This is a genomic window from Gordonia sp. DT218, assembly GCF_049847105.1.
Classification (GTDB): domain Bacteria; phylum Actinomycetota; class Actinomycetes; order Mycobacteriales; family Mycobacteriaceae; genus Gordonia.
Genome location: NZ_JBNCNS010000001.1, coordinates 315124 through 545809, shown reverse-complemented (window position 1 = coordinate 545809; position 230686 = coordinate 315124). Strand labels below are relative to the sequence as shown.

At 66.4% G+C, this 230686-nt stretch carries 206 protein-coding genes, 3 tRNA genes and 2 pseudogenes (2 of these 211 running past the window's edge); 119 read left to right on the top strand and 92 right to left on the bottom strand.

Translation table 11 applies throughout. From position 1 onward, the window contains the following. The 20 genes from ACPXCG_RS02515 to ACPXCG_RS02420 form a co-directional block, all read left to right on the top strand. Nucleotides 1–217, top strand: the final stretch of a protein-coding gene (locus ACPXCG_RS02515; protein ID WP_425788763.1) for a carboxyl transferase domain-containing protein. 1400 nt of this gene lie to the left of the window's left edge; only the last 217 of its 1617 coding nucleotides appear in the window; its start codon lies off the left edge, out of view; the stop codon is at nt 215–217. Continuing rightward, nucleotides 174–2288 (top strand): acetyl/propionyl/methylcrotonyl-CoA carboxylase subunit alpha, encoded by a 2115-nt coding sequence (locus tag ACPXCG_RS02510; protein WP_425788761.1) that lies wholly within the window; start codon nt 174–176, stop codon nt 2286–2288. Before ACPXCG_RS02515 ends, ACPXCG_RS02510 begins: the two co-directional genes overlap by 44 nt. After that, on the top strand, nt 2288–3433 hold the full coding sequence (locus tag ACPXCG_RS02505) for an acyl-CoA dehydrogenase family protein (protein ID WP_425788759.1): 1146 nt from the start codon (nt 2288–2290) through the stop codon (nt 3431–3433). Before ACPXCG_RS02510 ends, ACPXCG_RS02505 begins: the two co-directional genes overlap by 1 nt. Continuing rightward, nucleotides 3430–3930 carry a MaoC family dehydratase gene (locus tag ACPXCG_RS02500; protein ID WP_425788757.1) on the top strand — a complete coding sequence of 167 codons (501 nt, stop codon included), beginning with the start codon at nt 3430–3432 and terminating at the stop codon, nt 3928–3930. Before ACPXCG_RS02505 ends, ACPXCG_RS02500 begins: the two co-directional genes overlap by 4 nt. A 2-nt stretch (nt 3931–3932) precedes the next feature. Continuing rightward, nucleotides 3933–4832 carry an HpcH/HpaI aldolase/citrate lyase family protein gene (locus tag ACPXCG_RS02495; protein WP_425788755.1) on the top strand — a complete coding sequence of 300 codons (900 nt, stop codon included), beginning with the start codon at nt 3933–3935 and terminating at the stop codon, nt 4830–4832. 43 nt (nt 4833–4875) lie between these two features. Further along, nucleotides 4876–6531, top strand: coding sequence for an AMP-binding protein (locus ACPXCG_RS02490; RefSeq protein WP_425788753.1), 1656 nt, complete (start codon nt 4876–4878; stop codon nt 6529–6531). A 65-nt stretch (nt 6532–6596) separates the two neighbouring features. Continuing rightward, a complete protein-coding gene (locus ACPXCG_RS02485) occupies nt 6597–8579 on the top strand; it encodes an acetoacetate--CoA ligase (RefSeq protein WP_425790457.1) in 1983 nt (660 codons plus the stop codon). A gap of 132 nt (nt 8580–8711) precedes the next feature. Next, complete coding sequence (locus ACPXCG_RS02480; protein WP_425788751.1) at nt 8712–9764, top strand: hypothetical protein; 1053 nt, start codon at nt 8712–8714, stop codon at nt 9762–9764. A 163-nt stretch (nt 9765–9927) separates the two neighbouring features. Continuing rightward, nucleotides 9928–11463 (top strand): DUF6350 family protein, encoded by a 1536-nt coding sequence (locus tag ACPXCG_RS02475; protein WP_425788750.1) that lies wholly within the window; start codon nt 9928–9930, stop codon nt 11461–11463. Nucleotides 11464–11582: 119 nt separating this feature from the next. Continuing rightward, nucleotides 11583–12161: a phosphoribosylglycinamide formyltransferase gene (purN, locus tag ACPXCG_RS02470; protein WP_425790455.1), complete on the top strand. Its 579-nt coding sequence runs from the start codon at nt 11583–11585 to the stop codon at nt 12159–12161. After that, the gene (gene purH / locus ACPXCG_RS02465; protein WP_425788748.1) at nt 12158–13735 is read left to right on the top strand and encodes a bifunctional phosphoribosylaminoimidazolecarboxamide formyltransferase/IMP cyclohydrolase; all 1578 of its coding nucleotides are present in this window, start codon (nt 12158–12160) and stop codon (nt 13733–13735) included. The genes purN and purH overlap by 4 nt, the downstream gene beginning before the upstream one ends. Before the next feature lie 12 nt (nt 13736–13747). Beyond that, a complete protein-coding gene (locus ACPXCG_RS02460) occupies nt 13748–14491 on the top strand; it encodes a sulfite exporter TauE/SafE family protein (protein ID WP_425788746.1) in 744 nt (247 codons plus the stop codon). After that, a complete protein-coding gene (locus tag ACPXCG_RS02455; RefSeq protein ID WP_425790529.1) occupies nt 14460–14660 on the top strand; it encodes a hypothetical protein in 201 nt (66 codons plus the stop codon). The genes ACPXCG_RS02460 and ACPXCG_RS02455 overlap by 32 nt, the downstream gene beginning before the upstream one ends. A 360-nt stretch (nt 14661–15020) precedes the next feature. Beyond that, complete coding sequence (locus ACPXCG_RS02450) at nt 15021–15914, top strand: TauD/TfdA dioxygenase family protein (protein WP_425788744.1); 894 nt, start codon at nt 15021–15023, stop codon at nt 15912–15914. Between the two features lie 299 nt (nt 15915–16213). Beyond that, on the top strand, nt 16214–16591 hold the full coding sequence (locus tag ACPXCG_RS02445; protein WP_425788742.1) for an ArsR/SmtB family transcription factor: 378 nt from the start codon (nt 16214–16216) through the stop codon (nt 16589–16591). Then, on the top strand, nt 16588–17082 hold the full coding sequence (locus ACPXCG_RS02440; RefSeq protein WP_425788741.1) for an SRPBCC family protein: 495 nt from the start codon (nt 16588–16590) through the stop codon (nt 17080–17082). The genes ACPXCG_RS02445 and ACPXCG_RS02440 overlap by 4 nt, the downstream gene beginning before the upstream one ends. A gap of 5 nt (nt 17083–17087) precedes the next feature. After that, nucleotides 17088–17672, top strand: a complete 585-nt coding sequence (locus tag ACPXCG_RS02435) for a TIGR03086 family protein (protein WP_425788739.1) — start codon at nt 17088–17090, stop codon at nt 17670–17672. Between the two features lie 21 nt (nt 17673–17693). Continuing rightward, entirely contained in the window at nt 17694–19139 is a 1446-nt protein-coding gene (locus tag ACPXCG_RS02430; RefSeq protein ID WP_425788737.1) for a sigma 54-interacting transcriptional regulator, read from the top strand. Between the two features lie 31 nt (nt 19140–19170). Further along, on the top strand, nt 19171–21168 hold the full coding sequence (locus tag ACPXCG_RS02425) for a VWA domain-containing protein (protein ID WP_425788735.1): 1998 nt from the start codon (nt 19171–19173) through the stop codon (nt 21166–21168). A 111-nt stretch (nt 21169–21279) separates the two neighbouring features. Further along, nucleotides 21280–21921: a DUF1707 SHOCT-like domain-containing protein gene (locus tag ACPXCG_RS02420; protein ID WP_425788733.1), complete on the top strand. Its 642-nt coding sequence runs from the start codon at nt 21280–21282 to the stop codon at nt 21919–21921. A gap of 1 nt (nt 21922) precedes the next feature. On the opposite strand, the gene ACPXCG_RS02415 is transcribed toward ACPXCG_RS02420, so the two are convergent. Then, nucleotides 21923–22870 (bottom strand): AEC family transporter, encoded by a 948-nt coding sequence (locus tag ACPXCG_RS02415; RefSeq protein ID WP_425788731.1) that lies wholly within the window; start codon nt 22868–22870, stop codon nt 21923–21925. A gap of 123 nt (nt 22871–22993) precedes the next feature. Here ACPXCG_RS02415 and ACPXCG_RS02410 point away from each other — a divergent pair, with 123 nt between their 5' ends. The 4 genes from ACPXCG_RS02410 to ACPXCG_RS02395 all read left to right on the top strand — a co-directional run bounded on the left by ACPXCG_RS02410 (nt 22994) and on the right by ACPXCG_RS02395 (nt 27205). Further along, nucleotides 22994–23728, top strand: a complete 735-nt coding sequence (locus ACPXCG_RS02410) for a DUF4190 domain-containing protein (protein ID WP_425788729.1) — start codon at nt 22994–22996, stop codon at nt 23726–23728. A 176-nt stretch (nt 23729–23904) separates the two neighbouring features. After that, complete coding sequence (gene rpmF, locus ACPXCG_RS02405; RefSeq protein ID WP_124707982.1) at nt 23905–24078, top strand: 50S ribosomal protein L32; 174 nt, start codon at nt 23905–23907, stop codon at nt 24076–24078. Between the two features lie 114 nt (nt 24079–24192). Beyond that, nucleotides 24193–24819 carry a trimeric intracellular cation channel family protein gene (locus tag ACPXCG_RS02400; RefSeq protein WP_425788727.1) on the top strand — a complete coding sequence of 209 codons (627 nt, stop codon included), beginning with the start codon at nt 24193–24195 and terminating at the stop codon, nt 24817–24819. Nucleotides 24820–24910: 91 nt separating this feature from the next. After that, entirely contained in the window at nt 24911–27205 is a 2295-nt protein-coding gene (locus ACPXCG_RS02395; RefSeq protein WP_425788725.1) for a CocE/NonD family hydrolase, read from the top strand. Between the two features lie 3 nt (nt 27206–27208). Here the strand turns inward: ACPXCG_RS02395 and ACPXCG_RS02390 are convergent, their stop codons facing one another. Beyond that, nucleotides 27209–27979, bottom strand: a complete 771-nt coding sequence (locus tag ACPXCG_RS02390) for an SDR family oxidoreductase (protein ID WP_425788723.1) — start codon at nt 27977–27979, stop codon at nt 27209–27211. 180 nt (nt 27980–28159) lie between these two features. Between ACPXCG_RS02390 and ACPXCG_RS02385 the strand changes: the two genes are divergently transcribed. The 5 genes from ACPXCG_RS02385 (at nt 28160) to ACPXCG_RS02365 (ending at nt 34118) form a co-directional block, all read left to right on the top strand. Next, complete coding sequence (locus ACPXCG_RS02385; protein WP_425788721.1) at nt 28160–29119, top strand: AurF N-oxygenase family protein; 960 nt, start codon at nt 28160–28162, stop codon at nt 29117–29119. Then, nucleotides 29119–30693, top strand: a complete 1575-nt coding sequence (locus ACPXCG_RS02380; RefSeq protein WP_425788719.1) for an FAD-dependent oxidoreductase — start codon at nt 29119–29121, stop codon at nt 30691–30693. The genes ACPXCG_RS02385 and ACPXCG_RS02380 overlap by 1 nt, the downstream gene beginning before the upstream one ends. A gap of 283 nt (nt 30694–30976) precedes the next feature. Next, nucleotides 30977–31324 (top strand): molybdopterin oxidoreductase, encoded by a 348-nt coding sequence (locus ACPXCG_RS02375; protein ID WP_425788717.1) that lies wholly within the window; start codon nt 30977–30979, stop codon nt 31322–31324. After that, entirely contained in the window at nt 31324–33804 is a 2481-nt protein-coding gene (nirB, locus tag ACPXCG_RS02370) for a nitrite reductase large subunit NirB (protein ID WP_425788715.1), read from the top strand. Before ACPXCG_RS02375 ends, nirB begins: the two co-directional genes overlap by 1 nt. Further along, nucleotides 33801–34118, top strand: coding sequence for a Rieske (2Fe-2S) protein (locus tag ACPXCG_RS02365; RefSeq protein WP_425788713.1), 318 nt, complete (start codon nt 33801–33803; stop codon nt 34116–34118). The genes nirB and ACPXCG_RS02365 overlap by 4 nt, the downstream gene beginning before the upstream one ends. A gap of 61 nt (nt 34119–34179) precedes the next feature. On the opposite strand, the gene ACPXCG_RS02360 is transcribed toward ACPXCG_RS02365, so the two are convergent. Continuing rightward, a complete protein-coding gene (locus ACPXCG_RS02360; RefSeq protein ID WP_425788711.1) occupies nt 34180–34509 on the bottom strand; it encodes an endonuclease domain-containing protein in 330 nt (109 codons plus the stop codon). Between the two features lie 739 nt (nt 34510–35248). Continuing rightward, nucleotides 35249–39373, bottom strand: coding sequence for a molybdopterin-dependent oxidoreductase (locus ACPXCG_RS02355; RefSeq protein ID WP_425790453.1), 4125 nt, complete (start codon nt 39371–39373; stop codon nt 35249–35251). 269 nt (nt 39374–39642) lie between these two features. On the opposite strand from ACPXCG_RS02355, the gene ACPXCG_RS02350 reads away from it, so the two are divergent. The 7 genes from ACPXCG_RS02350 to ACPXCG_RS02320 all read left to right on the top strand — a co-directional run bounded on the left by ACPXCG_RS02350 (nt 39643) and on the right by ACPXCG_RS02320 (nt 48053). Beyond that, nucleotides 39643–40329 carry a response regulator transcription factor gene (locus tag ACPXCG_RS02350; protein WP_425788709.1) on the top strand — a complete coding sequence of 229 codons (687 nt, stop codon included), beginning with the start codon at nt 39643–39645 and terminating at the stop codon, nt 40327–40329. A gap of 80 nt (nt 40330–40409) precedes the next feature. Continuing rightward, on the top strand, nt 40410–41828 hold the full coding sequence (locus ACPXCG_RS02345; RefSeq protein ID WP_425790451.1) for a sensor histidine kinase: 1419 nt from the start codon (nt 40410–40412) through the stop codon (nt 41826–41828). 165 nt (nt 41829–41993) lie between these two features. Further along, nucleotides 41994–43397, top strand: coding sequence for a S1C family serine protease (locus tag ACPXCG_RS02340; RefSeq protein WP_425790449.1), 1404 nt, complete (start codon nt 41994–41996; stop codon nt 43395–43397). A gap of 39 nt (nt 43398–43436) precedes the next feature. After that, nucleotides 43437–44030: a MogA/MoaB family molybdenum cofactor biosynthesis protein gene (locus ACPXCG_RS02335; protein ID WP_425788708.1), complete on the top strand. Its 594-nt coding sequence runs from the start codon at nt 43437–43439 to the stop codon at nt 44028–44030. A gap of 634 nt (nt 44031–44664) precedes the next feature. Further along, a complete protein-coding gene (locus tag ACPXCG_RS02330) occupies nt 44665–45309 on the top strand; it encodes an MspA family porin (RefSeq protein WP_425788707.1) in 645 nt (214 codons plus the stop codon). A gap of 71 nt (nt 45310–45380) precedes the next feature. Beyond that, nucleotides 45381–46049, top strand: a complete 669-nt coding sequence (locus ACPXCG_RS02325; protein ID WP_425788705.1) for an MspA family porin — start codon at nt 45381–45383, stop codon at nt 46047–46049. A 189-nt stretch (nt 46050–46238) separates the two neighbouring features. Next, complete coding sequence (locus ACPXCG_RS02320) at nt 46239–48053, top strand: ABC transporter ATP-binding protein (RefSeq protein WP_425788703.1); 1815 nt, start codon at nt 46239–46241, stop codon at nt 48051–48053. Nucleotides 48054–48967: 914 nt separating this feature from the next. On the opposite strand, the gene mscL is transcribed toward ACPXCG_RS02320, so the two are convergent. Both mscL and ACPXCG_RS02310 read right to left on the bottom strand, forming a co-directional pair. Further along, nucleotides 48968–49675, bottom strand: coding sequence for a large conductance mechanosensitive channel protein MscL (mscL, locus tag ACPXCG_RS02315; RefSeq protein ID WP_425788701.1), 708 nt, complete (start codon nt 49673–49675; stop codon nt 48968–48970). 120 nt (nt 49676–49795) lie between these two features. Continuing rightward, nucleotides 49796–50470, bottom strand: coding sequence for an SAF domain-containing protein (locus ACPXCG_RS02310; RefSeq protein ID WP_425788699.1), 675 nt, complete (start codon nt 50468–50470; stop codon nt 49796–49798). Between the two features lie 232 nt (nt 50471–50702). Here ACPXCG_RS02310 and nhaA point away from each other — a divergent pair, with 232 nt between their 5' ends. Both nhaA and ACPXCG_RS02300 read left to right on the top strand, forming a co-directional pair. Beyond that, complete coding sequence (gene nhaA, locus ACPXCG_RS02305; protein ID WP_425788697.1) at nt 50703–52031, top strand: Na+/H+ antiporter NhaA; 1329 nt, start codon at nt 50703–50705, stop codon at nt 52029–52031. A gap of 256 nt (nt 52032–52287) precedes the next feature. Beyond that, nucleotides 52288–52632, top strand: a complete 345-nt coding sequence (locus ACPXCG_RS02300) for an FmdB family zinc ribbon protein (RefSeq protein WP_425788695.1) — start codon at nt 52288–52290, stop codon at nt 52630–52632. Nucleotides 52633–52640: 8 nt separating this feature from the next. Here ACPXCG_RS02300 and ACPXCG_RS02295 read toward each other — a convergent pair whose 3' ends face one another. Beyond that, nucleotides 52641–53219: a 5-formyltetrahydrofolate cyclo-ligase gene (locus ACPXCG_RS02295; protein WP_425788694.1), complete on the bottom strand. Its 579-nt coding sequence runs from the start codon at nt 53217–53219 to the stop codon at nt 52641–52643. 104 nt (nt 53220–53323) lie between these two features. On the opposite strand from ACPXCG_RS02295, the gene ACPXCG_RS02290 reads away from it, so the two are divergent. From ACPXCG_RS02290 to glpR, 5 genes are all read left to right on the top strand, one after another. After that, a complete protein-coding gene (locus tag ACPXCG_RS02290) occupies nt 53324–54280 on the top strand; it encodes a UTP--glucose-1-phosphate uridylyltransferase (protein ID WP_425788692.1) in 957 nt (318 codons plus the stop codon). Between the two features lie 105 nt (nt 54281–54385). After that, nucleotides 54386–55690: a gephyrin-like molybdotransferase Glp gene (gene glp / locus ACPXCG_RS02285; protein WP_425788690.1), complete on the top strand. Its 1305-nt coding sequence runs from the start codon at nt 54386–54388 to the stop codon at nt 55688–55690. A 30-nt stretch (nt 55691–55720) separates the two neighbouring features. After that, complete coding sequence (locus tag ACPXCG_RS02280; protein WP_425788688.1) at nt 55721–56377, top strand: GNAT family N-acetyltransferase; 657 nt, start codon at nt 55721–55723, stop codon at nt 56375–56377. Nucleotides 56378–56416: 39 nt separating this feature from the next. Continuing rightward, complete coding sequence (locus ACPXCG_RS02275; protein WP_425788686.1) at nt 56417–57073, top strand: SIMPL domain-containing protein; 657 nt, start codon at nt 56417–56419, stop codon at nt 57071–57073. Between the two features lie 153 nt (nt 57074–57226). After that, the gene (glpR, locus tag ACPXCG_RS02270; protein ID WP_425788684.1) at nt 57227–58564 is read left to right on the top strand and encodes a gephyrin-like molybdotransferase receptor GlpR; all 1338 of its coding nucleotides are present in this window, start codon (nt 57227–57229) and stop codon (nt 58562–58564) included. 87 nt (nt 58565–58651) lie between these two features. On the opposite strand, the gene ACPXCG_RS02265 is transcribed toward glpR, so the two are convergent. Beyond that, complete coding sequence (locus ACPXCG_RS02265; protein ID WP_425788682.1) at nt 58652–59395, bottom strand: hypothetical protein; 744 nt, start codon at nt 59393–59395, stop codon at nt 58652–58654. Nucleotides 59396–59529: 134 nt separating this feature from the next. Between ACPXCG_RS02265 and ACPXCG_RS02260 the strand changes: the two genes are divergently transcribed. After that, nucleotides 59530–59602, top strand: a tRNA-Ala gene (locus ACPXCG_RS02260). A 125-nt stretch (nt 59603–59727) separates the two neighbouring features. On the opposite strand, the gene ACPXCG_RS02255 is transcribed toward ACPXCG_RS02260, so the two are convergent. Further along, nucleotides 59728–60219: an FBP domain-containing protein gene (locus tag ACPXCG_RS02255; protein WP_425788681.1), complete on the bottom strand. Its 492-nt coding sequence runs from the start codon at nt 60217–60219 to the stop codon at nt 59728–59730. Nucleotides 60220–60686: 467 nt separating this feature from the next. Here ACPXCG_RS02255 and ACPXCG_RS02250 point away from each other — a divergent pair, with 467 nt between their 5' ends. Then, on the top strand, nt 60687–62111 hold the full coding sequence (locus ACPXCG_RS02250; protein WP_425788679.1) for a DEAD/DEAH box helicase: 1425 nt from the start codon (nt 60687–60689) through the stop codon (nt 62109–62111). A 124-nt stretch (nt 62112–62235) separates the two neighbouring features. Here the strand turns inward: ACPXCG_RS02250 and ACPXCG_RS02245 are convergent, their stop codons facing one another. Together ACPXCG_RS02245 and ACPXCG_RS02240 are read right to left on the bottom strand one after the other, a co-directional pair. Next, entirely contained in the window at nt 62236–62556 is a 321-nt protein-coding gene (locus tag ACPXCG_RS02245) for an AzlD domain-containing protein (RefSeq protein WP_425788677.1), read from the bottom strand. Continuing rightward, nucleotides 62553–63293, bottom strand: a complete 741-nt coding sequence (locus tag ACPXCG_RS02240; protein WP_425788675.1) for an AzlC family ABC transporter permease — start codon at nt 63291–63293, stop codon at nt 62553–62555. Before ACPXCG_RS02240 ends, ACPXCG_RS02245 begins: the two co-directional genes overlap by 4 nt. A 19-nt stretch (nt 63294–63312) precedes the next feature. Between ACPXCG_RS02240 and ACPXCG_RS02235 the strand changes: the two genes are divergently transcribed. Beyond that, a complete protein-coding gene (locus ACPXCG_RS02235; protein ID WP_425788673.1) occupies nt 63313–63942 on the top strand; it encodes a helix-turn-helix domain-containing protein in 630 nt (209 codons plus the stop codon). 45 nt (nt 63943–63987) lie between these two features. Here ACPXCG_RS02235 and ACPXCG_RS02230 read toward each other — a convergent pair whose 3' ends face one another. The 3 genes from ACPXCG_RS02230 to ACPXCG_RS02220 form a co-directional block, all read right to left on the bottom strand. Beyond that, on the bottom strand, nt 63988–64794 hold the full coding sequence (locus tag ACPXCG_RS02230) for a maleylpyruvate isomerase N-terminal domain-containing protein (protein ID WP_425788671.1): 807 nt from the start codon (nt 64792–64794) through the stop codon (nt 63988–63990). Between the two features lie 216 nt (nt 64795–65010). Continuing rightward, the gene (locus tag ACPXCG_RS02225) at nt 65011–66549 is read right to left on the bottom strand and encodes a 4Fe-4S binding protein (protein WP_425788670.1); all 1539 of its coding nucleotides are present in this window, start codon (nt 66547–66549) and stop codon (nt 65011–65013) included. Nucleotides 66550–66577: 28 nt separating this feature from the next. After that, entirely contained in the window at nt 66578–67594 is a 1017-nt protein-coding gene (locus ACPXCG_RS02220) for an AurF N-oxygenase family protein (protein ID WP_425790447.1), read from the bottom strand. Nucleotides 67595–67783: 189 nt separating this feature from the next. Between ACPXCG_RS02220 and ACPXCG_RS02215 the strand changes: the two genes are divergently transcribed. Beyond that, nucleotides 67784–69583: a cation:proton antiporter gene (locus ACPXCG_RS02215; protein ID WP_425788668.1), complete on the top strand. Its 1800-nt coding sequence runs from the start codon at nt 67784–67786 to the stop codon at nt 69581–69583. A 233-nt stretch (nt 69584–69816) separates the two neighbouring features. Here ACPXCG_RS02215 and ACPXCG_RS02210 read toward each other — a convergent pair whose 3' ends face one another. After that, the gene (locus tag ACPXCG_RS02210) at nt 69817–70125 is read right to left on the bottom strand and encodes a hypothetical protein (protein ID WP_425788666.1); all 309 of its coding nucleotides are present in this window, start codon (nt 70123–70125) and stop codon (nt 69817–69819) included. 159 nt (nt 70126–70284) lie between these two features. Between ACPXCG_RS02210 and ACPXCG_RS02205 the strand changes: the two genes are divergently transcribed. The 7 genes from ACPXCG_RS02205 (at nt 70285) to ACPXCG_RS02175 (ending at nt 77411) form a co-directional block, all read left to right on the top strand. Continuing rightward, nucleotides 70285–71145 carry a universal stress protein gene (locus tag ACPXCG_RS02205; RefSeq protein WP_425788664.1) on the top strand — a complete coding sequence of 287 codons (861 nt, stop codon included), beginning with the start codon at nt 70285–70287 and terminating at the stop codon, nt 71143–71145. Nucleotides 71146–71194: 49 nt separating this feature from the next. Then, nucleotides 71195–71641 (top strand): redox-sensitive transcriptional activator SoxR, encoded by a 447-nt coding sequence (gene soxR, locus ACPXCG_RS02200; RefSeq protein ID WP_164306468.1) that lies wholly within the window; start codon nt 71195–71197, stop codon nt 71639–71641. A 105-nt stretch (nt 71642–71746) separates the two neighbouring features. Continuing rightward, a complete protein-coding gene (locus ACPXCG_RS02195; protein WP_425788662.1) occupies nt 71747–72697 on the top strand; it encodes a patatin-like phospholipase family protein in 951 nt (316 codons plus the stop codon). 10 nt (nt 72698–72707) lie between these two features. Beyond that, entirely contained in the window at nt 72708–73931 is a 1224-nt protein-coding gene (locus ACPXCG_RS02190; protein ID WP_425788660.1) for an MFS transporter, read from the top strand. A 124-nt stretch (nt 73932–74055) separates the two neighbouring features. Beyond that, entirely contained in the window at nt 74056–75282 is a 1227-nt protein-coding gene (locus tag ACPXCG_RS02185; protein ID WP_425788658.1) for an arginine deiminase, read from the top strand. A gap of 12 nt (nt 75283–75294) precedes the next feature. Next, nucleotides 75295–75672, top strand: a complete 378-nt coding sequence (locus ACPXCG_RS02180; RefSeq protein ID WP_425788656.1) for a GntR family transcriptional regulator — start codon at nt 75295–75297, stop codon at nt 75670–75672. A gap of 134 nt (nt 75673–75806) precedes the next feature. After that, nucleotides 75807–77411 carry a BCCT family transporter gene (locus ACPXCG_RS02175; RefSeq protein WP_425790445.1) on the top strand — a complete coding sequence of 535 codons (1605 nt, stop codon included), beginning with the start codon at nt 75807–75809 and terminating at the stop codon, nt 77409–77411. Here the strand turns inward: ACPXCG_RS02175 and ACPXCG_RS02170 are convergent. Further along, on the bottom strand, nt 77347–78897 hold the full coding sequence (locus tag ACPXCG_RS02170) for a dolichyl-phosphate-mannose--protein mannosyltransferase (RefSeq protein ID WP_425790443.1): 1551 nt from the start codon (nt 78895–78897) through the stop codon (nt 77347–77349). The two genes, ACPXCG_RS02175 and ACPXCG_RS02170, sit on opposite strands and share 65 nt — an antisense overlap. Before the next feature lie 86 nt (nt 78898–78983). On the opposite strand from ACPXCG_RS02170, the gene rsmI reads away from it, so the two are divergent. Continuing rightward, nucleotides 78984–79868 carry a 16S rRNA (cytidine(1402)-2'-O)-methyltransferase gene (rsmI, locus tag ACPXCG_RS02165; protein WP_425788655.1) on the top strand — a complete coding sequence of 295 codons (885 nt, stop codon included), beginning with the start codon at nt 78984–78986 and terminating at the stop codon, nt 79866–79868. On the opposite strand, the gene ACPXCG_RS02160 is transcribed toward rsmI, so the two are convergent. From ACPXCG_RS02160 to ACPXCG_RS02140, 5 genes are all read right to left on the bottom strand, one after another. Then, the gene (locus tag ACPXCG_RS02160; RefSeq protein WP_425788653.1) at nt 79798–81075 is read right to left on the bottom strand and encodes a GAF domain-containing protein; all 1278 of its coding nucleotides are present in this window, start codon (nt 81073–81075) and stop codon (nt 79798–79800) included. The genes rsmI and ACPXCG_RS02160 overlap by 71 nt on opposite strands. A 159-nt stretch (nt 81076–81234) precedes the next feature. Next, nucleotides 81235–82404 carry an aminodeoxychorismate synthase component I gene (locus ACPXCG_RS02155; RefSeq protein WP_425788652.1) on the bottom strand — a complete coding sequence of 390 codons (1170 nt, stop codon included), beginning with the start codon at nt 82402–82404 and terminating at the stop codon, nt 81235–81237. Continuing rightward, nucleotides 82401–83981 (bottom strand): methionine--tRNA ligase, encoded by a 1581-nt coding sequence (gene metG / locus ACPXCG_RS02150; protein WP_425788650.1) that lies wholly within the window; start codon nt 83979–83981, stop codon nt 82401–82403. Before metG ends, ACPXCG_RS02155 begins: the two co-directional genes overlap by 4 nt. A gap of 153 nt (nt 83982–84134) precedes the next feature. Beyond that, complete coding sequence (locus tag ACPXCG_RS02145; RefSeq protein ID WP_425788648.1) at nt 84135–86486, bottom strand: glycoside hydrolase family 65 protein; 2352 nt, start codon at nt 86484–86486, stop codon at nt 84135–84137. Then, nucleotides 86483–87193: an HAD family hydrolase gene (locus ACPXCG_RS02140; RefSeq protein WP_425788646.1), complete on the bottom strand. Its 711-nt coding sequence runs from the start codon at nt 87191–87193 to the stop codon at nt 86483–86485. The genes ACPXCG_RS02145 and ACPXCG_RS02140 overlap by 4 nt, the downstream gene beginning before the upstream one ends. A gap of 135 nt (nt 87194–87328) precedes the next feature. Here ACPXCG_RS02140 and ACPXCG_RS02135 point away from each other — a divergent pair, with 135 nt between their 5' ends. The 5 genes from ACPXCG_RS02135 to ACPXCG_RS02115 all read left to right on the top strand — a co-directional run bounded on the left by ACPXCG_RS02135 (nt 87329) and on the right by ACPXCG_RS02115 (nt 92302). Continuing rightward, nucleotides 87329–88201, top strand: coding sequence for a PhzF family phenazine biosynthesis protein (locus ACPXCG_RS02135; RefSeq protein WP_425788644.1), 873 nt, complete (start codon nt 87329–87331; stop codon nt 88199–88201). After that, nucleotides 88198–89115: a TatD family hydrolase gene (locus ACPXCG_RS02130; protein ID WP_425788642.1), complete on the top strand. Its 918-nt coding sequence runs from the start codon at nt 88198–88200 to the stop codon at nt 89113–89115. The genes ACPXCG_RS02135 and ACPXCG_RS02130 overlap by 4 nt, the downstream gene beginning before the upstream one ends. 123 nt (nt 89116–89238) lie before the next feature. Beyond that, on the top strand, nt 89239–90369 hold the full coding sequence (locus ACPXCG_RS02125) for a transglycosylase family protein (RefSeq protein ID WP_425788641.1): 1131 nt from the start codon (nt 89239–89241) through the stop codon (nt 90367–90369). Next, nucleotides 90324–91223 carry a 16S rRNA (adenine(1518)-N(6)/adenine(1519)-N(6))-dimethyltransferase RsmA gene (gene rsmA, locus ACPXCG_RS02120; protein WP_425788639.1) on the top strand — a complete coding sequence of 300 codons (900 nt, stop codon included), beginning with the start codon at nt 90324–90326 and terminating at the stop codon, nt 91221–91223. Before ACPXCG_RS02125 ends, rsmA begins: the two co-directional genes overlap by 46 nt. A gap of 143 nt (nt 91224–91366) precedes the next feature. Beyond that, the gene (locus ACPXCG_RS02115) at nt 91367–92302 is read left to right on the top strand and encodes a 4-(cytidine 5'-diphospho)-2-C-methyl-D-erythritol kinase (protein WP_425788638.1); all 936 of its coding nucleotides are present in this window, start codon (nt 91367–91369) and stop codon (nt 92300–92302) included. 33 nt (nt 92303–92335) lie between these two features. Here the strand turns inward: ACPXCG_RS02115 and ACPXCG_RS02110 are convergent, their stop codons facing one another. Beyond that, a complete protein-coding gene (locus ACPXCG_RS02110) occupies nt 92336–93055 on the bottom strand; it encodes a glycoside hydrolase family 25 protein (RefSeq protein ID WP_425788636.1) in 720 nt (239 codons plus the stop codon). A 102-nt stretch (nt 93056–93157) separates the two neighbouring features. Between ACPXCG_RS02110 and ACPXCG_RS02105 the strand changes: the two genes are divergently transcribed. The 3 genes from ACPXCG_RS02105 to ACPXCG_RS02095 all read left to right on the top strand — a co-directional run bounded on the left by ACPXCG_RS02105 (nt 93158) and on the right by ACPXCG_RS02095 (nt 98201). Beyond that, entirely contained in the window at nt 93158–94318 is a 1161-nt protein-coding gene (locus ACPXCG_RS02105) for a lipase family protein (RefSeq protein ID WP_425788634.1), read from the top strand. A 1289-nt stretch (nt 94319–95607) separates the two neighbouring features. Beyond that, nucleotides 95608–97413 (top strand): ATP-binding cassette domain-containing protein, encoded by a 1806-nt coding sequence (locus ACPXCG_RS02100; protein WP_425788633.1) that lies wholly within the window; start codon nt 95608–95610, stop codon nt 97411–97413. After that, complete coding sequence (locus ACPXCG_RS02095) at nt 97413–98201, top strand: aldose 1-epimerase (RefSeq protein ID WP_425788631.1); 789 nt, start codon at nt 97413–97415, stop codon at nt 98199–98201. Before ACPXCG_RS02100 ends, ACPXCG_RS02095 begins: the two co-directional genes overlap by 1 nt. An 11-nt stretch (nt 98202–98212) precedes the next feature. Here ACPXCG_RS02095 and galK read toward each other — a convergent pair whose 3' ends face one another. The 3 genes from galK to ACPXCG_RS02080 are packed head-to-tail and all read right to left on the bottom strand — an operon-like array spanning nt 98213 to nt 101234. Next, on the bottom strand, nt 98213–99295 hold the full coding sequence (gene galK / locus ACPXCG_RS02090) for a galactokinase (protein WP_425788629.1): 1083 nt from the start codon (nt 99293–99295) through the stop codon (nt 98213–98215). Further along, nucleotides 99292–100443 (bottom strand): galactose-1-phosphate uridylyltransferase, encoded by a 1152-nt coding sequence (galT, locus tag ACPXCG_RS02085; protein WP_425788627.1) that lies wholly within the window; start codon nt 100441–100443, stop codon nt 99292–99294. The genes galK and galT overlap by 4 nt, the downstream gene beginning before the upstream one ends. Then, nucleotides 100440–101234, bottom strand: a complete 795-nt coding sequence (locus ACPXCG_RS02080) for a DeoR/GlpR family DNA-binding transcription regulator (protein ID WP_425788625.1) — start codon at nt 101232–101234, stop codon at nt 100440–100442. The genes galT and ACPXCG_RS02080 overlap by 4 nt, the downstream gene beginning before the upstream one ends. Nucleotides 101235–101401: 167 nt before the next feature. On the opposite strand from ACPXCG_RS02080, the gene ACPXCG_RS02075 reads away from it, so the two are divergent. Together ACPXCG_RS02075 and ACPXCG_RS02070 are read left to right on the top strand one after the other, a co-directional pair. Continuing rightward, nucleotides 101402–103060 (top strand): sodium:solute symporter family protein, encoded by a 1659-nt coding sequence (locus tag ACPXCG_RS02075; RefSeq protein WP_425790441.1) that lies wholly within the window; start codon nt 101402–101404, stop codon nt 103058–103060. Between the two features lie 24 nt (nt 103061–103084). Next, the gene (locus tag ACPXCG_RS02070) at nt 103085–103348 is read left to right on the top strand and encodes a hypothetical protein (protein ID WP_425788623.1); all 264 of its coding nucleotides are present in this window, start codon (nt 103085–103087) and stop codon (nt 103346–103348) included. A 57-nt stretch (nt 103349–103405) separates the two neighbouring features. Here ACPXCG_RS02070 and ACPXCG_RS02065 read toward each other — a convergent pair whose 3' ends face one another. The 3 genes from ACPXCG_RS02065 to ACPXCG_RS02055 all read right to left on the bottom strand — a co-directional run bounded on the left by ACPXCG_RS02065 (nt 103406) and on the right by ACPXCG_RS02055 (nt 106761). Further along, a complete protein-coding gene (locus tag ACPXCG_RS02065) occupies nt 103406–104248 on the bottom strand; it encodes an SGNH/GDSL hydrolase family protein (protein ID WP_425790439.1) in 843 nt (280 codons plus the stop codon). Nucleotides 104249–104406: 158 nt separating this feature from the next. Next, a complete protein-coding gene (locus ACPXCG_RS02060; RefSeq protein WP_425788621.1) occupies nt 104407–105141 on the bottom strand; it encodes an alpha/beta fold hydrolase in 735 nt (244 codons plus the stop codon). A gap of 66 nt (nt 105142–105207) precedes the next feature. After that, nucleotides 105208–106761, bottom strand: coding sequence for an ABC-F family ATP-binding cassette domain-containing protein (locus ACPXCG_RS02055; RefSeq protein ID WP_425788619.1), 1554 nt, complete (start codon nt 106759–106761; stop codon nt 105208–105210). A 243-nt stretch (nt 106762–107004) separates the two neighbouring features. Here ACPXCG_RS02055 and ACPXCG_RS02050 point away from each other — a divergent pair, with 243 nt between their 5' ends. After that, nucleotides 107005–108009, top strand: coding sequence for an enoyl-CoA hydratase/isomerase family protein (locus tag ACPXCG_RS02050; protein WP_425788617.1), 1005 nt, complete (start codon nt 107005–107007; stop codon nt 108007–108009). 5 nt (nt 108010–108014) lie between these two features. Here ACPXCG_RS02050 and ACPXCG_RS02045 read toward each other — a convergent pair whose 3' ends face one another. Beyond that, nucleotides 108015–108806 carry a hypothetical protein gene (locus ACPXCG_RS02045; protein ID WP_425788615.1) on the bottom strand — a complete coding sequence of 264 codons (792 nt, stop codon included), beginning with the start codon at nt 108804–108806 and terminating at the stop codon, nt 108015–108017. 4 nt (nt 108807–108810) lie between these two features. Continuing rightward, nucleotides 108811–110418, bottom strand: coding sequence for a peptide chain release factor 3 (locus tag ACPXCG_RS02040; RefSeq protein WP_425788613.1), 1608 nt, complete (start codon nt 110416–110418; stop codon nt 108811–108813). A 97-nt stretch (nt 110419–110515) separates the two neighbouring features. Here ACPXCG_RS02040 and ACPXCG_RS02035 point away from each other — a divergent pair, with 97 nt between their 5' ends. Continuing rightward, nucleotides 110516–111523, top strand: a complete 1008-nt coding sequence (locus ACPXCG_RS02035; protein WP_425788611.1) for a DUF559 domain-containing protein — start codon at nt 110516–110518, stop codon at nt 111521–111523. On the opposite strand, the gene ACPXCG_RS02030 is transcribed toward ACPXCG_RS02035, so the two are convergent. Both ACPXCG_RS02030 and ACPXCG_RS02025 read right to left on the bottom strand, forming a co-directional pair. Then, nucleotides 111478–112494 (bottom strand): beta-ketoacyl-ACP synthase III, encoded by a 1017-nt coding sequence (locus ACPXCG_RS02030; protein WP_425788609.1) that lies wholly within the window; start codon nt 112492–112494, stop codon nt 111478–111480. The two genes, ACPXCG_RS02035 and ACPXCG_RS02030, sit on opposite strands and share 46 nt — an antisense overlap. Nucleotides 112495–112545: 51 nt before the next feature. After that, complete coding sequence (locus ACPXCG_RS02025) at nt 112546–113214, bottom strand: PadR family transcriptional regulator (protein WP_425788607.1); 669 nt, start codon at nt 113212–113214, stop codon at nt 112546–112548. Between the two features lie 225 nt (nt 113215–113439). On the opposite strand from ACPXCG_RS02025, the gene ACPXCG_RS02020 reads away from it, so the two are divergent. Continuing rightward, the gene (locus ACPXCG_RS02020) at nt 113440–114477 is read left to right on the top strand and encodes an ATP-binding cassette domain-containing protein (protein ID WP_425788605.1); all 1038 of its coding nucleotides are present in this window, start codon (nt 113440–113442) and stop codon (nt 114475–114477) included. Beyond that, nucleotides 114474–115235: an ABC transporter permease gene (locus ACPXCG_RS02015; RefSeq protein ID WP_425788603.1), complete on the top strand. Its 762-nt coding sequence runs from the start codon at nt 114474–114476 to the stop codon at nt 115233–115235. The genes ACPXCG_RS02020 and ACPXCG_RS02015 overlap by 4 nt, the downstream gene beginning before the upstream one ends. Before the next feature lie 271 nt (nt 115236–115506). On the opposite strand, the gene ACPXCG_RS02010 is transcribed toward ACPXCG_RS02015, so the two are convergent. The 3 genes from ACPXCG_RS02010 to ACPXCG_RS02000 form a co-directional block, all read right to left on the bottom strand. Then, nucleotides 115507–116526 (bottom strand): beta-ketoacyl-ACP synthase 3, encoded by a 1020-nt coding sequence (locus ACPXCG_RS02010; protein ID WP_425790437.1) that lies wholly within the window; start codon nt 116524–116526, stop codon nt 115507–115509. 205 nt (nt 116527–116731) lie between these two features. Continuing rightward, complete coding sequence (gene pth, locus ACPXCG_RS02005) at nt 116732–117298, bottom strand: aminoacyl-tRNA hydrolase (RefSeq protein ID WP_425788601.1); 567 nt, start codon at nt 117296–117298, stop codon at nt 116732–116734. A 19-nt stretch (nt 117299–117317) separates the two neighbouring features. Continuing rightward, nucleotides 117318–117962 carry a 50S ribosomal protein L25/general stress protein Ctc gene (locus ACPXCG_RS02000; RefSeq protein WP_425788599.1) on the bottom strand — a complete coding sequence of 215 codons (645 nt, stop codon included), beginning with the start codon at nt 117960–117962 and terminating at the stop codon, nt 117318–117320. Nucleotides 117963–118237: 275 nt separating this feature from the next. On the opposite strand from ACPXCG_RS02000, the gene ACPXCG_RS01995 reads away from it, so the two are divergent. Next, complete coding sequence (locus ACPXCG_RS01995) at nt 118238–118681, top strand: limonene-1,2-epoxide hydrolase family protein (RefSeq protein WP_425788597.1); 444 nt, start codon at nt 118238–118240, stop codon at nt 118679–118681. Nucleotides 118682–118690: 9 nt separating this feature from the next. On the opposite strand, the gene asnB is transcribed toward ACPXCG_RS01995, so the two are convergent. Beyond that, nucleotides 118691–120532: an asparagine synthase (glutamine-hydrolyzing) gene (gene asnB, locus ACPXCG_RS01990; protein ID WP_425788595.1), complete on the bottom strand. Its 1842-nt coding sequence runs from the start codon at nt 120530–120532 to the stop codon at nt 118691–118693. A gap of 133 nt (nt 120533–120665) precedes the next feature. Then, nucleotides 120666–121007: an arsenate reductase (glutaredoxin) gene (arsC, locus tag ACPXCG_RS01985; protein ID WP_425788593.1), complete on the bottom strand. Its 342-nt coding sequence runs from the start codon at nt 121005–121007 to the stop codon at nt 120666–120668. Between the two features lie 159 nt (nt 121008–121166). Here arsC and ACPXCG_RS01980 point away from each other — a divergent pair, with 159 nt between their 5' ends. From ACPXCG_RS01980 to ACPXCG_RS01950, 7 genes are all read left to right on the top strand, one after another. Next, nucleotides 121167–121949 carry a crotonase/enoyl-CoA hydratase family protein gene (locus ACPXCG_RS01980; protein WP_425788591.1) on the top strand — a complete coding sequence of 261 codons (783 nt, stop codon included), beginning with the start codon at nt 121167–121169 and terminating at the stop codon, nt 121947–121949. Further along, complete coding sequence (locus ACPXCG_RS01975) at nt 121946–123928, top strand: acetoacetate--CoA ligase (RefSeq protein WP_425788589.1); 1983 nt, start codon at nt 121946–121948, stop codon at nt 123926–123928. The genes ACPXCG_RS01980 and ACPXCG_RS01975 overlap by 4 nt, the downstream gene beginning before the upstream one ends. Continuing rightward, nucleotides 123925–124881: a 3-hydroxyacyl-CoA dehydrogenase NAD-binding domain-containing protein gene (locus ACPXCG_RS01970; protein ID WP_425788588.1), complete on the top strand. Its 957-nt coding sequence runs from the start codon at nt 123925–123927 to the stop codon at nt 124879–124881. The genes ACPXCG_RS01975 and ACPXCG_RS01970 overlap by 4 nt, the downstream gene beginning before the upstream one ends. 2 nt (nt 124882–124883) lie before the next feature. After that, on the top strand, nt 124884–126380 hold the full coding sequence (locus ACPXCG_RS01965) for an acyl-CoA synthetase (RefSeq protein WP_425788586.1): 1497 nt from the start codon (nt 124884–124886) through the stop codon (nt 126378–126380). Next, entirely contained in the window at nt 126380–127267 is an 888-nt protein-coding gene (locus tag ACPXCG_RS01960) for an amidohydrolase family protein (RefSeq protein WP_425788584.1), read from the top strand. Before ACPXCG_RS01965 ends, ACPXCG_RS01960 begins: the two co-directional genes overlap by 1 nt. Nucleotides 127268–127272: 5 nt before the next feature. Then, a complete protein-coding gene (locus ACPXCG_RS01955; protein WP_425788582.1) occupies nt 127273–127698 on the top strand; it encodes a MarR family winged helix-turn-helix transcriptional regulator in 426 nt (141 codons plus the stop codon). A 69-nt stretch (nt 127699–127767) separates the two neighbouring features. Further along, nucleotides 127768–129474, top strand: a complete 1707-nt coding sequence (locus ACPXCG_RS01950; protein WP_425788580.1) for an MFS transporter — start codon at nt 127768–127770, stop codon at nt 129472–129474. Between the two features lie 90 nt (nt 129475–129564). Here the strand turns inward: ACPXCG_RS01950 and ACPXCG_RS01945 are convergent, their stop codons facing one another. Continuing rightward, nucleotides 129565–130359 carry a FadR/GntR family transcriptional regulator gene (locus ACPXCG_RS01945; RefSeq protein ID WP_425788578.1) on the bottom strand — a complete coding sequence of 265 codons (795 nt, stop codon included), beginning with the start codon at nt 130357–130359 and terminating at the stop codon, nt 129565–129567. Between the two features lie 110 nt (nt 130360–130469). Between ACPXCG_RS01945 and ACPXCG_RS01940 the strand changes: the two genes are divergently transcribed. The 5 genes from ACPXCG_RS01940 to ACPXCG_RS01920 are packed head-to-tail and all read left to right on the top strand — an operon-like array spanning nt 130470 to nt 135643. After that, nucleotides 130470–131615, top strand: coding sequence for an acyl-CoA dehydrogenase family protein (locus tag ACPXCG_RS01940; protein WP_425788576.1), 1146 nt, complete (start codon nt 130470–130472; stop codon nt 131613–131615). After that, the gene (locus ACPXCG_RS01935) at nt 131612–132583 is read left to right on the top strand and encodes an acyl-CoA dehydrogenase family protein (RefSeq protein WP_425788574.1); all 972 of its coding nucleotides are present in this window, start codon (nt 131612–131614) and stop codon (nt 132581–132583) included. Before ACPXCG_RS01940 ends, ACPXCG_RS01935 begins: the two co-directional genes overlap by 4 nt. Beyond that, on the top strand, nt 132580–133362 hold the full coding sequence (locus tag ACPXCG_RS01930; RefSeq protein ID WP_425788572.1) for an enoyl-CoA hydratase/isomerase family protein: 783 nt from the start codon (nt 132580–132582) through the stop codon (nt 133360–133362). Before ACPXCG_RS01935 ends, ACPXCG_RS01930 begins: the two co-directional genes overlap by 4 nt. Then, on the top strand, nt 133359–134564 hold the full coding sequence (locus ACPXCG_RS01925) for an acyl-CoA dehydrogenase family protein (protein WP_425788570.1): 1206 nt from the start codon (nt 133359–133361) through the stop codon (nt 134562–134564). Before ACPXCG_RS01930 ends, ACPXCG_RS01925 begins: the two co-directional genes overlap by 4 nt. After that, nucleotides 134564–135643 (top strand): acyl-CoA dehydrogenase family protein, encoded by a 1080-nt coding sequence (locus ACPXCG_RS01920; protein ID WP_425788568.1) that lies wholly within the window; start codon nt 134564–134566, stop codon nt 135641–135643. The genes ACPXCG_RS01925 and ACPXCG_RS01920 overlap by 1 nt, the downstream gene beginning before the upstream one ends. Nucleotides 135644–135676: 33 nt before the next feature. On the opposite strand, the gene ACPXCG_RS01915 is transcribed toward ACPXCG_RS01920, so the two are convergent. The 5 genes from ACPXCG_RS01915 to ACPXCG_RS01895 all read right to left on the bottom strand — a co-directional run bounded on the left by ACPXCG_RS01915 (nt 135677) and on the right by ACPXCG_RS01895 (nt 141984). After that, nucleotides 135677–137374, bottom strand: coding sequence for a class I adenylate-forming enzyme family protein (locus ACPXCG_RS01915; RefSeq protein WP_425788566.1), 1698 nt, complete (start codon nt 137372–137374; stop codon nt 135677–135679). A gap of 34 nt (nt 137375–137408) precedes the next feature. Next, a complete protein-coding gene (locus ACPXCG_RS01910; protein WP_425788564.1) occupies nt 137409–138608 on the bottom strand; it encodes an FAS1-like dehydratase domain-containing protein in 1200 nt (399 codons plus the stop codon). Between the two features lie 13 nt (nt 138609–138621). Next, entirely contained in the window at nt 138622–139611 is a 990-nt protein-coding gene (locus tag ACPXCG_RS01905; RefSeq protein WP_425788562.1) for an MDR family oxidoreductase, read from the bottom strand. Nucleotides 139612–139702: 91 nt separating this feature from the next. Further along, nucleotides 139703–140479 carry an SDR family NAD(P)-dependent oxidoreductase gene (locus tag ACPXCG_RS01900; protein ID WP_425788560.1) on the bottom strand — a complete coding sequence of 259 codons (777 nt, stop codon included), beginning with the start codon at nt 140477–140479 and terminating at the stop codon, nt 139703–139705. After that, nucleotides 140476–141984: a class I adenylate-forming enzyme family protein gene (locus ACPXCG_RS01895; protein WP_425788558.1), complete on the bottom strand. Its 1509-nt coding sequence runs from the start codon at nt 141982–141984 to the stop codon at nt 140476–140478. Before ACPXCG_RS01895 ends, ACPXCG_RS01900 begins: the two co-directional genes overlap by 4 nt. A gap of 69 nt (nt 141985–142053) precedes the next feature. On the opposite strand from ACPXCG_RS01895, the gene ACPXCG_RS01890 reads away from it, so the two are divergent. From ACPXCG_RS01890 to ACPXCG_RS01875, 4 genes are read left to right on the top strand one after another with little or no spacing between them, the layout of a single operon-like run. Continuing rightward, a complete protein-coding gene (locus tag ACPXCG_RS01890) occupies nt 142054–143241 on the top strand; it encodes a CaiB/BaiF CoA transferase family protein (RefSeq protein WP_425790435.1) in 1188 nt (395 codons plus the stop codon). Continuing rightward, on the top strand, nt 143234–144127 hold the full coding sequence (locus ACPXCG_RS01885) for an HpcH/HpaI aldolase/citrate lyase family protein (protein ID WP_425788556.1): 894 nt from the start codon (nt 143234–143236) through the stop codon (nt 144125–144127). The genes ACPXCG_RS01890 and ACPXCG_RS01885 overlap by 8 nt, the downstream gene beginning before the upstream one ends. Then, on the top strand, nt 144124–145395 hold the full coding sequence (locus ACPXCG_RS01880) for an acetyl-CoA hydrolase/transferase family protein (protein WP_425788554.1): 1272 nt from the start codon (nt 144124–144126) through the stop codon (nt 145393–145395). The genes ACPXCG_RS01885 and ACPXCG_RS01880 overlap by 4 nt, the downstream gene beginning before the upstream one ends. A gap of 17 nt (nt 145396–145412) precedes the next feature. Next, nucleotides 145413–146174 (top strand): enoyl-CoA hydratase/isomerase family protein, encoded by a 762-nt coding sequence (locus ACPXCG_RS01875; protein ID WP_425788552.1) that lies wholly within the window; start codon nt 145413–145415, stop codon nt 146172–146174. A gap of 18 nt (nt 146175–146192) precedes the next feature. Here the strand turns inward: ACPXCG_RS01875 and ACPXCG_RS01870 are convergent, their stop codons facing one another. The 15 genes from ACPXCG_RS01870 to glmU all read right to left on the bottom strand — a co-directional run bounded on the left by ACPXCG_RS01870 (nt 146193) and on the right by glmU (nt 163185). Beyond that, nucleotides 146193–146783 carry a carboxymuconolactone decarboxylase family protein gene (locus ACPXCG_RS01870; protein ID WP_425788550.1) on the bottom strand — a complete coding sequence of 197 codons (591 nt, stop codon included), beginning with the start codon at nt 146781–146783 and terminating at the stop codon, nt 146193–146195. After that, complete coding sequence (locus ACPXCG_RS01865; protein WP_425788548.1) at nt 146780–147523, bottom strand: SDR family NAD(P)-dependent oxidoreductase; 744 nt, start codon at nt 147521–147523, stop codon at nt 146780–146782. Before ACPXCG_RS01865 ends, ACPXCG_RS01870 begins: the two co-directional genes overlap by 4 nt. Next, complete coding sequence (locus tag ACPXCG_RS01860) at nt 147520–148353, bottom strand: TauD/TfdA dioxygenase family protein (RefSeq protein WP_425788547.1); 834 nt, start codon at nt 148351–148353, stop codon at nt 147520–147522. The genes ACPXCG_RS01865 and ACPXCG_RS01860 overlap by 4 nt, the downstream gene beginning before the upstream one ends. A 36-nt stretch (nt 148354–148389) precedes the next feature. Continuing rightward, nucleotides 148390–148950 carry a nuclear transport factor 2 family protein gene (locus tag ACPXCG_RS01855; RefSeq protein ID WP_425788545.1) on the bottom strand — a complete coding sequence of 187 codons (561 nt, stop codon included), beginning with the start codon at nt 148948–148950 and terminating at the stop codon, nt 148390–148392. Between the two features lie 35 nt (nt 148951–148985). Then, nucleotides 148986–149819 (bottom strand): SDR family NAD(P)-dependent oxidoreductase, encoded by an 834-nt coding sequence (locus tag ACPXCG_RS01850; RefSeq protein WP_425790433.1) that lies wholly within the window; start codon nt 149817–149819, stop codon nt 148986–148988. Nucleotides 149820–149872: 53 nt separating this feature from the next. Continuing rightward, a complete protein-coding gene (locus ACPXCG_RS01845) occupies nt 149873–150394 on the bottom strand; it encodes a nuclear transport factor 2 family protein (RefSeq protein ID WP_425788543.1) in 522 nt (173 codons plus the stop codon). Between the two features lie 26 nt (nt 150395–150420). Continuing rightward, nucleotides 150421–151860 (bottom strand): aldehyde dehydrogenase family protein, encoded by a 1440-nt coding sequence (locus ACPXCG_RS01840; RefSeq protein WP_425788541.1) that lies wholly within the window; start codon nt 151858–151860, stop codon nt 150421–150423. A 36-nt stretch (nt 151861–151896) separates the two neighbouring features. Beyond that, on the bottom strand, nt 151897–153603 hold the full coding sequence (locus ACPXCG_RS01835; protein WP_425788539.1) for a thiamine pyrophosphate-binding protein: 1707 nt from the start codon (nt 153601–153603) through the stop codon (nt 151897–151899). Continuing rightward, complete coding sequence (locus ACPXCG_RS01830) at nt 153584–154519, bottom strand: SDR family NAD(P)-dependent oxidoreductase (protein WP_425788538.1); 936 nt, start codon at nt 154517–154519, stop codon at nt 153584–153586. Before ACPXCG_RS01830 ends, ACPXCG_RS01835 begins: the two co-directional genes overlap by 20 nt. Before the next feature lie 39 nt (nt 154520–154558). Then, a complete protein-coding gene (locus tag ACPXCG_RS01825) occupies nt 154559–156394 on the bottom strand; it encodes a flavin-containing monooxygenase (RefSeq protein WP_425788536.1) in 1836 nt (611 codons plus the stop codon). A gap of 50 nt (nt 156395–156444) precedes the next feature. Next, nucleotides 156445–157818, bottom strand: coding sequence for an aromatic ring-hydroxylating oxygenase subunit alpha (locus ACPXCG_RS01820; protein ID WP_425790431.1), 1374 nt, complete (start codon nt 157816–157818; stop codon nt 156445–156447). Nucleotides 157819–157855: 37 nt separating this feature from the next. Beyond that, nucleotides 157856–158701: an SDR family NAD(P)-dependent oxidoreductase gene (locus tag ACPXCG_RS01815; protein WP_425788534.1), complete on the bottom strand. Its 846-nt coding sequence runs from the start codon at nt 158699–158701 to the stop codon at nt 157856–157858. 7 nt (nt 158702–158708) lie between these two features. Then, on the bottom strand, nt 158709–160301 hold the full coding sequence (locus tag ACPXCG_RS01810) for an SMP-30/gluconolactonase/LRE family protein (RefSeq protein ID WP_425788532.1): 1593 nt from the start codon (nt 160299–160301) through the stop codon (nt 158709–158711). A gap of 395 nt (nt 160302–160696) precedes the next feature. Beyond that, a complete protein-coding gene (locus tag ACPXCG_RS01805) occupies nt 160697–161674 on the bottom strand; it encodes a ribose-phosphate diphosphokinase (RefSeq protein WP_425788530.1) in 978 nt (325 codons plus the stop codon). Between the two features lie 29 nt (nt 161675–161703). Beyond that, the gene (glmU, locus tag ACPXCG_RS01800) at nt 161704–163185 is read right to left on the bottom strand and encodes a bifunctional UDP-N-acetylglucosamine diphosphorylase/glucosamine-1-phosphate N-acetyltransferase GlmU (protein ID WP_425788529.1); all 1482 of its coding nucleotides are present in this window, start codon (nt 163183–163185) and stop codon (nt 161704–161706) included. A gap of 115 nt (nt 163186–163300) precedes the next feature. On the opposite strand from glmU, the gene fabG reads away from it, so the two are divergent. Together fabG and ACPXCG_RS01790 are read left to right on the top strand one after the other, a co-directional pair. Then, the gene (gene fabG, locus ACPXCG_RS01795) at nt 163301–164056 is read left to right on the top strand and encodes a 3-oxoacyl-ACP reductase FabG (RefSeq protein WP_425788527.1); all 756 of its coding nucleotides are present in this window, start codon (nt 163301–163303) and stop codon (nt 164054–164056) included. Nucleotides 164057–164181: 125 nt separating this feature from the next. After that, nucleotides 164182–164253, top strand: a tRNA-Gln gene (locus ACPXCG_RS01790). A gap of 119 nt (nt 164254–164372) precedes the next feature. On the opposite strand, the gene ACPXCG_RS01785 is transcribed toward ACPXCG_RS01790, so the two are convergent. Then, nucleotides 164373–165146 (bottom strand): MSCRAMM family protein, encoded by a 774-nt coding sequence (locus tag ACPXCG_RS01785; RefSeq protein WP_425790429.1) that lies wholly within the window; start codon nt 165144–165146, stop codon nt 164373–164375. 63 nt (nt 165147–165209) lie between these two features. Beyond that, nucleotides 165210–166709: pseudogene (locus ACPXCG_RS01780) on the bottom strand (MFS transporter); the annotation flags it as partial. Between the two features lie 94 nt (nt 166710–166803). Between ACPXCG_RS01780 and ACPXCG_RS01775 the strand changes: the two are divergent. Beyond that, nucleotides 166804–167472 carry a TetR/AcrR family transcriptional regulator gene (locus ACPXCG_RS01775; protein ID WP_425788525.1) on the top strand — a complete coding sequence of 223 codons (669 nt, stop codon included), beginning with the start codon at nt 166804–166806 and terminating at the stop codon, nt 167470–167472. A 15-nt stretch (nt 167473–167487) separates the two neighbouring features. Here the strand turns inward: ACPXCG_RS01775 and ACPXCG_RS01770 are convergent, their stop codons facing one another. The 5 genes from ACPXCG_RS01770 to ACPXCG_RS01750 all read right to left on the bottom strand — a co-directional run bounded on the left by ACPXCG_RS01770 (nt 167488) and on the right by ACPXCG_RS01750 (nt 171822). Beyond that, nucleotides 167488–168480, bottom strand: a complete 993-nt coding sequence (locus tag ACPXCG_RS01770) for a glycine betaine ABC transporter substrate-binding protein (RefSeq protein WP_425788523.1) — start codon at nt 168478–168480, stop codon at nt 167488–167490. Beyond that, the gene (locus ACPXCG_RS01765) at nt 168477–169214 is read right to left on the bottom strand and encodes an ABC transporter permease (RefSeq protein ID WP_425788521.1); all 738 of its coding nucleotides are present in this window, start codon (nt 169212–169214) and stop codon (nt 168477–168479) included. Before ACPXCG_RS01765 ends, ACPXCG_RS01770 begins: the two co-directional genes overlap by 4 nt. Next, nucleotides 169211–170533 (bottom strand): ATP-binding cassette domain-containing protein, encoded by a 1323-nt coding sequence (locus ACPXCG_RS01760; RefSeq protein ID WP_425788519.1) that lies wholly within the window; start codon nt 170531–170533, stop codon nt 169211–169213. Before ACPXCG_RS01760 ends, ACPXCG_RS01765 begins: the two co-directional genes overlap by 4 nt. After that, a complete protein-coding gene (locus tag ACPXCG_RS01755; protein WP_425788517.1) occupies nt 170530–171174 on the bottom strand; it encodes an ABC transporter permease in 645 nt (214 codons plus the stop codon). The genes ACPXCG_RS01760 and ACPXCG_RS01755 overlap by 4 nt, the downstream gene beginning before the upstream one ends. Nucleotides 171175–171408: 234 nt before the next feature. After that, nucleotides 171409–171822: a nuclear transport factor 2 family protein gene (locus ACPXCG_RS01750; protein ID WP_425788516.1), complete on the bottom strand. Its 414-nt coding sequence runs from the start codon at nt 171820–171822 to the stop codon at nt 171409–171411. A 47-nt stretch (nt 171823–171869) separates the two neighbouring features. On the opposite strand from ACPXCG_RS01750, the gene ACPXCG_RS01745 reads away from it, so the two are divergent. Continuing rightward, entirely contained in the window at nt 171870–172565 is a 696-nt protein-coding gene (locus ACPXCG_RS01745) for a TetR/AcrR family transcriptional regulator (protein ID WP_267631593.1), read from the top strand. Here the strand turns inward: ACPXCG_RS01745 and ACPXCG_RS01740 are convergent. Then, nucleotides 172526–173164 carry a TetR-like C-terminal domain-containing protein gene (locus ACPXCG_RS01740; RefSeq protein WP_425788513.1) on the bottom strand — a complete coding sequence of 213 codons (639 nt, stop codon included), beginning with the start codon at nt 173162–173164 and terminating at the stop codon, nt 172526–172528. The genes ACPXCG_RS01745 and ACPXCG_RS01740 overlap by 40 nt on opposite strands. A gap of 94 nt (nt 173165–173258) precedes the next feature. Between ACPXCG_RS01740 and ACPXCG_RS01735 the strand changes: the two genes are divergently transcribed. Both ACPXCG_RS01735 and ACPXCG_RS01730 read left to right on the top strand, forming a co-directional pair. Beyond that, nucleotides 173259–174374: a hypothetical protein gene (locus tag ACPXCG_RS01735; RefSeq protein ID WP_425788511.1), complete on the top strand. Its 1116-nt coding sequence runs from the start codon at nt 173259–173261 to the stop codon at nt 174372–174374. 4 nt (nt 174375–174378) lie between these two features. Next, entirely contained in the window at nt 174379–175440 is a 1062-nt protein-coding gene (locus tag ACPXCG_RS01730) for a phosphotransferase family protein (RefSeq protein WP_425788509.1), read from the top strand. A 20-nt stretch (nt 175441–175460) separates the two neighbouring features. Here the strand turns inward: ACPXCG_RS01730 and ACPXCG_RS01725 are convergent, their stop codons facing one another. Continuing rightward, nucleotides 175461–176249 (bottom strand): dioxygenase, encoded by a 789-nt coding sequence (locus tag ACPXCG_RS01725; protein ID WP_425788507.1) that lies wholly within the window; start codon nt 176247–176249, stop codon nt 175461–175463. Between the two features lie 95 nt (nt 176250–176344). On the opposite strand from ACPXCG_RS01725, the gene ACPXCG_RS01720 reads away from it, so the two are divergent. The 3 genes from ACPXCG_RS01720 (at nt 176345) to ACPXCG_RS01710 (ending at nt 181586) form a co-directional block, all read left to right on the top strand. Continuing rightward, entirely contained in the window at nt 176345–176842 is a 498-nt protein-coding gene (locus ACPXCG_RS01720) for a GNAT family N-acetyltransferase (RefSeq protein ID WP_425788505.1), read from the top strand. A 35-nt stretch (nt 176843–176877) separates the two neighbouring features. Then, the gene (mfd, locus tag ACPXCG_RS01715; protein WP_425788503.1) at nt 176878–180474 is read left to right on the top strand and encodes a transcription-repair coupling factor; all 3597 of its coding nucleotides are present in this window, start codon (nt 176878–176880) and stop codon (nt 180472–180474) included. Nucleotides 180475–180605: 131 nt separating this feature from the next. After that, nucleotides 180606–181586, top strand: coding sequence for a MazG family protein (locus tag ACPXCG_RS01710; RefSeq protein ID WP_425788501.1), 981 nt, complete (start codon nt 180606–180608; stop codon nt 181584–181586). Here the strand turns inward: ACPXCG_RS01710 and efeB are convergent. The 3 genes from efeB to efeU form a co-directional block, all read right to left on the bottom strand. Continuing rightward, nucleotides 181568–182872, bottom strand: a complete 1305-nt coding sequence (gene efeB / locus ACPXCG_RS01705; RefSeq protein ID WP_425788500.1) for an iron uptake transporter deferrochelatase/peroxidase subunit — start codon at nt 182870–182872, stop codon at nt 181568–181570. The genes ACPXCG_RS01710 and efeB overlap by 19 nt on opposite strands. Beyond that, nucleotides 182873–184021 carry an iron uptake system protein EfeO gene (efeO, locus tag ACPXCG_RS01700; protein ID WP_425790427.1) on the bottom strand — a complete coding sequence of 383 codons (1149 nt, stop codon included), beginning with the start codon at nt 184019–184021 and terminating at the stop codon, nt 182873–182875. Between the two features lie 72 nt (nt 184022–184093). After that, complete coding sequence (gene efeU, locus ACPXCG_RS01695; RefSeq protein ID WP_425788499.1) at nt 184094–185002, bottom strand: iron uptake transporter permease EfeU; 909 nt, start codon at nt 185000–185002, stop codon at nt 184094–184096. A 155-nt stretch (nt 185003–185157) separates the two neighbouring features. Here efeU and ACPXCG_RS01690 point away from each other — a divergent pair, with 155 nt between their 5' ends. The 5 genes from ACPXCG_RS01690 (at nt 185158) to ACPXCG_RS01670 (ending at nt 189596) form a co-directional block, all read left to right on the top strand. Then, nucleotides 185158–185913, top strand: a complete 756-nt coding sequence (locus tag ACPXCG_RS01690; RefSeq protein ID WP_425788497.1) for a lytic transglycosylase domain-containing protein — start codon at nt 185158–185160, stop codon at nt 185911–185913. A gap of 117 nt (nt 185914–186030) precedes the next feature. Beyond that, complete coding sequence (eno, locus tag ACPXCG_RS01685; protein WP_425788495.1) at nt 186031–187314, top strand: phosphopyruvate hydratase; 1284 nt, start codon at nt 186031–186033, stop codon at nt 187312–187314. A gap of 13 nt (nt 187315–187327) precedes the next feature. Then, a complete protein-coding gene (locus ACPXCG_RS01680) occupies nt 187328–188050 on the top strand; it encodes an FtsB family cell division protein (protein ID WP_425788493.1) in 723 nt (240 codons plus the stop codon). Next, a complete protein-coding gene (locus tag ACPXCG_RS01675; protein ID WP_425788491.1) occupies nt 188047–188577 on the top strand; it encodes a DUF501 domain-containing protein in 531 nt (176 codons plus the stop codon). Before ACPXCG_RS01680 ends, ACPXCG_RS01675 begins: the two co-directional genes overlap by 4 nt. Continuing rightward, nucleotides 188574–189596, top strand: a complete 1023-nt coding sequence (locus tag ACPXCG_RS01670) for an exopolyphosphatase (protein WP_425788489.1) — start codon at nt 188574–188576, stop codon at nt 189594–189596. Before ACPXCG_RS01675 ends, ACPXCG_RS01670 begins: the two co-directional genes overlap by 4 nt. Before the next feature lie 167 nt (nt 189597–189763). Here the strand turns inward: ACPXCG_RS01670 and ACPXCG_RS01665 are convergent, their stop codons facing one another. The 5 genes from ACPXCG_RS01665 to ACPXCG_RS01645 form a co-directional block, all read right to left on the bottom strand. Further along, nucleotides 189764–190267, bottom strand: coding sequence for a DUF4395 domain-containing protein (locus ACPXCG_RS01665; RefSeq protein WP_425788487.1), 504 nt, complete (start codon nt 190265–190267; stop codon nt 189764–189766). Nucleotides 190268–190333: 66 nt separating this feature from the next. Further along, on the bottom strand, nt 190334–192157 hold the full coding sequence (gene recQ, locus ACPXCG_RS01660; protein WP_425788485.1) for a DNA helicase RecQ: 1824 nt from the start codon (nt 192155–192157) through the stop codon (nt 190334–190336). A gap of 26 nt (nt 192158–192183) precedes the next feature. Beyond that, nucleotides 192184–192558, bottom strand: a complete 375-nt coding sequence (locus ACPXCG_RS01655) for a hypothetical protein (RefSeq protein WP_425788483.1) — start codon at nt 192556–192558, stop codon at nt 192184–192186. A 68-nt stretch (nt 192559–192626) separates the two neighbouring features. Then, nucleotides 192627–193844 carry a fatty acid desaturase family protein gene (locus ACPXCG_RS01650; protein ID WP_425788481.1) on the bottom strand — a complete coding sequence of 406 codons (1218 nt, stop codon included), beginning with the start codon at nt 193842–193844 and terminating at the stop codon, nt 192627–192629. 2 nt (nt 193845–193846) lie between these two features. Beyond that, nucleotides 193847–194926 (bottom strand): ferredoxin reductase, encoded by a 1080-nt coding sequence (locus ACPXCG_RS01645; protein ID WP_425788479.1) that lies wholly within the window; start codon nt 194924–194926, stop codon nt 193847–193849. 172 nt (nt 194927–195098) lie between these two features. Between ACPXCG_RS01645 and ACPXCG_RS01640 the strand changes: the two genes are divergently transcribed. The 4 genes from ACPXCG_RS01640 to ACPXCG_RS01625 all read left to right on the top strand — a co-directional run bounded on the left by ACPXCG_RS01640 (nt 195099) and on the right by ACPXCG_RS01625 (nt 199238). Continuing rightward, complete coding sequence (locus ACPXCG_RS01640; RefSeq protein ID WP_425788477.1) at nt 195099–195782, top strand: TetR family transcriptional regulator; 684 nt, start codon at nt 195099–195101, stop codon at nt 195780–195782. Nucleotides 195783–195836: 54 nt separating this feature from the next. Next, nucleotides 195837–197303 (top strand): serine/threonine-protein kinase, encoded by a 1467-nt coding sequence (locus ACPXCG_RS01635; RefSeq protein ID WP_425788475.1) that lies wholly within the window; start codon nt 195837–195839, stop codon nt 197301–197303. A 114-nt stretch (nt 197304–197417) separates the two neighbouring features. Beyond that, entirely contained in the window at nt 197418–198209 is a 792-nt protein-coding gene (locus ACPXCG_RS01630; RefSeq protein WP_425788473.1) for a serine hydrolase, read from the top strand. 165 nt (nt 198210–198374) lie between these two features. Then, nucleotides 198375–199238, top strand: a complete 864-nt coding sequence (locus ACPXCG_RS01625; protein ID WP_425790425.1) for a hypothetical protein — start codon at nt 198375–198377, stop codon at nt 199236–199238. On the opposite strand, the gene ACPXCG_RS01620 is transcribed toward ACPXCG_RS01625, so the two are convergent. Beyond that, complete coding sequence (locus ACPXCG_RS01620; protein WP_425788471.1) at nt 199239–200759, bottom strand: YibE/F family protein; 1521 nt, start codon at nt 200757–200759, stop codon at nt 199239–199241. A 367-nt stretch (nt 200760–201126) separates the two neighbouring features. Here ACPXCG_RS01620 and ACPXCG_RS01615 point away from each other — a divergent pair, with 367 nt between their 5' ends. Beyond that, complete coding sequence (locus tag ACPXCG_RS01615; RefSeq protein ID WP_425788469.1) at nt 201127–201627, top strand: mycothiol transferase; 501 nt, start codon at nt 201127–201129, stop codon at nt 201625–201627. Between the two features lie 170 nt (nt 201628–201797). On the opposite strand, the gene ACPXCG_RS01610 is transcribed toward ACPXCG_RS01615, so the two are convergent. Continuing rightward, nucleotides 201798–202214 (bottom strand): hypothetical protein, encoded by a 417-nt coding sequence (locus tag ACPXCG_RS01610; protein WP_425788467.1) that lies wholly within the window; start codon nt 202212–202214, stop codon nt 201798–201800. Between the two features lie 137 nt (nt 202215–202351). Between ACPXCG_RS01610 and ACPXCG_RS01605 the strand changes: the two genes are divergently transcribed. After that, nucleotides 202352–203323, top strand: coding sequence for a cation diffusion facilitator family transporter (locus tag ACPXCG_RS01605; protein WP_425788465.1), 972 nt, complete (start codon nt 202352–202354; stop codon nt 203321–203323). A gap of 25 nt (nt 203324–203348) precedes the next feature. After that, the gene (locus ACPXCG_RS01600) at nt 203349–204278 is read left to right on the top strand and encodes an LLM class F420-dependent oxidoreductase (protein ID WP_425788463.1); all 930 of its coding nucleotides are present in this window, start codon (nt 203349–203351) and stop codon (nt 204276–204278) included. A 1-nt stretch (nt 204279) separates the two neighbouring features. Here the strand turns inward: ACPXCG_RS01600 and ACPXCG_RS01595 are convergent, their stop codons facing one another. From ACPXCG_RS01595 to ACPXCG_RS01585, 3 genes are read right to left on the bottom strand one after another with little or no spacing between them, the layout of a single operon-like run. Further along, nucleotides 204280–205008: a pirin family protein gene (locus ACPXCG_RS01595; RefSeq protein ID WP_425788461.1), complete on the bottom strand. Its 729-nt coding sequence runs from the start codon at nt 205006–205008 to the stop codon at nt 204280–204282. Beyond that, entirely contained in the window at nt 205005–205481 is a 477-nt protein-coding gene (locus ACPXCG_RS01590; protein ID WP_425788459.1) for a MarR family winged helix-turn-helix transcriptional regulator, read from the bottom strand. The genes ACPXCG_RS01595 and ACPXCG_RS01590 overlap by 4 nt, the downstream gene beginning before the upstream one ends. After that, nucleotides 205478–206449: a pirin family protein gene (locus ACPXCG_RS01585; RefSeq protein ID WP_425788457.1), complete on the bottom strand. Its 972-nt coding sequence runs from the start codon at nt 206447–206449 to the stop codon at nt 205478–205480. The genes ACPXCG_RS01590 and ACPXCG_RS01585 overlap by 4 nt, the downstream gene beginning before the upstream one ends. 105 nt (nt 206450–206554) lie before the next feature. Here ACPXCG_RS01585 and ACPXCG_RS01580 point away from each other — a divergent pair, with 105 nt between their 5' ends. Further along, nucleotides 206555–206959 carry a hypothetical protein gene (locus ACPXCG_RS01580; RefSeq protein WP_425788456.1) on the top strand — a complete coding sequence of 135 codons (405 nt, stop codon included), beginning with the start codon at nt 206555–206557 and terminating at the stop codon, nt 206957–206959. A 24-nt stretch (nt 206960–206983) separates the two neighbouring features. Continuing rightward, nucleotides 206984–207820, top strand: a complete 837-nt coding sequence (locus ACPXCG_RS01575; RefSeq protein ID WP_425790423.1) for a lysophospholipase — start codon at nt 206984–206986, stop codon at nt 207818–207820. Between the two features lie 50 nt (nt 207821–207870). On the opposite strand, the gene ACPXCG_RS01570 is transcribed toward ACPXCG_RS01575, so the two are convergent. Then, complete coding sequence (locus ACPXCG_RS01570; protein WP_425788454.1) at nt 207871–209379, bottom strand: alpha/beta hydrolase; 1509 nt, start codon at nt 209377–209379, stop codon at nt 207871–207873. Nucleotides 209380–210059: 680 nt separating this feature from the next. Between ACPXCG_RS01570 and ACPXCG_RS01565 the strand changes: the two genes are divergently transcribed. Next, on the top strand, nt 210060–211481 hold the full coding sequence (locus ACPXCG_RS01565) for a carotenoid oxygenase family protein (RefSeq protein ID WP_425788452.1): 1422 nt from the start codon (nt 210060–210062) through the stop codon (nt 211479–211481). A gap of 231 nt (nt 211482–211712) precedes the next feature. Here the strand turns inward: ACPXCG_RS01565 and ACPXCG_RS01560 are convergent, their stop codons facing one another. Further along, entirely contained in the window at nt 211713–213137 is a 1425-nt protein-coding gene (locus ACPXCG_RS01560; RefSeq protein WP_425788451.1) for an aldehyde dehydrogenase family protein, read from the bottom strand. A gap of 147 nt (nt 213138–213284) precedes the next feature. On the opposite strand from ACPXCG_RS01560, the gene ACPXCG_RS01555 reads away from it, so the two are divergent. Both ACPXCG_RS01555 and ACPXCG_RS01550 read left to right on the top strand, forming a co-directional pair. Next, nucleotides 213285–213611, top strand: a complete 327-nt coding sequence (locus tag ACPXCG_RS01555) for a putative quinol monooxygenase (RefSeq protein WP_425788448.1) — start codon at nt 213285–213287, stop codon at nt 213609–213611. Nucleotides 213612–213699: 88 nt separating this feature from the next. Continuing rightward, the gene (locus ACPXCG_RS01550; RefSeq protein WP_425788446.1) at nt 213700–214824 is read left to right on the top strand and encodes a TDT family transporter; all 1125 of its coding nucleotides are present in this window, start codon (nt 213700–213702) and stop codon (nt 214822–214824) included. An 18-nt stretch (nt 214825–214842) separates the two neighbouring features. Here the strand turns inward: ACPXCG_RS01550 and ACPXCG_RS01545 are convergent, their stop codons facing one another. Continuing rightward, on the bottom strand, nt 214843–216003 hold the full coding sequence (locus ACPXCG_RS01545) for an MFS transporter (protein ID WP_425788444.1): 1161 nt from the start codon (nt 216001–216003) through the stop codon (nt 214843–214845). A 70-nt stretch (nt 216004–216073) separates the two neighbouring features. Between ACPXCG_RS01545 and ACPXCG_RS01540 the strand changes: the two genes are divergently transcribed. Further along, nucleotides 216074–216979 (top strand): alpha/beta hydrolase, encoded by a 906-nt coding sequence (locus tag ACPXCG_RS01540; RefSeq protein WP_425788442.1) that lies wholly within the window; start codon nt 216074–216076, stop codon nt 216977–216979. Between the two features lie 191 nt (nt 216980–217170). Here ACPXCG_RS01540 and ACPXCG_RS01535 read toward each other — a convergent pair whose 3' ends face one another. Together ACPXCG_RS01535 and ACPXCG_RS01530 are read right to left on the bottom strand one after the other, a co-directional pair. Beyond that, on the bottom strand, nt 217171–217362 hold the full coding sequence (locus ACPXCG_RS01535) for a hypothetical protein (protein ID WP_425788440.1): 192 nt from the start codon (nt 217360–217362) through the stop codon (nt 217171–217173). A 224-nt stretch (nt 217363–217586) separates the two neighbouring features. After that, nucleotides 217587–218669, bottom strand: a complete 1083-nt coding sequence (locus tag ACPXCG_RS01530; RefSeq protein WP_425788438.1) for a YeiH family protein — start codon at nt 218667–218669, stop codon at nt 217587–217589. 101 nt (nt 218670–218770) lie between these two features. On the opposite strand from ACPXCG_RS01530, the gene ACPXCG_RS01525 reads away from it, so the two are divergent. From ACPXCG_RS01525 to ACPXCG_RS01515, 3 genes are all read left to right on the top strand, one after another. Further along, nucleotides 218771–219700, top strand: a complete 930-nt coding sequence (locus ACPXCG_RS01525) for a LysR family transcriptional regulator (RefSeq protein ID WP_425788436.1) — start codon at nt 218771–218773, stop codon at nt 219698–219700. A 208-nt stretch (nt 219701–219908) separates the two neighbouring features. After that, entirely contained in the window at nt 219909–220358 is a 450-nt protein-coding gene (locus tag ACPXCG_RS01520) for a VOC family protein (protein WP_425788434.1), read from the top strand. Continuing rightward, on the top strand, nt 220355–221194 hold the full coding sequence (locus ACPXCG_RS01515) for an SDR family oxidoreductase (RefSeq protein WP_425788432.1): 840 nt from the start codon (nt 220355–220357) through the stop codon (nt 221192–221194). The genes ACPXCG_RS01520 and ACPXCG_RS01515 overlap by 4 nt, the downstream gene beginning before the upstream one ends. On the opposite strand, the pseudogene ACPXCG_RS01510 reads toward ACPXCG_RS01515, so the two are convergent. Together ACPXCG_RS01510 and ACPXCG_RS01505 are read right to left on the bottom strand one after the other, a co-directional pair. Next, nucleotides 221153–221773 (bottom strand): annotated as a pseudogene (locus tag ACPXCG_RS01510) (endopeptidase La); the annotation flags it as partial. The gene ACPXCG_RS01515 and the pseudogene ACPXCG_RS01510 sit on opposite strands and share 42 nt — an antisense overlap. A gap of 25 nt (nt 221774–221798) precedes the next feature. Continuing rightward, nucleotides 221799–222383, bottom strand: a complete 585-nt coding sequence (locus ACPXCG_RS01505) for a TetR/AcrR family transcriptional regulator (protein WP_425788430.1) — start codon at nt 222381–222383, stop codon at nt 221799–221801. 138 nt (nt 222384–222521) lie between these two features. On the opposite strand from ACPXCG_RS01505, the gene ACPXCG_RS01500 reads away from it, so the two are divergent. Then, nucleotides 222522–223145, top strand: coding sequence for an NADPH-dependent F420 reductase (locus ACPXCG_RS01500; RefSeq protein ID WP_425788428.1), 624 nt, complete (start codon nt 222522–222524; stop codon nt 223143–223145). A 225-nt stretch (nt 223146–223370) separates the two neighbouring features. Here ACPXCG_RS01500 and ACPXCG_RS01495 read toward each other — a convergent pair. Continuing rightward, nucleotides 223371–223444 (bottom strand) — tRNA-Leu (locus ACPXCG_RS01495). Nucleotides 223445–223490: 46 nt separating this feature from the next. Here ACPXCG_RS01495 and ACPXCG_RS01490 point away from each other — a divergent pair. After that, nucleotides 223491–224681: a sensor histidine kinase gene (locus ACPXCG_RS01490; RefSeq protein WP_425788426.1), complete on the top strand. Its 1191-nt coding sequence runs from the start codon at nt 223491–223493 to the stop codon at nt 224679–224681. Beyond that, a complete protein-coding gene (locus tag ACPXCG_RS01485; RefSeq protein WP_425788424.1) occupies nt 224678–225313 on the top strand; it encodes a response regulator in 636 nt (211 codons plus the stop codon). The genes ACPXCG_RS01490 and ACPXCG_RS01485 overlap by 4 nt, the downstream gene beginning before the upstream one ends. 68 nt (nt 225314–225381) lie before the next feature. Here the strand turns inward: ACPXCG_RS01485 and ACPXCG_RS01480 are convergent, their stop codons facing one another. From ACPXCG_RS01480 to ACPXCG_RS01465, 4 genes are all read right to left on the bottom strand, one after another. Next, nucleotides 225382–226899: a multicopper oxidase family protein gene (locus ACPXCG_RS01480; RefSeq protein ID WP_425788422.1), complete on the bottom strand. Its 1518-nt coding sequence runs from the start codon at nt 226897–226899 to the stop codon at nt 225382–225384. Between the two features lie 219 nt (nt 226900–227118). Beyond that, nucleotides 227119–228660, bottom strand: a complete 1542-nt coding sequence (locus ACPXCG_RS01475; protein ID WP_425788420.1) for a phospholipase C — start codon at nt 228658–228660, stop codon at nt 227119–227121. 37 nt (nt 228661–228697) lie between these two features. Further along, nucleotides 228698–229819 (bottom strand): hypothetical protein, encoded by a 1122-nt coding sequence (locus tag ACPXCG_RS01470; RefSeq protein ID WP_425788418.1) that lies wholly within the window; start codon nt 229817–229819, stop codon nt 228698–228700. Further along, nucleotides 229820–230686: the 3' portion of a phosphotransferase family protein gene (locus ACPXCG_RS01465; protein WP_425788416.1), read on the bottom strand. Its footprint extends 252 nt past the window's final position; 867 of the gene's 1119 nt are visible here — the last part of the coding sequence; the start codon falls outside the window, past its right edge — the gene reads right to left on this strand; the stop codon is at nt 229820–229822.

The following is a 230686-nucleotide window of genomic DNA, read 5'->3' as shown; positions in this document are numbered from 1 at the left end:
ATCCGGGGGTGACTGGGCGGCCGACGACGAGGAGGCGTTCAAGGCGCCGATCCGCGAGCAGTTCGAGCGGCAGGCGGACGCGTACTACTCGACTGCCCGGCTGTGGGACGACGGGATCATCGATCCCGCACAGACGCGCACCACCCTCGGATTGGCGCTCGAAGCCTGCCGATATGCCCCACTCGACGACCCGCGCTACGGCGTCTTCCGGATGTGATCACGTGACCGACAACAACACTCCAGCTATTCGGCCGATCCGCAGCGTGCTGGTCGCCAACCGCGGCGAGATCGCCTGTCGGGTGATCGGCACCCTGCGTCGGATGGGCATCCGCAGTGTCGCCGTCTATTCGGACGCAGACGCTGACGCGCGCCACGTCCGGGAGGCCGACGTCGCGGTTCGGATCGGGCCGGCGCCTGCGACCGAGAGCTACCTCGACATCGACGCCGTGGTGCGCGCGGCGCAGGACTCCGGCGCCGACGCCGTGCACCCCGGATACGGGTTCCTCTCGGAGAATCAGAAGTTCGCCTCGGCGCTGGCCGGTGCGGGTCTCGTCTTCATCGGTCCGCCGGTGGATGCCATCGCGACGATGGGCGACAAGATCACCGCCCGAGCCGCGGTCACCGAACGCGACGTCCCGGTGGTTCCGGGACTGTCACGCCCGGGTCTGACCGACGACGACCTGATCGCCGCCGCGCCCGACGTCGGCTTCCCGGTACTGATCAAGCCGAGCGCCGGTGGCGGCGGTAAGGGCATGCACCGTGTGGAGAACGCCGCGGACCTGCCTGCTGCCCTCGAACGCGCGCGCCGAGAGGCCGGCTCCGCCTTCGGTGACGACTCCCTGTTTCTCGAGCATTTCGTGGACACCCCACGTCATATCGAGGTCCAGGTCCTCGCCGACGAGCACGGCAACGTGATCCATCTCGGAGAACGTGAATGCTCGCTGCAGCGCCGCCACCAGAAGGTGATCGAGGAGGCGCCGTCGGCCCTGCTCGACGACGAGACGCGTGACCGGATCGGTGCTGCGGCGTGCGACGCCGCGCGCAGTGTCGGCTACACCGGTGCGGGCACGGTCGAGTTCATCGTCTCCGCCCATCGGCCCGACGCGTTCTTCTTCATGGAGATGAACACGCGGCTGCAGGTGGAACACCCGGTAACCGAGCTAGTCACCGGCGTCGACCTGGTAGAACAGCAGATCCGGGTGGCGAGGGGTGAGACCCTCACGCTCGTCCAGGACGACCTCGTGATGAGCGGGCATGCGATCGAGGCGCGAGTGTATGCAGAGGATCCGGCGCACGGATTCCTGCCGACCGGCGGCACCATCGCAGGCCTCGTCCACCCTGATTCGAATCCGGGCAACGGGATTCGTGTCGACTCGGCGATGACCGAGGGGTTGGTGATCGGTAGCGACTACGATCCGATGCTCGCGAAGATCATCGCGCACGGCAGAGATCGGGAAGAGGCGCTCGAGCGACTCGACCAAGCGCTTGCGCACACCCACGTACTCGGCGTGGTGACCAACATCGACTTCTGTCGACACGTGCTCGCCCAGCAGTCCGTCCGCGCCGCGGAGCTCGACACCGAACTGCTCGACCGACTCGTCCGCGACTACTCGGTACCCGATCCTGTCCCGGAAGCTCTTGTCCTGGCAGGGTTCGCGCGTATCGGATCCCGCGACCGCGCAGACGTATGGCAGTCCGCGGTGGGTTGGCGGATCGGCGAGACTGCGCCCGTCGTGACCCGATTGGTGAGTGGCGCTGAGCATTTCACTGTCGCCATCCACGTGGAGTCGGCGTCGGCGGATGCGATCGCCGGTCAGGCGACCGTGACGTACGACGACGACGACGACCGGAAACCCTGGCATGCGGCAGTCGAATATCGTCGGGTCACCAACGGCGACAACGAGAGCCGACGGCTGATCGTCGGCGGGGTCAGCCAGTCATGGTCGAAGGCCGAGGTCGACGGGACGTGGTGGGTGGCGGGTCCGCACGGGACCTGGCTGCTCGACCTCGCCCGAACGCTGCTCGACGAAGCAGCCGACGAGCATGCCGGCGAGATCCTCAGCCCGATGCCGGGAACGGTGGTCGCGGTCCGGGCCGAGGCGGGCGACACCGTCTCGGCGGGCAACCCGATCGTCGTCGTCGAGGCGATGAAGATGGAACACACGCTCACCGCTCCGATCGACGGAGTGGTGGCCGTCTCGGCGAGGGTCGGCGACAAGGTGGCGGCCGGCCAGACACTCGCACATGTGGAGTCCGCCGCGAGCGATTCGATCAACAAGGAGAACTGATGGAACTCAGTCAGGAGTACACCGACCTCATCCACAGCGTCCGCGACTTCGCCCGGTCCGTCGTGGCGCCCGTCTCGGCGAAACACGATGAGGAACACAGCTTTCCCTACGAGATCGTCGCGCAGATGGGGCAGATGGGGCTGTTCGGGCTGCCGTTCGACGAGGAGTACGGCGGCATGGGTGGCGACTACTTCGCCCTCGCGCTGGCTCTCGAGGAACTCGGCAAGATCGATCAGTCCGTCGCCATCACACTCGAGGCAGGGGTGAGCCTGGGAGCGATGCCGATCCACCGGTTCGGCACCGAGGCGCAGAAGCAACAGTGGCTGCCCGACCTCACCTCCGGCCGTGCACTCGCGGGATTCGGTCTCACCGAGCCGGGCGCGGGTTCCGACGCCGGAGCCACCGCGACCACCGCGAAGGACGACGGTGACTCGTGGATCATCAACGGCGGCAAGCAATTCATCACGAATTCCGGAACCGACATCACATCGTTGGTCACGGTGACCGCCGTGACCGGCACGAAAGAGAACGGGCGCAAAGAGATCTCGACGATCATCGTCCCGTCCGACACTGCGGGATTCACTGCCGAACCGGCGTACAACAAGGTCGGGTGGAATGCCTCGGACACGCATCCGCTGACATTCATCGACGCGCGGGTGCCCACCGAGAATCTCCTGGGTGAGCGTGGCCGTGGCTACGCCAACTTCCTCTCGATCCTCGACGAGGGGCGGATCGCAATCGCCGCACTGTCCACCGGTGTCGCGCAGGGCTGCGTGGACGAGAGTGTGAAGTATGCGAAGGAGCGCCAGTCCTTCGGGAAACCGATCGGCGAATACCAGTCGGTGTCGTTCGCGATCGCGCGGATGGAGGCCCGTGCGTACGTCGCCCGCACCGCCTACTACGACGCGGCGGCGAAGATGCTGGCCGGTAAGCCGTTCAAGAAAGAGGCCTCGATCGCCAAGATGGTCGCCAGCGAGGCGGCGATGGACAATGCGCGGATGGCCACCCAGATCCATGGCGGCTACGGATTCATGAACGAATACCCCGTGGCCCGGCATTACCGGGACTCCAAGATCCTGGAGATCGGCGAGGGCACCACCGAGGTCCAGTTGATGCTGATCGCACGGGAACTGGGGTTCGCATGAGTCGGGAGCGCGTCGAGGATCCGGTCCGCATCGTCCAACGGGGCCTGTGGTTCGACGAGTTCGCGGAAGGAACCGTGTACGAGCATCGGCCCGGCCGCACGGTCACCGAGGCGGACAACGTCCTGTTCACCACGCTCACGATGAACACTCAGGCCCTCCACCTCGACGCGGCGTGGTCGGCGCAGCAGCCCGGTTTCGGTGGTCAGCGGCTGATCAATTCGATGTTCACGTTGTCGACCATCGTCGGTCTGTCGGTGTCGCAGCTGACCCAGGGCACACTCGTCGCCAATCTCGGCTTCAGCGAGGTCGCCTTCCCGGCGCCGTTGTTCGCGGGTGACACCCTATACGCCGAGACCGAGTGCACGGGTAGGCGGGAATCGAAGTCGCGACCCGGCGAGGGCGTGGTGAACTTGACCCACATCGGACGCAATCAGCACGGCGAGGTCGTTGCGCGCGCCGCACGGGCCACGCTGGTGCGAAAGAAGCCAGTGGAGTAGTGATGAATTTCGACAGCCCGCAGTTGATCAACGCCTGGACACCCCCGGGTCCCGCCATGCTCTTCTGTCCGGCGGATCGTCCCGAGCGGTATCAGAAGGCGCTCGATCGGGCGGACGTGGTGATCCTCGACCTCGAGGACGCCGTCTCGCCGGAGAACCGCGTGGCTGCCCGAGAGGCGCTCGTCGCCAACCCACTCGACCCCGGTCGAACGATCGTCCGGATCAACCCGGCCGGCACGGGCGACTACCGTCGCGACCTCGCGGCCATCGGCGACACCAATTACCGGGTCGTCATGCAGGCCAAGGCCGAGGACGTCGACTCCATCATCGACACCGCGCTGCAGACCGTCGCGCTCATCGAGACCCCACTGGGCGCGACCCGTGCCCACGAGATCGCCGCTGCGCTGAACTGTATCGGGCTGATGTGGGGTGCCGAGGATCTCGTCGCCGGTCTGGGCGGCAAGTCGAGCCGGTTCGGACCAGATGAGGAGCGGCCTGGCTCCTATCGGGACGTGGCCAGGTGGGTCCGATCGTCGACGAGGATCGCGGCCGCGGCCCATGGCAAGTTCGCGGTGGACTCGGTCCACCTCGACATTCCCGACGTCGCCGGGCTGATCGCCGAGGTGCGTGACGCGGTTGCGCTGGGATACACCGCGACCGCGTGCATCCACCCATCGCAGGTGCCCTACATCCGCGACGGTTATCGGCCGTCGGAAGAGGAAGTCCGATGGGCGCAGCGCGTGGTGGAGGGATCCGCCGAGTACCAGGGCGGGGTGTTCAGCATCGACGGACACATGATCGACGGCCCGGTGTTGCGGCAGGCCGAGGTGGTCCTGGCGAGGGCCATCGCCACCCAGGGCGACGCCCAGCGCGGTGACACACCGACCACCGAGCACCAATGAGAAACTGCCGCTGACGCGGCCCAGAAGGAATCGGAGCCCGATCATGACCGAACCGGCATATTCGCGGGGCGAGGACAGCCCGGATCTGCTGACCGAGACGATCGGCGCGACGTTGGCACGAACGGCGTCGACGTTCGGCGACAACGTCGCGCTCATCGATGCCGCAGCCGGGCGACAATGGACGTATACGGAGTTCCTCCACGATGTGCGCGCCGTGGCCGCAGGACTCGTCCGCACCGGGGTGAACCCCGGTGACCGGGTCGGCCTCTGGTCGCCCAACCGGTTCGAGTGGGTGCTGACCCAGTACGCGACAGCCGAGATCGGCGCGATCCTGGTCAACCTCAACCCCGCATATCGGCAGAACGAGATCGAGTACGCGCTCGCCCAGTCGGGAACCAACGTCGTCATCGCGGCCGAACGGTTCAAGGATTCCGGATACGCGGCGATGCTCGCGGCCGCCCGTCCCAACTGTCCAGAGCTCCGCGAGGTGATCCTCTTCGAGTCCGCGGAATGGGCCGCGCTGCTCGCCGAGCCCACCCCGGCCGAGGCCGCCCGGGTCACGGAGATTGCCGGATCGCTGGCGCCGGACGATCCCATCAACATCCAGTACACCTCGGGCACCACCGGATTCCCCAAGGGTGCCACGCTGTCTCATCGCAACATCGGTAACAACGGCTACCTCGTGGGCGAGCTGCTCGACTACACCGAGGCCGATCGGATCTGCCTGCCCGTGCCGTTCTACCACTGCTTCGGCATGGTGATGGGCAACCTTGCGGCCACCAGTCACGGCGCGGCCATGGTCATCCCGGCACCGGCCTTCGACCCGGCGGCCACCCTGGCCGCGGTGTCGGAGTATCGCTGTACGAGCCTCTACGGCGTGCCGACGATGTTCATCGCGGAGCTCGCCCTCCTCGACGACACCGGCGGGGCAGCAGGTTTCGACCTGTCGAGTCTGCGGACCGGCGTCATGGCCGGCTCGCCGTGCCCGGAACATGTGATGCGTCAGGTCGTCGAGCGGATGCACATGAGCGAGGTGTCCATCTGCTACGGCATGACCGAGACCTCGCCGGTGTCCACCCAGACCCGCGTCGACGACACGCTCGAACTGCGGGTCGGCACGGTCGGTCGGGTCGGGCCGCACCTCGAGGTCAAGGTCGTCGACCCGGGCTCGGGAGACACGTTGCAGCGTGGCGAGACCGGCGAGTTCTGCACCAAGGGGTACTCGGTGATGAAGGGCTACTGGAACGAGCCGGAGAAGACCGCCGATGCCCTGGACGCCGAGGGATGGATGCACACCGGCGACCTCGCCGTGATGGACGACAGCGGGTACGTCCGGATCACCGGCCGGATCAAGGACATGGTGATCCGCGGCGGCGAGAACGTCTACCCCCGGGAGATCGAGGAATTCCTCTACACCCATCCGGACATCCTCGATGCGCAGGTCATCGGTGTCCCCGACGACAAGTACGGCGAGGAGCTGATGGCCTGGGTGCGATTGCGCGACGGCGCAACCGATTTCACGAAGGACGACCTGCACGCCTTTGCGGCGGGCAAGATCGCTCGGCACAAGATCCCCCGATACGTGCATGTGGTCAAGGAATTCCCGATGACGGTGACAGGCAAGGTGCGCAAGGTACAGATGCGTGCCGAGGCAGTCGACATACTCGGACTGCGAGACGAGGCGAGCGAGGACACGTGAGCGATTCCCAGCAGAGCACTTCCCAGCAGGGCACTTCCCAGCAGGGCACGTCCCGGACGACGTACATCGATTCGTTTGCCGCGGCGGCGGGGGAGCGGTCCGGTCGTGACCTCACCGACTACGCAGCGTTGTGGCAGTGGTCCGTCGACGAGCCGGCTCAGTTCTGGCGCGCGGTCTGGGACTTCTACGACCTCGATGCCGTCGCCGTCACGACGGATGGGCAGTCGCCCGCCGACGATGCCGACGTGTTGGCGAGCCGTGATATGCCAGGCGCGCAATGGTTTCCGAGGGTGCGACTCAACTACGTGTCCGCGATCCTGCGGCACGCAGACCGGCCGGGCGCGGCGATCGTCGGCGTCGACGAGGACGGCGGACGGACCGAGGTCGCGTGGTCGGAACTGTCCGAACAGGTGACCGGGTTCGCGAGGACCCTGACCGATCTCGGTGTCGGCGTCGGTGATGTGGTGGCCGCCTATCTGCCCGACATCCCCGAGGCCGTGGTCGCCTTTCTCGGCACCGCGTATGTCGGTGCGATCTGGTCGGGCTGCGGACAGGACTACGCGCCGGAGGGGGCCGCGGGCCGGCTCGCACAACTGCACCCGAAGGTTCTCGTCACCGCTGCGGGTTACCGCTACAACGGCAAGACCATCGACAAGACAGCCGACAGCGCAGGATTGGCAGATCTCCTGCCCGAGTTGCTCGCGCACATCGTCGTCGCGCCGCCCGTCGGCGGTGGCGTTCCCGGCGGCGGTACCTCCACACCGCCGGATGCGGCGCCGCCTCGGCGCATCGACTACGCGGAGGCAGTGGCCGCCCCGGGTGAGCCATTCGAGCCGGCATCGGTGCCGTTCGACCACCCACTGTGGGTCTTGTTCAGCTCCGGCACGACCGGTAAGCCGAAGGGCATCGTCCATGGCCACGGTGGTGTGGTGGTCGAACATCTCAAAGCGGCGGGACTGCACGGAGACCTGGGGCCCGACGACGTCTTCTTCTGGCAGACCGCACTCAGTTGGATGATGTGGAATTTTCAGGTTGCCGGATTGCTCTGTGGCACCAGGATCATCTGCTACAGCGGATCACCACTGCACCCCGATGCGGACCGGCTCTGGCAGATCGTCGAATCCGAAGGGGTCACCTACTTCGGTACCAGCCCCGGGCAGCTGCAGGCCTCGCGCAAGGCGGCGCTGCGTCCCGGCCGGGATCACGACCTCTCCGCCCTGCGAACCCTCGGCAGCACCGGATCCACTCTCGCCGCCGACTTGTTCACCTGGGTCGACGACAACGTGAAGCCAGGTTTGCCGATCTCGTCCATCAGTGGGGGGACCGACGTGGTCACCGCATTCGCCGGTGGTTCGGTCGGTGTCCCGGTCGTCGCGGGTGAGCTCTCGGTTCGATACCTCGGAGTGGCGCTGGAGAGTTGGGCGCCCGATCGCACATCGCTGATCGACGAGGTCGGGGAGATGGTCGTCACCGCACCCATGCCCTCGATGCCCGTGTCGTTCTGGAACGATCCCGGCGGCGCGCGTTACCGCAGTGCGTACTTCACGCACGAGTGGGCATCTCCGCCGCCCGAGCCGGTCTGGCGGCACGGCGACTGGGTGACGGTGACCGATCGCGGATCAATGGTCATCCACGGCCGCAGCGATGCCACCCTGAACCGGCACGGCATCCGGATGGGATCGGCCGACATCTACGAGGTGGTCGAGGGAATCGACGAGGTCGCCGAAGCCTTTGTCCTCGGCGTGGACGGCCCGCGCGGTGCGTACTGGATGCCGTTGTTCATCACCCTCGTGCCCGGCGCGAGCCTGGACGATCGGTTGATCTCGCACATCGCGTCGGAGGTTCGGACCAGGTTGTCGCCGCGTCACGTGCCCGACGAGGTGATCGAGGCGCCGGGAATCCCGCACACCCGGACCGGCAAGAAACTCGAGGTGCCGGTGACCGGGATTCTGGCGGGCCGAGCGGACGTCAGCATCGACCCGAAATCCGTGGACGACTACGGCCTGATCGAGTGGTACGCGAATCAGGGGAGCGTCCATCGCTGGTAGAAGGTGCAGGTCATCGGCACATCGCGCAGTGCGGCGAATCCCAGGTCCTGGGGGCATCGAAAAACATGTACTAGCGTGGGGCCCGGCACATGCGCTCACCGCGGGGGCAGAGACGACTGAGCAGGAGATGCGATGACCTACCAACCGGGATCCGGCCAGCAGGGTTACGGCCAGCAGGGTTACGGGCAGTACGGCGGCTACTCACAGTCCGGCCACCAGGAAGGTGCGGGCTACGGGCAGCCGGGGTACGACCAGCAGGGACAGGGCCAGCAGGGACAGGGCCAGCAGGGCTACGGCCAGCAGCCGACCTACGGTCAGCAGTACCCGCAGAATTACGGCCAGCAGCAGTACCCGCAGAATTACGGGCAGCAGCAGTACCCGCAGAATTACGGCCAGCAGCAGTACCCACAGAATTACGGGCAGCAGCAGAACCCGCAGGGCTACGGGCAATACGGTTCCCCGGCGGCACCGAAACCGCAGGGCCAGGGGCTGCCGGCCAACGTCGGCCAGTTGCTCGCCATCGCGGTTGCCGCGGTCGCCGGTGTCGACGCGATCGTCAGCTTCTGGAACCTCGGTGCCTACCTGCCGTACATGGCGTTCATCGCACTGCTCGCCGTGCTGACGTTGCATCCGAAGATCGAGACGAAGTTCTTCGTGCCCGTGATCGCGGCGGCCGCGGTCGGGACGGCGATCACGGATATCTTCGCGGTGATCCACACGGCGTCTCGCGGATCGGAGTTCATCGCCAACTCGGGAATCGACTACACCCAGCTCGTGCTGTCGCTGATCGTGGCCGCGCTTGCCGTGGTCTGGCTGTCGATCGTGTTGGACCTGGTCAAGGTGGCGCCGGCAGTCGGCGGGACCGGTGGGACCGCGGCGTCGGCCGACGCCGCTTCTCCGACCACTCACGTCCCGGCCCAGGCCCCGTCGTCGGCCGCCTACGGCGATGCACAGACCAGCGCCTACGGAGCGGCCACCGCGCAGCAGCCCACATACGATCCGTCCGCGTACACCCAGGTGCCGTCGTCGCCGACGTCTTCGCCGTCGGGCTACAGCCCGACGGTCGGCGCATCCGAGGCCGGGGCGTCGGCCGGCTATACCCCCGAGCGGTCCGCCCAAGCCGGCGAGAGCGGTTCGGAAGCCACCACCAAGCTCAACAGGCCGGATCAGTCGAGCGGTCACTGACCCTCCGGCACCGCATCATCCGGCGCCCCGTCGACAATGTCGGCGGGGCGCCGCGGTGTCACGGAGGACATCGGCCTGCGACGCCTGCGACGCGTGTCGCTTTCTGGGGTTGACGCGGCGCGTCTGCCGGGCGTGACGGTTGTGTCGTGTCACGCTCATGGCGATGCCCTCGCCAACAGCTGACAACCTCGCGTCGCGTCTGCGTCAGATGCGGCAGCTGAGCCGTGCCCAACGGGCGATGCCCGACGGGTCCGCACGTGAGCTCGTCGTCGTCGCGTTCGCCGTTCCGGTCGTCACGATGCTGGTGTCTGCGGTGGTGGTCCTGACCGTGTTGCTGTCGGCGGGGAGCGGGCTCGACGGGCTGGCAACCGCGGTCGGTGCGATCTGGCTCGCCGTCCATCAGGTCCCGCTGACGATGAGTGGCGTCACGGTCGGCGTGCTCCCGCTGCTGCCGACGATTGCGGTGGCCGCCGGAACCGCACGGATGGCTGCATCGGCGAGCGGTCCGGAGCGGCCGGCATCCGAGCTGGTAGCGGTCGTGTTCTCCGCGATGGGTGGTCCATTGCTGATGACCGCTCTGTCGCTCGCGGTCGTGATGGACGGATCGTCGGTCTTCCCGTTGCAGAGTCCGGCCGCGTTGACCGCGTTCGGCTATACGGCCGGCATCCACGCCGCAGCGGCCACGCTCGGGATCGTGTGGCAGCGTCGGCACGAATGCTATGAGCGCTTCGGGATCACGCCCGCAGTTCGGCGCGGTGTGCGGCTGGGAGGGTTCGCCGTCACCGCGCTGCTCACCTGTGCGGCTGCCCTCGTCGTGATCCGGATGGTCATGCGATGGGGGATCGTCGGTGACCTGATCGGCGGAGGCAGTGATTTCGACGGCTACCTCGGACTCACCGCGTTGTCGGTGCTGTACCTGCCCAACGCGGTCATCGGGGCCGCGGCGGTGCTCGTCGGGTCCGATGTCCATGTCGGGGGCGCCACTGTTGATCTGCTCGACGTCCACGGGGGCCCGGTGCCTCCGCTGCCGGTACTCGGCGTGCTGCCCGAGGATGGCGCAGGCATGCTCGGGATCCTCGGCTTCGTGATCCCGGCGTCGATCGCCCTGCTCGTGGCGTGGCGATGCCGCGACATCGATCCGCTGGCGAATGTGCGGTCCGTGGCGGTCGCCAGTGCGGTTGCCGCATCGACGATGGTGGTTCTGTGCTCGATGGCGGGTGGTGCGCTCGGCGAGTTCGGCGACGTCGGCGTCACCCTGCCCACCGCGGGCGTTTTCACACTCGGCTGGCTGGCCGTCAGCGGCATGGTGGTCGCGCTGGTTTATGGAACCCTTCCGTCGACTCGCGCCGCGCGCGAGATGCTCGACGTCGATGACGAGTACTTCGACGGCGATGACCTCGGTTACGAGGACGACTACCTCACCGCGGACGACGACGGCGATGAGCACTGGGAGTACGACGACTGGGAGCACGAGGGCTGGGAGCACGAGGGCTGGGAGAACGCGGATGACGGGGCCGACGGGGCCGACGGTGCCGCCTGGTCCGACGACGACCCGGACCACAGCCACAAGGACGACGAACACACGGATGACGACGAGTGGGCCGTCGCCGCATCGGCCGACGAGTTCGACGTAGCCGACGACCATGAGAGCGTGGCCACCTCGGACGAGGACGTCGAATACTCCGGCGACCCGCGCTGACGCCGCACGACCGTACCGCCCCGACGACCCGGGCATTCAGGCCGCCCACTAGGCTCCCAGATGTGAACGCAGTCCCCGCAGAGCCCTCCGTGCCTGCGGTTCGCGTACCCGTCGTGGTGATGGCATCGGGCACCGGTTCGCTGCTGGAATCGTTGCTGGCGCGGGTGGATCAGGGTGCGCCGTTCCGAATCGTGGCCCTCGTGGTGGACCGGAAGTGCCGAGCTGCGGACATCGCCGCCGCCCACGACGTCCCCCTGGTGGATAACCGACTCGCCGATCATCCCGACCGTGCCGCTTGGGATGCCCGCTTGACCGAGTTGGTCGCCGACCACGACCCCGCGTGGGTGGTGACCGCCGGATTCATGAAAATCCTTGGGCCGGCGTTCCTCTCCCGATTCGGCGGTCGCATCGTGAACTCCCACCCGGCGCTGCTGCCGTCCTTCCCTGGCGCACACGGGGTCGCGGACGCCCTTGCCCACGGCGTGAAAGTGACAGGTGCCACCGTTCATCTGGTGGATGCAGGCGTGGACACCGGGCCGATCCTCGCGCAGGAGCCCGTGCCGGTGCGAGCGACCGACACCGCGGACACCCTGCATGAACGAATCAAATCGGTCGAGCGTGTGTTGCTCGCCGACGTGGTGACCGCACTCGTCACCAAAGGTGTAGTGATCGACGGACGAAAGGCCGATATCCCGTGAACGCACAGAGCCCCGCCGGCAGCGCCCGCCGCCCGATCCGCCGCGCACTGGTCAGTGTCTACGACAAGACCGGTCTCCCCGACCTCGCGTCGACGCTGCACGGTGCCGGCGTCGAGATCGTGTCCACCGGTTCCACGGCGAAAACGATTGCCGACGCCGGGGTCCCAGTGGTCGAGGTGTCGACACTGACCGGGTTCCCCGAGTGCCTGGACGGACGGGTCAAGACGCTGCATCCGATGGTGCATGCCGGGATCCTCGCGGACAGCCGCAAGCAGAGCCACGTCGACCAACTCGCCGATCTCGGTATCGCGGCGTTCGATCTGGTCATCGTCAACCTGTATCCGTTCACCGAGACCGTCGCGTCGGGAGCGGGACCGGACGAGTGCGTCGAGCAGATCGACATCGGCGGACCCTCGATGGTCCGCGGTGCGGCCAAGAATCACCCGACGGTCGCCGTCGTGGTGAACCCCGGTGACTACGCCGTGGTGCAGGATGCGCTGTCGGCCGGCGGTTTCACACTTGACGATCGTAAGGCGCTGGCGGCCAAGGCGTTCCGTCATACCGCCGATTATGACGTCGCGGTCGCATCGTGGATGTCCAGCGTGGTGGCACCGTCCGCGGACTCCGAGATCTTCCCGGATTGGGTCGGCGCGACCTGGAACCGGTCGTCGTTGTTGCGCTACGGCGAGAATCCGCATCAGGCTGCGGCTATCTATCTCAGCGAAGCCGGTGGCGGACTCGCATCCGCGGAGCAGTTGCACGGCAAGGAGATGAGCTACAACAACTACACCGATGCCGATGCCGCATGGCGTAGCGCACATGACTTCGACGCCCCCGCGGTCGCGATCATCAAGCATGCCAATCCATGCGGGATCGCGGTCGGCGAGGACATCGCCGAAGCTCATCGCAAGGCCCACGCGTGCGATCCCGTGAGCGCATACGGCGGTGTGATCGCCGCCAATCGCGAGATCACCGTGGCAATGGCCGAACAGGTCGCGGAGATCTTCACCGAGGTCATCATCGCCCCAGGCTTCGCGGACGGCGCGCTGTCGGTGTTGACCCGCAAGAAGAACATCCGGGTCCTGACCGCACCGGCGCCGCAGCGCGCGGGACTGGAGACCAAGCCGGTCTCGGGTGGCCTCCTCATGCAGCAACGCGACGTCCTCGACGCCGACGGCGATGACCCGTCGAACTGGACCCTGGCCGCCGGTGCCCCGGCCGAGCCCGCGACGCTCGCCGATCTCGAATTCGCCTGGCGGGCCTGCCGGTCGGTGAAATCCAACGCGATCCTGCTGGCCCACGGCGGTGCGTCGGTCGGCGTCGGGATGGGTCAGGTCAATCGGGTCGACTCCGCCCACCTCGCCATCACGCGCGCCGGCGACCGGGCAACCGGCAGCGTGGCGGCGTCGGACGCCTTCTTCCCGTTCCCCGACGGATTGCAGGTGCTCATCGCGGGCGGGGTCCGCGCAGTGGTCCAGCCCGGCGGATCCATCCGCGACAACGAGGTGATCGAGGCGGCCTCGGAGGCCGGTGTCACGTTGTACCTCACGGGCGCACGACATTTCGCACACTGAGTCCGTGCATCTGTGAGCCCGGTCGAGTTCGCGTTCCTGATCCTCGCCGGGTTCGGGGCCGGACTGATCGGTTACATCACCGGCCTGGCATCGGTGGTCAGCTACCCGGCCCTGCTCGCGGTGGGGCTCAGCCCGATAGCGGCGAACGTCACGAACACGGTGTCGTTGGTGGCGGTCGGCATCGGGAGCACATCCCAGTCCGGCCGGGTCCTCCTCGACGGTGACCGGCGCCGCCTGATCGGCGGGGCCATCGCATCGCTCATCGGCGGCACGATCGGCGCAGTGATCCTCTTGCTCACCCCGCCCGGAGCGTTCGAGGCCATCGTGCCGTTCCTGGTGGCCCTCGCAGCGGTCGCGCTGTTGTGTCAGCCCATTCTCCGGCGCTGGGCGACCAGCCACCAGGACCGGCCATGGGTGTGGCTGATCTCGCTGGTGATCATCTCCGTCTATGGAGGCTATTTCGGTGCCGGGGCGGGAATCATGGTGCTCGCCCTGATGCTCGTGCTCACCAGCGAGCCGTTGTGGCGTGCGGCGCTGTCGAAGTCGTTGTTCCTGGGCATCGCGAACACCGTCGCGGCCGTCGGGTTCATGATCTTCGGGCCGGTGGACTGGTGGGCGGCACTGGCGATGGCCATCGGCTGCCTGATCGGTGGCTGGTGCGGACCGCCGGTGGTCAAGCGGCTGCCGGCCGAGCCGTTGCGGGTCGCAGTCGCCGTCGGGGGACTTGCCCTCGCCGTCTGGCTCGCCGTCCGCTGAGCACGCCGCCCCCGCCGACAGCAACCCAAATCTCGCCGACAGCAACGGCATCCCCGCCGACGGCAACCGCATCCCCGCCGAGAGCAACCGATATTCCACCGACAGCAACCGATTCTGCGCCGGCAGCAACCTGCTCGGCGGCGACAGCGTGGCGCCGACTCGACCCTGACCACGGGTTTCGGCCATTCCGCCGGTGCCCTCGGTGCAGAACGCGTTGCTGTCGGCGAGAAGGAGGTTGCTGTCGGCGGGGAGGGCCTGAGCCCCCTTTCGCTCAGCGTGCGACAAACCCTGGGCAGACCTGCGTCTGTTCACTACAAAGATGAGATGACTTCCACCGCGCCCGGCCCGCCGACACTCGATGCAGGTGTCGTGTGGTCCGTCCGCGCACACCTCGTGACTCCTGCCGGATCGGGGAAGGTCGCGACGACCGGGGTCCACCGGATGAACTGGTCGGACGGATCGCATCATGGATCGCCTCCGGGAGATGACGGAGCCCATCCCAACCAGCGCGATCCGAGAAGGACCATCCATGACTCTCTCCATCACCCCGTCCTCCGGCATCACTGACACTCTTTCCGCAGGTGTCGAGTTCGACATCGATGAGCTCGGTCCGTCCTTCGGTGCCGAGATCCGCGGCATGAACATCGCATCCGCCTCCGACGACCAGATCGTCGCCCTCCGTCGCGCTCTGATCGACTACAAGGTGATCGTCCTGCGCGACCAGCAGATCGACGATGCCGAGCACATCGAGTTCGGCCGTCGGCTGGGGGATCTCACCTTCGGGCATCCGGTTTGGAACAGCGGTGATGTTCCGGGTGAGGTCTACTCGCTCGACAGCGCCGACGACGGTTTCGCCGACGTCTGGCACACCGACGTCACGTTCATGCCACGTCCTCCGATGGGTTCCATTCTTCGGCCGGTCGTGTTGCCGCGCAACGGAGGCGACACGAATTGGGCCGACGCAGAGATGGCATACGAGTCGCTGTCGGAGCCGGTGCGCCGCCTGGCCGATTCGCTGACCGCAGTGCACGACGGCAACCGTGCGTTCGGCTACTACCTCGAGCAGCGTCGTGGCGGTCGCGGAAATACCTGGGACGGAGCGGAAGTCACCGAACTCGTGCCGGTCACTCATCCGGTGGTGCGTATCCACCCGGAGACCGGCCGCAAGTCGTTGTTCGTCAATCCGGGGTTCACCTCGCATATCGACGGGGTCTCCGATGCGGAGAGCCGCGGGATCCTGGATCTCCTCTATGCCCACATGACGAAGCCCGAGCACATCGTTCGGCACCGGTGGCGTCTGGGCGACGTCGTCCTCTGGGACAACCGCAACACCTTGCATTACGCGAACCGCGACTACGGCGACATCCGCCGTGTGATGCATCGGATCACACTGCGGGGCGACGAGCCCATCGGTCCCGCCTGACCCTTCGCTCCTCAGGGTCGGATAACGACGCGCGTCATTCTGCTGATCGAGTAGCGGCCGAGGCGCCGGCCGAGGGCGGGTATCGAGATCACGAGCGTGGCCTCGATACGGGCTCCGCTGGCGCTCCGCCCTACTCGGCCGGCAGGTGGTGGCTCCGCTGGCGCTCCGCCCTACTCGGCCGTCAGGTATTGGGCTCCGCCTTACCCCGCCGGTGCCGGATTCGTATTCAACCAAACGGTTGACAATGACGACAGCAGCGCGCAAGGTTGTATTCAACCAAACGGTTGAGGAGGGGTCAGGTGGCCGACGAGCTGTCAAAAGTGTTCGCCGCTCTCGCGGATCCGACCCGGCGCGACATGGTGGCGCGGTTGGCGGTTTCCGATGCGACGGTGAGTCAGCTCGCCGACCCGTACGACGTCAGCGTCCAGGCGGTGTCGAAGCATCTGAAGGTGCTCGAGGAGGCCGGTCTGGTGACCCGTACCCGGGAGGCGCAGACCCGCCCGGTCCATCTGGAAGCGGAGGTGTTCGACCTCATGACCAAGTGGATCGAGCGTTATCGCAGGCAGGCCGAAGAGCGCTATCAGCGACTCGATGCCCTGCTCGCGGACATGAACGACGGCCCCGCGGCACAACGTCGCGAGGAGAAGAGACCACGACGGAGAGGAAAGGCATCATGAGCGCAGTACAGACCCGTTATCCGGAGGCCGCGATCGAGGCCGACAAGGAGGTCCCGATCATCCGGATCACCCGCGATTTCCGCGGTACGCCCGCCCAGCTGATGAAGGCGCACACCGATCCCGAGCTGTTCGTCCGGTGGGTTGGGCCGAGCTCGATCAGTAGTCGGATCATCGACTGGGATGTCCGTGACGGGGGCAGCTGGCGATACGTGTCCGAGCGCGACGGCGAGCAGTTCGGCTTCCGGGGATGTTTCCACTCGGTCTCCGACGACAAGGTGGTGCAGACCTTCACCTTCGAGGGGATGCCGGACCAGGTGGCCCTCGAGACCCTGTGGTTCGAGGACCTCGGCGATGGCACGACACGTCTGCATGCCCAGTCGCTGTGCGACAGCTTCGAGGCGCGCGACGGATGGCTCGCATCGGGCATGGAGGTCGGCGTCAACGAGGGATACGACGCACTCGAGAACCTGCTCACGTCAGGTGAGGTGTGAGTCCGGTGGCCGAGTCGATCGTCGGGCTCTCCCCGGCCGAGCGCCACCGTGCCGTCGCCGACGGCTTCGACGCGCAGATCTCCGACGTCTCGGATTGGGATGCGCCGACGCCGGTCGACGGATGGGTGGCACGTGATGTCGTCGCCCACCTCGTCGAGTGGTTCCCCGGTTTCCTCGCCGGGGGAGGTGTGGAACTGCCGGCAGGGCCGCCGGTCGCCGACGATCCGTCGGCCGCGTGGAAGGCGCATGCGGCAGCCGTTCAGGCGTTGCTCGACGGCCCGTCCGCCGACGACACCTTCACCCATCCGATGGCCGGTGAACACCGGTTGGCCGACGCGATCGACCAGTTCTACACCGCCGACGTCTACATGCACACGTGGGATCTCGCGGCATCGGCCGGCCATGCGCCGGCACTGGACCCGGCGTTCGCCGAGCACCTGCGCTCGGGGATGGTCGGGATCGAGGAGATGCTGCGGGCGTCGGGTCAGTATGGGCAGGCGGTGGCGGTGGCGGATGACGCAGACCCGGTGAGCCGGCTCGTCGGGTTCATCGGCCGCGATCCGGAGTGGTCCCCACCTTCGCCGAGGTGACCGCGTACACCGCGGAGTACCGTGGATCGGGTGCCAGAGGAGAACTTCACCACACATACCTCCCAGACCACCGAAACCCATCACCCGTCGCCCCGAACGCTGGGTGAGCTGCGCGCGAGTGGCCACATCCAGCGCAGTGTGCGCGACGAGATCCGCAACAACCTGCTGAGCGCGTTGCGTGAGGGTCGCGATCCCTGGCCCGGCATCGTCGGGTTCGAGGGGACCGTGATCCCACAACTCGAGCGGGCGTTGATCGCCGGACACGACGTGGTGATGCTAGGTGAACGCGGTCAGGGCAAGACCCGCATCCTGCGAACGCTGGTCGGCCTGCTCGACGAGTGGACTCCGGTCATCACCGGTTCCGAACTCGGCGAGCACCCCTACGAGCCGATCACCCCGGGATCCATCCGCAAGGCGGCCAACCTGCTCGACGATCTGCCGATCGAATGGCGCCATCGCAGCCAGCGTTACGCCGAGAAGCTCGCCACCCCCGATACCTCGGTCGCCGACCTGGTCGGCGACATCGATCCGATGAAGGTGGCCGAGGGGCGCAGCCTGGGCGATCCGGAGACCATCCACTTCGGTCTGATCCCACGGTCCCATCGCGGCATCGTCGCCATCAATGAGCTCCCCGACCTCGCCGAGCGCATCCAGGTGTCGATGCTGAACGTCATGGAGGAGCGTGACATCCAGGTCCGTGGCTACACGCTGCGGCTACCGCTCGACGTCCTCGTGATGGCCAGTGCGAACCCGGAGGACTACACCAACCGCGGCCGCATCATCACACCGCTCAAGGACCGTTTCGGCGCCGAGATCCGGACGCACTACCCCCTGGAACTCGACGACGAGATCGCCGTCATCGAGCAGGAGGCCGACCTCACCGCGACAGTCCCGACCTTCATCACCGAGATCCTCGCGCGGTTCACCCGCTACGCACGCGATCATCCGTCGATCGATCAACGCTCGGGTGTCTCCGCGCGCTTCTCGATCGCAGGGGCGGAGACGGTCGCTGCCGCTGCACTCCATCGCGCGACGGTGACGGGGGAGGACGTGGCGGTAGCACGAGTTGTCGACCTGGAGTCGGTGATCGAGGTGCTGCGCGGCAAGATCGAGTTCGAGTCCGGGGAAGAGGGGCGCGAACTCGAGATCCTTGAACACCTGATGCGTAAATCGGTCGCCGACACCGTGCGCGCACATCTCGGCGGCATCGACATGGCCCCGCTGGTCGACGCATTGGAGAACGGTGAACCCGTGGTGACCGGAGACCGCGTCACTGCCGCCGATCTGCTCGGATCGATCCCCGACCCGGAGACCACGTCCGCGGTCCTCGACGACATCGCCGCTCGCCTCGATGCGGAGGTCGACGGCGAACGCGCCAGCGCGATCGAACTGGCGCTGGAAGGTCTCTTCCTCGCCCGGCGGATCGGCAAGGAAGCCGACGAGACCGGGCAGACGATCTACGGCTGATTTCGACAGCTGGAAACGGGAGCCGAACACCATGGTGCACAAGAGTTTCCATCGATCACGGTATCAGCGGTACGCCGGCGGCCCGGACCCGCTGGCGCCGCCGGTCGATCTTCGGGAAGCGTTGCGGGACATCGGCGACGACGTCATGGCAGGCACTTCGCCACAGCGCGCCCTGCGGGAGTTCCTGCGCCGCGGCTCGCCCGACATGCGGGGGCTGGACAAGCTCCGCGAGCAGGCCGAACGCCGTCGTCAGGAGTTGCTGAAGCAGCGGAATCTCGACGGTACCTTCGCCGAGATCCGCGAACTGCTCGACCGTGCGGTCCTCGAGGAACGCAAGCAACTCGCGCGCGACCTCGACGACGACGCGCGGTTCAAGGAGATGCAGATCGGCAGTCTCCCGCCGTCGACCGCGCAGGCCGTCGAGGAACTGTCGGGATACGATTGGCGCAGCCAGCAGGCACGCGAGGACTACGAGAAGATCAAGGATCTGCTCGGGCGGGAACTCCTCGACCAGCGTTTCGAGGGGATGAAAGATGCCCTCGAAGGCGCGAATGAGCAGGACCGGCAACGTGTCTCGGAGATGCTCTCCGATCTCAACGAGCTGCTCGATGCGCATAACCGCGGCGCGGACACCACAGATCAGTTCAACGAGTTCATGGACAAGCACGGGGACTTCTTTCCGGAGAACCCGAGTAACACATCCGAACTCATCGATTCGCTGGCGCAGCGTGCGGCCGCGGCCCAGCAGTTCTACAACTCGCTCACACCCGAACAGCGCGCGGAACTGGATCAGCTCGCCCAGCAGGCCTTCGGATCGCCGGAACTCATGAGCCAGCTGGCGCAGATGGATTCGGCACTGCGCGAGGCGCGGCCGGGTCTCGACTGGGACAACGCGCAGTCGTTCTCGGGGGACCAGCAGATGGGGCTGGGGCAGGGGGCCGCCGCGTTACGCGACATCTCCGAGCTGGAGGCCCTCAGCGAGCAGTTGTCCCAGCAGTACGCCGGTGCCCAGATGGATGACCTCGACCTCGATGCCCTCGCCCGCCAGCTCGGCGACGAGGCGGCGGTCGACGCGCAGCGCCTCGCCGAGCTGGAGAAGGCCTTGTCCGAGGAGGGATTCTTCGATCGCACCTCCGACGGACAATTGCGGCTGAGCCCCAAGGCGATGCGGCAGCTCGGACAGTCGATCTTCCGCGACATCGCCGAGCAACTATCGGGGCGCGGAGATCGGCAGACCCGCCGAACGGGTGCCCTCGGCGAGCCGATGGGGGCGTCACGCGAATGGGAGTTCGGCGACACCGACCCCTGGGACGTGACCCGCACGGTCTCGAACGCGGTGTTGCGCACCGTTTCGGAGAGTGACGAGCCGTCGTTGATGTCGGCGGAGATGGCCCGCGGTGGCGTGCGTATCGACGTCCGTGACGTGGAGGTCGCCGAGACAGAGGCCCGTACCCAGGCTGCCGTCGTGCTGCTGGTGGACACCTCGTTCTCGATGGAGATGGAGGGCAGGTGGACGCCCATGAAGCGCACGGCCATCGCGCTCAATCACCTGATCTCCACCCGCTTCCGCAGCGACGAACTGCATCTGATCGCATTCGGCAGGTATGCCAGGTCCATCGACATCGCCGAGCTGACCGGGCTGCAGCCGCGGATGGAACAGGGGACCAACCTGCATCACGCCCTGCTGCTCGCCCAGCGTCACCTCCGCAGGTTCCCGAATGCGCAACCGGTGGTCCTCGTCGTCACCGACGGTGAACCGACCGCGCACCTCGATCCCAGCGGCGAACCGTTCTTCTTCTATCCGCCACACCCACAGACGATCGCGGTCACCGTCCGCGAACTCGACCACGTGTCGCGGCTCGGAGCCCAGGTGACGTTCTTCCGGCTCGGCGAGGATCCCGGTCTGGCACATTTCATGGATCAGATCGCCCGGCGGATCGGTGGGCGTGTGATCGCGCCGGACGTCGACGGACTCGGCGCCGCGGTGGTCGGGGACTACCTGCGATCGCGGCGCGGTCATCGACGATGAATCGGAGCTTCTCAGGGTGGCGGATCAGGGTTTCCTGGGTGTCTGTGAAGTAGGGCGACCGACGGAAATCAGGGTGGTCGCGCCGAAGTGCGCCCACTAGGCTCGAACCCTGTGACAACCCCCGAGGATCTACCGGCCCCCGACGACCGCCGAGCCCGTCTGCGGGCCGCCGACACCGATCGTGAACTCGTGCACCAGATCCTGTCCGCCGCGATGGCCGGTGGCAGCCTCTCGCCCGCCGAATACGAGGAGCGTGCCGGGAAAGCCGTTACGGCCAAGACTTTCGGTGAGCTCGACGAGCTCACCGACGATCTACCGGTCGGTCAGCTCGGAGTGCCGATGCCCTTCGTCGGTGAACCCTCTGTCAGTCGGGTCGTCACGGGCTCGGGTCGCTCGCCGGTGGCACACCGATTCGCGCTGATGTCGGCCGCCGAGATCAAGGGCACCGTCGTCGTCGCGGACAGCATCACCGCCACCGCGATCATGGGCGCCGTGGAGATCGACCTCCGGGACGCCGAGTTCACCGCTGCGGTCCTCACCATCCGCTGCACCGCGATCATGGGGTCCGTCGACATCACCGTGCCGCCCGACGTCGGCGTCGAGGTCAACGGGTGGCCGATCATGGGCGGATTCGGTGGCCGCGCGACGGGGCCGGGTATGCCGGGTGCGCCGACCGTCCGGGTCGTCGGGTTCGCGCTGATGGGTGGCGTCGAGGTCAAGCGCAAGGACCGCAAGCAGCGGACACCGTCGTAGTTCAGGCGAGCAGAAAGGCGATGATCCCGATCGCGGGAATGGACGCCAACGTGGTGATCAATGCGGTGTCGCGAGCCATGATCTGCGCACGTCGATACCGGGTCGCGTAGACGAGCACATTCTGGGCCGTCGGCAGAGCGGCGATCACCACCTGGGCGAACAACTGATGGCCCGTTTCGCCGAATCCCCACCGGGCCACGACATAGACCAGCGCGGGCATCGCGACCACCTTGAGGACCGAGGCCAACGCGATCGCCCGGCGCGGGCTCTGGCCCTTCTTGAAGACGGCGACCCCGGTCAACGACAATCCGAACGCGAGCAGGGCGCCCGGCACCGACGCGTTGCCCAGCATCTTCATCGGCTCCATGACCGCGGCCGGCGGCATCCAGCCGACCGCGGAGATCACCAGTCCGGCCACGCCGCCGACAACGATCGGGTTGGTCAGGGGCGCGACCACGGCATCTCGGAGCGTGGACGTGCGCGGTGAGGTCCCGGTGGCCGGATCGGAGACCGTGAGGTCGAGGGTGATCAGTGCCATCGGCGAGTACACCAGGATCTGGAACAGCAGGAGCGGGGCGATGAACGACGCGTCGTCGAGGACGAAGATGGCGATCGGGAGTCCGAGGTTCACGCTGTTCACGTACGACGACGCGAGGCCGCCGATCGCGAGTTCGGGGATCTCACTGCGAATCCAGAGCCGTGCGACCACGACGTAGATAACGCCGATGGCGAGTGCGCTGCCACCTGCGATGACCAGCGTCGTCGAAAAGATGACGGACAGGTCCGACGTGATCAGCGAGTGGAACAGCAGGGCGGGTGTGCACACGAAGAAGACGAGCCGGGACAACACCTCGTGGGCACTGTCTCCGAGCACGCGGGTGCGGCCGAGGATGTAGCCGATCCCCACCATGATGAAGATGACGGTGAAGCCCGAGACCACTCCTGACACCGGGCCGAGTGTATTCACCGTGTTCGAGGCGACGTTCACAGGTGCGGGACCGGCATCGGTCGACGACGCGATCGGATCACCCATCCGTTCGCATACGCTGGGGATCGTGGAAAGGACCATTCGATGACGAATCCGACCGACGGCCCCCAGAATCCACAGGACGATCGCGCGGCAGGTGACCAGAACGAGCCGGTGACCGATCGGTCACCGGCCGCCGACCAGGCCCCACAGCCGGAGTCGCCGACGACCCATTCCGAGGGCTGGCAGTCGTACGGGACGGGCCCTCAGTACGGGACGGAATCTCAGTACGGGACGACTCCCGAGTATGGCTCCGCCCCGCAGTACGGCACAGCACCCCAGTACGGCACGGCACCCCAGTACGGCACGGCACCCCAATACGGCACAGCACCCCAATACGGCACAGCACCCCAGTACGGGTCCGCCCCGCAGTACGGCGCTGCACCCCAATACGGTGCGGCACCCCAATACGGTGCTGCTCCGCAATACGGCACCGCACCTCAGTACGGGACGGCACCTCAGTACGGGACGGCACCTCACTACGGCGCACCTTATGGTGCGGGCTATCCGGGGATGCGTCAGACCAACGGAAAGGCGATCGCGGCGCTGATCTGCGGTATCGGATCGTTTCTCGTCTGTCCCGGTGTGCTCGGTGTGGTGGCGGTGATCCTGGGCAACTCGGCCCGCGACGAGATCGAGGCATCGGCGGGAACTCAGGACGGCGAGGGCATGGCCAAGGCCGGACTCATCCTCGGATGGATCTCCATCGCGTTGGTGGTGATCGTCCTGCTGATCGTGCTGATCGTGCTGATCGCCGGAGCGTTCGCCACGTCGTCGTAGACCCGGCAGGGACGACGTTTTGGAGCTTGGGCCACGGGCCGGTAGTCTGGGGAGGTTGTGTGCCGCGCCTGACCGGCTCGAAAGCTGTGACAGTCCGGGCGCACGGATCGACGGGACCTACCGACAGTCATGCCGGACGGTTCCCACGGACTCGCACGTAGGAGAAGGGCTCAACCATGGCTGTACCCAAGCGCCGGATGTCGCGGGCGAACACCCGCAGCCGTCGTTCGCAGTGGAAAGCGGACAACCCGGCATTGCAAGAGGTGAAGGTGAACGGCGTCGCACAGCGCATTCCGCGTCGTCTCGTGAAGGCGGCCAAAGCCGGCATCATCGACCTGGATCGCCGCTGAGCGCATACCGCTGACTTCGACGTCACGTCGAAGCCGCGAATACTTTCACAACGACCGCCCCGGCCCGCCGGGGCGGTCGTTGTTGTGCTCGCCGGCTGCTGACACCATGATCGGGTGCTGCAAGACATCCTCAACGACATCGGGATCGTCGTCTTCGCCGCTTCCGGTGCGCTGCTGGGTGTGCGCAAGGATTTCGATCTCTGGGGCATTCTCACGGTCGGTGCGCTGACCGGCGTCGGCGGCGGCATCCTCCGCGACGTCCTGCTGGGGATCACCCCACCGACCTCGGTCGAGAACTGGCCGCCCATCGTCGTTGCCACGGTGGCAAGCCTCGTGGTCTTTTTCTTTCACCCGGCGTTCTCCGAGTTGCGCCGTAGTGTCTTGCTGCTCGACGCGATCGGCATGGGCCTGTTCGCCACCAGCGGCGCCTCCATCGCGATCGATCAACACGCGAGCGCGTTCGCCGCGACTCTCGTCGGTCTGCTGACGGCCGTGGGCGGCGGCATCCTTCGCGATGTCCTGGCCAACGAGATCCCGTTGTTGCTGCAACCCGCCGATCTCTATGCGGTTCCTGCTCTCCTGGGAGCCGGGGTCGTCGGAGTCGGCGCCACCTATTCGTCGGTGCCCACCTGGGTGTGGTTGGCGGTCGGCACGGTGCTCGCCACCGGGCTGCGGATCACCGGGCTGGTGTTCGGCTTGCGGCTACCGACCGCGCCGAGCGGTCTGCGGCGTCGCAACTGACCGGCCTTCGCTCCCTGAGCCGTTGTGATCCGACCGATCGAAATGCGTCGGTTTTGTCGCCGGGGACCGGAGGGTCACATATCTTGCTCGGATGAACCGGAAGTGGGGGAGGCCCGGTCTGTGTGGTCGGGTGGTCGGGCTGTCGGTGGTGCTCGTCGCGGTGTGTGTGCTCGGCGCGACGGGTGTCGCCCAGGCCGCACCGGATGCGGGGCGCGGTGCGGGAAGTGTGACGCAGGCCTACCTGCTCGGGGCGAGTCCCGGAGCCGGTGTCGCCCTGCGGAACGGCGCGGGACAGGTCGTCGGGGCGGGCCACGTCGACCGGCTCGGCTCATTCCTCGTCAGGGAACTCGGCCCCGGTCCCGGCTATCGCTTCGAGGTGAACGGACGGTCGGGTAACACCTTCGCGGTTCTCGACGGTCCGACGCCACCACCGGACACGCTGTACCGACAGCCCCTGAGGCAGGGGCTGAACTACATCCGGGTGCGCGACGGCGTGACCCTGGCGGCAGTTGTGCATCCGCCGGTGGGAAAGACCTTGGCAGACGGCCCGTTCCCGACAGTGATCGAATACTCGGGTTATCAGACGGCCGCGCCCCATGACTTCGTGATCGGCGCGATCGGTGGCGCGGCCAACCGCCCCGATCCGCTGGCGCCCGCCGTCAGTACGAATCTCGGCGGCATCGTCGCACCCACTGCCGGTTTCGCCACGGTCAGCCTGCAGATGCGCGGGAGTGGTTGTTCTGGTGGGGCTTTCGACCTGTTCGACTATCCGACCGTCTACGACGGCTACGACGTGATCGAGACCGTGGCACGTCAGCCGTGGGTTGCCGGCCACCGCGTCGGAATGGTGGGCATCTCGTTCTCCGGGATCTCCCAGATCTCGGTTGCGGGCACCCGTCCGCCGAGCCTCGCGGCCATCGCGCCGATGAGCATCACCGACGACCTGTACTCGACGGGATTCCCCGGCGGCATATTCAACACCGGCTTCGCGAACACGTGGCTCGCCGAACGCCAGGCCGACGCCCGTCCTGCGCCCGACGGCGGCCAGCCCTACGCCCGCGAACTGGTGCGTCGCGGTGATCGCGTGTGTGCGGCCAACCAACGACTCCGACTGCAGACGCAGGACGTCGAGCAGCTGGTCGAGCAGAACCCGACGCGAACCCCGGCCCTGTTCGATCATCGTGCGCCCGCGTACTGGGCGTCGAAGATCACCGTGCCGGTCTTCCTCGCCGGCGCCCTTCAGGACGAACAGACCGGCCCCCAATGGACCTCCGTCATCGGTCAACTGCGCGGAAATCGCAATGTCTGGGTCCGGGCAGTCAACGGTGCCCACATCGACTCGATGGACCCGCAGATCCTCGGGCCGTGGAACGAATTTCTCGATCTCTTTGTGGCCCAGCGTGTACCGCAGACCAAGCCCGCCCTCACCGCATTGGCTCCGGTGCTCTACGAGTCGACCACGGGCACACCCGGACGGCCCGTGGTCACGTCCCGGTTCCCACTGGCCACCTCGCTCGCCGCGGCGCGTGCCGCGTTCGCCCGCGACCCGCGGGTGCAGATCTTATTCGGGTCGGGTACCGACCCTGGCACGGCCGGCGGTCCGGGGAATCTGTCGTCGCCGTGGTCGGCCGGCTTCGGCGCGTGGCCGCCCGCAGCGGTGGGCGACGGGCAGCGATTGACCCTCGATGCGGGTGGCCGGCTGACGGCTGATCCGGCCGGTCCGTCGTCGATCTCTTTCCGACCGGACCCGGCTGCGCGGCCGGGAGGAACCCTCGACGTGGTCGGTCCGTCACAGCTGCCGTGGAAGGCCTTGCCCCGCTACGACTGGGCGTCGGTGCCGGGTCGGTCGGGGGTTGGCTTCGTGTCCGCTCCACGGCCGGTGGATGCGGTTGCCGTCGGACCCGCGAGTCTCGATCTGCGGCTCGCGTCCTCGGCGCCGGACACCGACCTACAGGCCACCATCTCGGAGATCCGCCCCGACGGCAACGAGACCTATGTGACCTCGGGGTATCTGCGCGCATCGCTGCGCCGGGTGAATGCGGCTGCGACACCGCTGGATCCGAGGCGGGACTGGGTGGCACCGCAACCACTGGCAGGCGGCTTCCAGACGGTGCGGATCGCCCTGAATCCCATCGCATATCCGTTCCGGGCCGGCTCCCGGATCCGGGTCACCATCACCGCTCCCGGCGGGGACCGGACATCGTGGCGCTTTGCGACACCGGCCACCGGCGGTCGCGTGGTCGACAGCATCGCGCTCGGGGCGGGTGGCTCTGCGCTGATTCTGCCGATCGTGCCGGGGATGCGCGCAGGAACACGGCTGGGCGCATGCGAAGGGCTCCGCGGCCAGCCGTGCCGGCGCTATTCGAGCGCGTTCAACGGCGGGTGATCGCTACTGGGCGATGAACTTGTTGACGGCCCGGTTGAGGAAATTCGGGATGAACTTCGCGGCGTTGCCGAGGAACAGTGTCTGCGCGCCCACCGAGTAGCTGGTGCGGTGCAGGAGCTTGTCCTGCCGGGTCGGATGCACCGACTCCCAGACCTTCTCGGCGACCTGCTCGGGGGTGATCCGCACGCCGAGAGTCTTTGTCGACTTGGCGTCGTTGTCGGCGAGTGCGGTCTTCGCCCACAGCGGCCAGATACCCACGACGCGGATGTCGTCTTGCTCCCATTCCAGTTCGAGGGCCTCGGTCAGGCCGCCGACGAAGAACTTGGCAGCGCTGTAGGTGGCAATACCGGGCTGGCCGTAGATGGCCGAGGCCGAGGCGATGTTCACCAGGTGCGCGCCCGGTGTCGCCTTCAGATACGGAAATGCCGCTTGCGCTCCAAGTGCCACGCCGAGGGCGTCGATGTCGATCTGGCGTCGCACGGCGTCGGGCGAGATCTCGTGCAGCGGCCCCTCGACGAGGATGCCCGCGTTGTTGTCGAGCACGTCGAGACGGCCGTCGGTGTGCGAGGTGAAGTCGGCGAGTGCCTCGGCCCACTGCACGTGGTCGCGCACATCGAGCTTTCCGACGATCCAGCCGGGGTGATTCGCCTGCACCTTCGACAGCGCATCATCCGAGACGTCGTAGACACCGACCGTCCAGCCCTCCCGATCGAAGCGCTCGGCGGTCGCCAATCCGATACCAGACGCACCGCCGGAAATGAAGATCGATGACATGTGTGTTCTCCTGCCTTTGCCCAGTTGAGAGGGGATATCGAGCTAAGTTACCGGTCAGTATATGCCGGAGCCTGTTTACTCCCTCACACCCCGATGCTATCTTGACAACACGCATTGTCATAACAGTGCTCATTGTCAAGAAAGAACAGTTGTTCACCGACGACCTGGAGGTCGAATCCGATGACTGCAGCGATGGAACGGACGCAGAGCGACGGCGGCACGCCGGACCCGGCTCGCCCGGACAACGTCGTGAGCATGCGCGACCAGGGAACCAACGAGGTCTCCGAGCGCCTACTGGCGTCAGCTGCGCGCCTCTCCCGCAACGCGATGACCGAGATCGACTGGTCCGAGCCGATGGATCCGACGAAGTACGGCTGCAGTCCGGAGTGGTCGTCGCTGTACGGGACGGCCTACTGGGACGAGCTCAGCGAGGAGCAGCGCATCTCGGTGACCCGTCACGAGTTCGCGTCGATCATGAACATCGGCATCTGGTTCGAGATGATCCTTCAGGAGATGGTCATCCGGGACCAGTATCTCGGCGATTACCACAACCCCGAATTCCAGTTCGCACTTGTTGAGGTGGCCGACGAGTGTCGTCACTCGATCATGTTCGCCAAGGCCTCCGAAAAGATGGTCGGCACCTCCTACAAGCCGACCAAGAAGGTCGGACGGCTGGGCAAGCTTTTCAAGCGCACCGCCAAGAACGAGATCGCCTACGCCGGCATCCTCGTCGCGGAGGAGGTGCTCGACGTGTTCCAGCGAGGCTGCATGCGCGATGACCGGGTGCTCCCGTTCATCCGCACGGTCAACGAGATCCACGTGCTCGAGGAGTCACGCCACATGAAGTTCGCGCGTGAAGAGGTGCGGGAGTCCATGGAAGGCGTCGGCTGGGCGCGGCGTCAGTTCAGTGCCCTGTACGTATCGCTCGGCGCCTACTTCATCGTCACCAGCCTGGTGCAGAAGAAGGCGTTCGCCGATGCCGGACTCGACGCCGATCGTGCAGTCGCCGAGATGAATTCGAACTCGCACTTCCAGTCGATGATCCGCAGCAGCTGCGCGCATCTGATGGAGTTCCTCGACGAGGTCGGGCTGCTGACCCGCCCGGCGATGCACTACTACCGCAAAGCGAACATGCTCTGATGTTCGTCATCACCCAGTCCTGCTGCAGCGATGCAGCATGTGTGTCCGTGTGTCCGGTGAACTGTATCCACCCGACGCCGGAGGAACGCGGTTTCGGCAGTTCCGACATCCTGCACATCGATCCGGAGACGTGCATCGACTGCGGTGCCTGTGCTGATGCCTGCCCGGTCGATGCCATCTACCCGGCCGACAAACTGGGCACCCGCGACAAGGTGTTCATCGACATCAACGCGGATTTCTACAAGAACAACGCTGACATCACCTCCGGGTGGGATCAGGTCGAATACCCCGAGATCCCGAAACTTCCTGCAGGACTGCGGGTTGCGTTGGTGGGTACGGGACCGTCGGGCGGATATGCCCTGCGGACGATCCTCGACCGTACCGAGGCGCAGGTCACCGTGATCGACAAGCTGCCGACGCCGGGCGGGCTGGTCCGTGCCGGTGTCGCGCCCGATCATCCGGGTACCAAGGGCGTGCTGCGCGGGTTCGACCTGCTCTACCGCGACCCGCGGGTCACCATGGCGACCAACGTCGAGGTGGGTACCGACCCCGGGCAGATCACACCGGCCGAGTTGGCCGAACACTTCGACGCGGTGTTCTACGCCGTCGGTGCAAGTGAGTCACGGCGTCTCGGTATCGCCGGTGAGGATCTGCCGGGTTCGACGTCGGCGACCGATCTGGTGGCCTGGTACAACGCGGTTCCCGGCAAAGAGGCCCCGCCACTTCCTGCCGACGGCACCGATCGCGCGGTGGTGGTCGGCACCGGTAATGTCGCGCTCGACGTCGCGCGCATTCTCGTCTCCCCGCCGGAACTCCTCGCCACCACCGACATCGCGGATCGTGCTTTGCGGATCCTCGAGCAACAGAACATTCACGAAGTCGTGGTGCTGGGCCGGCGGGATCAGGCGAGTGCCGCGTACACCTCGGCGGAATATCGTGCGTTGTCGACCATTCCGGGCGTCGAGATCGTCGTCCACGACGATCCGTCGGCCGAGATCCCGGATCTCCGTGGGCCCGCCGACCAAAGCAAGCGCCGCATCGTCTTCCTCTTCCACACCTCGCCCGACGAGATCGTCGGAGAGCAACGCGTGGAGGGCGTGACGGTGCAGACCGGTGGCACCCGACACACCGTTGCCGCCGACCTCGTGGTGCGATCCATCGGTTACCGATCGACGCCGATCGCCGGCCTGCCCTTCGACGACGAACGCGGCGTGTTCCCGAACAGCGACGGCCGGATGCTCGACGACGACGGGAATGTCATCCGGGGCGCCTATGTCCTCGGATGGGCAAAGCGTGGTCCGAGCGGCGGCATCGGCACCAACAAGGTGTGCGCCGAGTCGACGGTCGAGGACTTCATCCGCGACGCCGCAGGCGGCCGACTCGAGCGAACGACCACGGAGTCCAAGGCGTTCGCCGCACTGCTGCGCAAACGTGCGCGGCATGTGATCGGCTATCGCGGCATGCGGGCGATCGACGTGAGTGAGCGGCGTCGGGGCCTCCCCCAGGGGCGGCCCCGGGTCAAGTACACCGACGTGGCCGACATGGTCGGCGCCGCGGGTTGGCGCAAGCGGTAGTGCTGGGGCGTAGATCTCGATACGCACGCTCGCTTCGCTCGCGGGCTACTCGATCGGCGAAAACCACGGGCAATCGCGGGCTACTCGGTCGGCGAGAATCTCCGCTGATCGAGTGGCGTGGACTCCGGTACCGCTGATCGAGTAGGTACCGAGCGCAGCGAGGCACCGTATCGAGATCACCGTATCGAGATCACCGTCGTTCGTGTCGGCGGTGAGGTCCTGACAATCGTCTTGTAACACCGAGGCAAGCAATGAGTCATGCGCGGTCGCGATAGTGGCACACATGTCCAGCACACCGCGGTTCCTGCAAGGCGTCTTCGCGTTCACCGGCACCGGACTCACCAAGCCGGGCCCGGTTGATCCGTCGCTGACCTTCGTGGTGCCGTCCGGGCTGACCGCCCAGCCGCTCTACTTCCGCGGCGGCAACAGTTCCGACGAACTGATCTACGTCACCCTGACACGCGACGGCACGCCGATGCGGATCTTCCCGATGGGGGCCAAGGCGTCGGTGAACGTGCCGCTGCGGGTGGTCGAGGACGTCGACCCGGACTCGACGCTCGAATTGGTACTCGCAGCCCCCGAGGGCGCCACCGGGGAAGTCGTCATCGATTTCGGGATGGTCGTGTTCTGATGCCGAAACGCAAGCTCGTCGTCGTCGGCAACGGGATGGCCGGTGCGCGCACCGTCGAGGAGATCCTGGCCCGCGGGGGTGCGGAGCTGTTCGACGTGACGATGATCGGTGACGAACCCTACGGCAACTACAACCGCATCATGCTCAGTCACGTCCTGTCCGGCGAGGCGTCGGTCGACGATGACGACCTGATGCTGAATCCGATGGCGTGGTACCGCGAGAACGGTGTCACGCTCTATTCCGGCGACAGCGCAGAGTCGATCGATCGCTTCGCCAAGACGGTCACCTGTGCGAGTGGGCGGGTCATCGACTTCGACTCGCTCATCATCGCAACCGGATCGAACACCTTCTTCCCCAACATGGATGGCCTTCGTGAACCGGACGGCCGACTCGCACGTGGCGTGTTCGGGTTCCGGACCATCGCGGATACCAACGGAATGCTGCAGATGGCGACCTCGCGCGACGACGTGCGCGCCGTGGTCATCGGCGGTGGCCTACTCGGCCTGGAGGCGGCGTACGGGCTGAAGACGCAGGGTCTCGAGGTGGATGTGGTTCATTCGCCGGGGCACCTGATGAATCAGCAGCTCGACGAACGCGGCGGAAAGGTGCTGCGCAACAAGATCGAAGAGCTCGGGGTGGGCGTGCACACGGGTAAGCGCACCACTGCGGTACTTCGCGCCGACGACGAGACCGTGGCCGGCGTGGGCTTCGCCGACGGCGAGTCGTTGCCCGCCGACATGATCGTTGTCACGGCGGGTATCCGGCCCAATGTCGAACTCGCCCGCGGTGCAGGCCTGGTCATCGAGCGCGGCATCGTCGTCGACGATCAGATGCGCTGTGAAGACGAGGGATTCATCTTCGCCGTCGGCGAGTGCGCGCAGCATCGCAGCGAGGTGTACGGCCTGGTGGCACCGCTGTGGGAACAGGCGGTGGTGCTCGCCGACGTCATCACGGGTGCGAATCCGTCTGCGGAATACCATGGTTCGCGTTTGACCACGAAGCTGAAGGTGGCGGGGGTCGATGTGGCGGCCATGGGTGTCAAGGGGCCCGAACGTGACGACGACGAGTTCGTCCAGTTCTACGAACCACGCAGTGGTACCTACAAGAGTGTGGTGGTCCGCGACAACAAACTGATCGGCGCGATGCTGCTCGGCGACATCTCCAAGGCGAACTTCCTCACGCAGGCGTTCGATGAGAAGGTGCCGTTGCCGGATGAACGTATCTCGATGTTGTTCGACATGGGTACACCGAGCGCTGAGACCGGTGCGGCCGAACTCGCCGACGACGTCCAGGTGTGCAACTGCAACGGAGTCACCAAGGGTGACATCGTCGGGTGTGTGCGGGGCGGTTGTACGAATGTCAGCGAGGTGTGTGCGGCCACGCGGGCCGGAAAGGGCTGTGGCTCCTGCAAGTCGCTGGTCGCCGACATCGTCGAGTTCGCGGCGGGGGACGCGCTCACCGCCGACGTGTCGGCCGATTGGTACGTGCCCGCAATCCCGCTGACCAAGCCGGAGCTCGTCGACGCGATACGTCGTCAGGATCTCCGCTCGGTGACCGATGTCTTCGCGGCGCTGGCACCGGGTGGCGAGGATGCCTCCGCGAAGATGCCGCTGGCCTCGCTGCTGCGCATGATCTGGGGTGCCGACTGGAAGCGGGAGCCGGGCGCGCTGTTCGTCAACGACCGCGTGCACGCCAACATCCAGCGCGACGGCACCTTCTCGGTGGTGCCACAGATGAAGGGCGGCGTGACGTCGCCGCAGCAGCTGCGTCGGATCGCCGATGTCGCGGAGAAGTACGACATCCCGATGATCAAGGCGACCGGTGGGCAGCGTATCGATCTGCTGGGGGTGAAGAAGGAAGACCTGCCGAAGGTCTGGCAGGACCTGGACATGCCGTCCGGCTATGCGTACGGCAAGTCGTTCCGGACCGTGAAGACCTGCGTGGGTACGGATTACTGCCGCTTCGGACTCGGCGACTCGACGCAGCTGGGGATCGACATCGAGACGCGGTATCAGGGACTGGAGTCGCCGGCCAAGCTGAAGTTGGCGGTCACCGGCTGTCCGCGTAACTGTGCCGAGGCGTTGTGCAAGGACTTCGGGGTGGTGGCGATCGGCGATGGCAAATGGGAGATCTACGTCGGCGGCGCCGCCGGCGCCCACATCCGCAAAGGTGATCTGTTCGCGACCGCGGACTCGCCCGACGAGGTGATCCGGTTGTGCGGCATCTTCATCCAGTATTACCGGGAACAGGCGAAGTGGCTGGAGCGGACCTACGCGTGGGTACCGCGGGTCGGCATCGAGGAGCTTCGCGCGATCCTGGTCGACGACCGCGACGGCATCGTGGCCGGTCTGCAGGAGCGGATCGACGATGCGGTGGCCGGCTATGTCGATCCGTGGCTCGATCGGGAGGAACCGAAGTCGCCGGCGCAGTTCACGTCGTCGTTGCCGTTGCTCCCGTTGCCGAAGGTGCCGGTTCGGTGACCCGCGTCGATACCGGGGTCGCGGTCGGGCCGATGGAGGATCTCTTGCCGGGCGAAGGTCGCGCGTATGCCGTCGGTGATCGTCAGATCGCGGTGTTCCGGATGGCCGATGGGACACTGCGGGCCACTGATGCGGTATGCCCGCACAAAGGTGGTCCACTCGCCGACGGCCAGTTCGACCTCGGTCAGGTCGTGTGCCCGTTGCACCAGTACGCTTTTCGATTCACCGACGGGGCGTGCACTTCCGAGGGGGTCGGGTCGGTCCAGACTTGCCGGGTGGAGGATCGCGACGGCCAGGTCGTGGTCTGGGTGTGAGTCGCTGTCCCAGATGACACCCGAGCGCGACTCCGAGGCGAGATGGAGCGCGTCGGCTCGCTCAGGTGTCGTCTGAGACAAGCTGTTTTCGCTCGACAACCGGCTTGAGGTGCTCACGGCGACGAATGAGGTCCAGGATGGTCTCCTCGACGTCCGGCCATTCGTGGACCACCTGGTGGTACGTAAGTCTGATGACGACGTACCCGAGTTCGACTGCTTTTCGATCGCGCTCGCGATCTTTCTCGAACTGTTCTTTGCTGCTGTGGGTTTCGTAGCCGTCAACTTCGATGATCATGGAGGTGCCGACAACAAAGTCGACGATGCCGACGGCCGGGATGGCGACCTGTGATCGGACCCCGATCCCGCGGGAGCGTAAGCGGAATCGGGTCATGGACTCCGTACCTGACTGTGCCTCACCTTCACATCGGTCGAGTAGGCGGCGGATGCGTGTCGGGGCCGAGTGAAACTGGACCTCGAGATCGGAGACGTCGAGCAGTTGGTGATTCAGGATCGAATCGCAGACCACCACGATGCCTTCGTCGTCCAGGCACTTGAGTGCGTGGCGCAGGGCGACCGTGAGCTCATCGACGCTGGACAGCTCTGATTCGGGTCTGCCGTACTGTTCGCAGAACGTCCTGTGCGTGCCGCGATGAGCGGTCGCGCGTGCGCGGACATGTACGACCTCCGATGTGCCAGGGACCCAGACTTCGTGAAGCCGAAGTGCGGACAGACAGCTGAGAACGCCGCCCGCTGATACTGCCGCCGCGACATCTTGGTTCGCCCAGGTTGTCGCGTACCAACCACGTCGCAGGCACCGCAGGACCCCACTCCTGATGGCGGTCCGGAGTTCGTTGCGGGTCATACCTGCTGAACAGAGTTGTTTCCAAGAAGCGACGCCGAAGCCGGCCGTCAGGACACCAGCGCAATCGGAATGAACCATTGCTGCAGCGTCGCATTTCGGAGTCGTCGAAAGCGGACGGTGACCTCGAGAGCGGCTTTCTGTGGATAAAAGAGGGACTGTGCAGTGTCCGCTGTCTGCGGTGTCCCAGATGACACTTGAGCGCGGCACGGCGGCAACTTATGGTTCGGTCGTCCGCTCAGGTGTCATCTGGGACAGCACCACAGCAGATTCAATAGACGTCGCGGACGTAGCGCTTGTCCGCGGCCAGCGCCTTCACGTATCCCTCGGCGCTCGTGGGTGCCAACTTTCCGTGCTGGGCGACCACACCTTTCAGCGCGGAGTCGACATCCTTGGCCATGCGTCCGGCATCGCCACAGACATAGATGTGCGCGCCGTCGTGTAGCCATCGGTATAGTTCGGCGCCGTGTTCGCGCATCCGGTCCTGTACGTAGACCTTTGAGGCCTGGTCCCGCGAGAAGGCCACGTCGAGTCTGGTGAGCACGCCGTCGGCCAGCATCGAGGTCAGCTCGTCCCGGTAGTAGAAGTCGGTCGCGGCATACTGCTCGCCGAAGAACAGCCAGTTCGGACCCGTGTGACCGAGCGCCTGCCGTTCGTGGAGGAAGGCCCGGAACGGTGCGATTCCGGTCCCCGGGCCGATCATGATCATCGGCGCGTCGGGATCGGTCGGTGGCCGGAAGTGGTTGGTGGAGTTGACGAAGATCCCGATGTCCTCGTCGTGGGCCTGGTCGGCGAGGAACGTCGAACAGACGCCGCCGCGGGGCGTGCCGTGCACGTTATATCGGACCGCGGAAACCGTCAGGTGCACCTCCTCCGGGCTCGACAACGGACTCGACGAGATCGAATACGACCGAGGTGTCAACGGTTTCAGCACGTTGATCCAATCGGAAGCCGACGCGTGCACGGGGTGGTCGGACAGCAGATCGACCGACTGGCGCCCCCAACTCCATTCCGCGAAACGATGCTTGTTCCCGCCGGCGGTCAGATCGCGCAGGTCGTCGTCCCCGGTCCGTTCCGCGACGAACCGGACCAGATCGTTGTTCACCTTGGCGAACTCGAGGCGTTCCCGCAACGCACGGCGCAGCGTCATCTCACCGGCATCGGGGAGGTCGACGACTTCGTCGCCGTCGAGGCGGGTCGCCGACAACCACTCCTCGATGAGGGCCGGATTGTTGCGCGGCCAGACGCCCAGGGCATCTCCCGTGCGGTAGGTCAACGAGTTGGGCGGTAGGTGAAATGCGAAGTTGCGAACGTCTTTCTGCGATCCTGCGCCATTGAGCTTGATGTTGCGGGCCAAGGACGTGACGAAGGGGTTCGTGCGGGAGTACGCGGTCGTGCAGTCAGCGGCTGGGCTCGGACGGTCCGAGGCGGATACACGAGGTCGGTTGCTGTCGCCGAGATCGTGGTTGCTGTCGGCAGGATTCGGGTTGCTGTCAGTGGTGGTGGTGCTCAGCGCACCGACGACCTGCTCGAGCCAACTGCCTGCCGTGTCCTCGAACTCGGGCTCGCAGTCGACACGATCGAGGATCCGAGAGCCGCCCAGCTCACCGATGCGTGCATCGAGTTTGCGTCCGTGGCCACAGAAGTCGTCGTAACTCGAGTCGCCGAAGGCGAGCACCGCGTACCGGACGCCGGAGAGGTCGGGTGCGTCGTCGGTGTGCAGTGCCTCCCAGAACTCACTCCCGTTGTCGGGTGGATCTCCGTCACCGGTGGTCGAGGTGACGAACAGGACTGTCTCGTGGTCGGGGAGCCCACCCGGGTCGCATTGGTCCATCGGGACCGTGGTGACGATGCGACCGGTGCCGGCGACGCGATCGGCGCACAGGGTCGCGAACTCTTCGGCATTGCCCATCTGCGACGCCCAGAGGACGGTGACCGCTCCGGCAGACCCCGCTTTGTCGGTGAGGTCGACGGGTGCCGACGCACCTGCGGAAAGTGTCTGGCGGGAGAACATTCCGGCCAACAGACCCGACACCCAGGTGCGGGTGTCGGGTGTCAGGGGCGCATCGGCAGGTAACACCGGGACCGCGCCGACCGGCGGATCGGCGCGTAGTCCACCGATGATCCCCGCGAGGTAGAGCTTCTCGCGGTCAGTGGACTGAGGGGCCGCGATCTCGGACACGCCGAGAAGGCCGGCGAGAGTGTTGATCACGGATTGCCCTTCGGGTGACGGAGGGGAATGTCCTGCTGTTGGTGCGTTCTCGGAACTCGCGGCGGCGGCCACGCGGGTCAGGGTCACCGCGCACACCTTGAACTCGGGTTGCTGCGACGTCGGATCGACGGCGTCGGAGGTGACCGCGTTGATGGCGAGGTCGTCGCCGAACATGTCGTTCCAGTGAAAGGGCACAAAGCAGTTGCCGGGCCGTACGCGATCGGAGATCGATGCCGGCAGAACCGCATGCCCTCGGCGCGAGGCCACCTCGACCCGATCGTCGGCGCTGATGCCGAGGCGCTCGGCATCGGTGGGATGGATCTCGACGAAGGGGCCCGGATTGAGTTTGTTGAGCTTCGCCACGCGCCCGGTCTTGGTCATGGTGTGCCATTGGTGCGGAAGCCGACCGGTGTTGAGCAGGAACGGGTGATCGTCGTCGGGCATCTCAGCGGGATCGACGTGCGGTCGGGCGAAGAACTGGGCACGACGGGACGGGGTGGCGAACGCCAAGGCCGGGGCGGAGCCGTCCTCGGCCCGATGCAGGGATTGGCTGACACCGTCGTTGAGATAGCGGATCGGGTTGCGGCCGTGTGGGTCCGAGTGGTCCACGAGATCGTCGGGTGGGCACGGCCATTGCATGGGCGTGCGGCGCAGGCCGTCGTAGGTCATTCCGCGCAGGTCGTATCCCGTGCGCGGATTGGCGAACTCACGGATCTCGTCGAAGACCTCCTCGGCGCTCGCATGGCCGAATGCGTCGGCATAACCCATCTCGCAGGCGATCCGGGCGATGATCTGCCAGTCGGGGATGGCCTGTCCCGGGGCCTCGACGGCCGGCTCGAACAGCGTGACGTTGCGTTCCGAGTTGACCATGGTGCCGGCGGATTCGGTCCACAGTGAGGCCGGGAGCGCGACGTCGGCGTAGGAGTTGGTCTCGGTGTCCGCGAAGGCGTCCTGGGTGATCACCAGCTCGGCCCGCTCCAGGCCGGCGATGACCGTCGACCGATTGGCTACCGAGGCAACCGGATTGGTGCAGATGATCCAGCAGGCGCGGATCTCCCCGTCGGACATCCGGCGGAACAGGTCGATGGTGCCGCCCCCGGCGTCGGTGCGCAGGGTGCCGGGCTCGAGCCCCCATTTCGCCTCGACGAAGGAGCGGTCGTCATCGGAGGTCACCGCACGTTGTCCGGGGAGTCCTGGACCCATGTACCCCATCTCGCGACCGCCCATTGCGTTCGGCTGCCCCGTGAGCGAGAAGGGTCCGCTGCCGAGCCGGCAGATCGCGCCGGTCGCGAGGTGAAGGTTGATGAGCGCGTTGGTGTTCCAGGTGCCGTGCGTCGACTGGTTGAGACCCATCGTCCAGCAGCTCATCCAGTTGTCGGCGGTGCCGATCATCTCGGCGGCGCGGCGCAGATCGTCGGCGGGGATGCCGGTGATCTCGCTGACCAGGTCGGGCGGGTACTGCGCGGCGAAGTCGGGCATCTGGTCGAAGCCGTCGGTGTACGACGCGATGAAGTCGTCGTCGGTGTGCCCGCCGGTGATCAGCAGGTGCAGCAGTCCGTTCAGGAGCGCGAGGTCGGTGCCGGGCTTGACCTGCAGGAAGAGGTCGGCTTTGTCGGCGGTGGCGGTGCGGCGCGGATCGACCACGATCAGCTTGGCCCCGGCCTTGATGCGGTCCATCATGCGCAGGTGCAGGATCGGATGGCAGTCCACGATGTTGGAGCCGATCACGAAGAAGAGGTCGGCGTGGTCGAAGTCCTGGTACGAACCCGGCGGACCATCGGCGCCCAGGGATTGCTTGTATCCGGTACCGGCGCTCGCCATGCACAGACGCGAGTTCGACTCGATCTGGTTGGTTCCGATGAATCCCTTGGCGAGCTTGTTGGAGAGGTACTGCGCCTCCATCGACATCTGGCCGGAGACGTAGAGCGCCACCGCGTCGGGGCCGTGTTGGTCGATGATCGTTCGCAATCGACGGGCGGTGTCGGTGATCACCTGATCCAGGTCGCCGGGTTGTGGAGTGGCGCCGCGTTCGGTGCGGATCATCGGGGCGCTCAGCCGACCACCGCCGGCGAGCATGTCGGCGGTGGTGGAGCCCTTGGTGCAGAGGCGGCCGAAGTTGGTCGGGTGGTCTTTGCGGCCGGTGGTCTTGAGGATCTGGCCCGATTCTCCGACGGACAGATCCATGCCGCACCCCACGCCGCAGTAGGCGCACAGCGATTGGACGATGCCGACGGATTTCACATGGTCCAGCGTCGGCGGGACGTGTTTCCTGATTCGAAGCGCCCAGTTACACGCCCATCAACTTGACCTCACAGGCACGCTCGATCCGTGTGCGGGGCAAAGGTGATCCGGACGCGATCTAGATCGGCCTGCGGCGTACCTGCGTGAACGGCCTCGACGACACACTTGTCGTCCTCAGACACATCTCAGCAGTTCACGATAAGACTGTAGGTATGCGCATCCTTGTGGTCGACGACGATCGGGCGGTTCGTGAGTCGCTGCGCCGGTCGTTGACCTTCAACGGGTACGGCGTGGACACCGCGGCCGACGGGTTGGAGGCTCTGGAGAAGATCGTCGCGGAACGACCCGACGTCGTGATCCTCGACGTGATGATGCCGCGGCTCGACGGTCTCGAGGTCTGTCGACGACTGCGGTCGGCGGGCGATGACCTGCCGATATTGGTGTTGACCGCCCGTGACTCGGTCTCCGAGCGTGTCTCCGGCCTCGACGCGGGCGCCGACGACTACCTGCCCAAGCCGTTCGCACTCGAAGAACTGCTGGCACGACTGCGAGCACTGCTACGACGCGCCACCCCGGAGGACGACATCGATTCCGAGGCGCTCGCCTTCGCCGACCTCACGCTCGACCCGGTGACCCGCGACGTCGCGCGCGGCGATCGGAGCATCAGCCTCACACGCACCGAGTTCGCGCTGTTGGAGATGCTGATGGCGAACCCGCGCCGCGTGTTGTCGCGCAGCCGCATCCTGGAGGAGGTCTGGGGCTACGACTTCCCGACCTCGGGCAACGCCCTCGAGGTGTATGTCGGCTATCTCCGTCGCAAGACGGAGGCCGATGGTGAAGACCGGCTGATCCACACGGTGCGAGGTGTCGGCTATGTGCTTCGGGAGACGCCACCCTAGTGCTCGCCGAACACACCGACCCCGCGTCGTCACCGGCGTCGCGCGGGTTCCTGCGGCGCAAACGCGACGATCTCGCCGAAATGCGGGCACCGATGCCGCTCACCCGTGCGGTGTCGCTGAAGACTCGTGTGACGCTGTTGTCGGCCACCGTGGTCCTGGTGTCGGTCAGTCTGATGGCCGCGGCCGCCTACTTCGTCGTCTATCGGGCGATGTACAACGAGGTGGATTCGCAGCTCGAGAGTCGCGCGGACGGTATGACCGCGCTGGCGAGGACCGGTCTGCTCAACGAACGGCCCGAGTCGCTGGTGACCGGAACAGTGTTCTCCACCAACATCTCTCTCGCATTGGTCCGTCCCGACGGCCGCAGTTACCTCATCGGCGAGGTGCCGTTCGAGGACGTCGAACGCAAGATCGCCCGGTCGACATACGCGCCTGGCCAGGACAATCAGAGCCTTCGCACCATCCACAACCAGCGCGTGCTCGCACGGAAACTCAGTGACGGCAACACACTTGTGTTGGCGCAGAGCCTGTTACACACCGACCGGGTGCTCAAGAGGCTGGCCTGGGTGTTACTCGTGGTCGGCGGGGGTGGTGTGGCGCTGGCGGCACTGGCCGGTACGACCGTTGCGCGAGCAGGACTGAGGCCGGTGGCGCGACTCACCCGGGCGGCCGAAAGAGTGGCCCGGACACAGGATCTCACTCCGATGCCGGTGAGTGGCAACGACGAATTGGCCCGGCTCACGGAGAGCTTCAACACGATGCTGCGGGCACTGGACGAGTCGCGCGACCGCCAGTCCCGGTTGGTCGCCGATGCGGGCCACGAGCTCCGGACCCCCTTGACGTCGTTGCGCACCAATCTGGAACTGCTGATCGCGTCCAGTGAACCCGGCGCCCCGGCGGTCCCGGCCCAGGACATGATCGAGCTGCGCTCGGACGTGATGGCGCAGATCGAGGAGCTCTCGACTCTGGTGGGGGATCTGGTGGACCTCGCACGAGAAGAGGCGCCCGAGGTGGTGCACGAGGAGGTCGATCTCACGGAGGTGATCACGCGAAGCCTCGATCGGGTACGGCGCCGGCGGCTCGACGTCGATTTCCAGACCAATCTCACGCCTTGGTACGTCTTCGGCGAGGAGCACGGGCTGAACCGGGCCGTGCTCAACGTCCTCGACAACGCCGCCAAGTGGAGTCCACGTGGTCGGCCGGTGCAGGTGCAGCTCAGGCAGGTCGATGCCGGGACCGCGGAGCTGATCGTCGCCGACGCCGGGCCCGGAATCCCGGACGAGGACCGGGACCTGGTGTTCGAGCGGTTCTACCGGTCCACCCAATCGCGGTCGATGCCCGGCTCGGGCTTGGGCCTGGCAATAGTGCGTCAGGTGGTCGCCAGGCACGGCGGCACTGTCCGGGCTGAACAATCGGAGCTCGGGGGAGCGCTGATCCGCATGGCGTTGCCGGGGAGCCCGACCCCCGAGGAACCTTCCCCACAGGTCGTTCGTCAATAGTGTGAACAGGCCTCGTTGGTGCGAACAGTCCTCGACTTCGCCCCTCGCGGTACGTACCTGATCCCCTAGGGTTGAGGATCGGATCGGTGCAGTGGGTCGGCGCCGGGCGCGACTGTCGGGAGATCGCCGGATTCGGGCGACATGGAGAGAACTGAGGGCGACGAGATGACGAGTGGCGGTTCGCAGGGCGATCCGTACGGCACCGGGAGCGGGGCCGGCCAGAATCCGTACGGCTCACCGGGGCAGCAGCCGACGCCGGGCTACGGGTCGAATCCGTACGCTCCCGGTCCGCCTGCACCGGATGCGAACACCTACGGCCACCACGCCGCGTCCACCCGGCCGTACTCCGACCCATACGGAGCGCCGGCGTCCGCGCCGTTCCCGACTCAGCCCCAGTACGCGGGGGGCCCGGGCGGGCCGATGCCTCCTGGAGGGCCGCCATACGGAGGCGATCCTGCGCCCCGAAAGAAATCCGGCGGCGGCAAGGCTGCGCTGATCGTCGGCGCGGTGGTGCTCGCGCTGGTGGCGGGCGGTGTCGGTGGTGCGATCGGTGCCAACGTCGCCGACGACTCGTCGACGGCACACAGCGGTCCGCTCGGCGGAGACCCGAACAGCGGTTCTCAGGGGCAGATGGAGGCCCCGGCGGGATCCGTGCAGGAGGTAGCCGCCAATGTGCTCCCGTCGGTCGTCTCGATCATCGTGCGGTCCGGAAACTCGGAGGGCAGCGGGTCCGGCGTGGTGCTGTCCGACGACGGCGTGATCATGACCAACAACCACGTCGTGACCGAAGGTGGTGCCACACGGGCCAGCGACTTGTTGGTGAACTTCTCCGACGGATCGCGTGCGCCCGCCCGGGTGCTCGGTGCCGACTCGGTGTCCGACATCGCGGTGATCAAGGTCGAGAAGACCGGTCTCAAGCCGATCAACGTGGGTACCTCGAACAATCTCGCCGTCGGCCAGGACGTCATCGCCATCGGTGCACCACTCGGGCTCGAGGGCACCGTCACCACCGGCATCATCAGTGCGCTGAACCGTCCGGTGTCGACGTCGAAGGAAACCGGCGGGACCACGTCGGTGATCGATGCGATCCAGACCGACGCCGCCATCAACCCCGGCAACTCCGGTGGTGCCCTGGTCAACGCGAAGGGTGCGCTGATCGGCGTCAACACCGCGATCGCGACGTTGGGGTCCTCCGCGGAACAGCAGGGCGGCAGCATCGGACTCGGCTTTGCGATCCCCATCGATCAGGCGATCCGCGTGGCCAACGAACTACGGGACACCGGCAAGGCCACCCAGGCCGGCCTCGGCGTGTCGGTGCGGGCGAACACGGAGCTGGACCAGCCGGGTGCCTATATCTCCGACGTGACCGCAGGTGGACCCGCGGCCAAGGCCGGCATACCGACCGGCGCGGTGGTCACCAAGGTGGATGATCGCAACATCGCCAGCGGCGACGCCCTGGTGGCGGCCATCCGGTCACACGCACCGGGCGACACTGTCACGATCACGTACGTCGTCAACGGACAGACCCGGACCGCGCAGGTCACCTTGGAGACCCTGCAGACCGGCTAGAACCACGCACGATCTCCGCAGGGAACAGAAAGGCAGAGCATGAGCGACACAGGATCCACCGCCATCGACCCCGACGACGTGGTGGCCGCCGACGCGGCCGCGCGCGAGTTCGTCGCGCGCCACAGCGACGATGACGTACGCATCTCTCCGAGCGGCGACGAGATCGGGCGGGCACTGGTCGTGGTGGTCGACGATCGGGCGGCACACGGGGAAGATCAGAGCCTTCTCGGCCCACTCGTGGGTGAACTCCTCGGCGAGGCGGGCTTCCACGTGGATGCGACCGTGGCCGTCTCGGGCGACGAGGTCGAGATCCGCAACGCGCTCAACACCGCCGTGATCGGTGGCGTGGATCTCGTGGTGTCGGTCGGTGGTGTCGGTGTGGGCGCGCGTGATGTGGCACCCGAGGCGACCGAACAGATCCTCGATCGGCGGCTGCGGGGCATCGAAGAGGCCGTCCGGAGCTCCGGACTGGCTGCCGGCGCCACCGACGGCGGACTCTCGCGGGGACTTGCCGGGATCTCCGGACAGACGCTCGTGGTGAACCTTGCGAACTCGCGGGCGGCCGTGCGTGACGGCATGGCCACGGTCGCCCCGCTGGCCCAGCACGTCATCGAGGCGATCAGCGAATTCTGACGATCGGCACCTCGTCGGACGACGCCGAGACCCTCATGGAACGTGAATCGGACAACTCCCCGGAATCGCCGGTGACCAGCGATTCCGGGGAGACTTCGCGTCCGCGGGACACCTGGCGCAAGAAGGCAAGAATCGATGATGTCTTCGGCACCGAGCTTCCTGAGGTAACATCCGACGAGTGTGATCAAGGTCACACGGGCGTATCTCGGGACTGGTATGAAGCCAATCGCCCGCCGCATTACGAATAGTCCAGCTACCTGCTGACATGGCTGACGCAGCGTGTTTTCCCTCCGTTAACATTCGCATATCCAGGAATAGTGAATGTGAGATTCAAGATCGTCAGACCGGGTTTTGCCACGCGCGAGATCCCATCTGTTGCTGGTCTCGATCGCGCTCCGATAACGTTCGCACCGACGAAACTCGATGCTCGCGACGAGCACCGACGGAGAGTCCTGCGATCTGTCGCGAATGACAACGCAGCAGTGACCAGGGGTGTGCGAAGGCGACTTCCAGCCGACCGGAACCGGATCTGGATTCGGTTGCGGGGCGGGGGTCCGCAGCCCACAAGGGTCGACTCACCCGGCACGTGGTTGTGCCGGGTGGGATAACAACCGAATCCTGTGAGAGGGAACGAATGAGCAAGTTCAGCAAGCTCGGGCTGCGCCGCGTTGTTGGTGCAGGCGCCGTCGCCGCGGTGGCGGTAGTTGGCCTGGCCGGCATGGGGGCGGGAAACGCTGCGGCAGTCGGCCTGCCGAATGGTTACAAGAACGCCGTGGGTGTCGATGGTGAGTCGATCCAGACGTGGCGCACCGGCGAATCGGCCCTGCCGGCCCCGTCGGTGGCGAACAATGGCGCAGGACGCGCCGCGGTCGTGTCGGGTACCTACCGGGCCAAGGCCAGCGCAGGCGTCAACGGGGACATCGCGGTCAAGGTCCTCGTCGGCTGCCAGGTCGACATCACCGGTCTCGAGGGCGGTCTGTCCGGAAGCATCACGCAGGCGCTCAGTCCCTCGCTCTCCGGATCGCTGACCCTGCCGCTGAACCCGGGCCAGGTTGCCGTCGCCGATGTCACGCACAAGAGCATCAAGGCGGGCGGCGTGGCGGCCATCCAGCTCGACAAGTTCGCGATCGATGTCCAGAACTGCGGCGGCTACGCATCCGCACGGACCATCGTCAAGACCGTTGGCGCCAAGGGCTTCAACACCGACGACGGCACCGTGAACGGTGAAGGCTCCTACGTCCAGTCCACCCTCTACGGCAAGCCCTTCAGTCTCAACTGACCGGGCGCAGACAACTCAGCAAACTCTGACTTATCTGCCCCGAGCAGATTGATATTCCACGAAGGGGAATCATGAAGAAGATCAACACTCGCGTGGCCGCTGGAGTCGGCCTCGCCGGTGCCGTGGTGGTGGGCCTCAGCAGCCTCGGTGCGGGTGGCGCCGCCGCCGGCGCGCTGCCCGGCGGCTACGTCAGCAAGACCCTCGTCGACGGCACCCCGGTGACCGTTCGGCTGTTCGACGAGTCCGTGAACGTCCAGAAGGCCGTCACCAACGTTGCGACCAGCCGTGAAGCTTGGGTGTCCGGCAAGGTGAAGGTGACCGTCGGCGGCAAGGCCGAAGGCGGCACGATCGCCGGTGGCTACCTCGTGGGTTGCCAGGTGAACTTCGGTGCCGGTGCCGAGGGGGGCGCGGGCGTCACGGTTGCGCCGGGCGAGAATGGCGGCGCCTCAGCGGCCCCGTCGGGCAATGCCGGCGGAGGCTTCACGCTCGGACCCGGCCAGGCGAGCTACGTGCCGATCATCGACACCACCTCGGGTGACAGCACGGCGTACAAGGACTACACCGTCAACGATTACAGCTTCAAGGGCAAGACGGGCGGCGTCGCCTACAGCCAGGAGCGGTTCAAGATGGACGGGTGCGCCGGCTACGCCTCGGCCAAGGCCAAGATCAAGGTGACCGTCGACACCGATTCGGTGAAGGGTGTCATCACCCTGTACGGCAAGCCCTTCAGCCTGGGCTGATCTGAGTTGCCGGGTCGTTCGTCGACCCACAACTGAACAACCGCGGCAGGGCGGGATCGGAGATTTCTTCCGATCCCGCCCTGTCGTCGTCGGAGTAGTGGTTGTCGGAGTGCCAGGAAAGCGATCACCGGGTGCGGCTAGAGTCGCGCACGGTGGCCGGGTGCCCCGCCGGCGGTGAGGAGGATCCTGGTGTCGACAACGGATGACGTCGTGGATGAGGGATATCCGGATTCGATCGACGCACATCCCGAGGCGCTCAACGTCCTGTCCGCGATGCGTCGTTTCGCCCCGGTGATGCACGGTCAGCGGTGGAAGCTCGCCGTCTCGGTGCTGCTCTTCTTCGTCGAGGTCGGCACGAGTGTGGTCACGGTCGCGGTGTTCGCCGACATCGTCGACAACGTGCTCGTCGCCGGTGACCTCTCGGCGCTCTGGTGGCCGCTCGGAATCTGGGCCGCGGTGTCGCTGCTCGGCGCTGCGGCGTCCTACGGCGGGACCGTGATCTCCGGCCTCGTCGCCGAACGAACCCTGTTGCGGTTGCGCGATCGTCTGTACGCGCACACCCAGCAACTGGCCCCACATACGCGCAGGCAGTTCGAGACCGGCGACCTGATCGCGCGGCACAGCGGCGACGTCGACGAGATCGAACACCTGGTGTCCTCGGGCGTGGTGGCCGGCACCCTGGCGATCGGCAGCGCCGTCATCTACGCCGTGGCGGCATTTGTGACGCGATGGGACCTGGCCCTGCTCGCGTTTGTGCTCGCCCCCTTGCTGTGGGTGGTCTCGCGCTGGTTCGGGAAGGTGGTCAAGACCGCCGCGCGCCGCGAGCGGAAGGCCAACGGCCGCATCAGCTCTCGAATCCAGGAGGGCATCACCCACGCGATATCGATCCAGGCTGACAACCAGGGCGAGCGCGACCGTCGGAAGGTTCTGCGGGAGAGTCGGATCTGGCGCAACGCCCGGGTGTCGGAACTCAAGGCCAATGCGGCCTTCTCGGAGACCGTCACCGTCGTGGAGATGCTCTGCATGATGGCGGTGCTCGCGGTGGGTGCGTGGCAGATCTCGCGCGGCGTCGCCAGTGTGGGAACCCTCATCGCCCTCACCGGCTACCTGGGCTACATGTATCCGCACATCCAGACCCTCGGTGGCCTCGTGGTGTCGGTGACCTCGGCCACGGCGAGCGCCGAACGCGTCGCCGAGGTACTCGACGCGCCGATCGGCATCACCGACACGGCCGAGCCGGAACTTCCCGAGGCCGACGCACTCGCCGGGAGCGACGCGGATGCCGCCGACGTCCATCCCGACGCAGATGTCGCCGCGGCGTCCGCCGGACCGGTGGCATCCGCGGTGTCCGTGCACGTGGACCGGGTCACCTTCGCCTATCCCGATTCGGACCGCCTGGTCCTCGACGATGTGGACCTGACAATCGAGTCGGGGGACTTCGTGGCACTCCTGGGTCCGAGCGGCTCGGGCAAGAGCACGCTGATGTATCTGATGCTGCGCTTCTATGACCCGCAGCGCGGCGCGATCCGCTTCAACGACACCGACATCCGCTCGATGAGCCTGCGACGGCTGCGTGCCCACATGGCCGTCCTGCCGCAACGCGTCGCGCTGTTCAACGCGTCGATCGCCGACAACATCCGATACGGGCGGCCGGACGCAACCGACGATCAGGTTCTGGCGGCGGCCGCCGCCGCCGATGCGGCCGGTTTCATCGGTGAGTTGCCGGACGGACTCGATACTCAGCTACGCGACGGTGGCGCCAACCTGTCGGGCGGCCAGCAACAGCGGATCGGACTGGCCCGTGCCTTCCTGCGTGACACCCCGTTGCTGATTCTCGACGAACCGACCACCGGCCTCGACGACGCCACCACACACCGCGTGATGGCACCGCTCGAGAGGCTGGCCCGATCGCGCACGACCGTGCTCATCACTCATGACGACAAGGTCGCCGCGGTGGCCGACTACACGCTCACGGTTCGCGACGGGACGATCCGGCGCCGCTGATCGCGGTCGTGAACACGACCGATGACAGACCGAAGGCCCCGTCGCAGACATGCGACGGGGCCTTCGGTCGGGTTCTGATCAGCTACCGAAGAAGAACGGCGGCATCGGACGGCGCGGCGGGCGCGGGGCCCGGCCCGGTCCGGGACGGGGTCCCGGGTGCGGTCCCCCGTGCGGATGCGGTGCGCGATGCGGCGGCATCGGATGGCGGGGTCCTCGATGACCTCGTGGCATGGTGTTCCTCCCTTGACACTGCGGTCCGCAATATGTCGGACCGTCGGTGTGGCGCCCGGGCTGCGTGTCGAGCCAGGGGCCACAAGGAGGAAGGTAACAGTTCGGCAACGGCAGCTCAACGATCCGGGTCCGATCGTCGACGATGCCGACTAAGGGTGAAAGTGATTCTGTAACAGTGCATTTCGGCGGGTGATTGTCGGCGGGGTGTCGGTATTGGGCGTTCTGTGACGTACCTGTGAATGCAACTGTGAGTCTGCTGTGAATCTGCCGCTGAGTCGCGCATCATGGACGACGACGGCACGGGCCCGGCGGGGGAGACAGGCCCGTGCCGTGCTGTCGTCAGGCCGGTGAACCGGCCGGCGGTCAGCTCCCGAAGAAGGGGAACGGGAACGCGGGCCGGCGCGGACGACGCGGCGACGGGCGCTGCGGCTGACGCGGCGCGGGACGGTGATTGTTGCGGCCCTGAGGGCCCCGGTTCTGCTGCGGCATTTCTTCTGCGACCTCCGTGTAGTTGATCTCTTGTCGTCCGGCCGACGTGCTCCGGACTCCAGTGACACTAGGGACGCAACCTTGCGGTTCCCTGGCTCGTGGGCTGGCAAACCGCTGGGAACCAAGGGGCACGGATTCACACCGCGGCAGATCGGGCCGCGCTCCGGTGGGGAGCGTGGCCCGAATCGTCGAGGTCAGCGGGAATGCCGTCCCGGGGCGTCCGGCGGCGGGTACTCGCCGGGGAACTGCGTCTGCCCGGGGTAGCCGCCCTGCTGGGGGTAGTTGCCCGGTGGGTAGGCGCCGGGCGGCGGGTAGTTGCCCGGCGCGGGCTGGGGAGTCGGGTACGGCGGATTTTCGCCCGGGGGAGGAGGTGTGGGCGCCGGTTGTGTCGGCGGAATCGGCTCGGCGGGGGGCGGAGTGGTCAGACGCTGCGTGGCGCCGGCGTCGTTGCCGGGGGGCGCTCCGTGATCCTGGATGTGATCCGGGAGTTCGGCCTCCGCGGCGTCCTGTGCCCTCGACGTGCCCTCAGGATCGAGGAGGTCGCGGATCTCGGCGAGGAGCGCTACTTCGGTGACCTCGGCCTTCTTTCCGTAGCCACCGAGTGCGGCGAGTTTGTTGTACGGCACGACGATCAGGAAATACACCACCGCGGCGATGATCACGAAGTTGATGATCGCGGTGATGAGGGCGCCCAGATTGACGAACGTCGACGGATTGTCGGTGATCTGGAAGCCCAGGCCTTTGGTCGGATTGCTACCGCCCGGGATCGAGTTGAGCAGTGGCTCGATGATGCTGTCGGTGAATGCCGTCACGATCGCCGTGAACGCACCACCGATGATGACCGCAGTGGCCAGCTCGACGACGTTGCCCTTGAGTATGAACTCCTTGAATCCCTTGAGCACGGTGTGCGGTCCTCTCGTTTTTCGGTGTTCCGCTCTTGTTCAGGTATTCACGCTATCCAGGATCGTAAACGACCGTTGCACTGTTTTGCTGTATGCGCGCGTGACGACGGAGACAATCGATCAGTGCACGACGACGGTGATCGGAGCGTCGAGCGCGGCGGCCGCCACCCGGTGCGCGGCCCGTTCGTCCATCGCGAGCAATACCGGTCGCCCGGTGGTTCCACCGCCCGACAGGACGCCATCGGGAGGTTCGTCCGAGGTGAGGGCCACCACCGCCGCTCGCGCGAGTACCGCTGCATCGGGCTCTTCTGCCGACGCGGTCAGTACGTCCACCACGTCTCCGGTCCGCAGGAGCGTCGCCACCGATTCGTCCGACAGCCGTACCGGTACGAGCCGGGCATCGTCGTTCCCGGTGAGCCGGCTGGGGAGACGGGGAGAGAGCAGCCGGGAGTCGGTGACCATCTCGCCCGCCCCGATCGGCCCCACCGCGGTGCGTCCGACACCGTCGGCGGTCAACCGCAAGGTGCCCTTCGGGATGAGTCCGCCGGGTACATCGCGCACCGTGAGATCGGTGGCGACGATCGATTGTCCGGGCACGAGGTCTCGCGCCGCGACCACCACCGCACGCATCTCCGCGCCGCGGTGACCGAACAGCGTCAGCGTGACCGCGGCGACGACCAGGAGCACCGACGCACCGCGACGGACCATCACCGATCGCGCCCAACCAGGACGCAGCGCATGCCGGACACGGTCGACGAGGCGCGGCGACAAGCGGTCGCGGGACATCGGTTGCATGGTGGGCGACGCTAGCGGCCTAACCGGCGCAGACGACGCCTCGAGACGCATCTGGGGACAACGTCGGGCATGCACGCGGATGTGCACAAACGCCCTCCGATTGGCCCCGAGTCGGACCATCGGGGAGAATGACGCGGAGGTGAGCCGGGAAGTCTGGTCGGCCTCCGCCGGATGTCGGCGGAGATGAAAACGTGGGTGATCGCTGTAGATTTCCCTGTGACCAGGAGGTTTGATGTCCACACCGGAGCGCGATTCGGGACCACCCGGCGTCGAGGAGTCCCGATCCGACAGTGTCGCCTCGGACGGCGGCGAACCGATCACCTCAGGTCGAGTGCGGTTTCGGCGTTGGGTCTCACTCGACACCACCAGCGGGGCACTGTTGCTCGTCGCCGCGGTGGTCGCGGTCGTCTGGGCGAACTCCCCGTGGCGGGACGCCTACGAATCGCTGACGACCTTCGAGTTCGGGCCCCAATCGCTGCACCTGCATCTGTCGGTGGCCGAGTGGGCCGCCGACGGACTGCTCGCCATTTTCTTCTTCATCGTCGGCGTGGAACTCAAGCAAGAGTTCGTGGCCGGCAGTCTGCGTGATTTCCGATTGGCCGGCGTCCCGATCGTCGCCGCGATCGGCGGAATGGTGACCCCGGCGCTGTTTTATGCGGTCGTGGTCGCCGTGTTCGATCCGGAAGCACTCCGCGGCTGGGCGATTCCGACGGCCACCGACATCGCGTTCGCGCTGGCGGTACTGGCGATCTTCGGTCGCGGACTGCCCGTGGCGTTGCGGACGTTCTTGTTGACCCTGGCCGTCGTCGACGATCTGCTCGGCATCACGGTGATCGCGACGTTCTACACGGAGACAATTGATTTCGCGCTGTTCGGCGCGGCGATCGCGGTGATCGCCGTCTTCGGTGTGCTGGTGCGGCTGCGTCGTCCCCGGTGGCGAACGCCGGCCAGTCTGGTCCTGATCGCACTGGCCGTGGTGGCCTGGGCGTTGATGCACGCCTCGGGCGTGCACGCGACCGTTGCCGGGGTCCTGCTGGGCTTCACCGTCCCCGCGCTGCTCGTCCACGGCGAATCGAGTTCTCGTACGCACCAATTCGATATTGCGGTGCGTCCGGTGTCGTCGGCGGTGGCGTTGCCCATCTTCGCGTTTCTGTCGGCCGGCGTCGCCGTGATCGGTGGTGACAGCGCGATCGTTCAGCCCGTGTCGATCGGCATCTTCCTCGGCCTCGTGGTCGGCAAGGTGATCGGCGTGATGGGAGCGACCGCGCTCATGACCCGGTTCACACCGCTCCGGCTGCCCGACTCGATCGGGGTCCGCGATCTGCTGCCGGTCGGGATGCTGACCGGTGTCGGCTTCACCGTGGCGTTGTTGATCGCCGAACTGTCCTTCCATCAGGGTTCCGACGACCATGCGTCGGCGGCGAAGGTGGCGATCTTGTTCGGCAGTGTGGTGGCGGCGGCGCTGGGCGCGGTCCTGCTGCGCATGGATGCACGCAGATTGCGTGACCCGGACATGAACTGCGACGGAGTGCCCGACCGCGATTTCGATGTGATCGAGTGATCTGAGACGAGGGCGCCCCCACCGGATGTAGGGGTGCCCCGGCTTTCTCGTCAGACGTCAGGAGCTCGGTCACACCTCGCGGTAGGCCTTCGAGGGCATACAGCAGCTTCGTCAAGTTCGAGCCGAAGGGGTGCTGCGCAACGGCTGGGTGTAGACGGTCGAGGTGCTCGGCGTGGTCCTGTGGCTTGGCACTCGGAATGTTGGAGTGCCAAGTTCGGTTAGTATGAGCGGCGATCACTACTTTCCGGAGGTTTCGGTGCCCACTTACTCGTATGCGTGCACGGAGTGCGACAACAAGTTCGACATCGTGCAGTCGTTCTCGGATGACTCCCTGTCCGAATGCCCGCAGTGCACGGGACGGCTGCGCAAGCTGTTCAACTCCGTCGGGATCGTGTTCAAGGGCAGCGGCTTCTACCGCACCGATTCCCGCTCGGGATCGAGTTCCAGCGAGACGTCGACCTCGTCGTCGGACAGCTCGTCGAGCAACTCGTCCTCGGATTCCTCGTCGAGCAGCAGCAGCTCCTCCTCGAGCAGCGGTTCTTCGTCGAGCAGTGGTTCGTCGTCGAGCGACAGCAAGGCCGCTACCCCCACGCCTGCCTGACGGCCGATTCAGCCGAGCTCGCGGAAGCCGCCCCCCGGCGTCAGCGCCCAGCCCACCCGCACGTCGTGCGGTGCCGATGGCAGCGACTCGACCACCTCGTCGTCGAAGACGACGGCCACCACGTCGGCGGCGAGACCCGTCAGGGTCCGGTCATAATAGCCCGCACCGCGGCCGAGTCGTGTCCCCGACTTGTCGACCGCGTATGCCGGGACAAAGATGACCGACGCCGCTCGGATGGCGTCGGTGCCGAGGCGATCGCCGGTCGGTTCCAGCAGGCCCCATCGGCCTCGTGTCAGCGAATCGACGCCGTCGAAGCGCACCCAGTCCAGCGCGGTCGGGTCTCCGCCGGGCACCGCGGGCACCAGAACCGTCACCCCGCGATCGGTCAGGGCATCGAGCAGGGCCGGGGATCCCGGCTCGGAACCGAAGGGGACATACGCGGCGACCGTCACGTCGTATTCGAGGCGGAAGGGCGCCGAATAGATCCATTCTGCGAGGTCGGCGGCGGCTCGTCGACGCACCGGAAACGAGCGGGAAGTCCGGCGCTCCTCGAACTCGGCTCGTAGTCGCCTCTTCGTCGTCCGCACCCGACCGCCTTCGCCTCATCGCGGCAGCTTCTCGAGTCCGCCGCACCAGGATTCTGAGAACTCGTCAACAGGATTCTGGCAGGGATCGCCACTAGGGTGTTCCCATGACCCCCAGTGACGTGAGCCAGACTACCGACGCGTTCACCGAGTACCAGTCTGTGCCGAACACGCCTCCGATCCCGCGAACCGCGGTCGTGCCGGCGGCCGGTCTCGGAACCCGGTTCCTGCCCGCGACGAAGACCGTGCCCAAGGAATTGCTGCCCGTCGTCGACACCCCCGGTATCGAGCTGGTTGCCGAGGAGGCCAAGGCCGCAGGCGCCGAGCGGCTGCTGATCGTCACCTCGCCCGGCAAGGACGGCGTGGTCGCACACTTCGTCGAGGACCTGGTGCTGGAGAGCACCCTCGCGAAGCGCGGCAAGGCCGCCATGCTCGCCAAGGTGCGCAAGGCGCCCTCGCTCCTGGAAGTGGCCTCGGTGGTCCAGGAGAAGCCCCTCGGGCTCGGGCACGCGGTGGGCTGTGTCGAGCCGTATCTCGACGACGAAGAAGACGCGGTGGCCGTCCTGCTGCCCGACGACCTGGTCCTGCCCGGTGGCGTCCTCGAGGTGATGGCACGGACCCGAGAGCGTCGCGGAGGGTCGGTGCTGTGCGCGATCGAGGTCCCGTCCGACCGGATCAGTGCCTACGGTGTCTTCGACGTCGAAGAACTCCCGGACGCCAACAATCCCAACGTGATGCGCCTGAAGGGAATGGTCGAGAAGCCGAAGCCGGAGGACGCGCCGTCGAACCTGGCGGCCGCCGGCCGCTACATCCTGGATCGCAAGATCTTCGACGCACTCCGCCGCATCAAACCGGGTGCGGGCGGGGAGCTGCAGCTGACCGACGCGATCGCCCTGTTGATCGAGGAGGGCGAACCCGTGAGCGTGGTCGTACATCGCGGCACACGCCACGACCTCGGCAATCCCGGCGGCTACCTCAAGGCTGCCGTCGATTTCGCGCTCGATCGCGAGGACTACGGCCCCGACTTGCGTGAGTGGCTGGAGAAGCGGCTCACCGAAGGCTGACAGTCTCGGCAGACGGCGGGCGTCAGCGCGCCTGCGCCCACCGGCGACCGGTGGCGGCTAACGTCTAGCCCAACTGTGTCAGCCGAGATGGGGGCGAGAGGTGAGATGCGTTCGGTCGAAGATCATCTGACCCGGGTGACCGCCGCCGCGGTCGCGCCGCGACCGGTCCGCGTGGCGATCTCCGAGGCCCAGGGCCTGATGTGCGCGGAGGAGGTCGTCACCGAGCGGCCGATGCCCGGGTTCGATCAGGCTGCCATCGACGGGTATGCCGTGCGGGCGGTGGACGTCGGTCTAGCGGGCGCGATAGCTCCCGACGACGTGGAGGATTTCGATTCCGGCGGAGCCGAACTCGTCGACCTCGCCCCCGGCGAGCCGATGATCGTGGCGCTGCCGGTGGTCGGTGACGTCGGTCCGGGTGCGCGCACCCCGACGCGTCTGCAACCTCGCCAGGCTGTCCGCGTGGAGACCGGGGCGCCCATGCCGACGCTGGCCGATGCGGTGATCCCGCTGCGCTGGACCGACGGCGGTGAGCAAAAAGTGAAGGTCGGCCACGGCGTCGAGAGCGGCGACTACGTCCGTCGCATCGGCGACGATGTGCAGCCGGGTGACGTCGCTGTGCGGGCCGGCTCGATCATCGGTCCGGCGCAGGTCGGATTGCTTGCGGCGGTTGGTCAGGCACGCGTCATGGTGCATCCGCGACCGCGGATGTCGGTGATCTCCGTCGGCAGTGAGCTCGTCGACATCGACCGCTCGCCGGGGCCCGGCCAGATCTTCGATGTCAACAGTTACGCGCTGGCGGCCGCGGGGCGAGACGCCGGCGCGGACGTCAACCGGGTCGGCATCGCCGAGCGGGAGACCTCGCGGATGCGGGAAGTGGTCGAGGCGCAGCTGATCAGGTCGGAGATCGTGGTGATCTGCGGTGCGGTGGGCGGCAAGTCGTCGCGAGCGGTCGCGGATGCGCTCAGCGACCTCGGTGATCTGGAGATCGTGCGCGTCGGCATGCACCCCGGTTCGGTACAGGGATTCGGCCGTCTCGGTCGCGACGAGGTGCCCACCTTCCTGCTGCCGTCCAACCCGGTGAGCGCGCTCGTCACCTTCGAGGTGATGGTGCGGCCACTGATCCGGATCGCACTCGGTAAGCGACAGCCGATGCGGCGCGTCATCAAGGCCCGCACCATCGGGCCGATCGCATCGGTGGCCGGGCGCAAGGGCTATCTCCGCGGGCAATTGATGCGTGACGAGCGATCCGGGGAGTACCTCGTGCAGGTCATCGGCGCATCGCCGACCGGGAGCTCGCATCTGCTCGCCGAGTTGGCCGAGGCCAATTGCCTGATCATCGTGGAACCCGACGTGGAGGAGCTGGGAACCGGCGACGAGGTCGAGGTGGCATTCCTTGCACAGCGGGGATGACAGCGCGCTCCGGGCATTAGACTCCGATCCGTGTTGAGGTGGTTGACCGGGGCGCAGATCAATCCCGGCTGGCCCGCCACCCTGGGGCCGTTGCGCACCCAAGCGGGAGCGGTGGGGTTGCGGCCGGTGCGACTGCGGGATGCAAAGGCGTGGAGCGAGCTGCGCATCCGAAATCAGAACACCTTGCTGCCGTGGGAACCCAGTGGCATCGGCTCCTGGGCCGAGCGGCATCATCCCGGAACGTGGCCGCCCCTGTATTCGGTGCTGCGCGCCGAAGCCAAGCGAGGCGCGGTGCTGCCGTTCGTCATCGAACTCGACGGCAGGTACATCGGTCAGCTCACGGTCGGGAACATCCAGCGCGGTGCGGTGCGCAGCGCGTGGATCGGCTACTGGGTCGACGCGCAGCATTTCGGTCAGGGCATTGCGACGGCGGCCGTCGCCCTGGGCGTCGACCACTGCTTCGGTCCGGTTGGTCTGCATCGCCTCGATGCGACGGTCCAGCCCGCGAATGTGGCGTCGCAGGCGGTGCTCACCAAGGTCGGGTTCCGACGTGAGGGCCTGCTCGAGCGATACATGGACGTGAACAACCGGTGGCGCGACCACATCCTGTTCGCCCTCACGGCCGAGGAGATCGCCGGGAGCGCGGCCGAGGCACTGGTGCGGACCGGTCGGGCGTCGTTCCACTAGGCGCTCGTTCGGCTGCGAGCGGGACGTATCGTCGGCGTCATGTCGCCGTTGGAGATCGTGGTCCGGGGTGTCGCGCGTCGAGAGTTCCGAGCCGAGCGGGCGATTCTCCGACTGGCCATCGCGCTCGAGGGGTCGTCGCGGGACGGCGTCTATCGAGAGGCCGTCGGTGTGCACGGACCGGTGGTGGACGATCTCACCGAACTGGCGACCGGGAACGCGGTCATCGACTGGTCCAGTGATTCGGTGAGGGTGTTCGGTCACCGGCCGGTTCATCCCGACGGGAGTCGCCAGGATCCGGTGTTCTCCACGCGCATCGAGGTCGAGGCCCGATTCGCCGACTTCGAGGCGCTCTCGCAGTTCATCGACCGTTGGGCGCCGACGGACGGGGTAGAGGTCGGTGGCGTGCGGTGGGATGTGGCCGAGGAGAACCGGCGACGATATGAGCGTGACCTGCGCAAAGAGGCGGTCGACGACGCCGTGGTCAAGGCTCAGGCCTACGCCGACGCGGTCGGACGCGGTGCCGTGGTGGCCACGCAACTCGCCGACCCCGACATGCTCTCGGACCCCCGGCCATCGCCGCGGTTGTCACGCCGCATGGCCGTCGGCGCTCCGGGTGCATCCGACCCGGCGCTCGCGTTGCGCGCGGAGGACATCGCCATTGCGGTGTCGGTGGACGCGAGGTTTGTCGCGGAATAGGGCCGAAAGGCACCCGAACACACCCGCCCTGAGAGCGCTCTGTGAATTCGTGGAATGTCGCCGACGCCCGGCGCGTCTGCGCTGGCCGAGGCATGAGCACCCCTACATTGTGAGGTGGCTTCGTGTAACCAGAGTGAAAGAAGGGAGAGTCGCATGCCGAACTCAGTCTTGTGGGTCTGCCTCGTGGCCGTATGGCTTTTCGTACTGGTACCGATGGTCATCAAAGGCCGGCCACAGATGCGGAAGACGACGGACGCCGTCAAGGAGACTCGTCTGCTGCACCGGGGAGGCACCCGCACCCGCACCACCCGCCGTCGGGCATCGGGGAGTCATCCCCACGACCCGTCGTGGAAGGCCGACCGCACGAAGCGTTCCACCACGAGTGCGCGCACGGCGGTCCTCGACCGCGACGAGACCGACGACACCGACACGGACGCAACGGTTTCCGAGACAGAAAATCCGACGCGGACGACCCGGGTGAGCAAGGCCACCGGGGCCGCGGTGAAGGCGCCGACCGTCGACGACGTCGATTCGGACGACGACGCCGAAACGCCTCGGGTCGATGCGGATGACGAGCGCGACTCCGACATCCCCGATGAGGTGACCGCGGAATCTGATCCTGACCTCGACGCTGCTGACGATGACGCTGCTGACGATGACGAGGTCACGGTGGACGGCGAGTTCGTCGATCCCGAGCGCGAGGACGTCGAGGACGAACTCGACGACGTCGAGGACGCCGAGATCGCCGAGATCGCCCTCGTCGACGACATCGATGAGGCCGACGACTCCGAAGACATCGAGGATGACGCCGATCTCGAGGACGAGTACGACGATTCGGACGACGACGTCGAGTACGCGGATGACGAGTACGAGGCCGACGACTACGAGGCCGACGACGAGTACTACGACGACGTCGATGAGTACGACGTCGATGAATATGACGACGACCTCGAGGATGACGACTACGAGGACGAGCCGGCCGTCGCGAAGGAGGAGGGCCCGACCAAGCCCTCGATGACCGAGAGGTCGGCGCCACGCCGGCGGATCGCCCATTCGCCCGACGCGCAACGGATCCAACTGCGTTACCGGGAACGTCAGCGTGTGATGCTCGGCATGATCATCCTGTTCATCGCCGCATTGGCGTCGGGCATCTTCCTCGGGCTCACCGGCTGGATCGCAGCGGGCGTCGTCGGGGTGGTGCTGTTCACCTACCTGGCCTACCTGCGGCGTACCGCGGCGACCGAGCAGAAGATCCGGGCCCAGCGCGCGGCTCGTGCCCGCCGCGCCGAGCGGGAGCAGGCCGAGCGTCGGCGCCAGCAGCAGGCCGTGCCCGAGTTCGCGTCGGCCCCGCCACCGCAGCGGCTGCGCCGTCCCGGTGGTGCCACCGTCCTCGAACTCGACGACGAGGACCCGGTGTTCGACCATCTGCCGCCGTTCCAGCGCCGTCGGATGATGCGTGAGGACGGCGAACTGCGCCGAGTCGCGGGCTGAGCCCGACCACAGCGCCCAGCCGACACCAGAGCCGCACGCCGTGACAGCTATGTCCGCGGCATGCGGCTCTGGTGTCATCTGTGTCGGTCAGGTCCGGGTGATCGCCTCGGGGTGGTCGGCAATCCACTTTCGGGCCTGCCGAGTCGCCTGTGCGAGGGCGAATCGTTCGCCGATGTAGCTCGCGGGAGCGCCGACGATCGGGATGTAGGTCAGGAGGCGAAGCGGTCCGGGCGACCCGGGGCGTCGTTCCATCTCGCCGGTGAGACTGCGCAGGACCTTCGCGGTCTCCCAGACCGTGCCGACCAGGGTGTGCCTTCGCTCGACGGGCTCGGTGGGCAGCTCCGACCGTTGGTCGTCCTCGGGCATCGCCGGGTCGACGGTGCGGCCGCACAGCACGGCCGCCAGCAGCTGAACCTGTCGCGAGCGCTCGGTGACGCCGTACTCGCGGGCGATCGCGACAAGGACCATCGCCTGGTTGGCGAAACCCAGCGTCGACGACAGCGGCAATCTCCTCGTCCACGCGCCGAAGACACCGGGGTAGGCGACCGCGATGTTGTTCACGGCACCGATCCGGCCGATCCACCAGTCGGCGCGGCTGTTCATCGAGCGGCTCGACCAGCCCTTGGTGCCCGGCCAATCGGTGACGTCGAGCGCGTCGGCGAGCAGATGCAAGGCCCGCTGCACCGTCGAATCCCGGTGTCGGTCGTCGTGGAAAGTGTGCCGCTTGAGGCCCAGGGGATCGCGATGCGCGAGGGTGTCGAGAACCGGGTTGATACCTGCGACTGTGCGGTCGAGGATGCCCGCGACCTGTGCGTCCGACATTTCGGCCATATACCGAGGCTAACCGAGTGCGCGGGCCGAGATCGTGCGTGAAGCGGGCGCCACGGCGAGCCCGGGTGGCGGTTTGTGAGATCGATGCGGAGGGCTGCTAAAGTGGCCAACGGCCGGTCAGTCGATGACCGCCCGGGGCTATGGCGCAGTTGGTAGCGCGACTCGTTCGCATCGAGTAGGTCAGGGGTTCGATTCCCCTTAGCTCCACAATTTGGCTCCACAATCGAAGTGGCTCCCCAATCGGAGAAAGCTTCACACCCGAAAGCGCGGTTCCGGATCATCGGAACCGCGCTTTCGTCGCTCATCAGCCGTGGTTCGTCAACCGTCGTTCATCAGCCCTGGTCGAGGATTCGCCGCGCGAAGCCGTCGGCGCGAGTCCGCAATGACTCGACCCGCCGGCTACGGACGGCCTCGGGGTCGTCGCCTGCGTAGATCTTCGACGGACGCACCCGGACATTGGCGCAGCACTCGAAGTTCGAGCACACCAGGGTTCCGACGGTGTTGCCCTTACGTCCGGCAGGGCCGGCGAGTTTCGCGCTGTAGAACGCAACCTCGTTGGGTAGTTGAACGTCTTCGCACAGCGAGCATTGTGGGCGGGTTCGAGGCTGCCTACCGCCCAGTCGCAGCATGATGCCGACCGGCTGGTCGTCGACCGGGACGATCATGTAGCCGATCAGCGGCAGTTTCGGGTCGCGCCAGCCGAGGTAATCGGTGTTCTCCCAGTCGATGTCGGCGAAGTCTGGCGGGAGCGTGAGGGAATTACGTTCTCGCAGAGAAGCATTGACGAAGGACTTGCGGATCTGCGATTCGGTGAGTGCGTGCATGTGTATCGGGCCCTTGGTGGATCGTCGTGACAGGGGTGCGCGTGACCGGACGCGGTACACCCGGCCGGGTGAGCTCCGCGTCTGTCGGGGCGGTGTCGTCAGTTGTCGGCGTGCACGACGCCGACGACCTCCCCACGCCCGACGGGCGACGACATGGATGGATACACGTATCGCATGGTGCCTCCGGCGCGTGGCGATCGTCAACTGGATAGTCCGCCTGGGTGACTGCCATGATCTGCGTCACCTGATTTGGCCGTGCTGTCAGAAGTCGCGTAACGTTGGTTTCAATTGATGCACCGATCAGGTGCCGTCAACGCGTCGTAGAACGCTTCTTCGACAGGCCGGTTAGTGCCTGCTCTTTGACTTCGTACGGCGAACGAACACGCACAGATGCGTCTTCGCCATCGACACCTTGCAGAGCTGTTCACCTGCTGCTGTGGCGTGTCCACTACAGAAAGACACGGACCTTGTCCATTACTTTTGCTTCTCTCGGCGTGCCCGCCGAACTCGTCGATGTTCTTGCCGCCGAAGGTAAGACCGAACCGTTCGCGATCCAGGCCGAGACCCTGAAGGACACCCTCGCGGGTGACGACGTGATCGGTTCCGGCAAGACCGGTTCCGGTAAGACCCTGGCGTTCGCGATCCCGATGGTCGCCGGACTGGCCGAGCTCGACGTCCCGCGCCGTCCCGGTTCACCGACCGGTCTGATCCTGGCTCCGACCCGTGAACTGGCCACCCAGATCGCCGCCGTGGTGACCCCGCTGGCCCGCGCAATGAACCTCACCGTCACCACCGTCTTCGGCGGTGTCAGCCAGAAGCGGCAGGAAGATGCCTTCCGCCGCGGCGTTGACATCGTCGTCGCCTGCCCCGGCCGTCTCGAGGACCTGATGCAGCAGCGCATCGTCCGTCTCGACCAGGTCGACATCACCGTTCTCGACGAGGCCGACCACATGGCCGACCTCGGCTTCCTGCCGGGCGTGACCCGCATCCTGGCGGCGACACCGGCCGACGGGCAGCGGATGCTGTTCACCGCGACGCTCGACAACGGCGTCGACAAGGTGGCCAAGCGCTTCCTCGACAAGCCGTCGATCCACTCGACCGAGGAGACCACTGCTCCCGTCGAGATGACCCACCACGTCTTCGAGGTGTCGCCCGGCGACAAGAACGGACTCGTCCAGGAACTGGCCTCCGGTCAGGGACGACGAATCCTGTTCATGCGCACCAAGCATCAGGCCAAGAAGCTGGCCAAGAAGCTCACCGACAGCGGCATCCCCGCCGTCGACCTGCACGGCAATCTCAGTCAGGCGCAGCGTGACCGGAACCTGAAGGCGTTCGGCGGCGAGGGCGTGCGCGTCCTGGTGGCCACCGACGTCGCCGCGCGTGGCGTCCACGTCGACGGGGTCGAACTCGTCGTCCACGTCGATCCGCCTGCCGAGCACAAGGCGTACCTGCACCGCTCCGGTCGCACCGCCCGTGCGGGCAGCAGTGGCGACGTGGTGACCGTCTGCCTGCCCGAGCAGCGTCGTGATCTCGCCGGCCTGCTGCGCAAGGCGAACATCAAGGTGACCCCGACCCGCGTGGATGCCAAGTCCGCCGAGGTCGACACCCTGGTGGGGCCGCGCGCCGAGTACGTCACGCCGGTGGCGCAGCCGGTGCAGCGTCAGGCGCCGAAGTCGAACGGCCAGCGTCGTGGTCGACCGGGCGGGCGTAACGGCCAGGCCGCGAACGACCGGTCCGGCTCCGCTCACTCGGGTCAGCGCCGTCGCGGAACGGGTCGCTCGGCAACCGCGCAGTCGCAGTCGCACACCGGGGAGTCATCGCACGGTCGTCGCCCGGCGAATCAGCAGCGTCGACGGGCCACCAGGGCAGGCGCTCCGGCAGGCGCTCGCTGACTTCAGCTGCCTGAATCACCTCAGCATCCGGAATCCACCTTCGCGCACGCGAAGGTGGATTCCGGCGTTCTGGGGGAGTCCTCGACGTACGAGGACCAGAACGGCTCCTGCGGAACGGCTGGGTCTACGCGACTCCGACTGCGCGTAGACCCGCGGCCACGACGGCCGCCAACACCACGACCACCACGAGCGGTGCCTTGCACAACGCGGCGATGATCCCCACCGTCACGCCCGCCGGCCGTGCCCAGCCGACGAAGTCGTGACCGGCGAACAGTGCTCCGGTGGCGGCCACCCCGACCAGCAGCACGATCGCTGCCCGGTCCATCACGGCGGCTGCCTGCGGGCTCACCTCATAGCGGCTGCGCAGCGCCGGACCTGCCAGCCTGATGAGATATGTCCCGACGGCCAGCACACCGACACCGACGAATAGTCCCGTGGCACTCATCGCCGTGACTCCTGCGCGTACTCGACTTCGGCGTGGTCCATGAATTCCTTTGCCGGGGCGGGGGATCGGAGTCGCCGGGCGATCTCGACGAGGGCAACTCCTGCGAGTGAGAGCATGATCGGCACACCGGCGGGGGCGAATGGCGAGGCGAGTACCGCGATACCGCCGCCGGCCAGAGCGGCGGCGAGGGTCGTCCGCTCACGGAGCGCGGGCACCGCCAGCGCGGCGAGCAGGGCCGGGAACGCGGCGTCGAGGCCGAGGGTCTCGGGGCTCGCGACCAGCCCGCCGATCGCCGAGCCGAGTACCGACCCGAGTGGCCAGCCGATGAGGATCCCGATGCCACACAGGAAGAACATGGCACGTGCGCGTCGGGAATCGTGCTCGCCGGATGCCATCGCGGCAGTCTCGTCGTTGATCAGGTGCGCGCCCAGGGCGAGCGGCAGCCCTCGTCCGAGGTGTTTGCCGACGGACAGTCCGTAGCCGAAATTGCGGGTGTTCACCAGCAGTCCCGCGAGTGCGGCCACCAGCGGGGCGCCGCCGCCGGCGATGACGCCGACGAACACGAACTCCGATGACCCCGCGAGCACGACGGTGGCGATCGTGAGGATCTGCCACCAGGCGAGTCCTGCGGTGTGTGCGGCGACACCGTATGAGGCGCCGATCACCAGCACGGACGCACTCATCACGACGATGGCGCGAACCGCCGACGGGTCGAGTGTTCTCCAGGACGAACGCATGACCACTATGATGGACAATATGGCTGGTGTTCGTCAAGAAGGACGGTCGTCCCGTTCAGTGAACGACCCCGAGGTCGACCCCGCCGACGCTGCGTCGGCGGCGATCAACCCGAAGCAGGTGGTGGCCGCGTCACTCAAACGCGAACGCACGCGAGCCGGACTGTCGATCGGCGAGCTCGCCCGACGCGCGGGGATCGGCAAATCCACTCTGTCGCAATTGGAATCGGGCGACGGCAACCCGAGTGTCGAAACGCTCTGGGCGCTGTCGACGGCCCTCGGGCTGCAGTTCTCGGCGCTCTTGGACGCCCCCGTGCACCCGGTGGCGGTGATCCGTTTCGGCGACGGGCCGGTGATCCCGGCCGCGGCCGCCGACTATTCCGCCACGCTGCTCTCGACGGCGCGGCCGGGGACCCGCCGCGACATGTATCTCATCCGGGCCGAGCCAGGTGAACCGCGTATCTCGGCACCGCACGCACGCGGCGTCGTCGAACACGTGGTGCTCAGCTCCGGACGTGCGCGCGTCGGGCCCACCGACGCCGCGGTGGAACTCGGGGCCGGCGACTACGTCTCGTATGCAGGCGACATCGAGCATGTCTTCGCGGCACTCGTGCCGGGCACGGTGGCCGTGATGATCAGCGAGTCGACTTGAGCGTCCGGGCCGCATCGTGGGTCGGGCCGGTGGCGGTATGCCGGATCAGGCTGGTATGAACCGCCTGTGCAGACCTGCGGCCAGCCATGGCCGGGCGCCCCACGCGAATGCGCGGCCCGTCAGCGCCGCCCAGGTGGGTGACACGCGTCCGTACGCGGCGAGCAACGCGACGACCGGATCGACGCTGATGTGCACGTCGGGAGGCCGTGGATCGGCCGGATCGATCTCGAGTCGGCCGTCGGTGAACTCGTAGACGAAACGCTCCGCGCAACCGCGCAGCTTGATGTCGTAGGTCGCCGAGTGTCCGTCACACGCGATCTCGTCCACCCAGTCGGGCAGGATCTGATGACGGCCCCTCGCCACCAGTGGCGCGACCGCCGGATCGATGTCCCAGGGTGCGCCGATCGCGCAGGCGACGTCGTGGCCGTGCACGATGAACTCGCCGATGAGGATGCCGAGTGCGGCGTCGGACCGGATGCACCGGCCGCCGTCGAACTTCATCAGCGGAACCCGTGCGCCGAAATGCGACACCTCGTCGAGCAGACAGTCGAGGTCGCCGAGGAGCTTGTCGGTGAGCAGGGTGACATCACGCGTGGTCAGGTTGGCGATCTGTTTGGCATTGAAGTCGGGCAGGTCTGTCGCCCGTCGCGACCATGAGCCCTCGCCACGGGCGAGATCGCGGTGGCGGCCGGGCGCCGACGACACGTGTCCGAGACAGTCCGCCACGGTCCACGACGGAGTGGCGGACAGCCGGGTCTCGGGATCGGCGACACTGCGCACCAACTCGACGAACTGCGCGCCGGTCTCCCGCGCAGTGTCGATGTAGTCGAACCGCGAGAACATCGTCCTCACAACTGGCCACCCCCCAGAGCAACAGGGACCCAGGATAACCCCGAGGGGTCGTCCGGGCGGACGAACGTGACACAACTGTTTCCTGCGCGTATTCGATTGTGCACAGCGACTTTTGCGAAACTGCAGATCCGATTGCAGTGGGACGTCTGTCCCAGACTGCTCGCCGCGGGGCGGATGTCCTCGAACCGCCCCGCGAGCCGTGGCGACCAGGGGCGGTCAGCCGAGTCTGTTCAGCATCCGGCGGCGTCGTGGCCGGCCGTGTTCGGGTAACCGGCCCGCCTCGAGGTCGGTGAGGAGCGATGCGACGGTCTCGGCCGAGTCGGTCTTGTTGGTGCCGATGAAGCCCGACGGCCCGCGCTTGATCCACCCGGTCACATACATGCCGGGCACCGGCTTGCCGTCGTCGACGACCCGGCCGGCGTCGTGCGGGATCACCGCGCGGGCGTCGTCGAACGGCAGACCCGGCACTGCGACCCCGCGATATCCGATCGAGGTCAGGACGAGACCGGCGTCGATTTTGTCGGTGGCGCCGGTCGGCGTGATGACTCCGCCGGCGTCGACGGTGTTGTGCGCGACCACCAGGCCGCTGGCCCGGCCGTCCGTTCCCACCTCGACGGCCGCGGGCGAGCGATGGAAGGCGAGTCGGATATGCCGCCCGCTCCGTGGTGCGCGCTCGGCGACCTCGGCCAGCAGGTCGAGCTTGGCGCGAGTGATCGCGTCATCCGGCGCGGGGGTGGGTGCGTGTGCCAGGTCCTCAGGATCGACGACGACGTTCGCGCCGTGGTCGACGAGGCCGATCAGCTCGGGCAGGGTGAAGGCGGCGTGGGTCGGACCACGGCGACCCAGTACCACCACCTCGTCGATGGCCGACGAACGCAGCGCCGACAGTGCATGTCGGGAGATGGTGGTGTCGGCAAGGGTTTCCGGGTCGGCGGTGAGGATGCGGGCGACGTCGAGAGCCACATTCCCGTTGCCGATCACGACGGCCCGGGAGGTGGCGAGATCGACGTCGAGGTGGTCGTGATCCGGATGATCGTTGTACCAGCCGACCAGCGCGGTTGCACTGTGCACGCCCGGCGCGGAGGCGTTGTCGATGGCGAGACGACGATCGGTCGGGGCGCCACCGGCCCAGATGACCGCGGAGTGGCACTCCCGTAGATCGTCGAGGGAGAGATCGCGCCCGATCGTGGTGCCGAGCCGGATGTCGCAGCGCGGGTTGCCGGCGACGTCGTCGAACAGCCGCATCACCGACCGGGTCGCCAGATGGTCGGGAGCGACTCCGTAACGGGCGAGCCCGAACGGACGGCGGAGCCGCTCGTACACGGTGACCGAGATCTGCGGTTGACGCAGGAGTTCGTCTGCGGCGTACATGGCCGACGGCCCGGACCCGACGATGGCGACCGACACCGGGGCATCGACGGCGAGTTGGTGCGGTTTGTCGACGGGGGCCAACGGGAGACGTCGTGCCGGGTCGACGGGGAATCGTGCCGCGCCGTCGCCGGTCGGATCGAAATGTGCGGCATTGACGTCGACGAATCGTGCTTGCTCGTCGGTCAGCCGATGGCCGGGCACGATCGCGCCCACCGGGCAGGCGCTCACGCAGGCCCCACAGTCGACACAGGTCGACGGGTCGATGTAGAGCATCTCGGAGGTGCCGAAACCGGGCTCCTCGGGGGTGGGATGGATGCAGTTTACCGGGCACGCGTAGACGCATGAGGCGTCACCGCAGCACGCCTGCGTGACTACGTGGGGCATGTCGGATCCGTCTGTGAAGGGGCGCGGCTCAGGCCGCGGTGTAGGTCGGCTCGCTCCGGAACCGTGACGGACGGCCGCCGATGCCGAGGATCTTCCACAGCAGTCGCGAGACCGGGTTCATCAGACCGCACTGGTCACCGAGCATTCGCACGTCGCCGAAGACGTTGCGTAGGAACTTCTTCGACTCGTCGGAACGCCAGAAGATGTCGCGCATCACCTCGTCGGGCACATCGAACCGCTTCTGGAAGCTCTTCGGCGGCACGACGATCGCGCCGCACAGGATGCGCATGGTGAGAGGGAACATGAGCGAGAGCAGGAAGCGCTGGATACGGCCCTTCTGCGGGACGGTCTCCCGCAGGAGGTGGTGCGCGAACGAGATGTGCCGGGCCTCCTCGGCCACGTGCAGCTGCATGACCGCGGCCATGGTGGGGTGCAGGGTGGCACGGGTCCGCAGGAAGTCCTTCTGGATGTGATCGATCGGCTCCTCGCCGCCGAGGACGCCGAAGAAGAAGATGGTCGGGAAGATCGTCGACGCGAGCGGCACCAGTGGTGAGATCAGCCGATAGCCGATCTTGGCGCCCGGCACGTCCATTCCGGTGCGGTTCACGAACTCCTGGAACATCAGGGTGTGGTTGCACTCTTCTTTGGACTCGTGCGTCGTGTAGCGGAACTCCTTGGTCCCGTTGGGCAATTTGAAGCTGTACTGCATCAGCCCGCGGATGAGGATCGACTCGAACTGCAGGCCGACCTTCGCGACGTTGGCCTGCCGCCACATGCCGATTTCGATCTGCTTGTCGACCGGTAGCTGCTGATACCACGGGTGGCGCCCGACCGGGTCGACCTTGCTCGACAGAACCCAGCGACGATCGTCGGGAACGATCGCCATCTCGGGTGCATCCCAGTCGATGTCGATATACGGGTCGAAGTTACGGTGCACCGACGCGGCGGACAGGTCGTCGAGGACCTGGGTGTAGTTGTCGGCGTCGCTGGACTTGTCGTGTTCGGGAACGTACGACTGACCCACACGTTCGAGGGCGTTCGTCATGGCTTGACCCTTCTCGTCGTCGGAGATGGTCCGGGCGAGACCGGACGGCTCACCGGATGGATCCGGTACCGCCGTGTTGATGAACCGAACGTAATTGGACGTTCGATCATTTGTCAACACTCAATGTCACAATCCAGGATGGCACCGCGTGCCGGGCCCGGAACTCGACGTGTGCGTCAGGATGGTCAGGTGCAGCAGATCCTCCTCGTGGTCATCGCGGTCCTCGGTATCGCAGCCGCTCAGGTCATCGGCCCTCGCATCCGTGTGGCGCCGCCGTTGTTGCTGGTCGTGGTGGGCGTGGTGGTGGGGGTGATGCCGTTCGTCCCGGCCGTCGACGTCGATCCCGAGTGGATTCTGATCGGGGTGTTGCCGCCCCTGCTCTACTCGGCGGCCGTGTCCATGCCGACGATGGACTTCCGCCGGGACTTCGGCGCGATCAGCACATTGTCGGTGGTGTTGGTCCTGGTCAGTGCGGTACTCCTCGGCTTCTTCTTCGTCTGGGTGATCCCCGGTCTGGGCCTGGCGACCGGTATCGCACTCGGTGCGATCGTGAGTCCGACCGACGCCGTCGCGACGTCGATCGCCAAACGCTTGGGCGTGCCCCATCGGGTGACCGCGGTGCTGGAGGGCGAGAGCATGCTCAACGACGCCACGTCGCTGGTGCTGTTGCGATCGGCGATCGCCGCGATCGCCGCGAGCATCTCGTTCGGGCAGGTCGCCCTCGAGTTCGTGTTCGCCGTGGTGGTCGCCGTGCTGATCGGGACGGTCGTGGGATGGCTCAATCTCGCGGTGCGTGCCCGGGTGTCCGATGCCACCGTGAACACCGCCATCTCCTTCACCGTGCCGTACCTGGCCTACATACCGGCCGAAGAGCTCGGTGCCTCGGGGTTGGTGGCCGCCGTGACCGCCGGCCTGATCACCGGTGCCGGTGCCGTCCGGTTCCTGACGCCCCAGCACCGACTCTCCGACACGCAGAACTGGCGCACCGTCGAGCTGATCGTCGAGGGTGGGGTGTTTCTGCTGATGGGCCTCGAATTGTGGGGTCTGGTGGTCGATGTCCACAACGACCACGACGGGGTCGACACGGCGGTCTGGATCGGGTTCGCCGCCCTGGGCCTCGCAGTGGTGATCCGGTCGGTCTACGTGGTGCCGCTGGTCCTCTGGCTCGATCGCGCCGCCCAACGGGGGACCGAGATGCGGCCGATGCTCGCCGACATCAACGCGACCATGGTCGAACGTCAGCGGGACGGCCCCGACCGGCCGATACGTCGCACGCGTGAGGCGCGCAGTGCGATCCGGCGTGAGTGGCGGCGTCTGCGTCGTCGCATCGAACCCCGGCGCTGGTCCGATTCCGAGGAACTGCCGCCGACGTCGCCGGAGACGGCGCGGATGGTCAGTTCGCGACTCACCCGGCAGATCGCCGATATCGACTACTACCGTTCGGCGCCACTCGGGCCGAAGGAGGCGACCATCGTCGTCTGGGGCGGGTTACGCGGCGTGGTGACCCTCGCGGCCGCCCAGACCCTCCCGGATGATGTCGAGTCGAGGTCCCTGCTCGTCCTCATCGCCTTCGTGGTCGCGGCGGCGTCGCTGCTGTGCCAGGGCGGTACCCTCGCCTGGCTGATCCGCGCGTTGAAGGTGACCGAAGATGCCGACAGTCGCGTCGCCGAACACCATCGGCTCCGTGCCGAGCTGGCCGCCACCTCGCGGAAGGTGATCTCCGAGTCCGAGACGGTCGCGCGGTATCCGGTGCTGCGCAAGAGATTCGCCACGATCGCCAAGACTGCCGACACCGAGGAGGGCATCATCGACGCCAATCTGAAGGTTCGCGCCGCCTACGAGAAGATCCGTCGTGACCTGGTCGCCGCGCAGCGCGAGGTCCTGCTCCAGATGCGGGACGAGGGAACATTTCATTCGGCATTGCTCGAGCGGGAACTCCGGCAGCTCGATGCCGAGGAGATCAGCCTGGACCTGCGGGCCGAGGACTGATCTCCGCCGGGTGTCGCTTCGATCGGCCACGGAATGACGCCGACCGGGCGCAGTTTCGCGTCGATCGGGCGCAGAATGACGCCGACCGAACGGACGCCGACCGAACGGACTCCGTTGAGCGCGAGCACGTTCGGTGAACTTCCACGCACGCTCGACGTGAACTGCGCACGGTCGGCGCGGATCTGCGCCCGATCGACGCCATTGTGTGCCCGGTCGGCAGGGGCTCAGGGGGCTCAGGACATCAGCGCCGGTGCGGTGTTGAAGAGGAAGACGATGAACACGGCCAGCAGAAGCCACGACGCTCCCTGCCAGGTCTGCCATTTCCCGCCCGCCCGCCAATTCCGGTACGTGCGCCACAGCGCGGCGAGCGCACCGACCAGCACGATGATCGGGGCCGCGACGATCAGTGCGGTCCGCACCCCGTCGTCAGAAGCCCAGGCCACCAGGAGTGCCAAGAGCCCGAAAGCGATTGTGACACCTGCATGTACCGCAGCCTGACGGAGTTCGTCGCCGGTGGACGCCGGCCTGTGGGTCTCGTTCATGTCTGTTTTGCGTTCGATGTCGGTTCACCTCTTCTCCACCATACCCTGCCTCGAAAAGTGCTGTGACCGGGACTTTTTGCTCATTGCCGCAGAGCTTGACGGCAGGCAGGATGGGGTGAGGGCCACACGGGGTGACCAAGTGAGGAGATGGGACCGGAGATGACCGCGATACTCGTCGGTGTTGATGGATCGGATGCGTCGAATCGGGCCGTGCGGTGGGCGGCCACCGCGGCTGCGGCCGAGGAGGTCGACCTGAAGCTGGTAGGCGTCTATGACATCAGCACCAGCAATTACGCACCGGGGCTGATCATCCCGCAGGACGTGGTGGACGCGATCAAGCAGGATGCCGCCGATGCCGTGCGCGACGCCGCGGCGCTCGCCAAGGAGGTGGCTCCGGAAGTTGCGCTGCAGACCTCGCTGGTCGAGGGCGACGCGGCGCGCGCGCTGCTCGAACTGGGCAAGGACGCCGGGACGATCGTCCTCGGTACGCGGGGCCTCGGATCGATCAAGGGGTTGTTCCTCGGTTCGGTGAGCACCACGGTCGCGGCTCATTTCCACGGTCGCGTGGTAGTGGTCGCCGGCCCCGGAGGCGGCGGTCCGGTGGTGGTCGGCATCGACGATTCGCCCGTGAGTGACGCCGCGGTGGGCGAGGCCTTCCGTCAGGCGGGACTCCGCAAGACCAAGCTGGTCGCGGTGCACACGTGGACGCCGCTCGACGTCGACGCCCTGCACGGATACGGCATCGAGCCCGACGAGGTCGCGCGGATGTCGCAGGAAGCCGTCGAGGCCGTCGCGGAGCGACTCGCCGGCTACCGCACCGAGTATCCCGATGTGGTGGTCGAGCGGGTGGTGATCCCCGAGGAGCCTGCGAAGGCGGTGCTCGATGCGGCCGGCGACGACGCGCAGCTGATCGTGGTGGGCAGCCGCGGTCGCGGTGGGTTCACCGGTCTGCTGCTCGGCTCGACCAGCCAGAAGATCTTGCACCAGGCCGAGAGCCCGGTGATGGTGGTCCGCACCTAGGCCCGCGCGGCGGACTTCAAGTTCACTTGAAGTCACCTACGATGGATTCGTGTCGCTCAAGAAGCTCGAACTCTCTGTCGGCGAGTTGGCCCAACGCGCGGGTATCGCGCCGTCGGCGGTGCGGTTCTACGAGGACCAGGGACTGATCTTCAGCCGTCGCACCTCCGGCAACCAGCGCCGCTACCACCGCGCGATGCTGCGCCGCGTCGCATTCATCCGGGCATCGCAGTCCGCAGGCATCCCGCTCGCGGTGATCGCCGATGTGCTGTCCGAGCTCGGCACTCACGAGTCGCCGCCGAAGTCGATGTGGGAGTCCGCATCCAAGCGGTGGATCGACGACATCAACAACCGGATCGCACTGCTCGAGAACATGCGCGACATGATCGGCTCGTGCGTGGGCTGCGGTTGTCTGTCGTTGGGCGAGTGCCACCTGTTGAACCCCGGCGACGAGATGAACAAGCTCGGTCCGGGCCCGCGTCGACTGATGCGGGACTGATCAGCCGAGCCGATGACCCCGCTCGGCGCCGGTGATGTCGAGAACAGGGTGCTGTCGAGAACAGGGTGATGTCGGCCCGGTTGTGGCGGTCGATAGGCTCGCATCATGGCCAGACCCACCCGCGTGGCACTCGCCCTCGGCAGTGGCGGGGCACGTGGTTACGCGCACATCGGTGTGATCGCCGAACTCGAAGAACGCGGATTCGAAGTGGTCACCGTGGCGGGATCGTCGATGGGTGCCCTGGTCGGCGGTCTGTACTGCGCGGGCAAGCTCGATGAGTACGTCGACTGGATAACCGGCCTCTCCCAGCTCGACGTCGTACGGCTGATGGACGTCTCCCTGTCCAAGTCCGGTGTGATCGGTGCGGAGCGCATCTTGTCGAGGGTGCGGGAGATCCTCGGCGACGCCCGGATCGAGGATCTGTCGACCCCGTTCACCGCGGTCGCGACCGACCTCAATGTGGGTCGCGCGGTGTGGTTCCAGCGGGGTTCGGTCGTCGAGGCGATCCGTGCCTCCATCGCGATTCCCGGCGTCATCAGCCCCCATGACCACGGCGGACGGCTGCTCGCCGACGGTGGCATCCTCGATCCGTTGCCGGTGGCCCCGACGTCGGGCGTGGCAAGTGACGTCACGATCGGGGTCGTGCTCGGCGCCGACGGCGGTCCGGACCACGGGGCCACCCGCGAACCCAAGACCAAGCGATTGCTGCGCCGCAACGTCGCACCCATCCTCGACAGCGACTTCGTCCGGTCGGTTCGGGACAGATTCGGACTGGAGGCTTCCGGCGGCGACGAGTTGCATGCCGCCGCGCCCACTGCGGAACCCGACGTCGAGACCGGCCGCATGGGTCGTATCGAGGTGCTCAGCCGGTCCCTCGACATCATGCAGGAGGCGCTCACGCGCTATCAGGTGGCCGGGTATCCACCCGACATCCTGATCCGCGTACCCCGGAAGTCGGTGCGCACCCTCGACTTCCACAAGGCGCCCGAGATGATCGCGCTCGGGAGATCGCGTACCGCCGAAGCTCTCGACCAGCTCCCCGAGCTGACCCTGTGAGGGCCCGGACGTGAAACAGATTCCCCGCGGGATCTGGGTGCTGCTGGCTGCCAATGTCGTCATCGCACTGGGATACGGACTGATCGCGCCGGCGTTGCCCGCCTTCGCGCGGACCTTCGACGTCACCTTCACCGCGGCGTCGGCCGTCGTCTCCGCCTTCGCGGTGATGCGCCTTCTCTTCGCACCGGCGACGGGGCGACTGGTCACCGTCTTCGGAGAGCGCAGGATCTATCTGATCGGACTGCTGATCGTCGCGGCGAGCACCTTCGCGTGCGCGTTCGCCCAGACTTATTGGCAGCTGTTGCTGTTCCGCGCCGCGGGTGGCATCGGATCGACGATGTTCACCGTGTCGGCGATGGCCCTGCTGATCCGCATGTCGCCCGGGGAGATCCGCGGGCGGGTCTCCGGCTACTTCTCTGCCGGCTTTCTCATCGGTAATATCACCGGACCTCTGATCGGTAGTGCGCTGGTCAATTTCGGCCTGCGCATGCCGTTCGTGGTGTATTCGATCGCGTTGCTGATCGCTTCGGTGGTGGTCGCCACCCAGCTGCGTGACCAGGGTGGTCGACCGGACCCGTCCGTTGCGAAACCCGCCGGGGTGGTGGGGTTCCGCAGCGCGTTGCACGACAGTACGTACCGCGCGATCCTGTCGTCGAACTTCGTGCAGGGATGGGCGTCGATGGGGGTGCGGGTGGCGGTGGTGCCGCTGTTCATCACCGACGGCCTCGACGAAGGTCCCGCGATGGCCGGGGTCGCGCTCGCCGTGTTCGCCGTCGGCAATGTCGCGGCCATCGTGATCGCCGGGAGACTGTCCGACGGTCTGGGTCGTCGGCCGGTCATGTTGCCGGGTCTGGCAATCGCCGCGGTTGCCACCGCGGCGCTGGGTTTCGCGCCGAATCTGCTGGTGGCGCTCGCGCTGTGTCTGGCCGCGGGCGCCGGATCGGGACTGTTCGCCCCGACGCATCAGGCCGCACTCGCCGATGTGCTCGGTAACCGGCAGCAGGGTGGATCGGCACTTGCCGCCTACGGCATGTCGTCGGATCTGGGTGCGGTGAGCGGCCCGATCATCGTGGGTTTCGTTGCCGACCGGGCCGGTTTCGCACCGGCTTTCCTCCTCACGGGTGTGGTCACCACGGTCGCCTTCGTGATGTGGTGCGTGGCCGACGAGACGGCACCTGCGGTGGTGGGCGGCGGTCCCCATCTCACCGAGGTGGAGCGCGACACCGACGAGTAGTGTCCTGAGTCGGAAGTTTCGTCGCGGTACCGATCGAACACCGAAGAGCGCACAAGAACTTCTGACTCAGGACACCAGGGCGAGCGAGCAGGTGAGATCGACTGCGACGGATTACCGTTGACACATGAGCAGCAGCGCCGCCGGCTACGCCCTGGGATCGACCTCCGAGGTGGGCCGGTTGCGGGCCGTCATGCTGCATCGACCGGGTGACGAACTGCGGCGCCTCACGCCGCGCAACAACGATCAGCTGCTCTTCGACGGTCTGCCGTGGGTGGCCCGTGCGCAGGAGGAACACGATGCGTTCGCCGAACTGTTGCGGGCCAATGGTGTGGACGTCTTCCTGCTCGGCGATCTGCTCACCGAGACCATCGGGCACAGTGGTGCGGCACGTATCCAGGGCATCGCCGCCGCCGTCAGCCCGCGACGACTCGGCACGCACCTCGCCGACGATCTGGCCCGCCATCTGCGCGGGCTGCCCGCCGCGGATCTGGCGCATGTCCTGACCGCGGGGATGACCTTCGACGAACTCCCGGTCACCCCGGCTGCGGCGTCGTCGTCGCTGGTGCGGCGGATGCACCACGGTCCTGAGTTCGCCATCGAGCCGCTGCCGAATCTGCTGTTCACCCGGGACAGTTCGTTCTGGATCGGCCCCCGATTCGCGATCACCTCTCTGGCGCTGCCCGCCCGCGTGCGGGAAACCTCGCTCACCGACCTGATCTACGCGCATCACCCGCGGTTCACCGGCGCCCGCCGTGCCTATGAGTCGCAGGTCGCGCCGGTCGAGGGCGGTGACGTCCTGTTGCTCACGCCCGGCGTGGTCGCGGTCGGGGTGGGGGAGCGGACGACGCCTGCGGGTGCAGAAGCGTTGGCGCGCAGTCTATTCGATGATGGGCTCGCGCACACCGTGCTGGCCGTCCCGATCCAGCAGTCGCGTGCATTCATGCACCTCGACACCGTGTGCACGATGGTCGATGTGGACGCGGTGGTGATGTACCCGAACATCGCGGAATCGATGTCCGCGTTCACCTTGCGCCACCGCGACGGCACCGTCGAGGTGAGCGGTTCACGTCCGTTCGTGGAGGCGGCTGCCGAGGCCATGGAGATCGAGAAGCTCCGGGTGATCGACACCGGTCTCGATCCGATCACCGCCGAGCGTGAGCAATGGGACGACGGGAACAACACACTCGCGGTCGCGCCGGGAGTCGTCGTCTCCTACAACCGGAATGTCGAGACGAATCAGCGCCTCCGGGATTCAGGGGTCGAGGTCCTCGAGATCGAGGGCAGAGAGCTGGGGTCCGGTCGCGGTGGGCCCCGGTGCATGTCGTGTCCACTCGCCCGCGACGAGGTCTGAGCAGGAGGCGACGTGTCGGCAGATCTGGCGACCTTGTTGACGATCGACCACGACGGGGCAGAACCACCCTTCGAGCAGGTTCGAGCAGGTGTCATCGAGCTCATCGCATGCGGAGAACTCCTGGTCGGAGAGCGTATCCCGACAGTCCGGCGACTCGCCGCAGATCTCGGACTGGCGGCCAACACCGTTGCGCGCAGTTACCGGGAACTGGAATCGGCGGGCATCATCGAGACCCGGGGCAGGCACGGCTCGTTCATCAAGTCGAGTCGTGACGCAACGCTCGACCAGGCGCAGCAGGCGACCGTCCAGCACGTGAGATCGCTGCGCGACCTCGGCATCGACGACGCCACAATAGTCACATTGGTGACACAGGCTACCCATACGGGTTGAGAACCTGCATCAACCTTTGGTTGTGTTGATGGGTGACAACGGAACAGAAAACGGTCAGAAGGTCGCGTATCGGCTTTGATCCGTGGGTGTTCGGGATCACCGCGGCCATCGTCGTCAGCTTTGTCGTGTGGGGAATGGTCGACTCCGACAGTCTGAACGCCTCCAGTACCAACGCTCTCGGCTGGATCACCGACAACATGGGGTGGTTGTTCATCCTGTCGGCGACGTTCTTCGTGGTCTTCGCCGTGTATCTGGCGGCCAGCAAGTACGGCCGCATCCCGCTCGGTCGCGACGGCGACAAACCCGAGTACCGGACGATCAGCTGGATCGCCATGATGTTCAGCGCCGGCATGGGGATCGGACTCATGTTCTTCGGTGCGTACGAGCCGCTGTTCCATTTCGTCAACGCACCGCCCGGATACGACGCACGGGATGTACAGATCGCCATGGCGACCACCATGTTCCACTGGGGTTTCCATCCCTGGGCGATGTATGCGGTCGTGGGTCTCGCGATCGCCTACAGCACCTATCGGTGTGGTCGCGGTCAGTTGATCAGCGCGGTCTTCGCCCCGTTGCTCGGCGGCCGGGAGAACGGGCCGATCGGCAAGGTGATCGACATCCTGGCCATCTTCGCGACGTTGTTCGGCACGGTGGCGTCCCTCGGCCTGGGTGCGCTGCAGATCGGCTCCGGCCTGGTGAAGGTCGGCTGGGTCGACGAGCCGTCGACCATGCTCCTGGTCGCGGTGATCGCGGTGCTCACCGCTGCCTTCGTCGCGTCGGCCGTGTCGGGCGTCGCCCGTGGCATCCAGTGGTTGTCCAACATCAACATGGTGCTCGCGCTGATCCTGGCGATCTTCGTCTTCGTGGTGGGCCCGACGGTGTTCATCCTGAACCTGATGCCCACCACGCTCGGCGCCTACCTCAACGACATCCCCAGTTTTTCCGCACGTTCGGGAGCCACCGTGGATGCCGACGGCCAGGATTGGTTGGCGTCGTGGACGATCTTCTATTGGGCGTGGTGGGTCTCGTGGACCCCGTTCGTCGGATTGTTCCTCGCCAAGATCAGCAAGGGACGCACCATCCGGGAGTTCGTCATCGGTGTCATGGTGGTGCCGACCACTGTGTCGCTGGTCTGGTTCTGCATCTTCGGCGGGACCGCCATCCGGCAGGAGACCGACGGGCTCAACCTGCCGGTGAACGACAGCGATGCAACGCTCTTCGAGGTGTTGGCACACCTGCCCTGGACGGCGGTCGCCTCCGCGTTGGTCATGTTGCTGGTCGCGATCTTCTTCGTCTCCGGCGCCGACTCCGCGTCGATCGTGATGGGTTCGCTGTCGCATCGCGGGGTACACGATCCGCCCAGATGGCTGACCATCTTCTGGGGTGTCCTCACCGGTACGGTAGCCGCCGTGCTGCTGGCCATCAGTGGAGACGACGGATTGACCGGACTGCAGCAGATGGCGATCATCGCCGCGCTGCCGTTCGTGGTGGTGATGATCTTGATGTGCTTCGCTCTGTTCCGGGACCTGCGCCGCGATCCGCTGATCGTCGCGCGGATGGAATTGCGTTCCGAGATCGACGAGCACATCCGGCAGCAGGCCACCGAGATAGCGACGAGCGAGTTCTCGGCCATCGGGGGCTATGTCGAGGAGCCGGTCAGCGTCGACGAGCCCCTCAACCCCAGCTCGGAAGCCAGATCTGCTGATGCCACTGAGCAGGGGAGATCGCACCTGCCGTGAGGATCGGCCACAGCCAGATGAAGTTCGCCACCACGAGTCCGACGTAGATCGCGACCACGAGGATCGCGAGGGTCCGCCGTTCCGGGCGTGCCCTCGCCGTCGCCGTCGCGGACCGCAACAGGTCACCGGTGCACAGTGCCAGTCCCATCACCAGGAAGGGTGCCATCACGGTCGCGTAGAAGAAGTACATCTGGCGGTCGAGGTCGGCGAACCAGGGCAGATAGCCGGCGGCGTATGCGGTCACCACGGCGGCATACCGCCAGTCGCGGCGGACCAGGAACCGCCACAGACCCCAGGCGAGCATCGGGAGTGCAAACCACCAGAGAGCGGGTGACCCGATCAACATCTGGGCCCGGACACACTCTCCGCCGCCGCACTGGTCCGGACCGTTCTCGATCGCGTACAGCATGGGCCGCAGACTCATCGGCCACGTCCAGGGCTTGGATTCCCATGGATGATGGTTGCCCGCCGAATTGGTCAGTCCCGCGTGAAACTGCAGGACGCCCGACTCGTAGAACCACAGGGAACGCCACGCGCCCGGAACCCATGCGAATGGTCCGCCGATGCCGATCTGGTTGCCGACCTCGTAGCGGTACACCGCGGTCTCGCTGTTGAACCAGGGGATGAACGTCGCGAAGTAGATCAGTACCGGCATCGCCGCGAGACTCAGGCCGGATGGGATCAGATCACGGCGCAGCACGCCGAGCCACGGACGACGGACGTGATACGCCGTGCGGGCCGCGACATCGAAACCGATGGCGAGCACGGCGAAGAAGATCACGAAATAGATGCCCGACCATTTGGTACCGCAGCCCAGACCGAGCATGACGCCCGCGGTGAACCGGTACCAGCGGAACCCGAGCCGTGGTCCGTAGTCGCTGTCGCCCATCCGACCCTCGACCCAGACACGATGCATCCGCGCACGTACCTGGTCGCGATCGGCGATCAGCGCGGTGAAGGCGGCGACGACGAAGACGGCCTGGAAGATGTCCAGCATTCCCATCCGGGATTGGACGAACAGCACGCTGTCGCAGATCGCGAAGAGCCCGGCGATGGCGCCGACCAGCGTGGATCGCGACATGCGTCGGACCACGCAGTAGATCATCACGACTATCGCGACCCCGGCGATCGCCGGTGCGATGCGCCAGCCGACCGGACCGTAGCCGAAGACCGACTCCCCGGCCGCCAGCAGCCATTTGCCGACCGGCGGGTGCACCACGAGTCCGTAGGCCGGGTTGTCCTCGATCCAATTGCCGCCCGTGAGCACCTGCCAGCCCTGCGGGACGTAGTGCTTCTCGTCGAAGACCGGAGTGCCCTGGTCGGTGGGATTGGCCAGACCCCAGAGCCTGGTCGCGGTGGCGACCACGGCGATGACCAGACCGACGAGGAATCCGCGTCGCCGATCGGGGGCACCGAACAGCGGGGTCGGGATCTCGGGTCCCGGCCGGGTGCCCAAATCCTCCGCGCGGCCACGATCGGCGGACAGGCCGCGCTCCTCATCGGGACCTCGATCGAGGATGGCGGCGTTGGTCACCCGTCCGATCGTAGTGGTCACTCGTAAGCTGTCAGATGATGAACTCTCGGGAAGCCGTCGAAATGTCGCACGGCCATACGATCGACGAGGTCGGTCGGCTCGTCCTGGCGGCGACGCCGATGGGACAGGCCGACGATGCGTCGCCGAGGCTGCGCGCCGCCCTCGCCTCGGCCGACATCGTGGCGGCCGAGGACACCCGCCGTGCGCGGAGTCTCGCCGCTGCGCTCGATGTGGGGATCGGCGGTAGCCTGGTGAGCTACTACGACCAGGTCGAGGCGGCTCGGACACCTGCGCTGGTAGATGCGATCACCGGGGGATCGACCGTGCTGCTGATCACCGATGCGGGGATGCCCTCGGTGAGCGATCCGGGGTTCAAACTGGTCGCCGCCTGTGCCGACGCGGGATTGCGGGTCACCTGCCTCCCGGGTCCGTCGGCGGTGACCACCGCGCTCGCTGTCTCGGCACTGCCCTCGGAGCGGTTCTGCTTCGACGGATTCGCTCCGCGGCGTCCCGGTGCCCGCCGGGAGTGGCTGACGACTCTGCTCGACCAGCCGCGGACCACCGTGTTCTTCGAGTCACCCCACCGTCTCGCAGACACACTCGCCACCGCCGCCGAGGTCCTGGGGGGCGATCGACGTGCGGCGGTGTGCCGCGAGCTCACCAAGACCTACGAGGAGGTGCGCCGCGGAACCCTCGCGGAACTCGCCGACTGGGCCGCCGACGGCGTGAAGGGGGAGATCACCGTGGTCGTCGCGGGCGGGCGGCCACGGATCCGTGACATGGCCGAGCTCGTCGAGGAGGTCGAAGAGCTGGTGGCCGACGGTGCCCGCCTCAAGGAGGCCTGTCAGGAGGTCACGCGGGGCGGCGGTGCTTCGCGGCGTGACGTGTATCAAGCGGTTCTGGCCCGTCGCCAGGACTCGTGAGCCAGGCCTCGGCCGTATCGACAGCGCTCTCGTCCTCGGAGACGTGAAGGGTCACACCCGGCGCCAGCCGGTAGGGACGGCTGGTGAGCAGGGCGCCGACCGCACGTCGCAGCCGCGACATCTCCGCACGAACCGTCACGACGTGCCCGGAATCGCCGAAGATCAGTCGGCTCAATCGCGCCGAGGTCAGACCCGATTCCGACGCCTCGGCCAGCAGGAGCAGGATCTGGGCATGTCGGCGCGTCAGCACGGTCTGCCAGTCGTCGCCGTCGCCGGCCACGGTAAGCGTTGGTTCGCCGCGTAGATCGAGTTCGGCGACAACGGGATTCGCGGGACCGACACGCCGCAGGAGCCATCCGCTGCCGATCTGCTGGGCGACGCAGATGCCGATCCCCGGCACGAACTGATGGGTGTCCTCCATGGGGGCCGCCACCGCGTCCGGCGCCGTACATCCGCGGCTGTCGGCGACCCAGCCGTCCCCGTCGACCAGGAGCGCCGGACCCCGGATGCCGGTCAGCCGGGCACCGGCGTTCTTGCGAAGGTCGGCGAGAGATCGCGCGTGGGCGTTGGCGATCTCGTGCTCGCCGAGCGCTGCCATGCTGGCCGCGAACGCCGTCGACGACGGCTGCAGGGCCTCCACGGGTCCGGCCAGGGAGACTATTCCGGTCAGCTGCCCGGTACGGGGATCGTGAATGGGGGCGGCCGCGCAATAGAGCGAATGCAGAGCACGATTGAAGTGTTCCCGGCCGACGACCCGGGTGGACCGGTGATCGGACATCACCAGGCCTACGGCCGTGGTCGCGGTGGATTTCTCGTCCCAGCGGCTGCCCTCCACCAGGTCGAGGTGGTCGGCGACCCGTAGCCACCGCGAGGTCCCGCAACGCCACAGCAGCACACCGTCGGAGTCGAAGACGCCCATGAGGAGTTCGGGGTCGTCGGTGGTCTCGGCGAACACCCGTTGCAGGCGCTGCGCGCCGTCGCCCAGTGCATTGCCATGTCGCCGGTCGTGGACCTGGCCTGGAGGTAGATGCCCCGGCGCATGCTTGTCGGCGTCGGCTCCGGTGTCGACGGCACGTTGCCACGAAGCGAGGACTTCGTTGCGGGCGGTGGGCACCGGGAGATCTCGGGTCACGTCGGCTTGAGACCGATCACCAAGACTGCCGACGTCGCCCGTACTTTCCGTACCCGGCAGTATGGATCGGCGCATAATCCGACTCTACCCCAGATGTTGACATGCGGAAGGGGGTCGGCCGTGCCTTTTGCCGATGTTCAGGACTATGCGTCAAGCGGTGCTCAATTCACGACGAGCGGGCGCGTCGCTGCGTCGAACGGTCATCGTCCGGCGTCATCTGGGCACGATCGCGGCTCAGCGACCGGTCGGGGTCGCACCGACGATGCTCGCCGCCTTGTCCAGGCATTCCTGCCATTCGAGGGCCGGATCCGAATCGATGGTGATCCCACCGCCCACCCCGAGGGTGGCCGTACCGTCCGGCGTCATCGCGACGGTACGGATCGCCACGCTGAGGTCGAGGCCGTGCCCCGGCCCGGCCATGCCGATCGCGCCGCAGTAGACGCCTCGTGGTGACGGCTCCCAATCCGCGAGCAGTTCGGCCGCGCGGATCTTCGGCGTGCCGGTGACCGACGCGGGCGGGAACATCGCACGCAACAACTCGTTGGTCCCGACCGCGGGATCGACGATGGCCTCCACCCGCGACACCAGGTGCCACACCCCCGGGGCCGGTACCACCGAGAGCAGATCGGCCACCCGCACCGTGCCGGTGACGGCGAGACGGCCGAGGTCGTTGCGCACTAGGTCGACGATCATCACGTTTTCTGCGACGTCCTTCGCCGAGGCCGACAACGACTCGGGCACCGCATCGGCCGGTACCGTCCCCTTGATCGGCGACGACGAGACGAGGTTGCCGGTCCGACGTAGGAATGTCTCCGGCGAGAAGCTGGCCACGGTACCCCAATCACCGTGTAGATAGGCGGATTTCGCCGGCATCGTCGTGCTGGTGATCGACGCGAAGAACTCCAATGGGTCGCCCTCGACGGTCCCGGTGAAGCGGGTACACACGCACGCTTGGTAGACCTCGCCGGAGCGGATCGCCTCGAGACACCGGTCGATCGCCGCGAGATGGGATTCCGACTGTGGCGGGATCCAGTTCGCCGACCACCGGTGTTCGACGGTATCGGTGGGCTCGCTCAGCGCTCGTTCGATCCATGGGGCACAGGCGCTTCCGTGGACGCTCTCGTGACGCCAACGGCCGTCGCGGAGAATCAGTACCTCGTCGGTCAGCCCGCCGACCGCGATTGGCAGCGGCGACTCGGTGGCGTGGACCGGAAATCCCAGATAGCCGAACCAGAACAGGTCGGGGTCGTCGGGCGGGGCGAATCCCGGTCGGAGGCCGATCGACGGCGCGATGACGGCGTCCGCGTCCCACCAGTCGCCGATCAGGGCGGCCGGCGGCGGCAGTCCGGCCGCACGCGTGTGCGCGTGCAGCGCACGCAGGACATCGAGCGCCGGAGTCGTCACGCCTCGTAGCGGGGGAAGATCGGCGTGGGCTTCGGCAACGAGATGCCGGCGACGAGAGGGTCACCGACGGCGGTGAACTGGCGATTGTCGGGATCGACGGCGAGCAGATCGAGCAGCCGATTCGTCGACTCGGGCATCACCGGCTGGGCCAGCAGCGCAACGGTGCGGACCACCTCGGCGCACACATAGAGCACGGTCGCGGTGCGGTCGAGATCGGTCTTGGCCAGCTTCCACGGCTCCTGAGAGGAGATGTAGCGGTTGGTGTCGGCGAGAACCGACCACATCGCCTCGATGCCGAGATGGATCGCCTGGACGTCGAACTGATCCCGCACCCGGGGCAGCAAACCCGCCGCCTTCTCGAGCAGCGCGGTGTCTTCGGCGGTGTACGTGCCGGCGGCCGGGACCGCACCGTCGAAGTACTTGCCGATCATCGACAGACTGCGCTGTGCCAGGTTTCCGAACTCGTTGGCGAGGTCGGCGTTGATCCGGCTGACGATCGCGTCTGTCGAGTACGACCCGTCCTGGCCGTAGGAGACCTCGCGCAGGAAGAAGTAGCGCACCGGATCGAGCCCGTACTCGTCGATCAGATTGTCCGGGTCGACCACGTTGCCGACCGATTTGCTCATCTTCTCGCCCTTGTTGAAAAGGAAGCCGTGGGCGAACACGCGTTTGGGCAGTTCGATACCGGCGCTCATGAGGAAGGCCGGCCAGTAGACGCAGTGGAACCGGATGATGTCCTTGCCGATGATGTGCAGGTCGGCAGGCCAATACCGGTCGAATGTCGCAGCGTCGTCGGGGAAGCCCACGCCCGTCAGGTAGTTGGTGAGGGCATCGACCCAGACGTACATGACGTGGTCGGGATGACCGGGCACCGGTACGCCCCAGTCGAAGGTGGTGCGCGAGATCGACAGGTCGTTCAGCCCACCCTTGACGAAGCTGACGACCTCGTTGCGCCGCACATCCGGACCCACGTACTCGGGGTGGCTCTCGTACAGCTCGAGCAGCTTGTCCTGATACGCGGACAGCCGGAAGAAGTAGGTCTGCTCTTCGGTCCAGGTCAGTACATGGCCGCTGTCGGCCGCGACGCGATTGCCGCTGTCGTCGATGGTGGTGTCGGCCTCGGTGTAGAAGGTCTCATCGCGGACGTCGTACCAGCCGGAGTATGTGTCCAGGTAGATGTCCCCGGCATCGGACATGCGCTGCCAGATGGCCTCGGAGGCGCGCTGGTGATCGGTGTCGCTCGTCCGGATGAATCGATCGAAGCTGGACCCGAGCCGCTCCTGCAGCTCTTGGAAGCGATCGGAATTGCGCTTGGCAAGGTCCGCGGTCGGGATGCCTTCGGCCTCCGCCGTCTGCTGCATCTTCTGCCCGTGGACGTCGGTGCCGGTGAGGAATCGGACGTCGTAGCCGTCGAGACGTTTGAACCGGGCCAGCGCGTCGGTCGAGATGTACTCGTAGGCGTGCCCGATGTGCGGAGCGCCGTTGGGGTATGCGATGGCGGTCGTGATGTAGCACGGTTCGCCTGCGCCGTGCGAGGCGTCAACAGCGGATTCGGTGCGCGTCGGATCGTCGGTCATGGTGTCGCCAGAATACGTGGGTTGGCTCGCACTCCGCTGTCCGCCCCGGCTGCTGGTCACCCCATCTGTGGGTTGTCACCTTCGCCTACGCAAAGGTGGCAACCGGCAGATGAGGTGGCTGCGTCACGCCGGCGGTGGTGAGCCGGGCGCCGGTCACTCCACGCGGCGGTAGGGCTCGCATCCCGGAGGCGCCTTGGGTGCCTCACGCTTGTCGAGTTCCAGGATCGGCTTGCTGACCGGGGCCGCGTCGAGGGTGAACTTCTCCCCGTGGTGAGCGAGATCGATCGGCGGACCGGACAACAACCGGTAGGTCGCGGTCTCGCGGTCGATGGCCACCACGATCTTCGATTCACGCACTGTCATCCGGAACGAGAGGTAGGTGAGCCGGTTGGGCAGTCGCGGCGCAAAGGTGATCTGGCCGCCGAAATCGCGCATTCCGCCGAACCCGGCGACGCAGTCCGTCCAGGCGCCTGCCAGTGCGGCGATGTGTAGGCCGCTCGAGACGTTGTTGTGCAGATCATGCAGGTCGGTGAACACCGACTCGCACATCAGGTCGTAGGACAGATCGAGGTAGCCGACCTCGGCCGCGACCACCGCTTCACAGCAGGCCGACAGCGACGAGTCGCGCACCGTCAGCGGGTAGTAGTAGTCGAAGTTGCGGATCTTCTGCTCCGGGGTGAACGACGACCCGAAGTTGTACATGGCGAAGACCAGGTCGGCCTGTTTCACCACCTGCTTGCGGTATAGGTCGTAGTACGGATAGTTCAGCAGCAGTGGGTATTTGCCCACCGACGACTCGAAGTCCCACGCGCCGAGGAGGGTGAATGACTCGCACTGCTGGTGCACCCCGAGGTCCTTGTCGAACGGGATCGACATGTCGTCGGCGCAGGATTCCCAGTGAGCGGCCTCGGCGACGGTCACCCCGAGTTCCCGCGCCACGTCGGGCCGCCGGTGCACGGCGGCCACTGCGTCCCGAAGGTTCTGCTGCGCAGCGAGATTGGTGAACACGTTGTTGTTCACCACGGCGGTGTACTCATCCGGTCCGGTCACGCCGTCGATGCGGAACTTCCCGTTCACGTCATGATGACCGAGGCCCGCGAACAGGCGGGCGGTCTCCACCAGCAGTTCGACGCCGCACTCGGCCTCGAACTGTTCGTCGTTGGTGGCACGCAGGTAGCGGCTGGTGGCGTTGGCGATGTCGGCGCTGACGTGCACCCCGGCGGTGCCGGCCGGCCAGTACCCCGAACACTCGTCGCCGTTGATGGAGCGCCAGGGGAACATCGCGCCACGCTGCCCGAGTTCGGCCGCCCGGCTCTTGGCCTTGTCCATCGTGGCGTGGCGCCATCGGAGCTCTTCACCGGCCGCGGCCGGTGCCGTGTAGGTGAGCATCGGAAGGATGAAACTCTCGGTGTCCCAGAAGGTGTGGCCGTCGTAGCCGGGACCGGTGAGACCCTTGGCGGGAATCGCGCGGGACTGTCCGCGCGCGCCTGCCTGCAACACGTGGAACAGCGCGAACCGCACCGCCTGCTGCAGTTCGGGATCGCCGTCGAGCTCCACATCGGCGTCGCGCCAGAAGTCCTCGAGATAGTTGATCTGATCGGCCTTCAGTGCGTCCCAACCGGTTTCCATCGCCATCGCGAGTGCGGCGTCGACCTGAGCACGCAGCGCGGGCACGGATCGGCGCGCCGACCAGCCGTAGCCCATGAATTTGGTCAGCGACACCTTGGTGCCCTGTGGCACGTTCGCGGCGACGGTCAGCCGTGCCAGGTCGGAGTCGGCACGGATGAAGGCGTCGGCCTTGTCGGGGAAGTCGATCTCGTGGTCCATCCCGGCCGCCACGTGCAGGCCCGACCGCTTGGTGTGATGGACGAGCATGCCCCAGTAGTTGCGGCAGGCGGAGAGATCGGAGACGAGTGGCTGGTCGAGCGCGGCCGCCAGACGCGGATCGTTGCCCGGCGCCGGGACGGGTTCGTTCGCGAGCAGATCCGACTGCAGCACGAGCTTCATGTCCTCACCGATCGGTTCCACCTCGTAGTGGATGGCGGCGATGGTGCGCTTGGTGAACGACACCAGCCGTTCCGACCGGATGCGGACGGTGCGACCCGTCGGGGAGGTCCACAGGGTGTTCCGCCGGAGGGTGCCGGTGCGGAAATCGAGGATGCGCTCATGCTCCTCGGTGCGGCCGTAGCGCAGATCCATCGGCTCGTCCTCGACGAGCAGGCGGATGATCTTGCCGTCGGTCACGTTCACCACGGTCTGCCCGGATTCCGGGTAGCCGTAACCACTTTCGGCATAGGGCAGGCCGCGTAGCTCGTAGAAGCCGTTGAGGTACGTGCCGGGATGGTCGACGGGTTCGCCCTCCTCGAACGTCCCACGCAGACCGATGTGCCCGTTCGACAGCGCGAACAGTGTCTCGGTGCGCCCGAGGACGTCGACGTCGATGCCCCGCCAGCGCAGCTGCCACGGGTGGACGTCGAAACCGTGTTCCATCGCACCCGGGTTCATGCCGGGAGCAATTCGTCGAGATCGTTGACGACGACGTCGGCACCGGCCGCCCGCATCGCGTCGGCCTGTCCGCCACCGACCCGATCGATGGCGACCACGTAGCCGAACTGTCCGGCCACCGCGGCCTCCACACCCGAGATGGCGTCCTCGAAGACCACCGCCTCGGCGGGTGGCACACCCATCAGTTCGGCGCCCAGAAGGAATGAATCGGGCGCCGGTTTACCCGGCAATCCCCGTGATGCGGTTTCGAGTCCGTCCACCCGCACCTCCACGAATTCGCTGAGGTCTGCGGCATCCAGCACGGCTGCTCCATTCTTCGATGACGTGACGACGGCAATGCGTAATCCGGCCTGCCGCGCCGCTTTCAGATAGCGCACCGACCCAGGGTAGGGATCGACCCCGTCGCGCTGCAGCGTCGCGGTGAAGAGTTCGTTCTTGCCCTCGCCGATGGCGGCCAGCGTCTCGGCGGAGACGTCGTCGATCTGCCGTGAGTGCAGGAAGGTCCGCACACCGTCCTCACGTCGGCGACCGTCGACGTAGTCGAGGTAGTCCTGCTCGGTGAATTCGTCGAAACCGTCGGGATCCTGCTCGGACAGGAACGCGTCGAACGCCTGTTTCCACGCATTGCGGTGCAGGACGGCAGTGGACGTCAACACTCCGTCGAGGTCGAACAGCGCGACCGTCATGACATCTGGCAATCCCAACACGGTTGGAACGCTACCTGTCCGAGCGGTGACTGGCGCGCCATGCGAGAGGTTCGTGTGTCGGCCGAGGACGTCTGCGCGGTCCGGCTCGGCCTAAACTCGGTTGGCCCCTGCGGGACTCGCCGCCAAGATGGACTGATGACCCGTCGATTCGCCCAAGTGGATGTGTTCTCGTCGATCCCCGTCGCAGGTAACCCGGTTGCCGTCGTGGTGGACTCCGATGGCCTGACCGACGAGCAGATGGCCGCCTTCGCGCGGTGGACCAATTTGTCGGAGACCACCTTCTTGTTGCCGCCGCAGAGCTCCGACGCCGACTACCGGCTGCGGATCTTCACTCCGGCCGGCGAGCTGCCGTTCGCCGGACACCCGACGCTCGGCTCGGCGCACGCCTGGCTGGAATCGGGTGGGAGCCCGGCGGGCGACCTGATCGTCCAGGAGTGCGGTGTCGGCCTGGTCCCGATCCGCCGGGAGAAGGTCGGACCCGACGACGCCGGGGCCGAGGACGCCCGCCTCGCCTTCGCGGCGCCGCCACTGCGTCGGTCCGGACCGGTGGACGCCGACCTGGTCGCCGAGGTGACCGCGGCGCTCGGGCTCGAGCCCTCCGACGTCGTCGACGCGCAGTGGGTCGCCAATGGTCCCGAGTGGATGGCGCTGATGCTGACCTCCGGGCAGCGGGTCGTCGAGGTCGAGCCGGACCTGGTCGCGCTCGGGACGCACGAGGTCGGTCTGGTCGGGCCCCACGCCGACGGCCTGCCCGACGAACCGGAGGTGGACTTCGAGGTCCGCGCCTTTGCTCCGGGCTTCGGGATCGACGAGGACCCGGTGACCGGCAGTCTCAACGCCGGGATCGCCGTCTGGCTGCGGCGTGACGGTCTCGCCCCAGCGTCCTACGTCGCCGCGCAGGGGACCGCGCTCGGCCGATCCGGACGTGTGCACGTCACCGACGACGGGACCGACATCTGGGTGGGGGGTGCGACCACCACGGTCATCGCTGGCACAGTGGTGCTGTGAGTCAGACGCCAGCGACCGGCGAGGCCGGGACGGTAGCCGACGGGAAGGCCGAGACCGAGAGCAACAAGGCGGCGCGCAAGCGTCGACGACGGGAGCCGCCGCCCGACCCGACGCCGTTGCCGGGCCTCGTCGACGCCCACACGCATCTCGCGGCCTGCGGCGGGCGTGACCCCGATGCCGTCCGCGCGATCCTGGACCACGCCGAGAGTGTCGGCGTGCACCAGGTGGTGACCGTGGCCGATGACATGATCGACGCCCGCTGGGCGCTTGATGCCGCGCACTGGGATGACCGGGCGTTTGCGGCGGTGGCATTACATCCCACGCATGCGGCCGAGCTCGACGACGACGCGAAGGCCGAGCTGGAACAGATGGTCGCCGACCCGCGGGTCGTCGCAGTGGGGGAGACCGGCCTGGACTACTACTGGCCCGGCAAATCCGAATCGTGCGCGAGCCCGACCGAACAGGCCGAGGCCTTCCGCTGGCACATCGATCTGGCGAAGCGGATCGGCAAGCCGTTGATGATCCACAACCGCGAGGCCGACCGCGATCTGCTGGACATCCTGGCCGCCGAGGGTGCCCCCGAGTCCGTGATCATGCACTGCTTCTCCGGTGACCTGAATGTTGCATTGGAATGTGTCGACCGTGGCTTCATACTCAGCTTCGCCGGCACGGTGAGTTTTGCGAATGCCGAGGAATTGCGCGCCGCGGCCGAGATCGTGCCCGACGCTCAGATCCTGGTGGAGACGGATGCGCCCTTCCTGACGCCGCATCCCTACCGTGGCCAGCCAAATCAGTCGTATTGCCTGCCGTACACGGCGCGCGCGCTGGCGCGGGTGCGCGGCGTCGACGACGCGGCGATGGCCCGGATCCTCGGTGCGAACGCGCGCCGAGTGTATGGGCTGCCTTTGCAGTAATAGCCCCTGTTCGTTATCGTATTGTGATCCCGCTGCCTAGGGCAGCGATTTCGAACGGGTGGGCCAGGGGGTCCGGGGGTTTGAGTCGCTGGTGGAGCGAGGACGCAGTTGTCCCCGACCAGGATGTTTATCTTGTCTGTTCTCGCGCGTATCAATCATTCACAGTCCACTCGTGCCCGCGTCGCCGTTGGCGCAGTGCTGGCCACGCTCACCGCGGGTGGTGTCATGGGCATCGCCATGCACAAGGACGTGAAGATCAACGTCGACGGGCAAGTGAAGAACGTCTCGACGATGTCGATGTCGGTGGACTCGGTGCTGCGTTCGCAGGGCTATGACCCCGCCTCCGGCGACCACGTCGCCCCCGCCCTCGGCTCCGGGGTCAGCGATGGGCAGACCATCACGCTCAACCGGAAGAAGACCGTCACCCTCGAGGTGGACGGGGCGCGCAAGGAGATCCAGACAACCGCTTCCAGTGTTCCGCAGTTGCTCGCCGCTCAGGGGTTGTCCGCGGGTTCCAACGACACCAATTTCCCGCGGGCGGGCGCGCTGCCCGTCGACGGCGGTGTCATCGACGTCACCATGCCCAAGCGGGTCAGCCTCACCGACGGCTCGGTCAGCTACAAGCCCGTCGTGGCCGCGAAGACCGTCGGCGACCTCCTCGCTGAGACCGGGAAGCCGCTCGCCGGCGACGACAAGGTCGTCCCGGCCGCCGACACGCCGGTCACGCCGAACATGAAGATCAAGGTCACCCGTATCCGCACGATGGATTCCACTGTGACCGAGCACGTCGCGCCGCCGGAGGTCAAGAAAGAGGACCCGACGCTGGTCCGCGACAAGAAGGTGGTCCTGAAGCCAGGAAAGCCGGGCGAGCAGAAGGTCACCTACAAGCTCACCATGGTCAACGGCAAGGTGGTCAAGCGCGACAAGGTGGACGCCGAGGTCCTCACCGCTCCGCTCGCCGCCACCGTCAAGATCGGGACCAAGGAAGGCCCCCCGGACGTGCCGGTCGGCTCCGTGTGGGATCAGCTCGCGCAGTGCGAGGCCACCGGCAACTGGGCGATCAACAGCGGCAACGGTTTCTACGGCGGCGTGCAGTTCGACCAGAACACCTGGGCGCGGTGGGGTGGCCTCGAGTACGCGCCACGCGCCGACCTGGCGACCCGTGAAGAGCAGATCGCCGTCGCGTCGAAGACCCAGGCCGCGCAGGGATGGGGCGCCTGGCCGTCCTGCTCCTCGAAGCTGGGCCTGAACTGACCGACGACGCGCCGCGACTACTCGGGCCTGCGCAGATCCGTCGGCTCGCCGCCGAACTCGACATCCGGCCCACCAAGACACTGGGCCAGAATTTCGTCCACGACGCGAACACGGTGCGCCGGATCGTCGCGGAGTCGGGCGTCGGCGCCGACGACATCGTCCTGGAGGTCGGTCCCGGTCTGGGATCGTTGACGCTGGCACTGCTCGGCACCGCGGGCTGCGTGATCGCGGTCGAGATAGACCCGACGCTGGCCGGTAGGCTGCCCGCCACCATCGAGGAGTACGCACCCGGGCAGGCGGAATCCTTCGAAGTGATCACCGCCGACGCGATGTCGGTCGTCCGAGACGACCTGCCGGCCGCCCCGACGGCGCTCGTCGCCAATCTGCCCTACAACGTCGCGGTGCCGGTGCTGTTGCACCTGCTCGCCGAATTCCCCAGTATCGCAACAGCTTTGGTGATGGTTCAGGCCGAAGTCGCGGATCGCCTGGCCGCCGGCCCGGGTGGCCGAGTGTACGGGGTCCCGAGCGTCAAGGCGCGGTACTACGGCACGGTGGCCCGCGCCGGTGCGGTCGGACGCAACGTGTTCTGGCCCGAGCCCAAGGTCGAGTCCGGCCTGGTACGCATCGAGCGCACCGACGCCCACGCCGACGATGCGATGATCCGCACAAAGGTGTTCGCAGTCATCGATGCCGCCTTCGCGCAGCGCCGCAAAACGCTGCGATCGGCGCTGGCGACCTGGGCGGGCAGTGCGCCCGAGGCCGAACGCCGCCTGCGGGCGGCCGGGATCGACCCCGGCCTGCGTGGCGAACGGCTCGATGTGGACGACTTCGTCCGGCTCGCGTCGACCGACTGACCCGGCGACCCCCGATCTCGCCGACAGCAACCCGTATCCCGCCGACAGCAACCCGTATCTCGCAGACAGCAACCCGGGTCTGGCCGAGAGCATCACGAGTCGCGTCCACCCGACTGCTCGCGCGTCCATTAGGCTCGATACCTGTGTCTCGAGCCTCGTTGTCGGTGGTGTCCGACGCGGTCACCGTGCGTGTACCGGCCAAGGTGAATCTGTACCTCGGCGTGGGCCCACTCCGCGACGACGGCTACCACGACCTCGTCACCGTCTTCCAGGCATTGTCGCTCTACGACGACGTGCGGCTGAGTCCGGCCACCGAACTCCGTGTCGCCACCACCGGCGAAGGCGCCACCGACGTACCGGCCGACGGCACCAACCTCGCCGCGTTGGCGGTCACGGAGGTGGCGCGGCGGGTCGGCCGGACGCCGAAGGTCGCCATCGACGTGACGAAGCGGATTCCGGTCGCCGGCGGGATGGCCGGCGGTAGTGCCGACGCGGCGGGTGCCCTGGTCGGCGCCGACAAGCTATGGGGTCTCGAACTCGCGCGTCCGGAATTGTCGGATATCGCGGCCGGATTGGGCAGCGACGTACCGTTCGCCCTCCACGGCGGCACGGCGCTCGGTACCGGTCGCGGTGAGCAACTGATGCCGATCCTGGCGCGCGGTCAGTTTCACTGGGTGCTCGCGATGTCGAAGTCGGGGTTGTCGACGCCGGCGGTCTACCGGGAGCTGGATCGGTTGCGGGAGAACCGGTCTGATTCCGACATCGTCGTCGAGCGTCCGGATGAGCTGATGGCGGCGTTGACGTCCGGCGATCCGAGCGTGGTCGCGCCGTTGCTCCGCAACGACCTTCAGCCGGCGGCGCTGAGTCTGCAACCGGCCCTCCGTCGTACTCTGCGCGCGGGCGTCGATGCCGGCGCACTCAACGGGATCGTCTCTGGGTCCGGACCAACGTGCGTGTTCCTCTGCGCGGACGAGGCGTCGGCGGTCGACGTCGCCGCCGAACTGTCGGGGGCCGGGGTCGCACGCGCCGTGCGGACGGCCAACGGCCCGGTGCCCGGTGCGCGGGTCGTCACCGAGTAGTTGCACCGGCAGGTCGCCCGTCGACCGATCGGGTCAGCTCCCGAAGACGTTGATCGCGTTGCCGTACGCGCGTAGCGACGCAACGGAACCGTTGTACCGGTTGAGGTCGACTCGGGTCGGCACACCGGGTAGCCAACCGGAGTCGGTGAACTGCCAGAACCTCCAGGTCCGCCAGCCACCCCGCGGCATCTCGGGGGCACCGCGCCCGTTGTACGACGCGATCCAGAGCGGGTGGTCGGAAAACTCGCGGGTGGCGCCCATCGCCGTGTTCCAGAATCGCGGGTACGTGTAGAGGATCGTCTTTCGACCGGTCAGGGGTTCGAGGACGGCGAAAAACTCCCTGACCCAGGCGGCGAGCGCACGAGGACCGAGACCGCCGGAATGTTCGAGATCGAGTACCGGCGGGAGGTCGAGGATACCGTTCTGGCCGAGCACGACCGTTGCGTAGAACACCGCCTGTTGCGCCGCGGAACGGGTTGGGTCCGCATAGTGATACGTCCCCCGGACCAGGCCCGCGGCCCGCATCGCCAGGCTGTCCTGGACGAAGTACGGGTTGACGTACCAGGTGGACTCGGTCGCCTTCACCATCGCCAGCTGTTGACCCGACGCACGGACCGCGAACCAGTTGATGGATGCGCCACCCGGATGCTGATGGCTGGAGACGTCGGGGCCGACCTGCGGGGCCCCGACTGCCACCGGGGCCGAACCCATCGCGCCGGCGAGACCGACGGCGCCGGCGATGATGGTGGTCATGATCGATCGTCGAAGGATCACGGCTTCACGCTAGGGGAGATGCACCGACCTCGCAGTCCGATTGGGCACTTCGATCGTGATCGGATGGGTAATGTCCCAGTCGTGCGAGCACACAAGAGGGCCGGTGGGACGCTGGTGGCGGTGGTCACAGTGGTCTCGATCGTCGCGACGATCGTCGTCGGAGCAGCGTCGGCCGCGCCCGCCCCGGGTGCGCGGATCGGTTCGGTGATGCGGGATTCCGTGCTGCCGTCGGCGCAGTTGCCGACGGGTGCGGTACGCGGACACCGGCTGTTGTACGTCACGCGCGATCAGCGTGGGAAGCCGGTCACCAGCACCGGCGCCCTGTATCTCCCCACCGGGCGTCCGCCTGCCGGAGGGTGGCCCGTCTTCTCCTGGGCGCACGGCACCAGCGGTATCTCCGACAGTTGCTCGCCCAGCTTGTCGTCGGGAGCGCGGCGCGACACGCTGGAGCCGACGATCAAAAAAGCTCTGCGATCGGGCTATGCGGTGACCGCCACGGACTATCCCGGTGTCGGTAGCGGGGGCGTCGCGGAGTATCTCGGCGGCCGCGCCGAGGGGTACTCGGTGATCGACATGATCCGTGCCTCTCGGACGGTGGATCCGTCGGTGTCGCGGCGATGGGTGTCGAGCGGCCATTCGCAGGGTGGACACTCGGCGCTCTGGGCCGCGCAGCTGGCACCGCGGTATGCGCCGGAACTGCCGTTGTTCGGCACCGTCGCCTTCGCGCCGGCATCGAACATCGAACACGTGGTACCGCTGATGGCGCCGGGGGTCGGCGACCTCGGGAGGTTCAACGCCTTCAGCGGACTGATCCTCTATATCCTGTCCGGACTCGATCACGCACGACCCGATCTGCACGTCACGGGTTACCTGACGCCGACGGGCCGGACGTGGCTGGGCCGGGCCCGGCAGATGTGTGTCGGCGAACTCGGCACGGCACTTGCCGGTGTCCCGCCAGGCGCCTTGGTGGCCAAGCCGTTCACCGATCCGAAGTTCACGGCTGCGCTCGCCGACTATCTGGCGGTGCCATCCGGTGGCTACCGCACTCCTGTCCGGATCGAGCACGGTCTGTCCGACACCACCGTCCCGTTTCCGCTCAGTCTCGCGTTGACGTCGCAGATGCGTTCGGCCGGAACGGATGTGACACTCATCCCGTATCCTGGCGTCAACCACATGCAGGTGGTGACGGCAGGTCTCCCGGATGCGTTCCGGACGATCGACGGATACTTCGGCCGGTCATAGCCGAGGCTCTCCCACTCATCGATCGGGCACGAACCCCCGCCGATCGTGCGCAGTTTCGCGTCGACCGGGCACACCTTGACGTCGATCGGGCGCCGCCCGCGAGTTCCCGCCGATCGTGCGCACCTTGTCGGCCATCGTGCACAGTTTCGCTCCGATCGTGCGCTCGACCCGTCAGAAATACGCCCCACGCGATCGGAGTGCTCTCTCGATCTCGTTGATGACGCTCCAGGGCCTGGTCCGTAGGCGTTCGGCATCGATCCTGATGATGATCCACCCGAGTTCCCGGAGTCTGGCATCGCGTGCCTCATCGTGAGCACGCTGCGCCGGGGATGAGTGAAGTCCTCACCATCGAACTCGATGCCGATCTTGGGTACCCGGTAGCCGAGGTCCAAGCGTGCGAAGACATATTCGTTCTCGTCCGCCACCTCGATCTGGGTTTCGGGAGCGGGGAGGTCGGCCCGGATGATGACCAGACGGACCCAGCTCTCGGGTGGCGACTCCGCCTTGCCGTCGATCAGCGGGATCAGTCCCCGTAGTTGGCGGATGCCGCGTCGGCCATCGCGGCCGTCGGCATAAGCGGCGAGTTCGTCCAGCGAGAAGCCGGTCGCCCGGGCGAGGTCGTCGAGATGACCGAGCGCTCGCCAGTCGGGGCGGATTCGGCCCAGGTCGAACGCGGTGCGGACCGGTGACGTGACCGCAATGTCATCGATCGTGATGATGTCGGGCGGCTCGAGGTCGGTTCGATGAACGCGGCTGCCCCGGCCCCGTCTGCCCGATCCGGACGGGTGTCGGACGAGCTCGACGACGAAATCCTTTTCGTACCAGCGACTTCCGTGCATGATCGCTGCCGCGATACCGCCGACGACGGGACTTCCTTCTGCGCTCAGGGCGGTCATCCGGATGCGCTCACATGCCGTGAGGATCGCGGTTCTCTCCAGGTAGTGGTCACCCTGCAGGTGGGTGAACGCGGCGTCGAAGTGCTCCGCCGACATCCCGCTGCGTTCGAGCGCGGCCTGGCGGCGTAGTAGGCGCTTGTCTTCGCGGGTGATCTGTTGCTGCATAGATCTTCGACGCAGCGCACGCCGGATCGGTTGCATCCTTCCGGGCGAAGCCCGGAACCTGTGGATTCTGCGCACGATCGACGCAATTCTGCGCACGATGGGCGGGGTTCTGCGCCCGCTCGGCGGGCGGGAGCGGGGGCGAGGGCACGCACTCGAGGTGACCGCTCGAGGTGGCCGCTCGAGGTGGCAGCGAGGGGTGGCCGACGACCCGTTGCTAGGGTCTACAGAGTGGCACCTTCGAACCCGTCTGCGCTGATCAACGCGGACCGCATCAGCAAGAGTTTCGGCATCAAGCCCTTGCTCGAATCCGTGTCCCTCGGGGTTCACGAAGGCCAGCGGATCGGTGTCGTCGGCCTCAACGGCGGCGGTAAGACGACGCTGCTGGAGATCCTCGGTGGCATCACCGAACCCGACGGCGGACGTATCTCGCGCGCCGGCGGCATCCGGGTCGCGACGGTCACGCAGCGCGGCGAACTGCCCGCCGGCGCCACCGTCGCGGAAGTGGTGGTAGGGGGACCCGAGGTGGCCGTCCACGAGTGGGCGGGGGACCCGCGGGTCCGGGGCATCCTCAACGGCATCGGCGTCGACGGCCTCCTCGACAAACGCGTCGACGAACTCTCCGGCGGCCAGCGTCGACGAGTGGGTCTGGCCACCGCGCTCGTCTCCGACGCCGACCTGCTGATCCTCGACGAGCCCACCAACCATCTCGACGTCGAGGGCGTGCAGTGGCTGGCCGACCACTTGGTCGCCCGCCGGAGCGCGCTGATCGTCGTCACACACGACCGGTGGTTCCTGGACACGGTCGCGACCCGCACCTGGGAGGTCCACTCCGGCCGCGTCGACGAGTACGAGGGTGGTTACAACGACTGGATCTTCGCCCGCGCCGAACGCTCCCGGCTGGCGGACACGATGGAGGAGCGACGCCGCAACTTGGCTCGCAAAGAACTGGCCTGGCTGCGTCGCGGCCCGCCGGCCCGGACCTCCAAGCCTCGCTACCGGATCGAGGCCGCCGAGAAGCTGATCGCCGACGTCCCGCCGCCGCGCGACAGCGTATCGCTGTCCGCCTTCGCCAAACGACGCCTCGGCCGGGTTGTCGTGGAACTCGAGGACGCGCGGGTGGCCACGCCGGCCGGCGATGTGCTGCTCGACGATCTCACCTGGCGGTTGACACCCGGTGAACGCATCGGCCTCGTCGGGGTCAACGGTTCAGGCAAGACGACCCTGCTGCGCGCGCTAGCGGGGGAGATCGACGTCGCCCCGGGTAAGCGCAAGGAGGGCACGACGGTCTCGATCGGCTGGCTGCGCCAGGAGCTCGACGACCTCGACGAGGATCAGCGGGTGCTGGACGCCGTGGAGGCGGTGGCATCGCGGATCGTGCTGGGGGACAAGGAGATCTCCGCGAGTCAGCTGGCCGAACGGCTCGGCTTCACCCCTGCACGCCAGCGCACGCCGGTCGGGGACCTGTCCGGTGGTGAACGGCGGCGGCTGCAGATGACATGCGTGCTGATGGCCGAACCCAATGTGCTACTCCTCGACGAGCCGACCAACGACCTCGACATCGACACCCTGCAGCAACTCGAGGATCTCCTCGACGGCTGGGCGGGCACGCTGGTGGTGATCAGTCACGACCGCTACCTGATCGAACGGATCTGCGACAGCACGTGGGCGCTGTTCGGCGATGGGAAGTTGACCAATCTGCCGGGCGGCATCGAGCAATATCTACGACGACGACTCGAGATCACCTCCGCCGCACCGCGTCGCACGTCCACGTCGAACGCTTCGAGTGCGGCGACGGCCTCGACCGCCCCCGCGATCAGTGCGTCCGAACATCGGGATGCACGAAAGGCGATGAACCGGCTGGAACGCCAGATCCAACAGCTGGACACGCGAGAGAGTCGCCTGCACGACCAATTGCTCGATGCGGCAACCGATCCCGACAGGCTCATGGAACTCAACGCGGAACTGAAAGACGTCGTGGAGGCCAAGGAGACCGCGGAGACGGAGTGGCTCGAGGTCGCCGAAAAGGTCGAGTGATGGACGCCGACGGAGACGTCTTGTTACGCACACCCGGCGCCGAAGTGCGGGTGAACCCACAAGGTGGCCGACTCACCTCCCTGCGCATCGCGGACGTCGAGCTCCTGCAGCAGGGCGAACCCTACGGATGCTTCCCGATGGTCCCGTGGTGCGGCCGCATGCGGAACGGCATCCTCGACTTCGACGGCAGGCGTCATCAATTCGAGCTCAATGATCCGCCGCATGCGCTCCACGGGCTCGCACGCGACCACCGGTGGGAGACCGACGCGGTGGGCGAAGACCAGGCGACACTGACTCGGCGCCTGGACCCGCACTGGCCGTTCGACGGCACGGTCACCCAGGATTTCGCTCTCGCCCCGGGGGAATTGACGATGCGGTTACGGGTCTCGTCCGCAGCTGCGCCCTTTCCAGCACAGGCGGGTTGGCACCCGTGGTTCCGTCGTCACCCGATGTCCGGCGAGTCCGCCCCTCTCGCAGTGGAGTTCGCGCCCTCCTGGCAGGAAGAACGTGGTCCCGACCACCTTCCGACCGGCACCCGGCTGGCGCCGCTGCCGCCACCCTGGGACGACTGTTTCGGTATGCCCTCGGGCGCCGACGTCACCCTGGACTGGCCCGATCTGCTGCGACTGCGGATACGCAGCGACGCGGAATGGGTGGTGATCTTCGACCATCGGCCGTTCGCGATCTGTGTGGAACCGCAGTCCGGGCCGCCCGACGGCCTGAACACGATGCCACGTGTCGTGGCGCCCGGACGCGACCTGGTGGTCACCACTCGCTGGACGTGGTGAGAAGCTCTGCGTCAGAGCAGGTGTGCACCACGACCCGGTCGCACCCGGCGAACCGTCGAGGTGGGATATCCGGCGTCCGAGATCGCCTGGGGCAGGTCGGCGCAGATCCGGTCCGCGGCGTCGGCGGGGGCCAACGCGATCACCGACCCGCCGAATCCACCGCCCGTCATCCGCGCGCCATGTGCACCGAACTGCTGCGCGGTGGCCGCGATGAGGTCGATGTGCGGAGTCGTGATCTCGAAGTCGTCGCGCATCGAGTCGTGTGAGGCGTTCATGAGTTCGCCGATCTTCGCGAAGTCGGCATCGTGCAGTGCCGCGGTGGCCGCCAGGACTCGTGCGTTCTCGGTCAGGATATGCCGGGCGCGAACCCGGTTGGTGCCGTCCGGCAGCTGATTCCATGCGTCGGTGTCGGCCTCGCGCAGCGATGGGACACCGAGTTCGGCGGCGGCGGCCTCGCACGACGCGCGTCGCGCCGCATACTCGCCGGCGGCGTGTCGGTGGGGCGCGTGGGAGTCGATCACCAGCAGTTGTGCGGAATCGTCGACCGGCATCGGGACCGGCTCCACCTCGAGGGACCGGAAGTCGATGAGCAGGGCGGTGTCCTGCTGCCCGAACAGGCTCGACAGCTGGTCGAGCAGACCGGTCGGTGCTCCCACGTAGTCGTTCTCCGCCTGCTGTGCGACCCGGGCGAGCTCGTGTCGGGAGAGATTCAGGTCGGTGGTGATTGCCAGCAGCACTGCACATTCGAGCGCTGCGGACGACGACAGTCCGGCCCCGACCGGAACCGTGGACTCGATGTGGAGGCGTCCACCGGGCACATCGTGACCGGCGGTCCGGAGTGCCCACAGGCAACCGGCGATGTATGCGCCCCAACCGGATACGTCGCCGGGTCCGCTGGTGGGACTGATGGTGACGACGTCGGACTCGTCACTCGACTCTGCCACGATCGTTCCGTCGACGGTGTCGGGGGCGAAGTCCGCCGTGGTGCCCAGGTCCAGGGCGATCGGCAATGCGAATCCGAGGTTGTAGTCGGTGTGTTCGCCGATCAGGTTCACCCGCCCGGGGGCGTAACTCCGTATTCGTCTGTCGCTCATGTCATTGCCCCGCGCAGATCGGCGGCGACATCCTCGGGCGTCTTGTCGGTGACGAATGCGTCACGCCCCGACTCGGAACCGGCCAGGTACTTGAGCTTGTCGGCACTGCGACGCACGGAGAACAACTCGGCGTGGAGGTAGCCTTCGGCCGACTCCGCCCGGTATTGGTGCCACGACGCGATGTAGGGCAAGGGTCGGCCGTAGAGCGCGTCGTAGGCGCGCAGCACCTTGAGGTACACGCGTGCCAGATCGTCGGCCTCGTCGTCGGTGAGCTCGGAGAGTCGTCGGACATGTCGCAAGGGGTAGATGTGGACCTCGGCGGGCCAGCGGGCGGCGAACGGAACAAACGCCGCGGTGTGGTCGGTCCGTACGAGAATCCTTTCCCCGCCGTTCAATTCGCCGGAGAGGATCGACTCGAACAGGTCCGCCCCGGTCTGGGCGCGGTGTGTCGCCGCGGCGCGCAGCATGGTCTCGGTCCGGTGCGTGCGGAACGGATAGGCGTAGATCTGGCCGTGGGGATGCGTCAGGGTCACCCCGATCTCCTCGCCCCGGTTCTCGAAGCAGAAGACCTCTTCGACGCCGTCGCGCGCGAGCAGGTCGTCGGTGCGCTGGGACCAGGCGTCCACCACCAGCCGGGCACGCTCGGGCGTGAGTCCGGCGAACGAACCGTCGTGGTCGCTGGTGAAGCACACCACTTCACAGCGGCCGTGACCCGGCGCCTCGACCGTCAGATCGCCCGGCCGGTCCGGGAGCCGGAAACCGCTGCCGGCATGTGCCGCCGCCAACGAGGGGAAGCGATTCTCGAACACCACCACGTCGTAGTCGTCTGCGGGGATCTCACTGGAACGTCCGGAGGGATCCGGGCACAGCGGGCACATCCGTCGCGGCGGTTTGTAGGTCCGCTCCTGCCGCGCGGGAGCGATCATCACCCAGTCGCCGATCTGCGGGTCGCGTCGGACGCGGGTGGCCGAATCATCGGGGTGGGCAGGCAGATCGCGATGGTCGATGCCTGGCGCCGGCGGGTTCTCGGCGGTCGAGAAGAACAGGATCTGCCGGTCGTCGGCGAGGCTCGCCTCCTGCGGCGTCGGTAGTCGGCGCCCGGCGCCGTCCTGGTTCGCGGGATCTTCGGTCACGTCATCTGGGGTCATCGGGGTCTTCCTTCGGCGATGGTGAGCACGGTGACGTCCGCGAGTTCACTGCGTGCTGCGGCGGGCAGGCCGTCGTCGGTCACCAGTCGGTTGATGCGTCCGAACTCGGCGAAGAGGTGCGCGCCGATCTCGCCGTACTTGGTGTGGTCCGCGAGCACGACGGTCGACCGAGCCGTGGTCAGAAGCTTTCGATTGGTCTCGGCCTCACCGAGATTGGGGGTGGTGAACCCCGCGGACGGGTCGATGCCGTGGGTTCCGACAAAGGCCCGGTCGGTTCGGTAGTGCTCCAGCGCGGCGTTGGCGATCGGCCCGACGAGGGCATCCGACGGCGTGCGCTGTCCACCGGTGAGCTGGACACTCGCGGCGTCGAGATAGGAATCCGAGGGGTCGGTCAGCAACTCGAAGATCGACACCGAGTTCGTCACCACCGAGATGTCGCGGCCGCGGAGCAGTCGGGCCAGTTCCAGTGTGGTGGTACCTGCGCCGATCGCGACGGTCATGCCGTCCTCGATCAGCGGCAGCGCGGCCGCCGCGATGGCGCGCTTGGCATCCGGTTCGCGGGTCGCCTTGAGCGACGACGGTGGTTCGAGTCCTCGTCCGGTGAGGTCACCGTCCGTCCGGACTGCGCCACCGTGGACCTTGCTCAGCTCCCCGTCGCTCTCGAGGTGGTCGAGATCCCGTCGGATCGTCATCTCGGAAACGCCTAGCTCGGCGGCGAGATCGGTGACCCGCACCGCGCCTCGGGAGACCACGGCAGCCAACACGTGTCCCCGTCGCTCCGCTGCAAGCATGGCGAGATATTAGCAGGAACGCACTAAAACGAACATCTATTCACAATTGCGCACCAGGATGGTGTTATCTTCTGTTAGTTTCTGACAGTCATCGACATGCCGAGCGCAACAAGGGGGTTGCCGTGCACGTGGCATCCGACTCCATTCTCCGGTTGAACACCGGATGGATGGACTACGTCCTCATCGCCATCTACTTCGTTTTCGTTCTGGGGATCGGTTATCTCGCCCGCAGCCAGATCGCCACCAGCATGGACTTCTTCTTGTCCGGCCGACGATTGCCCGCCTGGGTGACCGGTATCGCGTTCGTCTCGGCGAACCTCGGTGCGGTCGAGATCATGGGCATGTCCGCCAACGGCGCCCAGATCGGCCTGGCGACCATGCACTACTACTGGATCGGCGCTGTGCCGGCGATGGTCTTCCTCGGCCTGGTGATGATGCCGTTCTACTACGGCTCCAAGGTCCGCAGCGTCCCCGAGTTCATGCGTCGCCGATTCGGGACCGGCGCACACCTGGTGAACGCGCTCAGCTTCGCCGTCGCCCAGGTGCTGATCGCCGGCGTCAACCTGTTCCTGCTGGCGACCGTCATCAACGCGGTACTCGGTTGGCCGCAATGGATCTCGCTCATCGTCGCGGCGGCCGTGGTGCTCACGTACACCGCGCTGGGCGGGTTGTCTGCGGCCATCTACAACGAGGTCCTGCAGTTCTTCGTGATTCTCGCCGCGCTGGTTCCGCTCACCGTCATCGGCCTGATCAAGGTCGGCGGCTGGAGCGGCCTGAAGGACAAGGTGATCGACACCCACGCGTCCGACGGAACGGTGACCGCCACGGTCCACGAGCAGTTGTCGTCGTGGCCGGGACAGGCCTTGAGCGGATTCTCCTCGCCGGTCTGGTCGGTCGTCGGCATCGTGTTCGGCCTGGGGTTCGTGTTGTCGTTCGGCTACTGGACGACCAACTTCGTCGAGGTACAGCGGGCCATGGCCTCCGACTCGATGTCGGCCGCGCGGCGTGCCCCGATCATCGGTGCCATCCCGAAGATGTTCATCCCGTTCGTGGTGGTCGTCCCCGGCATGATCTGCGCCGCGGCGATCGGCGACATGATCCACCTCAAGAACACCGGGTCGGGCAACGGGGTCACCTACAACGACGCCATGTTGCTCATGATGCGCGACATTCTGCCGAACGGATTGCTGGGCGTTGCGGTCGCGGGACTCATCGCATCGTTCATGGCAGGTATGGCGGCCAACGTCTCGGCTTTCAACACTGTCTTCAGCTACGACATCTGGCAGCAGTACGTGGTGAAGAACCGCGAGGACCACTACTACATCACGGTCGGACGGGTCGCGACGGTCGCCGCGGTGCTGCTTGCGATCGGAACGGCAACCATCGCCTCGGGCTACTCCAACCTGATGGACTACCTGCAGACGCTCTTCGGGTTCTTCAACGCGCCGCTGTTCGCGACGTTCATCCTCGGTATGTTCTGGAAACGGATGAGCCCGACCGCCGGTTGGGTGGGTCTCGTCAGCGGCACCTCGGCCGCGGTTGTGGTGTTCATCCTGCAGGAGACCGGCGTGATCGACCTGCCGGGGCAGGGGATGCCGTTCGTGGCCGCATCGATGGCGTTCATCGTCGACATCCTCGTCTCGGTGGTGGTCTCGTTGGTGACACGCCCGAAGCCCGAGTCCGAACTGAAGGGCTTCGTGTACTCGTTGACCGACAGAGCGACGCTGACCGGCGACGACAGCGCGACACCATGGATCGCGCGGCCGGTGCCGCTCGGCGCGGTGGTGATCGGCCTCGTCATCATCCTCAACATCGTCTTCCACTGACCGAGCAGACCAGGAGCGTTCACCATGAGCGACAAGAAGACCCGAACCTTCGCGCGGCTGTTCGACATCCGCAACATCGTCGGTGCCCTGATGGGGATCTACGGTGTCATCCTGCTGATCGCCGGACTGCTGCCATCGGCCGCGGAGGCCGGCGCGGCTTCCACCGAGCGCTCGTCCGATCCGATCGACATGTCGGTGGGCAGCGGCGCCAACCTCTGGGTGGGTGCGATATTGCTGGTGGTCGCCCTCATCTTCATCGGATGGGCGGCGTGGCGGCCACGATCGTGACCCAGGACAACTGACGGTCCGAGGTCGGGCCCGGCAAGCCGGGCCCGACCTCGGCGGTCATCGCCGGATCGCCCCGTTCACCATCGCCGCGATGGCGATGGCGCCGGCCTGGTTGATGTGGTACGGGTAGGCGATCCGGTTGGACATCGCACTCTCATACCAGGGGGTGATCACGTTGCACGGATCATGGCCGGCGGACAGCCGATTGGCATCCACGAAGGTGCCGTCGACCTTGACGGTCGCGCGGCGAAGCGCATCGCCCGCACGGTTGAAGACCTGATTCATCCACCGGACGTCGGGGTCACTGATGGGCACCATCGGCCAACAGCCGTGGTTGCCCATGAACCCGCCGATACCGACGACGATGATCTGGGCGCGGGGTGCCTGCCGGCGGATCGCGCGCAGTGCGGGGGTCACGCGATTCTCCATCCGGGCGATGCGCCAGCGGGCCTCACCGTTGAGCCTGGTGCGGCAGAACCGGTCGGTGAGCGGTGCTGTGGTGCACTTACCGACGAGCGCGCCCCAGCGCATGTCGTTGCCGCCGATGCTCACGCTCACCACCTGGGCGTCGCGTGGGACCATTCGTAACTGCGGTGGCTTGTAGCCGGCGTTCGTGCGTTGCCCGGCCGTGTACAGATTCGGCGCCTGGGCGCCCGCGCATGACGTGTCGACGAAGTTCCGGGGCAGCGTCATCAGCGCGACAATCGCCGGGTAATTGGCCGCCGAGCGTTTGCATCCGAGGAAATAGTCGGGTGTCGGGGTGAAGAAACCGCCGGACGCCCGGGAATCGCCCATCGCCACATAGGTCCCGTTGGTGTATCGGCTGGGTGTCGTATCCGGTGCGGCCTGGGCGGCTGGTGCCACCACCAGGCTTGTCAGAGCGACAACAGCCGCCGCCATGGAGATCAGGACTGCAGGACCACCACGAAATACCCGACGACTCACCAGCACACCTCACAACGACATTTGCTCTCTTCGATGCCCACCAACCGCAGGTCACCAGGGATTGTATGCGAGGTCACACAGATCGGGTGCGACAAGAGCAAACCTCGCAGCTCTCAGGCGGTCCGGATCGGATCACACCGTCGGGCGAAATCGTCGATCAGCGAGGCCGTCCGTTCCGGCTGGATCAGCGGGAACAGGTGGGCGGCGCGAGGGACGACCTGGAGTCGGGCGCGCTCCGAGACCGCGGTGAAACGCTGCTCGTGGATGCGGAACTGGTCCCAGCCCCCGTTGATGAACTCGATGGGTCCGGGGTATCGGGCGACCTCGGCGAGCGCGTCGAACCTCGACAGCTCGCCCACCACATCGCGGATCGAGTGAAGAGCCAGGCCACCTGCCTCCATGTCCTCGGCGACCCGCGTGCCGACCGCGACCCGGGTGAGGCCCTTGCTGATCACGGCGGCCTGGCGTGGCAGGAATCCGGTCGCCGCGCCGAATGCCCGGAACGGTGCGGCGAGAAGCCGACTCGGCTGCGTCGTCGCGCACATCGCGACCAGACCGGCGATCGCCGCCGGGTGCCGGCCGGCCGCAGCCATCGAGACGTACCCGCCCAGCGACATCCCGGCCACCACCGCCGGTTCCCCGACGTTCCGCACGGCGTCCAGTACTGCCGTGACGGCATCGTCGATCGTGAACGTATCGGCGGACCGGGTGCCGTGACCGGGCAGATCAGGGGTGATGACCGGTCGGTCGGTGATCCCGGCCGCGATCCGGTGGAGTGCGGCGCCACTGACCCGGAGGCCATGGACGAGGACGACAGGAACGGGCGACACCTCACGCGATGGGCTCATCGGAAGCCAGTATGCCCGCCGCCGGCCGCCATGTCGCGGTCAAACGGCGGGGTCACGGCTCGCTGATCAGGTCTCGGGCACCTCGACCGTGCGGTCGATCGCGATCCGGTCGAGGAAGCCGACGTCGTGCGAGACCACCAGCAACGCACCCGACCATTCCCGGACCGCCTCGACGAGTTCCTCGGTGGTGTCGATGTCGAGGTTGTTGGTCGGCTCGTCGAGGATGAGGAGCTTGGGGGTCGGGTCGGCGATCAACGCCGTGGCCAGCGCGACCCGCAGTCGTTCTCCGCCCGAGAGTTCGCGCAGCGCCCGGTCGGCGCGAGCGCCCCGGAACAAGAAGCGTGCGAGGTGTGCGCGGACCTCCTGGACCGGGACGTCGGGGTGTGCGTCCGTCACCGCCTGCGCGATGGATCTACGGTCGTCGTCGAACACGATCCGCTGCGGCACATAGGCGTATGGCACCACCACCCGGCCGGCCGCGATGAGGTCGGAGATCAACGTGGTCTTCCCGGAGCCGTTGCGCCCGGCCAATGCGATGCGCTCGGGCCCGTCGATCCGTAGCCGCTCGTCGTCGATCACCTGTGCGCGCGAGGAGATCTCGACCGGCGGCATGGTGATCCGTGCCGTGCGGTCGTCGCGGATCTCGTCGCGCGCCGAGTCCAGGCGGGATGCCGCCGCGGACACGTCGTCACGATGTGCGTTGCGCAGCTTGCCGGCCGACACCTGTGCGGCATCGCGGCGGAGGTGGGCGACGATCTTCGGTACCCGCTTCTCCCGTTCCGCGGTCGCCGCGGTGCGAGCTCGTCGGTCGAGCTTGATCTGGGCCTCCACCATCTCGCGACGCTGCTTGCGCACGTCGTTCGCGGCGGTTGCGACCGCCGCCTCGGCGGACTCCTGCTCGGCGTCGAGGGTGTCCCGGTACAGCGAGTACGGACCACCGAAGAGCCTGATGCCGCCTCGGTACAGCTCGAGGGTCGCATCGACCCGTTCGAGGAGCTCGAGATCGTGGCTGACCACCACGACCGTTCCCGAGAATCTGTCGATCACGTCGAAGAGCCTTGTGCGCGAGGCGCTGTCGAGATTGTTCGTCGGCTCGTCGAGGAGCAGCACCGCCGGGCGGCGGATCAGCTGTGCGACGATCGCGAGGAGGGTGGCCTCGCCGCCGGAGAGTGCTCCGATTCGCCGGTCGAGATCGGTGGGCAGACCGAGCGCCGACAGCTGGCCGACCGCTCGGTCCTCGACATCCCAATCGTCACCGACAGTGCCGAAGTCCTGCTCATCGACCGACCCGCCCTCGATCCGGCGCAGGGCGGAACGGATCTCGTCGATGCCGAGGACGGTGGCGACCGAGAGGTCGGGATCGTCGTAGGGATGCTGGCCGACCATGCCGACATCACCGCGGACCGAGACGCTGCCGCGCAGAGGGGTCAGCTCCCCGGCGATGAGTCGCAACAGAGTGCTCTTGCCTGCGCCGTTGACGCCGACAAGGGAATAGACGGCGTCGGGAACGTTCAATGAGATCTGGTCGAAGACGGCGGTACCGTCGGGCCATCCGAAGGCCACGTCGGACAGGGTGATCGAGGGGGACGGCTGGTTGCCGGTCGCTGAAGATGCAGTCATGAAGGGACTCCTGAGGTGGTGGGCGATGGCCTGCCTGTGCCGGAGCACGGCGGCGGTTTCGGGCCTACCTCAGATGTTCATGACTGAGACATCACTCCTCGGTTCGTAAGGTGTCGGCGTGCCGACGTCGCCGTCCACGGTAGCGCGGCGGGGCCGTGGTTGCCAACCGCTGTTCCGAAGCCCCCGCCGCCATCGCCGATGTCCCGCGCGATATCGCCTCGGCGAGGCGGCTACCGTGACCCCATGTCGTTCATTCGCACCTCGGTCGCCAACGGTGTCGGTGAGATCATCCTCGACCGGCCGAAAGCTCTCAACGCCCTGGATCAGACCATGATCGACGACATGCACCGCGTGCTCACCGAATGGGAGGACGACGACGGTATCGAGACGGTGCTCGTGACCTCCGCAGGCGATCGCGCCTTCTGTGCCGGTGGCGACATCCGGGCGATCCGCGAACATGCGGTCGCGGGGGAGCACGATGCGGTGACGAAGTACTTCGCCGCCGAGTACCGGCTCGATCAGTTGGTGGCGAACTACGCGAAGCCGTATGTGGCGGTCATCGACGGGGCGGCCATGGGTGGCGGCCTCGGGATCAGCGTGCACGGTGAGGTGCGGGTGGTGAGCGAGAAGGCGTTGATCGCCATGCCCGAGACCGCGATCGGGTTCTTCCCTGACATCGGCGCGACATATTTCCTGCCCCGGCTACCAGAGGGGGTCGGGATGTGGCTGGGGATGACCGGTGCTCGGATACGTGGCGTCGACGCGGTGGAGGTCGGTCTCGCCACCCACTTCGTCGAGTCAGCCGACATCGGTGATGTCACCGACCGGCTACGTGACGGGGAGCCGCTCGTCGAGGTCCTCGCCGGCCATCGCGATCGTCCGGCGGCCGAGATCCCGTTGCGCAAGGTGGGCGAATACTTCGCCGACGAGAACGTATCGGCGATCATCGGGGGCCTCAAGGGGGCGGTCGGCGACGACTGGGCAACCGAGATGGTCGATCTGATCGAACAGGCATCGCCGACCAGTCTGTGGGTCACCGCGGCGATGATCGAGGCCGGCGCGCGTTCCACGCTCGACGAGTGTTTCGATCGTGAACTCCATGCGGCCGAACAGATCACCAGGACCGGTGACTTCGCCGAAGGTGTGCGTGCGATCCTCGTGGACAAGGACCGGCGGCCCGAGTTCGCGCCCGATTCGGTCGACGACGTCGACCCGGATGTGGTGGCGCGCATCATCGGGGTGGTGTGAACCGGTCACGGTGTCAGTTCGAACCACCCGGACAGGGTGACGCTGCTCCGTGAGCCGGTGGTGGTGGGCATCGTCGGCGAGGTGGGACTGCTCGGTGAGGTCGGCGTCGATTCGTCGGTGTCATAGGTGACGTCGTCGTCGGGCGCGAACGGGTTGGCTTCGCTCTGCGCGGCCCGCTGACAGGTGAACGCCGCGGCCGCGCGTCGGGACGACATCGCCGTGATCTTCAGTGGGCACGAGGTCGAGTGATAGTAGGTGCCGTTTACGGAGACGCCGATCGCCGCATTGATCGCTTTCGACAACGGCCCCACTTTCGGACGGGTGTCGCCGATCGGCGGGAGCACGCCACCGGTGAGGTCGCTCGCCAGGAACTCGACCTGTGCGCCGTCGGTGCCAGGTCCCTTGAACACGAACAACAGGGTGTCCGGCGGCACTTCCGGGCGAGCATTGCCCCACCTGCTGAACCCGAAACACGCGGTGTCGTCGTCGCCCACGACGGCCGAGGCCGGGACACCACCGGGGTTGTCCCGATCGGCGACAGGGGAACCACCTATCGCCACCCGTATTGCGCCGGAACGGAAGTCGAGGTCGGCCCCGGTGCGGTCGATGCGGCCGGTGTCCGGCGTCTCGCGACATTCGGCGGCGTCGAGATGGGCGGATGCGGTGGGGCCGGGTGGCGCCGACGACGACGAGGCCGGCGGGTCCTGGCTGTCGCCGGTGCCGCAGGCTGCGATGACGGAGACGGCCGCCACGGCCGCGAGCCACCAGGCGGTGCGACGGGTGGCCGTGTTAACCACAGGCTCAATCCGCTGTTGCGACAAGGGGTTCGAGAGTGAGATCAGGGTGTTCCTTCTCGATGTACTGTAGTCGCCACTTGTCGCTGAAGAGGGCCAGCAGTGCGCCGTCGCTGCGGGTGAAGACTTCGACGCCGCGCTGCCGGCCGAGTTCGGCCGCGCTGTCGGCGTCGGTGCGACGTGCCAGGCTGTAGCCGAGCGGCTCGATCGTGGTGGCGACGTTGAACTCCGCCTTCATCCGTGCCGTGACGACCTCGAACTGCATCGGGCCGACGGCGGCGAGGACCGGGGAGGCGTCGCCACGCAGTTCGTTGCGCAGGACCTGCACCACGCCCTCGCTGTCGAGCTGGTCCATCGCCTTGCGGAACTGCTTGTACTTGTCCGCCGTGTTCACCCGCAGCGCCGAGAAGTGTTCCGGGGCAAAGGACGGGATCGGCGGATACTGCACCCGGGGATCGATGAACAGGGTGTCACCGGGCGCGAGGGCCATCGCGTTGACGAGGCCGACCACATCCCCGGGGTAGGCCTGGTCCACGGTCGACCGATCACGGCCGAAGACGGCCTGGGCGTACTTGGTGGCAAAGGGTTTTCCGGTCTGCGCGTGGGTGACCACCATCCCGCGTTCGAACTCGCCGGAGACGATCCGCATGTAGGCCAGCCGATCCCGATGACTGGCGTCCATCCCGGCCTGCACCTTGAAGACCACTGCGCTGAACGGGTCGGTGACGTCGCGTACGGTTCCGTCGACGTCGGTACGCCCGGTCGGCGGGGGTGCGAGTTCCACCAGCGTCTCGAGAAGCTGGCGCACACCGAAATTCAGCATCGCCGACGCGAAGATCATCGGTGATGTCTGACCGGCGAGGAACATCTCCTGATCGTGGTCCTGGCCCATTTCGGTGAGCAGTTCGCTCTCCTCGAGGGCCGTGGTCCACTCGTCGCCCTCCCGCGCTGCCGCGTCGTCGGCACCCATGATCTCCTCGGGTGCCACCTTTGCGCCGCCGGCAGTGCGGGTGAAGCGGATGTACTCGCCGGTGCGGCGGTCGAGGAGGCCGCGGAAGTCGCCGGCGATGCCCACCGGGAAGTGCAGCGGTGTCGGTGTGAGGCCGATGCGCTCGGTGATCTCGTCGATCAGTTCGAGCGGTGTCTGGCCGGGACGGTCCCACTTGTTGACGACGGTGATGACCGGGATGCCCCGGTGGCGGCACACCTGGAACAGCTTGAGCGTCTGTGGCTCGAGGCCCTTCGCCGCGTCGATGAGCATCACGGCGGCATCGACGGCGGTGAGGACCCGATAGGTGTCCTCCGAGAAGTCGGCGTGACCGGGGGTGTCGACCAGGTTGATCACATTGGGCAGGTCGTCGCGGCCGTGCTCGCCCACGAAGTTGAACTGCAACGCGGTGGAACTGACCGAGATGCCGCGGGCCTTCTCCATCTCCATCCAGTCGGAGACCGTGGACTTGCGGCCCGCCTTCCCGTGGATGGCGCCGGCCTCGCTGATCATCCGGGCGTGCAGTGCCAGCGCCTCGGTCATCGTCGACTTGCCCGCGTCCGGATGCGAGATGATCGCGAAGGTGCGACGGCGGCTCGCTTCGCGGGCGACGGCTTCAGAACTCACTCGAGAAGGCTACCGTTCGGGCGCTGGCCAGGCCAAAATGCACCAAAAGTTGCCGCTTGGTTCGCTCCACGGACCAAGCGGCAACCTCGGTGGGTTGATGGAACGGCCGCTACGCCGCGTGCGTCGAATGTGTGTGAATCCAACACGTGCAGTTCGGCGCCACCTGGCCGATCGAGATGGTGTCATCACCCTGAGGGACGCGCTCGGATGCGGGTTGAGCCGTGCGGCGGTGAAGCGCAAGGTCGCCTCGGGCGAGTGGGTGCGTGAAGCGACCGGGGTATATCGGGCTGCCGACCATTCGCGGACGCCGCGCGCTCGTGTTCGGATCGCCGTCGCATCTGTCGGCACACGTGCAATTCTCTGCGGACCGATCGCCGCGTGGTGGCACGGCCTGGTCGACGACTTCCCGGAATCCATCACCGTCGCGTCGGAGACGAAAGGGCATCACCGCGGGGCGGTGGCGTGGGTGCGCATACGACATCGCAAGTACGACGACGTCGATGTCGTCGAATCGGACGGCGTCAGGGTGACGGCGGTCCCGGTCACTGTTCTCGACACCGCCGCCGAAACCGGGAGGTCGCAGGCGGTCGACAACACATTGCTCCGTCGCCGTGTCAGCCTCGACGAACTTGCCGGCGCACATGCGAGGTATCCGAGGAGGGTGGGAGTGGCGTCCACCCGCCGACTCCTCGAAGCACTCGAATCAGGTGCGCGTTCGGAGGCCGAACGCGCGGCGGTGGACGTATTCCGCAGCCGCGGTATATCCGGGTGGTGTGCGAACACGATGGTTTGCGGCTTTCTCGCCGACTTCGTCTTCGACGCAGAGAAGGTGATCGTCGAGATGGATGGGTTCGCGTTCCATCGAGATGCCGAGGTCTTTCAGCGTGATAGGACGAAACGCAACACCTGGCTGGCTGCGGGGTTCACGACGCTCAACTTCACGTGGGATGACATCACCACCCGACCCCACGACGTCGCAGCGCGCGTGACGGACTCGCTCGGCCAGAAGTTGCCCTCAGGTCCGCTCAGCGGACCAAACGGCAACGTCAACCGACCGGATCATTCGAACGGAACAGGCGGCAGTTTGACGACCTGCGACGCATAACTCAGGCCGGCTCCGTACCCGAGGAGCAGCGCGGTCTCGCCCGGCTTCGCGGCGCCGGTCGACAACAGTTCTTCCATCGCCAGCGGGATCGATGCTGCGGAGGTGTTGCCGGTGTGCTCGATGTCGTTGGCGACGACGGTGCCCTCGCGCAGTTTCAGGTTTTTGGCAAGGAGGTCGTTGATGCGAGAGTTCGCCTGATGCGGGACGAAGACGTCCAGATCCTCGGCGCCGACCTTCGCGGCGTCGAGTGCGCGCTGGGCGACCTTGCCCATCTCGAAGGCAGCCCACCGGAAGACGGCGGTGCCCTCCATGCGGAGGTACGGGCGATGGGTGCGGTCGCTGTCGAGGAAGGTCACCCAGTCGATGTCCTGCCGGATCGCATTGAACTGCGAACCGTCGCTGCCCCAGATCACGGGTCCGAGTTGCTGGTCCTCGGTCGGCCCCACGACGACGGCACCCGCGCCGTCGCCGAAGATGAAGCAGTTCGTGCGGTCGGTCATGTCCATCGTGATCGACAACTGTTCGGCGCCGATGACGAGCACATGTGTGGCGCTGCCCCCGCGGATCATGTCCGACGCCACGGCCATGCCGTAACCGAAGCCGGCGCAGCCGACCGTGATGTCGAAGGACGGGACGCCGTTGGCGCCGAGCTCGGTCGCGACCTTGGTGGCCCCGGCCGGGGTCAGCAAGAGGTGGGTGTTGGTCGCCAGGATCACTGCATCGATGTCGGATCCCGAGAGCAGCGCATTGGCGATGGCCTTGCGCCCGGCGTTGACCGACATCTCCATCACGGTCTCGTCGCGCCGCGCGAAGCGTCGCGTCTTGATCCCGGTGCGGGTGTAGATCCACTCGTCGGAGGAGTCGATCCGCTCGCAGATCTCGTCGTTGGTGACCACCCGCTCGGGGCGGTACGCACCGATGCCGAGCATGCCGATGTTGTTGATCCCGGCAGTGTCCGCGATGACAGCCATGAGTGTCCCTTTCACTATGCGACCCGCCATAGACGGTCTCACATCGGCGCCCTACTGGGAAGTAGCGTTGCGCGCGGGCTGCCGCTGCCCGATCATCTCGCGATATCGATCGCGGTCGGCGGTCATCTGATGGCCGGGATCGTCGGCGGGAGGTGTCCAGCCCCGGGAGCTGAGGTCGAGCCGCCCCGATCGCAGGTCCTCGACGACGTCGGACAGCCAGAGCAGTTCGGCCCGAGCTTCCGCACCCCACAGCTGCATTCCGCGGAAGGCGTGCGGCGGTACGTGGGGGTGGTCGTCGGCCCGGCTGTCGACCGGGAACTCGGTCACCGCAGCGGCGAGAGTCTGGTGGCGACGCTCGAGGAGCTCGAGCGCTGTCTGCTGCCCGAGCATGGGCAGCATCCCGAAGGCGGCATGGAACTCGCGACGGTCGAAGACATTCACCGTGACGATCGCATCGGTCAGCAGCCGGTCGAACTCGGTGCGGCCGGCACCGGTCAGCTCATAGACCGCGACGTCCCGCGCCCCGTCGGTGAGGTCGTGGCGGACGGCGAGATGATCGGTCACGAGCCCGCCGAGGCCGTGATAGATCGAGCCGGGATTGACATTGGCCCACTGATCGACCTGCCAGGACATCAGTTCGCGCCGGATCTGGTAGCCGTTCACCGGCTCGAACAGGGCAACGGCACCCAGCAGCAGTAATCGAGTGGTGGTCGCTGCCATGTCCACGAGGGTAGGTCCAGATCCGCGCTCGTACCAGGACCGTTGTTGTCCTCGATTCGATGAATCCTCGAGGTGAGGCAAGTCAGCCTCTCTGAGCTGCGAGCGTCGGATCTCGCCGTTGACTTCCGACGTACAGATTGGGATAGTCGAATATATTCAAACTTGAACAGTCGGAGATCCGAACGGTGCGGCTCGGGAGTTCCGACGGACGCGAAGGGGACAGGCATGATCCATGCACGCGGGCTGGTGCAGACATTTCACACCGGCCGTGGAAAACAGAAGCGGGAGGTCCGCGCCGTCGACGGTGTGGACCTCGACATCGCGGAGGGGGAGGTCGTCGGCTTCCTGGGTCCGAACGGTGCAGGTAAGACGACCACGCTCCGGATGCTGACCACGCTGTTGCGGCCCACAGCCGGTACGGCGACCGTCAACGGGTACGACGTCGTGAAGGACTCGGTCATGGTGCGTCGCAGCATCGGCTATGTCTCTCAGGCGGGCGGCGCCTTCAGTCAGGCGCAGGCCGGCGACGAGGTGGTCGACCACGGGATGCTCTACGGGATGACGCGCTCCGCAGCCACCGCCCGCGGTAAGGCCCTGTTCGCGCAGTTGCAACTTGACGGCCTCTGGGACCGGATGCCCAAGAACATGTCCGGCGGACAGAAGCGTCGTCTCGACATCGTCATGGGTCTGGTGCACGATCCGACGCTGGTGTTCCTGGACGAGCCGACCACGGGTCTCGACCCGCAGGCACGGGCCAACCTCTGGGAACACATCCGGCGGCTGCGTTCGGACACCGGTGCCACGGTCTTCCTCACCACGCACTATCTCGACGAGGCCGACGAGCTGTCCGATCGCATCATCATCATCGACAACGGCCGCATCGTGGCGGCGGATACGGCCGACAATCTCAAGGCCACGGTGTCGGGTGACCTCGTCGATCTCGAACTCTCCGACGACGCGATGGTCGCCGTCTCCGCGGAGAAACTCGGTGCCATCGGCAGTGATGTGGAAACCGACGGACGCCACGTGCGTGGCCGGGTCCGTCGCGCTGGTCGTGAGGTGCCGGGCCTGCTCCGCGAATTCGACGCCGCAGGCATCAACCTCGATTCGATCGAGGTGATCCGCCCGACCCTCGACGACGTGTTCCTCACCCTCACCGGTCGTTCGCTGCGGGACGCCCAGGACGAACAGTCCGCCGACGATTCCGTTGTCGCCGAAGGATCTCCGGCCCACGAGTCGGCCCAAGGAGTGTCACAGTCATGACTTTTCTTCGCGAGAGCAACATCGTGTTCCGTCGTCAGATCCGGATGAACCTGCGGAACCCCGCGTGGGTGCTGATCGGCGTCATGCAGCCGATCCTCTATCTGTTGCTGTTCGGTCCGCTGCTCACGCCGTTGGTGAGTCAGTTCCCCGGCGGCGCCGACAACGCCTACACCTTCCTCGTCCCCGGACTGCTGGTCCAGCTGGGCATCTTCGGCGCGTTCTTCGCCGGATTCAGCCTGATCGGCGAGTGGCGGGAAGGTGTCATCGAGGCCGAGCGCGTCACCCCGGCCAGTCGCACCGCGCTACTGACCGGACGCCTGTGGCGTGACGTGCTCCAGCTGTTCGTGCAGGCGGTCATCCTCGTCCTGCTCGGCCTGATCATGGGGATGCGCGGGTCGTTCGTCGGCATCGTCGTCGGCATCCTGATCACCATGATCGTGGGCGGCGCATGTGCGGCCGCGTCGAATGCACTGGCCCTCACCACCAAGAGCGAGGACGTGATGGCGCCGGTCATCAACATGGTGATGATGCCCGTGCTGTTGCTGTCGGGCATTCTGCTCCCGATGACCCTCGGGCCCACCTGGCTGCAGAAGCTGAGCGACTTCATGCCGTTCAAGTGGGTCGTCGACGGCGTGCGCAATTCGTTCGCAGGCGACATCGCGTCGTCCTCGGTCGCCTGGGGTCTGATCACCGCGATCATCCTGGGAGCGCTCGGAACCTGGTGGGGGACCGCGGTCTTCCGCAAGGAGAACGCGTAGGGGCGGGAGATCTCGATACGGCGCCTCGCTGCGCTCGGTGCCTACTCGATCGGCTGGAGGTCCCGGCGCCTCGCTGCGCTCGGTGCCTACTCGATCAGCAGAAGGGATACGGCGCCTCGCTGCGGTCGGTGCCTACTCGATCGGCTGGAGGTCCCGGCGCCTCGCTGCGGTCGGTGCCTACTCGATCAGCTGGAGGTCCTGCTGGTTGAGTAGCCGCGCGAGCGCAGCGAGCCGGCGTATCGAAACCCGCTGTGCCCCCACGAGAGCGGCCTCAGTCGAGACTGCTCTCTCGGGGAGCCGGGGGAAGCGTCACGACGGCCCCCGCGTAGCTGAGTCCGGCACCGAAGCCGAGTAGCAGTGCGGTTTGTCCGCCCTTCGCCTTGCCGCTCGCGAGCATCTCCTCCATCGCCAGCGGGATCGAGGCCGCCGATGTGTTGCCGGTGTTCTCGATGTCGTTGGCCATCGGGACGTCGTCGGCGAGCCCGAGGTTCTTCTTCATCAGTTCGTTGATGCGCGCGTTGGCCTGGTGCGGCACAAAGATCTCGATGTCGTCGATACTCACGCCCGAGGTCTCCAGCACGGTCGACAGGGCCTTCGGCAGGGTGATCGCGGCCCAGCGGAACACTCGCGGGCCCTGCATCGTGACGACCATCCGGCCGACCGGCTCGGACTCGGGGTCTTTGTGCTGGAACTCCTCGGCGCGGTCCATGTATTCGGGGATGTCCCAGTTCTGGCCGATCGCCTCGGCGTTCTCGCCATCGCTGCCCCAGACGGTCGGCGAGATCCCGTTCTCGTCACTCGGGCCGACGACGACGGCGCCGGCGCCGTCACCGAAGATGAACGCGGTGTTGCGGTCGGTCGGCTCCATGACCACCGACATCGTCTCCACACCGACGACGAGCACGTACTCGGCAGATCCGGCGCGGACGGTGTCGGCCGCGATCCCGAGGCCGTAGCCGAAGCCGCCGCAGCCGGCGGCGACGTCGTAGGCGGGGATGCCGTTGAGCCCGATGTCGAAGGCCACGATCGGCCCGCCGTGGGGGATCTTGGTCTTCCAACTGTTGGTGGCCAGGATCAGGGCGCCGATCTTCTCCTTGGCGACACCCGAATTGCGGATCGCGCGTTCGGCGGCCGCGGCCGCCATCGATCGCGCCGACTCGTCGCCACTGATCCAGCGACGATTCCGGACGCCGCTGCGCTCGAAGATCCATTCGTCGCTCGAATCGAGCTTTTCGCACACCTCGTCATTGGTCACCAACCGCTGAGGCCGATACGCGCCGATGCCCAGCATCGCGACGTTCTGGTGCCCGCTTCTCGCCGCAATTCCCACCGCTGTCTCCATCCCTCGTCGATCGATCGACTGCGATTGTAGGCCTTCATTACCGAGAAGTAAGAAAGCTTTCGTCGCCTTTGCGATCCCGTATCCGATTCGACGCCGATCTCAGGGCGCGACCGGCCAGACGGGCAGGATCGCCGGTTGGCGCGTGGCTGCCCGCTCACCAGGCGTGGACGACGTTCTGCGCGGCCTCCAGGCCCTGCGCGATCAGCATCTCGGTGGCGCCGATGCCATGCGCGATCAGCAACTCGACGTCGTCACGAGCCGCCGACGGAAAAGGCTTCAGAACGAAATCCGCGGGGTCCTGTCGACCGGGTGGCCGGCCGATCCCGAGCCGGACCCGCAGGTAGTCACGGGACCCGATCGATTGGCTGACGGAACGCAAACCGTTGTGGCCGCCCTCGCCGCCGCCTTGCTTGAGCCGGACCAGGCCGACATCGATGTCGAGTTCGTCGTGCAGGACGATCAGGTCGCCCGGCGGGACCGAGTAGAACTTGGCCAGGGGCCCGATCTGTCGCCCGGCCTCGTTCATGTAGACCCGGGGTTTCGCGACGAGGGCCTGGTGACCGGCGACGGTGAGGGGCGCGACCTGCGCGCCCGACTTCTTGTGCAGCTTCCACCGCTCGCCGGCCGAGGCGACGAGGCCATCGGCGACCATCGCGCCGATGTTGTGCCTCGTCTTCTCGTATTTCGGGCCGGGGTTACCCAGCCCGACAATCAGTTTCACTGATCAGTGGGGGACAGGATCACTCTGCCGACTCTTCGGCGGGAGCCTCGGCATCGTCCTCGGTGCCCGGGGTCTCCGCGCCGGCATCTTCGGCCTCGTCCTCGAGCTGCGAAGCGGTCGGCGCCTCGTTGACGGCGACGATGAGCATCTCCGGATCGCTGATCAGACTGACACCCTCGGGCAGGTCCAGGTCGGATGCGTGGACCGCGTTGCCGGGCTCGACCCCCTCGACGCTGACGACGAACTGCTCGGGGATCGACAGCGCGTCGGCCTCGATCTCGATGTAGCTGGTGTCCTGGGTGACCAGGGTGCCCGGGGCTGCGTCGCCCTCGACGACGATGTAGACCTCGACGGTGACCTTCTCGCCCCGGCGGATCACCAGGAGGTCGACATGCTCGATGTAGTTGCGGATCGGGTGCACGTCGATCTGCTTGGTCAGGGCGAGCTGGCTGGTGCCCTCGATGTCGAGATCGATGATCGAGTTGGTGCCGCTGTTACGCAGGATGGCCGCCAGCTCGAGTGCCGGGAGGCTGAGGTGCTGCGGATCGGTGCCGTGGCCGTAGAGCACGGCGGGGACGTTGCCCTCGCGGCGGGCGCGACGGGCGGCGCCCTTGCCCTTCTCGGTGCGAGTGGTGACCGTCAGCTTTGCGGTCTCAGTAGCCATGGTGTTCTCCTCGTTCGGCGGTTCGGGTGAACCGCGCTGGTTCGGTGGGTTGGGTCGCGGTGAGCGACATCGACCCCGAACCATCCGGCGGGCCCTCAGATGCCCGCGGAGGAGATCCGCGATGATCGCGCCGATAACGGTGATCGCTCACCCTCGCCGAGACAACGCAGGAAAGGATAGTCGATGGCCACGCCCGATGTCACATCGCACCCGGCCTCCACAGTGCGGGGGCGAAGAGTGTTCCCGTAACCGCTCGTCACAGGCATACTGGCCCCATGACCTCACGAACACCGATCGACATCGTCACCGAGTTCCTCGACGAGTTGGCACGGGGAGACTCGGTGGCCGCCCTCGAGAACGTGGACGAGAATATCGCCTACACCAATGTCTCGACGCCCACCGTTCACGGTAAACCCAAGGTGGCGAAGATATTCCGGGGAATGGACAACCTCTCCTGGGCGGGCTTCAACTATCGGATGATCAACGTCTCCGCCGACGGTGCGGTGGTCCTCACCGAACGCGTCGACGAATTGCGGATCGGCCGCGTCGCCATGCAGTTCTGGGTGTGCGGACGATTCGAGGTCGCCGAAGGACGCATCACGGTGTGGCGGGACTATTTCGACTATTGGGACATGACCAAGGGCCTGGTGAAGGGCCTGGTCGCCGCGGTGATCCCGGCGGTGCAGAGGCCCTTGCCCACAAGAGCGCTCACCGCTTAGCGGTCGACGTCAGGCGACCTGCAGGTCGGGCGAGTACATCTCGATCCAGTGGTAGAGATCGAGCACCCGATCCATCTGCGTGCGGATCTCGGGCGACACAGCATGTGCCGACTCCGCCGTCATGGCCTTGACGGCGCGGTGGTCGACGAGATCGAACACCTGATGGCCCCGCTCGGCGGCGATGTCGTCCAACTGCTGCTGCAGGGTGACGGTGTACTTGAGGTCCTGGGTCGACGGGTACGGGCTCTTGGTCCGGTCGACCACCGACTGCGGCAGCACGTGTTTCGTCGCATGACGTAGCAGGCTCTTCTCGCGACCGTCGAAGGTCTTGAACGCCCACGGTGTGTTGTAGACGTATTCGACGAGCCGATGATCGCAGAACGGAACACGTACCTCGAGACCGACCGCCATGGATGCGCGGTCCTTGCGGTCCAGCAGCATTCGGACGAAGCGGGTGAGGTGAAGGTGGCAGATGACCCTCATCCGCCGTTCCTCCGACGATTCGCCGTCGACGGTGGGGATCGCGGCGAGGGCCGTCGCGTACTGGTCGGAGACGTAGGAGTCGATGTCGAGGGTCTGCTGCATCTCGGGCGTGAGCATCGCGTACCGCGAACGGGTGAGCGCACTGCCGAACGCCAGCCACGGGAAGGTCTCCGAGTTGCGTGAGCCCTCATCGAAAAACCACCGGTAACCGCCGAACACCTCATCGGCGGATTCCCCGGACAGCGCCACCGTCGATTCGGCACGGATCGCTTTGAACAGCAGGTAGAGCGAGCTGTCCATGTCTCCGAGGCCGGCCGGGATGTCGCGGGCCCCGATGACCGCCCTGCGCACCGCGGGGTCGGTGAGATCCGCGGGGTCGAGCATGACATCGCGATGCATCGACCCCACATGCGTTGCGACGTCACGGACATATGGTGAGTCGGGAGTGTCCCGCATCTCGTCCGGCCGGAAGTTCTCCTCCTGGTCGACGAAATCGACCGCATAGGTGTGTACGCGGCGGCCATCTTCGCCCAGGTGTGCGGCAGCGAGCCCGGTGAGCGCACTCGAATCCAAACCGCCGGAGAGCAATACGCATCGGGGTACGTCGGCGATCAATTGCCGGTTCACGATGTCGGTCATCAGCTCCCGCACGTGATCAACGGTGTCGTCGATGTCGTCGGTGTGTCCGTGCGCGGGCAGCGACCAATAGGTTCGGGTGGCGCAGCCATCCCGCGAGACCGTGACGATGGTGCCCGGCTCCACCTCGCGGATGTGCTTCCACATGGACCATCCGGGCGCCTTGGTGACCGCGAAGAGTTCGCGGAATCCATCGGCGTCAACGGTGTGCGGCACCAGCGGATTCGCCAGGATCGCCTTGGGTTCCGAACCGAACACCACGCCGTCGTCGGTCTGTGAATAGTAGAAGGGCTTGATACCCAGCCGATCCCGCACCATGACGAGCTGCTCGGTCCGACCGTCCCAGATCGCGAAGGCATACATGCCGTTCAATCGATCGACCACTTCGGTGCCCCACTCGAGGTACCCGTGCAGCACCACCTCGGTGTCACTCTCGGTGTGGAACTCGTGGCCGGCGGTGGCCAGTTGCCCACGGAGCTCACGGAAGTTGTAGGTCTCGCCGCTGTAGACGATCACCACGTCGCCGGAGGGGGTGTTCGCGACCATCGGCTGTCGCCCCATCGGCAGGTCGATGATCGCCAACCGCCGATGTCCGAGACCGATGTGACGGTCGACGTAGGTGCCCACGTCGTCCGGACCGCGATCGCTCATCGTGGCGGTCATCTCGTCGAGAATGTTCTTCTTGCTTGCCATCTCGCGGGTGTAACCCACCCAGCCGGTTATTCCGCACATGAAACGCGTCCCACCTTCAGTGATTAGCGGTGCTAAATAAATTCGCAATTCCGTTGTAACACGGAACTAATCTGAAGGGCGACGCGCCTTTTCGCTCTCGCGAGGAATGTCCGAAAGGTCGCGTCGACGGGTGTCAGAGGATCTCGTCGAGCCTGTCCAGCGGTCGAGCGAGGCGAGTTCCCTTGTCGGTGACCACGAATGGTCGCTCGACAAGAATCGGGTGCTGGACCATCTCGGTGAGCAGATTGTCGTCGGGCAACGATGCGAGGTCGAGTTCTTTGTAGAGCGACTCGCGTTTGCGGACCGCGTCGCGGGCGGTCAGGCCGGCGTCCGCGATCAGTCGGGTCAGCTGATCGCGGGTGTATGGCTGATCCAGGTACTTCACGACGGTGGGTTCGATCCCGGCGTCGCGGAGCTTCTCCAGCGCCTTGCGGGAGGTCGAGCATTTCGGGTTGTGATAAATCGTCGCGTCCACGTCGAAAACCATACTCGCTGTTCACGGGCTCGTAGATGGTGCCGCTTCGGCAATCACCGCGGGGCGGTGGTTCGTCACCCGGTGCCGGTTTTCGGCGGGCGCGTTGACGCGCGGCGGCGAGAGAGTAATAATCAGGAAACCTGATTATTAGGAGTCGGCATGGAAACAGCGCTACCCCCGTCACTGCGGGTCGAACGAGACGGTCCGGTCGCGATCTTGACGCTCGCGCGGTCGGAGAAGCGGAACGCCATCAGCGACACGATGGTCCGCGGTATCGAGGACTTCTTCCGGAACCTCGAACCCACCGTCAGAGTCGTGGTTCTCGCCGCTGACGGCGATCATTTCTCCGCCGGGCTCGACCTGTCCGAGATGGCCGAACGGAGCAGCTTCGAGGGGGTCGCCCACTCACAGATGTGGCATCGCGCCTTCCGGGAGATCGAGCAGGCGCCGGTGCCGGTCATCGCAGCATTGCGCGGCGCGGTGGTCGGCGGCGGACTGGAACTGGCCGCCACGGCGCATATTCGCGTCGCCGAACAATCGACGTTCTATGCATTGCCGGAGGGGCAACGCGGACTGTTCGTCGGCGGTGGCGCCTCGATGCGCATCCCACGGTTGATCGGCGTGTCGCGGATGATGGACATGATGCTGACGGGTCGCCGGTACAGCGGCGACGAGGGGGAGCGCATCGGCCTCAACCAGTATCTGGTGGAGGACGGCACCGGGCTGTCGGTGGCCATGGATCTGGCGAGGCGCGTTGCCGAGAACCCTCCGCAGACGAACTTCGCCGTCACCCAGGCACTACCGCTCATCGCCGAGGCCAATCCCCGTGAGGGTTCGATGATGGAATCGCTGGTGGCCGCGTTGGCCCAGGGCACGGACGATGCGAAGTCGCGGATGTCGGACTTCCTGTCCGGGCGCTCGGCAAAGGTGGCACGGCCGTGAGCGCGACGATCGCGAGTGGTGAGGTGACCTGGACCCCGCCGGCCGATGTCCGTCGGAGCACCGAGATCGGTCGCTTCCTGGGATGGCTGGAACAGCGTCGTGGATTGACCTTCGACGACTACGAGGCCCTGTGGCGGTGGTCGATCGACGACCTCGCCGGTTTCTGGTCGGCGATCTGGGAGTTCTTCGGTGTGGTCAGCCATACCCCGTACGACACGGTGTTGGCGGACGACTCCATGCCGGGTGCGCGCTGGTTCGCTGGCGCGACCCTGAACTACGCCGAGCACATGCTCGGCACCGCCGAGGACACCGACACCGTCGCGATCCTCGGCCGCTCGCAGACCCGCGACGATGTCGACCTGACCTTCGGGCAACTTCGCGATCAGGTGGCCCGCGCTCGAAAAGTGCTGCAGGATCTTGGCGTTGGTCGAGGTGATCGAGTCGTCGGATACCTCCCGAACATTCCGGAGACCTTGGTCGCATTTCTCGCGACTGCCGGCCTCGGTGCCACCTGGGCCAGTTGTGCCACCGAGTTCGGTGCGCGCAGCGTGGTCGACAGGTTCGGCCAGGTCGAACCGGTGGTGTTGCTGGTCGCCGGTGGCTACCGATACGGCCAGAAGGACATCGATCTGTCCGAACGCATTCGCGATATTCGGGCCGGACTGCCCACGGTGCGGGCGGTCATCGACATCGAGTACGGGCCATGGCGGGTGGCGGATGCGTTGTCGTGGTCGGCACTCCTCGATGAGGCCGGCAGCAGCGGCGACATCGGTGAACCGCAGTTCGACCCGGTGCCCTTCGACCATCCTCTGGTCGTGCTCTTCTCTTCGGGTACCACCGGCAAACCCAAGGCGATCGTGCACGGCCACGGTGGAATCCTGCTGGAGCACCTCAAGAACAACGCACTGTCGTGGGATCTCCAGCCGTCCGACCGAATCCTGTGGTTCTCCACAACGGCGTGGATGATGTGGAACGCATTGGTGTCGTCGTTGCTCACCCGGGCCGGCATCGTGATGCTCGACGGTGACCCCACCTACCCGGACCTCGGATGGCAGTGGCGAATTGCCGAAGAGGTCGGCGTGACCCTGATGGGTGCCGCCCCCGGCTACATCATGGCGTGCCGGGCAGCCGGACTCGACCTGAGCCAGGCGGATCTGAAGATCCGCATGGTTGCCTCTGCGGGGTCACCGCTGCCGCCCGAGGGCTACGCCTGGATACGTTCGCAACTCGGCCCCGAGGTGATGCTGAACGTGGGATCCGGCGGCACGGACGTGTGCAGCGGAATTGTCCAGAACAACCCGTTGCTGCCCGTCTCCGCCGGGCAGATCTCGGGCCGGGCGCTTGGTGTGGCGGCGTTCGCCTTCGATGACGACGGTCGCGAGATTGTCGATACACCAGGCGAATTGGTCATCACCCGGCCCATGCCGTCGATGCCGGTCGGACTCTGGGGCGACACCGACGGCACACGGATGGGGGAGACCTATTTCGATCGTTGGCCCGGGGTGTGGCGGCACGGGGACTGGATCACGTTCGCCCCCGACGGTAGCTGTGTGGTCTCCGGTCGGTCCGACGCGACATTGAACCGTGGTGGAGTCCGACTGGGTACCGCCGAGTTCTATCGGGTGGTCGAGGAACTGCCAACAGTGCAGGACAGCCTGGTGGTCCACCTGGAGGATCCGGCAGGTGGCAACGGTCGGCTGATCCTCTTCGTGGTGCTCGCCGACAGCGCCACCCTCGACGAGACGTTGAGGAAGAGCATCGCGAGCGAACTACGCACTGCGCTGTCCCCGCGGCATGTTCCGGACGACATCGTCGAGGTAGATCTGGTGCCACGCAACCGAACCGGCAAGAAGCTGGAGATTCCGGTCAAGCGGATTCTGCAGGGCGCGCGACCAGATCAGGTTGCGAGCAAGGACTCGCTGGCCGTCCCGACCGCCTTGGACGCATACACCGCATTTGCCGAGCAGGTGCAGCGATGAGCGAACAGAACGGTGGCGTGCAGCGGGTGGCCGTCGTCGGCGCCGGTGCGATCGGGCTCAGCTGGACTGCGTTGCTGATCGGCCGGGGGGTCGATGTGGTGCTGGCCGACCCGGCCCCGGAAGCGGAGGACCGAGCCATCCGCACACTGACCACGATGCTGGGGGAAGCCCCCGCCGACCTCTCGCTGGTCGCAGATGCCGCCGAAGCTGTTGCCGACGCGGACTTCGTGATCGAGGCGGGTCCCGAGCGCCTCGACCTCAAACGGCGATTGTTTGCCGAGCTCGACGCCGTCGCGCCCCCGCATGTGATGCTGACCAGCAGCTCATCGGGGCTGGCGGCCAGTGATATCCAGCTCGACTGCACCCGTCACCCGGAACGAGTACTGGTGGCGCACCCGTTCAACCCACCTCATCTGGTCCCGCTGGTCGAGGTGGTCGGCGGCCGGCTGACCACTGAAGAGTCGGTGCTGATGACGATGGAGATCCTTCGCGGTCTGGGCAAAGCGCCCATCCGGCTGCGCCGGGAGCTCCCCGGGCACGTGGTGAACCGATTGCAGGCCGCCCTGTGGCGTGAGGCCTACTACCTGGTCGAACAGGGCGTGGTGTCGGTGACCGACCTCGACCAGGCCGTCGCGAACGGACCCGGCCTGCGGTGGGCGCTGTTGGGACCGCTTGCCACCCAACATCTCTCCGGTGGCGACGGTGGTCTGCAGCACGTGTTGGAGCACCTCGGCCCGCCGATGCTGGACTGGTGGCAGGATCTGGGTACGCCGGAATTCACTCCGGCCCTGATCGACACCCTGGTCCGAGGCGTCACCGAGGAGATGGGCGGCCAGGAGCCCGCGGTGCTGGCACGTCGAGATGCGGCTCTGCGGGAGTTGCTGGCCACCAAGGCCGAACTCGATCTGACCGTGATGCCCGGGGCGCGGGAACCGCAGGCGAAAGGCGATTGACGATGATGGATCAGGGTCTCGGTTCCTGGGTGACACGTCGGGCCCGGATGTCCCCGGCGTCGACAGCACTGACCGACGGAGACACCGCGATGACCTACGCCGAACTCGATCGACGGGTGACCGCGCTCGCGCACGGGTTGCGGCGGTTGGGCGTGCGGCGCGGCGTTCGAGTTGCCTACCTCGGCTTCAACGGCGTCGGTTTTGTCGAAACCTTGTTCGCGGTGGCGCAGCTCGGTGCGGTGTTCTTGCCGGTGAACACCCGGCTGGCCGCGCCCGAGCTGCGCCACGTGCTTGCCGACAGCGGTAGCCGGCTACTCCTGCACCAGGAGTCGTTCTCGGCAGCCGTCGCGGCTGCGCAGGGCGGCGACCTGGATCTTCAGGTTCGAGTTGTGTCCGACACCCCGACGGCGATGGATCCGTTGATGGATGCGGATCAGTCGCCGATCGACGAGGCGATCGAACACGACGATCTTTTCATGCTGCAGTACACCTCAGGTACCAGTGGACGCCCCAAGGGCGTCATGCTCACTCACGGCAACGTCATCTGGAACGTGTTGAATCTGTTGATCGATGTGGACCTGGGAAGCAACGAGGTCGCGCTGGTCACCGCCCCGATGTTTCACACCGCAGCGCTGAACCAGGTGTTGCTACCGGTGATCCTCAAAGGCGGAACCTGCTTGCTGGAGGCCAAGTTCGATCCTGCGCGCGCCATCGAGGTGATCGCGAATCGCGGCGTGACAATGCTGTTCGGCGTCACGTCGATGTATCAGGCGCTGGCCGAGGAACCCGCCTTCGGCACTGCCGACCTGCATACGCTGCGTATCGCACTCAGCGGTGGCGCACCGATTCCCGAGGCGTTGCTACGTACCTACGTCGACCGGGGTCTCCGGATCACTCAAGGTTACGGACTGACCGAGACCTCGCCGGGGGCCACGATGCTGCGCGAGGCGGATGGCCTGCGCAAACTCGGCTCAGCAGGGACCTCCTGCTTCTTCAGCGATGTTCGGGTGGTCGATCCCGACGGCCGCACCGCGCCGGCGGGTGAACCGGGCGAGGTGTTGGTACAGGGCCCGAACGTCAGCCCTGGATACTGGCGCAACGAGACCGCTACCGCCGCGGCCTTCGACGATGGATGGATCCACACCGGTGACGTGGCGGTGGTCGACGACGACGGGTTCGTGTACATCGTCGACCGACTCAAGGACATGTACATCTCCGGCGGTGAGAACGTCTATCCGGCAGAGGTCGAACAGGCCATCTATGACCACCCCGACATCCTGGAGTGCGCGGTGGTCGGCGTGTCGGACGCGCAGTGGGGCGAGGTGGGCCGGGCCTTTGTCCGAGTCAGATCCGGCTCCTCTCTCGATCACGAGCAATTGCTCGCATTCTTGGCCGGGCGGATAGCGCGCTACAAGCTTCCGCGATCCACGGTCATCCGTGATGAGCTGCCTCGCAACGCTTCCGGCAAGCTCCAACGCTCCAAATTGAAGGAATTGTGATGACTCGCTACCAGCCCGAGATCGACCTCGACGCGATCAGCGCGATCGACATGCACGTGCACATCGAACAAGACGACCATGGTCACCTATCCCTGGACCCGATGCTGATGGATGCCTCCGAGGCGTACTTCAAGGGCTCAGACAATCGGACCCCGACGGTGGGGGACATCGCGGCTCGCTACCGGGCAGCGGGGATGGCCGCCGTTGTCTTCACCGTCGACGCCACCACCGCACTCGGCCGCCCGGCGATCTCCAGTGAGGAGATCGCCACCCGTGCGGCGGACGAGGCCGACGTGGTGATCCCGTTCGGTTCGGTGGATCCTCGGCAGGGGGAGAGAGCGATCGATCGAGCCCGGAGCCTGGTGCAGGACTATGGCGTTCGTGGATTCAAGTTCCACCCCAGCCTGCAGGCGTTCGATCCCACCGATCCGGCGTTGCAGCCCTTGTGGTCTGCCCTGCAGGACCTGGGTGTCCCGGCGTTGTTCCACACCGGGCAGAACGGGATCGGTGCGGGGCTGCCCGGGGGACGCGGCATCAAGTTGCGCTACTCGAATCCACTTCTGCTCGACGACGTGGCCGCCGATTTTCCAGGCCTAACAGTGATCCTGGCGCATCCTTCGGTGCCCTGGCAGGCCGAGGCCATCTCGATGACCACACACAAGTCGAACGTGTTCATCGACTTGTCCGGATGGCGTCCGAAGTACTTCCCGCCCGAGCTCATCCGGGCCGCCGGCGGGATGCTGCATCGCAAGGTCCTCTTCGGCACCGACTATCCGCTCATCAGCCCGGAGCGTTGGCTGGCGGACTTCGCCGACTTGGGCATCAAACCCGAGCGGCACGAGTACATCCTCAAGTCGAATGCCGTGGAGGTCCTTGGCTTAGGGTGACGTCCATGACGCGTCACCAACCCACGCTGCTCTACATGGTCAAGCAAGTCGAGTTGGCGATTCGAGCGCAATTGGACGACGTGCTCAAGCCGCAGGGCCTGACCACGTCGCAGTACACCGCGATGACGGTGCTAGAACGGGACCCCGGCATGACCTCGGCGCATCTGGCGCGCAACTCGTTCGTGACCGCGCAGAGCATGTCAGACGTGGTGGCTCCGTTGGTGGATCGCGGTCTGATCGAGCGGCACCGGGATCCGGCCGATCGACGACGACTGGTGTTGTCGTTGACTGCAGACGGTCTGGCACTTCTGGATGCCTGCCGTGGGCCGGTGACGGCGGTGCAAACGCGGATGGTGCACGGGATGGACGCGAAGGCCACCGCCCAGTTCGGCGACGTGTTGCAGAGCTGTCGCAAGAATCTCGTGGACTGAGAGTTACTACCCCAGAGTAATAATCAGGAAACCTGTTAATCAGGCTTCCTTTGTGATTTGATTCATGACATGAGCGCAATTGACGTGGACCCGGCCGTGCCGTCGTCGGGAATGAACCATCGACTTACGGGCGGCACCCTTCTCGCCAGCGTTGTCGCCGTGATGGTGGCCCAGATCGGCTTGTCGATCCCCGCCGTGCTGAACGGCATGATCCAACTTGACCTCGACACCACCTCGGCCCAGCTCACCTGGGTCTCGGCGGCGTTCCTGGTTCCGATCACCCTGCTGGAGCTCAGCTGTGGTGTCCTGGGGGATCTCTTCGGTCGCAAGCGACTGTTGGCGATCGGATCAGCGCTGGTGACCCTCGGCATGTTGTTGGCATACCTCACGCCGACCGACGGGTCGCACGCGGTGCAGATGACCTTCCTGTTCGGCGGGCAGGTCATCGGCGGTATCGGTGCCGCAGCACTGTTCCCGACCTCGGTCGCGATGCTCGCCGCCGGTACCCACACCGTGAAGGAGCGCTCCAAGTCGATCTCGATCTGGGCCGCGGCGCTGACGGCCGGTGGATTCATCTCCCCGGTGATGGCCGGTGTGTTGGCCGAGTTGCCCCATGGCGGTGGCGAGAACGCAAGCTGGCGTTACGGTTTCCTGGGACTCGCCGTCCTCGGCGCCATCAGCACGGTGATCACCCTGGCGTTCGCCAGGAACTCGTCGTCGCCCAAGGGGCGGTCGCTGGACATCCCGGGCCAGGTCACCGTCGCCATCGGCCTGTTCGCTCTGGTGTTCGGTGTCATCCAAGGCTCCGAAGGGGACTGGAGTTCACCGCTGGTGGTCGGCAGTTTTGTGGCCGCAGTCGTGTTCCTGGCCGCGTTCGTCTTCATCGAGCGGCGGACCGCCCAGCCGTTGGTCCAGCTGGATCTCTTCGCCAACCGTGTCTTCGTGGTCACCGCGATCGTGACCGTGCTGTCGATGTTCGCTTACCTGGGGACCGCGTACGCCACGAGCATCCGGCTCTCGGCGATCCAAGGCTATTCGCCGCTGATGACCTCCGTTGGCTTTGTGTGCCTGAACATCATGGGTGTGATCCTCTTCCCGGTCAGTTCCCGTTTGTTGCAGCACTACAATCCGGGCTGGATCCTGGCCGTCGGTGCAGCCTTGATCGGCGTCGGGGATGTGGCGCTCGCGCTGATCCCGGCGACCAACTTGTCCATCGCCGCGATTGCCTTCCCGCTGCTGGTGATCGGTGCCGGATTCAAACTCGCGGTCACCTCGATCACGTCGGTCTCGGTCAACAGCGTCCCGACGTCGAAGGCAGGTATGGCCAGCGGCATGACCAGCATGATCCGTGACTTCGGTCTGACCTTGGGGCCGTCGGTGATCGGCGCGATAGCGCTGACCCGCGCCGCCTCGGAGATCGGCCGCAACGTCGCGGCCTCGCCGCAACTGACGTCCGCTCTCGATGCGTTCAACGCATCGCCGCAGAACGCGCCGGCACCGGCGCAGGCGGAGTTGCAAGGAGCGGTGAACGCGGTGAACTCCGGTCCGATCGGGGCGAACGGCGTGCCCTCGACGGTGACCATGCCCGACGGTTCGACCCACCCGCTGAACCCGATCAAGGACGTCGCCTTCCACGCGCTGTCCAATGGCTACGCGATCGGTTACCTGGTGTGTGGCATCGCCGCCATCCTGGCCGCGGTGATCGCGGCTGCACTGCTGGGTGGGCGTCCGCACCACAACGTGTTCGCCGACGAACAACACGCTGCGGATCACTGACCGCGTGGCCCGCCGCCGAGCGGGCGAAGAATCCGGTGCCGCTGTCGGTTCATCGACGGCGGCACCGGGCGTGGGCGAGTAGTTGTGGTCCTAGATCCGTGACTTGCGTCCCGAGTGGACGGCCTGCCGCGACATCGCCGCCGACGCGTTCACGATCCGGTCGCCGTAGCGCTCGAGCACCAGCGCCTGGGTGGCGGCCAGGTGGGCACGCGCGAGGCGTTCGGCCTCGGCGGCGTTTCCGGCCGCGATCTCGTCGACCAGCCGGCGGTGGGCGCGAACGGCCTCCTCGGCCTCGAGCTGTGAGGGGTACTCGCCGTGCCGGGTGCGGGCCTCGGCCCATGCCTCTTCCTGGGCCGACCACAGTGCGACATAGCTGCCGACGGCGTAACGGATGGTCGCGTTCGGCGCGAACGAGACGACCAGATCGTGGAAATCGCGAGCGGTGTGGGTGAACTCCACGCCGTCGGTGACCAGGCCGATGGACGAGTCGATCGCAGCGGTGAGTGCCGGGACCACCACCTCCGCGCGATCGGATCGCTTGGCACACTCGGCCGCGCACAGTGGTTCGAGCATCCGGAGACCGTCCGCCAGATCGCGGAGCGTGACCCTTCCGGCCTGAAGCGAGAGTCCGAGATGGTAGGCGGCCGAGGTCTCGTCCGGGCGGTGGACGTCGGCGCCGCCGACATTGCCGCGTCGGACCGTCACCAGGCCCTCGGTCTCCAGTATTCTCAAGGCCTCTCGGATCGAGGGATAGCTGACCCCGAAATCCTTGACGAGTTGCTCCTGCGTTGGCAGTCGGTAGTCGTCGACGTCCAGGATGAGATCGCGGAGCTCGGCAGCGACGGTCTCGGCGATCCGCCGTTGCGGAACACGACGGTTCCTCATCGTCGTCACGCGCGCCGCGATTCGTTCATGCGGTCGAGTCTATCCACACGATGACATCTTTACCATTCAAGTATTCCAATCCTTGTTATGATTGAAGTAATGTGCCCCGCATGGACTTCACGATGGGCGAAGCGGCGGCCGGACTTCGTGACGAGTTGCGCTCACTGATCGCACAGCGCGTGCCGGCCGATTTCCGTGGTGCATTCACCGACGATCCGGAAGACCTCGACGTCGCCCAGGACTTCTGCCGATTCCTGGCCGATCGCGGGTTGCTGTGTCTGGCGTGGCCGGAAGAGTTCGGTGGCCGGGGAGCCTCGGTGTGGGAGCAGACCGTCGTCCGCGAGGAGATGTGGGCCCACCACGAGCCACGGGGTGCCCAATACATGGGCGTCAACTGGGTGGGACCCACGATCATGCGACACGGCACCGCGGAACAGCAGCGACAGCACCTGCCGCCGATTGCCCGAGGTGAGGTCATCTGGTGTCAGGGCTTCAGCGAGCCGGGGTCGGGATCCGACCTGGCGTCGCTGCGGACGGCGGCTCGACGAGAAGGCGACGGTTGGCGGATCTCCGGCCAGAAGATCTGGACGTCGTACGCCACGATGGCGCAGTGGTGCTTCCTGTTGGCGCGGACCTCGACCGGGGAGCGCAGACAGCAGGGTCTGACGGTGTTCCTGGTCCCCATGTCCGACCCGGCCATCGAGGTCCGACCGATCCGCTCGATGCTGGGGCCGCATCACCTCAACGAGGTCTTCTTCGACGAACTCCAGGTGACCGAGGCCAACGTCCTGGGCACCGTCGACGACGGCTGGTCGGTGGTACAGGAAGTGCTGTCCTTCGAGCGGGTGGGCATCGCCCGCTATGCGCGATGTGAGCTCTTGCTGCAGCAGGCGCCCGAGGTGCTCGGCGATCGCTGGGAGGCGCTGCCGTCCGGTCTCCGGACGCGTTGGGCCCGGGAGTTGGTGCGATGTCGTCGGGCTCGTCTGCTCGCATACCGGGTGGTGTCGATGCAGGCCGAGGGGCGGGTACGCCCGGGCGACTCCGCGCTCTACCGGATCGCGGTCACCACCCTGGACCAGTCGAGCGCGGATGTCCTCGCGGAGATCGCCTCGTACACGGCGGGTGACCCGGGGGCCGAACGATTCCGCCTCGATGTCGAGGATCACTGGAGCTACTCGCAGGCGGCGACCGTGTCGTCGGGGAGTATCGAGATGCAGCGAATCCTGTTGGCCCGCGATCTGGTGGCGGCCTCGTGAACATCGACCTGAGCACCGAGGCGATCGACTACGGCGTTGCTGCACTGGGAGCCTTCGCGTCCGCAGGCGGTGACCGGATCGTCGAGGATGCGGAGCGTGATCCACGACGGCGTTCGGCGGTCCTGGAGCCCGTTCTCGCCGGACTCGGGGCCTGGGAGCTCGATCCTCGTGGTGACGCCGACGAACTCGAGGCCGCGGCCGCGCTCTGTCGTAGCGCCGGATACTGGGTCGTTCCGTACCCGATCGCCGAACGGCTGGCGCGGCCGAAGGATCTCGAGGTGGACGGGCTCGTGGTGGTGTCCGATCACGATCCCGCGGCGGCGGTTGCCGATCTCGACCTCCGGCTGGCGACGGTGACCCTGTCCGGGCGGAGGAGCCTCGCGCTCGCGCGGTCGGCGGAACGATCGCCGCGCACCTCGGGGTTCGTCACCGGGTTGGTCCTGGACCCGCTCGACGACGGCGGAACAGCTGACATCGCAATCGGACTCACCCTGCCGATCTGGACCCTGCTCGGGATGCTCGATCGCGCAATGGAACTCACCCGCAGTCATGTTCTCCTGCGGGAGCAGTTCGGTCGGCCGTTGGCAAAGCTGCAAGGGGTCCAGTTCCAGCTCACCGACGCCGAAGTGGAGCGCGCCGGCGTCGAGGTCCTGGCGAAGTACGCGCTCTGGAGCATCGAGTCGGGCCACCCGGAGGCCATCGACGACGCCCTCGCGTTACGTCTGGCAGCCATCGAGGCCGCCGACACCGTGTTCCGCATCGCGCATCAACTGCACGGCGCCACCGGCTTCTGTGACGAGACCACGCTGTCCTGGTTGTCACGCCACAGCCTTCCGCTGCGCCGGCTGCCGCTCGGTCTCTCGGCAACGGGTGAGGCGCTCACCCACCGGCTCGGGCGACACGGCCTGACCGGGTTGTTCGGTGGCATGGCGGAGTCGATGACGCCCAGGGAGTCGGTGGCACCATGACCTACGACCTTCCCGATGAACTGTCGGTGCGCAGCGAGGGACCGGTCCGCATCGTCACGATCAATCGCCCCGGCGAGCTCGGTGCGGTCAACAAATCGCTGCACTGGGCACTGGCCAACGTCTGGCGACAACTCGCCGCCGACCGTGAAGCGGCCGTCGTCATCCTCACCGGATCGGGGCGCGCGTTCAGTGCCGGAGGCGATCTCGGGTGGATCACGTCGTTCCTCGACGATCCGGTCGCACGCGACGACAGCATCCGTGAGGGCGCCGAGATCATCGACGAGATGTTGCGATTCCCGCTGCCGGTGATCGCCGCGGTCAACGGCCCGGCGGTGGGGCTCGGCTGCAGCATGGCAGTGCTCTGTGATGTCGTGCTCATCTCGGAGAGTGCATATCTCGCCGACCCGCACGTTGCGGTAGGCCTGGTCGCCGGGGATGGCGGCGCCGCGTTCTGGCCGCTGCTCACACCGATCCTGAGGTCACGGGAATACCTCTACACCGGTGACCGGATTCCCGCGGCCACCGCCGTCGAACTGGGGCTTGCGACACGGGTCGCGCCGCGCGACGAACTCATGGATGAGGCGCGTGCGCTGGCCATTCGTCTGGCCGCCCAGCCACGGGAGGCATTACAGAGCACCAAACGCATCGTCAACATGCACTTGTCCCAGGCGCTCGGCGGTCCGCTGCAGGCCGGTTTCGCGGCCGAGGTGGTCACGATGCAGACCGATGAGCATCGGGAACGCTTGCAGGCGATGGCGACCCGGGCGGCGCGCCGATGACAGAGGTGTCGTCGGCCGTTGGTGATCAGGCCTCCGAGGACTTTCGGTCCGAGGTCCGCGAGTGGTGCAACGTCCACGTGCCGACCGACTGGCGGACCACGCAGACCGGGGCGTCCGACGAGACCTTCGTGGCCTTTCAGAAGGAGTGGTTCGCCACGCTGCGCGGTGCGGGGTACGCGGTGCCGCACTGGCCGAAGGAGTGGGGTGGTGGGATGTCCGTTGCCGATCAGGTGGTGCTCTACCAAGAGCTGGCGGCGCATGACGCGCCCCGTCTGGTCCTCCCGTTCGTGTCGATTCACCATGCCGCGTCCACCTTGCTCGCTGGGGGGACCGACGGGCAGCGCTCGCGGCACCTGCCCGCGATTCTCGACGGTGAGATCTGGTGTCAGGGCTTCTCCGAACCAGGCGCCGGCTCCGACATGGCGGCCATGTCGACGTCGGCGCGCCGAATCGGCGACCACTATCTGGTGAACGGTCAGAAGCTCTGGGCCAGTGGCGCACTGCATGCGGACTGGTGTCTGCTCCTCGCGCGCACCGATCCCGATGCACCCAAACGCCAAGGGATCTCGTACTTTCTGCTCGACATGACCTCACCCGGCATCGAGGTGCGTCCGATTCGTCAGGCCACTGGGGAGGCGCACTTCTGCGAGATCTTCCTCAACGACGTGGAGATCCCCGCAACGCAGCTCGTGGGGCCCGAGAACGAGGGCTGGCAGGTGGCGCAGGCGACCCTCGGTGCCGAACGCGGGATGACGATGCTCGAACTCGCCGAGCGGCTCGGCCACGGCGGCTTCCCGTGGCTCGTCGACCTCTGCCATCGCCCCGGGCCGGACGGCGCACGGCCGCTGGATGATTCACGGGTGGCCGATCGACTTGCGGCTCTGGAGACCGAGATCACCGGTCTGCGCCTGCTGTGTGCGGAGTTCGTCGCCGATCACAGCGGGCCGGCCGACGCCTCCATCGTCAAGCTGTACTACAGCGAACTCCTTCAGCGGGTCATGGATTTCGGGGCCGAGATCGGTGGGCTCGAGGCTCAGACGCAACTGCGCAAGCCGTTGTCGAGCGGATGGGAATCGGGTACCTGGGTACTCGACTTCATCGGCTCATGGGAGTGGACCATCCCGGGCGGTACCAGCGAGATCCAGCGCACCATCATCGGGGAGCGTGGCCTCCGTCTGCCCCGTGAACCGAAGGGAACCTGATGTCGACGCGGGCCGACGAACTCTCCGAATTCCACGACGAACTCTCTGCTGTGGCCCGGAATATGCTGTCCACCAGGTCATCCGGCCAAGGGCTGGATTGGCGTCTGATCGCGAGCTCGGGATGGCTGGGACTTGAGGTGCCGGCCACCCACGACGGTGCGGACGCCACCTTCGCCGAGGTGTCGGTCGTCCTGCGGGAGATGGGCCGTGCGGTGGCGAGCGGCCCATATCCGGCCGTCGCCGGTCTGGCATTGGGGGCTCTCGGGCAGGTCGAGCCCTGCGCCTCATGGGACCGGATGCTCCGGCAGACCGCGTCGGGTGACGTGGTGCCCGTCCTCGCATTAGACGGTGATCATCCGGGAGGCTGCCATTTTCATCTGGCCGGCGCCACGGGCGGTCTGGTGCTGCGCGGCGGTGCAGATTTCGTCCTCGGTGCTCCCGACGCCGATCGACTCCTGGTTCCGGCGGCCACGTCGGCAGGGGAGACGGTGATCGTGGATGTCGACGCGCAAGCCGGCGGCCTGCACGTGGAGGCGCGACCGGTGGTCGACGCCACACGTACCTTCGGACGGATCACCGCGGCGGATGTGCGGGTCGACGACGGTGCGGTGTGGCGGTATCGCGACGGTGCCGATGCCGCAGTGCTGCTGTGCGATCGGGCCGCGGCGGCGGTGGCGTGCGACAGCCTCGGTCTGGCGGAGGCGATGCTCGAGAAGACCGTCGGCTACGCCGGGGTGCGTGAGCAGTTCGGACGGAAGATCGGGTCGTTCCAAGCCGTCAAACATGCCTGTGCCGACATGCTCGTCGATGTGACGGTGGCACGGAAGCTGGTCGGCTCCGCGGTCCGGCAGGTGAGCGACGGGTCACCGGGGGCGTCGGTCGCGGTCGCCATGGCCGCGTCCTTCACCGGTGAGATGGCCGTGCGGGTCGCGGGCAAGGCCATGCAACTGCACGGCGGCATGGGATACACCTGGGAGAGCGGCGTTCACGTGTATCTCAAACGGGCGACGCTGAATCGGACGTTGTTCGGGTCGCCGGCCCGGCACCGTGCCCGGATCGCGCAGCGATACCGATCCTGATCATCGTCGCGGCTGCGCTGCGGGGCCACCGCTTCAGGTCGACAGGCGTCTGGTCGCGAGGTCCCGGAGGTCGCTCGTCTTGATCTTGGCGCTGCCGGTCAGGCGGATCTCGTCGTCGCCGAAGAACAACACATGGCGCGGGACCTTGTAGCTCGCGAGCTGCTCGCGCAGATAGCTGCGGATACCCTCGGACTCGAGGTCGGCGTCCGCGTGGGGCACGATGCACGCCACCACCACCTCGCCTAGGGTGTCGTGCGGAACGCCAACGGTGCGAGTGACCTTCACGCCCGGATGCGCGACCAGCACCTCGTCGACCTCCAGCGGGGACACGTTGGCGCCGCCGGTCTTGATGATGTCGGTGAGGCGCCCTTCCCAGAACAGCCGGCCCGAGTCGTCGAGGTATCCGCCGTCACCGGTGTGGAAGAAGCCTTCGTCGTCGAGGGTCTCGGCCAGCGGCGTGCCCAGGTAGCCGAGCATGAGAGTCGGTCCCTTGACACAGATCTCGCCACGTTCACCGACCGGGACCGTGCCGCCGCGCATCGCGTCGATGATCTTGACGGTGTTCCCCGGCAGCGGCTCACCGCTGCTGCCGCCGATCACCTCATCCGGCGTGTTCGCCGCGAAGCACGTTGTGATGGTGAAGGTCTCGGTGTTCCCGTACGCATGTCCGGGCTCGGTGTAGTCCGTCGACACGGTGGCATGCCGCGCGAGGGCGGTGTTGCGGTCGACGAACCGCAAGCTGCTCAGATCGACCGATTCCCAATTCGGGGCCGCCTCGAGTGCGGCCCACTGGTGGGGCCAGGCCAACGGGAAGTTCACCTTCTCGGAATCCATCAGATCCAGCGCCCCGGAAGCGTCGAACATCGACTGCAGGACGAGTGACCCGCCACTGGCCAGTGTGGAACCGAGGGCCATCCCGAAGTTCCCGGACCAGAAGAAGCCGTTGGCCGACCAACACCGCACGTTGTCGTCGGGTGTGAGTCCGTACATGCGGCGGAATCGCCACATCTGGATCGTGACGCCACGGTGCGCGCTGACGATGCCTTTGGGCCGGCTCGTCGAACCCGACGAGAAGAACAGGACCGCGGTGTCGCTGGGCCGAGTGGTCGCCGCGGTCGACTCGATCAGTTCGCGCGGCTCGCTGCTCCCGAGCGCCAGGAAGGACTCCCAGTCGTCGATGCCGACGTGTCCGGTGACATCGCCGACGGTCGCCAGGTAGGTCAGGAACGGATACGTCGTCGATCGCAACGTCCCCGGTGTCGCGGTCGCGAGCTGTGGTTCCAGCTCGGTGAGGACCTCGGCGAGATCGGATTTCCCGATCCTGCGCTCGAACAACAGCACCGAGACACCGGACACCTTGAGCAGATGATCCAGTTCGGCCGGAGTCGAGAAGGTGCTGAGCGTGACCGCGACACCGCCGGCCAGCGAGGTTCCGAAGACGGCGGAGAGCCATTCGGCGCGGTTGGTCATCAACACCCCGACGCGACTGTCCTTGCCCACGCCTCGGGCGCGGAGTGCGCGTGCCACCTCGATCGACCGCTCCCACAGGTCCGTGTAGGACCAGCGGACCGCACCCTGCGCAGTCCGCATGACCAGGGCCTCCCGGTCACCGAACTTCTCGGTCACCTCGCGGAGAAAGCCTGGCAGCGTGAGGGTTCCGAGGCCGGGTTCGTCATCGAGTGGGGGACCGGTGGCGACCGACGGTGCAGCGCCGGTGGACGGGGTGCTCATGGCTGACCTCGCTTGGATGACAGGTGATGCCGCCTCAGCGCGGCAGTTCGACCTCGGCGGTACACGACACCAGGCCGGCGCCGTCCTGGTTGGTGAGCTTCAACTTGATCTGGACGAGCGGGACGCCCCATTCGGACTCGGGCTGCTTGTCGATGACCTCGGCGTCGAAGTAGGTCACATCGCCCTCGAAGGCCGGAGCCCGAAAATCCGCCTTGGTGTGCCGGACCATGCCGTCGTAACCTGCCCAATTTGCGAGGAAGTCGGTGCACCACGCGCCCATCGTCGCGCCGTACCCATAAGCGCGCGCCATGCCCACCTCGCCCGCCTTCTCGGCGTCGATGTGGCCCCGGGATGGGCCGACATAGAGCCCGTCACGCTTGCGCGGATCGATCTTGGCGTCCTCTTCGTCGAATCCGAAGCCTTCGCCCCAGCCCGGATCCTGGTAGACCCACGGGTCGTCGATCCCTTCGGGCGCAACCCATTCGAACGTTCCCCAGATGTTGAACAGGAACGCCCGGTACTCGGTGGTGAACGATGCGATGCTGTGCGGCCCGATCACCCGGCGGGGCAGCGTGTCGCCGACCTTCACCTCGTCGAACCGCGGCGACACCCCCAGACGATTCGACAGCAGCCACTCGCGTCGCAGCGCCTCGAGCTCGATCAGTTCGTCGTTTGACCACTTCTTGATCACGCCGACCTGGTTGTCGTACATGCCGCGCTTGGTGGCCTCGGCGGTGAGGTAACGGATCGCCGTCGAGCGTTCCCGTGCCACCAGGGCGCCGTGCTGGTTGGTGTGGGTGGTGTCGCCGCGGGAGAACATCGTGGGTCCCGCGAACTTGGTGTCCGCGACCTTGTAGTCGTGAAAGCGACGTTCCTGGAACAGCTTGTCGCCGGGCCGTACGGGCGTCCCGTAGAACCACCACTCCTCGCCGCCGAAGATCAGATGACTGTTGGGGATGTGCCCGACACAGGCGGGTGCCGCCCCGTGGCCGTAATCCAGTGCCACCGCGATGGATTGGGGTGCGATGAGGCCGCCGTACCGGGACTCCCGAGCGAACTCCTCGTTCCAGTGGATCGGGTTCGGGTTGTCCATCGCCATGGCCCACCGGCGGATGTCGGACGTGCTGCACGGATCCCACAGCTGCCCACCGCCGATCGGCTTGCCGACCCGATGGTCGACGTCGGACAGATCGAGCTCGGTGGCCTCGGTCTTCGATTCGGTCGTGCTGCTCAACGTGTTCCCCGATCTATCGATTGACGTCGACGACGATTCGGCCGCGAATCGCGCCGTCCATGAGTTGTCCCGCCGCCGCGACCGAATCCGCGAGCGACACGTCGCGCGCGATCGATTCCAGCGCATCGGGATCGAGGTCACGCGCCAGCCGATTCCAGGCGGTGATCCGGCGCTGCTTGGGTGCCATCACACTGTCGATGCCCAGCAGGGACACGCCGCGCAGGATGAACGGTGCCACCGACGCCGGGAAGTCCATGCCCTGCGCGAGGCCGCACGCTGCGACTGCTCCGCCGTACCGGGTCTGCGCGCAGGCGTTGGCAAGGGTGTGGCTGCCGACGGAATCGACCACGCCGGCCCAGCGCTCCTTCTGCATGGGCTTGCCCTTTTCGGCGAGCTCGGCGCGATCGACGATCGTGGTGGCACCCAGCTGTTCGAGGTAGGCGGACTCGGAGGTCTTCCCGGTGGATGCGGCAACCGAGAATCCGGCCTTGGTCAGCAACGCGATCGCGACGCTGCCCACGCCGCCGGTCGCACCGGTGACGAGCACCTCACCCTGATCGGGCCGCACGCCGCCGTCGAGCAATGCCTCGACGCAGAGGCTCGCGGTGTAGCCGGCGGTGCCGATGGCCATCGCCTGGCGTGACGTGAACTCCGACGGCAGCGGGATCAGCCAGTCACCCTTGAGTCGGGCACGCTGGGCGAAGCCGCCCCAATGAGACTCTCCGACACCCCAACCGTTCAGCACCACCCGATCGCCCGCGGACCAGTCCGGATGCGAACTCTCGGCGACGGTGCCCGCGAGGTCGATGCCGGGCACCATCGGAAATGTCCGGACGATGGGGGAGCTGCCGGTGATGGCGAGTGCGTCCTTGAAGTTCAGCGAGGAGTAGTCCACCTCGATCTCGACATCACCTTGGGGGAGGTCGGATGCCTCCAGGTCCTTGACCGAGACCGACTGGCCGGACTCGCCCTTCTCGATGACAACAGCCGAAAACTTCTGCAAAGCCGTTCCTTCCCAAGGGAGAAAAGTCGTTGAGGCCGACGTTACGTCAATCCTCATAAGGATAGCAATACTTGACTGGTTGACCGTTCGGTCAGCGGGCGGTCCAGCCGCCGTCGACGACGATCGTCTGTCCCGTCACATATGCTGCCGCATCACCGGCCAGCCAGACCACGGCTCCGACGATGTCGGCGGCGGAGCCCTGCATGGGCAGCGGGGTGTTGCGTCTCAGGTACTCGGCAGCTCGTTCGCTCTCGTACAGCGGGCTGGTGATCTCGCTGCGGAAGAAGCCCGGTGCCACCGTGTTGACCCGGATCGAGTGCCGCGCCCACTGGACGGCCAGTTCCGCGGTCAGTCCGGACAGGCCCGCCTTGCTCGCCGCGTAAGACGCCTGGGGGATGCCGGGGATGCCGACCCGTCCGCTGATCGAGGAGATGTTGACGATCGAGCCGCGGCCGACGGCCCGCATATGCGGGAAGACGTTCTGCGCCAGCAGGAACGGTGCCATCAGGTTCAGCCCCATGGTCTGCCGGATGGCGTCGACGGGCTCGGACTCGGCCCGCTCCTCGGTGAACATGCTGCCCGCGGCGTTGACCACGATCTCCGGCGGCCCGAGGGCCTCGGCGACCTGTGGCACGATGTCGCCCACCCGATCGAGATCGGACAGGTCGCAGGCGATGGGCACGCCGTCGATACGTTCGGCGATCTCGGTCAATCGTTCGCGACGGCGGGCGACCACCGCGACGCGTGCCCCGGCCGAGGCAAGCGCCTGCGCCACGGCCGTGCCGAGGCCCGACGACGCCCCCGTCACGATCGCCACCCGGCCATCGAGATCGAACATCTCGGCGGTGTGGTGATCGGGCGGTGTCACGTGGTGCTCCTGCTCGTGGATCTCTCGACGAGGTCGATGAGGCCGGTCCGTTGTACCTTACCCATCGCGTTGACCGGTAGCGCGTCGATCTGGGACCAGATCTCCGGGACCTTGTAGGGGGACAGGGCTTTTCGGCAGCGCTGAGCCAGGGAGTCGAAGTCGACCCGCGTGTCTCCGGTGCTCTCGACCACGGCGGCCACCCGTTGTCCGAGACGTTGGTCGGGCACCGGGTACACGGCGACCCGGCTGACGTCCGGGTCGGAGCCGATGACGCGCTCCACCTCGAGGGGGTAGACGTTGGCGCCGCCCCTGATGATGACCAGCTTCTTGCGGTCCAGCACCGTCAGCCAGCCGTCGTCGTCGACGGTTCCGATGTCACCGGTCGGCACCGGTCCGGTTTCGGCGGGACGCAGACCGTCGTTCTCCCAGTACCCCAGCATCGGCCGCCAGGCGTGCGCCCACGGACCGTCCGTGCGGCCGGCGACCTTCAGTTCACCGAGCTCGCCGGCAGGTAGCCGCCGGCCGTCGTCGTCGTAGGCGGCGACGTCGTAGTGGTCGAGCACCTGCCCACTCGCTCCGGCGCGCCACTCCTCACCCACCGGATCGATCGACACCACCGCGGGCGCCTCGGTGAGGCCGTAGGTCGAGCGGGGCACGATGCCGTGGGCGGCGGCGAAGTCCGCGCGCAGGTCGTCGGAGGTGTCGCTGCCGCCGCTCCACACCTCCTCGAGCGAGCCCAGATCGATGTGCGGACGGCGGGCGAGGTCGTAGACCTGTGCAGGGGCGCCGTTCCAGACGGTGACCCCGCGGGTGGTGATCCACTCGGCGACACCGTCGACGTCCCGGCGGTTCATCACCACGGCGCATCCGCCGCACTGGGCGGTGAGCAGCGTGGACAGCACCATCAGGTTGAGGATCGTGAGCGGAAAACTGTCGCCCTTGCGCAGCGTCCGGTCGAAACCGCGACCGGCCCGGAGCGCCGCACCGGGGAGCAACAGATTGCGCTGGCTGTGTACCACCGCCTTGGGTCGTCCCGACGTTCCGCTCGTGAACGCGATACCGGCCGGTGCGTCGATGTCGATGTCGATGTCGACCGGCGGGGCCATCTCGTCCCGGTCCAGCAGCTCGGACCATCGCGCGGCGTCGACGACCCCGGAGGAGGTCAGGCGACATCTCTCGCCCGCCAGGATCACCGACGGCTCACAGAGCGCGCGGACGTCGTCCTGTTCCTCTTCGGACAGCGCCTCCCCGATGCCGGCCCAGATCGCGCCGATCCGCTGGGTGCCATGGAAGGCGGCGACGATGTCGAGATCATTGGGCAGACATGCGGCGACACGGTCTCCGGGCCGTACCCCGAGCGACCAGAGCGCACCCGCGGCGCGGTGGGCCTGCTGATCGAGCTCGGCGTACGACCACACCCCGGACACCGCCTCGATGGCAGGGGACCCCGGATGGGACGAGAGCGTGGGGTCCAGCACGGTGCCGATCGTCTTGAAATTCTCCACCCGCTACTAATACCACTATCCTTGTAAACATTGATCTGATAGTTTTTGTCCGTGATGGCTGGCGAACATATGGGGGACGGTCGGCGGGTGACGCACACCGGTCCGCTGTCTGGGGTGCGGGTGGTCGATCTGACGGCCATGGTCATGGGCCCCTACTGCACGCAGATCATGGCAGACATGGGTGCGGACGTGGTGAAGATCGAGCCACCCGCGGGCGACAACACCCGCTACATCTCGGTGGGTCCGGAGCCGGCGATGGCCGGGGTCTTCGTGAATGTGAACCGCGGAAAGCGCAGCGCAGTAATCGATCTCCGTTCAGCGGACGGCAAAGCCGCACTGCGCGAACTGATCGCGGACGCCGATGTGTTCATCCACTCGATGCGGGGGGCGGCGATCAATCGGCTCGGCTTCGGCTACGACGAGGTCGTCGCGATCAATTCGTCGATCGTCTACACCAACTGCTACGGATACGGCCGCCGTGGCCCCGACGCGGATCGCACCGCCTACGACGACACGATTCAGGCCGAGTGCGGTCTGCCCTTCGTCCAGCAACAGCTCACCGGGGAGGTCGGCTACGTGGGCACCATCATGGCCGACAAGGTGGCGGGCATGACCGCGCTGTACGCGACGATGATGGCACTCTTCCACCGCGAGCGGACCGGCGAGGGCCAAGAGGTCGAGGTCAGCATGTTCGAGACGATGGCGTCGTTCATGCTCGTGGAGCATGCGAACGGTGCCATGTTCGATCCGCCTCTCGGACCGGCGGCCTATCCACGGGCGGTCGCCCCGAATCGAAAGCCCTACCGGACCAAGGATGGCCACATTTCCGCGTTGGTCTACAACGACAAACAGTGGTCGGTGTTCATCGATGCCGTCAACCCGCCGTGGGCCGGCGATCACTTCGCGACCCTGGCGCAGCGCGCCGCTCGGATCGACACCGTCTACGCCCTGCTGGGGGAGACCTTCGCCGAGCGGACCACGCAGGAATGGCTGGACCTGCTCCGCTCACTCGACATCCCCGCAGCGCCCGTGAACAGTCTCGACGACCTCTTCGACAACGATCACCTGAATGCGGTCGGATTCTTCGAGGATGTGGAAACCCCCAATGGGAGAGTGCGTTTCCCCGGGTCCCCGGCGTGGTTCTCACGTACCCCGGGAAAAGTGGCGGGTCCGGCTCCACGCCTCGGTGCCGACACCGAGGAGGTGCTCGAGGAGGTACGGCTCCGCTCTGGCGTGCGAGGGGACGACGATGCCTGACATCGATGGTGAGATGAGGGTTCGCTCGTGGCTGTTCGCCCCGGGTGACAGTGAGAAGAAGATGGCCAAGGCGACCGCCGGCCCGGCCGACGTGGTGATCTTCGATCTGGAAGATGCTGTCGCCGAGGACGAGAAGGCCGCCTCCCGAAGATTGATCGCCGGATTTCTCTCGGACATCCCCGATCCGCAGCGCCGCCGCCTCTGGGTGCGGGTCAACCCGCTCGACGGGCCACACACGTTGGCCGATCTGGCGGCGGTCATGCCTACCCGGCCCGGTGGGATCATGTTGCCAAAGGCGCGCGGACGCCATGACGTCGAGCTCCTCGATCACTATCTGTCCGCGCTGGAAGTGGCGTCCGACATCGAACTCGGATCGACCAAGGTCATCGTCCTGGTCACCGAGACCGCTGAGGCGATGTTCACCACCGGCGACTATCAGGGGGCGCCGCGTGTGATCGCGATGACCTGGGGCGCAGAGGATCTCGCGGATGCCGTCGGCGCAAGCGAGAACCGGAACCCCGACGGCGCCTACGCTTTCACCTACCAGCTCGCGAGAAGTCTCTGCCTGCTCGGCGCAGCGACTGCCGGGGTGGCGCCCATCGAGACCATCCAGGGCGACTTCCGTGACCTCGACGGCCTGCGGGCGCGGGCCGAGCAGGTCCGCCGCGACGGCTATCGCGGGATGCTGGCCATTCATCCAGCGCAGGTCGAGGTGATCAACGAGGCCTTCTCGCCCTCGGCAGGTGAGCTCGAGGCCGCACAGGAAATCGTCGACCTGTTCGCGTCGAATCCCGGGATAGGGGCGATCGGGTATCGGGGCGCGATGCTGGACCGTCCGCATCTGGCCCGCGCCGAGGCCCTGCTCGCGGCAGGGCGGCGTTCATGACGGTCGTGACGCACCCCCGGAACCTAGATCTGGCAGGCGTTCTGCGGCCGGGGGACAGCATCGTCATCGGCCAGGCGTGCGGTGAGCCGACCACCCTGCTCGAAGGGCTGGTCGCTGCGGGCCGCGACATCGGTGACCTCTCGGCCTTCGTCGCGACGAGCTTCTCCGGCACGCTGACCCCGGACTCGGCCGAGGCCGTCTCGCTGTCGAGCATGGGGGCCATCGGTGCCCTGCGGTCGATGAGCAAGGCCCACGCCTTGGACGTCATCCCGTGTCACGTCAGCCAGGTCGCCCCGATGATCACCGCGGGGCATCTGCGATGTGATGCCGCATTCGTCCAGGTGAGTCCGGCAGATGCCAACGGAGACCACAGCTTCGGTCTGATCAGCGATTACGTCGGTGCTGCCGTCGCCAGGGCCCGCGTCGTGGTCGCGGAGGTCAACGACCAGGTGCCCTACACGCTCGGCGAACTGCTACCGGCGTCGCAGATCGATCACGCGCTCCACGTCTCGCGCCCGCCGGTCCAGGTGAATCCGGCGACGATCAGCGAGACCGATCGCGCGATCGCCGCGTACTCGGCCGCCTACATCGGGGACGGATCGGTCATCCAGATGGGTGTCGGGGCCGTACCCGACGCGATGCTGCAGCTGCTCGTCGACCGCAGGGACCTCGGTGTGCACTCCGGGATGGTCGGCGACGGGCTGGTCGATCTGGTCGAGGCGGGTGCAGTCACCAACGCGCGCAAGCGGATCGATCGGGGAGTGACGATCACCGGGGCCCTGATCGGGACGACTCGGCTCTACGAGTTCGCCCATCGGAACCCGGAGATCAGGATGTGCGCGACGTCGTACACCCACGACGCCGGGGTGATGTCCCAGCTCGACAACCTGGTGACCATCAACTCGGCCGTGGAGGTCGACCTCACCGGACAGGTGAATGCCGAGCAGAGTGGGGCGGCCTACCTCGGTGGTACCGGCGGACAGGTCGACTTCGTCCGAGCAGGTGCGCGGTCGCCCGGTGGTCGCGCAATCATGGCGCTGCCGGCGACCGCGAAGGGCGGAACCGTCAGCCGGATCACCGCACAGCTGTCGGGTCCGGTGACGACGGCCCGCAGCGAGGTGGACGTGGTGGTCACCGAGTTCGGTGCGGCCGAACTCCGCGGTCAGAGTATCGCCGAACGCACCCGGCGCCTGATCGCCATCGCTCACCCGGACTTCCAGGAAGATCTGGCGCGGGCCGCCCATCCGATCCAGCAGCGAAGGTTCTAGGTGAGAGGCACGTCCAGATGAGCGACGCCGTCCTGTTCGATGTCGACGACGAGATCGCGATCATCACGCTGAACCGGCCCGACACCCGCAACTGTCTGTCCGAGGACGTCCGTGAGGGACTGGCGCAGGCGTGGGATCGATTCGAGAACTCCGACGACCTACGTGTTGCCGTTCTCACCGGGGCCGGGGAGACCTTCTGCGCCGGAGGCGATCTCAAGGAGATGGTCGCGACCGGCATGCAGGTTCCGCCTCGAGACATGTTCGCCCTGCCCTACGACACGGTGGAGTTGACCAAGCCGACCATCGCGGCCGTCAACGGCGCCGCGTTCGCGGGCGGCTGGATGATCGCGCAGGCGTGCGACCTCTGTGTGGCCAGCAGCAGGGCGAAGTTCGCGGTGACCGAGGTGAAGGTCGGACGGAGCTCCCCATGGGCGTCGCCGCTGATCCACATGATCCCGCAACGGATCATGATGGAGATTCTCCTGACGGGTAAGCCCATCACCGCGCAACGCGCCTACGAGATCGGGTTGGTCAACCGGGTCGCCGAGCCGGATGACCTGTTGGACTCGGCGGTCGGACTCGCACGGGAGATACTGGTGGGTGCGCCACTCTCGGTCCGCGCTGCGCGTGAGACCGTCATGCTCGCGACGGAGATGGGCCGATCGGCCGCATTGCAGGCAGCGCGAGCCGCGTCGGAGAACTGCTACCGCAGCGAGGACGCGCAGGAGGGGCCCGCCGCGTTCGCCGCGAAACGGACCCCCCGCTGGCAGGGCAGCTGAGGACCGCCCACCCGTCGGCTAACGTGCGTGGTCTCGGGGCAGGAACGGCACGAGACCGGGTTCCGGCTGGATTCCGAACGACCGCAACGCCATCGCCAGCATGGTGTAGCAGCCGACGGTGAACACCACATCCATGAGTTGCTGCTCATCCATGTCGCGCGCGAGCGCAGTCCACGTATCGTCGTGGATCGTCCCCTCGTCCAGCAGTTGATCGACCGACGCCACCAGTGCCCGGTCCACCGGAGCCCAACCCGGCGCCTCGGGTCCCGCGCCCACCCGTTCGATCTCGTCGGCGGTGACCCCGGCTCGATCGGCGAGGATCACGTGCTGGGCCCACTCGTATTCCGCCTGGCGCAGGTGCGCAACACGCAGGATGAGCAATTCGCGTTGCCGCGCCGACAATGCGGATCCGGCCAGCAGGTGTTTGTTGAAGGACAGGAACGCCATCGCCAGATTGGGGTAACGGGCGAGGGTGCCGAGCAGATTGTCGCCCGCCTGCCGTTCGTCATCGGGACCCGCACTCTTGACCGACGACCGGAACCCGTTCACGAAGTCCCGCATCTCCGGAGTCCAATCTGCCTGTGCCGCAGGGCTTATCCGATCGGTCACGTGTTCCGCCCGCCGTTGACCCCGATGATCTGGCCGGTGATGTAGCCGGCCTCCTCGCTGACCAGGAACGCACACGTCGCGGCGACGTCCTCGGGTTGTCCGATGCGTCCCACCGGTGTCTTGCCGACCTGGGCGTCGACATCGACCATGCCGCTGTCCACGGTCTTGCGGAGCATGGGGGTGTCGATGAAACCGGGCGGTACCGTGTTGACGGTGATCCCGCGGCGGCCGAACTCCAGGGCCAGCACCTTGGTCAGACCGACGACGCCGGATTTTGCCGTGACGTATCCGCCGAGGCCGGGGGAGCCACTGTGCACGCTCGACGACGAGATGTTCACGACGCGGCCCCAGCCCTCCTCGAGCATGTCCGGGATCACTGCCTGACAACAGTCGAACGTCCCGGTGAGGTTGAGATCCAGTGAGCGTTGCCACGCCTCGGCGGTGATCTCCAGGAACGGGCCGGCGAACGTCCCACCGGCGCTGTTGATCAGGATGGTCGGACGTCCCAGCCGGCTCCGCACCTCATCGACGCCGGCGTCGATCTGTGCCCGGTTCGTCACGTCGACGGAGAGGCCGATGGCCTTGCCGCCGGCGTCCTCGATCGCTGCGGCAGCATCCTCCGCCGCCTGCCGATTGATGTCGAAGATCGCGACCATGTTGCCGTCGTCGGCCAGCCGGGTGCTGATGGCACCGCCGATTCCGGAGGCTCCACCTGTGACAATGGCCGTGCGCCCGCTCATTTGATCTTCTCCTGGCCGGCAACGGTCGATCGGTGCATGGTCCGTGGCTTGCTGTGGTCGAACGCGCACACTCGGTGAACCAGTCCGGTGTTGTCCCAGAAGACGGTGTCGCCCTCGGTCCAGCTGTGGCTGCAGACCCGGCCGGGCCCGGTGGTGCGGGCCTGCAGGTCCGCGAGAAGTGCCTTGCCCTCGTCGAGGTCCATACCGGCGATGTGTGACGCGGTTGCCCCCAGCACCAGCGACTTTCGGCCGGAGTCGTGCTCCCAGACCAGCGGATGCTCGCGCACGGTGCGTGACGCCCACTCCGTGAGCTGTTCGGGGGTGGGATTTTTGTAGGTGAGTCGCTGGATGGCCTCGAAGGAATGAACGACCCGGAGGTCGGCGAATCGCGCCTTCTCGTCATCGGACAAGGAATCGTAGGCCAAGTAGGTGCTGGCGAACTCGGTCTCGCCGCCTTCGGCCGAGGTGATCCGGGCCGTCAGGATCGAGGACTTCGGGGCGACCTCGTCGAGGAGGCCGTCGATGTGCCAGTATTCGTTGCTGGCGAAGTATTCCGCGTTGGGGTTGGCCGGATCGAAGCTGATCTCCATCACCTCGTCGGTCTCCGGAGGCAGATGGGAGAAGTTGATCAGGGTGCCCAGCTTCCGGCAGAACTCCACCAGGGTTTCGTTGTCCGCGTCGAGTACCGGGAACAGCAGAACGCCGTAGTTCTCCAAAGCCTCGGAGACGGCGTCCGGCAGGTCGGGATCGGTGCGCAGTCGGTCGGCATCGACGTCGAGAATCTTGGCGCCGACGCTCTCCGAGATTCTCTCGGCGTTGATGATGCTCATGGTATGTCCTCCTACGGTCCTGGGTGTGTGCTGTGGTCAGCCGGGGATGTTCGGTTCGCGCCTGTTGGTCAGCGGACGGGTGTATGACGGGTCTTCCGTGCTGCGGGTGGGGGCGCCGTTGCCGTTGATGTCGGGGACATCGGCAAACGGGATGGCCATCGTCGGAACCATGCCCGACCATTCGATCGCGTTGGTACGCAACGCGATCTTCCAGTGCCCGTCGCGTCGCTCGAGCCGGTCGATGTAGCGTCCGCCGGCGATCCAGTTGCTGTCGTCGCGGTTTCGGCCGACGAACAAGTAGTACGTCTCGGTATGGGCGACATCGCCGGTGAGGTCGCAGGTGTGGTTCAACAGATTGTGGTGCGTGGCGAGCTGGCCTTGCTCATGCATGGGGATGGACCACTCATAGAGGTCGACCGGACCTCCGACGAAATCTCCCGCGGCGATGGTCGCGTCGGGATGGAAGGCCGACAGGAACAGATCGCGGTCGAATCGGTCCATCCCACGGCTGAACCGGGTCAGGACATCGATGATGTCCTGGCGATCCAACAGCTCGTCGAGTCGGGTGAGCGACTCCGCGGATACCGTCGTACTCATCGTTTCGTTAGCTCCGTTCGGGTGGTGCGGCTTGCTCAGACGGGGGCCCAGATCGGCTCGCCGCGGGTGGCCCGCAGCGACGGGATGGACCGTCCGTCGATGTCCTTGATGCCATAGTCGTGGGCGAGTTCGGCGGTGATGAACGTTCCGCCGCTACGACTCATGACGTCGTAGTCGGCGGCCAGTGCCGCGATCACCCGGCCGGGGTACTCGGGTGAACAGCCGTGTGCCGGGCGCGTGGCGGCCTGCGTCCCGAGTCCGTCGATGGTGGCCAGGTTGCGTTGAGCGCGTTCAGTGAGCGTCAGTCCCTGCCACAGCGAGATCGAGGCGACGCCATGGTCTTTCAGTTCGATCGCCATGTCTCGAGCCATCCGGTCGACGGCGGATTTTGCGGTGCCGAAGATCACGCCGTAGGTGTACGCCACACCGGTATAGCCGGAGATCGCGACGATGAGACCCGACCTCCGCGGAACCATCATCCGTGCCGCGTGCCATGCGCACACGAAGTTCGACCGCACTCCGACGTCCACCATCTCCCAGTTGGCGAGGGGTTTGCGCCAGAAGGGATCCGGGTCGGTGAGGTCGTCGGGCAGGGAGAAGGCATTGTTGACGAGGACGTCGAGGCGACCCTGCTCGCGCTCTATCCGGTCGAACAGGGCTGCGACGTCGTCGTCGTCACCGTGGTCGACCTGGACGGCGATGCCCTTGCCGCCGCGCCGATCGCACATGGCCGCGGTGTCACCGATGGTGCCCGGGAGCGGAATGGTGTCCGGCGTGACGGTCCGACCGGTGACGTAGACAGTCGCACCCTCGTCGGCGAGGGCCAGGGCGATGCCCTTGCCAATGCCGCGGCTGGCCCCGGTCACCACAGCCACCCTGCCCGACAGCGAATTCGACACCGACGATGACGTCATTGGTGGCCCTACCGCTGTCCCGCGACGCGTGAGCTGCCGAAGAAGGCTTCGCTGTGATCGCCGTTGGCCTTGCCGGTGTAGTGATCACCCCGGAACGGCTCGCCCATCAGTCCCTGGGACCAGTCCGCCGCGACCCCGAGGTCGCGGGACCAGTCGTAGAGCATGGTGCGCTGCGCGATTCGCCATTCCCCGTCCCGTCCCTCCAGTCGATCGAGGTAGCGGCCACCGAGGACGACGTCGTGCTCCTCGGCACCGAAATCCACCCGGTGGTAGGCCGTGACATGGGTCTCGACCAACGCTGTGGCACCGTCGAGGGCGATCACGCTCTGTCCGAGCACATGCTGGGTCACCGCCACCGCGGGTGACCCGGGCACGACCCAATCCAGGTAGGCATCGAAATCGCCTGCGAAGATACCGAAATCGGTGGTGGCACCGGGCCAGAAGGATGCTCGGATCAGCTCGGCATCTCGCCGGTCCTCACCCCGGGCGACCCCCGCGATACACGCGCGGATCTGCTCGTGATCGAGCATCGCCTGAACATCCCTCGGCCCGAATGTCATTCGCTGACGTCCGGTGCCGGGCGGTACCCGAGGATACCCTTGATCTCCAGGTAGTCGTCGAAGCCGAACGCGCCCCACTCGCGACCGTTGCCGCTCTTCTTGTAGCCGCCGAACGGTGCACAGAAGTCGAACGCATCGTTGATGGCCACCGAACCGGCGCGGATGCGGCGAGCCACCGATCGCGCCTTGTCGAGGTCGGCGCCGGCGACGAAGGCCGCGAGTCCGTACTCGGTGTCGTTGGCGATCTCGATCGCATGGTCGATGTCCTCGTACCCGAGGATCGTCAGCACGGGGCCGAAGATCTCCTCACGGGCGATAGCCATGTCGTTCTTGACATCTGCGAACACCGTCGGCTGAACGTAGAAGCCCTTCGTGAGGCCCTCGGGGCGTCCGGGACCACCGGTCACGAGGGTCGCGCCGTCGTCGATGCCCTGCTGGATGAGGCCCTGGATCTTCTCGAACTGCGATGCCGACACCACCGGTCCGATCGAGAAGTCACCGGACGGATCCCCGACGGTGACCGAGGGCGCGGCGTCCTTGGCGGCGGCGATCGCATCTTCCATACGACCGTTCGGCACCAGCATCCGCGAGGGAGCACTGCAGGTCTGCCCCGAGTTGAGCATCATGGTGACGACGCCCTTCGAGACATTCTCGGCGAAATCCTCATCGTCGAGAACGATGTTCGGCCCCTTGCCACCGAGTTCCTGGGTGACCCGCTTCACGCCTGCCGCGGCGTTCTTGGCGATGTCGATGCCGGCGCGGGTGGAACCGGTGAAGGAGACCATGTCGACGTCCGGATGTCCCGACAGCGGCACCCCGACGCTCGGTCCGTCGCCCTGGACCAGGTTGAAGACACCCGCCGGAACTCCGGCGGCGTCCAGGATCTCGGCAAAGACCTGGCCGGTGAACGGAGATCTTTCCGACGGCTTGAGTACCATCGTGCAGCCGGTCGCCAATGCGGGGAAGACCTTCACGGCGATCTGGTTCATCGGCCAGTTCCACGGCGTGATCAGTGCACAGACGCCGACCGGTTCCTTGACCACCAGCGATTCGCCGCGCTGCTCCTCGAACATGAAGTTCTGCAGCGCCTCGATCGCGGTGCCGAGGTGACCCGCACCCAGGCCGACCTGGAAACCGTTGGCGAGTGCCGTCGGCGCGCCCATCTCCTCGGTCAGTGCGGCGGCGAGGTCGCCGCTGCGGTTCTGGTATTCGGCGGAGATGTTCTGCAGCAGCTCGACACGCTCCTCGACGGTGCTCGTCGACCAGCCGCCGAACGCCTGCCGGGCGGCGGCCACCGCCTTGTCGACATCCGCCGCGGAACCCGACGCGACCGTGCCACAGACCTCCTCGGTAGCGGGGTTGATGACGTCGAAGGTTGCCGACTGTGCGGAGTCGACCCATCGGCCACCGATGTAGAACTTGCGATACTCACGCATGACAGCCCCAATTCTCTTTTCGTGCAACGGGAAGTGCTACTGCTGGCCCTCGGCGTACCACGTGCGGAACTCGTCGTAGCTCGGCATCTCCTCGGAGTTCGCCTTCGGGTCGACCGCGACGTGGATGACGCCCGGCTTGCCACTCGCGAACGCGCGCTTGATGGCCGGTGCGATGTCGTCGTCCTTCTCGACGTATTCGCCGTAGCATCCGAATCCCTCGGCGACCTTGTCGAGTCGGGTGGCCTCGCTCCAGTGGACGCCGGTCTCCCGGGACCCCTGACCGTAGGTGCGCTTGTAGACGCCCACCTCGAGTCCCCACGCGTAGTCGACGGCGACGACGCAGACGAGCGGCAGGTTCAGGCGTGCCGCGGTCTCCAGCTCGGAGATGTGGAACTGGAACGACGAGTCGCCGGTGATCAGCATCATCGGACGCTTCCCACCGTCGGCGACGCCGGCCCCGACCGCGTACGGCAACCCGGTCCCGAGGTGCCCGAAGTTCTGATTCCACATGACGTCATGCGGTTTGGCCTGCGAGTAGGTCCATCCGAAGATGGTCGTCGCGCCGCCGTCGCGCACCATGATCCCGTCGGCCGGGAAGTCCTTCGTCGCCTCGACGATCAATCGTGCGGGATGCACCGGGCTCGCACCCGAGGGGGCGGTCTCGGCGAGCTCGGCCAACTGTGCCGCGTCGTCGGAGATCCAGCGCTCGAGTTCCGGGGTCGCCGTGCGCGGCGAATCCTTCAGGGCCTCGACGAGTTGGGGCACCACGGCACGGAGATCTCCGATCAACGGCACGTCGATGGGACGATTGACCCCGATCGCGGCGGGATCCTGCTCGATCAGCAGCCAGCTGCGTTTCGCCTCGCCGTCGACCCAGTGCCTGCCCTTGCCGAAGTGCACCGGCTCGCCGAGTTCGGTGCCGATGGCCAGGCACAGGTCGGATGTGACGACCGCCTCGACGGCCGCCTTCGAGAAGCCGTACGGAAAGGTGCGGTCCTCCAGTCCTTCGATAAAGGAAGTGCCGCCGGATGTTTGGATGATCGGACAGGCCATCAGGTCGGCGAGCTCCTTGACGGAGGCGCCGGCACGGGCCGTGTGGACGCCGTGTCCGATGAGCAGGATGGGCTGCTTGGCCGCACCGATCAGGCGTGCGGCCTCGTCGACCTTGTCCTGCCCGGCGGTCTGTCCGACGAGGCGGTACCTACTCGGAGGCAGCGCCGGTGGCACATCCAGTTCTTCCTGGATCACGTGCGAGGGGTACTCGATGTAGACCGGTCCCGGCGTTCCCGACAGCGCCTTGCGCAGGCCCTCGCGGATGATCTCGTCGGTCTGATCGGCGTATTCGATGCTGGCGCTGTACTTCACAGATGGCTCGATGAGCCCTGACTGCTGGACGAACTGGATGCGACCCCGGCGAACGCGCTGCTCGGTGATCCGGGCCCGCTGCCCGCCAAGGAAGATCACGGGTGAGTTCTCGACCTTGGCGCACATGACGGCACCGGCCATGTTCGCGATACCCGGACCCAGCGTGCCGACGCAGACCGCGGCCTTGCCGGTCATCCGGGACACCGCCTCGGCCATGAAACCAGCGGTTTCCTCGTGGTGCGGGGCGACGACATTCCAGCCGCGCTCCTCGGCTGTGTGGAAGAGGTGAACGAAATTGGGGTCGGGGATACCGAACATCGTGTTGATGCCCTCGGCCTCGAAGAGGTCGAGAATTCGTTCATAGACCTTGACTGACACGCGTACTTCCCTCCGTCGCTAGTGCGAAACTCTTCGTGATGTGGTCGACATGGCCTGACGGGACTACCGGCAGGAGCCAAGAATTGGTGGCGTCTCGTATTTCCTCGATGCGTTCACCGACGTCGTCGATGGACCATTCGGACTGGTACACACCCTCGGTCTCGGCGATGTAGGCGCGGGCCACCCGCCCGGCTATCGACACCAGCATCTCGCCGGTGATCGAACAGGATTCGTGGGCGAGCCACCCCACCGCGGGTGCGGTGAGCTCCGGTCCCATCGGCGGGTACGCGGAGGTGTCGAGTCCTTCCGCCAGCCGAGTCAGGGCCGCCGGGACGATGACATTCGACAACACCCCGTGTTCGTGGCCCTCCAGCGCCGCGACGTTGGAGAGGCCGATGATCCCGGCCTTGGCCGCGCCGTAGTTGGCGACGCTCTTGTTGCCGTAGATCCCGCCGATCGACGATGTCAGCACCACACGGCCGTATCCGGCTTCGCACATCAATGGGAAGGCCGGTCGCACCACATGGAAGGCACCACGGAGGTGGACATCGAGGACGGCATCGAAATCCTCGTAGGTCATCTCCGACAACGACGCATAACGGTTGTTGCCGGCGTTGTGGACGAGGATGTCGATCCGGCCGAAACCCTCCACCGCCGAATCGATGATGGCGCGGCCGCCCTCCGCGGTGGCCACCGACGCGGTGCATGCGATCGCCTCGCCGCCCATGTCCCGGATCTCCCGGACCACGTCGGCTGCGGGCCCGGAATCGGTGTCCTCGCCGCTGATGCTGCTGCCGGGATCGTTGACGACGACCTTGGCGCCCCGCGATGCAAGCAGGAGGGCATAGGCCCGCCCCAGGCCGCGCCCGGCGCCGGTGATCACCGCGACTCGGTTGTCGAATCGGAGTTCAGACATCGAATGCCCAGTATCGACACGGCTTTTCACCGTCGCGTGTCACTTCTCCAGCACCAGGCCTTCCAGTTCGCCCGTGTCGCGCCACGCCTGCAGGCGATCACTGAGCTCGTAGAAACCGCCCCAGAACGGATCACCCAGGAACGACCGTCCGTTCGGCTCACCCTCGGCGTTGTAATAGCCGGGGGTGCATTCCATGGTGAAGGTGCTGTTGTCCACGGAGAACTCGCGGATGGTCTGCACCCAGCCCTCCTCGGCCTCCGAGGTGGGTTCGACATACGTGGCGCCGCGTCCGAGAGCCTCGGCGACGATATAGGAGATGTGATCGGCTTGCTGTTCGAACATCAGCGTGGTGGATGCGGTGACACCGCCCTGGACGAATCCGGTGGCGAAGTGGTTCGGGAATCCGTGCGCCATCACACCGTGCAGAGTTCGAAAGCCCTTGCCCCAGTGGTCATATAGTGACACCCCGTCGCGGCCGGCAAACGGCTTGATGTCGAACTGCCGGTCCAGGGCAGTGGTGATCTCGAAGCCGCTGGCGAACACGATGCAATCGACCTCGTACTCGACACCGCCCGCGACGACTCCCTTCTCCGTGATGCGCTCGACCCCCTTGGTCTCCGAGACGTCGACGAGAGTCACGTTCGGACGATTGAACGTCGGCAGGTACTCGTCGTTGAACACGGGACGCTTGCACATGTTGCGGTAGTAGGGCTTCAGCTTCTCCGCTGTCTCCGGATCCTCGACGATCTGCTCGACCCGCTGACGGAGCCGTTCCATCGCACGATAGTCCTCGATCTCCTTGAGCTCCATGAACTTCGCCGGATCTGCCAACGCGGCCCAGCCCTCGAAATTCTCGGTCGCGTTGAGCTTCGCGGCCATGTTGCGGGCGACCTCGGTCCAGCCGTCGCAGATCAGGTCGGGTTCACCCGGGTTGTAGAAGGCGAACGCCGCGTTGTGGAAGTTGTGCTGCCGCGCGGCCCGCCACCCCGGCTCGAGGGTCTGCACCCATTCCGGGTCGGTGGGGTAGTTGGCCCGTTCGAAGATGTAGGACGGCGTGCGCTGGAAGACGGTGAGATGCTTGGCCCCCCGCGCGAGATGCGGGATCGCCTGCACGCCGCTCGACCCCGTACCGATGACGGCGATGCGTTTGTCGCCGATCTTGTCCAGGCCGCCGTGGAGATCGCCACCGGTGTAGTCGTAGTCCCAGCGGGCGGTGTGGAAGGTGTGGCCCTTGAAGTCCTTGATCCCCGGGATACCGGGCAGCTTCGGCCGGTTGTAGGGGCCCTGGCACATGATCACGAAGCGGGCACGGATCGCATCACCGCGATTGGACGTGATCTGCCACCGGTTGATCTCACCGTCCCACTCCAGCGTCTGGACCAGGGTGTGGAACAGCGCGTGGTCATACAGGCCGAAATGCTCCCCGATGCGCTGAGCGTGATCGAAGCACTCGTCGCCTTTGGAGAACTTCTCCTTCGGCATGAAGCCGGTCTCTTCGAGCAGGGGTAGGTAACAGTAGGCATCCGAGTCGATCTGGATGCCCGGGTAGCGGTTCCAGTACCAGACACCACCGAAGTCGCCACCGAGCTCGACGATCTTGAAGTCTGAGACGCCGGCCTGTTGCAGCCGATGCGCGGTGATGAGACCGCAGAAGCCACCCCCGAGGATCACCACGTCGATGTCGTCGGTGATCGGCTGACGCGGTACCACCGGCAGATGCGGATCACCCTCGTAGAACTCGGCGAAGTCGTCCTCGGCCTCGAGATACTGGGCCTGACCATCGGAACGGAGACGCTTGTCGCGCTCGTGCAGATACTTCTCGTGGAGAGCGGCGATGTCGACGTCGGGCGTCTGCGTGGGTTCGCAGTTCTGCATGGTGATTCCTTGCTTCGGCAATGCTCTGATGGGAGGGCGGAGAATTCGGGTCAGGCGAGGTCGGTGGGTTCGCCGGTGCCGACGTACTTCGCGAGGTTGTGGTGCAGGTTGACGATGCTGCGCTCGCGGTAGGGGTTGGGCTTGGGGCCGGAGAACCCTCGCGACTTCACGCCCTTCTGCACCGCAGCCATGTTCGTGAAGTCCTGCGGCAGGACGGTGCGCCACCCCGGATCGTCGACCGGCGCGTACTCCCACTCCGTCTCGGGTTCTTCGTCTTTCGGGAACAGCTCGAAGACAGCTGCCTCGAAGTAGCACTTGTCGGGGTCGTCACCGTAGGGCCGGGCGCTGTAGCAGAGCATGTTGTTGAGCGCGTGTCCGATCTGGAAGTTGGGGAAGATCTGCCACGCGGTCCCGCTCTTGGAGACCGTCGCCGGGTCGACGGTCGGCCAGATCACCCCGCGATCTTCATCGTCCTTGCGGGCAGAGGCCAGCCAGTGGGCCAGCACCTCCCCGGGTGGAGTGCCCTCGGGTAGTTCGTCGATCAGTCGCTGGGCCGCGTCGACCAATGTGCGAGTTGTGTTGGTGTTGGCGTTTTCCCAGGTGAAGTTCTGCAGATCGATGGTCGAGAGGCGGGCATCGGGGCCATCGGCGACTCGCAGCTTGGCCTGGTTGTCCTCCATGCCCTTCGGCGCATCGTAGCCGATGTTGCTGTGTTTGCCCTGCGCACGGGACCACCCGAGAAAGGTTCCGTAGGCCCGGAACTCGGGGTGTGTGTAGGGGACGTGGTAGGTCTCCATGAACGCTTCCAGTGCGATCTTCCAGTTACAGTCGAAGACAAGCCATTTGCGCCACCGGTACCGCATGTTCTCGAGCTGGAACGGATCGAGCAGGCTCGCGGCCGGCTCCAGATAGTCACGCAGGGGCTCGCAGTCCGGGTCCATGTTGATCCAGATCCAGCCGCCCCAGGTATCGACCTGGACATTCTTGAGCCGGGTCTTCTCCTCGGTGAGTCCGGTGGGCCAGTCTGCACGCTCGGCCGCCCAGGTGTTCTTTCCCTCCAGATCGTAGGTCCAGCCGTGGAATCCGCACACAAAGGTGCGACAGCTTCCCTTGGCCTCACGCTTCCCGTCCGGAGTGTCGACGAGTCGGCGCCCACGGTGAGAGCACACATTGTGGTACGCGCTGATCTTGTCCTTTGACGACCGCGCGATGATGAACGAGTCGTCCATGATCTCGTAGGTGAGAAAGTCGCCGACCTCGGGGATCTCCTCGACCCGGCCGACCTGCTGCCACACTCTGGTCCAGAGCTTTTCCTGCTCGAGTTTCAGATACTCCTTGGACGTGTACGCGCCCACACCGATCTCGAGCGGTGTGGTGGGGGGCTCGTCGTCGCTCGTGGTGACGATCTTCTGGATGTTGTCGATGGTGTCCGTCATGACATTCTCCTTGAAAAGTGTTGTCTCAGTGCGTTATGGCCGCACGAAACGACTCGTCCTTGAGGAAGAGTGAGGTGTGATCCGCGCCCATATGGGTCCACTTGAGATTCAGGCCGCCATCCACGAGTAGTGCTTGTCCGGTGATGTAACTCGACAGGTCGGACAGCAGGAACAGGACGGCGCCCGCCTGCTCTTCCGGCCGGCCGCGCCGGCCCATGGCGATGGCGCGGCGATCGCGTTCGGCATCGTCGTCGACATAGGTCATCGAGGCCGGCGTCGCGGTCACGCCGGGTGCGACGACGTTCACCCGGATGTCATCATTGGCCAGTTCGACGGCCATGGTGCGAGTGGCTGCGACCAGCGCGGCTTTCGCTGTGCCATAACCGATGTGGAATGGCGCGGTGTTCATTCCGCTGATCGACGAGATCGAGACGATCGAGCCCCGCAGCCCCTGCGACTTGAGCTCGGCGGCAACGGCCTGACTCATGAAGAACATCGTCTCGAGGTTCTGGGTGAACAGGTCGCGCCAATCTGCGCGGGCGACCCGGGTCGCCGGCATCCAGGTGGCGGGCGCCGCACCGCCGGCGACGTTGACCAGCCCGTATAGTGTGCCCTCGGTGATCCGCACCTGGTCCATCACCGCGGCGATGCCCTCGTCGGTGGAGGCGTCGGCACTCACGGGGATGATGGAGAGTCCTTCCGCGACAAGCGGTGTGATGTGCGTGTCCAGATTCTCCTTCGAGCGGCTCACCGCGATGACGGTGGCACCTGCCTCGGCCACCATCTTCGTCACCGTGGTGCCGATGCCCCCACCTGCTGCGCCGGAGACGATCACGATCCGGCCGGTCAGGCCGACAACATTGTTCTCCATGCGGCGATCAGCGCTCCTTCCGAAGCGCGATGACGCTTCCGTCGGCGTCGGCCGAGACGTACAGGGTTCCGTCGGGCCCGGCCGCGATACCTGCGAACGGCCCTTGCGGCCCGGAGAACGGGACCAATCCCAGAAGTGGCTTGGGAGTGACCCCGGGTGGTGCGCCGACAGGGAGGCCGGTCGCGACGATCTGTCGGCTCTTGGTCTCCAGATCGACGTTGACCACCGACTTGCTCCCGGTGTCGACGATGTAGAGCTGCGACCCCACGACGGTGATCCCCTGCGGTGACTCGAGACCGTCCACGAGGGTGTCGGTGCCCGAACTCGTCACCGCCGCAACCCGGCCCGCGCCCGACTCGGAGACGAGGCAGGTTCCGTCCGCGGTGAACGCCACTCCCATCGGGCGGTCGAGGCCGCTCGCGAGGACGTCGGAGCGACCCGACTGGACCGAATGTACCTGGCCCGTGCCTAGATCGGCGACCGCGATGGTCCCGTTTGCCGCGAAGGCGACTCCGTAGAGCTGATCGAGGCCCTCGACGAGTACCTCGCTCTCGGCAGCGGCGGGACGGTACCGAGACACCGTGCCGTTGCCCGCGACGACGAACTCGCCGTCGCCCGTGGCCGCCATCCCGCGGATGTAGCCGGGGTAGCCGGGGCTGAAAAGCATTCCCAGTGTGCTGAGTTCGGTCCCCGGACGATGGGCGAGCAGGAACGTGCCGTCGGCGATGTAGACGGTGCCGTCCGGACCCACGGTGAGGTCGAGAGGCCAGGTCAGTCCGTCGTTCAGGGCCGTCCGGGTGCCGCCGTCGCCGAGGATCTCGGTGATCTGCCCGGTGAAGCTCGAGACGAAGAGGCGGTCGCCGACGAAGGTGAGGTTGTCGAGGCCGGGGGAGAGCTGGGCCAAGAGTGTCTGCGCGCCGCTGCGGGGATCGATCCGCAGGACCTGTCCGGAGGCGACCTGGGTGGACACGATGTTGCCGTCGGAATCGAACTTCACCGAGTCGGGCCCGCCGAGATCGGCTGCGACCCTTTCGGGTTCACCGCCGTCGAGGTCGATGCGCCAGATCTCGTTGGCGCCGAGCAGCGGATAGTAGAGTTTGCCGTCCGGGCCGACCTCCATGCCGTTGGGCATGGGCAGATCCTCCAGAAGGATCTTGGGGGCACCACCGGCGGGATCCAGTTCCATCAGGCGGCCACCGGGCCGGCATTCGTTCACGAAGAGTCGGCCCTGATGGATCGTGATGCCGTTGGCCCCGGGCAGATCGTCGCGCAGCAACCGGGTGGTGCCGCCGGCCTCGCGCACGCTGACCCGGCCGTCGTAGTACTCGGTCACGTACATGTCCCCATGCGGGTCGAACGCCACGTCGTCGGGCGCGATGATGTCGCTGCCCTTGGCGCTGACGGTCTCCAGGGCACCCGATTCGAGGTCGAGGGCGCTGATCTGGCTCCCGGCCACCTGTGCGATGTAGATGCGCCCGTCCGGGCCCGTGCGGATGCCGTTCGCACCGAACAGTCGGCTCGGTTCGGTCAGTCGCTCAAGGCGCCAGCCATCGGCGAGCTCGTGGGACGAAGTGCTTGTGTAGCGGGCCGCCTGAGTCAAGGTGGGCCTCCTGTCCAGAGGAGAGATCAGTGATGGCGACGTGTCCTGACGGCCGTGTGTGAAGGCCGGATTGGCGTGATGCAGGCCACAATTTCGCTCGCGTCGGAGTCTAATCCGGGAACCGCTAGATTTACAAGTATTACTATCCTTGACAGGATAGGAACCACGTTCTCGGCTACGTATAGTCAGATTATCGAGAGACGGACGCGGTGACACGGCCTTTGGACCGATGCTCGATGACCGTCGCGCAACATCTGCGCGACGGTCATCGTCGGTTCGTCACGGCGTCGGGTGAGTGGCCTCGGATGGGCTGCCGACAATGCACGAGAGCGGGCCCTCGCGACGATCATCGTCGTCGCGAGGGCCCGCTCTCGTGGGGTCTGTGTGTCTGGCGCCTACGCGCTACCGTCGAACAGGCTCGTCACCGAGCCGTTCTCGAAGACCTCGCGGATGGTCTGGGCGAGCAGTGGGGCGATCGAGAGGACCGTCAGGTTCGCGAACCGCTTCTCCTCCGGGATCGGCAGGGTGTCGGTCGCGATGACCTCACGGGCGCCGCAGTTCGCGAGTCGCTCCGCGGCCGGATCGGAGAAGACGCCGTGGGTGGTCGCGATGACGACCTCGCCGGCACCGGCATCCTTGAGGACCTTCACCGCACCGGCGATCGTGCCACCGGTGTCGATCATGTCGTCGATCAGCACGCAGGTGCGACCGTCGACATCGCCGACGACGCGATTGGACTTGACCTGATTGGGCACCAGGGGATCGCGCGTCTTGTGGATGAACGCCAGTGGTGCGCCGTTGAGGGCATCCGCCCACTTCTCGGCGACACGCACGCGACCGGAGTCCGGCGAGACCACGGTGACGTTGTCGGTGCCGTAGTTCTCCCGGACATAGTCGGCGAGCTGACCCTGGGCATGCATGTGGTCGACCGGGCCGTCGAAGAAGCCCTGGATCTGGTCGGTGTGCAGGTCGACGGTGATGATCCGGTCCGCGCCCGCGGCCTTCAGCAGGTCGGCCATCAACCGAGCGGAGATCGGTTCGCGACCGCGATGCTTCTTGTCCTGGCGCGCGTAGGGGTAGAACGGCAGGATCACGCTGATGCGTTTTGCCGATCCGCGCTTGAGGGCGTCGATCATGATGAGCGACTCCATGACCCACTGATTCATCGGGTATGGGCAGCTCTGCAGGACGAATGCGTCGGAGCCGCGTACCGACTCCTCGAAGCGTACGAAGATCTCGCCGTTGGCGAAGTCCCGCGCCGTCTGCGGTGTCACCTTGATGCCGAGCTCGTCGGCGACGGACTGAGCGAGGTCGGGATGGGCGCGGCCAGAGAACAGCATCAGGTTCTTCTGGTTGTCCGTGGTCCAGGTCATGAAAACTCTTCTGTCGGGGGATGTAGCGGTCAGGCGCCCGGCTGGTCGTCTGCCGGGCTGGCGATCTGTTGGGCCTCGAGGGCGGCACGGGCCGACTCGGTGTCCGGGCGCTTGCGCACCACCCAGTTCTCGATATTGCGTTGTTGTCCCGCCGACACCGCAAGGGCTCCGGGCGGGACATCGTCCCGCAAGACCGTACCCGCTCCGGTGTAGGCGCCATCGCCGACCTGCACTGGGGCGACAAACATGTTGTCAGAACCGGTGCGGCAGTGGGACCCGATCACAGTACGATGTTTCGCCACGCCGTCGTAATTGACGAACACACTCGACGCCCCGATGTTGGAGTGCTCGCCGATCGTCGCGTCTCCGACGTAGGTGAGGTGGGGGACTTTTGAACCCGCCCCGATGTCGGCCTTCTTGGTCTCGACAAAGGTGCCGATCTTGCCGCCGACGCCGAGCCGGGTGCCGGGACGTAGGTAGGCGAACGGTCCGACGGACGTATTCGCACCGATCTCCGATTCGCTGCCATGGGTACGGATCACCGCGGCGCCGGCTCCGATCGAGACGTCGCGCAGGGTGGAATCCGGGCCGATGACCGCGTCGTCGGCAACGGTGGTGGTGCCCAGTAGTTGGGTGCCCGGTTCGATGCGCACGTCCTCGCCGATGGTGACGTCGACGTCGATCCAGGTGCTGGCGGGATCGACGACGGTCACGCCGGCCAGCTGATGGCGCCGCACGATCCGACGGTTCAGCTCGGCGCCGAGCTCGGCGAGTTGGACGCGGTCGTTGCAGCCGGCCACCAGAACCGGGTCGTCGACGGTGAAGGCTCGCACGGATCGTCCGTCGTCGCGGGCGATCGCGATCACGTCCGTCAGATAGAACTCGCCCTGCACATTGTCGGTGGACAAGCGGGAGAGCGCCGACCTGAGGGTCGCCGCGTCGAAGGCATAGACGCCTGCGTTGACCTCCGAGATGGCGAGTTGCTCGTCGGATGCGTCCTTGTGCTCGACAATGGCCTGCACCAACGAATCATTGGTCCGGATGACGCGCCCGTACCCGGTCGGGTCATCCGCCCGGAAACTGGTCAGCGTGACCGCGGCACCGCCGTCCGCGGTGTGGGCGGCGACCAGTGCGTCGAGGGTCGTCGCGTCGAGAAGAGGCACGTCGGCGGCGGTGACGACGACCGTGCCGTCGAAGTTGTCGGGCAACACTGTGAGGCCCGCGCGCGCCGCGTCACCGGTGCCGAGTGGCCGGTCTTGAACTGCGATCGTGACGTCACGCCCGAGTTCCTCGGCGACCTCGCCGATCATCGCACTGACGCGTTCGCGTTCATGACTGACGACGGCGATCAAGGTATCGGGCCCGATGCCGGCGGCACCATGAAGCGCGTGGCCTACCAGTGGCCGTCCGGCCAGGGTGTGCAGGATTTTCGGGGTCTTCGACTTCATCCGGGTGCCCGCGCCTGCCGCGAGGACGATCACGGCAGTAGCCGGCGAGGACGTCTCCGTCATGTGGCCCGATGTTACGCAGGCGATGGACGGGCGCCGCGCTCACCCGCCGAAATGCAGGCCTGATAGAAAACAGTGAGGTGACCAGACCTGGCACGGACAAACGGAGGTACAACAGATGAGCACTCAGAAAGTCGCGATCGTCACCGGCGCCGCGCGCGGTATCGGCGCGGGCGTCGCCAAGCGATTGGCCGCCGACGGCCTGGCCGTGGCCGTCCTCGACCTCGACGCGGACGCGTGTGCGGACACCGTCTCGGCCATCACCGGCAATGGCGGAAAGGCGATCGCGGTCGGCGCCGACGTCTCGAAGGAGGAGTCGGTCAAGGCTGCCGTGGAGAAGATCGTCGAGGAACTCGGTCCGCCCACCGTCCTGGTGAACAACGCCGGCATCCTGCGTGACAACCTCTTGTTCAAGATGTCGGTCGACGACTGGGATGCGGTTCTGGGCGTGCACCTGCGGGGCGCGTTCAACATGAGCAAGGCGTGCCAGAAGCACATGGTCGACGCCGGCTGGGGACGCATCGTCAACCTGTCGAGCACGTCGGCGCTCGGCAACCGTGGACAGGCGAACTACTCGGCCGCCAAGGCAGGCATGCAGGGCTTCACCAAGACCCTCGCCATCGAGCTCGGCAAGTTCGGTGTCACCGCGAATGCGATCGCACCCGGATTCATCGCGACCGAGATGACCGCCGCGACCGCCGAGCGCGTCGGCGTCCCGTTCGAGGATTTCAAGAAGGCCGCCGCGGCGGAGATCCCGGTGCAGCGCACCGGCCTCCCGGAGGACATCGCACACACGGCGTCGTTCTTCGCCAGTGAGGGCGCCGGATTCGTCTCGGGCCAGGTCATCTACGTCGCCGGCGGTCCGAAGGACTAGTTCGGTATTCCCGCGCCCTCATCTCGTTCCCGCGTATTCGATCGGATGAGCGGGAACGAAACGGGGGCGCGGGAAGTGCGTCGAACTGACGCCACGATGCTGTGGCACAATCGTCTGCGCAGTATTCCCCCATGGTGTAATCGGCAACACTTCTGATTTTGGTTCAGGCATTCCAGGTTCGAGTCCTGGTGGGGGAGCAGATCACGTCGGTTCGCAATCGCACCGGATACGGCTGTGGCCCGTTGCTCCGCAAGGAACAACGGGCCACAGCCGTGTTTCGGGTCAGGCCGCGATCGATGCGATCATGGCCATCCGGTCACGGCACCGCCGGATTCTTGCCCGAAGCCAAACCGATGTCGGCGGTGTTGTGTTGGCCGGCAATGACTTCGACCTGGATCGCGGCCGGTTCGTACAGGTTGGCCACGATGGTGAACTGGCCGTCGGTGAGCCCGTCGATGCGGTAGCGACCGTCGGCGTCGGTGGTGGCCGACGCGACGATGGTCTGGTCGGGACCGATCGCGGACACCGTTGCGCCGTGCAGTGGGGTGCCGCTGTGCGCGGCGCGCACCGCACCCTCGACACCGCTGGTGGGGGCCAGCAGGATCTCGATGGGTTCGACGTTCCGCCCGGCGGCCGCGTCGATGGTCACCAGTTGGCCGGCCGGCTGGTAGCCGGGAGCGGATGCGGTGACCGCGACCGTGTCGCCTGCGCGCAGCCCGAGAATCGCGAAGTGACCGTCGGAATCGGCATGCGCCTGGGTCACCACGGCACCGGACTGATCGGTGACGATCAGTTTGGCACCCAGGGCGCGGTGGCCGTCGCGGACGCGTCCGCGCAGCACGGCGCCGCCGGCGAGGGTGAAGTCACGGTGGGACACCGTGTCACCGACGACGGAGACGGTCATGGCCTTGGGGGCATGGCCGGGTGCGGTGGCGATGACGGTGTACGTGCCATCGGTGATGTCGTGCACGGTGTAGAAGCCGTCGCCGTGGACTGCCGTGGTGCCGACCTGCCGACCGTGGATGTCGGTGACGGTGATCGCGGCGGTGTCCAGGGGTGTGTCGTCGCCGTTGACGACGCTCCCGGCGATGCGTGGACGTACCGCCGGCGAGACCGACTCACCTTCGACGCTCGGGCCGGCCTCCGGTGATCCGGCGTCGCTGGGCGCGGCCGACGGCAGCTTGCCGCTCCGGACGAGCAGCCCCGCGATCAGTCCGCCGATCAGGAATACTCCTGCGGCCACCGCGAATGCGGTCGTGTAGGAGTCCACTGCAGCCATCTGCGTCAGCTCGTTCTGGTTCGAGACGGTGGCGGCGTGGTCCGTGATGTACGAGGCCGCCGCACTCGACGCGATGGTGCTGAGCAGTGCCGTGCCCACCGAACCGCCGACCTGCTGCATCGTGTTGACCGTTGCCGAGGCGACGCCGGCGTCCTCGGGCGAGACGCCCGAGATGGCTCCCTGCATGGCCGGTGCCATCGAGGCGCCGATGCCGACGCCGAGGATCAGCAGTGCAGGCAGGACATGTGTTGCGTACGAGCTGGTTACGGTGATCTGCGTCAGCAGTGCCATGCCGCCCGCGGCGATCAGCATGCCGCCGGACATCAGCCAACGCGGACCGAAGCGGGGAAGGATCACCGCGGTCGATGTGGTCGCCGTGATCACCAGCATGCCGATCATCGGGAGGAATGCGAGTCCCGTCCGGATCGGGCTGAACCCGAGGTTTTGCTGCAGGTAGTAGGTGAGGAACAGGAAGATGCCGAACATGCCGATGCCGGCGATGAACACCACCAGATAGGACCCGCCGCGGGTGCGGTCCTTGATCACGCGCAGCGGCAACAGAGCGTGCTTGCTGCGTGACTGCCACCAGATGAAGCCGGCCACGAGGACCACACCGGCGATCAGCCAGGTGATGGTTGCCCAGTCGGCCCAGCCGTTGGTCTCGGCGTTCGAGAAGCCGTAGACGATCGAGAAGAGTCCGGCCGACGCGGTGACCACACCGGGCAGGTCCAACTTCGGATGGTGCTCGGACTTGTGCGAGCCGAGGAACAGCACGGCGCCGACGAGTGCGATCGCGGCGATCACGAGATTGACGTACAGGCACCAGCGCCAGTTGGCCCACTCGGTGAGCATCCCGCCGAGTAGCAGACCGAGCGCGCCACCGCCGCCGGCGATCGCGCCGAAGATGCCGAAGGCCTTACCGCGTTCGGCCGGGTCGGTGAACGTGGTGGTCAGCAACGAGAGTGCAGCGGGGGCGAGCAGTGCGCCGAAGATGCCCTGGCCCGCACGTGCGGCGACCAGCATCTCGAAGTTCACCGCCGCGCCGCCGACGGCGGACATCACGGCGAACCCGATGAGCCCGATGATGAAGGTGGTCTTGCGGCCCCATAGGTCCGACAGTCGGCCACCGAGCAAGAGCAGGCTGCCGAACGACAGTGCGTAGGCGGTGATGATCCACTGCCGATCCGCGTCGCCGAAGCCCAGCGATTCCTGGGCGTGGGGGAGTGCGATGTTCACGATGGTCGCGTCGAGCACGACCATGAGTTGGGCAAGGGCCAGGACGCCCAAGACGATCCAGCGCAGCCGATGATGGCGCGCCTGCTCCGATTCCTTCTCGACGGGTGGGGCGTCGAGGTCCTCGTAGACAGTGCTCATCCGAGCCTCCGTTCTAGGCGGAGGTATCTCCTCCGGTTGCTGGCACCAACGTACGCCAACCGGAGGCTATTCCTCCACTTGCTATCATGTGAGCATGGACACGCAAGCCGCCGATGCCATCGGCTCCCGCAAGCTGCGTGCCGACGCCGAGCGCAACCGGCTGCGCATCATCGACGCGGCCCGCGAACTGTTCGCCGAACGTGGGCTCGAGGTGTCCCTCGACGACGTCGCCGAGCGCGCCGGAGTAGGGGTGGGCACCGTCTATCGGCGGTTCACCAACCGCGACGAACTCATCGTCGGTGTCCTCGCCGAACACCTGACCCAGGTGGCCGAACGGACTCGCCTCGCTTTACAGGACCCGGATGCCTGGCAGGCCGTCGTCGATGTCCTGACGCTCGTGGGCACGTCGATGGCCACCGACCGGGGCCTCGCGGCACTCATCATGCGCATCGACCACGAGCATCCCGACATCAAATCGGCGAAGTCGATCCTCACCGGACAGCTGACGCAGCTCTATGAGCGGGCCATGGAGGCCGGGGTGTTGCGTCCAGATCTGGCGCCGAGTGACTTCTTCGGGATCCTCACCATGCTCGCGGCCCTCGCCGACGTCACCCAGCCGACTGTCCCGGACGCGTGGCGACGCTTCCTGGAGCTGATCCTCGACGGCGTGCGCGCGACCGGTCGTACGACCTTGTCGGTGCCGGCGCTCACCGACGATCAGATCCTGGAGATCCAGTGCGCGCGGCGAGACGCCCACCGGTAGCCACGACGAACTCGGCTACGTGATGAGTCCTTCGCTCTTCAGCCAGTCATAGGCGACGTCGGCGGGGTCCTCACCGTCGATGTCCACGCGGCCGTTCAGGTCCTGCATCACATCGTCGGTGAGCCGTTCGGACACCTGATCCATCAGCGGGGCGATGTCCGGGTACGCGTCGAGTGTCTCCTTACGGACCACCACGGTGCCGCTGTACGGCAGGAAGTACTTCTTGTCGTCCTCGAGGGTGACGAGCTGCAGGTTCTTGATCCGGCCGTCGGTGGTGTAGACCATCCCGAAGTTGCACGGCTGGCTCTTGGCCGTCGAGGTGTAGACGACGCCGGAATCCATCTGCGTCACATTTCCCGCGGGCACCCCGTTCGGCGTGTTGTACGGCATCCCGTAGGTCTCGAGCATGGGCAGGAAACCATCTGGCCTGCTGAAGAACTCGTCGTTGATGCAGAAGGTCCGATCCTTGACCGGGAGCTTGGCGATGTCGGACATGGTCTTGACGTTGAGTCGCTCGGCCGTCGGCCCGGACACGGCGAAGGCGTAGGTGTCGTTGAAGTTCGCGGGCGGCAGCCAGACGAGGTTGTTCTCGCTGAGCTCGATGTCGTGGACGCGGGTCCACAGTTCCTTCGGGTCCGGGATCGTCTCCGTCTCATGGTGATAGGTGACCCACGCGGTGCCGGTGTACTCCCACAGCAGGTCCGCGTCACCGTTGAGCTGAGCCTGCCGCGACGACGCGGATCCGGGTGCGTTGGTGAGGTCGGTGACGTCGGCGCCTGCGGCCGCGAGGTAGGTGGCCGCGATCTTGCCGAGCAGGACGCTCTCGGTGAAGTTCTTCGACGTCACGGTGATCTGGGCGCCCGACAACGGCGTCTTGCCGTCGGGCAGCGACGCCTTCTGGAAGGTACCGGACGAACTGACGAGGCCGCAGCCGGCGATTGCGAACAGGGTGACCACCGCGAGCCCGACGGTCCGCGTCAACGACTTTCGCGGTCGCGGCCACCTCATGAGATCCCCCGGGGGGTCGCGAAGAGTTCGACGAGCCGACCGATCCAGTCGATCGTCAATGCCAGCAGGCCCACCAGGATGGCGCCGGACACCAGGAGTTTCGGCAGGAAGAGGGAGACACCGGTGGTGATCAGTGTGCCCAGGCTCGTGGCGCCGATGAAGGTGCTCAGCGTGGCCGTGCCGACCAGGATCACGAGTGCGGTGCGGACGCCGTTGAGAATCACCGGGACCGCGAGCGGCAGCTCCACCTGGACGAGGGTTCGCGCCGCGGAATAGCCGATCCCCCGGGAGGCCTCGATGGTCCGCTGATCCACCTGGCGCAGACCGACGATGGTGTTCTGCAGGATCGGGAGGATGGCGTACACGACGAGACCGATGACGGCGGTGCGGAACCCGGTGCCCAGCCAGAACGTGAACAAGACGAGCAGACCGACCGCCGGTGCGGCCTGACCGACATTGGCGATGTTGATGGCGATGGGGTTGAGCCATCGCATCGACGGCCGGGTGAGCAGGATTCCCAACGGGATCGCGATCACCACGACGATGACGGTGGCCACCAGGGTCAGCTTGATGTGCTCGAGAATGGTGGTCCGGAGGTTGTCCCAGCCGAGTGAGGCCTGTTCGGTCTCGGTGAATGTGGTTGCCTGATACCAGATCACATACCCGGCGGTGAGTACGACGATGAGCAATGGCTCGAGCCACACGTCCATCGGCAAGCGGCGTAGTCGTCTCATGGGTGCTCGCCGGCTCCTGGTTCGCCGGCCGGCGATCGGTCGTCCACCGGAGTGTCGACGCCGGGCTCGTCGTCGGCAGCGACGATCACCGGCATCTCGTTGGTGGACGAACCCTCGGGATGCTCGACATAGGAGAGGGATTCGGGGTCGTCGCGAACTTCGGCCAGCTGACCACGGATCACGTCCATCACCAATCCGATGCTCAACGACCCGATCACGGCGCCGCGCCCGTCGGTCACCAGGACGCCGCCCTGACTGGCCGCGAGCATGGAGTCGAGGGCGTCGTTGAGCGTCGACGACCGTGCGACGACGGGTAGCCGCCGGTCGATGTAGTCGGACACCTGAGGCTTGGTTCGTAGCTCCTCGAGCGATGGCCACGCGCGCGGATGGCCGTAATTGTCGACGACGACCACCCAGTTGTGCCCGGCGGAGCGTGCTCGCGCGATGACCGCGTCCGCCGACTCGCCGACCCGTGCGGTCGTGACCGGCTCGTGCTGCACGTCGCGTACGCGCGACAATGTCAGATGGGCCAGCGTGGCACCGGACCCGACGAACTGCTCGACGAATTGGCTGGCCGGGTTGGCCAGGATCTCCTCGGGTGTCGCGTACTGCTCGATGTGGCCGCCCTCGGACAGGACCAGGACCTTGTCGCCGAGTTTTGTGGCCTCTTCGAAATCGTGGGTCACCACGACGATCGTCTTGCCCAATTCGTGCTGGATGGCGATGAGACTGTCCTGCAGACGAACCCGGGTGATCGGGTCGACCGCACCGAAGGGTTCGTCCATCAGGAGCACCGGGGGATCGGCCGCCAGGGCACGCGCCACGCCGACACGTTGTTGCTGCCCGCCGGACATGTCCTTGGGCAGTCTGTCGGCGAAGGTGTCGGCATCGAGCCCGACGAGATCGAGGAGGTAGGCGGTGCGCTCGGCGATCCTCTTCTTGTCCCAGCCGAGCACGCGGGGGATCGCGCCGATGTTCTTCGACACCGTCCAGTGCGGGAACAGGCCGCCGGACTGGATCACGTAACCGATGGATTGCCGTAGCTTGTCGGGATTCTCGTTGGTGACGTCGCGGTCGCCGATGAAGATGTGACCCTCGGTCGGCTCGATGAGCCGGTTGATCATCTTCAGCATCGTGGTCTTCCCGCATCCGGACGGACCGACGAAGGCGACGATGTCCCCGGCGTCGATCTCCAGGCTCAGACTCTCGACAGCTGGTTTGTGTTGTCCTCGATAGCGCTTCATCACGCCGTCGAGTCGGATCGAGGTTCCGGTGACGGTGCGGTCGGGGGAGGCCGAGTCCATTGCCGGTTCGGTCATGACAGTCCTTTGGAGATCGTGAGGCGGCCGAGCAGGACGAGGAGGCCGTCAAACACCAACGCGATGATGACGATGAGAACGGTTCCGGTGAGGGCCATCTCGAGGGCGTTGGCACCCCCGAGCCGGGACAGGCCGCTGAAGATCAGCGAGCCCAGCCCGGGGCCGAGTACGTAGGCCACGATGGCGGCGACGCCGATGATCATCTGGGTGGAGACGCGGATCCCGGTGAGGATCACCGGCCAGGCGATGGGTAGCTCGACGGACAGCAGAATTCGCCAGCGGGACAGGCCGATGCCCTGAGCCGCCTCGATCACCGACGCGGGAACCGATCGCAACCCGACGATGGCGTTGCCGATCACGGGCATGGCGGCGAAGAACGCCAGCATGATGAAACTCGGGATCACACCCAGCCCGAACGGCACGATCAGCAGGGCGAGGAGGGCCAATGACGGGATGGTCAGCGCGACGCGGCTGGTGGTCAGGGTGAACGACGAGAAGAACGGCAGCCGATAGACCACGACGGCGATGAGCACCGCGGCCACTGCGCCGACCAACACCGTCTGAAATGCCAGTGAGGCGTGTTGGTACGTGAGGAAGGTCAGGTTGGCCGCATGCCCCTGGATGTAATCCCACAATTGCACGGGAATCCCCTCGTCGTCGGCCCGTCGGCATCAGAACCCGAACTGACGGACACAATCTGAGGTCTGAGCCGGATCTCACAGTAATCCGCCGACGTCCGGTCAGGCAGGGTTTTGTTCGATGCGACGGCACTCTTGACTTCCGAAAGTCCGCCGACACATGTGGCCTGACCTGCCCTCATGTCGAATAGGTAACGATTGGTGGCCAATCGGTGTCGTGCGCGCGATCGGTGCCGGTCAGAGCTGTTTGTCGAAACACTTCTCGAGTGTTCGCGTTCTGATCCGCCAACCGTCGTCGGTCAGCAGCCAGGTGTCGGCGTACCAGATGCCGATGAGGAAAGTCGACGAGTCCGGTGTCTGCATCGGGTTCAGGCACAGGGTGCGGGTCGTCGCGGTGGCGCCGTCGACCCGGATGTCGTGGTTGCCCAGCAGATGGCAGTAGGCCGAGAAGCTCGGAAGAACCTCGGCGAGCCACTCTTTGACCTCGACGGGCCCGCCGACGATGCCGCCCATGACGCTGTAGTCGACGACGGCGTCGGTGGTGAACACCGCGTCGAGGTCGTCGAACCGTGCGGAGTCCACCGCCGTCGAGTAGTCGGTCAGGACCTGCTGGATCTCGAGGCGTGCGGAGATCTCTTCGATGGTCAACATGTCCAACAATTACCAGTGTCAGGGCGCACGTCGTTAGTGTTGTCGGTATGGCAGTGAGCCGCCCGACCGACAAGTCCGACGAGGTGCAACGCGCGCCTCGTGCGCGGATGACCGGACCCCAGCGCCGCCTGCAGCTGATCGAGGTGGCCAGAGGGCTGTTCGCCGAGCGCGGGTTCGAGGGAACCTCGATCGAGGAGGTCGCCCAGCGCGCGGGCGTGTCCAAGCCGATCGTGTACGAGCATTTCGGCGGCAAGGAAGGTCTCTATGCGGTTGTGGTGGACCGCGAGATGGAGACCCTCCTGGAGATGGTCACCTCGTCGCTGACCAAGAATCGTTCTCTCTACCGAGTCCAACAGGTGGCCCTGGCGTTGCTCACCTACATGGAGGAGCGGACCGACGGGTTCCGCATCCTCGTTCGCGGCGATCGAACCGGTACTGACGAAACCACCACGTATTCAAGCCTTCTCAACGATGCGATCAGTCAGGTGGAGCACATCCTGGCCAGTGATTTCGAACGTCGCGGCTTCGACCCGGCGTTGGCGCCGCTCTATGCGCAGGCGCTGGTCGGCATGGTCTCGGTGACCGCCCAGTGGTGGTTGGACGTCCGTGAGCCGCCGAAAGAGGTTGTGGCGGCCCACCTGGTGAATCTGTGCTGGAACGGACTCACCAGGCTCGATCCCGATCCGAAGCTCGTCGGGCCCAGTTACGTGGAGAATCGGGACCGGACGACCGTCGAGGACTGAGGATCCCACTCGGACATCGCCAGGGCCATCAGCGCGTCGGCGGTCTGTGTGCAGAAGGTCTCGCTGTCATACAGACCGAACGTCAGCGCGCGGACCAGCGTTGCGCCGACCAGGAGATCGAAGAGCGCGTCGGTGCGTGCGGCGCGCAGCGTCTGCGATCCGGACGGGATGACGTCCGCCACGGCGTCGGCCACGTGCGATCGCACGCTCCGTTCGACGCGGGTCAGCAGAGTTCCGTACAGGTCGTCGTCCTGCTGATACGCGACGAGTAGTCCGGGGATCGCGGCCCGTGTCGCGGGGTCGGCGAGGTGTGCGAGAAACAATTGCACCCACGTACGCAGGTCTGCATGGAGATCGTCGGTGGGGGCGGGCAGTGCGATGTCGCGCGCACCGAACACCGCGTCCTCGATCAGCGTCTCCCGTCGTGCCCACCGTCGATAGACGGTCGGGGTGCCGACGCCGGCGCGGCGGGCGATGGCGGCGATGTTCGCCGCCTGATAGCCGCCCTCCCGTAGCAGTGCGCGTGCCGCGTCCAGCACGGCGACGTCCTTCTCCGGGTCGCGAGGGCGGCCGGCGAGGTTTCGCTGTTCGGCGGTCACGGAACGACTCTAGCGAATCTGCCACGCAATTTCGTTATAGACCGTAACGTAATGCGTTGCCGCGACTGGAGCGGATCATCAGAGGAGGAACACCATGCTGACTGCGCACGACGAGTTGCTCTGTCACCAGCTGTCGACCACGTTCGATCACCCCGAGCAGAGTGATCTGCGCTGGGTCGAGCGAATCGTGATGTACGGCTTCGACACATCCGGCGACGTGACGGTGATGACCGGGATGGCGCGCTACCCCAACCGCAACGTGACCGATGCCTACGCGATGGTCTCCCGGCGCGGTGGGGAGACCCGTGTGGTTCGGGTGTCCAGTCAGATCGACGCCGCACCCGTGGGACTGGGCGCGTACTCGATCGGGCCCTACACGTACGCGGTCGAAGAACCGCTGCACCGGACTCGGACGACCCTGCGCGGCAACGAACACGGGCTGGAACTCGACCTGGTGCTGACCGCCGAATTCCCAGCCTACGAACAGACGCCGGCGTTTCACCGGACGAGGGCACGGGTGCAGGAGAATGCGCGGCGCTTCTACCAGAACGGGAATCTGTCCGGGCACATCGTGATCGACGGCGACCGCATCGACATCGACCCGCAACGTTGGTGGTTCGGGCGGGATCATTCGTGGGGCGTGCGCAACGGACCCGGGGGTGGCAGCCTGCCGGACGGCACCGAGATGCAGCCGGGCGAGATCCCCGATGGCGTGCTGTATTACATGGGTATCTTCGAATTCGACGACGAGCTGGTGCATTTCGCGCAGCGGGAGGATTCCGACGGGCGCCGAACGCAGTTCGAGGGCGAGATCTTGCATCGCCTGGCCGATGGTGGCTCATCGTCGCCGATCATCGACATCGACCACGATCTCAAGTTTCGGGATGAACTCCGTGTGATCAGCGGTGGAACCTTCGACGTCCACCGTGATGACCGGACCACCAGCACCATCGAGGTGACGCCGATCTGTGACTTCTGGCCGGGTCTGGCCGGGTATCAGGAGTTCCATGGCTACGCGTCGGGGTATTGGCGTGGAACGGATTTCATCGACGGATTCACCATCGACGCGAGTGATGCGGAGGCGATCCGCCCGGTCAGCTTCGTCAGCGAGACGCTCTGCGAGGTGCGGATGGACGGCAAAGTGGGACACGGGCTGGTCGAGATGGTGTTCGTCGGTGCCTATCCGCGCTACGGCTACACGGGCTGGTGATCGGGTGACGAGCTCACCGGCCTCGCGCATCGCGCCAGATCTCCTACCCGAGGCGCTCGAGCCGGTTGTTCGCCAACGTTTTCCCGGAGCGCGAGGGGCGCGGATCGAGAACTGGCGACCGGCGACCCAGGGCTTCTCGACCGAGACCTACCTCTTCGACCTCCTCGGACTCGACGACGGCGACGACGATTCGGTCGGGCTGGTGTTCCGGAGGCCTCCCGAACGTCCGGTCCTGCCGGATTTCGACTTGCGGCGGCAGTATCTGACGATGGACCGCCTCCGCACCACCGACGTCCCGGTCCCGACAATGCGGTGGATCGATGCGCACGGGACCGACCTGGGGACACCGTACTTCGTGATGGACCGCATCGACGACGCCGTGACGGTCAGCGATGTCCCGCCGTATCACCAGGCCGGTGTCTTCGCCGACGCGGATGCGGCGGGCCGCGCCGAATTGTGGAACGGCTGCATCGACGTGATCGCGTCGATTCGTGCGGTGGATCCGTCCGCGCGGCGTCTCGGCTTCCTTGATCTTCGTGCATTCGGATCGTCGGCACCGCAACGGCTGGCCGGATTCCTCCGGTACGCCGTCGGGTGGGCGAGCGGATCGGGCGAGCCGCGCAAGGAGTTCGTCGATGCCCTCGACTGGCTGGACGGCCATCTGTACGAGCCCGAACATGTCGGGCTGTGCTGGGGCGACAGCAGGATGTCGAATGTGCTCTACGGCAACGATTTCGATGTGGTCGCGGCGTTGGACTGGGAAGTCGCCTACCTCGGCGACCCGGCAGGCGATCTCGCGTGGATGCTGACCACCGACTGGATCAGCAGCCCGTTTCCCGACCACGCCCCGGCCCCGGGTACGCCGTCGATCGAAGAGACCCTCGACCGCTATCGGCGGCGTACCGGTATGCGGCTGGACCACATGCAGTTCGCCCAGGTGACCGCCGGACTGTTGCTGGCCGTTCCACTCCTGCGTCTCAATCAGATCCTCGACCTCGGGGACGTCGACCTCGCGGAGATCTGCATCGAGCGGCTAGACCACGTGTTCGGTGGCGGGATCGCATGAGCAGGACAGGACCAGCGCGATCAGGACAGGACCAGACTCCGCTTGGCCAATCCCATCCAGAACCCGTCGATCACCTGATCGGGCTTCTGCTCGACGTCGCTGCTCGCACCGAGTGCGACAAAGAGCGGGGAGAAGTGCTCGATGGTCGGGTGCGCATAGGGCATGCCGGGGGCACGATTGCGGAAGTCGATGAGCGACTCGACATCTCCCGCTGCGAAACGCTCCTGGGCCCAGGCGTCGAACTCCGCCGACCACCCCGGCGGGGTGGCTTCGGGCGTCGGGTCGGTCAGATAGGGGAGACCGTGGGTGGTGAAGCCCGAACCGATGATCAACACGCCCTCCTCCCGCAGCGGTGCCAGACGACGGCCGAGATCGAGCAATCGTTCCGGGTCGAGCGTCGGTAGGGAGACCTGCAGAACCGGGATGTCGGCGTCGGGGTACATCACCGTCAATGGGACGTACGCGCCGTGGTCGAGGCGGCGATGTCGGTCGTGGGTAATCGGCTCGCCGTCGGGCATCATGGCCGCGACCCGTTTGGCGAGGCCGTCGGCGCCCGGGGACCAGTAAGTGGTCTGGTAGAAGCGGTCGGGGAAGCCCCAGAAGTCGTAGGTGAGCGCGGTGGTGGGGTCGGTCGACCCGATGGTCAGGGGTGCCGCCTCCCAGTGTGCGGAGACCATGAGGATTGCCGACGGCCGGTCGAGGCGCCCTGCGAGCGCCGTCAACTGATCCACCCAGCGTTGGCTGTCGACCAAGGGTGGTGCGCCGTGGCTCAGGAAGAGCGCGGGTTGAGGTGACGTCTCCTCTGGCATGGCCATATCCTAGTCAACTGGACCATGGTCCGTTTGATTCCGCGCGGCCGTGACTCGTTCGCGAGCAGCGCCGGCGATCCGGCATCATCTGTCGCATGGTCTCCATCCGTCCCGCCGTATCGGCCGATTGTGCCCCGGTCTCCGATATCTACCGGCATTACGTCGAGCACACCTTCGCGACCTTCGACTACGAGGCGCCGACCCGGGACGCGTGGGAGGCCAAGCGTGCCGGGATAGTCGCGGCCGGGCGACCGTTCCTGGTGGCAGAGGACGAGGGGACAGTCCTGGGGTTCGCCTACCTCGGATCCTTCCGCGACAAGCGTGCATATGCCTGGACGGTCGAGGACACCATCTACCTGAACCCCGATGCCGGCGGTCGGGGAATCGGATCGGCATTGCTGGGTGCCCTGCTCGAGGCGGCCGACCCGGACAACGTGCGGCAGGTCATCGCGGTGATCGCCGCCACCGGCGGCGAGGCGTCGATCGCCTTGCACACCAAGCACGGCTTCGCCGAGGTCGGCCGGACACCCGCCGTCGGATACAAGTTCGACCAGTGGATCGACTGCGTTTACCTGCAGCGCCCGCTGGGCTGATCTTTCGTCGCACCCGACAAACTAGAATCTCTGGAGTGTCATCAACCCCCGCCCTGCACGGGCTCGCCGCGGTCACATGTTCGGACAAGGCGATCGCGGATCTGGTGGGGCGGAGGGGCCAGGAGCGTCTCGACATCAGCGCGCCGGATTCGGCCCGGCCCTTCGTGGTGGCCTGCCTCGCCGGCGCCGCGGCGACCGAGTCCTCCGCCGCTCCGCTGCTGGTGGTCTCCGCCAACGGGCGCGAGGCCGACGATCTGACCGCCGAACTGGCCGAACTCCTCGACGACCCGGCTGCGGTCGCCCAGTTCCCGTCGTGGGAGACCCTGCCGCACGAGCGACTGTCGCCGAGCGCGGACACGGTCGGCCAGCGCCTGGCGGTCCTGCATCGACTGGCCAATCCCGAGGAGGGCACCGCCCTGCGGGTGGTGGTCACCACGGTGCGATCGCTGGTCCAGCCGATGGCCCCCGGCTTGGGTGAGACCCGCACCATCACGTTGCGCGAAGGCATCGAGATCGATTTCGAAGGTCTGCTGAACGACCTCGTCGAGATGGCCTACGAGCGCGTGGACATGGTGGGGCGGCGTGGCGAGTTCGCTGTCCGTGGCGGCATCCTCGACGTCTTCCCGACGACGGCCGACTTCCCGGTACGCGTCGAGTTCTGGGGCGACGAGATCTCCGAGATCCGGGCCTTCTCGGTGGCCGACCAGCGTAGTCAGCCCGAGATCGATGCGTCCGTGGTTCGCATCCATCCGGGCCGCGAGCTGATCCTGACGCCCGAGGTCCGCGCACGTGCCGCCGGCCTGGCGGCCGAGCACGCCGGTGAACAGGTGCTCGCGGAGATGCTGGCGAAGCTGGCCGAGGGCATTCCGGTGGAAGGGATGGAAGCCCTGATCCCGATGCTCGTCGAGGGTCGGATGCAGATGCTGACACAGGTGTTCCCGGACGGGACCGGTGTCCTGTTGCTGGACCCGGAGAAGGTCCGCACCCGAGCGGCAGATCTCGCGCAGACCGGGGCGGAGTTCCTGGAGGCGTCGTGGACGGCCGCGGCGTTGGGTGCAGACGCCCCCGTCGACGGCCGTGCTGCCGACGGTTCGGGCATCGACCTGCAGGCGAGCTCGTACCGATCCCTCGACGAGGTCGAGAAGACGACGCTGGCCGCCGGCCGTTCCTGGTGGACGATGAGCCCGCTCTCGACCGGGAGCGGCGACGAGATCGAACTCGACCTGACCGCGGGGCCCGCTCCGCGTGGCAACGAGGCAGACATCGCCGCCACCTTCGCGAATCTTCGCGCGCATGTCACCACCGGTGGCATCGCGGCCGTCGTCGTGGCGGGCAAGGGAACCGCGCAGCGGGTCGGCGAGCGGCTGGCCGAGGCCGAGGTGCCCGCCGAGATCGTCGAACCCGGTGTCCGGCCCCAGCCGGGCCAGGTCTCGGTGTTCCACGGGACGCTGCGCAGCGGTGTGGTGTGCCCCGATGCGCAGCTGGTGATCGTCACCGAGACCGACCTGACCGGCAACCGGGTGGCCGGCGTGCGCGACGGCCGACGGCTGCCGGCCAAGCGTCGCAACCAGGTCGACCCGTTGGCACTGACCGCCGGGGACATGGTGGTGCATGATCAGCACGGCATCGGCAAGTTCGTCGAGATGATCGAGCGGACCGTGTCCGGGGCGCGGCGGGAGTATCTGGTCCTCGAGTACGCGGCGAGCAAGCGAGGTCAACCGGGCGACCGGCTCTACGTACCGATGGACGCGCTCGACCAGTTGTCGCGGTATGTCGGTGGCGAACAGCCGTCGTTGTCGAAGCTGGGCGGCTCCGACTGGCAGAACACCAAACGCAAAGCACGCAAGGCGGTTCGGGAGATCGCCGGCGAGCTCGTGCAGCTCTACGCCGCCCGCCACGCGGCCCCCGGGTACGCCTACAGCCCGGACACCCCGTGGCAGCGCGAGATGGAGGACGCCTTCGATTTCACCGAGACGATGGATCAGCTCACGGTCATCGCCGAGGTGAAGTCGGACATGGAGCGGGCGGTCCCGATGGACCGGGTGATCGTCGGCGATGTCGGCTACGGAAAGACCGAGATCGCGGTCCGGGCAGCGTTCAAAGCGGTGCAGGATGGCAAACAGGTCGCCGTTCTCGTGCCGACAACCATTCTTGCGCAACAACATCTGCAGACCTTCACCGAACGGATGAGCGAGTTCCCCGTCCGGATCCGCGGTCTCTCGAGATTCACCGACACCAAGGACTCGAAGGAGATCATCGACGCCATGGCGACCGGCGACGTCGACATCGTCATCGGGACCCACCGGCTCCTCCAGTCCGGGGTGACGTGGAAGGACCTCGGTCTGGTTATCGTCGACGAGGAGCAGCGGTTCGGTGTCGAGCACAAGGAACACATCAAGTCGTTGCGCACGCACGTCGACGTGTTGACGATGTCGGCGACGCCGATCCCGCGAACGCTGGAGATGTCGATGGCGGGCATCCGGGAGATGTCGACGATCCTCACCCCGCCGGAGGAGCGACATCCCGTCCTCACCTACGTCGGTGGATACGCGGCAAAACAGGTCGGCGCCGCGATCCGACGCGAACTGCTGCGCGACGGCCAGGTCTTCTACGTGCACAACCGCGTCTCGACCATCGACAAGACCGCCCGAGACATCGCCCAGATGGTCCCCGAGGCACGGGTCGTCGTGGCCCACGGTCAGTTGAACGAGGATCAGCTCGAACGCACCGTCGCCGGGTTCTGGAACCGCGAGTACGACGTCCTGGTCTGCACCACGATCATCGAGACCGGTCTCGACATCTCCAACGCCAACACCCTCATCGTCGACCGGGCCGAGAATCTGGGTTTGTCCCAGCTGCATCAGCTTCGCGGACGTGTCGGACGCAGCCGGGAGCGTGGGTACGCCTACTTGCTCTACAGCCCCGAGCGCCCGCTCACCGAGACGGCCTACGACCGCCTGGCCACGATCGCCCAGAACAACGAACTCGGCGCGGGCATGGCAGTGGCGCTCAAGGACCTCGAATTGCGTGGTGCGGGAAACGTTCTGGGTGCCGAGCAGTCCGGGCACGTGGCGGGTGTCGGGTTCGACCTGTACGTGCGACTGGTCGGCGAGGCCGTCGAGGCCTACCGTGCCGCCGCCGACGGCAAGCCGGTGACGACGAGCGAGCCCGCGGAGGTTCGGATCGACCTGCCCGTGGATGCCCACATCCCCGTCGAGTACGTCGACTCCGACCGTCTGCGCCTGGAGGCCTACCGGAAACTCGCGTCGGCGACCGACGACGCGGCAGTCGACAGCGTGCTGGCCGAACTCGCCGACCGCTACGGCGAACCGCCCGAGGAGACCAGTCGACTCGCGGCCATCGCCCGACTGCGGCTGCGATGCCGGGAGCGCGGGGTCACCGAGATCGGCCTGGCCGGTACCGGCGTGAAGATCGCACCGATGACCCTGCTCGACAGCGAACAGGTCAGACTCAAACGGCTCTACCCGGCGGCCGGGTACCGGGCCACGACGTCGGTGATCACGTTGCCGATCCCGCGGACCGGAGGCGTCGGATCGGCTCGGCTGCGCGACGAGGAGGTCATCGACTATCTCAACGGCTTCTTGCTGGCCCTTCGGCCACAGCCCGACTGAAAGCTCGTCGAGGGCACCCGGTTTCTCGTCGAGAGCATCGACACGTCATCGACTCTGCCTGTGTGGCCACCCACCCCGCCCGTCCTGGGTTACGGTCGTGACACCCGCAGCCCGACCCGGAGGATGACTCGATGACCGTCGTGCTACTCGATCCCCTTCGCCCTGACGTGATCCCGTTGCGCGCCATCCCGCTGCTCTCCGGCCCACTCGTCATCACCGAGGACATCCATCCCTCGACGCTGTGGGAGTTGGGAAAGACATCGGCGTCCTGGGCCGAGGTGGACGATCCCGAGTCGACCCTGCTCACGAGCGACCGGATGCACCGATTCGTCCGCGCCCGTCTCGAGCGAGGCGACGACCTGATCGCGGCCCGAGAGGTTCCCGGCGACGCATTGCTGGCGGCTGTCGCGCTCATGGACACTCTCCGACGAAACGGACCGTGGGAGAGCACCCAGACACACGCCTCGCTGCGCCGGTACCTGCTCGAAGAATGCTATGAACTGCTCGATGCGATCGACGACGACGATTCCGAGCTGCTCCGCGAGGAACTGGGAGACCTGTTGCTCCAGGTGTTGTTCCACGCCCGGATCGCCGCCGACGATCCCGACCATCCGTTCGACATCGACGATGTCGCCCAGGGTTTCACCGACAAGGTGACCGGTCGCACGCCGGGCATATTGTCCGGTGCTCATGCCGATCTCGAGACGCAGATCCGTGAATGGGAAGAACGCAAAGCGGCGGAGAAGAACCGTGGATCGGTCTTCGACGGGGTTGCCACGACGGCGCCGGCGCTGGCCCTGACACAGAAGGTCCTGGAGCGACTGTCCGCCGCTGACTTTCCGCTCGACACCATCGATCCGGCGATCACGTCGGTCGTCGTCGAACCCGGCGGCGACAGCGTCGAAGAGCTGGCACGACAACGAGTTCGGGCGTTCATGGCGCACGTCCGCGACGTCGAGAAGCACGCGGACGCCGATGGGGGAGTGTTGAGCACGCGTGCGGCGTGGCTCGCGGCGCTGGGCCCCGTTGCTGTCGACGGAGAACCGGTTGCTGTCGACGAAGAACCGGTTGCTGTCGACGAGGAGTCTCGGGCTCAGCCGAACAGTCCCTGACCCCACCATTCGCCGGGCCGCAATCCCGGGGGCACCGCGAAGACCGACGATCCGTTCGGGATCAGGTACTCGGTCATCGCGTCCTGGCGGGACAACACCTGCTGCATCGGCACGAATTGCTTTCCGGTGTCCCGATTGAACGCGATGAAGAACAGCCCGGCGTCGAGATGGCCGAATCCGTCTGAGCCATCGGTGAAGTTGTAGCCCCGGCGCAGGATCTGAACCCCGCCCTGGTTGTCGGGATGGGCGAGGCGGACATGTGCGGTCCGGGGGATCATCGGTGCGCCGTAGGAGGTGACGTTGAAGTCCGGGGTGTCGAACTCGTTCTGTTGACCCAGCGGTGCGCCGGACCCCTTCAGCCGTCCGATGACCTGTTCCTGCTCCAACAGATTGGCGCGATCCCACGGCTCGATGTCCATCCGGATCCGGCGTGCGACGAGGTAGGTGCCGCCGGTCATCCACTGGGCGTTCGCGGGGTTGTCCTCCTTGGCAACCCACACCCAGCGGTCGAGCAGATCGGTGTCCTCGGCTCTCAGGTTCGCGGTTCCGTCCTTGAAGCCGAACATGTTGCGCGGTGTGTCCTGGGACTGGGTGGTGGACGACGTGCGGCCGAATCCTAGTTGCGACCAACGGACGGCCACCACACCCAGACCCATCCGGGCCAGATTCCGGATGGCGTGCACCGCGACCTGTGGGTCGTCTGCGCAGGCCTGCACGCAGATGTCACCGAACGACCGGGACGATTCGATCTTCTCGGCGGCGAACGCCGGCAGGTCGACGAGGGCGGCGGGCTTGCGATCGGCGATGCCGAAACGATCGGGACGATCCGGGTCGGATGCACTCGGCCCGAACAGCCCGGGTCCGAACCCGATCGTGAGCGTGAGATTGGCGGCGTCGAGACCGAGCGCCTCCCCGGTGTCGGTGGGTGGCGTGTAATCGCCGAGTCCGACGGCACCGTCCGGTGTGGTCGGTTCGCCGCGGGACATGCGCTCGGCCGCGACCGTCCACTTCTGGAGCATCGCGATCAGATCCGACCGGGAATCGGTGATCACGTCGAAACTGGCGAAGTGTAAGCGGTCTTGTGCGGCCGTGATGATCCCGGCCTGACGTTCGCCCCGGAACGCGACCACCTGCGTTCCGCTGGTGTCCTCGGCCGCGGTCGCCCGCCCGATCGCGCCGCCCGCGGCTGCCGCGACCACCCCGACGCCGGCGCCCCCTAACAGTGCTCGACGCGAGAAGCGTTGGGGTCCCGAGGGTTCGGCTTGCTGCGGGCTGTTGTGCGACATTTATCCCAGCACCAGTCCCGGGACCTGTGACAGCGACGCCGACAGCGCATCGATCTTGTTCGACAGATCCTTGCGCTGTTCCTCATCGACCTGGGTATAGCTCACATACCCATCGCCGTCGCGGTACTGGTTGATGGCGGCGCGGACATCGGCGAACTGGGCGGTGATCTTGTCCATCAGTGGTTGGTCCTTGGCCGAGATCATCGGCTGCATGTCAGCGATCAAGGTCTCGGCACCGTCGACGTTGGCGGCGAAGTCCCACAGGTCGGTATGGGAGTAGCGGTCCTCTTCACCGCCGACCTTGGTGGCGGCGATCTCGTCGATCAATGCCTGGGGCCCCTGCACGAACTGGCGTGTCTCGAAGGTGAAGTCGGGCTTGTCGACCTCGGTCTTGAGCTTGTTCACGTTCGCCAGGAGTTCGTCGGCGACCTTGTCGATGTCGGCCTTGTTGTCGGTGGCCTTCGCATTGGCGGCGTCGGCCGGCGCGATTTGTCCGGGCGCCTCGCCGATCTCGGCCTGCTGTGGCGGCCACAGCGCCCGCTCGATGCGGTGGAAGCCGGTGAACGGGACCGATCCGTCTTCGGTGTCGTCCCAGCGCATGTCGATGGCGGGGTCGAGAACGGGGAATGACTCGGCGACGGGCTCGATTCGCTCGTAGAAGGTGCGGACCTGCCCGAACATGGCCTTGGCCTGGTCGAGTTCGCCGGCCTTGACGTGGTCGACGAAGATCTGTGCCTGTGCCGTGAGTCCATTGACCTGGCCTCGCGCATAATCGAGGTAGCGCGCCTTCGCGGCGTTGACGTCGGCGGGAACCTCCTCCTTGTCCTTCTTCTCACCGGTCACCGAGATCTCCTTGCGGATGCCGGTTCCGACCATGCCCGGCTTGCAGGCCACCGTGTACGTGCCCGGGTCGGTGACCTCGACGGTCAGATTCCCCGACAGACCCGGCCCGATGTTCTCCACTTCACCGAGAACCCGGTTGTTGTTGCCGTAGACGTAGAACTCGGTGACCTTGGACCCGTTGTTGGTCACCTTGAAGTTCACATCACCGGTCTGGGCCTCGGTGCCGTCCAGGTCGCAGCCGTCATTGGTCGAGGTGACCGCAATCGCGCCGTTCGCACTGTCCTTGGAGGTGCAGCCGGCCAACATGATCGGCGCGGCGACCGTCAGCGACAGCAACGCGATGGGAGTGGTGATTCTCGGATTCACCCTGTGTTCCTTTCAGGTACCGGCGTCTGTGGCTGCCGGGGCTTGCGAGCTGGAACCGTCATCGACCGGGACCGGGGGCCGCCGGTTCGCACGGAGGAAGAAATAGAGCACGACCACGACATACAGGCACCACGCCACCACCTGCAGGACCGTCGGATCGGGGCGGACGTTGAAGATGCCGGCCAACAGGGTGCCGTACCACGACGATTGGTCGTAGTGCTCGGAGATGTCGAACGCGAGAGTGTTGCCCCCGGCCAGCCACCCCACGGTCTGTAAGGCCCGGACGCCGTAGGACAGGATGCCTGCGGCGACGAAGATCAAGAAGACCCCCGTATAGAGGAAGAAGGTGTGAAAGTTCAGCTTCACCGCCCCGCGATAGAGCAGCACGGTCACCACGATTGCGACCACGATGCCCAGCAACAGACCGAGCAACGGCCACAGGCTCCCTGACACGCTCTCGGCGTAGCCGACCATCAGCAGCGCGGTCTCGAACCCCTCGCGCCCGACGGCGAGGAATGCCAGGCCCATCACCGAGGCGCCACCGGTCAGCAACGCGTTCGATAACCCTGATTTCAGGTCGCTCGAGATGTGCGCGGCGGCCTTGCTCATCCACAACACCATGAAGGTGACGATCACCACCGCGAGCAGCGATGCCAGCCCGGCGATCAATTCGGCGGTCAGCGTGGTGACCGTGGAGGTGCCCAGGTGGATGACCAAGAAGATCACCACGACCATCGCGACCGCGACCGAGACCCCCGCCCAGATCCACTTCAACGCGTCCCGCCGGTCGGCCTTCACCACGAACGCCACCAGGATCATCACCACGATGCCGGTTTCGAGGCCTTCGCGAACACCGATGAGTCCGCTACCGAACATCTGCGCGAAAATTGAGGGCGCGCCACCCGCGGCCAAGTGCTGCATGCCGGACTTTCTGTGACTGAACTACATCGGTGTTCAGGTTTGGTGAGGCTAACCAGATGACAGTAGCCTCACGGCCTGGGAACTGAAAGAGGTACCCCGCAGTTGTCATGGAGAACAGAACAAGGGACCCAGAAGGAGATGCAGTGAGGAGGCGCATGAGCGTGGGGCGTGGGGCCGGTCGCCGGCTGGTTCTGGCTCCGCTGATGATCGCCGCGAGCGCGCTGCTCGCCTCCGCGTGCCTCGACCTGCCCTCGCTGAACCGTCCCGACATCCCGGACGGCATCCCGCCGGGCCCTGGTGCGCCGACCCCGTACATCGACGTCAACGCCCCGGGGCGGACCTCCGAGTTGCTGCGCGGCTGGGCCGGGCCCATCTCGGACTCCACCGGTATCCCCCTGATCGCGCTCGAGGCGTACGGCAATGCCGCGGAGATCCAACGTCAGCAGCATCCGGAATGCGGACTCGCGTGGACGACGCTGGCCGGGGTGGCGGCGGTGGAGAGCAAGCACGGCACCCACCACGGGACCGAGATCGCGGCAAACGGTGACACCGCGCCGCCGATTCGTGGCGTGGCCCTCGACGGCACCAAGGGCAACATGCAGATCCACGACACCGATGGGGGAAAGCTGGACGGCGATCCCACACATGATCGCGCGATGGGACCGTTCCAGTTCATCCCGGAGACGTGGAAGCGTTACGGGGTGGATGCCAACGGTGACGGAAGAGCCGACCCAGACAACATCGACGACGCCGCGCTGTCGGCAGCACGCTATCTCTGTGTGTCCTCGGGCGGTGACATGACCACACCTGAGGGCTGGGAGGATGCCGTCAAGGTCTACAACAACTCGATGAAGTACGTCCTCGACGTCCGTGACCGTGCCAACGCCTACTCGGTCAACGTCCGATACTGAGGTCCGCGCCGGGTCCCTCCCTTGTCACGTGCGTCCACGGGCCAACGATTAGGCTTTGACCCGTACCCGTCGGCGTTGAAGTGGCGTCGACCCCGTCGACCATAAAGGGGCACAGCTGTGGCAATGATCGAGCAGGTCGGTGCACGCGAGATTCTCGATTCGCGGGGCAATCCGACCGTCGAGGTCGAAGTGGTTCTCGACGACGGCACCTTCACCCGCGCGGCGGTCCCCTCCGGTGCTTCGACCGGTGAGCACGAGGCTGTCGAATTGCGAGATGGCGGTGAGCGTTACGGCGGCAAGGGCGTGACGAAGGCCGTCGAGGGGGTGCTGGGTGAGTTGGCGCCTGCGGTCATCGGTCTGGAGGCCGAGGACCAGCGCCTGGTCGATCAGGCGCTCCTCGACTGCGACGGCACCCCCGACAAGGGCCGACTCGGCGCGAACGCGATCCTCGGTGTGTCCCTCGCCGTGGCCAAGGGCGCCGCGGAGTCGGCGGGTCTGCCGCTGTTCCGCTACCTCGGTGGGCCGAATGCGCACATCCTGCCTGTGCCGATGATGAACATCATCAACGGTGGTGAGCACGCCGACAACGGAATCGACTTCCAGGAGTTCATGATCGCGCCGGTCGGCGCCCCCACGTTCAAGGAGGCATTCCGCTGTGGCGCCGAGGTCTACCACGCGCTGAAGTCGGTCCTGAACAAGCAGGGGATGAACACCGCACTCGGTGACGAGGGCGGGTTCGCGCCCGACCTCCCGAACACCGAGGCCGCCCTCGCCGCGATCGGCGAGGCCGTGGAGAAGGCCGGATACAAATTCGGTCAGGACGTCGTCGTCGCGCTCGATGCCGCCGCCACCGAGTTCTATTCCAACGATGTCTACAAGCTCGAGGGCAAGGACTGTTCGTCGAGCGACATGATCACCTTCTTCGAGAAGCTGGTCACCGACTTCCCGATCGTGTCGATCGAGGACGGGCTCGCCGAGGACGACTGGGCAGGGTGGGCGGCTCTGACCGAGGCCATCGGCGACAAGGTCCAGCTCGTGGGGGACGATCTGTTCGTCACCAATCCCGAACGCCTCGAACGTGGTATCTCGGAGGGGGTCGCCAACGCCCTGCTGGTCAAGGTCAACCAGATCGGCTCCCTCACCGAGACACTCGATGCGGTGGCACTCGCCCACAACAACAGCTACAAGACCATGATGAGTCACCGGTCGGGCGAGACCGAGGACACCACCATCGCCGATCTGGCCGTGGCCTGCAGCTGCGGGCAGATCAAGACCGGCGCGCCGGCCCGCAGCGAGCGTGTCGCGAAGTACAACCAGCTCCTGCGCATCGAAGAGGGTCTGGGCGACGCGGCACGGTACGCGGGGGACCTCGCCTTCCCGCGATTCTCGTTCGGTTCGTGATTAGCTTGAACCCATGACATCAGGCGGGCGCCGGGAGCATGGTGAGCGTGCCCAGCCGTCTCGTGGGATGCCGAACGGTCGGCGTCATCGGGCTCGGGCAGATCGACGTGGCAGTGCCGCGCACGGTCATGCCCGGCCCCGATCCCCGGGGGTCACCCCGGGGTCGGCGCGTCCGTCCCGGATCTCGGTGACGGAGACCGGCGAGCAGGAAGTGCACACAGACGAGCTGGATTCGACAGGGCGGGGTACCTCTGCCGCCGAAGCCCGTCCCGACAGCCGCATCGCCTCTCTCGCGCGGCGCTCGCCGACGCACCGAACGCGCCGGCGCAGCTTCGATCGCGCATCGCTGACCGCCCGGTGGGAAGGTCTCGACGCCAAGCGGGCGATCATCCTCGCGCTGGTCATCAGCGTTGTCGCGCTGACGCTCGCGATGCCGGTCCGAACCTACTTCTCGCAGCGTGCGGAGTTCGATCAGCTGCGGGCCGGCAACGACAGTCTCCGATCCCAGGTCACCGACTATCAGCAGAAGGTGAACGAGCAGGGCGACCCGGCATATATCGAGGCGAAAGCGCGCGAGCGCCTTCAGTTCGTGCGGCCGGGGGAGAAGGCGCTGGTGATGATGTACCCCGGTGACGACGCGCGGATCGCCGCGCAGAAGAAGGCCGAGGAACGCGCACGTAACCCGTGGTACGGCAATCTCTGGGAATCCGTGGCGACCCCTCCGAACGCCAAGTGAGCGTCTCCGCAACCGACCTGGCCACGATCGCCGAGCAACTCGGGCGGGAGCCGCGTGGCGTCGTCGAGGTCAGCTATCGCACACCGGACGGCGCACCGGCGGTCATCAAGACGGCCCCTCGGTTGCCCGACGGCACCCCGTTCCCGACGCTCTATTACCTGACCGATCCGCGGCTCACCGCCGAGGCGAGTCGCCAAGAATCGGCCGGGGTGATGAAGGAGATGACCGCGCGCCTCGGCACCGACCGCGAGCTGGCCGCGGCCTATCGTCGCGCCCATGAGTCATACCTCGCCGAGCGCGATGCGATCGAGTCGCTGGGTACCGACTTCACCGGTGGCGGCATGCCCGATCGGGTGAAGTGCCTGCACGTTTTGATCGCACATTCGCTCGCGAAGGGGCCCGGTCTCAATCCGCTGGGCGACGAGTCCGTCGCGCTGGCGGCCGAAGGGGCCTTGCGCGGCACGGCGATTCCGGTGGACTGGCCCCGCCACCAGTCCACCGACAATACGGAGGATGACCCCGAGTGACCATCGTCGGGGCCGTGGATTGCGGAACCAACTCGATCCGCCTGCTGGTCGCCGAGTCCTCTACCGCTGATCGATTTCGACAAGCTCAATCCGGCGGAGTAGCCGGCGAGCGCAGCGAGGAGGCGTATCGAGATCACACCTCGAGCCCACTCGTCGACATCCACCGCGAGATGCGCGTCGTCCGGCTCGGCGAAGGCGTCGACGCCAATGGTCGGTTCGCCACGACAGCCATCGAACGCACCCGAAAGGCGTTGTCGGACTATGCCGACATCATGGTTGCGGCAGGCGTCGAACGCGTCCGCATGGTCGCGACGTCGGCGACCCGTGATGCCTCCAACCGCGACGACTTCTTCGCGATGACCTCGGAGATCCTCGGTCGGGTGGTGTCCGGAGCACGTGCCGAGGTGATCACCGGTGACGAGGAGGCGCGGCTGTCGTTCCGCGGCGCCGTAGGCGAACTCGATCCTGCCAGTGGACCTTTCGTGGTCACCGACCTCGGTGGCGGATCGACCGAGGTGGTGGTGGGTGACGCGGACGGCGTGAGCGCGGCGTACTCAGCAGACATCGGATGTGTCCGGCTGACCGAACGGTGCCTACCCTCAGATCCGCCGACCACCGACGAGGTCGGCGCGGCGCGCGATTTTGCGCGCGGACGACTCGATCCGGCCTTCGCCGCGGTTCCCGTCGACGGTGCCCGCACCTGGGTGGGTGTGGCCGGCACGATGACCACCTTGTCGGCGGTCGGTGCGGGACTGACCGAATACGACCCGGAGGTCATCCATCTCTCACGGATCTCCCTCGACGATCTCGACGTGGTCTGCCGGCGGCTGGTCGGGATGACCCGTGCCGAGCGGGCCGCGCTCGGTCCCATGCACCCGGGCCGCGTCGACGTGATCGGCGGTGGCGCCCTGGTCACCATGGAACTCGCGCGAGTTCTCCGGGAACGGGCCGGGATCACCGACCTCGTGGTCAGCGAGCACGACATCCTGGACGGCATCGCGCTGGGGTTGCTGGACTGAGCATCTTTCGCCGCCCAACATAGTTGTTGGGTATTGGGGTGATGACCACCGCACGTGTGAGCGACCTGCCGAAGAAGTCGCGCCGCCCGGGATCTGCGTCGATGATTTGGATCCCGGCCACCCGGCCACCGTGGACGCGGCCGATCCTTGCTCCGGCCGATCGCGAATCAGGTCGCCGCGGGAGTGCGCAACGACAGGTTGTTGCAGGCCTCGCACACGGTTTCGGGAATGATGCCGCGACGCTGCAGGAAACCGAATGCGACGCAACCGAGGCAGAGGCCGACGACGAGCTCGAGGCCGGCGGCCACGATGAGGAGGCCGACGACGATCTGTGCCGCCAATCCGGCGCCGAGTAGTGACAGCACCAGGGCGGTGCCGCTGAAGACCAGCCCGATCGTCTGGGCGAATCGCTTCGGCGGTCCAGGGACGAGCCTCGACTTACGCCAGATCTTGGGAGCGATCACGCGGACGGAGAGTTGCCCGAACGGCGAGAACCGTGGACCGGCCATCACCCGGAGCAGGAAGCCGAGCGCGAGGAGTGCGTACAGGACGGGACTGTTCACCAGGATCGCGACAACGGCGAGGAGGATGACAAGACCGGCTGTCGATCGCGCCGCGTAGTCGTTGACCGGATTGGGGAACGTCAGCGCCGAGGGCAATGAACGGGACACGGGACCTCCTGAAGACAACGACGGCTCAGGATAGGTACAACCGCGCTAGCAGGGCAAATGTTCCGCTCACGCCGGTTCGAAGGTGGCGATGGTCGCCAGGACGTCGTCGCCGTACTGCTCGAGCTTCGCATCGCCGACACCCGACACACCGCGCATCTGTTCCGCGGTCTCGGGGCGGCGGGCCGCCAGTTCTCGAAGTGTGGCGTCGTTGAACACGACGTACGGTGGGACGCCGCGGCTCGACGCCTCGGCCTTTCGCCAGGAGCGCAGGTGCTCGAACAGTCCACGGTCGGCCTCGGGCAGATCGTCAGCAGGCTTCGCCGACCGGCTCCGGGTGACGCTCCGCACCGGATCGTCCCGCAGCATCACCGCGACCTCACCGCGCAGTACCGGCCCGCTCTTCTCGGTCAGCGTCAGGACCCCGTAATCGCCTTGCGGTGCAATGATTCCGGTCGCGACCAGCTGCCGGATCGCGCTGCGCCAGCCCGCCGCGTCGAGCTCGGTGCCGATCCCGTAGGTGGTGAGCCGGTCGTGCCCGAACTCCCGGATACGGGCTGTGTCGGCACCACGCAGGATGTCGACGAGATGTCCGGCGCCGAAGGACTGCCGGAACTCGCGTTGCAACCGGACGATGGTGGACAGCAGCTTCTGCGCTGCGATCGTCCCGTCCGAGGTGGCCGGCGGGCTCAAGCAGGTGTCGCAGTTGTCGCAGGGTTCGGTCGCGTCCTGGCCGAAGTACCGCAGGAGTTGCCCGCGCCGGCAGTCGACGGTCTCGCACAGCGCCAACATCGCGTCGAGGTGCTGCTGCTGGACTCGACGGTGGTTCGCGTCACCGTCGGATCGGTCGATGAGTCGCCGTTGTTGCATGACGTCGGCCAGGCCGTAGGTCATCCAGGCCACCGACGGCAGACCGTCACGCCCTGCGCGGCCGGTCTCCTGGTAGTAGCCCTCGACACTCTTCGGCAGATCGATGTGCGCGACGAAGCGGACGTCGGGTTTGTCGATCCCCATGCCGAACGCGATCGTCGCGACCACCACCACGCCGTCGGCGCGCAGGAATCGCTCGAGTGTCCGCTGACGGACGGTGCGGTCGAGGCCTGCGTGATACGGCATCGCATCGACACCGTTGGCCGCGAGGAACTCGGCGGTCTTCTCCACCGACGCCCGGCTGAGCGCATAGACGATGCCTGTGGCCGGCACGCCGTCGACCACGCCCTCGGTTCGGATGAACGCCAGCAGCTGTTTGCGCGGTTCGGCCTTCCCGACGATGCGATAGGTGATGTTCGGCCGGTCGAAATCCGCGACGAAATGGCGGGCACCGCTCAGGTGGAGTCGTTCGGTGATCTCGGCATGGGTCCGTGCGGTTGCGGTCGCGGTCAATGCGATCCGCGGGACGTCGGGCCACAGCTCGGCCAGCTCGCCGAGCGCGAGGTAGTCAGGCCGGAAATCGTGGCCCCACTGGGACACGCAGTGCGCTTCGTCGATGGCGAAGAGTGCGATCTTCCCTTGCTGCAGGAGGTTTCGCGTTCCTACCGTGTTGAGGCGCTCGGGCGCCACATACAGGAGGTCGAGCTCGCCCGCGCGGAAAGCGTCCTCCACCGCGGCCCGCTCGTCGGGCATCTGGGTGGAGTTCAGGTATGCGGCGCTGACACCGAGTTCACGAAGTGCCGCCACCTGATCGGCCATGAGTGCGATGAGTGGCGAGACCACGATGCCGCACCCGTCGCGGACCAGCGCCGGTACCTGATAGCAGAGACTCTTGCCGCCCCCCGTCGGCATCAGGACCACGGCATCGCCGCCGCCGACCACGTGCCCGACGATCTCTTCCTGGTCGCCGCGGAACGACTCGTATCCGAAAGTGGACTCCAGCACGTGCCACATGTCCGACATGGGCACAAGATTACTGGCGTCGTGTGTCAGGGCTGCTCGCCCGGCAGCTCGCCGACATCGACAGGTTCCTCCGGGACATCTTCCGCGCCGGCGAGAGCGGCCGGCTCGGATGCTGGCAGCTCGCCGAGATCGACCGGATCGCCGATCTCGTCATCGTCGGCAGCTTCGCTGCCCTCGATGATGTCCTCCGCCCCGACATCGACGATCCCGCGCTCCTCGTCCTGACGGGCCTTACGGGCCGCGTCACGCATCTCGAAGCCGTCGGTGACGAGGTCGCCGATCTCCCGTGCGACGCCGGCAACCGCTCCGGTGATGATGGTGGCGATCTGACCCACGTGGGTGGCCGTCGATTCGACCACTTCCTGGATCAGGTCCTTGTTGCGTTCGATGCGATCGACCATGGTGAGTCCCCTCGAGCTGATGGTCGGTGGATGTGCACCGAGGGTACCCCCGCGCACACCCACCGTCGTCAGGCGGCGGACGCAGGCTTCTCGCGTTCCACGGTGACCACCAGATCGTCGTCGTCGCGGGTCATGAAGTTCGGCAGCGAGAGCTTGGCGATCTTCTTCCAGGTCGACCCGAGCTGATGGCTCAGCGAACCGGTGTTGTACGGCAGTCCGTAACGCTCGCAGATCTCCTGCACCTCGCCGGACATCTCCGGGTACCGGCTGGCCGGGAGATCGGGGAAGAGGTGGTGTTCGATCTGATGCGAGAGGTTGCCGCTCATGAGGTGGAACAGCGGGCTACCGGTGATGTTGGCCGACCCGAGCATCTGACGCAGATACCACTGGCCGCGGGTCTCGTTCTCGCACTCCTCGGGCGTGAAGGTCTGTGCACCGCTGGGGAAATGGCCGCAGAAGATGATCGAGTAGGTCCACACGTTACGGACCAGGTTCGCCGAGGCGTTGCCGAGCAGCGTGGTGACGAACATCGGGCCGGTCAACGCCGGGAACACCACATAGTCCTTGAGGACCTGGCGACCGGCCTTGCGCCACATACCCTTCACGAGCCCCTTGACGTCGTACCACTTGCGTTTCCCGGCGACGATGTTCTCGACCTCGAGGTCGTGCAGCATCACACCCCACTCGAAGAGCAGCATCAGGCCGGTCGCATATGCGAGGTTGCCCAGGTAGTAGGGATTCCACTTCTGGTCACGCGCCATTCGCAAGATGCCGTAGCCGATGTCGCGGTCCTCGCCGAGGATGTTGGTGAAGGTGTGGTGCATGTAGTTGTGGCTGTGTCGCCACTGATCGGCCGGACACACGGTGTCCCATTCGAACTCGCGGGAATTGTAGGTGTCCTCGCGCATCCAGTCGTACTGGCCGTGCATCACGTTGTGGCCGATCTCCATGTTGTCGAGGATCTTCGACACGGAGAGGGCGCCGACGGCGGCGATCCAGGCCGGCGGGAAGAAGCCCAGGTACATGAGCCCGCGGCCTGCGATCTCGAATCCGCGCTGGGCCCGAATGATCGAGTACAGGTACTCGCGGTCCTTCTCGCCGAGGTCGGCGACGATCCGCGCACGCAACTCGTCGAGGTCACGGCCGAGTGCCTCGACCTGCTCGTAGCCGAGTGTGATGTGGTTCGGGTTGCCGGCGGCCGTCGGCCGATCGTCCTCGGTCGGGTGATGCTCGACGACGACTCCGGTGAGTGGTGTGGTGGTGGGTGCGATCTCGGTGCTGGTCATGGCTATACCTCGATTTCCACGTCGCCGACAGGTGCGTTGATGCAAAGCTGGATCCGCTTGTCGGCTTCGGTGTCGGTTTCTCCGGTCAGCACGTTGCGCGTGCAGCCAGATTTCTTGATGGCGGTGCAGGAAAAGCAGATTCCCATCCGGCAGCCGGAGTCCGGGCTGAGCCCGGCGGATTCCGCCTGATCGAGGATGGTGCGGCCGTCGTTGGTCGCTGACCTGCCGGAGTGCAGGAACGTCAGGTCGCCGTCGATCGGGGCGTCCGGGTCGACGGCGATCGGCGACGCGAGCACGAATGCCTCGCTGTGTAGCGGTTGTGTCATCCCGGTGGTGTCGTAGTGATCATTCACCGCGTCCATCAGGGCCGGGGGTCCGCAGACGAACAGGTGGGCCTCGTCGAGGCCGGCGATGTCGTGGAGGTGCTCCCCGGTGAAATGGCCGTCTTCGTCCCCGCGGGTGTAGTGGAGCCGCAGGTCGATGGCGGGATACGCGGAGGCCAGGGCGGTGAGTTCCGCACGGTAGGCGACATCGGCAGGAGTGCGTGCGTAGTGCACGAACGTGATCGGTCCCGGATGGTTCTCCGCTACGAGCGTGCGCGCCATCGAGAGTACAGGTGTAATGCCGCTGCCGCCGCTGATGAAGACGGCGGACCGGGGTCGCTGCGCGGGGAGGGTGAACTCCCCGGCCGCCTGGCTCAGTCCGACCACCATGCCGACGTGGGCATGCTCGCGGAGATGCTTGGACACGAACCCGTCGTCGTGTGCGGTGATGGTCAGTTCGATATCGTCGCCGGGTGTGTCCGCGGTATTGGCCGGGGAGAAACACCGCACGTGACGGACTCCGTTGATAACCGTGCTGAGCTGCACATATTGACCGGCCTGGTGGCCTTTCCACTGGCGGGTCGGGCGCAGGACGAGTCGTACGGACCGGTCCGTCGGACGGTGGACGGCGATGACCTTGCCGCGAAGGTCGCGCCAGGTGAGCATGGGATCGAACAGTTCGAGATAGCGATCGACCGGGTGAGGCGAGAGGGCGGCCTCGACGATCGGGCCGACGAGAGATGGGATGCGGATGCTCATGGGCTGGCTCCGTTCGTAGGTGCACTTTTCAGTGAACATCTGTACACAAGAAGTGTGACACGCCTCCGGGGTGTGCCGTCAAGCGGAATCGGTTGTGACGGCCAACACGGATTTGCGGCGCGGTGCGGTGGGCGACACCGCTGCCGTGGAGCGGGCCACTTAGACTCGGAACGTGACCAGGACCCGACACACCACCCGTCCGCGCTCGTCGCGCGATGAGGGCGAGTCGGAGACCCGGGCCGAACGGAAGAACCGCACCCGCCAGGCCCTGCTCGACGCCACCATGGAACTGGTTGCGGATCGGAGCTTCGCCAGCATCAGCCTTCGCGAGGTCGCACGCGGGGCCGGCATCGTGCCGACGGCCTTCTATCGCCACTTCGCGTCCATGGAGGATCTCGGCGTCACCCTCGTCGAGGACTCGATGCGCGTGCTCCGCCGTATGTTGCGCGAGGGGCGGCGCGATCTCGCAGCGCGCCAGGCATTGCCCACCGCGCAGAATTCGCTCGCGATCCTGCTGCGGCATGTTCACGACAACGAGGCGCAATTCCGTTTTCTCGTCCGCGAGCAGCACGGCGGCATCGCCGAGATCAGGCGGGCGATCGACACCGAGCTCCGGTTGTTCTCCAAGGAGCTGGCGATCGACCTCTCGCGGCTACCCGACCTGGCCACCTGGCTCCCCGAGGACCTCGAGATCGCGGCCGAACTCATCGTGACGATCATGTTGACGGCCGTCGCCGACCTGCTCGACAACGACCATCGGGGGCGTGGCTCGGAACGCGAACTCGTCGAGCGGACCGAGCGGCAGCTCGTGATGGTGTTCCTCGGTATGGGGCGCTGGCGACCGCGCCCGGAATAAAGTCCGAATTCCCGATATTCAATATATGTCGGTTCGTGTATTTACCATTTGTTCATGTCGGGAGTCGGCCAACTCGGTAGCGAGGTAGGGCCATATCGGCTGGATGACCTGTTGGGCCACGGCGGTATGGGTGAGGTTTATCGCGCATATGACACGGTCAAGAACCGTGTGGTGGCGGTGAAGTTGCTCAACCCGGTCCTCGCCGATGATCCGATTTATCAACAGCGCTTTCGTCGGGAATCGCATGTTGCCGCAGGTCTCGGTGATCCCCACGTCATTCCGATCCATGATTGGGGCGACATCGATGGATTGCTCTATATCGACATGCGCTTCGTGGACGGCGAGAATCTCCGGACCACTCTGCAGCGCGGAGGGGCCCTGGAACCCGAACGCGCAGTGTCGATCGTCTCTCAGGTGGCGTCTGCGCTCGACGATGCCCACCGCCACGGCGTGGTACATCGCGACATCAAACCCGAGAATATTCTCTTGACCGGCGACGATTTTGTCTATCTCGTGGATTTCGGTATTGCCCAAGGGCGCGCCGACAGCAGGCTGACCGACTCCGGTATGGCCGTTGGTTCTGTCGCGTATATGGCCCCGGAATTATTCGACTCCGACGATGTCTCGCCGGCGACCGATATCTACGCGTTGGCATGTGTTCTCTTCGAGTGCCTCACCGGCCGAGTGCCACATCCGGCAAAGACGATCAGTGCGGCGATCAAGGCCGCGGTTCTCGACAAGCCCCCATCTCCGAGCGCGGTCAATCCGAATATGCCGATGGCATTTGATGCCGTGGTGGCGCAAGGGTTGCGGAGCCGACCCGACCATCGCTACGGCACCGCTCGTGCACTGGCAGACGATGCGCGACGTGCCCTGCATGATGATCCCGGTTCGGCGGCCAACTCGGTGGGAGCGCGCGAGGACGATGCTCAGACGACAGCGATTCTTGCCTCAACTGCTGTGGATCCGCCCATTTCGCCGCACTATGTCTCCGAGGAGAGCCTCGGTGGCCCGCCGCTGTACGCCGGACAGCCTCCGCCGACGCACTATCCGCCGCCATACGGTTACGGGCCGGGTCGCGACGACCGGGGAAGCCGACGATGGGTGGTACCCGTCCTGGTCGGGATCATCGCGGCGGCATTGATCGGCTTGCTTGCGCTCGGGGGCTATTGGTTGTTACGGAAACAGCCGGACAATTCTTCCACCGCGCCCACCACGCCCACCGTCACCCAGACCGTGACGCCCGAGGAGCCCGGCACTTCCGCCATGCCGACCGTGGCCGCCCCGCCTCAGGCGGCATCGTCGTGCGGCGCGGGTGTGGCCGTCGGTACCTCGGTCACCAGCTGCCCTTTTGCGGTGGCGGTCCGGGACGAATACCTGCAGACCGGGCCGAAGGGGTATGCGCGCGACATCGTCGCATATAGCCCGGTGACCGGAACCGCCTATCAAATGTCTTGCGCGCCAGAAGGTGGGGTCGTCGCATGTCGTGGGGGTAACGATGCGGTCGTATACGTCTACTGATCCGAGTGCGCGCGGATGAAGCAGAAAGCGCTCTTTGTGGGGTCCGCGGCCTGCGCTGTCGCCGTTCTGTTGAGTGCGTGCGACGAGCCGAGTGCACAGCCGCCGGTGTCTCCGGTGACCGTCACCGTCACGGCGACGTCTCCGAGATCCCAGGTGAGCCTGTCGCCGATGCCTGCGAAACCTGGAAACTACGCCGTGCTCGTTTCTGGTTTTCCGACCATCGCCGCATCATCGGGAGTGAACGTCGGGATTGCCATGGCGCCCGTTGGTGGCGACGCCGTTCCGGAGCTCACCCTGGGCGACCGGACGGCGCGTGTCGCGTGGTCGACAATCAAGGTTCCGCTGGCAGTGGCCGCCGAACGAGCGCATGGACCCTCGTCGGCCGAAGCCGCGGCAATCGTCAATTCGGACAATGCGTCCGCAGAGCAACTGTGGTCGTCGCTGGGCTCGCCTGTGCAAGCGGCTGACGCGGTCACGCAGGTACTGCGTGAAGGCGGCGACAGCCAGACGACGGTGCCTTCCCAGGCCCTGCGGCCGGGGTTCACGACGTTCGGCCAGACCGTCTGGTCCTTGTCCTCCGCCGCGACTTTCATGGCCCACCTCAGCTGCTTACCGGGAACGGATCATGTCATCGATCTGATGGGGCGAGTGGCGGGCAACCAGCAGTGGGGCGTGGAGTCGATGCCGACTCCTGCCTCCACGGCCGTGAAGGGCGGTTGGGGCCCCGGAATCGCCGACGGCTACCTGGTGCGCCAGATTGCCCTCGTCCGCTATCGTGACGGCCGGTCGACGGCCGTGGCCATGAGCGCAGTCGCCGATTCCATGGTCGAGGGCATCAATGCACTGAATGACGTCGCACGATGGTTGAACGCCCATATCGCGCGACTTCCGCGAGGCCGCTGCTGACGACGCGCAAGTCGCAGCCAAGGTGCCTTCCTGTCCGCGAAAGACTACGACTTCGCATCATGGCTGGCAGTCGCCGCGTCTGGACCTTATCCTGCTGTTACAGATGTGACTCAGGAGACAGAAGTGACTCGTGTGAAATTGGCTGTGGGCCTCACAGCAGTGGCCATGGTGTGTTCGGTGGTCTTCGGTACGGCGAGCGCTGCTGCCGCCTCGCCACCGTGGTGGCCACCGCAGCTGCCGCCGCTGCCACCGCAGGTCGCGCGGCTTCTCGAGCCGCCGGTCCCGGTGGAGAAGAAGCTGACGACGAGTTTCGCCGCGTTGCAGAAGTCGATGCGCAAGTCGTTGCCGGGCACGCTGGGGCTGGCCATCACCCCCGTGGGCACCGACCAGTCGATCACCATGGGAAATCTCAAGTCGGGCCGTGCATGGTCCACCTTGAAGGTGCCGGTCTCGCTGGCGGCGCAGCGCAAGAACGGTGCGGCCGTCGCGGTGAAGGAGGACAAGGCGATCACGTTCTCGGACAACGACGCGGCAGGCGACCTGTGGGGATCACTCGGCGGTGGTCGCAGCTCGGTCGAGGCCGTGACAGAGGTCCTGCGTGAAGGGCATGACCTGCGTACCGCCGTGACCTCGGAGGCGGACGATCCGCCGTCCTATCCCGGATACACGCCGTGGGCGCTCGCCGATCAGGCCCAATTCGCTGCGCATCTGCCGTGCCTCGCCGAAAGCGAGCACGTCATCCGGCTGATGAGTTCCGTCGCGGCCAATCAGCAGTGGGGCGTCGCGAAGGTCGGCCGCAAACAAGGTGCGGTGACGGCGGTGAAGGGCGGCTGGGGGCCGGCGACGTCCACCTCTGCCGGGTATCTGGTGCGGCAGCTCGCGATCATCAGCACCACCCGGGGTCAGGTCGCGGTGTCCATGGCCGCGGTGCCTCGGAGTGGATCGTTCTCCAGCGGTATCTCGATGCTCAACCGGGTCGGGGACTGGATCGACCGCAATCTCGCCACCCTGCCCACCGGACGCTGCTGATCAGTCGTCCTCGATCTTCGCGTGCCGACCGGTCGAGACGACCGACGAGGGTCGCTCCACCGGCTCGATCTGCTGGGCACCATGATCGCGGACGCGTCGTCGGCCGGTGTCCGGCGCGGCCTGCGTCGTCCGTGCTTCCGTCGTTCGGTTGGTCTCCGGCCGGGTGGCCGTGCGGGCAGGTGCGGCCGGTGTCGGCGCAACCGCGGCGCGTGCGCGTCCGGCGGGACGGGCCAATGCCGCCGCGATCACTGTCGTCAACGGCACCGACAGTGCGATTGCGATGCCGCCGACGAACGATCGCGCGAGTTCGACGGCCACGGCGTCCGTGGTGATCAGCGAACCGAACGGTTGCTGGGCGACCGAGAACAGCAGGAGCAGGGGGAGTGCGCTGCCCGCGTATGCGAAGACCAGGGTGTAGACGGTGCTGGCGATGTGATCCCGGCCGACGCGCATCGCGGCCCGGAAGGTGCCCAGTCGCGTCGACTCGCCCGCAGCCGCGAGTTCGAAGGCCGCCGATGCCTGCGTGATGGTGACATCGTTGAGGACACCGAGCGTGCCGATGATGAAGCCCGCCAGCAACAGCCCACTGATCGAGATACTGCCTTGGTACACCTGGAGATTGGTGGTCTGATCGCCCGACAGGCCGGTCAGGTGCATCGTGTCGATCGCCAGCCAGCTCAGCAGCCCGGCCAGCATCAGCGACATCAGGGTGCCGAGCAACGCCGAACTCGTCCGGAGGCTCACGCCGTGCGCCAGATACAGGACCACGAACAGAATGGCTGCCGACGAGACGACGGCGACCGCCACCGGTGATTCGCCGTCCAGGATGGCGGGCAGGGTGAACACGCCGAGGACGAGAAAGGCGAATGCGAGTCCGATGATCGATCGGAATCCACGCCACGCGGCCACCAGGGTGATGGCGGCGACGAACAGGAACGCCCACACCAGGGTCGGTACGGTCCGGTTGAAATCGAAGAAGGTGTAGCGCGGGGTGCCGTCCGGACCGGGAACCACACTGAGACGGAGTTTGTCGCCGGTGTTCAGCGTCGGCTGTCCGGCCTGGGGCTGATCCGGCGATCCCCGCGATTGGGTCGACGCGCCCGGTTCGGTGCCGGACTGCGCCCGGTTGGTCGGGACTTCGAGCAGGGTGTAGCGACCCTCGTCGTCACCACTGTCGATCCGCACCGTGCTCTGGATGCACGGGCCGAGGTCGGTCACCCCCTCGATCTGGAACTGGGCGCTGTCCTGGGCGGTGCCCGCCAGCGGATTCAGGCAATCCGCCCGAACCTGCCCCACGACCTGACCGTCGACGGCGCGGATGGAACCGCCGTCGGCCGAACGGAATTGCATCGGGATCGCGTGGTCACTGTTCGACGGCCACAGCACCACCGCCCCCGCGACGACGCCGATGCCGATGACGGCGAGGCTGACGATCACGATCCAGCGGGCGATGGGCGAGAGGACAGCAGGGATCTCCGACAGGTTGTGGGAATGTCCGTGACCGTGTCCGGGATGACTCACGCCGACACCTTATGCGCTTTCCCGCGAGGTGCCCATTCGTCGGGCGTGGCCGTGGACGTCGTCGACGGTCTCGGCCGTCAGGTCGACCCGGCGGGACGGGCCGCGATGATTCCCGGGCGACCGGTCGCCGCGACCGAACCGCTTGTGCCGCAACGACCCCGGAACATACGAACGGCCGTGGGGTCTGTACTTCTCGGGCGCGGGGGGACGACGTGGGTGACGGTGTCCTCGGACTTCCCAGGGATGGGCCGCGCCATCGAGCCGATCGCCAGGTGTGCGCGCAACGGAGAACATGATCGGACAGGGAGTGAGATCGGGACGTCCCAACCTGCTGTCGTGGTCGCGGCACCGGAGTACAAGTGGAGATATGCGATCAACCGACGTACTGATCGACGGCTTGGGCCGTGTGTCCGACAACGTTCACGCGGTGCTCGACGGCATCACGGCGGATCAACTCGTCTACCGGCCGACATCGGAGGCGAATACTATCGCCTGGCTGGTCTGGCACCTGACCCGTGCTCAGGATGCGCAGATCGCCGACGTCGCAGGCACCGACGAGGTCTGGACGTCGGCAGGGTTCCACGAGCGGTTCGACCTGCCGTTCCCGGCAACTGCCTCCGGCTATGGACAGTCCGCCGAGGAGGTCGGGCAGGTGGTGGCCGAGCCGGGACTGCTCCGGGACTACTACGACGCGACGCACGCCGTCACCATCGGGTACCTCGGCGCTCTCACCGACGACGATCTCGACCGCGTGATCGACGAGAACTGGGATCCGCCGGTGACGCTGGGCGTTCGCCTGATCAGCGTCGTCGACGACGACGCACAGCACGTTGGTCAGGCGGCCTATGTTCGCGGTCTCGTGGGCTGACCCCTTCATCTCGAAGTCAGGTCCAGCCGAAGTAGTCGGCAAACGCGCACCCGATGCCCACCCGCGCACGTCGCGACCTGCGCGGCTGAGCAACGGGTGCGCGGATGGTTCGCGGTGCAACGCAGACGGAGACCTCGACGCCGAACCGATTCCGGCAGTCGGTCAGAACCTCACGAGCGGCAGCCCTTCCAGGTCTGGAAGTCGCCGGCGAACGCGGCGCCGCCGGTGCAGGTCGGACCGTTCTTGCCGTCGACCACCACGGTGGCGCCCGGTCCGGCGATACCGATGGCCAGGCCCGGACGCACGCCGGTCATCGTGACCGTCGCTCCCTTACCGATGGCGATCGCGGCCGGACCGGCATAGTTGTCGCCGGTCACCGCGGCCTTGCCGCCGCCATCGGTGATTGCCAGAGTGAGTCCGGTGGGGCCGGAATCGACCTGGCAGTTCGGCATTGTCGACGATTGTCCGGGAAGGCCGGGACACACCTCCGGTACGGCGTGGGCGGCCGGCGCGGCGGCCAGGGAGATACCGGCGGCGCCCGCCCCGGCGATGATGATCCCTAGGGCGGTGCGGGTGGCAGAACGCATGATGGTGACTCCTCTGTTGCGGGTGGCTGACCGGAGCGATTCGGAGCCGATGGAGGCACGGATGGGTGGCGCTGCTCCTGGACGTGCCGGGTGGCAGATGTCCGTCCCTGCACAGTGAGCCATGAGACGATCGGGGCATGGCGAAGGATGCGACGGAGTCACCGGCCGGCACCTCAGACGATCCGTCCGGCGAATCCATGCTGACGGTCGTCATCGCGTTCACGATGAATGTGCTGATCGCCGTTGCCAAGACCGTGGCCGCAGGGATCACCGGCTCGGCCTCGCTGGTCGCGGAATCCGCGCATTCGTGGGCCGATGCGGGTAACGAGATCTTCCTGCTCATCGCGGAACGGCGCGGTGCCCGGGGCCGCGACGGCAGGCATCCGTTCGGCTATGGACGGGAAACCTACATCTGGTCGATGTTCGCCGCGTTCGGCCTGTTCATGGTAGGGGCCGTGGTGTCGGTGATGCACGGGATCTCCGCTCTGACCGAGCCCGAGGAGGACGCGAATTACCTCGTCGGCTACCTCGTTCTGGCGATATCGGCAGTGCTGGAAAGTGTCTCGTTCGCGCAGTCGATCCGTCAGGCGTCGGCGGGTGGCGAGCGGTTCTCGATCCACCCGGTCCGCTTCGTCAGCCGCACGTCCAACTCGACCTTGCGGGCCGTGTTCTTCGAGGATGCGGCGGCCCTGGTCGGACTGGCGATCGCCGCTGCCGGCATGGCCCTCCACGAGATCACCGGGCAGGCGGTGTGGGATGCGATCGGATCGATCCTCGTCGGCATCCTGCTCGCCTTCATCGCGGTGTTCCTCATCAAGCGAAACGGCGAGTTCCTGCTCGGGCAGTCGGCGATGCCCGCCACGCGGACCGAGATCCTGACCGCGTTGCTCGGGCGCCCTGAGATCGACCGGGTCACCTACCTGCACGTCGAGTATGTGGGCCCGATGAAGTACTTCCTGGTCGCTGCGGTCGACATGACCGGCGACCTCGCGGAACATGATCTGGCCGTCCGGTTGCGGCAGGTCGAACGTGAGATCGAGGAACACGAGAGCATCGTCGAGGCGGTCCTGACCCTGTCGACGTCGGATGAGCCGTCGCTCACGTCGTGAACGGAAGTGGGCGTAGGTTGGCACCGTGGAATTGCGAATCTTCACCGAACCCCAGCAAGGCGCAACCTACGACGACCTGCTCCGCGTCGCGAAGGCCACCGAGGACCTCGGCTTCGACGCCTTCTTCCGGAGTGATCACTACCTGGCGATGAATGTCGACGGTCGGCCCGGTCCGACCGACGCCTGGCTCACCCTGGCCGGCCTGGCGCGCGAGACCTCGCGTGTCCGGCTCGGCACACTGGTGACCTCGGCGACCTTCCGCTATCCCGGCCCGCTCGCGGTCTCCGTCGCCCAGGTCGACCAGATGAGTGGCGGCCGAGTGGAACTCGGACTCGGCGCCGGCTGGTTCGAGGACGAACACAGTGCCTATGGCATCCCGTTTCCGCCGCTCGGCGAGCGGTTCGATCGGTTGGAGGAGAGCCTCGAGATCATCACCGGCCTCTGGGGCACCCCGGACGGGGAGACTTTCGACCATCCCGGTGGGCACTACCCGATCAGCCAGTCGCCTGGGCTGCCGAAGCCGACCCAGTCGCCGCGACCACCGATCATCGTCGGCGGTACCGGCAAGAAGCGCACTCCTGCGCTGGCGGCTCGTTTCGGCGACGAGTTCAATGCGGCCTTTCAGCCGGTCGATCAGGCCCGGGCGCAGTTCGAGCGGGTCGGTACGGCCGTCGGCGATGCGGGGCGGTCTGCAGACTCGATCATCTACTCGGCGGCGTTGGTGTTGTGTTGCGGAGCCACCGAGGAGGAGTTGACCCGTCGTGCGGCAGCGATCGGCCGCGAGATCGATGAGCTCCGGGAGAACGGTGCCGCGGGTACCCCCGCCGAGGTGGTCGAGAAGATCGAGAGCTATCGCGCCGCCGGCGCGAGCCGGATCTACCTGCAGACGCTCGACCTGAGCGATCTCGATCATCTGGAGCTGGTCGCGAATGAGGTTGCGCCGCAATTGCGCTGACTCAGCGCACCGAGGTGTCCATCGCCCAGTAGAGGAGCTCGGCGCTCTCGTGAGGGCGGATGCGGACATCTCCGTGCCGGGTGAGTCGGACCGCGTCGCCTTCCGAGAGATCCCCGATGCCGTCGGCCGATACAGTTCCGGCAGCGACGAACAGATGTCCGAACCGCGCCGCCGGAAACTCGATGGGGCGATCCGCTCGAGCTCGTGCGACGTACAGCGCCGACTGACGGTTCGCGAGCCAGACGGCCGGGCCGTCGGCGTGGGCGGCCATCCCGGACGCCACGACGACCGGCTCACCGGAGGACAGTTCGGTGGTCAGGTCGCGCTGCTCGTATCCCGGATCGAGACCCGCGGTGTCGGGGGCGATCCACATCTGGATGACGCGCAACGGTCGATCCTCGTTGCGGCGAGCCGGATTGCGCTCACTGTGCCGGATACCGCGCCCGGCCGTCATCCGCTGGATCTCGCCGGGGTGGATCAGTGTCTCGTGACCGGTGGAGTCCCGGTGCGCCGCAACGCCCTCGAGTACCCAGGTGAGTATCTCGGTGTCGGAGTGCCTGTGCGTGTCGAGACCTTCGCCTGCGTCGACACGATCGTCATTGTGGACGAGCAGAACACCGTGGGCATTCGCGGCCAGGTCGAAATTGCCCGTCGCGGGAAAGGACTGGCGAGAGTCGAGCCACTCGTTCCACCAATGGTCGCGCTCGTCAGACCGGATGATCTGTATCATCGTCGGCCTCTCGTCTCGTGCTGGGACGACATGTGGCCCGACAGCCGGGTCATGATGTCCAGCAGGGCGACCCCGTCGGTCTCGGACAAGGCGTCGATGAACAGCGTTCGGACGCACCGGGCGTGGTCTCGGGCGGCGTGCCGGAACACCTCGGCGCCACGGGGTGTGAGCACCGCGTAGCTGCCGCGTCGATCCTCGTCGGCCCGCTCACGGCCGAGCCAGCCGCGGCGTACGAGTGTGTCGATCTGATACGACAGTCGCGACGTCGAGAACACCAGGTGTTCGGAGAGATCCCGCATCCGGAGACGCCGTCGTGGCGCATCGTGCAGCAGAAGTAGGACCTGATAGTCGGCGAGGGACATGCCGGCGCTCGACTTCAGGTCGTCGTCGAGGACGGTCTGAAGACGAGCACTGGTCTCGATGAAGACCTGCCACGCGGCTCGGCGCGGGTCCGGCGTCGTGGATGGGCTCACCGTGAGGTGTGCGGCATCAGCGCGTCGGGCGGGACGACGCCGAGTCGCCCGGCATTGAAGTCATCGATGGCCTCGACGAGCTGCTGCTTGGTGTTCATCACGAACGGCCCGTACTGGAATACCGGCTCGCGGATCGGCCGTCCGCCGAGGACCAGCAGTTCCAGTGCCGGACGGTTCGAGTCCTGCCCCTCGTCCGCGGTGACGGTGATCCGGTCTCCCTTGCCGAACACCACCAGCTGGCCCTGCCGGACGGGCCGGGCGCCGGGGCCGACGGTGCCGCGGCCCGACAGCATGTAGACGAGTGCGTTGAAGTCCGGACGCCACGGCATGGACAGTCGTGCACCGGGCGTCACGGTGGCGTGCGCGAAGGTGATCGGTGTGTGGGTCGATCCGGGTCCGGCGTGACCGTCGATCTCTCCGGCGATGATGCGGATCAGGGCACCGGCGTCTTCGGTGGTCAGCAGCGCGGCCTGGCCGCCTTCGAGGTTCTGGTACTTGGGGGTGATGAACTTGTCGGCCGCCGGCAGGTTCACCCACAGCTGGATGCCGTGGAACAGGCCGCCGGAATCGACGAGTTCGGCCGGCGGGGTCTCGATGTGCAGGATGCCCGCTCCCGCGGTCATCCATTGCGTGGCGCCGTTCTCGATGAGACCGCCGCCTCCGGTCGAGTCCTGGTGTTGGAACCGGCCGTCGATCATGTAGGTGACGGTCTCGAATCCGCGGTGTGGATGCCAGGACGTGCCCTTGGGTTCGCCCGGCTCGTAGTCGACCTCGCCCATCTGGTCCATGTGGACAAACGGATCGAGGTCGGTGCTCGACGCCCCGGCGAAGGCCCGGACCACCGGGAAACCCTCGCCCTCGAAGCCGCGGGGTCCGGTGGTCACCGACTTCACCGGTCGTTCGGTCTGCTCGGGGGTTGCGGAGCGCAACCGCGGCAAGGTCAGGGTGTCGGCGGTGATTGCGGGCATGACGGGCTCCTCTCGGTAGCTCAATTTTGAGCTATATCGGCCTCAACAGGGTGGGCTCGCGTCGTATTCCCCCGAGTGAGGTCCTCGACCATGAATAATCAGGTCATGGCCGAAACCGGTGGCGGGAATCGTGGCTCTGACGACGCACGACCTGCCGAACGGCAGCGATTCAAGAAGCTTGCGCAGGCCGCGCTGAACGCGGATGTGACGGTGGATCAGGTCGAGGCGATCCTGACCGACCTCGGCGATGTGCTCGTGGACATGAACAAGACGATCGGTGGGCTCGACGGTGCCATCGACAATCTCGGCGTCACCATGTCGCGACTGACGGGCACGCTGGACCAGGTGGATTCGACCGTCGATGTGATGGTCGATGTGGTCGATCGGCTCGAACGCGTCGTCGGGCGGGTGGAGATCCTGGTCGGGATCGGCGAGGCGGCGATGCGACCGCTCGCCGCACTGGAATCGGCGGGGCGCAGCGTGGCCTCGCGACTCGGACTTCTCAGCTGAAGGAGTGCAACCACAATGACCGACATGGCAGTGGAGGAACGTTCGTTCCGTGGCCGGCACGGCGAGACGATCACCTACGACGTCAGTCGCCCGGAGGGTGGTCCGCGGGGGACGGTCGTGATCGCCCATGGGCTCGGTGAACACGGTCGCCGCTACCGCCACGTCGTCGAGCGTCTCGTCGGTGCGGGCTACCTGGTCGCCGTGCCCGATCACCTGGGTCATGGGCGGTCGGGCGGTAAACGTCTTCGTGTCCAACGGTTCTCGGACTACACCGACGATCTCGGCACGGTGCTGGATCAGGTCGCGATCGGCGACCTGCCGACCTTCCTGATCGGGCACAGCATGGGTGGCTGCATCGCCCTGGACTTCGCGCTCGAGCATCAGGATCGACTGGACGGTCTGGTGCTCTCCGGTGCCGCCGTGGTGCCGGGCGACGATTTGTCGCCGGTCGCGGTCAAACTGGCGCCGCTGCTGGCGCGAGTCGCACCCGGATTGCCCACCACGGCATTGGATTCGGCGAACATCTCGCGTGACCCGCAGGTGGTCGCCACCTACGACACCGATCCGCTGGTGACGCGCGGGAAGATCCCGGCGGCCCTCGGCGGCGCGATGCTGGCGACCATGGGATCGTTCCCGCGACGGTTGCCGGGCTTGCACATCCCGCTGCTAGTACTGCACGGCAGTGCCGACGCCCTCACCAGTCCGGCCGGCAGCGAGATGGTGGATCGGCTCGCCGCGTCATCGGACAAGACACTCACGATCTACGACGGTCTCTATCACGAGATCTTCAACGAGCCGGAGCGCGACCAGGTGATCTCGGACGTGCTCGGCTGGGTGGCCGATCACACGCCCGAGCCCTGATCCGCGGACCGACGACCGCGTACCGCCGATGGGTAGTCAGCGCGCTGCCGTCACGCCGCCGGGGTGGTGGTCGGTGTCGTCGCCGATGGTGCGACCGATTCTGGCGAGCTCGCGGGCGCCGGTGAATCCACAGTGGAGTTCGTGTCGGCGGTGTCGGCGGGCGGCGCGGGGACGGTGGTCCCGACCTCGGTGCTGCCGGGGGTGTCCGCGGTTGGTTCCGATGCGTCGCTGGTCGCCGCAGGCGCCTCCGACGAACCGGATGCGACACTCGCGGCCGACGACTCTGTCGAGCTCGCCGTCGACGACGCCGATGCCTCGGTGGCGGCGGCGAGGACCTCGGGGGTCAGCGCCGGTGAGGCCTTCGCGGCGACCAGCGCCGCCTGGGTGGCCTTGGCCGCCCCCTCGGGTTCGGGACTTCCCGATGCGCTCACGAGTTGCACCTTGTCGGTGACCGGCGGGGTGCTGCGCAGAGCTTCGAGGACGTGATCCTTGCCGTCGGCGAGCCCGCGACCCCAGTTCTCCCAGGTGTGTCCGCCGTAGTTGGGGAGTGAGATGACCGACGCCCCGGTCTGTGCCGCCTGCAACTGCATCAACACGGTCGAGAAGGCCGACAGGATCTCGAGCGCCATCGCACTGATCTGGTCCTGCTGCGACAGCTTCGCCATCTCGGTCGCGGTGAGGAAACCGTTGCCCGAGGAGATGATCAGGGTCTGGCCGTTCTCCTTGAGCTTGTTCACATTCTTCGACGGATCGTTGTCGGTCCACCGCTGACTGCCCGGCGCGCCCCACATGTTGACGATCCCGTTGGTGTAGTTCGACACCATCGTCTGCGAACCGAACACGCCCAGCGCACCGATCGGGTTGTCGGTCTGGTAGTAGCCGGACATTGCCTGTACGACCTTGAACTGCTCGGGGTGCCGCTCGGCGAGTGTGACGGCCGGGCCGCCCGACATCGACAGGCCGATGATCGCGTTGTTGTTCTTGCTCACGCCGAAGTTCTCCGCCAGGTAGTCGGGGAGTTCGGCGGTCAGGAAGGTCTCTTCCTTGATGGTGGTGTTCTGGTCACCGGCACCCGCGTCCCAGTCGGTGTAGAACGACGACGCGCCGCCGACGGGCATGACCAGGGTCGTGTCGCTCGCGCCGTCGTAGACCTTCGCCGCCTGTACATCGGTGGTCCAGGCCGAGCGGTCCTCACTCGCGCGCATGCCGTCGAGCAGATAGACGCCGTTGTCGCTGCCATTCGACGCGCGGATCTGGACGATCACGAACTTGTTCTGCGACGCCGACCAGACCTTGCAGTTCTGGACGAAGTTGCCGGACGTGTCCCAGGTACAGCCCTCGCGGAGGACCTCAGGGTGACCGGTGATGGCCGACGCCTTGTTGCCGCCCGAGATCAGCGAGCTGATGCCGAACAGGCCGAGGCTCAACGCGACGACGACGGCGATGCCCGCGAGCCGACGGTGTCGGCGACGATGCGGATGTGCGGTCGCGGCGGTGGGTGAGACCTGCCAGCCTTCGGTGACCAGATTCGGATCCAGGGATTCCGGAGGGATGGGCATGAGACTCCTGACAAAGAATTGAGCGATGTCCCCCGACGCACGGACCCTCCGGCGCGGAGGGCTTCCGTGATGACTGATTTGTCGTCGCACATGCGGTGGGTGTTACACAGGTACGTCTGTGCGCTTCGCTGTGAAATCGCTGTGAGGTGGGACGATCGCGGACCTCGACCTCTGATGCCCGGTCCGGTTCCGCGCGCGGCGCGGGTCGTCCTGCGGAATGTTCACTGTGTGAGGCCGCTCACCGATCGGAGATCCCCATGACACGGCTGTTGATGGTGCTCGGATCGGCAATCGTCGGTCGCTCTCGGATTGTTGGCGGCGCCGGATCGGCGCACGCGACACCACTGCCGTCCGCGGATTCCTGTTATCGGCCGGGCCCGGACGGGGTTCGCACCGGCCCGGTACGGTCCTGCGGATCCGGCAGGTCGAGTTCGTCATGGCCGGTGTGATCGTTCCGGTGACGTCGACACGGGTGCTCTACCGTCGAGCGCGACGCCGCGGCATTCCTGAACGAGCGATTCGCGGGACGTCCGAGGGGTGGCCGCTGATGTGGGCGATCCGTCGGACGGTGCCTCGCAGGATTCCGTCGGATAACGGATGTCGGTAGGTCGGGAAGGGAGCATCCTGGGGTAAGGCGTGGGACGAGCCCCTTCCGCGCGGAATTTTTGAGAGGCGACCGAATGACCACTACCTCACCCACTCCTGCCCGGCCTGCGCCGGTCGACATGGCACATCACGCCCATCTCTCGGGAGTGTTTGCGCCCCAACGTGCAGAGGTCGACGTCGACGAGCTCGAGGTGGTCGGCACGATCCCCGACGACCTGCACGGGAGCTATCTGCGGAACGGACCGAATCCGCGATTCGATCCGATCGGCTCGTATGTCTATCCGCTCGACGGAGACGCGATGGTGCACCGACTCGAGATCGGTGATGGCGCAGCCCATTACCGGAACCGGTTCGTCCGGACGCCGATGGTGCTCGCCGAAGAAGATGCCGGGCAAGCGATCTGGTCGGGCCTCACCGATGGGTACACGCCGTCGGCCGACGAAGTCGGTCCCGATCTCGCCGGGACGTTCCGGCAACTGCCGGACATCAACATCGTGCAGCACGCCGGCCGACTGCTCGCCATGGCCGAGTCCGACCAGCCATATCGTCTCGATCCCGCCGGTCTGGGCACGATCGCCCGTGACGATTGCAACGGCGCCATGGCGGTCGGCAGCACGGCGCACCCGAAGATCGACCCCTCGACGGGGGAGCTCGTGCTGTTCAACTACGTCCTCGAGGCGCCGTACCTCACGTGGGCGGTGATCGGACCGGATGGCCGGACCCGTCGGCCACCGACACCGGTCGAGGGTGTCGATCGACCACTGATGATCCACGACATGGCCTTGACCTCGCGCTACATTGTGTTGTTCCTGTGCCCGCTCGTCTTCGACATCAGCGCGATGCTCAGCGGTGGCTCGCTGCTGCAGTGGCATCCCGAGTCGGGCACTCGCATCGCGCTGATACCGCGCGACGGGGGCCCGATCCGGTGGATCGACTCCGAACCGATGTGGGTGTGGCACTTCGCCAATGCCTTCGACACCGTGGGTGACGTGTCGGACGACGGCACGGTGACCGTCGACTACGTGGAATGGACCTATCCGGAAGCGTTCGCGGACATGCCGCAGCCGGCGTCGTCTGCGCTGGTGCGCGCGGTTCTCGATCCGGCGAGGGGAACGATCGCTCGTACCGTTCTCGGCGAGAGTGCCGATGTGGAGTTCCCGCGCGTGGACGACCGCCTGCTCACGCGGCCGCATTCACGGGTCGCGACGGTGGGCAAGAGCGGCAACGACACCGGAGATCTCGACAGCCTCTGGTTCCACGATCTGCGCGCCGGAACCGAGACCTGTTGGCGCCCAGGTGCTGCCATCGGCGAGCCGATCTACATGCCGGGCGCGCAACACGATTACTGGGGTGCATTCGGCACCGACCTGGAGGACATGGCGTCGTACTTCTACGTGCTGGCCGCCGACGATCCCGCCGCGGGACCGCTCGCGACCGTCCGGATGCCGATCCGGGTTCCGGCCGGTCTGCACGGGGCGTGGCTACCGGCCGAATGATCCGCGGTCGAGCCGACCACCCTCCTGCCGGTCGAGGCGACAAGCCTCCCGCTGGTCGAGTAGCGGCGAACGGAGTGAGTCGGGAATCGAGACCCGATTGCGGAACAAGTGATCTCGATATGGCGCCTCGCTTCGCTCGGTGCCTACTCGATCGGCGGGTGGATGTTCGCCCGCCGGTTGAATTCCGGAAAAGCGCCCCCGGTTATCTGGGGCGCTTTTCCGGAACTCGGCTCAGGCGTCGTAACCCAGGAGTGACTTGACCTCGAGGAACTCGTCGAAGGCGTAGTCGCCCCACTCGCGGCCGTTGCCGCTCTGCTTGTATCCGCCGAACGGTGCCGACGGATCGAGCTGCGCACCGTTGAGCGAGATCGAACCCGCGCGGATGCGGGAGCCGACCTTGCGGACCTCGTCGACGTCCTTGCCCGAGACATAGCCGGCGAGACCGTACTCGGTGTCGTTGGCGATCTCGATGGCGTTGTCGATCGAGTCGTAGCCGATCATCACCAACACGGGGCCGAAGATCTCGGTGCGGGCGATGTCCATGTCGTTGGTGACGTCGGCGAACACGGTGGGCCGTACGTAATAGCCGGTGGGCAGCTCGTCGGGGCGGCCCGGCCCACCGAACACGACGTTGGCGCCCTCCTCGATACCGCGCTCGATGAGCCCCTGGACCTTCTCGAACTGGGGCTCGGACACCACGGGCCCCATGCGGACGTCCGTGCTCGGGTCACCGACGGTCAGTGTCGGCAGCACGGACTTCGCGGCCTCGGCCGCCTCGGCCATCCGCGACTTGGGGACCAGCATGCGGGTGGGCGCGTTGCAGGACTGTCCGGAGTTCATCATCATCGCGGCCACCCCGCCGCCGACATTGGTCGCGAAGTCCTCGTCGTCGAGAATGACGTTGGGGCTCTTGCCGCCGAGCTCCTGGGCAACACGCTTCACGGTCGGTGCCGCATTCTTGGCGACCTCGATGCCGGCGCGGGTGCTGCCGGTGAATGACACCATGTCGATGCCGGGGTGCGACGCGAGGGCTGCGCCGACGCCCGGCCCGTCACCGTTGACGAGGTTGAACACTCCCGCGGGAACGCCTGCAGCATCAAAGATCTCGGCCACGATGGCGGCACTGAACGGAGCCACCTCGGAAGGCTTGAGCACCATGGTGCACCCGGTCGCGAGTGCCGGGGCAACCTTGACCATGACCTGGTTCAGCGGCCAGTTCCAGGGCGTGATGAAACCGCAGACACCGATCGGCTCCTTCACGATCCGCGACGACCCGCGGTCTTCCGAGAAGCTGAAGGTGGGCAGCTGTGCCGCGGCGGTCATCAGGTGGGCCAGCCCGATGGGTACCTGGACGTTGTTGGCCAACCCGTTCGGCGCGCCCATCTCCTCGGTCACCGCAGCGGCGAGCTCGGGCATCCGCTTCTGATATTCGGCGACCACGGCGTTGAGGATTGTGACGCGGTCGTCGACGCTCGTCTGGCTCCAGGTGGTAAATGCCTTACGCGCCGCTTGCACCGCGGTGTCGACATCGGCGGCCGTGCCGAGTGCGACATGGCCGGCGGCTTTCTCGGTCGCGGGGTTGATCACGTCGATCAGATTCAGCTCGGTGGGCTCGACCCACTGGCCGTCGATGTAGAACTTGCTGATTTCGCGCATGGTGATCCTCCATATCCGCGGGGTGTTGTCGACACCACACTATGCCTGCCTGCAGAGGGCCGGGGCAGGCTTTGAGGAAACGTTCGTTGTCAGATGCCTGTCTCGATCTGAGGCGCCACGCAACGGCCTGGTCAGTAGGGTTGGGACATGATCTTCATCGTCGCGAAGTGGCCCGTGAAGCCCGAATTCGTCGAGCAATGGCCCGACCTCGTCGAGGAGTTCACGCAGGCCACCCGGGCTGAGGTCGGCAACAAATGGTTCGAATGGTCGCGCAGCCTCGACGAGCCCGCCACCTACGTCCTCGTCGAGGCCTTCGACGACGACGCGGCGGAGGCCCACGTGACCAGCGAGCACTTCCGCAAGGCGACCGCGGAGCTGCCGAAGTATCTTGCGCGGACACCCGACATCGTCAACGCCACCATCGATCAGGAGGCGTGGTCCGAGCTCGGGGAGATGGCGGTCGGCGGTCAGTAGCCGCCCGGCGCCGCCCACAAGCTCTGGTTGTGGATACACAAGGCGCTGGCGTCTACCGGCGCAGGGAGTGCTCGGCGAGGGTTGATCCATGACCTCCACCGCGCTTGTCGACCGACGGTTCCTCGGCGAGCTCGAGCGCCCCGGCCAGGTGTTCGAACACCTCACACCCAACTGGTTCGCCGCCGTGATGGGGACCGGCATCGTCGCCAATGCGGCGGTCTCACTGCCTCTGCAGTCGGGACTCCTGACCGCGTTCGCCACGATGATCTGGGTCGTGGCCGCAGTGCTGCTGGTCGCGATCGCCACGGCGTTCTTGGTGCACTGGGCGCGGCATCCGCACACCGCACGGCACTATGCGGCCGACCCGGTGATGTCGCAGTTCTACGGCGCCGTGCCGATGGCCATCCTCACCGTCGGTGCCGGGGCCGTGCATCTCGGTGCACCGCTGCTGGGATCGACGATCGCGGTCGGGATCGGCTCGGTCCTGTGGGCGGTCGGAACGGTGCTCGGCGTGGCGACGAGCATCTGGGTTCCGTTCACGATGATGACCCGGACACGGCAACACGAGGTGCGTGCCCTCCCGGCCTGGCTGATGCCGGTGGTGCCGCCGATGGTGTCCGCGTCGACCGGCGCCGCATTGCTGACGCATGTACCGGAAGGGCAAGCGAGACTTGCCATGCTGTCGACGTGTTATGCGCTGTTCGGCCTGAGTCTGGTGCTGGGCATGATGACCATGGCGATGATCTATTCGCGACTGGTCCACGGTGGGGTGCCGGTGGCCCAGTCGGCGCCGACGGTCTGGATCACGCTGGGGATGATCGGGCAATCCATCACGGCTGCGAATCTCCTCGGAGCTCAGGCGGGCCTGGTCTTTGTGGGCGCCATGGCACCGATAGCACTCGGGTTCAAGATCTTCGGGATGATCTACGGCCTGGCGATGGGAGGCTTCGGTGCGGCGATGTTCGTCCTTGCGGCGGCGATCACCGTGCGCACCATCCGTCGGGGCCTGCCTTTCGCGCTCACCTGGTGGAGTTTCACGTTCCCGGTGGGGACCTGTGTGACGGGTATGAGTGCACTGGGTGTCGCGCTGGGGTCGGCTCCGATCCGGGGGCTCGCCGACGTGCTCTACGTGGTGCTGGTGATCGCCTGGGGGATCGTCGCGACCCGGACCGCACACGCCGCTTACATCGGCAGGGTATTCCGCCCTGCGTGATGTGCCCCGACCGGATCGTCAGGCGGTGCGCTGCAGCCGGATTGCACGTGCCGCCGATGCGGCGGCCGCGGCGATCGCGAGCACGACCATCGGCGCGACGATACCGACCGACGGCTCGATCGTGGTCAGCAGTACGGGCAGTCCGAAGCCGAGATAGCAGGCCACGTAGAAGATTCCGGTCACCGCGCCACGGTTGCGTCGCGGTGTGAACGCCTCCACGTCCATGAGCCCGTCGCGCAGACACAGCCCATAGGCGAGACCCAGCACCACCGCGGTGACCGCGAAGAACAACATCGACGGATGGCCACCCGCCACGGCCGACAGCGTGAACCCGACCGCCGCCAGGGCGGCGCCGACGACTCCCGCCATCCTCCCGACTCCCGCCCGTCGCACGACGAACTGGATGATCACACCGGACCCGAGACTCAGGGCCGCGGCCACGCCGGGCACCCACGGGCCGTCGTACCGGTCGCTGATGCGGTGGGCCATCACGACCACCGCGACCGTCACCGACGAGAATACCCAGAGCGCCATCGGTACCGACCAGGACAATGCCGCTCCGACCGACCGCCCATCGGCGTCGTCGACCTCGGTGAGCGGATGATCGTGACGGACGGGAGTCGTCGGCGTGAGCACGAACCCGACGGCCGCCACCACGAGCGAGACGACACCGCTGAGTGCGAAGGGGAGTTCGGCGGGATGGGGCGCGAACTCGGCGAGGAGTCCCGTGATCACCGGGCCGAAAGCGAATCCCATGGTGAGCAGGGCGCCGGCAAGGGTGGCGCCAGACCTGCCCCGCAGGTCGGCGGCCCAGGCGGTTCCGGAGCTGATCGTCAGTCCGGCACCGAGGCCGACGACGAGTCGACCGACCAGGACTCCGGCCTGATCATGCCAGCCGATCATCAGGAGGTTGCCGATCCCGGCGAGCGCGGCGCCGGTCAGGACGACCGGTCGCCGGCCGACCCGGTCCGACAACGAGCCGCCACCGAACAGCCCCGGCAGGAGGCCGATCGCATAGATGCCGAAGGCCCCGTCGAGGACCGCGTTCGGCAGGCCCTCGTCAGACTTCAGCACGGGGATCATCGAGGCGAAATGATTGGCGCCCCAGCCCGTCGCGAACAGGACCGCAAGGATGGCCGGCAGAGCGAACCGCTTCACCGGACTTTCGGCAGTGTGCATCGAATCCGATTCTGCCGGTTATAGAGTTGGCGGACCGCACCGGTCCCGACAACAGAACGGAACGCCGACGATGGCAGCAAACGTTCAGGACTTCCACCCTGATCTGCAGCGGATGGCACGCTTCCTGCCCCGGGGGCTCGTCGGAGCGAGGACCCTCCCTCTGATCCGGATGGTGCAGAACGGGATGGGCCGGCTGCAGCGTGGTTCTGAGGTGGAGGTCCGTTCACTTCCCTCCGGTGGGGAGGCCCGGGTGTTCCGGCCGGCCGGGGTCACCGGTGACGGTCCCGGGCTGCTCTGGATTCACGGCGGCGGATATGTCATCGGGACGGCACAGCAAGACGACGATCTGTGCCGGCGGTTCAGTCGTGATCTCGGTGCTGTGGTGGTGTCCGTCGACTACCGGTTGGCGCCCGAGCACCCGTTCCCGGCGCCGCTCGACGACTGCCACGAGGCGCTCGACGTGCTGCACGATCTCGACGGCGTCGCAGACGGGCAGTTCGCCATCGGCGGGGCCAGCGCGGGTGGCGGACTCGCGGCGCAGCTGGCGCTGCGGATCCGTGACCGGGGCGGGTCAACGCCCGTCCTGCAGTTGCTCGTCTATCCGATGCTCGACGACCGAACGGCACGCACATCTGTCGATGAGGACGACCTGCGGATGTGGCACGCAAAGTCCAATCGGTTCGGGTGGGACAGCTACCTCGGCAACGCCGATCCCGAGATCGTCGCGCCGGCGCGACGCGACGACCTCAGCGGTCTGGCACCCGCATGGATCGGCGTTGGCGGTCTGGACCTCTTTCACGACGAGGACCTCCGGTACGCCGACCGACTACGCGCTGCCGGCGTTCCGTGCGAGATCGAGGTGATTCCCGGCGCCTTCCACGGATTCGACCTCGTGAATCCCACGGTGCCGGTGTCGCGAGAGTTCTTCCGACTCCAATCGGCCGCGCTGCGGGCAGCGTTCCGCGGCAGGGGATGACTCGCGTAGCTCGGCGGTGATTCGCCCGGTTTTTACTCCGACTTCTCATCAATGGAACTCGTTGTTCAGCAGCAGAATTGAGAGGGGAAGACGCCCTGGTCGATGCGCAAAAATGACGGTTCGGCCAGCTCGGTGGCGTCTGTGCGAACCATGTCGCAGCGGTGGCAGGTTCGGCGTATGTTCCGGTTCCGCTAACTGATACTGCTGGCCACCGCTACGACCACGCCGGCCACTACCAGCACGAGGACCACGACCGCCGCGGCGATTGCGCGGTTCTTGCGATGCCGGGTGACCGCGTTGACCACCAGTCCTGTTCCGATCAGGATGGCCGCCGCGTAGATGGCGATGCCCAGGGTCAGTGCGGCGGCGTCGGCATCCGCCATGGCAACAATCGTCGGGTGGCTCATGAGTCGAGTAGATCACGGGCGAAATCGGGTGAAACGATTCCGGCCCTACTCGAGCGCCTCGGATAAATCACGGACGCATCCGGGCCGCCCGACGGCACAACGTTCTTCGCATTCATGATTCCGGCCTCACGCTGTGTCGATGTGCGGTATAGAGACCAACGACAGGTCGAGACCGGTCATTCGCTAGCTGGGTCGGGGGATCAGCCCACGAGTAGCGTCCCGACCAGGGCTATCGATCCGACCCACACCGTCGTCCCGAGCGCCATGACGAACGGGCGTGCTCCGACCCTTTTGATTGTGGCTACCTGCACGCCGGCGCCCAAGGCGAACATCGCCGCGGTCAGCAGCCCGGTCTCGAGCCCTTTGCTGACGCTGACCAGCGCGGTCGGCAGTATGCCGGTCGAGCGCAATGCGACCATGGCGATGAACACCAGCACGAACAGTGGCATCAGGGGTGGGCGTCGAGCGTCGACCGATTGATCCGCGATCATCCGCCGTTGCCGCAAGCTGATCAACGCCATCACGGGGGCCAACATCAGCACCCGCGCCAACTTGACCACCACTGCGACCGCGAGTGCTCCGCCTCCCATGGCGCCCGCAGCCGCGACGACCTGAGCGACCTCGTGGATCGATCCGCCGGCCCAGAGTCCTGCCTGAGCCGGCTCGAAGCCGATCAGATTCGAGAGAAGCGGAATCACTGGAATCATCAACGTGCCGAAGATGATCACCAGGGCCACCGCGGTGACCGTCTCTTCCTCGTCCGCGTCGATGACGCCGTCCACCGCTGCGGCCGCTGCGGCCCCGCAGATCGAGAAGCCGCAGGCTATGAGCAACCGCTGTGTCCAGCTGAGCCCCAACAATTTTCCGATGATCATCGACCCCGTGATGCCGAGGCCGACGACTGCGATCACCATGACGATCACGCCCCACCCGAGGCCGAGGACATCGGTAAACACCAATTGCAACCCCAACAACGCAACCCCGGCACGTAGCAACCGCTTCGCCGAGAACTGCAGGCCCGGTTGAATCCGATTCGGCAATCGTACGAGGTTTGCCAGCAGTGCACCCATCACGATCGCCACCAAGAGTGGACTCACCGATGGCACGAAATAGTTGACGCCGAGGGCGACGCCGGTGGCGACCCCACAGAGTGCCAGGCCGGGCAGGAGATCTGGCAGCAGTCTGCCGCCGCCGGTCCGTTTCACGTCGCGACGATCCTTCGCGCGCGACCTCAACGCGGGTGACGGCACATCGCGCGTCGGCGCATCCTCCTGGGTGGTCATGGCTCCATCCTCGGCGAGCGCACACCGCTCCGGTAGCCCCCGAACGCGCAATAGGTATTATCGGATTGATATTCCTTCCGCACCGCCCATATGCTTTCAGCATGCCAAGAATGTGGCCTGACCTGGCCGTCCTCGAATTGCTTGTCGGAGTCGACGACCTCGGGAGTCTGGGCGGCGCGGCGCGGTCCGTGGGCATGGCGCAGCCCAATGCGAGCCGCGCCATCAAGCAACTCGAGGTTCGTCTTGGCGCGTCGTTGCTCAGTCGCAGCCCTCGCGGGTCGAGCCTCACCCCGCAGGGCACGGTGATCGTGCACTGGGCACGCGAGGTCCTTGCCGACGCGACGCGGCTGCTCGACGCCGCTCAGGCTTTGCATGAGGAGCGTCAGGCGGTGCTCACCGTCTGTGCGAGCGTGACGGTGGCCGAACATTTGCTCCCGAACTGGCTGGCCGATTTCCACAAACGTCACAAAGACGTGCAGGTGCATCTGCAGATGCACAACTCCACTGAGGTATTCGAACGGATCGAGAACCGCGGCTGCGATGTCGGATTCGTCGAGTCCCCCACGGTGCCGACCGGCCTGCACAGCGCCACGGTTGCGACCGATCGTCTGGTCGTCGTGGTGCATCCGGCTCATGTCTGGGCACGCAGACGACATCCGCTCAGTGTGGCGGAATTGGCCGCAGCGCCCCTGGTGGTGCGTGAGCCCGGTTCTGGCACGCGCACGACGCTGGACATGGCGCTGATCGACTACACCCGGCCCGCCCCGCTGTTGGAACTCGGCAGCGCCGCGGCCATCCGCACCAGCGTGCTCGCCGGCGTTGGCCCCGCGGTGATGAGCACGCTCGCGGTGTCCGATCAGGTGGCATCGGGCGACCTACGGATCGTTGATGTGCAACGCCTCGATCTGACGCGAACTCTCCGGGCGGTCTGGCGTCCGCCGCGCAGGCTGGACGGCCCGGCAGGCGAGCTGGTGAACATCGCCAGGCGTGCGCGCGCAAGCTCAGGGGGTTCGGGATCCCTGCCGCAGTAGTGCCTTGGGACGTGAAGGGTGCCCTGGGACGTTGAATAGTGCCCTGCGACGTGGTCCTGCTGCGGGACATGGATGTGTGGTTCGCGGGTGATCATGTCGGGTAACCAGGTGGGTGGGTTTCGCTGATGGGTGGATTGCACCCCCGTCCATCTCATGAGAACATCATTCTCGTGGTGCAGAACAGCATTCTGAATATCGTGAGCCGGCCGTGAAGGCGGAGGACATGTTCCACGTCGGGATCGTCACGGACGATCTGGACGTGACACGATCGCAGCTCTCCGAACTGCTGCGGTACGAGTGGGGGCCTGAGATCGGAGCGCCGATCGAGGTCACCTTGGCAGACGGGCTCACCACCGTCGAGATCACCTGCGCCTACTCGACCACGACGCCGCGCCTCGAGGTCATCCGCAGTGTGCCGGGGACCTTCTGGGAGTCGGTGGGCGGCTCCGGCATCCACCATGTCGGTTATTGGTCCGACGATGTGGGTGCCGACGCGGCCGAACTCGAGCGGCTCGGATACGTCACCGAAGCCACTCGCAGCGCACCCGACGGTAGCCCGTTCTTCGCATTCATGCGTAGCGACAAGGGCTTTCGCATGGAGCTCGTCACGAGGGCCGCGGAACCGTCATTGCGTCAGTGCTGGGCGGATCGTTCATGACAACCGTAGGCGTCGTCACCGGCGCGGGTCGTGGCATGGGTTTCGAGTGTGCCAAGCGGCTCACGACGATGGTGGACACGCTGGTGCTGGTGGACTACGACGGTGCCACCGTGACCGCTGCCGCGCAGCAACTTTCGGCCGATGGTGGGGCGGTGGTCGAGCCGTTCGTCCTCGACATCACGGACGTGGCGGGTCTGGCTGGACTGGCCGCCCGTGTCAGCGAGCTGGGCACCCTGCGGGCCGTTGCGCATGTCGCCGGGATCTCACCGACCATGGCCGACTGGCAACGAATCTTCACCGTCGACCTGATCGGCACGGCGAACCTGGCCGAAGCCCTACGCCCGTTGGCAACTGTCTGTACGGCGTGGGTGTGCTTCGCATCGATGGCCCCGACCATCGGCGGTGTCGAGATCGACCCGGCCACTGCCGCCGTGCTCGACGATCCACTGCACGAACATTTCCTGGATCGGATCCGCGAGAGCTTCGGCCCGATGGTCGAGCATCCCGGTGTGGCCTACTCGCTGGCGAAGCTCGGCGTCAGACGTTTCGCCCAGCAGGAAGCGGTGCGTCTCGGCCCGTCGGGCGGCCGCATCTGCTCGATCTCGCCGGGTCTCATCGACACCCCGCAAGGGCGTCAGGAAGCTGCCGACAATCCGCGGATGGCCGCGTGGGCCGAGCAGACACCCCTCGCGCGGCTCGGGCAAGCCGACGAGGTCGCCGCGGTGGCCGCGTTCGTCCTCTCGGATGCGGCGAGCTTCCTCAACGGGATCGATCTGCTCGTCGACGGGGGTCTGTGTGCGGCGGTGCGGGGGCCGCAGCCTGCGCTCGACTCGTAGTCCGCCACCACCTGCGGTGATCGGGTGCCCGGGTCGGATTCGAACCGAAACTGGACGGATTCTGAGTACCTCCGGGGTGCCGTTGTCCAGTATCGCTCCCAGCGACGTCGTGCCGACACCGGGCGGACCGACCAGCACCATCACGGCACCCGATCCGCGACCGCCGGCGACCTGCAGGCCCCGTTCGGCCCGGCGGTCGCGCACGGCCAGGTATTCGACGATGCGGTCCTTGCCATCGTCGAGTCCGTGGTGATCGGCGTCGAGGATCGCGCGCGCACCGGAGATGTCGGTGGTGTCGTCGGTCTCGACGCTCCACGGCCCTTCCAGGACTATGTCCAACCACGTTCTGATCCAACCGGTTTCGGGCGATTGGTTGCTGGCACGTTCGAGCTTCCCGGCCTCGCGGAGCGCGGCCTCGCGGACGGTCTCCGGCAGATCGGCGGCCTCGACACGTCCGCGGTAATCGTCGGCACCTTCGGGCTCGTCCTCACCGAGTTCCTTGCGGATGGCGTTGGGTTGCCGACGCAGCAGGAAATCCTTCTGCTGCTTCTTCATTCCGTTGCGGACGTCGTCGGCGAGAACCCGAAGCAGTGGTCAACCGTTGTTAAATCGCGGGCTCGTGGGGAATGGCGTTCTCGATGAGGACGGCAGCGACGGCAGCAGCGGTCGGGAAGGACTCAGTGCTGAGGACTCGGGTACGTGCCGAGGCGCCGTCGAGCAGTAGCGCCAGTTGTTCGCCGAGTTGTTCGGGGTTGGCGGCGCCGGCTTCGCGGGCGGTGTCGGTGAACCGCTGGGCGACGGCCTTCTTGTAGTCGCGCGCGTACTGGGAGGCCTGGTGTTGGGGGTCGTGGAGTTCGACGGCCGCCGCGATGTACGGGCACACGGGCATGGACGCGGGCATGTCGAAGGCGGCCAGGAGCCGTTCGCGGGGTGTCAGGTCGGCGTGATCGAACACTTCGGGCATCACGTCCGGATCGAATCGGCGCAAGTACTCGGCGACGAGCTCATCCTTGCTGGCGAAGTGCTGGTAGGCGGTCCGCTTGGACACCTCTGCCACTGCACACAGCTGGTCCATGCCGGTCCGGTTGATGCCCTGATCGCGGAACAACTGCCGTGCCGCGCGGAGGATGCGCTCGCGGGCCCCCCTACCGCGACGCCGGCCCAGCGGGCCCTTCTCCAACTCCGTCATGTCACCAGCATAGAACAATCGGTACCGATCGGTGTACATAGCTTGCCCTCCCGCCAGTCGTCGGTTACGTTAAGTAAACGAATCGGTGTCCATAACCATTGTCCACAAGCATCGACATAACAGAAGCGAGCACAGGTCATGAGCAACATCACTTTGATCGGTACAGGGAACATGGCTCGTACCATCGGCACGCTCGCGGCGGCCGGCGGCAACAGCGTCGAAGTCATGGGACGCGATCAGTCCAAGGCCGAAGACCTCGCCCGGGCCCTCGGCGACCGCGGGACGGCAGGAAAGTGGGGCGCTGTCCCGGCCGGCGACATTGTCATCACGGCCCTGTTGGCCGACGGTGTCGTTCCGGTCGTCAGCGAGTATGGCGAGGCTCTTGCCGACAAGGTCATCGTCGACATCAGCAACCCATTCAATGCGACCTTCGACGGACTGTCCCACAGCAAGGAGACCTCGATCGCGCAGGAAGTCGCCGACGTGGCCCCGGCCAACGCCAGAGTGGTGAAGGCGTTCAACACCATTTTCCAGAGCGTCCTGGAGAACGGACGGCCCAACGTCTTCATCGCAGGCGACGACGCGTCGGCCAAAGCAGCCGTGGCCTCATTCGTCACGGGCATCGGGCTGCGTCCGCTGGACGCCGGCGGCCTGAAAATGGCGCATTGGCTGGAGGGAATGGGCCTGCTCACCGTGAGCCTTGCCAACAACGGGGTCGGCCACTGGGACTTCGCCCTCGGCGTCGACGAGTTCGCCGGCTGAGCCCTAGGGCCGAGCAGTCGGGGGAACGGGGCGTCGTGCGTCCATACCGATGATTGATGGATCACCGACTCGCTGATGTCGGCCATCAACGTTGGCCAACGATCGTGCCCGAGCAGGTGTCCAAGTGGCTTGGGCACAGCACGTTCACGCTCACCCACGACACCTACGGCGATTGGATTCCCGAGGAATCCGGCGGCGCGCAACGCTACTACCAGCGGTTTTGCGTGCCCCTAGTCGGGCTCGAACCGACACTGGGCGGATTTTAAGTCCGCTGCCTCTGCCAATTGGGCTATAGGGGCTGTGCGGGCAACGATAGCGGCCGCGATGGACGGATAGGCTCGGCAGGTGGCCCGAGATCCGACGACCGACCGTTTGCTCGCCTCGCTGCGGTATGCACCGGTCGTCGTCGTGCCGTGCCTGCTCCTCGCGAGCAACTTTCCGGGACGCTTCAGCGTTTCTGCCGGTTATTGGCTGTTGTCGGTGGCAGCCGTCGGAGTATTCATCGCCGGAAAATGGTGGCCGGCCGCAGCGTCGGTGGTCCTGTCTGCGATCGCGGTGCCGATGTTCGCCACCGATGCGTGGGGGCTGTCTCAACTGGTCCCCTATCTAGGGATGGTCGCTGTCGCCGACGTCATCATGCGCGCCCCCATTCGATGGCGAGCGGCGGCCGCGGCAGCGGCTTGGACCGCGGCAGTCGTCGCCGATACCACAATGGACGTACATGCAGACGTGTGGTCGGTGCCCAGCGTTGTGAAAATCATTGCTTACGTGGGACTTCCGATCCTGCTGGGTCTGTTCCTTCGTAGTCAGCGCGACTTGGCCGCGTCATACCGGCAGCGGGCGATCGACGCAGAGGCGCGTCGCGAGTTGGCCGAGAAACAGGCGCGCACCGACGAACGGGTCGCACTCGCCCGCGAGTTGCACGACCTCGTTGCCCATCACATGGCCTCGATTGTGTTGAGAATAGGTGTGGCCCAACACGTGCTGAAACCGGACGACAAGGCGGTCGGCAGTGTGTTGGCGGATGTACGGGACACTGCCGCGGATGCGCTGGCTGACACCCGGAGACTTCTTGCAGCGCTCCGAGATCCCGTGTTGGGCGACGTGGCGCTCGTCGAGCCCGATCTGATGGTCTCGGCAATCACGGCGGCGGCCGACCGTGCGCGCACGGCGGGTTTCGTGATGAGCACGACGATGTCCGGCGACGCCGACGAGTTGGCGCGACTCGACGCGCTGGGACGACTCACGCTGCTACGGGTCGTCCAGGAGGCTCTGACCAATGTCATGAAGCACGCCGACGTCGAACATCCTGTCTCCGTGGTCATCACCGCGGCTGCTGATCAGATTCAAGTGGAGATCGACAATCGGCGCGTGAGCTCCGGCACGGGCACGGGCACGGGCACAGGGCACGGAATCGCCGGGATGCGTGAACGTGTCGAACTGGTCGGTGGGACTCTGGACGCCGGCACGACCGGCTCCGGGGGTTGGCATGTGCGCGCAGAGATCCCGTTGGCAGGCCAGGAGATCCGACAATGACCGGAGTGCTCATCGTCGACGACCAGAAACTGGTGCGCGCAGGGCTGCGCATGTTGTGTGAGTCCGCGCGGGACGTCGAGGTTCTCGGTGAAGCGGCGAATGGTGTCGAGGCCGTGGCGCAATCCGCAGAGCTCGATCCCGACGTGATTCTGATGGATTTGCGCATGCCGGGACTCGACGGGATCGGCGCGACCGAGCAGATCGTCAGATCCGGCCGGCGTTGCAGAATCCTCGTTCTGACCACATTCGACGACGACGATCATCTCTATCCGGCGCTGGCGGCCGGTGCGTCAGGCTTCCTGGTCAAGGACACCGATCCCGCCGAGCTTCTGGATGCGATCCACCGTGTCGCCGAAGGTGAGATGGTCTTTTCGCCGCAGTTGTTGCAGCGGGTCGTACAGCGCGCGGTGGTCAGCGGCCGAGCAGACGCTCGGGTCGCTGCACCGGTCCCGCTCACTGCTCGCGAGAGCGAGGTTCTCGCTCTGGTCGCCGACGGCTTGAGCAACGCGGAGATCGCTGCGCGGCTGCATCTGTCGGTCACCACCGTCAAGACTCATGTGGCGAGTCTGATGTCGAAGACCGGGTACGACAATCGGGTGCGGTTGGCGATCTTCTTCTGGCGGAGTCGATGATGGGGCGTGGCGAATGCGCCACTGTCCACTGGTGATTGGTTCAGCGGTGCGCTCGACCAGCCAACTGGTCACTGCGCATGCGCTCCCGGTCTCGGCGGCATCGAGGGCATCGATGGCATCGATGGCATCGGCTTCGCCCGCTGTCGAGGTGCCAACACGAGGAACTGACCCATCATGCCCCTGTCCTCATGCATCAACATGTGGCAATGAAACATGTATGGGAACGTGGGATCCGCGTGGCCCGACCAGCGCAGCACCAGGCGCACGCGGGTGCCGGGAGGGACGTACACAGTGTCCTTGCGACCCGCCAAGTGCGCGGGTGGACGCCTGCCATCGATCTCGATGATGTGGAACTGGGCGTCGTGGACGTGAAAGTTGTGCGGCCAGTTGTCCTTGTTGGTGACCGTCCAGACTTCGGTAGCACCCACGCGCGCCTCGAAGTCGATGCGACTCATATCCATTCGTCGGTGATTGATCATGAACCACTGCAAATCAAAGGATCTCTCGACTGCACCTGCCGTGGCGAGTTGATCAGCGCCGACCAGAGAGGCAGGTGTCCCCGCGTGGTGGGTCAACGCGTGCTGCGCCTCCAATGTCAGCACGTCGAACCGATCGGTCAGCCCGAATCGCGCTGCATCCGATACCTTCACCCCGCCGTTCTCGGCGATTGGATACGAAGTGAGCGTGACCGTTTCGCCGGCGACGTTGCGGACCACGATCTCGGCGCGTTCGCCAGGACTCAGCTGGATCCGCCGCATCCGGACCGGGACGGGGAGCAACCCGCCGTCGGAGGCGATGACGTCGAATGGTCTGTTGTCGCTGAACCCCAAGTTGAAGATCCGTCCGGAAGAACCGTTGAGCAATCGCAGCCGCACGGCGGATGTGGTCACCATGAGGCGGGCCCCGGTGATTCCATTGGTGATGATGGTGTCGCCGAGACAGCCGACATCTGAGTTGTCGGTCTCGTCGACGGCTCCGGTCGGGGTGAACCGCCGATCTTGTATGATCAGCGGAATGTCGTCCACCCCATAACTGTTCGGTAGATCGAGTGCTGCCGAATCTGCGTCATCGAGAATGAAGAGTCCGGCCAGGCCCCGTAGCACATGACGTTGCGTCGAGCCGTGGGGATGCGGGTGGTACCACAGGGTGGCCGCCTGCTGTTCGACGGTCCACTGTGGCTCGGTGGAGGCACCAGGCGCGATCATCTGGTGCGGTCCTCCGTCGAACCGCGCTGGGATCGACATGCCGTGCCAGTGCACACTTGTCGCCTCGGGCAGATCGTTGGTGAGGGATACCGCGACCCGTTCCCCACGTCGCGCGCGCAAGGTGGGCCCTAGTATCGCGCCATTGAATCCCCAGGTGCTCGCGTGCTTTCCGGCGAGCATTTCGGTGGTGCCCACGCGGGCGCGCAGGGTGAAGCGCCGGACGCCGTCGGACCCGACGGTCGAGGCGGCGAGTGGAGGTATCGGTAGAGGGCGTGAACGAGTGACACGTGGAGACGCGGCCGGAGGTTCACTCGAGCACGCCACGGTCATGCCGAGAGGTGCGGCGGCGAGCCCCTTCAGAAGTGTTCGTCGGGTGAGCATCCATCCAGTGTTCGGTGTAGCCGGCAATCGAGAATCATCCGCAGAGCCGGACTCATCTCATCCCAGAGGAGGATGCGCACCGCCAGGCGCCGAACACACTGTGTTCGCGGGCGTGCCTGCCCGGCTAGGTTGGGGTGGACGTGTCAATCGCCGCTCCGGCGGCACCGTCACAGCCACGGATCTGACGGCTCAGGGCGTGACGACAAACCTTTGGGACGATCAGACGATTCCGCTGGGCGCCCTTCTGGTCCCGGGTTGCTGCCGGGGCATGCGGTTGGGCGGAACGGGATAGGGGCGCCCACGCCCCAGAGTGCCCGCCGCGACGTTGGGGCCGCAGCCGATCAGCGCGTTCTGGGCCCCGGGAACCGGGTCACCGAATCGCGGACGAGCCGCGTTGGGCCGGTGGGCGAAGTCGAACGCGGACGTCATGTCGCCGACGGTCTTCCGGCGCCACGGCGTCAGATTGGGGACGTCGACACCGAAGCGTTGCTCGATCAACCGGAGTTGTGAGGTGTGGTCGTAGGTCTCCGATGCCACCAGGCCACCCCGGCTGTACGGCGAGATCACGAAGCAGGGGACCCGGTAACCTAAGCCGATCGGACCGCGGATGCCCTTCGACGACGGCACCTTCGCGATGTCGGGCACGCTGACGAACTCGCCTGCGGTCCCCGCCGGCGGCGTCGGCGGGGTCACGTGATCGAAGAACCCGCCGTTCTCATCGTAGGAGATGATGAGGGCGGTTTTCTCCCACACCGCCGGGTTGGAGGTGAGGATGTTGAGGAGTTCGACGATTCCCACGGCACCGAGGGCGGCGGGGAGGGCCGGGTGCTCACAGTTGATCGCTGACGGGATCACCCAGGAGACCTTCGGCAGACGATCGGCCGCCACGTCGGCGGCGAAGTCATTGGGGTAAGTCGGCGCGATACCGCGTTGCGCCAGTTCCGAGCCGGGGTTCTGCGCCTGCTTGAAGCACCCCATCATCCCGTCCAGGGCCACCGACGACACCGGTCCGAGATCCCGGTTGTTGTAGATCTTCCAGCTCACCCCGGCGTCGCGCAGATTCTCCGGCATGGTGCGCCAGGAGTAGACGAACTTCGGTATCAGCGTGGGGGTTTCGAGAAGTGGGCCGCCGTGAGCGCCCGTCGGGTCGATACTCGCACTCATCCAGTAGAGGCGGTTGGGATCCGTGGGCCCGAGGACCGAGCAGTGGTAGTTGTCGCACAGCGTGAACGCCTCGGCGAGCGATCGGTGGACGGGGATGTCCTCCCGCTCGTAGTAGCCCATCAGTGCGGGGGCGTTGGCCGGCCCGACGGACTCGATCGACATCGGCAGCCAACCGTCGTTGCGTCCGCCGTTCCACGATCGGTGCATCCCCTCCCATGAGTGGTCGGGATCGTTGATGCACTCGCCGTCGAGGTTCGCGTCGTTGCGGGTGTCGAGCCGGAACGGCATGGTGTGGCCGCGGCTCGTCGGTCCGACGCCGGGCGCCCAGCCGCGCTGCTTCCAGACCGCTGACTTCTCGCCGAAACCCCTTACCCCGGAATAGGTTCCGAAGTAATGGTCGAACGACCGATTCTCCTGCATGAACAGGACGATGTGCTCGATGTCCTCGAGCGATCCGGTACCGGCCGGATCGGCCGACGCGTACGCCCGGTCGATGATCGGCGCGGCCCACGAGGTCAGTAGGGTGCCGCCTCCGACCGCACCCACCCGGGCGAGGAACTCGCGACGTGACAGACCGGCAAATGGCGTACCCGCCATGATCGATTCCCCTCGGCAGACGATGCCTGTGAGCTGTTCAGGCCGGGTCAGTGTACTCGCTGAAACAGTACTGTTGGTGCGGTCCGATCGCGGCGAATTCGAACAGACCATCACCGATTTCCTCTGTCTCGCCGTCGAACAGGGCGAAACGGGCGTAATGGTCGGTGACGCAGAACATCTTCATGGTCGGATCGAGTTCGGACACCTGCAGGTGCAGATCCTCGACCTTCAGATCGCCCTGCCACATGCCGTGCCGCCAGTCGGGTTCGAGTCCGTAACCGGTGCCGAACGCCAGGTAGTTGGCGAGCTGCGGGTGGCAGGTGACGGTGGTGACCGTGCCCGACGGCCGTGTGAATGTCAGGGTTGCCTCCGCCGTCTCACGCGTGCCTGGGATGAAGGTGATCCGGTGTGAGACGTGTCCGAGCCATTCGGGTTCCCGGTCCGGGTCGCGCCAGACCCGCCGTGCATCGTCCATCACCCGCTCGCCGGTCTCGGTCTCCTGGATGACCACCACGATCGAGTGCTCGGCGAACTCCATCACCGAATAGATCCAGAAGAACGTCCCCGAGACGTTGGCATCGGCCCGGCGCCCGGGCGGTTCGGCCTCGCCCACCGGGCGGACGCCCCACGAGCGGTCACGATTGCCACGCCAGCCGTCCGGCTCGACCTCGAATCGCTTACCGTCGACGGTCAGTTCGCCGGACCACTTGCCCACCTGGACGAAACGCTGCGTGTCGAAGGTGACACGCTCGACCTGCCTGAGGAAATGCCGCGGTTCGAGGGCAGCGGGACCGGTGGCGTCGAAGATGAGGTCGAAGGAGAGGTCGCCGTGGCCGGCGTCGAGGGCCACACGCAGACGCTGTAGGCCGTCGAGGATCTCGATGGTGAACGGGCCCACCCGCAGGTCGCCGCGGTCGGCTCCGAGGGCGCGTGACGCTCGGACCACGATGTGCTCGTCGTGGTGACGAACCACGGCGAAACAATCGGTGACGCCGAGATTGGGATAGACCCCCAGCCCGACGATGAGCCATGGTGAGTCGGATTCCGGCCCATGGCAATTGAAGTAGTAGCGGTCGTAGAAGTTGCGGTCGGAGGTCTGGACGTGCCGGATCACCTCGGCGACCTGATGGATGGGGTAGTCGTCCATCGGTGACAGCATTCAGTCGACCTTCTCCCAGTAGGTGCCCTCGAGCATGGCTTCGAGGGTCGCGCGGTGCAGGATCATGTCGTCCGGGTCGGCGGGTTCTTCGGCCTGGCCGAAATGAATTGCACGTGACTGGATCCGGTACATGACCACGGCATGGATGAGGGCCGCATAGGTGATGTAGAAGTCGAGGTCGAGTGGCTGATGCCCGCTCTGGCGGCTGTATGCCTCGGCCACCTCGTCACGACGCAGGAAATCGGGCAGCCCGGGCAGGCCGGCCATCTCGGCCAGATCCTGGAAGAACCGGTGCAGGAAGATCATCCACGCGACGTCCAGCTCACGCGGCCCGTACGTCGCCATCTCCCAGTCGAGTACCGCGGCCGGAGCGAAGTCCTGATAGATGATGTTGCCGATCCGGGCGTCACCCCACGACAGCACGGGATCAGTCTCTTCCGGGACGTTCTCGTCGACCCAGGCGAACCCGCGCTCGATCAAACCCGATCCGGCCCGGCCGTCCGATGCCCACGAGTAGAACTCGCGCAACCGTCGGATGTGGGCGCGTAGCGGGGTCTCTCCCGGGCCGGGCTGATCCAGCAACTCACGCGGCACGGGCGCGGAGTGGATCATCGCCAGCGTCTCGATCGTCTTCTCGGTCAATGTCGTCCGCTGTTCGGGTGTCGCCTCGGTCACCCACGAGCCGAAGGTGTAGGGCATCACGTCCGGCGGCACCTGGCCGTCGACGCGTCCCATGATGAAGAACGGGGCGCCGAGCGGGCGGGGGTCGGGTTCGGACCAATAGAGTTTCGGAAGGGCCACATACGTACTCGCGGCCACGTGGCCGATGATCCGGAACTGGCCGTCGAGGTCATAGCTGGGGAAGAC

What these genes read in the sequence shown, in the direction of transcription:
- ACPXCG_RS02160 (WP_425788653.1), bottom strand. Translation starts at nt 81,075, where the DNA reads ATGCGCCGATCCATACTGCCGGGTACGGAAAGTACGGGCGACGTCGGC.
- ACPXCG_RS01885 (WP_425788556.1), top strand. Translation starts at nt 143,234, where the DNA reads ATGCCTGACATCGATGGTGAGATGAGGGTTCGCTCGTGGCTGTTCGCC.
- ACPXCG_RS02310 (WP_425788699.1), bottom strand. Translation starts at nt 50,470, where the DNA reads ATGCAACCGATGTCCCGCGACCGCTTGTCGCCGCGCCTCGTCGACCGT.
- ACPXCG_RS02065 (WP_425790439.1), bottom strand. Translation starts at nt 104,248, where the DNA reads ATGGCGGCGGCTGTTGTCGCTCTGACAAGCCTGGTGGTGGCACCAGCC.
- ACPXCG_RS02055 (WP_425788619.1), bottom strand. Translation starts at nt 106,761, where the DNA reads ATGACTGCATCTTCAGCGACCGGCAACCAGCCGTCCCCCTCGATCACC.
- ACPXCG_RS01555 (WP_425788448.1), top strand. Translation starts at nt 213,285, where the DNA reads ATGATCTTCATCGTCGCGAAGTGGCCCGTGAAGCCCGAATTCGTCGAG.
- ACPXCG_RS01760 (WP_425788519.1), bottom strand. Translation starts at nt 170,533, where the DNA reads ATGACCGAACCGGCAATGGACTCGGCCTCCCCCGACCGCACCGTCACC.
- ACPXCG_RS02195 (WP_425788662.1), top strand. Translation starts at nt 71,747, where the DNA reads ATGGCCAGACCCACCCGCGTGGCACTCGCCCTCGGCAGTGGCGGGGCA.
- rpmF (WP_124707982.1), top strand. Translation starts at nt 23,905, where the DNA reads ATGGCTGTACCCAAGCGCCGGATGTCGCGGGCGAACACCCGCAGCCGT.
- ACPXCG_RS01480 (WP_425788422.1), bottom strand. Translation starts at nt 226,899, where the DNA reads ATGCTCACCCGACGAACACTTCTGAAGGGGCTCGCCGCCGCACCTCTC.
- ACPXCG_RS02355 (WP_425790453.1), bottom strand. Translation starts at nt 39,373, where the DNA reads ATGGATCTGTCCGTCGGAGAATCGGGCCAGATCCTCAAGACCACCGGC.
- ACPXCG_RS01775 (WP_425788525.1), top strand. Translation starts at nt 166,804, where the DNA reads ATGGACACGCAAGCCGCCGATGCCATCGGCTCCCGCAAGCTGCGTGCC.
- ACPXCG_RS02240 (WP_425788675.1), bottom strand. Translation starts at nt 63,293, where the DNA reads ATGCGTTCGTCCTGGAGAACACTCGACCCGTCGGCGGTTCGCGCCATC.
- ACPXCG_RS02145 (WP_425788648.1), bottom strand. Translation starts at nt 86,486, where the DNA reads ATGAACCCGGGTGCGATGGAACACGGTTTCGACGTCCACCCGTGGCAG.
- ACPXCG_RS01925 (WP_425788570.1), top strand. Translation starts at nt 133,359, where the DNA reads ATGACAGAGGTGTCGTCGGCCGTTGGTGATCAGGCCTCCGAGGACTTT.
- ACPXCG_RS02510 (WP_425788761.1), top strand. Translation starts at nt 174, where the DNA reads ATGCCCCACTCGACGACCCGCGCTACGGCGTCTTCCGGATGTGATCAC.
- ACPXCG_RS02505 (WP_425788759.1), top strand. Translation starts at nt 2,288, where the DNA reads ATGGAACTCAGTCAGGAGTACACCGACCTCATCCACAGCGTCCGCGAC.
- ACPXCG_RS01970 (WP_425788588.1), top strand. Translation starts at nt 123,925, where the DNA reads ATGAGCGAACAGAACGGTGGCGTGCAGCGGGTGGCCGTCGTCGGCGCC.
- ACPXCG_RS01680 (WP_425788493.1), top strand. Translation starts at nt 187,328, where the DNA reads ATGACATCAGGCGGGCGCCGGGAGCATGGTGAGCGTGCCCAGCCGTCT.
- ACPXCG_RS02075 (WP_425790441.1), top strand. Translation starts at nt 101,402, where the DNA reads ATGGACTACGTCCTCATCGCCATCTACTTCGTTTTCGTTCTGGGGATC.
- ACPXCG_RS01515 (WP_425788432.1), top strand. Translation starts at nt 220,355, where the DNA reads ATGACAACCGTAGGCGTCGTCACCGGCGCGGGTCGTGGCATGGGTTTC.
- ACPXCG_RS02030 (WP_425788609.1), bottom strand. Translation starts at nt 112,494, where the DNA reads ATGGCTGTCATCGCGGACACTGCCGGGATCAACAACATCGGCATGCTC.
- ACPXCG_RS01635 (WP_425788475.1), top strand. Translation starts at nt 195,837, where the DNA reads ATGTCGGGAGTCGGCCAACTCGGTAGCGAGGTAGGGCCATATCGGCTG.
- ACPXCG_RS02340 (WP_425790449.1), top strand. Translation starts at nt 41,994, where the DNA reads ATGACGAGTGGCGGTTCGCAGGGCGATCCGTACGGCACCGGGAGCGGG.
- ACPXCG_RS02450 (WP_425788744.1), top strand. Translation starts at nt 15,021, where the DNA reads ATGACTCTCTCCATCACCCCGTCCTCCGGCATCACTGACACTCTTTCC.
- ACPXCG_RS02185 (WP_425788658.1), top strand. Translation starts at nt 74,056, where the DNA reads ATGAGCAGCAGCGCCGCCGGCTACGCCCTGGGATCGACCTCCGAGGTG.
- galK (WP_425788629.1), bottom strand. Translation starts at nt 99,295, where the DNA reads ATGAGCGACAGACGAATACGGAGTTACGCCCCCGGGCGGGTGAACCTG.
- ACPXCG_RS01945 (WP_425788578.1), bottom strand. Translation starts at nt 130,359, where the DNA reads ATGAGGAACCGTCGTGTTCCGCAACGGCGGATCGCCGAGACCGTCGCT.
- ACPXCG_RS01840 (WP_425788541.1), bottom strand. Translation starts at nt 151,860, where the DNA reads ATGCGTGAGTATCGCAAGTTCTACATCGGTGGCCGATGGGTCGACTCC.
- ACPXCG_RS02015 (WP_425788603.1), top strand. Translation starts at nt 114,474, where the DNA reads ATGACTTTTCTTCGCGAGAGCAACATCGTGTTCCGTCGTCAGATCCGG.
- ACPXCG_RS02035 (WP_425788611.1), top strand. Translation starts at nt 110,516, where the DNA reads ATGGAACGGCCGCTACGCCGCGTGCGTCGAATGTGTGTGAATCCAACA.
- ACPXCG_RS01805 (WP_425788530.1), bottom strand. Translation starts at nt 161,674, where the DNA reads ATGACCTGGACCACGGACAACCAGAAGAACCTGATGCTGTTCTCTGGC.
- ACPXCG_RS01585 (WP_425788457.1), bottom strand. Translation starts at nt 206,449, where the DNA reads ATGCCCGCAATCACCGCCGACACCCTGACCTTGCCGCGGTTGCGCTCC.
- ACPXCG_RS01545 (WP_425788444.1), bottom strand. Translation starts at nt 216,003, where the DNA reads ATGCACACTGCCGAAAGTCCGGTGAAGCGGTTCGCTCTGCCGGCCATC.
- ACPXCG_RS01595 (WP_425788461.1), bottom strand. Translation starts at nt 205,008, where the DNA reads ATGATACAGATCATCCGGTCTGACGAGCGCGACCATTGGTGGAACGAG.
- ACPXCG_RS01565 (WP_425788452.1), top strand. Translation starts at nt 210,060, where the DNA reads ATGACCACTACCTCACCCACTCCTGCCCGGCCTGCGCCGGTCGACATG.
- ACPXCG_RS01570 (WP_425788454.1), bottom strand. Translation starts at nt 209,379, where the DNA reads ATGCCCATCCCTCCGGAATCCCTGGATCCGAATCTGGTCACCGAAGGC.
- ACPXCG_RS02135 (WP_425788644.1), top strand. Translation starts at nt 87,329, where the DNA reads ATGACCCGTCGATTCGCCCAAGTGGATGTGTTCTCGTCGATCCCCGTC.
- ACPXCG_RS01845 (WP_425788543.1), bottom strand. Translation starts at nt 150,394, where the DNA reads ATGCTCGATCACGAGCAGATCCGCGCGTGTATCGCGGGGGTCGCCCGG.
- ACPXCG_RS02385 (WP_425788721.1), top strand. Translation starts at nt 28,160, where the DNA reads ATGACTGCAGCGATGGAACGGACGCAGAGCGACGGCGGCACGCCGGAC.
- ACPXCG_RS02345 (WP_425790451.1), top strand. Translation starts at nt 40,410, where the DNA reads ATGCGGGCACCGATGCCGCTCACCCGTGCGGTGTCGCTGAAGACTCGT.
- ACPXCG_RS02480 (WP_425788751.1), top strand. Translation starts at nt 8,712, where the DNA reads ATGACCTACCAACCGGGATCCGGCCAGCAGGGTTACGGCCAGCAGGGT.
- ACPXCG_RS02110 (WP_425788636.1), bottom strand. Translation starts at nt 93,055, where the DNA reads ATGACCACCATCATCGCCGGCGCCGTCGGTCTCGCCGGCGCGATGGGT.
- ACPXCG_RS02475 (WP_425788750.1), top strand. Translation starts at nt 9,928, where the DNA reads ATGCCCTCGCCAACAGCTGACAACCTCGCGTCGCGTCTGCGTCAGATG.
- rsmI (WP_425788655.1), top strand. Translation starts at nt 78,984, where the DNA reads ATGAACTCTCGGGAAGCCGTCGAAATGTCGCACGGCCATACGATCGAC.
- ACPXCG_RS02080 (WP_425788625.1), bottom strand. Translation starts at nt 101,234, where the DNA reads ATGCTTGCAGCGGAGCGACGGGGACACGTGTTGGCTGCCGTGGTCTCC.
- glmU (WP_425788529.1), bottom strand. Translation starts at nt 163,185, where the DNA reads ATGACGGAGACGTCCTCGCCGGCTACTGCCGTGATCGTCCTCGCGGCA.
- ACPXCG_RS02060 (WP_425788621.1), bottom strand. Translation starts at nt 105,141, where the DNA reads ATGAGCCCATCGCGTGAGGTGTCGCCCGTTCCTGTCGTCCTCGTCCAT.
- ACPXCG_RS02000 (WP_425788599.1), bottom strand. Translation starts at nt 117,962, where the DNA reads ATGGCTACTGAGACCGCAAAGCTGACGGTCACCACTCGCACCGAGAAG.
- nirB (WP_425788715.1), top strand. Translation starts at nt 31,324, where the DNA reads ATGCCGAAACGCAAGCTCGTCGTCGTCGGCAACGGGATGGCCGGTGCG.
- ACPXCG_RS01770 (WP_425788523.1), bottom strand. Translation starts at nt 168,480, where the DNA reads ATGAGGTGGCCGCGACCGCGAAAGTCGTTGACGCGGACCGTCGGGCTC.
- ACPXCG_RS02095 (WP_425788631.1), top strand. Translation starts at nt 97,413, where the DNA reads ATGGACGCCGACGGAGACGTCTTGTTACGCACACCCGGCGCCGAAGTG.
- ACPXCG_RS02390 (WP_425788723.1), bottom strand. Translation starts at nt 27,979, where the DNA reads ATGTCATCGATCTTCATTTCCGGCGGTGCGTCTGGTATCGGATTGGCG.
- ACPXCG_RS02495 (WP_425788755.1), top strand. Translation starts at nt 3,933, where the DNA reads ATGAATTTCGACAGCCCGCAGTTGATCAACGCCTGGACACCCCCGGGT.
- ACPXCG_RS01890 (WP_425790435.1), top strand. Translation starts at nt 142,054, where the DNA reads ATGGGGGACGGTCGGCGGGTGACGCACACCGGTCCGCTGTCTGGGGTG.
- ACPXCG_RS02235 (WP_425788673.1), top strand. Translation starts at nt 63,313, where the DNA reads ATGGCTGGTGTTCGTCAAGAAGGACGGTCGTCCCGTTCAGTGAACGAC.
- glpR (WP_425788684.1), top strand. Translation starts at nt 57,227, where the DNA reads ATGCCGAACTCAGTCTTGTGGGTCTGCCTCGTGGCCGTATGGCTTTTC.
- ACPXCG_RS02245 (WP_425788677.1), bottom strand. Translation starts at nt 62,556, where the DNA reads ATGAGTGCCACGGGACTATTCGTCGGTGTCGGTGTGCTGGCCGTCGGG.
- ACPXCG_RS02175 (WP_425790445.1), top strand. Translation starts at nt 75,807, where the DNA reads ATGGTCGACTCCGACAGTCTGAACGCCTCCAGTACCAACGCTCTCGGC.
- ACPXCG_RS01525 (WP_425788436.1), top strand. Translation starts at nt 218,771, where the DNA reads ATGCCAAGAATGTGGCCTGACCTGGCCGTCCTCGAATTGCTTGTCGGA.
- ACPXCG_RS01645 (WP_425788479.1), bottom strand. Translation starts at nt 194,926, where the DNA reads ATGAGCATCCGCATCCCATCTCTCGTCGGCCCGATCGTCGAGGCCGCC.
- ACPXCG_RS02325 (WP_425788705.1), top strand. Translation starts at nt 45,381, where the DNA reads ATGAAGAAGATCAACACTCGCGTGGCCGCTGGAGTCGGCCTCGCCGGT.
- ACPXCG_RS02500 (WP_425788757.1), top strand. Translation starts at nt 3,430, where the DNA reads ATGAGTCGGGAGCGCGTCGAGGATCCGGTCCGCATCGTCCAACGGGGC.
- ACPXCG_RS01560 (WP_425788451.1), bottom strand. Translation starts at nt 213,137, where the DNA reads ATGCGCGAAATCAGCAAGTTCTACATCGACGGCCAGTGGGTCGAGCCC.
- ACPXCG_RS01610 (WP_425788467.1), bottom strand. Translation starts at nt 202,214, where the DNA reads ATGCGTTCTGCCACCCGCACCGCCCTAGGGATCATCATCGCCGGGGCG.
- ACPXCG_RS01980 (WP_425788591.1), top strand. Translation starts at nt 121,167, where the DNA reads ATGGAAACAGCGCTACCCCCGTCACTGCGGGTCGAACGAGACGGTCCG.
- ACPXCG_RS01690 (WP_425788497.1), top strand. Translation starts at nt 185,158, where the DNA reads ATGAGCGTGGGGCGTGGGGCCGGTCGCCGGCTGGTTCTGGCTCCGCTG.
- ACPXCG_RS02490 (WP_425788753.1), top strand. Translation starts at nt 4,876, where the DNA reads ATGACCGAACCGGCATATTCGCGGGGCGAGGACAGCCCGGATCTGCTG.
- ACPXCG_RS02330 (WP_425788707.1), top strand. Translation starts at nt 44,665, where the DNA reads ATGAGCAAGTTCAGCAAGCTCGGGCTGCGCCGCGTTGTTGGTGCAGGC.
- ACPXCG_RS01580 (WP_425788456.1), top strand. Translation starts at nt 206,555, where the DNA reads ATGGCCGAAACCGGTGGCGGGAATCGTGGCTCTGACGACGCACGACCT.
- efeU (WP_425788499.1), bottom strand. Translation starts at nt 185,002, where the DNA reads ATGCAGCACTTGGCCGCGGGTGGCGCGCCCTCAATTTTCGCGCAGATG.
- ACPXCG_RS02255 (WP_425788681.1), bottom strand. Translation starts at nt 60,219, where the DNA reads ATGCACGCACTCACCGAATCGCAGATCCGCAAGTCCTTCGTCAATGCT.
- ACPXCG_RS01500 (WP_425788428.1), top strand. Translation starts at nt 222,522, where the DNA reads ATGAGCAACATCACTTTGATCGGTACAGGGAACATGGCTCGTACCATC.
- ACPXCG_RS02380 (WP_425788719.1), top strand. Translation starts at nt 29,119, where the DNA reads ATGTTCGTCATCACCCAGTCCTGCTGCAGCGATGCAGCATGTGTGTCC.
- ACPXCG_RS01650 (WP_425788481.1), bottom strand. Translation starts at nt 193,844, where the DNA reads ATGACCAGCACCGAGATCGCACCCACCACCACACCACTCACCGGAGTC.
- ACPXCG_RS01825 (WP_425788536.1), bottom strand. Translation starts at nt 156,394, where the DNA reads ATGCAGAACTGCGAACCCACGCAGACGCCCGACGTCGACATCGCCGCT.
- ACPXCG_RS01995 (WP_425788597.1), top strand. Translation starts at nt 118,238, where the DNA reads ATGACCTCACGAACACCGATCGACATCGTCACCGAGTTCCTCGACGAG.
- ACPXCG_RS01965 (WP_425788586.1), top strand. Translation starts at nt 124,884, where the DNA reads ATGATGGATCAGGGTCTCGGTTCCTGGGTGACACGTCGGGCCCGGATG.
- ACPXCG_RS02210 (WP_425788666.1), bottom strand. Translation starts at nt 70,125, where the DNA reads ATGAACGAGACCCACAGGCCGGCGTCCACCGGCGACGAACTCCGTCAG.
- purN (WP_425790455.1), top strand. Translation starts at nt 11,583, where the DNA reads ATGGCATCGGGCACCGGTTCGCTGCTGGAATCGTTGCTGGCGCGGGTG.
- ACPXCG_RS01615 (WP_425788469.1), top strand. Translation starts at nt 201,127, where the DNA reads ATGCGATCAACCGACGTACTGATCGACGGCTTGGGCCGTGTGTCCGAC.
- ACPXCG_RS01735 (WP_425788511.1), top strand. Translation starts at nt 173,259, where the DNA reads ATGCTGACTGCGCACGACGAGTTGCTCTGTCACCAGCTGTCGACCACG.
- ACPXCG_RS01605 (WP_425788465.1), top strand. Translation starts at nt 202,352, where the DNA reads ATGGCGAAGGATGCGACGGAGTCACCGGCCGGCACCTCAGACGATCCG.
- ACPXCG_RS02290 (WP_425788692.1), top strand. Translation starts at nt 53,324, where the DNA reads ATGACCCCCAGTGACGTGAGCCAGACTACCGACGCGTTCACCGAGTAC.
- ACPXCG_RS01880 (WP_425788554.1), top strand. Translation starts at nt 144,124, where the DNA reads ATGACGGTCGTGACGCACCCCCGGAACCTAGATCTGGCAGGCGTTCTG.
- ACPXCG_RS02410 (WP_425788729.1), top strand. Translation starts at nt 22,994, where the DNA reads ATGACGAATCCGACCGACGGCCCCCAGAATCCACAGGACGATCGCGCG.
- ACPXCG_RS01860 (WP_425788547.1), bottom strand. Translation starts at nt 148,353, where the DNA reads ATGAGCATCATCAACGCCGAGAGAATCTCGGAGAGCGTCGGCGCCAAG.
- asnB (WP_425788595.1), bottom strand. Translation starts at nt 120,532, where the DNA reads ATGTGCGGAATAACCGGCTGGGTGGGTTACACCCGCGAGATGGCAAGC.
- ACPXCG_RS01475 (WP_425788420.1), bottom strand. Translation starts at nt 228,660, where the DNA reads ATGGCGGGTACGCCATTTGCCGGTCTGTCACGTCGCGAGTTCCTCGCC.
- ACPXCG_RS02275 (WP_425788686.1), top strand. Translation starts at nt 56,417, where the DNA reads ATGTCGCCGTTGGAGATCGTGGTCCGGGGTGTCGCGCGTCGAGAGTTC.
- recQ (WP_425788485.1), bottom strand. Translation starts at nt 192,157, where the DNA reads ATGTCGGACATGTGGCACGTGCTGGAGTCCACTTTCGGATACGAGTCG.
- ACPXCG_RS02425 (WP_425788735.1), top strand. Translation starts at nt 19,171, where the DNA reads ATGGTGCACAAGAGTTTCCATCGATCACGGTATCAGCGGTACGCCGGC.
- ACPXCG_RS02020 (WP_425788605.1), top strand. Translation starts at nt 113,440, where the DNA reads ATGATCCATGCACGCGGGCTGGTGCAGACATTTCACACCGGCCGTGGA.
- ACPXCG_RS01575 (WP_425790423.1), top strand. Translation starts at nt 206,984, where the DNA reads ATGGCAGTGGAGGAACGTTCGTTCCGTGGCCGGCACGGCGAGACGATC.
- efeO (WP_425790427.1), bottom strand. Translation starts at nt 184,021, where the DNA reads ATGTTGGCCGGCTGCACCTCCAAGGACAGTGCGAACGGCGCGATTGCG.
- ACPXCG_RS02265 (WP_425788682.1), bottom strand. Translation starts at nt 59,395, where the DNA reads ATGGCCGAAATGTCGGACGCACAGGTCGCGGGCATCCTCGACCGCACA.
- ACPXCG_RS01720 (WP_425788505.1), top strand. Translation starts at nt 176,345, where the DNA reads ATGGTCTCCATCCGTCCCGCCGTATCGGCCGATTGTGCCCCGGTCTCC.
- ACPXCG_RS02125 (WP_425788641.1), top strand. Translation starts at nt 89,239, where the DNA reads ATGTTTATCTTGTCTGTTCTCGCGCGTATCAATCATTCACAGTCCACT.
- ACPXCG_RS01855 (WP_425788545.1), bottom strand. Translation starts at nt 148,950, where the DNA reads ATGAGTACGACGGTATCCGCGGAGTCGCTCACCCGACTCGACGAGCTG.
- nhaA (WP_425788697.1), top strand. Translation starts at nt 50,703, where the DNA reads ATGTCCACACCGGAGCGCGATTCGGGACCACCCGGCGTCGAGGAGTCC.
- ACPXCG_RS02335 (WP_425788708.1), top strand. Translation starts at nt 43,437, where the DNA reads ATGAGCGACACAGGATCCACCGCCATCGACCCCGACGACGTGGTGGCC.
- ACPXCG_RS01485 (WP_425788424.1), top strand. Translation starts at nt 224,678, where the DNA reads ATGACCGGAGTGCTCATCGTCGACGACCAGAAACTGGTGCGCGCAGGG.
- ACPXCG_RS01540 (WP_425788442.1), top strand. Translation starts at nt 216,074, where the DNA reads ATGGCAGCAAACGTTCAGGACTTCCACCCTGATCTGCAGCGGATGGCA.
- ACPXCG_RS02375 (WP_425788717.1), top strand. Translation starts at nt 30,977, where the DNA reads ATGTCCAGCACACCGCGGTTCCTGCAAGGCGTCTTCGCGTTCACCGGC.
- ACPXCG_RS01940 (WP_425788576.1), top strand. Translation starts at nt 130,470, where the DNA reads ATGGACTTCACGATGGGCGAAGCGGCGGCCGGACTTCGTGACGAGTTG.
- ACPXCG_RS02070 (WP_425788623.1), top strand. Translation starts at nt 103,085, where the DNA reads ATGAGCGACAAGAAGACCCGAACCTTCGCGCGGCTGTTCGACATCCGC.
- ACPXCG_RS02050 (WP_425788617.1), top strand. Translation starts at nt 107,005, where the DNA reads ATGTCGTTCATTCGCACCTCGGTCGCCAACGGTGTCGGTGAGATCATC.
- ACPXCG_RS01915 (WP_425788566.1), bottom strand. Translation starts at nt 137,374, where the DNA reads ATGAGCACCCCGTCCACCGGCGCTGCACCGTCGGTCGCCACCGGTCCC.
- ACPXCG_RS02025 (WP_425788607.1), bottom strand. Translation starts at nt 113,214, where the DNA reads ATGGCAGCGACCACCACTCGATTACTGCTGCTGGGTGCCGTTGCCCTG.
- rsmA (WP_425788639.1), top strand. Translation starts at nt 90,324, where the DNA reads ATGGGGCGCCTGGCCGTCCTGCTCCTCGAAGCTGGGCCTGAACTGACC.
- ACPXCG_RS02395 (WP_425788725.1), top strand. Translation starts at nt 24,911, where the DNA reads ATGAACCGGAAGTGGGGGAGGCCCGGTCTGTGTGGTCGGGTGGTCGGG.
- ACPXCG_RS01875 (WP_425788552.1), top strand. Translation starts at nt 145,413, where the DNA reads ATGAGCGACGCCGTCCTGTTCGATGTCGACGACGAGATCGCGATCATC.
- ACPXCG_RS02010 (WP_425790437.1), bottom strand. Translation starts at nt 116,526, where the DNA reads ATGCTGGGCATCGGCGCGTATCGGCCTCAGCGGTTGGTGACCAATGAC.
- ACPXCG_RS01745 (WP_267631593.1), top strand. Translation starts at nt 171,870, where the DNA reads ATGGCAGTGAGCCGCCCGACCGACAAGTCCGACGAGGTGCAACGCGCG.
- ACPXCG_RS01725 (WP_425788507.1), bottom strand. Translation starts at nt 176,249, where the DNA reads ATGCCAGAGGAGACGTCACCTCAACCCGCGCTCTTCCTGAGCCACGGC.
- ACPXCG_RS01815 (WP_425788534.1), bottom strand. Translation starts at nt 158,701, where the DNA reads ATGGAGAACAATGTTGTCGGCCTGACCGGCCGGATCGTGATCGTCTCC.
- ACPXCG_RS02360 (WP_425788711.1), bottom strand. Translation starts at nt 34,509, where the DNA reads ATGACCCGATTCCGCTTACGCTCCCGCGGGATCGGGGTCCGATCACAG.
- ACPXCG_RS01530 (WP_425788438.1), bottom strand. Translation starts at nt 218,669, where the DNA reads ATGACCACCCAGGAGGATGCGCCGACGCGCGATGTGCCGTCACCCGCG.
- ACPXCG_RS02350 (WP_425788709.1), top strand. Translation starts at nt 39,643, where the DNA reads ATGCGCATCCTTGTGGTCGACGACGATCGGGCGGTTCGTGAGTCGCTG.
- ACPXCG_RS01655 (WP_425788483.1), bottom strand. Translation starts at nt 192,558, where the DNA reads ATGGTCGATCGCATCGAACGCAACAAGGACCTGATCCAGGAAGTGGTC.
- ACPXCG_RS02205 (WP_425788664.1), top strand. Translation starts at nt 70,285, where the DNA reads ATGACCGCGATACTCGTCGGTGTTGATGGATCGGATGCGTCGAATCGG.
- ACPXCG_RS01930 (WP_425788572.1), top strand. Translation starts at nt 132,580, where the DNA reads ATGACCTACGACCTTCCCGATGAACTGTCGGTGCGCAGCGAGGGACCG.
- ACPXCG_RS01750 (WP_425788516.1), bottom strand. Translation starts at nt 171,822, where the DNA reads ATGTTGACCATCGAAGAGATCTCCGCACGCCTCGAGATCCAGCAGGTC.
- ACPXCG_RS01960 (WP_425788584.1), top strand. Translation starts at nt 126,380, where the DNA reads ATGACTCGCTACCAGCCCGAGATCGACCTCGACGCGATCAGCGCGATC.
- ACPXCG_RS01830 (WP_425788538.1), bottom strand. Translation starts at nt 154,519, where the DNA reads ATGTCTGAACTCCGATTCGACAACCGAGTCGCGGTGATCACCGGCGCC.
- ACPXCG_RS01535 (WP_425788440.1), bottom strand. Translation starts at nt 217,362, where the DNA reads ATGGCGGATGCCGACGCCGCCGCACTGACCCTGGGCATCGCCATCTAC.
- glp (WP_425788690.1), top strand. Translation starts at nt 54,386, where the DNA reads ATGCGTTCGGTCGAAGATCATCTGACCCGGGTGACCGCCGCCGCGGTC.
- ACPXCG_RS02225 (WP_425788670.1), bottom strand. Translation starts at nt 66,549, where the DNA reads ATGCCCCACGTAGTCACGCAGGCGTGCTGCGGTGACGCCTCATGCGTC.
- ACPXCG_RS02220 (WP_425790447.1), bottom strand. Translation starts at nt 67,594, where the DNA reads ATGACGAACGCCCTCGAACGTGTGGGTCAGTCGTACGTTCCCGAACAC.
- fabG (WP_425788527.1), top strand. Translation starts at nt 163,301, where the DNA reads ATGAGCACTCAGAAAGTCGCGATCGTCACCGGCGCCGCGCGCGGTATC.
- ACPXCG_RS01550 (WP_425788446.1), top strand. Translation starts at nt 213,700, where the DNA reads ATGACCTCCACCGCGCTTGTCGACCGACGGTTCCTCGGCGAGCTCGAG.
- metG (WP_425788650.1), bottom strand. Translation starts at nt 83,981, where the DNA reads ATGACCGACGATCCGACGCGCACCGAATCCGCTGTTGACGCCTCGCAC.
- efeB (WP_425788500.1), bottom strand. Translation starts at nt 182,872, where the DNA reads ATGTCGCACAACAGCCCGCAGCAAGCCGAACCCTCGGGACCCCAACGC.
- ACPXCG_RS01470 (WP_425788418.1), bottom strand. Translation starts at nt 229,819, where the DNA reads ATGCTGTCACCGATGGACGACTACCCCATCCATCAGGTCGCCGAGGTG.
- ACPXCG_RS01505 (WP_425788430.1), bottom strand. Translation starts at nt 222,383, where the DNA reads ATGACGGAGTTGGAGAAGGGCCCGCTGGGCCGGCGTCGCGGTAGGGGG.
- ACPXCG_RS01955 (WP_425788582.1), top strand. Translation starts at nt 127,273, where the DNA reads ATGACGCGTCACCAACCCACGCTGCTCTACATGGTCAAGCAAGTCGAG.
- ACPXCG_RS01920 (WP_425788568.1), top strand. Translation starts at nt 134,564, where the DNA reads ATGTCGACGCGGGCCGACGAACTCTCCGAATTCCACGACGAACTCTCT.
- ACPXCG_RS01950 (WP_425788580.1), top strand. Translation starts at nt 127,768, where the DNA reads ATGAGCGCAATTGACGTGGACCCGGCCGTGCCGTCGTCGGGAATGAAC.
- galT (WP_425788627.1), bottom strand. Translation starts at nt 100,443, where the DNA reads ATGACCCCAGATGACGTGACCGAAGATCCCGCGAACCAGGACGGCGCC.
- ACPXCG_RS01625 (WP_425790425.1), top strand. Translation starts at nt 198,375, where the DNA reads ATGGTGTGTTCGGTGGTCTTCGGTACGGCGAGCGCTGCTGCCGCCTCG.
- ACPXCG_RS01865 (WP_425788548.1), bottom strand. Translation starts at nt 147,523, where the DNA reads ATGAGCGGGCGCACGGCCATTGTCACAGGTGGAGCCTCCGGAATCGGC.
- ACPXCG_RS01710 (WP_425788501.1), top strand. Translation starts at nt 180,606, where the DNA reads ATGACCGTCGTGCTACTCGATCCCCTTCGCCCTGACGTGATCCCGTTG.
- ACPXCG_RS01765 (WP_425788521.1), bottom strand. Translation starts at nt 169,214, where the DNA reads ATGAGACGACTACGCCGCTTGCCGATGGACGTGTGGCTCGAGCCATTG.
- ACPXCG_RS02440 (WP_425788741.1), top strand. Translation starts at nt 16,588, where the DNA reads ATGAGCGCAGTACAGACCCGTTATCCGGAGGCCGCGATCGAGGCCGAC.